Source organism: Silanimonas sp. (assembly GCF_027531545.1).
Lineage (GTDB): Bacteria > Pseudomonadota > Gammaproteobacteria > Xanthomonadales > Xanthomonadaceae > Silanimonas.
Genome location: NZ_JAPZSC010000006.1, coordinates 228,631 through 454,389, shown reverse-complemented (window position 1 = coordinate 454,389; position 225,759 = coordinate 228,631). Strand labels below are relative to the sequence as shown.

Below are 225,759 nucleotides of genomic sequence, written 5' to 3'. Positions count from 1 at the left end.
ACGAAGGCGGCAAGCAGGTCGATTCGGCTGGCCCGTCGATCCCGGTGGTGCTGCTCGGCCTCTCCGGCGTGCCGAACTCGGGCGACGACTTCGTGGTCGTGGCCGACGAGCGCCTCGCCAAGGACGTCGCCCAGCAGCGCGAGGCCAAGGTTCGCGAGGCGAAGCTGGTCAAGCAGGCCGGCCGCATGGAAGACATCATGGCCCAGATGGGCAAGGGCGAAGGCCAGCAGCAGCTCAACCTGCTGATCAAGGCCGACGTGCAGGGTTCGGTCGAGGCGCTGCGCGACTCGCTCGTCGCCCTCTCGAACGACCTGATCAAGATCAACGTGATCCAGTCGGGCGTCGGTGGCATCACCGAGTCGGAGGCCGTGATGGCCGCCGCGGCCAAGGCCGTGGTCATCGGCTTCAACGTCCGTGCCGATGCGGCGGCCCGCAAGGTCATCGAGGGCAATGGCCTCGACCTGCGCTACTTCTCGATCATCTACGACGTCATCGACCAGGTGAAGCAGGTCGCGTCGGGCCTGCTCGGCAAGGAGATCCGCGAAGAGATCATCGGCGTGGCCGAAGTCCGCGACGTTTTCCGCAGCTCGAAGTTCGGCGCCGTCGCCGGTTCGCTGGTCGTCGAGGGTACGGTCAAGAAGTCGAAGCCGATCCGCGTGCTGCGCAACCAGACCGTCATCTTCCAGGGCGAACTGGAGTCGCTGCGCCGCTTCAAGGACAACGTCGAGGAAGTGCGTTCCGGCACCGAGTGCGGCATCGCGGTGAAGGCGTACAACGACGTCAAGCCGGGTGACATGATCGAATGCTTCGAGCGCATCGAAGTGGCGCGGTCGCTCTGATGCCGAAGCGTTCCTTCTCGCGCACCGATCGACTCTCCGCCCAGTTCCGCCGGGAGCTGGGCGTGATGGTGCACGAGGCCGTGCGCGAGCATTCGCTGCCCTCGGCCAGCGTCTCCGACGTGGAGGTCACGCGTGACCTGTCGCACGCGAAGGTCTGGGTCACCGCGTTGAATCCGGAGCGCTCGCTCGAGGTCGTCAAGGCCCTGAACGAGCTGTCGAAGGGCTTCCGCCAGCTGTTGGGCAAGATGCTGCGCATCCGCCAGGTGCCCGAGCTGCATTTCCATTACGACGAATCCGTCGATCGCGGCGAGAAGATCGAGCTGCTGCTGCGTGAAGCCGCCAAGCAGGATGCCGCGATCCGGGTCGCGAACGGCGAAGCGTCGGGCGACGACGCCCCCGGCGACAAGCCGTCGTCCAGCGACGCCCACTGACGCCGCGCCCTTCGGGGCGCCGCGGCGGCCGATCCTCATCGAGGACTCCCCCCATGCACCGTCTTCCTTTCCGTTCCCTCGATGGCCTGCTGCTGCTGGACAAGCCGGCCGGCCTGAGCTCGAACGCGGCGCTGCAGCGCGTCCGCAAGCATTTCCGCGCGGAGAAGGCCGGCCACACCGGCAGCCTCGATCCGCTCGCGACCGGCCTGCTGCCCATCTGCTTCGGCGAAGCCACCAAGGTGGCGGGACTGATGCTCGGTGCGCGCAAGGCTTACGAGACGGAAGCGCGACTGGGCGTCGTCACCGATACCGATGATGCGGACGGCCAGGTGCTCCGTGAGCGGCCCGTCCCGTTGCTCGACGCGCATGCCGTGGAGCGCGTGCTGAAGCGCTACATCGGCCGGATTTCCCAGCGTCCGCCGATCTATTCGGCACTGAAGCAGGGCGGCGAGCCGCTCTACGCCAAGGCCCGACGCGGCGAGATCGTCGAGGTTGCCGAGCGCGAGGTCGACGTCCATGCGCTCGAACTGCTGTCGATCAATGGCGCGTCGCTGCGGCTGCGCATCACCTGCGGCTCGGGCACCTACGTGCGGAGCCTCGTGCGCGACATCGGCGAGGACCTCGGTTGCGGCGCGCATGTGGTGGCGTTGCGCCGGCTGTGGGCCGAGCCCTTCCGCACGCCGACGATGATCACCCTCGACGAGATCGAGGCCATCGACCGGAACAGCGAGCCCGGCCTGGCGGCCCTGGACAGCCTGCTGATGCCTGTGGAGTCCGCCCTCACGGACTGGCCGCGCCTGAACCTCAGTGACGCCGAAGTGCTGAAACTGGGCCACGGCCAGAGCCTGGCCGGCCTCGACGCCGCGAATGGCCTGATGGCCGCGTTCGCCCCGAGCGGGCGGGCGGTGGGGCTGGTCGAGGGCCGGGACGGCGTGGTGCACCCGCAGAGGCTGTTCCGCTGGGCCGCGGCCTCCTGAGGCCCGCGCCGCGGGCGGATCGCCCCGGTGAGGGCCGAGCCTGAACGCGATTCGGGCCCTGCTGTGAAAACCTTGTTCAGAAGCCCGGCCGGGCTTACAATCCGCGCGCCTCATTCGAGGCATCCCCATGAAACCGGCGAAGACCGCGGTGCGTCCACGAGTGACGTTCCTGCGCCTTCCGCATCACGAGAACGTCCATGAGCATCGATTCCAACCAGATCATTTCCCAGTTCGCGCGCGGCGCCAACGACACCGGTTCGCCGGAAGTCCAGGTCGCCCTGCTGTCGGCTCGCATCGAGCAGCTGACGGAACACTTCAAGGCCCACAAGCAGGACCACCACAGCCGTCGTGGCCTGCTCAAGATGGTGAACACCCGCCGTCGCCTGCTGGCCTACCTGAAGGACAAGGACGTCGAGCGCTACAAGACGCTCATCGAGCGCCTCGGCCTCCGTCGTTAAGTGATACCCCGCGCGGCGCAGAAATGCGCCGCGCTGCTTTTCGGGGTTTGAAGACCCCACGCCGCGGCAACGCGGCAACCGAGCCAGGGGGCAGGGGCCCCCGGCCGGACTGAAACGAAAGACAACCAGAGAGCAGAACGTGGCGAAATATTCGAAGACCTTCCAGTACGGCCAGCACGAAGTGACGCTGGAAACGGGCGAGATCGCCCGCCAGGCCGGTGGCGCCGTCCTCGTCAAGATGGCGGACACCGTCGTCCTCGTGACCGTCGTCGGCAACAAGAACGTCCGTGAAGGCATGGACTTCTTCCCGCTGACCGTCGACTACCAGGAGAAGTTCTACGCCGGTGGCCGCATCCCGGGTGGCTTCTTCAAGCGCGAAGGCCGCCAGACCGAGCGCGAGACGCTGACCTCGCGCCTGATCGACCGTCCGATCCGCCCGCTGTTCCCGGAAGGTTTCCGCCACGAAGTGCAGGTCATCGCGACCGTCGTCTCGCTGAACCCGGAAGTCGAGGGTGACATCCCGGCGATGATCGGCGCCTCGGCCGCGCTGGCCCTGTCGGGCATCCCGTTCTCGGGCCCGATCGGCGCCGCCAAGGTCGGTTACGCCAACGGCCAGTACATCCTCAACCCGACCACCACCCAGCTGAAGACCTCGGAGCTCGAGCTCGTCGTCGCCGGCACCACGAACGCGGTGCTGATGGTGGAGTCGGAAGCCAAGCTGCTCTCGGAAGAGGTGATGCTCGGCGCCGTCACGTTCGGCCACAACGCCGGCCGCACGGTCATCAACGCCATCAACGAACTGGTCAAGGAAGCCGGCCAGAAGGATTGGGGCACCTGGACCGCCCCGGCCCGCAATGAGGCCCTCGTGGCCGCGCTGAAGGCCGCCGTCGGCACGCGCCTCGCCGACGCCTTCAAGGTGACGGACAAGCTGCAGCGCCGCGACGCCATCGGCGCCCTGAAGAAGGACGTGATGGCCGCCCTCGCCCCGCAGATCGAAGCCAACGGCTGGTCGGCCGGTGAAGCCTCGAAGGAGTTCGGCGAGCTCGAGTACCAGACCATGCGCGACTCCGTGCTGACCACCAAGGTCCGCATCGATGGCCGTGCGCTCGACACCGTCCGCCCGATCACCGTCCGCGTCGGCGTGCTGCCGCGCGTCCACGGCTCGGCGCTGTTCACCCGCGGCGAGACGCAGGCCCTCGTGGTCGCCACCCTCGGCACCGCGCGCGACGGCCAGATCATCGACGCCGCCGAAGGCGAGTCGAAGGAACACTTCCTGTTCCACTACAACTTCCCGCCGTACTCGGTCGGCGAAGCCGGCCGCATGATGGGCCCGAAGCGTCGCGAGATCGGCCACGGCCGCCTTGCCAAGCGCGGCGTGCTCGCCGTCATGCCGGACATGGAGAGCTTCCCGTACACGATCCGCGCCGTCTCGGAAATCACCGAGTCGAACGGTTCGTCGTCGATGGCCTCGGTCTGTGGCTCGTCGCTCGCGATGATGGACGCCGGCATCCCGGTGAAGGCGCCGGTCGCGGGCATCGCGATGGGCCTGGTGAAGGAAGGCGACAACTTCGTCGTGCTGTCCGACATCCTCGGTGACGAGGACCACCTCGGCGACATGGACTTCAAGGTGGCCGGTTCGCAGACGGGCATTTCCGCCCTGCAGATGGACATCAAGATCGAAGGCATCACCGAGGAGATCATGAAGATCGCGCTGACGCAGGCCAAGGCCGGTCGTCTGCACATCCTCGGCGAGATGGCCAAGGGCCTCTCGGCCCCGCGCGCCGAGCTCTCGGACTACGCGCCGCGCCTGCTGACGATGAAGGTCCACCCGGACAAGATCCGCGAAGTGATCGGCAAGGGTGGTTCGACCATCCAGGCCATCACCAAGGAAACCGGCACGCAGATCGACATCAAGGACGACGGCACCATCGTCATCGCCTCGGTCAACGCCGCCGCCGCCCAGGCCGCGAAGGCGCGCATCGAGCAGATCACGTCGGACGTCGAGCCGGGCCGCATCTACGAAGGCAAGGTCGCCAAGATCATGGACTTCGGTGCGTTCGTGACGATCGCACCGGGCAAGGACGGCCTGGTGCACATCTCGCAGATCTCCGACGAGCGCGTCGAGAAGGTCAGCGACAAGCTGAAGGAAGGCGACGTGGTGCAGGTCAAGGTGCTGGAAGTCGACAAGCAGGGCCGCATCCGCCTGTCGATCAAGGCCGTGGCCGAGGGCGAGGGCGTCTAAGCCTTCGCTTCGCTGCCGAGCTGTAACGAAGAAACCCGCCGGAAGGCGGGTTTCTTCGTTATCGCGTCAGGAGGCGAGCTTCGCGGGCGACGCGCCTGAGCTTCGCGGCATCGATGGTGTTGCCTGTCTGAGAGGCGGCGAGGACCAACGATGCCAGTTCGTCCAGCACGCCCACGATGCGGTCGCCGCGTGTGCCGGTACTGTGCAAATGCAACTGTGCGCAGCGGCCCGCCCGATCACGCAGGTGCAGCATGGTGCCATCGAGGAACTGGGGTTTGTAGGCTTCTTGCGATGCCGTTCGCAGCGCGCTGTCGAAGAGCCTCGCGAACACGTCGGTTTCGGCGGGTGGAAGCGTTGACGAGCCGCTCCACATCGGTCGCCCGAGAACGCTTTCCGTGCGAGTCCGGTCCTGATGGTCGTAAGTGCGGACGGTCCATCGCTGTCCATCAACCCCGAGCACGACCCTGTCGGAAAAGCTCGGGAAGATGAGAATCTCCCAAGTCGACGTGGGCGGCGGCATCAACTCATGCGTGAACCTGGAAAGCCCTGGTTCGGATACGCGGCAACGAAACATGCCCGACGCATCGGCCTGCTCGCGCGCGATCCGGGCAGCAGCGTTCCTTTCACCGATCTGCCTCGCCCACTCGTTGGAAATCGGGCTGAACGCGGGCACCGAGGCCAGCAGCATGGCTCCGAGTGCAATGCGCCGCGCATTGCTCCACGCGAATGGCAGAGGCTTCGTCACTTGGATCAGGCCGACGTCGACGCCGTCATCTCCACGCGATTCCGCCCGCCCGCCTTGGCGATGTAGAGCATGCGGTCCGACTCGTTGAGCGCGGTATGCATCGGCACCTTGGTGCCGCTGGCCGGCAAGCGGCAGACGCCGATGCTGGTGGTCAGCGAGAAAGTGCGTCCGTCGGGCAGTTCCACCGAGAGGGCGGCGATGCGCTCGCGGAGCGCCTCGAAGTGTTCGCGGCTGGAATCAGCATCGAGATCGCCCGCCAGCACCACGAATTCCTCGCCGCCGAAGCGGGCGACGACGTCCTCGGCGCGCATGTGCGCCTGCATTGCGCGAGCGACGGACTTGAGCGCGAGGTCGCCGCCGTCGTGGCCCCAGGTGTCGTTGATCTTCTTGAAGTGGTCGATGTCGAGCGTGGCCACGGCGCACTCGCGGCCCGCGGAATGCAGCGCATCGATGCGGCGCTCGGCGAGCTCGAAGAAATGGCGTCGGTTGGACAGGCCGGTGAGGAAATCCTTCGTCGCGAGATCCTGCAGCGTGCCGATCAGGTCGAGGTTGTCGACGTTCTGCGAGACGCGGCAGAAGAATTCCTCGCGCGAGAACGGCTTGTGCAGGAAGTCGTTGGCACCGTTCTTCAGGAAGCGCGCCACGAGCTCCGGCTTGTTGGCGCCCGACACGCCGATGATCGCCATGCGGTCGCGCGCGTAACGTTCGCGCAGCTTCGCGCTGAGGTCGACGCCGGTGAGGCCGGGCATTTCGTGGTCGGTGATGACGAGGCGGATGCCCGGGTCCTGATCCACCGCACGCAGACCGTCCTCGCCACTGCTGGCCAGCAGCACGCGGAAGCCGTAGGACGACAGCAGCTCGGCGACCATCAGTCGTGCTGAGGGCGAGTCGTCGACGACGAGTGCGGCGATGCGGCGGTTGCGGTCCAGACGCTGGGCCAGCCACGCCAGGTACTCGAGGTGGCCGGGGGCGCTCTTGATGACGTAATCGACGACGCTGCGGCCAAGGATACGGTCACGCAGCGCTTCGTCGTACTTGCTGGAGACGACGACGATCGGCAGGCCGGTCTCGGCGAAGCGGTCGATGATGGCGTCCTGCGCGGCGTCGGGAAGGACCAGCCCGCTCAGCACGAGGAAGATGTCCGGGTTCGCGGCGAGCGCCGTCTCGGCTTCGGCCATCGTGCGCGCGAGGACGACCGGGAGCCCGGCGCGTTCCTCCATCGCTTCGGCCAGCATGCCGGCGTAACTGCGGGAGTTCTCGACGATGAGGACGCGTTGGGGCAGGGCGGCCATGGCGGGGGCTCCGGGATATTGGGCCGAGCATCGCCCTTGGCCGGGCCTGCGGCAAGCCAAACGGTGTCAAGGCGCCGGGCGCAGCCACTCCAGCCGGTGCGAGGCGTGGTGTTCGCCGAGCATCCGGGCCAGCACCGGCAGGGCCGGGGCGAGCGCGGCGTCGAGCTTCCACGGCGGGTGGAACATCAGCATGCCGCTGCCGTTGAGCCGCAACGGTGAGTCGTCGGGGCGGACGAGGACCTCGGCGCAGAGCAGGCCGCGCTGGGCGAGCAGGGTGGCTTGGCGGAAGAAGCCGTGCAGCGCCCGCCGCTGTTTGATCGGATACCAGACCGCCACGCCGCCGGTGGGCCAACGTTCGAGCGCGGTGGCGACGGCCTCGAGGACGCGCGGGTACTCCGCTTCCTGGGCTTCGTACGGCGGATCGATGAGCACCAGGCCGCGCTTCTCCTTCGGCGGCAGCAGTGCCCGCGTGGCTTCGTAGCCGTCGCGCGCATGGGCGGCGGCGCGCGGATCGCCGGCGAGGTTCGCCTTCAGGGTCGCGGCTTCTTCCGGCTGGAGTTCGCAGGCGGCGAGGCGATCCTGTGGGCGCAGGGCGGCGAGGGCGATGCGCGGCGAGCCGGGGTAGGCGCGAAGCCGTCCGTCTGGGTTCCAGCGGCCGACGACCTCGCAGAGGCGCTGCACCGCCGCGGGCAGGCCATGCCGGCCCCACAGCCGACCGATGCCAGCCTGGCCTTCCCCCGTGCGTTCCGCGGCTTCGGCATCCAGGGCGTAATGGCCGCGGCCACCGTGGGTGTCGAGCAGGAACACCGGGCTGTCCTTCGCGGTGAGCGCGTCGAGCCAGGCGAGCAGGGTGACGTGCTTGAGGACATCGGCATGGTTGCCGGCGTGGAAGGCGTGGCGGTAGTTCATGGCGCGCAGTCTAGCGCTGCATCGCGGGTGCCCGCGCTAGCATGGGGGCTTCCACACGGAGGGGGTTCCATGGCCAAGTTGTTCCGCTGGACGTTTCGCGGCGCGCTCCTGCTGCTGCTCGCGTTGACGTTGTTCGTTCTGCACAGCCTCTATTTCAAGCCCGTCAGCATCCGCATCTTCTACGAGCGCGTGTTCGCCGAGTTTGCGCTCGAGAGCCCGCAGATCATCTCGAGCCTCGGCATGCTGCCGCCGTCCATCGATTGGACGGCCGACGAGCTGGACGACTATTCGCTCGCGAAGGGCGAGGAACAGCTGGCCAAACTGAAGGCCGACCTCGCCACCTTGCGCAGCTACGACCGCGCGGCGCTGGACGACACCCTCAGCTACGACGTCCTCGAAGTCTTCCTGCAAACGCAGGCCGACGGCGAGCGCTTCCGCTTCCACGACTACCCGCTCAACCAGCTGTTCGGCATCCAAAGCAACCTGCCGAGCTTCATGGCGTCGCAGCATCGAATCGCCGGGCTCTCCGGGGCCGAGGCCTACGTGGCTCGCCTGCTGGAGATTCCGCGGGTGGCGGCGCAGGTGCGCGAGGGCATGGCCAAGCGCGAGCAGCTCGGCATCATTCCGCCCACCTTCGTGGTGGAGAAGGTGACGGCCGAGATGCAGGCTTTCGTCGCCACCGAGCCGACGCAGAACATCCTGTACACCGCATTGGTCGACAAGATGGCCAAGGCCGACGAAGCGATCGCAGAGGCCGACCAGCAGCGAATGCTCGCCGATGCGGAAGCCGTGATCCGCGACCAGGTGTACCCGGCCTACCAAGGGTGGATCGACGACTACGTGGCCCTGTTGCCGAAGACCACCGGCAACCACGGCGTCTGGGCCCTGCCGGACGGCGAGGCCTTCTACCAGCACCAGATCCGCATGCACACCACGACCGACATGACGCCGGAGCAGGTGCACGAGCTCGGCCTGCGCGAGGTGGCGCGCATCGAGGGCGAGATGGACGCCATCCTCCAGGGCGAAGGCCTCGTCGAGGGCACGATCGGTGAGCGTGTGCGCACGATCGCGGCACGCCCGGACCAGCTCTATCCCGACACCGACGAAGGGCGGGCGCAGATCCTCGCCGACTACCAGTCGATGATAGACACCATCGACGCCGGCCTCGGTCCGTACTTCAGCGTGCGCCCGACGCAGCCGGTGAAGGTGGAGCGCATCCCGGAGTTCAAGGAGAAGACCTCGCCGGGCGCCTACTACCAGCCGCCGGCGCTGGACGGCTCGCGCCCTGGCGTGTTCTACGCGAACCTGCGCAGCGTGCAGGAGATCCCTCGCTTCAGCATGCGGACGCTGGCGTACCACGAGGGCATTCCCGGCCATCACTTCCAGCTCGCGATCCAGCAGAAGATCGAAGGCGTGCCGACCTTCCGCAAGCTGCTCCCGTTCACCGCGTACTCGGAAGGCTGGGCCCTGTACTCCGAGAAGCTGGCTGCCGAGATCGGCTTCCAACCCACGCCGCTGGACGACCTCGGCCGCCTGCAGGCGGAGATGTTCCGTGCGGTTCGGCTGGTGGTGGATTCCGGCCTGCACCACAAGCGTTGGACGCGCGAGCAGGCCATCGACTACATGGTCGAGAAGACCGGCATGCCGCAGACGGACGTCGTCGCGGAAATCGAGCGCTACCTCGTGATGCCGGGGCAAGCGCTGGCCTACAAGGTCGGGATGAACACCATCGTCGAACTGCGCGACGAAGCGAAGCGCGAACTCGGCGAGGGCTTCGACCTCGCGGCCTTCCACGACGTGGTGCTGACCAATGGCTCGCTGCCGATGACCCTGCTGCAGCAGCAGGTGCGGGCGTGGATCGCGGCGGAGAAAGCGAAGGCCGGCGGCGCCGACGCCGCGGTGGCCGGTTGATGGAATGCCGCGTCGTCCGTGGCGCCGAGGTCGGGCCGTTCCTCCCCGACCTCGCGCGGCTGCGCATCGGCGTGTTCCGGGAATGGCCCTACCTGTACGCCGGCAACGAGGCGTATGAGCGGGCCTATCTCGAGGTGTATGCCCGTTCGCCCGACAGCGTTTTCGTTGTGGCGATGGACGCTGGGCGCATCGTCGGCGCGTCGAGCGGCTTGCCGCTGGCCGACGATGCCGAAGCCTTCCGCGCGCCGTTCGAGGCGGCAGGGTTCGACATCGCGCGGGTGTTCTACTTCGGGGAGTCGGTGTTGCTGCCCGAGTACCGCGGCCGCGGGCTCGGGCACGCGTTCTTCGACGCGCGGGAAGCCCACGCGACGGCGCTGGGGCGTTTCGACTGGACGGCGTTCTGCGCGGTGGACCGCGACGCGTCCGATGCGCGACGTCCGCCGGACTATCGCGGCAACGAGGCGCTGTGGGGCAAGCGCGGCTACGTGCGTCGCGACGACCTGCGCTGCACCCTGGGCTGGCCGGAAGCCGAGGGCGGCCCCGACGTGGCGCACACGCTGACCTTCCGCTTGCGTCCGATCAGCCGAACAGGCTGACGCCCGGCACCGCCCACAGCGCGATGCCGGCGAGCGTGGCGCCGATGCCGGTGGCGGCCAGCACATCGCTCGGGTAATGCACGCCGAGGAACACGCGCGACACCGCGATGCTGGCGGTGAAAGGAATCAGCCACGCGGCGAAGCCCGGGTAGTGCGCGAGCGCGACGAGCGTGAAGCTGACGGCATGCAGCGTGTGCCCGGACGGGAAACTGAATTCGTCCAGTGGCGCCACCCACGCCCGCACTGCGGGGTCGCGATGGCAGGGCCGCGCGCGGCGGAAGAAGCCCTTCATGCGCCGATAGAGGATGGCCGCGATGCCGCCGACCACGGCCATGTGCGCCGCGGCATGCAGGCCTTCCTCACCGCCGAAGACCGCGAGGACCGCCATCATCGCGTACCAGAACACGCCGTCGCCCAGGCGGCTGACGGCCTTGAAGTAGAGGCGCACGGCGCGGTGCGTGCACCAGCCATTCAACTGCAGGCACCAGTGGTGTTCGCGTTGGACCAGGGTGGATCGTGTCATCATCAGGCGGCCCTCTCGAGCGGGTTGGCGAGTTGGATGAGCAGATCGGCGAAGTCGCGCGAGACGCGGTCCGGCGACAGGCCCTCGACGGCCTCGCGGCCGGCATGGCCCATCGCGAGCCGCTGTGGGGAGAGGGCGACATCGAGGAAGCGCGCGAGGAAGGCCGTCTCGTCACCGAAGGGAAGCGCCGCGCCGTGCACACCGTTGCGGAGGTGCTCGCGCGCTGCGCCGTAATCGAACGCCACCGTCGGCAGGCCCGAGGCCATGGCTTCAAGGGTGACGTTGCCGAAGGTTTCCGAGAGGCTCGGGAAGCAGAACAGATCGGCGGAGGCGAAATGCGCCGCCAAGGCGTCGCCGCGCAAGGTGCCGGCGAAGATCACCTCGGGATGCCGCGCGGCGAGCGCCGGCCGTTCCGGACCGTCGCCGACCAGCACGAGCTTCGTCGTCGGCCTCTCGGCCTTGAGGGCCTCGTAGCAGCGCATCAGCAGCGGCAGGTTCTTTTCCGGCGCGAGGCGGCCGACGTGCACGATGACGAGGTCGTCGGGGCCGACGCCCCACTGTTCGCGGAGCGCGTCAGCGCGGAAGGCCGGGTGGAATCGCACGGTATCCACCGCCCGGCCGAGGCGGCGGGCGTGGCGGAAGCCTTGCGCCGTCAGCTGCTCCACGAGCTCGCCCGTCGGCACGAGGGTGGCGTCGGCGCGGTTGTGGAAGCGGCGCAGCCAAGCGAGCACCCAGGGCGCGAGGAATCCCGCGCCATAGCGGCCCACGTAGTCGTCGAAGCGGGTGTGGAAGCCGGTGGCAACGGGGATGCGCAGCCGCTTTGCCGCGCGCAACGCCGACCAGCCCAACGGGCCTTCGGTGGCGATGTAGATCGCGTCCGGCCGTTGGCGCATCCAGCGTGCCGCGAGCTTCCAACCCGCCGGCAAGCCGAAGCGCATGCCGGGATAGCGCGGGATCGGTGCGCCGTCGACGCGGAGCAGTTCCGGGGATTCATCGCTCAGCTCGTCCGGGCGTGCGGGGCGAACGAGGCCGACGTCGTGCCCAAGCGCCTTCAGCCCGACATGTAGGGATTGCACGGTGAGCGCCACGCCGTTGATCTCCGGCGGGTAGGTCTCGGTGACGAGCTCGAAGCGGCGGGCGAGGGCGGCAGTCGTGTCCATGCCGCGAGCCTGAAGGCGATGCGCGGCAGGGCGGTGACATCGCGATGACGCTGTGATGAATCGGCGCATGCGGCGCGATGTCATGTGGCATCCACGATCGCGTCACGTTCCGGGTCCAAGGTGCGCGCCCATTCCTCCGATCGGAGGTTGGCCCCCAAATGGAGTTCCGGATGTCGTCGATCACCCCCTGCCGTCGCCCTCGCCATCTGCTTGCCCTCGCGGTCGCCGCCGCGCTTGCCCCGCTGGCCGCTTCCGCCAATCCCGAGGTGCGCGATGACGCCGCCGTCCTCGACGCGGTGAACGTGGTCGGCACCGGCGAAACCCGCCAGGTGCAGGCGCTGGGCCGCGAAGAGCTGGCCCGCCAGCCCGCTGGCAGCAGCGCACTCAAGCTGCTCGGCAAGCTTCCCGGCGTGCACTTCACTTCGGCCGACCCGTGGGGCAACTACGAGTGGTCGACGCGCTTGAACATCCGCGGCTTCAACCAGAACCAGCTGGGCTTCACGCTCGACGGGATCCCGCTGGGCGACATGAGCTACGGCAACCACAACGGCCTGCACATCAGCCGCGCGCTGATCGCCGAGAACCTCGGCTTCGCCGAAGTCTCGCAGGGCAGCGGCGCTCTGGACACCGCGTCGTCGTCCAACCTCGGCGGCACGGTGCGCTTCGCCTCGCGCGGCCCGCAGGCCGAGCGCGGTGCCACCCTCGCGCAGACCGTCGGCAGCGACGACACGCTGCGCACCTTCGCGCGCTACGACACCGGCGACCTCGATGGTTTCTCGGCGTTCCTCTCGGGCGCCAAGCACGATGCCGAGAAGTGGAAGGGCTACGGTGCGCAGGATTCCCGCCAGGTCAACGCGCAGGCCCGCTACGCCGACGAGGCGTGGAGTCTCGGCGCGCTCATCAACACCTCGCGTCGCAACGAGACCGACTACGCGGACCTGTCGCTGGAGTCGGCGCGCCGCCTCGGCATGGACTGGGACAACTACGCGCGTGACTGGACGCGCGCCATCCGCGCCGGTTTCGGCCAGTTCTCGGGCGGCGTGAACAGCCTTGACGATGCCTACTACCTCGGCCGCGGCCTCCGTGACGACAACCTCTACGCGCTGAACACCGACATCGCCATCGGCGACGGCGGCAGCTTCAAGGCGCAGGTCTATCGCCACACCAACGAAGGCCAGGGCCACTGGGTGACGCCGTACTCGCCGAGCTCGGCTACCCTGCCGCTGAGCCTGCGCACCACCGAGTACACGATCGACCGCGGTGGCCTGACGGCCGGGTTCGAGCTGCCCTTCGGCGTGCACACGCTGAGCTTCGGCCTGTGGCACGAGGACAGCGACCACAACCTGCAGCGCAACTTCTACTTCCTCAACGCCGACACCCCGCCGAACCGCGGCTACTTCTACCGCAGCCCGGACGTCCGCGTGTTCGAGCAGGATTTCGACAGCCGCACGCAGGTCTGGTACCTCAACGACCGCATCGCGCTGATGGATGGCCGCTTCACGATCGATGCCGGCTTCAAGGCGCTGGACGCCGAGATCGAAGCGGTCAGCCGTCGTGGCACGCGCGCGCAGGGCCGCATCGAGGCCAAGGACAGCTTCCTGCCGCAGCTTGGCCTGCGCTTCGAAGTGGCGCCGGGCTTCGAACTGTTCGGCTCCTACGCGGAGAACATGGCGGCCTTCCGCGCTGGCGTGAATGGTCCGTTCTCGGCCAGCCAGTCGGGCTTCAACGCCATTCGCGACACGCTGCGCCCGGAGACCTCGACCACGTTCGAAGGCGGCCTGCGCTACGGCAACGAAGGCTTCCAGAGCTCGCTCACGCTGTACCGCGTGGACTTCGAGGACCGCCTGCTGACCATCTCGCAGTGCGCCGGCATCGTCGGTTGCCCCAGCGTCCTGGCCAACGTCGGTGACGTCGAGACCTCGGGTGCGGAAGCGGCGATCGACTGGCGCCTTGGCGGCGGCTTCTCGCTGTTCGGTTCGCTGTCGTGGAACTCGTCGGAGTACGCCTCGAACTACCTCGACGGCACGACCCTGGTGCCGACCGACGGCAAGACCGTGGTCGACACGCCGGAGATGCTCGCCAACGTCGAGCTTCGCTACGCGGCGGATGCCCTCGAGGCCCGCATCGGCATGAAGTACACCGACGAGCGCTTCATCACCTACGTCAACGACTCGCGCGTGCCGGACTACTGGGTCACCGACGCCTCGGTGTCGTACCGCTTCGGCGACCTCGGCTTCGCCAAGGACCTCAAGGCCACGCTCAACGTCACCAACCTATTCGACGAGGACTACTTCGCCAGCGTCGGCACCAACGGCTTCGTCGCGCGTGATCCGCAGGGCCTGAACTACACGCTGGTGACCGGCGCCCCGCGCCAGGTGTTCCTGACGCTCGAGGCCTCGTTCTGATGCGGCGCCTGCCGTCGGTGGCCCTGCGCCACCTCGGCCTGGCGCTCGTGCTGTGCCTTCCTCCGGTGGCCCTCGCGGCCCCGGAGGCGGCCAGCGACAGCGCGCCCGCCTTGACCCGCATCGCTTTCGGCTCCTGTGCCGAACAGCACAAGCCGCAACCGATCTGGGCGGCGGTCGAAGCGGCCGATCCCGATCTGTTCCTGTTCCTCGGCGACAACGTCTACGGCGACACGCGGGACCGTCGCGAGCTCGAAGCGGCTTACGCGGCCTTGGGGGCCCAGCCGGGCTTCCAGCGCCTGCGCGCGTCGACGCTGGTGATGGCGACGTGGGACGACCACGATTACGGCGAGAACGACGCGGGGGCCGACTACCCGATGAAGGACGCCTCGCGCGAGGTGTTTTTCGACTTCTGGCGCGAGCCGGCCGATTCGCCTCGACGCTCGCATGAGGGGGTCTATACCAGTGCGATGTTCGGGCCACCGGGGCAGCGCGTGCAGGTGATCCTGCTCGACCTGCGCTGGAACCGCACGCCGATTGCGCGCAACACGGCGTTTCCGGACGACGGGGCGCACGAACGCTGGGGGCGGCGCGAGGCGAGGGCGGGGCGTCCCGTGCCGGGGCCCTACGCGCGCGATCCGTCGCCGGAAGCGACGATGCTCGGGGAGGCGCAGTGGGCGTGGCTGGAAACCCAGCTTCGCGAACCGGCCGAGGTGCGCCTGATCGGCTCCAGCCTGCAGGTGCTGGCCGACTTCCCGGGTTGGGAAGCCTGGGTGAACTACCCGCGCGACCAGGCCCGGCTGTTCCAGCTGATCCGCGACACCCGCGCCGAGGGCGTGGTGTTCCTCTCCGGCGATACGCATTACGGCGAACTCACGCGCCTCGATGCGAACGTGCCTTACCCGATGGTCGACCTGACCTCGAGCGGGCTCACCGAGGAATGGCACGTGCCGGTGCCCAACGCGCTGCGCATCGGCGAGGCCCACCACCGGGCGAACTTCGGCCTCGTGGAAATCGACTGGGCGCGTCGTGAACTGCGCCTCGGCCTGCGGGACGCCGAAGGTGCGGCGCTGATCGACCAGCGCGTGCCGCTGTCCACGCTCCGCAGCCGCTGATCGCGGTCAGCCGCCGTCCAACTCCAAGCGCAGTCCAATATCGCGCAGGTGCTCGCGCTCGGTGTCGAGGTCGGCGCGGGTCAGCGGATGCGCGTCGAGCCAGCGCTTCGACAGCTTCAACTGCAGTTCGCCGCTGCACACCCGAAGGCGCAGGCCGGGGATCTTCCCGGCCTCGTGGGCACGGTGCAGCAGCACCGCCAAGCGCAGCAGCATCGCGCAGCGCTGGGCCGCCGGGGCGAGGCGGTCGGGCAGGCCCTCGAAACTGGTGAGCCGCAGCGCGCGTCGCTGGTTGCGCACGAGCGTGGCGAGGAACTGCTGCTCGGTGCGCGAGAAACCGGCGATGTCGGAGTTCTCGAGGATATAGGCGCCGTGCACGTGGTACTGGCTGTGCGCGATGGCGAGGCCAAGCTCATGCAGGCGCGCGGCCCAGGCCAGCATCTGGCGGTCCGGGGCCTCGAGGCCCCAGTCGGTCTCGACCTCGTCGAACAGCGCCAGCGCCGTCGCTTCCACGCGTTCCGCCTGCGCGGTATCGATCGCGTAGCGGGTCATCAGTGCCGCGACCGACTCTTCGCGCGGGTCGGCCTTGCCGCCACGGCCGACCATGTCGTGCAGCACACCTTCGCGCATGGCCGCTTCGCTGACGTGCAGCTTGCGGATGTCGAGCGCTTCGAAGGCGGTGGCCAACACCAGCACGCCACCCGCGATCACCGGCTGGCGCTCCGCGCTCAGGCCGGGAAGCTTCAGCGTCTCGATGGTGTCGAAGGCGAGCACGCGGTCGGTCAGGCCCGCCAGCGCCGTGTCGGTGATGAGACCGCCCTTCGAGAGCTTGAGCGCCTCGCAGATCTCGCCGATCGCCTTGATGGTGCCCGACGAGCCGAAGGTTTCCTTCCAGCCCAACTGGCGGTACAGCGCCGCGAACTGCTGGAACTCCGCGGCCATTTCGATCTGGGCGTCCTTCCAACGCTTGCGGCTCAGCTTGCCGTTGGCGAAGAAGCGTTTCGTGGTGGCCACGCAGCCCATCTGCAGGCTTTCGCGCTCGATCGGGGCCATGCCGTCGCCGATGATGAACTCGGTGGAGCCGCCGCCGATGTCGATGACGAGGCGCCGCGACTTGCCGGGTGGGTGGCCGTGCGCCACGCCGAGGTAGACGAGGCGGGCTTCCTCGCGGCCGGCCACCACTTCGATGCCGTGTCCGAGCGCGGTTTCGGCCGGCAGCAGGAAGCTCTGCGGGTTGCGCATCTGCCGGACGGTGTTGGTCGCGATCGCGCGCACTTGAGCCGGCGGCACGCTCCGCAGCTTCTGGCCGAAGCGGGCGAGGCAATCGAGGGCGCGGGCCACGACGTCCGGGCGCAGGCCGCCATTGACGTCGAGGCCTTCCGCGAGGCGCACCGTCTCCTTGATGCGGTCGACGATGCGCAGCTGGCCCAGCGTGTAGCGGGCGACGACGAGGTGGAAGCTGTTGGAGCCGAGGTCGACCGCTGCGAGGAGGTCGCCGTCCTGCAGGCTGCGGCGCGTGCTGTTCGGCATGTCAGTGGCAGAGCTTGGCGAGGAGGGATTGCTGGGCCGAGTGCGGCATGTCGTCGCCTTCCACCACGACGCGCACGTAGCGGCCATCAGCCTGCAGCTGCCAGCTCTGCGTGTTGTCGGCCAGGTAGTTGGCCAGCTCCTCGTCGAACACGCGCTTCGCCAGTTTCGGGTCGAGGATGGGGAAGCAGGTCTCGACGCGGCGCAGCAGGTTGCGTTCCATCCAGTCGGCGCTCGAGCAGTACAGCTGCGGGGATTCGTCGTTCTGGAACCAGTACACGCGGCTGTGCTCGAGGAAGCGGCCGACCACCGAGCGCACGCGGATGTTCTCGGAGAGCCCCTTCACCCCCGGGCGAAGCGCGCAGGCGCCGCGCACGATCAGGTCGATCTGCACGCCAGCCTGCGAGGCGGCGTAGAGGGCGCGGATCACGCCGGCCTCGTTGAGCGCGTTCATCTTGGCGATGATGCGCGCCGGCTTGCCCTCGCGGGCGTGCTGCGCTTCGCGGGCGATCTTCGCCAGCAGGCCGCCGTGCAGGGTGAAGGGCGAGGTCAGCAGCTGCTTCAGCTTGAACGAGGGCGCGAGGCCGGAGAGCTGCTGGAACAGCGCGTGCACGTCGGCGCCGATCTCCTCGTTGGCCGTCATCAGGCCGATGTCGGTGTACGTGCGCGCGGTGCCGGCATGGTAATTGCCGGTGCCGAGGTGCACATAGCGACGCAGCCGCTGCCCCTCGCGGCGGACGATGAGCATCATCTTGGCGTGGGTCTTGTAGCCGACCACGCCGTACAGCACCTGCACGCCGGCCTCCTGCAGACGGTCGGCGAGGCGCAGGTTCGCCTCCTCGTCGAAGCGTGCGCGCAGCTCGACGACGACCGTGACGTCCTTGCCGTTGCGCGCGGCGGTGACCAGGTGTTCGATCAACGGCGAATCCTTGCCGACGCGGTACAGCGTCTGCTTGATCGCCAGAACGTCGGGGTCGTGCGCGGCGTGCGCCACCAGGTCGAGAACTGCGTTGAAGGTCTCGTAGGGGTGGTGCATCAGGATGTCGCGCTCGCGCAGCTGGTCGAAGGGCGCGTCGGTATCGAGCCGCGTGGGCCGCGGCGTGAACAGCGGCCACTTCAGTTCCGGACGGTCGACGAGGTCGATCACCTGGATCACGCGGTTGAGGTTCACCGGCCCGTTGATGCGGTAGACCGCGTTTTCGGGCAGCGAGAAGTTCTGCAACAGCACCTGCACGATCGTGGTCGGGCAGTTCTCGGCGATCTCCAGCCGCACGGCGGGCCGGAAGCCGCGTCCGACGAGTTCCTCGCGCACGGCATGCGCGATGTTCTCCACTTCCTCCTCGTCCACCACCAGCTCGGAGTTGCGCGTCACGCGGAACTGCCACGCACCTTTGACCTTCATGCCCGGGAAGATCTCGTCGACGAAGGCGGTCAGCACCGCCGAGAGCAGCACGAAGTCGTGCGGCGCGCCGGAGATTTCCGTCGGGATGTGGATGATGCGCGGCAGCGAGCGCGGCGCACGGACGATGGCCATACCGCCGGCGCGGCCGAACGCGTCCTTGCCATCGAGCACCACGACCACGTTGAGCGACTTGTTGAGGATGCGCGGGAAGGGGTGCGCCGGGTCGAGCCCGAGCGGCGACAGCACCGGCATGATCTCGTGCTCGAAGTATTCCTTCAGCCAGCGCTTCTGCTTCGCGCTCCAGGCGTCGCGCGGCAGGATGCGCACGCCGGCCTCGTTCAGGGCGGGGCGCAGCGTGTCGTTCCAGAACTCGTACTGCGCGTCGACCAGCGCGCTGGCTTCGTCGTGAATCTGGTTCAGCAGGGCGATGGGCGCCACGCCGTCGACGGTGGCCGTCGAACCGAACTGCACCGTCGTGCGCAGCGAGGCGACGCGGATCTCGAAGAACTCGTCGAGGTTGGTGCAGCTGATGCAGAGGTAGCGCAGGCGCTCCAGCAGCGGAATCGACGCGTCTTCGGCCTGGGCGAGCACGCGGCGGTTGAAGGCCAGCTGCGACAGTTCGCGGCTCAGGAACAGCTCGTTGTCGGGGAGGCCCGAGGTGCCGGTGGCGGCAACCGCGGCGGCGGGCTTTCGGGGCGACTTGGTGGGCACGGGGCGGCCTTGCGTGAACCGGACTCTGGATTGGAAACGACGCAGCCGCGGCTGGCAAGCCGTGGCGCGCGGCAGGCTCAGGCGTCGTCGCTGCCGCGCGCGCGCTCGACCACGGCTTCCGGCCCGAACACGCAGGCGAATACGCTGCCCTTGCCCACCTCGCTGCGGATGTCGAGGCGGCCCTGGTGGAGGTTCAGCACGTGCTTGACGATGGACAGGCCGAGTCCGGTGCCGCCGGTTTCGCGCGCCCGGCTGGTGGAAACGCGGTAGAAACGTTCGGTCAGGCGCGGCAGGTGCTGCGCCGGGATGCCGTAGCCACTGTCCTGCACCGCCAGCACGACGCCGCCGTCGGCGCTGCGCTCGAAGCGGACGTCGATCCGGCCGTCGACCGGGGTGTAGCGGACGGCGTTCGACACGAGGTTCGAGAAGGCGCTGTGCAGCTCCCGCGTCGATCCGAGCAGGTCGATGTTCGCGCTGTCCTCGACGTGGATGTGGTGCCGGCCCGCGGAGATCGCCTGGGCTTCGCGCTTCAGCGTCAGCAGCAGCGGCGCCATGGCGACCACCTCGCGGTGGGCCAGGGCCTCCTGGGCCTCCAGCCTCGAGAGCGTCAGGAGGTCTTCGACCAGCTGCGACATGCGCGCGGACTGCTTGCGCATCTCGTCGAGCATCGGGCCGAGCTCGGGGTAATCGTCGGCATCGAGGATGTCGAGGTAGCCGTGCACCACCGTCAGCGGCGTGCGCAGCTCATGCGAGACATTGGCGACGAAATCGCGGCGCAGCTGTTCCAGCCGCAGCAGCTTGGTGACATCGCGCACCACCAGCAGCCATTGCGTGGGGGAGTAGGGCAGCAGGCGCAGGCTGAGACGGACGTTCGCGTCGAGCGGCGAGGCCTGGTCGAGCAAGGGTTCATCGGTCTGCCCGACATCGAGCCATGCCCGGACCTTCGCATCGGGGAACACCGCACCCACGGTGCCCTCGTTGCCCTGCGGGCCGAGGCCCAGAAGCTCCCGAGCCTGCCGGTTGCACCAGTCGATGCGGCCGCTGTCGCGGTCGACGAGCAGCACCGCATCCGGCATGAGCGTGGCGGCGCGCCGGTAGCCGCGCACCAGGCCCAGCAATCGCTTCGTGCGGGCGCGGCCTTCGTTCTGGCGGCGGTGGAGGAGCATTTCGAGGTCGTCCCAGAGGCCGCGGCCATCGATGTCGCGCAGGCGGCGGCGTTGGTAGAGGCGGGCGAGCAGGCGGTGCAGGCGCCAGTAATGCCAGCCGAGGATGGCGAAGGCGGACAGCGCGACCGGGGGCCAGAAGGCGTCCAGCCACCAACCCAGCAGGGCCGCGGCCGCGACGATCGCCACGAGGCGGGCGACCGACGCGCGCCAAGCACGACGCAGCAGGGCCCCGACGGTCATGCTGCGCGCGCGTCCGTCATGGGGTTTCCGAGAACCGGTAGCCGCTGCCACGGACGGTCTGGACCATGCCGTCGAGCTGCTGCGGCTCGAGCGCCTTGCGGAGTCGGCGGATGTGCACGTCGACGGTGCGCTCTTCGACGTACACGTTGCCGCCCCACACATGGTCCAGGAGCTGGGCGCGGGTGTAGACGCGGTCGGCGTGGGTCATGAAGAAGTGCAGAAGCCGGTATTCCGTCGGGCCGACGTGGATGGATTCGTCGCTGGCGTACACGCGGTGCGCCGCGCCGTCGATGCGCAGGCGGCCGATCTGCACGCTGCCGTCGGCTTCGTCCTCGCGCGAGCGGCGCATGACGGCCTTGATCCGCGCGAGGAGCTCGCGGGCCGAGAACGGCTTCACCACGTAATCGTCAACGCCGGATTCGAGGCCCGAGACGCGGTCGTTCTCCTCGCCGCGCGCCGTCAGCATGATGATCGGCACGTCGCGGGTGAGCTCGTCCTTGCGCCAGCGGCGGGCGAGGTCGAGGCCCGAGGTGCCCGGCAGCATCCAGTCCAGCAGGATCAGGTCGGGCACGCGCTCGACGATGGCGGTCTGCGCCTCGCGGGCGTCACCGGCATGCACCGGCTCGTACTCGCCCTTGCGGAGGGCGAAGGCCACCATGTCACGGATGGCGGGCTCGTCGTCGACGATGAGGATGCGCTTCTGCACGGGATGTCCAGGCCATGGGGTCAGGGCGCCAGTAGATAAAACTTTTGTGACGCGACCATGACGACTGAAAGGGAATCGTCACAGCGCTGACGCGGCTTGTCGAGCCCTTCCCCCCCCGTGCGGGGCGAAAGGGGCTGCCATGGCTCAGGAACGGCGTTCGCGCCCCTGGTCCTCGGGCCGCAGTCCCGCCCGGCGCATCTCCAGCACCACCGGCATGATCTCGGCCATCCGGGCCTCGACGCGGGCGCGCTGCACGTAGTCGACGTCGTCGCGCTGCTTGAGGCTGTCGAGCTGCTTGAGGGCGTCCTCCGCGCGGCCCGCGAGGAATGCGGCCTCGGCGTGCGCCTCGACGGCGCGGTTGGCGTCGCCGGCGAGCTCACTGGCCCGGGCGAAGCTGCGCTGCAGCAGCAGGTCGCCGCTGGCGGCGGCCAGGAGCGGGCGAAGCAGGGCCTGCGCGCGTCGGCCGGAGCCGGCATCCCCGCGCTCGTTCAGGGTCTCGGCGTAGCTGAGGGTGATCGCCCGATGCTGCGGATTATCCGCCACCAGTCCCTCGTAGTGGCGGGTGGCCTCGACCGGTCGGCCCGCCTTGTGCAGGGCCTCCGCCGTGGCGAGCCGCAACCACAGGTTGGTCGGGTCGACGGCCAACAGCCGCTCGAGGCGGGCGACGGCGTCGTTCGCCTGGCCTGCGCGAAGCATCGCCAGGGCGTGGCCGTAAGCGACCTCGGGGCGGGGCGCGGTGGCGGGATTCGTCTCGTACTCGGCGACGGCATCGCGCGCAGTAGGGGCCGTCAGCACGCGCAGGCGCTCACGGGCCCAATGGAACTCGCTGGGCCGCGCGTTCGCCGCACTTGGCAAGGGGCGCAGGGCGGCCGGCAATAGCAGGTGGCCTTCGTCACGGACGGCGGCGTCCCGCCAGGGGGCCTGCTTGGCCATGGCCGCGGCGCGGTCACGCGCCTCGGCGATGCGCGTGGTCGTCACCGGATGGGTGCGCAGGTACTCCGGGGCCTGCCAGCCGCCTGTATTGCCTCGCGAGGCACGCTCCATCCGACCGAAGAAATCGGCGATGCCCAGCGGGTCGAAGCCGGCGCGCGACAGCGTCTCGATGCCGATGCGGTCGGCTTCCGATTCGTTGCTGCGCGTGTAGTTGATCTGCATCTGAGCCATCAGCGCTTGCGCGCCGACCACCGCGGCCTGCACCGCATCGTCGGCGGAACGCGAGTTGCTCTGCGACGCCGCCGCCAGCGCGCCGATCATCGCGAGCATGGTCGGCAGCTGCATCTGCTGGGATTTCTCGGCGGAGCGCAGCACGTGCCTCTGCGTCACGTGCGCGACCTCATGGGCGAGTACGCCCGCCACTTCGTCCTCGCGCTCTGCCGTGAGCACGAGGCCGGCATTCATGCCAATCAGACCGCCGAGGGTGGCGAAGGCGTTGATGCGGCGGTCGCGCATCATGAAGAAGGTGTAGCCGTGGTCGGGTTCGCCGCTCGAGGCCGCCACGCGAAACCCGAGTCCCTGCAGCCAGCCTTCGACGAGCGGGTCGGCGACGAGCAGGTCCTGCCGGCGCAGCTCGCGCATCAGCATCGCGCCGTAGCGCGCTTCGTCGGCCGGCGTGATCAGGCTGGCGGCGGACGAGCCCATCTGCGGAAGCGCCTCCGGCCGGGACTGCGCGTCGGCGGCAGGGCCCGGGAACAGCGCGAGGGCGAGGGCGGCGGGGAGGGCGAGCAGGGGCGTGATGCGCATCGTCGGAGCATGCCGAAAGGGGGGCGGGGGCTGGTGAACCCGCCGTTAAGCGGGGCACCGTCGCGCTGGAAAAGACCGCCGACCGGCCGCATAGTTCCGTGCTTCCCGCACCGAGTTGGAGCCGCCGAGATGTCCCGCGCCGAGGTCGTGATGTATTCGTCCGCGATCTGCCCCTATTGCTTCGCCGCCAAGAACTTCCTGAAGCAGCGCGGCGTCGAGTGGCGCGAGGTGCGCGTCGACCTCGATCCGGTGGCGCGCACCGAGATGCTCGAGCGGGCCAGGCGCACCTCGGTGCCGCAGATCTTCATCAACGGCACCCACGTCGGCGGTTTCGACGACATGGTGGCCCTCGACCGCGCCGGTGGCCTGGCGCCCCTTCTGGAGTCCGCCCCGTGAGTGACCGCGTCGCCGAATTCACCGCCTTCCGCAAGCGCATGAACGAGCGCATCCTCGCCGAGGACAACCAGGTCGTGCGCCGCTTCTTCGCGCTCGACACGCAGACCTACAAGCCCGGCGCGCTCGACCTCAAGACCAAGGAAATGCTCGGCCTCGTGGCCTCGATGGTGCTGCGCTGCGACGACTGCATCGCCTACCACGTCGCCCAGTGCCAGCAGGCCGGCGTCACCCGCGAGGAGTTCTTCGAGGTGTTCTCGGTCGGCCTGGTCGTCGGCGGCTCGATCGTCATCCCGCATCTGCGCCGTGCCGTCGATTTCCTCGACCAGCTCGAGGCCGGCGCCGCCGAGGCACCCGGCGCCCACGACGCGGCCCACGGCTGAACCAACTCCCGGTTCCTTGACCGCCGTCAGAAGCCGGCCCGGCGCCGCTGCGGCATAATCCGCGCGCTGCCCGCACTGGATCGGGCGAGAAAAGGAAAAGACATGTCTCAGACGATTGCGGTGATCCGCGGGGACGGCATCGGTCCCGAAATCATGGATGCCTCGCTGGGCGTGCTGGACGCGATGAACCTCGGGCTGCAGTACGAGTTCGTCGAAGCCGGCATGTCGGCGATGGAGAAGACCGGCGAGCTGTTGCCCGCTGCCACCCTGGACGCGATCCGCAAGCACCGCATCGCCTTCAAGAGCCCGTTGACCACGCCGGTCGGCGAGGGCTTCACCTCGATCAACGTCGCGCTGCGCAAGACCTTCGACCTGTACGCCAACGTGCGTCCGGCGATCAGCTTCCCGGGCACCAAGGCGCGCTACGAGAACATCGACATCATCACGGTGCGCGAGAACACCGAGGGCGCCTACATCGGCGAGGGCCAGTCGGTGTCGCCGGACGGCGAGACCGCGCTGCTCACGCAGAAGGTCACCCGCAAGGGCTCGGAGCGCATCGTCCGCTACGCCTTCGACCTAGCGCGCCGCGTCGGCCGCAAGAAGGTCACGGTGGTGCATAAGGCGAACATCCTGAAGTCCACCTCGGGCCTGTTCCTCAAGGTCGCCCGCGAAGTCGCGCAGCAGTACCCCGACATCCAGTGCAACGAGATGATCGTGGACAACACCTGCATGCAGCTGGTGATGAAGCCGGAGCAGTTCGACGTCATCGTGACGACGAACCTGTTCGGCGACATCGTCTCCGACCTGTGCGCCGGCCTGGTGGGTGGCCTCGGCCTCGCCCCGGGGGCGAACATCGGCGAGCACGCGGCCATCTTCGAGGCCGTGCACGGTTCGGCCCCGGACATCGCCGGCAAGAACATCGCCAATCCCTGCGCGCTGCTGCTGGCCGCCGGCCAGATGCTCGACCATCTCGGCCACGTCGACCATGCCAACCGCCTGCGCCAGGCCATCCGCGACACGCTCACCGCGAAGGACGGCGTGACGCCGGACGTCGGCGGCACGGGCACGACGCAGAGCTTTGCCAAGGCCGTCGCGGCGCGCGTTACCGGCTGATCGCGGCGTCGAAGCGGCAAAGGGAAAGGGCGCCGCGAGGCGCCCTTTCCGTTTCCGCGAGGGGGCGGCCCCGAGGGGCCGTCGCGGTGGGATCAATCGTCGCCGCGCAGCTTCGAGAGGAGGCGCAGGATCTCGAGGTACAGCCAGATCAGCGTGACCATCAGGCCGAAGGCGCCGTACCACTCCATCGACTTCGGCGCGCCGGCCTCGACGCCACTTTCGATGAAGTCGAAGTCGAGCACGAGGTTCAGCGCGGCGATCACGACCACGAAGGCCGAGAAGCCGATGCCCAGCCAGCCGCTGTCATGGATGAAGCCCATCCCTTCGAAGCCCATCAGGCGCATGCCGATGTTGACGAGGTAGAGCAGGGCGATGCCACCGGTGGCGGCGACGACGCCGAGCTTGAAGTTCTCGGTGGCGCGGATCAGGCCGGACTTGTAGGCGAGCAGCAGCGACGCGAGGGTGCCGAAGGTGAGGCCGACGGCCTGCATCACGATGCCCGGGAACTGCGCTTCGAACATCGCCGAGACCGCGCCGAGGAACAGGCCTTCGACCAGCGCATACAGCGGTGCGGTGACGGGCGCCCATTCCTTCTTGAACACGGTGACCAAGGCCAGCACGAAGCCGCCGATGGCGCCGCCCCAGACGTAGGGCATCAGGCCAGGCAAGCTCTCCGTGCCGCTGTAGAGGTTCCAGGTGTAGGTCGCGGTGATCAGCACCATGGCGAGCAGCAGGGCGGTCTTGTTGACCGTGCCTCCGATCGTCATCGTCTGGCCATCGCGGGTGACGACGCGGCCCGAGCCGACGTCGAGGAAAGTGTTCTCGCCGAGAACAGGGTTGCCGCTGCGCATGTGTTGCTCCTTGCCGGGGGAAATCCCGGTCAAACCTTGCCCGCGCGCGATGCCGGGCGCAAGGCATGGGCGATGGCGAGGCCCGTGGCGATCGCCGCGGCCACGAGCAGCACGGCCGGCCCGATCGAGCGCATGCCCCAAGCGCCAACTAGCGCCCCGCTGGAGAACCCGCCGATCACCAGCAGGCAGACGGCGATGCGCTTCTTCGCCACCGGCAGGCCCCGCAGGGCGTGGCCAAGGTAGATGGCGAGGTCGGTGAACATGCCGCTCAGGTGCGAGGTGCGCATCACCGCGCCGCTGAAGGTGGTGGCCATCGCGTTCTGCAAGCCCACGGCGCTGGCCAGCAGGTAGTAGGCCGCTGGTTCGCGCCAGAAGAAGGCCTGCGTGGCGGCGAGCACGAGCAGCGCTTCGATCCCCAGCGCCACGGTGTAGCGGCGTCCCAGCCGGAGGTGCTCGTCGCGGATCAGCCAACCGCTGAAGACCGCGCCGAGGCAGAAGGCGCCGAGGATGCCCAACAGGTGGAGCGCGCTGTCCCAACGACCGAAGCCGAGATGGCCGGCGATCAGCGTCGTCGTGCCGGTGAGATGGGTCACGGCCTCCGCACCGAAGGCCAGCAGACCGACCGCGTTCATCAGCCCCGCCGCGAAGCTCAGGGCGCCACCGGCCACCCAGACCCAGCGCGGCAGCTGGTCGATCATCGTTCGCGGAAGCGCCAGAAGTGGTCGAGCACGACGACGTCGCCGAGACCGGGGCGGTACCCCGCCGCCAACGCGCCGGCGATGTACTCCGTGCCGAGGCGGCAGGCCTGCGGCGCCGTCTCGCCGAGGGCGAGGTTCGCGGCGATGGCAGAGGCCAGCGTGCAGCCCGTCCCATGGCCCTCCAGCGGCAGGCGACGGCTTCGGAAGCTCGCGCGCAGCACGCCGCTGCCGAAACGGTCGACCACTTCGGCCTCGGCGAGATGTCCGCCTTTCAGCAGCACGCCGTCGGCGCCGAGGTCGAGCAGTTCGACGAGCGCCGCATCGGCATCCGCACCGGGGGCGATCGGGCGCCCGAGCAGCAGCTCGGCTTCCGGCAGGTTGGGGGTGAGCACCGAAGCCATCGGCAGCAGGCGCGTGCGCAGCGCGTCGAGCGCGTCGTCGGCCAGCAGCTTGGCGCCGCTGGTCGCCACCATCACCGGGTCCACCACGAGCGCCGTTGGCTTCCAATGCAAGAGCGCATCGGCCACGGCGTGGATGATGTCGGCCGTGGCGAGCATGCCGAGCTTCACCGCGCGCACGTCGAAGTCCTCGAAGCAGGCGTCGATCTGCGCCCGTAGGAAGCCGACATCCGGCGCATGCACGGCGGTGACGCCGCGGCTGTGCTGGGCGGTCAGCGCGGCGAGCGCGGAAAGCCCGTGCACGCCGTGCGCGGCGAAGGTCTTGAGGTCGGCCTGGATGCCCGCGCCACCGCCGCTGTCCGAGCCGGCGATGGTCAGGGCCGAGATGACGCGTTCGTGCACTCAGAGCACCTCGGAGGCGTAGTCGGCCAGGCGCGAGCGCTCGCCGCGACGCAGAGTCACGTGCGCGCTGTGCGCCCAGCTCTTGAAGCGATCCACCGCGTAGGTGAGGCCGGAGGTCGTCTCGGTGAGGTAGGGCGTATCGATCTGCTCGACGTTGCCCATGCAGATGATCTTGGTGCCCGGGCCGGCGCGTGTGATCAGGGTCTTGATCTGTTTCGGCGTCAGGTTCTGCGCCTCGTCGACGATCACCCAGCGGTTGAGGAAGGTGCGGCCGCGCATGAAGTTCATCGAGCGGATCTTGATGCGCGAAGCGAGCAGGTCGTTGGTCGCGCCGCGGCCCCAGCTGCCGTGGTCCTCGGCGTGCGTCAGCACTTCGAGGTTGTCTGTGAGGGCGCCCATCCACGGCGTCATCTTCTCTTCCTCGGTGCCGGGCAGGAAGCCGATGTCCTCGCCGACGCTCACCGTCGCGCGCGTCATGATGATCTCGCGGTAGCGCTGCACGTCCATGGTCTGCGCGAGGCCGGCGGCCAGCGCCAGCAGCGTCTTGCCGGTGCCGGCGGTGCCGAGCAGGGTGACGAAGTCGATCTCCGGGTCCATCAGGGCGTTCAGCGCGAAGTTCTGCTCGCGGTTGCGCGCGTTGATGCCCCAGACTTGCCGGTTGGGCGAACGGAAGTCCTCGACGATCTGCAGCACGGCGCGGTTGCCGTCGAGCTTCGCCACCTTCAGTTCGACGTCGTCTTCGCCCGGCAGATAGAGGTACTGGTTGGCGTACCAGCCGTCCTCGGGGGCGGCCTTGATCTCGTAGAAGGTGCGGCCGCGCTCGGTCCAGCTGCGCAGGCTGTCGCCGTGGCGCTTCCAGAAGTCTTCGGGCAACTGGGTTGCGCCGGTGTAGAGCAGGTTGAAATCGTCGAGCGCGCGGTCGTTCTCGTAGTCCTCGGCCTGCACGCCGACGATGCTCGCCTTGATGCGCAGGTTGATGTCCTTCGACACCAGCACCACCGGCGTGCTCGGGTTCTCCATCCGCAGTTGCAGGATCGAGCCGAGGATCTGGTTGTCCGGCAGCACGGTGCCGAAGCCCTTGCTGATGTCGACCGGCTTGGTCTGGAACAGCAGCCGGCCGAGCATTTCCGCCGCCCGCAGCTGCAGCTCCTTCGGACGGAGCAGGCTGATGCCGCCTTCGATGCCGCGGTTGCCGTGGGCCACGACCAGCTCGTTGAGGAAACGGCTGACCTGGCGCGCATTGCGGGCCGATTCCGTTTGCCCCTTCTTGTTGTTGTCGAGTTCCTCCAAAACCATCATCGGCAGGAACACGTCGTGTTCCTCGAACTTGAAAAGCGCCGTCGGGTCGTGCATCAGCACGTTGGTGTCGAGCACGTAGATGCGCTTGCTCTGCGTCATGGAAGCTCCTCGGGGCGGGGCAGGGATGCGGCAAAGAAAAAGCCGCCATCACGCGGGGGCGTCATGGCGGCTGGGTGTCGGCGTGCGATGGTCACGCGGCGCGGCGGCGAATCAATGGAGGCATGGGGTCATCGGCGTCAGAACTTCATCGGGTCCATGATGGCGTCGAGGTTCAGGTCGTCGCAGAAGGCGAGGAAGTCGTCGCGCAGTGCGGCGATGTGCATGCTGGCCGGCACGCCGATCGTGACGTGGGCGGAGAACATGTCGGCGCCGGTCTGCATGGCGCGATAGCGCGAGCACTGCAGGTTCTCGACGGTGATGCCCTGGCGGTCGAAGAAGTCGGCGAGCTGGTACAGGATGCCCGGGCGGTCGGAAGCGACCACCTCGACGATGTAGGGAATCAGGTTGGACTGCACCGGTTTCGGGCCGGTGCGGTACCAGTGGATCTTCATCCCGTCGTCGCGCTCCATCCGCCCGAGCATCGCCTCCAGCTTGGCGACCGCATCCCAGGAGCCGGTGGCGAGCGCCGTGACCGACACATCCCGGCCCACGGTGGAGAGGCGGGCATCGGCGAGGTTGCAGCCCGAGTCGGCGATGCGTCGGCTGACGGCGAGGAGCGGGGAGTCCGGATGGGTCGAATACGCGCTGATCAGCAGCAGGTTTTCGTTCGACGGCGGACGGGGCGTGGATTCACTCATTGCCGCCAGCATACTTGCCGCGTTCTTCGCGCCGCAAGTAACATCAAGGCTCATTTCTCCCCCACCGAACGAGCCCTGCCTTGCGACTTTCCGGCAGCATCACCGCGCTTGCCACCCCGTTTTCCATCGACGGGACCCTGGACCTCCGTGCCTGGGCGCAGATGCTGGAAAAACAGATCGCGTCGGGAACGTCCGCCGTGGTGGTGGCGGGTTCCACCGGTGAAGCGGCTGCGCTCACGGACGATGAGTACGACACGCTGCTGCTCGAAGCCGTTCGAGTCGTCGCCGGTCGTATCGGCGTGATCGCCGGCACCGGGCTCTCGAACACCGCCAAGACCATCGCCCAGACCCGCCGTGCCGCGGAGTTGGGCGCGCAGGCGGCCTTGGTCGTCACGCCGCCCTACGTGCGCCCCGCGCCCGCCGGGCTGGTGGCGCACTACCGCGCGGTGGCGGCGCAGGGTGGGCTGCCCGTGATCCTCTACAACGTGCCGGGTCGCACCGGGGTCGACATGGCGCCGGAGACGGTGGCGGAGCTGGTCGGCGTCGACGGCATCGTCGGCCTGAAGGAAGCGCGTGGCGACGCCGAACGCTGGGCAGCCTTGGCGCCGCTCGCCGTCCCGGGTTTCGCGCTGCTGTCGGGCGACGATCCGACCTTCGTGGAGGCGATGCGCGCCGGTGCCGTCGGCGTGATTTCGGTGGCCTCGAACGTGGTTCCCGCGAGCTTGGCAGCGATCGCCGCGGCCGCTCGCGACGGCGCGTTCGACGCTGCCGCGGTTCAGGACGGCGGCCTACGACCGCTCTACGATTTCCTCGGCTGCGCGCCGAACCCGATTCCGCTGAAGGCCTTGCTGAAGGCCCAGGGTTTCGGTGCCGACCTGCGCTTGCCGCTGCTCCCGCTCGAGGCGCCGCACACCGCCTCGCTGGCGGCCATGCTGTCCCTCGTTGAACGCGCCGAAGCCGAAGCCTCGGCCGCGCGTCGCGCCGCCTGATTCCCTGGAGATGTCCATGCCCCTGTCCACCCTGAAGCGCCCGCTGATCCTCGGCCTACTCGCCACCTCGGCGGTTGTCGCCCTCTCCGGCTGCTCGCTCTTCCGAGGCAAGGACGCCCCGTACCTCGAGAGCCGCGAGAGCGGCCCGCTCGAAGTGCCGCCGGATCTCGTCCTACCGTCGTCGAGTGCGGCGCTGCAGATCCCGCCGGCCGCTTCCGGTGCGGCGTCGCCCGGCGAAGCGCCGCCCGCGGCCCTCGGCGTGGCTACCAGTTTCGAGATCAGCGATACGGCCGAGAACGCGTTCCGCCGCGTCGGACTGGCGCTCGGCCGCGTCGATGGCGCCACGGCGACGCCCGTCGCGGCGCTGAACAGTTACGAAGTCAGTTTCCGCGGCGAGAGCTTCCTCGTGCGGCTGGCCGCGCGCGGCGAGTCGGTGCGCGTCGATGCCATCAGCCCGGAGGGCACGGCCATCAGTGGCGGCGCGGCCGGCGAATTGCTCGGCCTGCTGCAGTCGCGCCTGCAGTAACGCGCCTCGAGGGGCGTCGCGCCCAAGGGCGCGCGCCGCTCAGCGCTGCAACAGCGGGAGCTTGTCCGACTTGCCGTCCCATTCGGCGGCGTCGGGCAGCGGTTCCTTCCGCGTGGTGATCACCGGCCACTGCGCGGCCAGCTCCTTGTTCAGGGCGATCAGCCCTTCCTGGCCGGCTGGCACGTCGTCTTCCGGAAAGATCGCCTTGGCCGGGCATTCCGGCTCGCACAGCGTGCAGTCGATGCACTCGTCCGGATCGATGACGAGGAAGTTCGGGCCTTCATGGAAGCAATCGACCGGGCAGACCTCGACACAGTCGGTGTACTTGCACTTGATGCAGTTCTCGGTAACGACGAAGGGCATGGCGTTGGCGACGTGAGGTAGGCGGTTAGGGTAGCGCCGCGGCGTGGCCGATGGCGTGGGCCCGGAAAAGACGAGGCCCGGCATTGCCGGGCCTCGTGGAATTGGCGCTCCCTACGGGATTCGAACCCGTGTTTTAGCCTTGAGAGGGCCACGTCCTAGGCCTCTAGACGAAGGGAGCATTGGTTGGTCGCTTCCTGCGAGTCCGGTAGGATAACGGAATCGTTCCACATTCTCTAGCCTCTTCGGCGCCATCCTGGATACCCACCACCCCATGTCCGAAACCGTCGCGCCCCTGGTGATTCCCCGCGAGGCCCATCCGATCTCGCGCAGGAACATCAGCTCCGCCGCCCTGAAGGTGCTTTACGGGCTCCGCGACGCCGGCTTCAAGGGCTATCTGGTGGGTGGTGCGGTCCGCGACCTGCTGGCCGGCCGCCAGCCGAAGGATTTCGACATCGCCACCGACGCGACGCCGGAGCAGGTGCGCGAGGTGTTCCGCAACTGTCGATTGATCGGCCGCCGGTTCCGCCTGGCGCATGTGGTCTATGGCCGCGAGATCATCGAAGTCGCGACGTTCCGCGCCAACGACGACGATGGCAGCGGCGACCGCGAAACCGAGGACGGTGGTCGGGTGCTGCGTGACAACGTCTACGGCAGCATCGAAGACGACGCGGTGCGGCGCGACTTCACCGCCAACGCGCTGTACTACGCCATCGAGGACTTCTCGGTGCGCGACTATGTCGGTGGCTACGAGGACGTCCTGGCGCGCAAGCTCAAGCTGATCGGCGACCCGGAGAAGCGCTACCGCGAAGACCCGGTCCGGATGTTGCGTGCCGTCCGCCTCGCCGCGAAGCTCGAATTCACCATCGACGAGAGCGCCGCGGCGCCGATGCCCGCGCTGGCGCCCTTGCTCGCCGGTGCGGCGCCTGCGCGCTTGTTCGACGAATCCCTGAAGCTGTTCCTTGCCGGGCACGGCGAGGCGAGTTTCCTGGGCCTGGAGGCCCACCAGCTGTTGCCGGCCGTGCTGCCGGAAACGGCGGAGGCGCTACGCACCAACCGGAGCGGCCTGCTGCGCTCGATGGTGCTCGACGGCTTGCGCAATACCGACAAGCGGATCGCCGAGGACAAGCCGGTCACGCCCGCCTTCCTCTATGCCGTGCTGCTGTGGCCGGCCTACTGCCGCGAGCTGGCGCGCCTGCAGGCGCAGGGCCTCGAGCCGGCGGTGGCCCAGCAGCGTGCCGCTGATCGCGTGACCCTCCACCAGGCGCATCGGATCGCGCTGCCCCGGCGGTTCTCGCTGCCGATGCAGGAGATCTGGATGCTTCAACCGCGCTTCGCGCTGCGGCAGAAGAAGCGCGTGTTCCGCACGCTGGCCCATCCGCGCTTCCGCGCCGCGTTCGATTTCCTCGAGCTGCGCGCCAAGGTGGCGCCGGAACTCGCCGCCGACCTGCTGTTCTGGCGCGACGCGCAGTTGCAGGCCCCGGCCGCGCTGTCCGAATCGCTGGACCACGGAGGCCTGGGGCTCGACGAGGCGGGCGAGGGCGATGCGCTGGCCGAGGGCGCAACGGGGGACGGCGGCCCGCGCCGCCGTCGTCGTCGCCGTCCGCGTCGTGGCGGCCCGGGAGCCGGCGCTCCGGCATGACCGCGCGGCGGGCCTGGGTGGGGCTGGGCGGCAATGTGGGTGACGTGTCCGCGTGCTTCTCCTCCGCCCTGGCGATGCTGGGGGGCGCTGATGGCGTCGATGTGGTCCGCGTATCGCGCCGCTACCGCACGCCGGCTTGGGGCGTGACCGACCAGGCCGATTTCATCAATGCCGTGGCGGAACTGGCCACGACGTTGTCGCCCCTCGATGTGCTGGCCGCACTCCAGGCCACCGAGCGCGCCCATGGCCGCGACCGGGCCCGCGAGCAGCGCTGGGGGCCACGCACGTTGGACCTCGACCTGCTGGCGATGGAAGGCGTCTTGCTAGACACCCCGGCGTTGCAGTTGCCGCATCCGCGCTTCGCCGAACGGGCCTTCGTGCTGGTGCCTTGGGTCGAGATCGCCCCCGAACTGAACGTGCACGGCATCGGACGCATCGCGGATCTGGCCGCTGCGCTGGATCGCTCGGGCATCGAGGCGATACCTTAGGCGCCCGATCGCGACCGGCTTCGACCCCTGATGTACGCCTCCGACGCGCCCCCGCCGCGCCCGCCCGTCACCGTCCCCGAGCTGCGCCGGTTGAAGGCCGCTGGCACGCCGATCGTGGCGATGACGGCCTACGACGCCGGCTTCGCCGCGGTGCTCGATGCCGAGGGCGTGGACTTCGTGCTCGTGGGCGATTCGCTCGGCATGGTGGTGCAGGGCGAGCCCAGCACGCTGCCGGTCACCGTCGACCAGATCGTCTACCACTGCCGTGCCGTGGCCCGCGGGCTGCGTAGCCCGCTGCTGGTGGCCGACATGCCCTTCGGTGCCGATGCGACGCCTGAGCGTGCGTTCGACGCTGGCGTGCGTATGCTCAAGGAAGGCAACGCCGGGATGGTGAAGATCGAGGGCGCGGGCGTGAAGCTGGACGCCATCCGTTTCCTCGTCGAGCGCGAGATCCCGGTCTGCGCTCATCTCGGCCTCACGCCGCAGTCGGTGCTGCGCCTCGGCGGTTACAAGGTGCAGGGCCGCGAGGCCGGGGCCGCCGAGCAGCTCAAGCGCGATGCGCGGGCGGTCGAAGCCGCAGGCGCCACGGCGCTGGTGCTCGAATGCGTGCCCTCTGCGCTCGCCGAGAGCATCACCCGCGAGCTGTCGATTCCCACCATTGGTATCGGTGCCGGCGCGGGATGCGACGGCCAGATCCTCGTGTTGCACGACCTGCTGGGCGTCAGCGCGGGGCATCGTCCCCGCTTCGTGAAGAATTTCCTCGCCGATGGCGGCTCGGTGCAGGGCGCCGTCCGCGCCTACGCCGAGGCCGTGCGTTCGCGCACTTTCCCCGCGTCCGAGCACGCCTACGCATGATCCGCACCGTCCGCACCGTCGCCGAACTGCGCGCCCACCTCGCCGGCTGGCGCGACCAGGGGCATCGCATCGCGCTGGTGCCCACCATGGGCAACCTGCACGCCGGGCACCATTCGCTCATCGAGCTGGCCAAGCAGAACGCCGACAAGGTCGTGGCCAGCGTGTTCGTGAACCCGACGCAGTTCGGGCCGAGCGAGGACTTCTCGCGATACCCGCGCACGCCCGAGGCCGATGCCGAGGGGCTCGCGCAGGCCGGCTGCGACCTGTTGTTCCTGCCGTCGGTGGAAACCATGTATCCGCTGGGCGCCGAGTCCGCGGTACGTATCCGCGTGCCGGGCGTGGCCGATGTGCTGGAAGGCGCCCATCGCCCGGGCCACTTCGACGGTGTCGCGACCGCCGTGGCGCGCCTGTTCAACATGGTGCATCCGGACGTCGCCATCTTCGGCCGCAAGGACTACCAGCAATTGCAGGTGATCCGGCACATGACGAAGGACCTCGCCTTCGCCATCGACATCGTGCCCGGCCCGACCGTGCGCGAGCCGGACGGCCTCGCCATGAGTTCGCGCAACCAGTACCTCTCGGAGGACGAGCGCCGCGTGGCGGTGGAGATCATCCGCAACCTGCGCACGCTGCGCGACCAGACCGCGCTGGGTCTGCCGCCGGCGGGCCTGGAGCAGGAAGCGGTCGAGCGGCTGACGGCGGCGGGTTTCGATGTCGACTACGTGGCGATCCGCCGCGCCGACCTTTCCGTGCCGGACGGCGGCAGCGAGCCTGGTCTGCTGGGGCTGGTCGCCGCACGCCTCGGCCGGACCCGACTCATCGACAACCTCGATTTCGACGGCGTCGACGCCCGCTGAACGCCGTTTCGGCGACGCTGCGCGAACGGGTGGGCTCGATTGCGGGCTCCACCCCTCGCCCCTACACTCCGCGCCTTCACGCCTCCGGACCGCCCCCATGCAGCTCACCCTGCTGAAAGCCAAGATCCACCGCGCCTCCGTCACCCACGCCGAGCTGCACTACGAAGGCTCGTGTGCCATTGACGGCCGCCTGCTCGACGTGTCGGGCATTCGCGAGTACGAGCAGGTGCACATCTTCAACATCAACAACGGCGCGCGCTTCGTCACCTACGCCATCCGTGGCGAAGAGGGCAGCGGCGTGATCTCGGTGAACGGCGCCGCGGCGCACCTCGCCGGACCGGGCGACCTGGTCATCATCTGCGCCTACGGCCAGCTCGACGAGGCGGAAGCGGCGAAGTTCAAGCCGACGCTCGTCTACGTCGACCGGCAGAACCGCCTCACCCACACCAACCACAGCATCCCGGCGCAGGCCGCCTGAGCCCAGGACAACGAATGCACTCGATCGCGGCGCGTCTGGCACACCTGAAGTCCCACGGCGCACGCCTCGCGGGCCATTCGTTGAAGCAACTCATCGCGCGCGAGCCGGATCGTGCGGCGCGCATGGCCTTGAAGGTCGACGGCCTGTACGCGAGCTTCGCGCGCCAGCATGTCGATGCGGAGGCCCTCGACGCCCTGCTGGCGGTGGCGCAGGCCAGCGGCATGGGCGCGGCCATCCGTGAGCTCCTGCACGGCGCGTCGGTGAACCGCTCGGAAGGCCGTCCCGCCCTGCACAGCGCGCTGCGCACCGCGTTCGAGGCCCCGGTGGCCTCCGGCGCAGCCCTCGAAGCCCACGCCGCCCGCCAGCGCATGGCCGACATGGCGCAGGCCCTTCGCGCCAGCGGCGTGACCGACATCATCAACGTCGGCATCGGCGGCTCCGACCTCGGCCCGCGTCTCGCGCTCGACGCGCTGAAGGACTTCGGCGACGGGCGCTTCACCATCCATTTCCTCAGCAACGTCGATGCCCATGCGGCGACGCGCCTGCTGGCGGGGCTCGATCCGGCGAAGACCGCCGCGATCCTCGTTTCGAAGAGCTTCGGCACGCAGGAAACCCTGCTCAACGGCCAGCTCATCCGCGACTGGCTCGGCGGCGGTGAGCGCCTTTACGCGGTGAGCGCGAACGTGCCCAAGGCCGAAGCCTTCGGCATCGATCCGTCGCGCGTGCTGCCGATGTGGGACTGGGTGGGCGGCCGCTATTCGCTGTGGTCGGCGGTGGGTTTCTCGGTGCTGCTGGCCCTCGGCGAGGACGGTTTCGCGCAGATGCTGGCCGGTGCCGAAGCGATGGACCGGCACTTCCTCGAGGCGCCGGCCGAGTCGAACCTGCCGCTCTGGCATGCCCTGTTCGCCGTTTGGAACCGCAACGCCGAAGGACACGCCGCGCATGCGGTGCTGCCTTACGACGAGCGCCTTCGCCTGCTGCCGGCCTACCTGCAGCAGCTGGTGATGGAATCGCTGGGCAAGCGCGTCGACCACGACGGTGCAGCCATCGAGCACGACACGGTGCCGGTGCTGTGGGGCGGTGCGGGCACCGACAGCCAGCACAGCTTCTTCCAGGCCTTGCACCAGGGCACGCAGGTCGTGCCGGCGGACTTCATCGGCGTCATCCAGCCCGACCACGCGCATGCCGCGCAGCATCGCGTGCTGCTCTCGCACCTGCTGGCGCAGGTAGAAGCGCTGGCGAACGGCGACGAGGGCGACCGCCCGCAGAGGCACTTCCCGGGCAATCGGCCGAGCACGCTGATCCTGCTCGACCGCCTGACGCCGCGCAGCTTCGGTGCGCTGATCGCGCTCTACGAGCACAGCGTCTATGCGCAGTCGGTGCTGTGGGGCATCAATGCTTTCGACCAGTTCGGCGTCGAGCTCGGCAAGACGCTGGCCGGCGGTCTTCTGCCCGTGCTGGAAGGCCAGGCGGAAGCGCAGGATCCGATCAGCGCGGCGCTGGCGGCCGAGATCCTTTCCCGCGGTTGAGGCGAAGCATTTCTCCGGCGCCGTCGGGGCGCTGGCACGGACTCAGCCCGGGGCTTTCGCGGCCTGTTCGGCCAGTGCCCAGGCGACGTGCTCGCGCACGACCTCGGAGGGGTGCGACGCGCGTGAGTGCAGCGCCTCGATCACGGCGTCCGAATGCGGTGCGTTGCCCAGCGCGACGGCGATGTTCCGCAGCCAGCCCTGGTGCCCGGTTCGGCGGATCGCCGAGCCTTCGGTGCGCTTGAGGAACTCTTCCTCGTCCCACGCGAACAATTCCACCAGCGAAGCGGTATCCAGCCCATGGCGCGGCTCGAAGTCGGGCAGGGCATGGCGTTGGGCGAACTTATTCCATGGGCAGACCAGCTGGCAGTCGTCGCAGCCAAAGATGCGGTTGCCCATCGGCTTGCGGAACTCGAGTGGAATCGTCCCGGGGTTCTCGATCGTCAGGTAGCTGATGCAGCGGCGCGCGTCGAGCACGTTCGGCGCGACGATGGCCTGCGTGGGGCAGATGTCGATGCAGCGCGTGCAGGTGCCGCAGTGTTCGGTGGCGGGCTCGTCGACGGGCAGCGGAAGGTCGGTGTAGAGCTCGCCGAGGAAGAACCAGCTGCCGGCCTTCGTGTTGATCACGCAGGTGTTCTTGCCGATCCAGCCGAGGCCCGCGTCGCGGGCCAGCGCACGTTCCAGCACGGGGGCGGAATCGACGAAGGCGCGATAGCCGAACGGGCCGACGACATCGGCGATGCGGTCGGCGAGCTTCTGCAGCCGCGCGCGCAGCACCTTGTGGTAATCGCGGCCCAGCGCGTAACGCGCGACATAGGCGCGGGTGCCATCGGCCAGCGTGTCCCAGCAGGCCGCGTCGTCGTCGACACCGTAATCCATGCGGACGCTGATGACGCGCACCGTGCCCGGCACCAGTTCGTCCGGGCGGCTGCGCTTCGTGCCATGCGTGGCCATCCAGTCCATCGAACCGTGGCGGCCTTCGGCGAGCCAGCGCGCGAGGTGCGCTTCGTCACTCGCCAGCGTGCCGGCGCTGATGCCGGCCTGCTGGAAGCCGAGCGCTTCGGCCCAGCGCTTGATGTCGGCGGCGAGCGCGGCCCAGTCATGCATGGTGCGAAGTATAGAATCCGCGGCATGTCCCATGCCCTGCCTCTGTACTGCGCCGATGCCGTGCGTGCCATTGAGCGGGCGGCCTTCGCACGCGGCGTCGACGCCCTCGGGCTGATGACGCAGGCCGGCGAAGCCGCTGCCGTACTGCTGCGCGAGCGCTGGCCGCAGGTGCGGCGGGTCGGCGTGCTGTGCGGGACGGGCAACAACGGTGGCGATGGCTATGTCGCGGCATTGGCCCTGCACCGTGCTGGGCTTCAGGTCGATGTGGTAGCCAGTGGTGAACCGCGCACGCCCGAAGCCCGGGCCGCCGCGGCCCGGTGGCTCGCGGCCGGGCACGACGTGCGTGCCTTGGCGTCTGGCGTTCCCGAGGCCGACGTGTGGATCGACGCCTTGTTCGGCATTGGGCTCTCCCGCGCCCCCGAAGCGCCCGTGGCCGGCCTGATGCAGGCGGTGGCCGCGCAGCGACGTCCGGTGCTGGCGCTGGATGTGCCCTCGGGCATCGATGCCGACCGCGGCAGCGCGCCTGGCGCGTTCCTTCCCGCCGCGATGACCCTGTGCTTCGTCGCCGCGAAACGCGGCCTGTTCACCGCCCTGGGCCGCGAGGCTGCGGGCGAGGTGCGCGTCGAGTCGCTCGGCCTTGATGTGGAAGCGCTGGCTGCTGCCGCCTCGGTCGGACCGCCGTCCGCTTGGGCGGTCCGAGCGTCGGCCCTGGCCGATGCGCTCCCGGTGCGGCGCCTCGACAGCCATAAAGGCCATCACGGGCGGGTGCTCTGCCTGGGCGGCGACCACGGCATGGCCGGAGCCCTCGTGCTCTGCGCGGAAGCCGCCGCGCGCGGCGGTGCTGGCTGGGTGGAGGCCCTCTCGCGCCCGGAGACGGTGTTTGCGCTGAATGTCCGTCGGCCGGAAGTGATGGTTGGCGTTGTACCCGCGAAGGACGCCCTCGCTTCGCGACTCGCCGCTGCCGACGTGGTCGCGGTGGGCCCTGGTCTGGGGCAGGGCGAGTGGCGACGCAGCCTGTTCGAGGCGGCGATGGCCTCGGGGCGTCCGCTCGTGCTGGATGCCGATGCCCTGAACCTGCTGGCCGAGGCGCCGCGCGCGGTGCCCGGCGCCGTGCTGACGCCCCATCCCGGCGAGGCGGCGCGTCTGCTGGGATGCCGTACCGAAGAGGTGCAGGCGGATCGTTTCGCCGCGCTGGATGCGCTGGTCGCGCGCTTCGGGGCGGCGGTGGTGCTCAAGGGGGCCGGCACGCTGGTAGGGGCGCCCGGCGAGACCCCGCGCCTGATCGATGCCGGCCATCCCGGCATGGCCTCCGCCGGCATGGGCGATGCGTTGACCGGGCTCGTCGCGGCGCTGCGGGCGCAGGGTCTGGCGGCCTTCGACGCGGCGTGGGTCGGTGCCTTGGCCCATTCGGCCGCTGCCGATGCCGTGGGCCGCGGCCGTGGCCTGCTCGCCAGCGACGTCATCGGGGCCTTCGGTCCGGTGTTGAACCCATGAGTGCGCCCTTTCTTCCAGACGCCGAGGCCACGGAGGCCTTGGGTGCCCGTCTCGCCGCCACCCGGCCCGCACGGGCCGTGATCCACCTGCAGGGCGACCTCGGGGCGGGTAAATCCACGCTGGCGCGGGCGTTGCTGCGTGCGCTGGGGGTGACAGGCACGATCCGCAGCCCGACCTACACGCTGATCGAGCGCTACGCGCTTCAGGACGGCGAGGCGGCGCACCTCGACCTGTATCGCCTCGGCGATGCGGCCGAGCTGGATTTCCTCGGCCTCGACGAGCTGCAGGACGCCGCCGCGTTGTGGCTGGTGGAGTGGCCGGAGCGGGGTGGCACGGCGCTACCGGCGCCGGATCTGGTGATCCGACTCGCCCTCGAGGCGGCGGGTCGGCGCGCGGTCCTCGAGCCCTCGAGCGACGTCGGCCGGGACTGGATCCAGCGGCTCGACGCCGCCGCTGGCAGGGCCGCGACCGGGATTTTCGCCCCCACTTAGGGTCGGTTCATCAGGAAGATTCGCAGGAACAGGCTGCAGGCTACGGATTGCAAAGGAAAAAGTGCTTGCATTGCGCCGGGGCCGGTGCTTGAATCGCGCTCATGCCCCGCGCCTCCGCCCTCAACCTGACCCGCTGGTTGCATTTGGCCGTCCTGGTCGCGGGCTTGGCGTACGCCGCGTTTGCCCACGCCGAGGTCCAGCTGGGGCAGCTGCGTCTCAGCGCTGGAGAGGAAAGCACCCGCGCCGAGCTGCAGCTCGATGCCGCCCCGGGCGATTACCGTCTTTTCAGCCTCGCCAATCCGGACCGGCTCGTGCTCGATCTGCCGGGCGCGGCCCTGGCCGACGGGTTCCGTCCCCCGGCGCCGAACGGCCGAGTGATCGGCGTCCGCACGGGCTCGCCGGAAGCCGGGAAGCTCCGCATCGTCTTCGACCTCGCCGGGGCGGTGCGTCCGCGAACCCGCGTCGAGGGCAGTGGCCGGGCCTCGCGCCTCGTGCTTGAAATGTTCCGCGACGAGGCAGCCATGGCGGCGAATACCGCGCCCGCGGCCACGCCGGCGGCGAATGCTGCGGCATCGTCCTCGACGCCAGCGCCAGCGCCAGCGCCGGTGTCCGGTGCGCGCGAGTTGCTGATCGCCATCGATGCTGGCCACGGCGGCCGCGATCCCGGCGCCATCGGCGGCGGCGGCACCTACGAGAAGACCGTCACGCTGAAGGTGGCGCGCGAGCTCGCCGCGGAGATCGACCGCCATCCCGGCATGCGCGCGCTCCTGATCCGCGACAGCGACGTGTTCATCCCGCTCGGTGACCGCTACCAGAAGGCGCGCGATGCGCAGGCGGACCTGTTCATCTCGATCCACGCCGATGCCGCGCAGAGCCGCCAGGCGAACGGCGCGTCGGTCTTCGTGCTCTCGACCCGCGGCGCCTCGAGCGAAGCGGCGCGGTTCCTCGCCGACCGCGAGAACAATGCGGATCTCGTCGGCGGCGTGAGCCTCGAAGACAAGGACCGCAGCCTCGCCGCGGTGCTGCTCGATCTCTCGCAGAGCGCCACGATGCGCGTCTCCGACGAGGCCGCGAACCACGTGCTCGATGAACTGCGCAGCGTCGGCAAGACGCACAAGCCGCAGGTCGAACGCGCCAATTTCTGGGTGCTGCGCTCGCCCGACGTCCCCTCCATGTTGGTGGAGACGGGTTTCATCACCAATGCCGCCGACGAGCGCAAGCTCAACGATGCGGGTTTCCGTCGTCGCCTCGCCGAAGTGGTCGCGCGTGGCGTCGGTGACTACTTCGGTTCGCAGCCGCCGCCGGGCACGTGGTTCGCCGCGAACCCGTCGCGTGGCAGCCGCCAGCACGTCGTTGCCCGCGGCGAAACGCTGGGCCTTATCGCTGCGAGGCACGGCATCTCGCTGAGCCAGCTGCGCAACGCCAACGACAAGCGCGATGACGTCGTGCGCGTGGGCGAGCGCCTGCGCATCCCCGCCGCGCCGGAGTAATCCGCACGCGCGGCGCGGCGTGCCCGCCCGGTATCATCGTGGCCTGTCCCCGTGCGATGCCGGCATGCCGATCCAGCTGCTTCCCGAAGTCCTGATCAACCAGATCGCCGCCGGCGAAGTCGTCGAGCGGCCGGCTTCGGTTGTGAAGGAACTGGTCGAGAACGCCTTGGATGCCGGTGCGCAGCGCATCGAGATCGACCTCGAGGAGGGCGGTGCGCGGCTGATCCGCATCCGCGACGACGGCGTCGGCATGGCGCCGGCCGAACTGCCGATGGCAGTCTCGCGGCACGCCACCAGCAAGATCGCCAGTCTCGACGACCTCGAAGCCGTGGCGACCCTCGGCTTCCGCGGCGAAGCGCTGCCTTCGATCGCCTCGGTGAGCCGGTTCTCGCTGGCCTCGCGGACGTCCACGCAGGAGCGCGGCGCGAAGCTCGATGTCGACGGTGGGCGGCTCGGCGAGGTCATCCCGCATCCGCATGCGCAAGGCACGACGGTCGAGGCGCGCGACCTGTTCTTCAACGTGCCTGCGCGACGCAAGTTCCTGAAAGCCGAACGCACGGAGCTCGGCCACGTCGAGGACTGGCTGCGACAACTCGCACTCGCGCGTCCCACCATCGAACTCAAGCTCAACCACAACGGACGGCTGCTGCGGCATTACCGCCCCAACGGCGGCGACGCACCGAAGCGCTTGGCCGAAGCGCTGGGCCCGGAGTTCCACGAGCGCGCGCTCGGCCTCGACCACGCCCAGGCCGGGCTTCGCCTGCATGGCTGGATCGGCCTGCCCACGGCCTCGCGCAGCAGCGCCGATCAGCAGTTCTTCTACGTCAACGGCCGCGCCGTGCGCGATCGCATCGTCGCGCACGCCGTGAGGCAGGCTTATGCCGACGTGCTCTACCACGGCCGGCATCCGAGCTTCGTGCTGTTCCTCGAGCTCGATCCGCGCCGCGTCGACGTCAACGTCCATCCCGCCAAGCACGAGGTGCGTTTTCGCGACGGCCGGCTGGTCCACGACTTCATCTTCCGCACGCTGCACGAAGCGCTGGCCGAGGCCCGACCCGCCGACGGCGCGGGCGCACCGTCGAGCCCGGTGGGCCCCACGCCCAGCCCCACGCCCAGCCCCGTGGCCGGACTGCCGCAATGGGCGCCGGCCGACCAGTCGCGGCTCGGCCTGTCGGTGGGCGACACGATGGCGGCCTACCGCACGCTGTATGCCGCGTCGGGCGGTTTCGAGGCCAGCACATCCGGCATGCCGGCCTCGATGGCGTCGATGCCGTTCCCCGGCGGCGGCGCCGTGCATCAGTTGCCGGCGGCCGAGGCGCGCGCGGGAATCGACGACACCGTGGCCCCGCCGCTCGGCTTCGCGCTCGCGCAGCTGCACGGTGTCTACGTGCTGGCGCAGAACGCGCAGGGCCTGGTACTGGTCGACATGCATGCCGCCCACGAGCGGATCACTTACGAGCGCATGAAGGCCGCCTTCGCGGCGCAGGACCTGCGCGCGCAGCCGCTGCTGGTGCCCGAGGCCCTCGCGGTCAGCGAGCGCGAAGCGGACGCTGCCGAGCAGCACGCGGTGCTGCTGTCGTCGCTGGGTTTCGAGGTGCGCCGCACCGGGCCGCAGTCTCTGTCGCTGCGCAGCGTGCCGGCGCTGCTGGCCGACCTCGACGCCAAGCCCCTCCTGCTCGATGCCCTGGCGGAGCTGCGCGAACACGGCAACACGCGCAAGGTGGAAGAGGCCGTCCACGGGCTGATGGGGGGCTGGGCGTGCCGCAGTTCCGTGCGTGCCAACCGCCGGCTGACGGTGCCGGAAATGAACGCTCTGTTGCGCGACATGGAGGCGACGGAACGCGCGGCACAGTGCAACCATGGTCGCCCGACCTACGTACAGTTGGAGCTCGCGGAACTGGATCGACTGTTCCTCCGCGGCCGATGAAGGAGTCCCGCATGCTTCGCAACGCCTCTTCCCGAAACGACTCGCTGTGGCGCGTCGGCCTTCCCACCCTGCTTGCCGCCCTGCTTGCCGTGGGCTGCAGCGGCGATTCCGGTCCGTCGCAGGCGGAGATCGACGCCCAGGCGAAGCGCGAGGCTGCCGCCGTCGCGGCGGCGGCGGTCCACGCCCGCGGCGTCAACGAGGTGCGCGAGACGCGCCTCGCGAACCTGCAGAAGCCGGACGGTTGGCTGTCACTCGTCGGCCTGCACTGGCTGAAGCCCGGCAACAGCTACGTCGGCAGCGGCGCCACCAAGGGCGTGCGCCTCGCCGCCGGGCCCGAAGAGGTCGGCATGATCCGGCTCGATCGCGATGGCACGGTCATGTTCCGCGCCACCCGCGGGGCGGGCGTCATGTACGACGGCCAGCCTGCGGACGGCAGCACGCGCCGGCTCGTCACGGATGCGGATGGCGGCACGCCGACGGTCGTCGGCTTCAACCAGGGCGATGCCAGCTTCATCGTCATCAAGCGCGGCGAGAACTTCGGGCTGCGCGTCCGCGATGCCTTGGCGCCGACGCGCACGCGCTTCCCCGGCCTCGACTATTTCGACATCGATGCGGCCTTCCGCTTCGACGCGCGTTTCGAAGCCCATCCGCCGGGCCAGACGATCTCCATCGTCAACGTCCTGGGCATCGAAGAAGCGATGGCCAACCCGGGCGTCGTGGTGTTCCAGAAGGACGGCGTCGAGTACCGGCTGGAGGCGGTGGACGAAGGTGATGGGCGGCTGTTCCTGATCTTCGCCGACCGCACCAGCGGGCACGAAAGCTACGCCGCGTCGCGCTTCCTGTATGCGGAGCAGCCGGCCGACGGCGGAACGACCGTGGTCGACTTCAACCGCGCCTACAACCCGCCCTGTGCATTCACCGAGTTCTCCACCTGCCCGATGCCGCCGCCGTCGAACCGGCTCGACCTCCGCATCGAAGCCGGCGAGAAGAAGCCGCTTCCCTTGCTGGCGTCGCCCTGAGCATGGCGAATCGCGGCGGTTGGAGGGCGTTCGCGTTCGCCGCAGCGGTGGCGATGGCGTCGAGCGCGACAGCCGCCGCGGACAGCGCGCCCCCGCGGCCGCTGCTCTGGAAGGCCAGCGATGGCGACAACGTGGTTTACCTGCTGGGCACCTTCCACCTGCTGGAAGCCACGGATTACCCGCTCGATCCGATGGTGTACGCCGCGCTCGATGACGCGGAGCAGGTGTTTTTCGAGCTTTCGCCGGAAGCCCTGGCCGACCCGAGCCTCGGGCTGAAGTTCGCGCAATCGGGCATCCGTGCGGACGGCCGGACCCTGCAGCAGACGATGGATGCCCCGACCTGGGCGGCGACCGTGCAACTGGCATCGGAGGCCGGACTGCCGCTCGACGCCCTGCAGCGGATGGAGCCGTGGTTCGCCGCGCTCACGCTCACCATGGCCGAGATGACGGCTGCCGGCCTCGATCCGGCGCTGGGGCTCGACAAGCACCTCGCCCAACGCGCCACCCGCGACGGCAAGCGCACGGCGGGGCTGGAGACGCCCGCAGACCAGATTCGCCTTTTCGATGGCATGAAGTACGGCGTGCAGGTCGCGCAGCTCCGCGACGTGGTCGAGCGCTCCGACGAGATCCGCAGCGAGACCGAGTGGCTGCACCGGCAGTGGCGCGAGGGTGACGTGGACGCGCTGTATTGGGGCATGGCCGCGGCAATGAAGGCGCGAGACCCGGCGCTTTACGAGCGCATCAACACCCAGCGCAATGCAGCGTGGGTGTCACGCGTTAAGGCCCTGCTGGACGCGCCCGGCGAGGACGATGCGCTGGTCGCGGTCGGCACGCTGCACCTGCTCGGTGCGGAAGGCCTGGTGCAGCAGCTGGCCGCCGCGGGCTACACCGTCGAGCGGCTGTAGCGCGACGGCGGCGGGGCGGCGACGAGGTCGATGCAGTCGACCGGGCAGGGCGGGATGCAGAGTTCGCAGCCGGTGCACAGGTCTTCCACGACCACGTGCAGGAACTTCGGGGCACCGATGATCGCGTCGACCGGGCAGGCGGCGATGCACTTGAAGCAGCCGATGCATTCGTCCTCGCGGATGCGCGCCACCTGCGGGGGCTTTTCCACGCCGTGTTCGGCGGACAGCGGCTTCGCTTCGCGGCCGAGCAGCGTGGCCAGCGCGCGGATGCCCGCTTCGCCGCCCGGCGGGCACTGGTTGATGTCGGCCTCGCCCTTGGCGATGGCTTCGGCATAGGGCCGGCAGCCGGGGAACTGGCATTGCCCGCATTGCGTCTGCGGCAGCACGGCGTTGATCTGCTCGACGAGGGGATCGCCCTCGACCTCGAAGCGTTTCGCCGCCCAGCCGAGCAAGGCGCCGAGGGCGGCGCAGAGCGCGACCAACGCCAGCAAGGGAAGCCACAGGTCGGCCACGGCGCGGCCTAGCGATCCATGCCGGTGAAGCCGGCGAAGGCCAGGGCCATCAGGCCGGCCGTCACCAGCGCGATCGGCGCGCCCTTGAACGCCGCCGGCACCTCGGCCGATTCCAGGCGCTCGCGCAGGGCGGCGAACAGCACCAACACGAGGCCGAAGCCCACGGCCGCACCGAAGCCGAACAGCACCGATTCCAGCAGCGAATGCTTCGCCTGCACGTTGAGCAGGGCGACGCCGAGCACGGCGCAATTGGTCGTGATCAGCGGCAGGTAGATGCCGAGCACCTGGTAGAGCCTCGGGCTCTGCCGGTGCAGCAGCAGCTCGGTGAACTGCACGGTGGCGGCGATGACGAGGATGAAGGCGGGCGTGCGCAGATCGCCGATGCCCAGCGGATCCAGCAGCCAGTGCTGCAGCGCCCAGGAGAGCCCGGCGGCGAGCGTCAGCACGAAGCCCGTCGCCAGCGCCATGCCGACGGCGGCATCGAGCTGCCTCGACACGCCCATGAACGGGCACAGGCCGAGGAACTTCACCAGCACGAAGTTGTTGACCAGCACCGCGCCGACGAGGATCAGCAGGGCATCGGTCATGGCCGCTTAGCGCACCGGCATGCCGGGCAGGGCGCCGCTGTCCGCGTCGAGCAGGGCCAGCGCGCCACCGTCGAAGCCGGCCGAGAGGATCATTCCTTCGCTCAGGCCAAACCGCATCTTGCGCGGTGCCAGGTTGGCGATGAATACGACGCTGCGGCCGACGAGTTTCTCCGGCTCGCCGTAGCTGGCGCGGATGCCCGAGAAGATCTGCCGCTCGCCGAGCTCACCGGCATCCAGCTTGAAGCGCAGCAGCTTGTCGGAGCCATCAACGAAGCCGCACTCCAGCACCTTGCCGATGCGCAGGTCGAGCTTGGCGAAGTCCTCGATGCCGATGAAGGCAGGGGCACCGGCTTCCGACGGCGCTGCGGCGGCCGGCTTGGCGGCGTCAGTCTTCGGCGTCGCGGGCTTGGCGGCCTTTTCGGTGGGTGCAGCGGCGGCCTTCGCGGCTTCCGCGGCGGCGGCGAGGGAATCCTTGGAGGCGTCGATCATGGTGTCGATCTGCTTTTGTTCGATGCGGGTGAAGAGTTCGACGAAGGGTTCGATACGGTCGATTGGTCGATGGATGTCTTCCCAAAGCGGCATGCGTTCGAGTCCGAACTGCCGAAGCGCCTTGGCACACAGCTGCGGGCAGATGGGATAGAGGCAGATCGCCATTCGGTAGAACGCGCGAAGGATTTCTGAGGTGACGGAATGGAGGTGCTTGTGCTTCGCAGAGTCCTTCGCAAGGAGCCAAGGCTTCTGCTCGTCCCAGAAGCGATTCCAGTCGTCGGCATTCGCCATGACGGCCTTAACTGCCATGGCGGCGTTGTCTTGCATGTATTTCTCGCGGACGAAGGCAGCGTCCAATCTGGCCTGCTGATCAAGCATCAGCGTATCGCCGGATTTCATTGCCTCCTCCGGATAAAGCCTCCCTTCGAAGAAACGCGTCACGAACCCCGAGGCACGGCTGGCGATGTTGACGAACTTGCCGACGAGGTCGGAGTTCACCCGCGCCATGAAGTCGGGCAGGTTGAGGTCGAGGTCGGTGACACCGCCCGAGCTCTTCAGCGCGTAGTAGTAGCGCAGCGCTTCCGGCGGCAGGCCGGCCTCGAGGTAGGTGCGGGCCTGGATGAAGGTGCCGCGCGACTTGCTCATCTTGTCGCCGTTCACCGTCAGGTAGCCGTTGACGTGCAGGCGCGTCGGCGTGCGGTGGCCCGAGCCGTGCAGCACCGCCGGCCAGAACAGGCCGTGGAAGTTGACGATGTCCTTGCCGAGGAAGTGGTGAAGTTCCGTTTCGCCCTTGGCGTTGCGCGCGGCGTCGAGGAAGGCGCCGAAGTCGAGGCCGTTGGCCTCGCACAGGGCCTTGAAGCTCGACAGATAGCCGATGGGCGCATCCAGCCAGACGTAGAAGTACTTGCCCGGAGCGCCGGGAATCTCGAAGCCGAAGTAGGGCGCGTCGCGCGAGATGTCCCAGGCGCGTAGGCCGGACTCGACCCACTCCATCAGCTTGGCGCGCACGCCCGGATGGGCGACGTCGCCGGCCAGCCAGTCGCGCAGGAAGGCCTCGAAGCGGCCCAACTCGAAGAAGTGGTGCTCGCTCTCACGCAGTTCCGGCGTGGCGCCGGAAACGACCGAGCGCGGGTTCTTCAGCTCGGTGGGCGAGTAGGTCGCGCCACAGTTCTCGCAGTTGTCGCCGTACTGGTCGGCCGTGCCGCAGTTCGGGCATTCGCCCTTGATGTAGCGGTCGGGCAGGAACATCTCGCGGACCGGGTCGAACAACTGCTGGATCGGCCGTGCGCCGATGTGGCCGTTCGCCTTCAGCGCGAGGTAGATCGCCTCGGTCAGCGCGCGGTTGCCGGCGCTGTTGGTCGAATCGTAGTGGTCGAAGCCGACGAGGAAATCGGCGAAGTCGCGCTCGTGGCGGGCTTGAACACCGGCGACGAAGGCCTCGGGGGTGGTGCCGGCCTTCTCGGCGGCCAGCATGATCGGCGTGCCGTGGGTGTCGTCGGCGCAGACGAAATGCGTGGTGCCGCCGGCCATGCGCCGGGCCCGCACCCAGACATCGGCCTGGATGTAGCCGACCAGGTGGCCGAGGTGGATCTCGCCGTTGGCGTATGGCAGGGCGGTGGTGACGAGGGCAGGCGCGGGACGCGCCGCGGAGGCAGCGGAGGTGGTCATCGGCATCGCGGTGAAGGCAGGCGGCGATTATCGCAGATGCCTGCCGCCGGGGCCGGTGGGCCCCGCAAAAACGAAGCCCGGCGCGAGGCCGGGCTTCGGGTGAAACGTGGAGCGTTGGATCAGAAGCGGTACTGCACGCTGAGGGCGTAGCGACGGCCCAGCGGGTCGGCACCCAGGTAGTACTCGAAGAACGGGTAGCCGGTGGCGCCGTTGTCGAAGCGGTACTGGTTGTTGGTGACGTTCACGACGGTGAAGATCGCCGTGATGTCATCGCCGAAGCGCTTCGCGACCGTCATGTTGTAGAGCATGTAGGGCTTGAGGCGACGCGGATAGAAGCCACCCGCCGCGTTGGTGCCATCGACGCCGTTGAAGCTCGACACCGTGCCGAAGCGCGTGCCGAAGACCGTCGTGGTCCAGTCGTCGTAAGTCCAGCTGGCCGAACCGCGGAGGCGGCTGCGGGACTCGATGCTCGGCACGTCACGCGTATCGACCAGCGGGTCGCTGGCGAACTGCTTGGACTTGTCGGTCAGCTTGATGGACCAGCCGAGTTCGAAGTCGAAGGAGCCGGCGCTCGCCGTGTCGAAGTCGTAGCTCATGCTCGCATCGACACCGCTGGTGTCCAGCAGGGCCGAGTTGATGTAGGCCGAGTTGATGCGGGTGATGGCGGCGTTGGACTGGCCACCCTGGCGGCTGACGAGGCCCAGAACGTTCTGGCAGAAGGCCGAGTCGATGGCGTTCGGGAACGGCGAGCCGTCGCGGCGCACGCCCAGGCGGCAGTCGGCCTCGTTCTGCAGCAGGAAGCCAGAGGTCAGCTGCAGCGACTGGTCTTCCAGCTTGATGCGGTAGTAGTCGGCGGTGAGGCTGAGGCCTTCGGCGATGTCCCACACGAAGCCGGCCGTCAGCGACGTGCCTTCTTCTTCCTTCAGAAGCGGGTTGCCGGCGATCGTCGTCTGCGTGGTGTACGCGGTCGGATCACCCACCGCGGCCTGGCATTGGGCCAGCGTGCGAGGGCCGAGGCCCTGGGCGACGCCGGTGCCTGAACGGCAGGCGTACTCGTCGCGGATACCCGAGAACGATGCCGCACCTTCCGCATAGACGAGCTGCATGTCCGGCGCGCGGAAGCTGGTGGCGTAGGACGCACGCAGCAGCACGTCCTCGATCGGACGGAACTCCAAGCCGGCCTGGTACGTCACGGCGTCATCGACTTCCGTGATGTCGTCGTACTTGTCGTAGCGCGCGGCGAGGTTGGCCGTCAGGGTGCTGAGGACCGGCAGGCGGATCTCACCGCCGATGGCGACGCGATCGCGGTCACCGACCGTACGGCCCGAGCTGACGAGGTTGTAGACGGTCTGCGCATCGCGCGGACGCAGCGGGTTGGTGCGCGCATCGCTGCGCAGGTCCACCGTCTGGCGGGCGTACTCGAGGACGCTCGCGAAACCGGCGTTGCCGCCCGGCAGCTCGAACAGGTCGCCCGAGAGCGAGAAGTTCGCCTGGCTGGCCGTGGTCTCGCCCTCGTTGATCACGCGGGTCGAGAACGAGCGGTACACCTCGGGCGTGATCGGCTGGTTCCAGCGGGCGAGATTCAGGCGGCGGATCTGGTAGCGCAGACCGTTCGACGCCAGCTGGAAGCCTTCGACCGGGCCGAGGAAGTAGTCGGTGATGCCCTGGGCCAGCAGGCGCGGACGGTCCTGCTCGTAGTCGTAACGGCCGTACGAGGCCGAGGCCTCCCAGTCGAAGCGGTCGGCGAGGGTGCCGCGTGCGCCGAGCAGCACGTCGTAAGTCTGTTCGTCGAACTTGGTGCTGGCCGCTTCCTCACCGCCGAGCTCGAACGGATTCAGGATGCGCTGCAGGAAGGTGAAGCTGTTGAACTGCGGGTCGAAGTAGCCGTTGACCTGGCGATCGTCCTGCGTGCGGATGAAGGCGTTGCCCGAGGTGGCCCAGAACTCCGTGCCGTTGCTAGCGATCGCTTCCTGCTTGTAGACGCTGATGCCGCCGAACAGCTCGAGGTTGTCCCCGGCGTCGAAGGTCGTGTAGACGCGGGCGGCGTAGCTGTCTTCCTTGTTCGAGATCGAACGTGAAGACGGCGCGGTGAAGCCACCGCAGTACTGGCCGCGGGCAGCCGTGTTCACCGTGGTGTAGCCGAAGCGGTCGCAGACTTCCTGACCCGGGTAGTAGACGCTGCGGCCGATGCCGGCGTTGGCCGGGTTGAAGGCCAGCGTGGCGAGGGCCAGGCCCGGGTTCGTCAGCGCGGGGCCGAGCGGGCCGTTGCGCGTGTCGGAGAGGATATCGCGCTGACGCGCGAAGACCGGCTCCGAGTGGGTGTACTGGGCGCCGAAGATGGTGCTCCAGCGATCCGAGGTGAAGCCGCCCACGTACTCGGCGACGAACGAGTCACCACCGCCCTCGGCGGTCGTGCCGATCTGGCCGCGGACGCTCTGGCCGTCATAGGAATTGCGCAGGACGATGTTGACCACGCCGGCCACGGCGTCGGAGCCGTAAATGGCCGAGGCGCCGCCGGTGAGCACTTCGATGCGCTCGATCATCGCCGTCGGGATGGCGCGGACGTTCACCACGTTGTTGTCGCGGTTGTACGGCTGCGGGTACTGGGCGGGGCGACGGCCGTTGATCAGCGTCAGCGTGTAGCCCGGGCCGAGGGCGCGCAGGTTGACGACCTGGGCGTTCGGCGTGAAGCCAGCGGTCGCGAGGTCACCGGTGAACGATGCCGTGGTGTTCTGGGTCAGGGTGTCCAGCACGTCGGCGACGGTGCTGAAGCCTTCGCGCTCGAAGTCCTCGCGCGTGATCACCGTGACCGGCGCCGGACCTTCGATCTCCGCGCGCTTGATGCGGGAGCCGACGACCTGGACGGCTTCGAGTTCTTTCGCCTCTTCGTCTTCGTCCTGCTGGTTGGTGCTGGTCTGGTTCTGCGCCAGGGCCGGAACGGCCAGGGCCATGGCAAGCGCGGCGATGGTGGCCTGGGCCAGCGGCGAACGCTTGAATCGGATTGCCTTCTGCATCTCGGGAATCTCCCCACACATGGAAGAATTGCTGGAATCAGCCGTCGCGATGCCCCGGGGGCGTGAACGCGGCCTTACCCTAAGGTTAACAGACTTGTAACGCTTGTGTGTCGCGTCATGCTCTTGCCGCCCCGAGCGTGTAACGAATCGCTTTTTCACATGGCACTCACAATGAACCGTATCGATTTCGAGTCGCTCAAACAGGCCTTGTGCCAGGTCCTTGACCCTCACACCGGCGAACCACTGGCGGAATCGACCGTCCGTTCGGTGGCCGAGGAGGGCGGGCGGGTCATGGCCGTCCTTCAGTTGCCCTACGCCGCCGCCTCATGGCATGAGGAACTGGCGGCGCGGGCCGAAGCGGCCCTCCGGGCGGTGCCGGGGGTGGTCTCGGCCCAGGTCGAGGTCGGCGCCAGGGTGCTGGCCCACAAGGTCCAGAAGGACCTCACCCCCCTGCCGGGCGTGAAGAACGTCATCGCCGTGGCCTCGGGGAAGGGCGGAGTGGGCAAGTCGACGACGGCGGTCAACCTGGCCTTGGCCCTGGCGGCCGAGGGCGCGCGGGTCGGGGTGCTCGATGCCGACATCCACGGCCCATCGATCCCGATGATGCTCGGCCTGTCCGGCAAGCCGGACAGCCCGGATGGGCAGATGATCCTGCCGAAACGCGCCCACGGCCTGCAGGCCATGTCGATCGGCTTCTTCCTCGGCGAGGACCAGCCCGCCATCTGGCGCGGCCCGATGACCACCCAGTACCTGCAGCAGCTGCTGACGGGCACGGCCTGGGAGGACCTCGACTACCTGGTGATCGACCTGCCGCCGGGCACGGGCGACATCCAGCTGACCCTCGCGCAGCGGGTTCCGGTCTCTGGTGCGGTGATCGTGACCACGCCGCAGGACATCGCCCTGCTGGACGCCAAGAAGGCCCTGAAGATGTTCGAGAAGGTCGAGGTGCCGGTGCTCGGCATCATCGAGAACATGGCCATGCACTGCTGTTCGAAGTGTGGCCACGTCGAGCACATCTTCGGCGAGGGCGGCGGGCAGGCGATGTCCGATCGTTACGGCGTGCCGCTGCTCGGTTCGCTGCCGCTGGACATCCGCATCCGCGAGCAGGCGGACGGGGGAGCGCCCACGGTCGTCGCCGAACCCGGTGGCGCGATCGCCCAGGCCTACCGGCTGATCGCCCGGAAGACCGCGGCGCGCTTGTCCATGCAGGCGAAGAACAAGCAGATCGCGTTCCCCAGCATCGTGATCCAGGACACCTGAGCCGACCGGGGTGCGCGGCCCGCCGCGGCTTCACGCTAAGCTTTCGCTCCCCTACACGCAGGCCGCGCATGAGCATCAAGAGCGACAAGTGGATCCGCCGGATGTCCGAAGTTCCGAACGGCATGATCGAGCCCTTCGAGCCCGGGCAGGTCAGGTTTTCCGGTGGGAGCGGCGGCGCCGACGGCCACCGCATCGTCAGCTACGGCACCTCGAGCTACGGCTACGACGTGCGCTGCGCGCGCGAGTTCAAGATCTTCACCAACATCAACTCGACGATCGTCGACCCGAAGGCCTTCGATCCGTCGAGCTTCGTCGACGTCGAGTCGGACGTCTGCATCATCCCGCCGAACAGCTTTGCGCTGGCGCGCACCGTCGAGTACTTCCGCATCCCCCGCGACGTGCTGGTGGTCTGCCTCGGAAAGAGCACCTACGCGCGCTGCGGGATCATCGTCAACGTCACGCCGCTGGAGCCCGAGTGGGAAGGCCACGTGACCCTCGAGTTCAGCAACACGACCCCACTGCCGGCCAAGATCTACGCCGGCGAGGGCGTGGCGCAGATGCTGTTCTTCCAGTCGGATGAGGTCTGCGACACCAGCTACCGCGACCGCGGCGGCAAGTACCAGGGCCAGACCGGTGTAACGCTGCCCAAGACCTGAGGGACCCGAGTCCTTAAGGCGTGGCGACCACGGCATTGGCCTCGGACGTTTCGACGCGTTTCGGGGGGGTGTCGCCGAAGGCGATGTCGCGGAACCGCGGGGCGACGGTCGTGATCCGACCTTCGCGGATCGACTCGAGGGTCGCCCTCCGCTGATTTTCGTCCTCGATCCAGGTGCCGATTTGCCCCTGTGCCGACCAAGCACCGGCCGATTCGACGAAGACGTGGCATGAAACGTAGTCGTTTTCTGCGGCATGGCAAACAAGCACATCAACGCGGCCATCGGCATCGACATCAAGGTGATTTGCGATGCAGGTCCCGCTGTAGCGCGAGCAGTACGGGTTCTCGCCTTCGCCGCGGACGAGGACCGCCGCGAGCAATGCCTCAGGCAGGGCGGGCTGGCCCGCGGGAACCTGGATGCGCGCTGCGAGCTGTGCTGGAGATTCGGGCGGCGTGCGTTCGGTTTCCCAGTGGTGGCGTGCTGGTCGCTCGCGGATCTCGGCCAAAGTCGAGACGAACTCCTTCGACGCGCGGGGGGCTTCGGCGAGGGCATCCAGGGCCGCAACGCCACGACGCCCGCTTTCGAATCGCAGGTACTCGAGCCGATCCCGGACTGCCTCATCGACCACCGTTTCGTTCGCTGCGGTTTCGATCCGCGCGAGTTGGCTGGCAACGGAAAGACGATGAGGGTCGAGGATCGGGGAGTTGCCCAGCAGACCAATGCCGATCAACAGCAAAGAGGCGGCGACATTCACTCGCGGCAGCTTTGTCATCCACGCGCCCGCGGGGCGCAGGGCTGCCCAAGCGTATCCAACCGCGTAGGCGCCCAGCATCACCACGGCCACGAGGGCCCAGAAGCGATCCGTGGTCCAGCCATGCTCGGCGATACGGACGATGACGGCGTGTAGGGCGATCCCGGCGAATACCGGCAGGGCCACCATGGCGGCGTCCACCAGCCAGCGCAGGGCACGCGGATACGGCGATGCGCGGCCGTTCTGGACCACGGCGTTCAGCAGCAGCACCAGCGCAGCGACGAGGAGCGAGAGCGTGGCGGCCGTGCTCGCCGCGGCGTTGAGCGGCGCGAGGCCCGTAAACGGCAGCGTCAGCAGGAAGATCACGGCGATGAAGGCCGCCAACGGAAGGAACCCGGTGAAGATGGCGAACAGCACATTCCGTGCGACCTGCATCGCCCGGTGCTGCGTCCGCGCCACCAGCACGCCCAGCCCGGCGAAGAGGCCGGAGGCCATGTAGATGAAGGGGTCTTCGCTGAACAGCCGATGGAAGAGGTCGATGCCGATGAGCTGGAACAGTGCCTGCCAGAGCGTCAGCAGCAGCCACCCCAAGCCCGTCATCACGCACACCACCTTGAGGGTGAGCGCGTTCTGCCATGCCAGCGCGAACAGGTCGCCATAGGGCGCGCCGAAGCGGCCGAGCGCCAGTCGAACCTGCAGGTAGGGCAGGGCGACGAAGGCGATGAGGGCCATCGAGACGGCGAACGGCCCAAGCGTGGCGGAGGCTGTCGTTCCCGGGGCGCCGGTCACGCTCCAAGCGGCCCAGGCCGCGGCCGCCCCGAAGATCGCGGTGGCCAGGACGGTATTGCTCCAGAAGCGAGGGTCGTCGAGGCGATGCAGAGAGAGCTGCATCATGCTCGGGACGACCAGCACCAGCGTGTACCACGGCACCTGCCCGGAGAGGTCGGAGAGGATCGGCCAGCCTTGCCCGTCGCCGTACTCGACGAGATAGAGCAGCAGGCTCTGCAGAATGGCCAGCAGAACGATGGCGCTCTTCTCGCGTCGTGCCAGGGTGGGGGCGGTGTCGTCCATGGTTGGGGATTCTCAGGGGGAGTGGGGGAGAGCTTTCGGCGGCAGCGCATTCAGTGCGTGTGCCAAGGCCGATGCGATCGTCGGCGCATCGGCGCCATAGGAGCGCCGCGTGCCTGCCCCCCACGCGGGGCCCGGCCAAGCGGCATCGCCCTCGCGACGCCCAACGACGTGCACGTGCAGCTGGCGGACGATGTTGCCCAGCGCGCCGATGTTGAGCTTGTCGATTGGCGCGAAATGCGCGCGGAGCAGGGCGCCGGCCTGGTTGATCTCCGCCAGCAACAGGCGCTGCGAAGCGCCGTCGAGGTCGATCCACTCCGTCGCGCCAGGCACGCGCGGCACCAGCACCAGCCACGGGAAGCGGGCATCGTCCATCAGTCGGAGTTGCGACAGCGGACCATCGGCGATGAAGACCGAATCAGCCTCCAGGCGGGGATCAAGGACGAAGCTCATCGCAGCGTCCGGGTGAAGAAGGCGAGGGTGCGTTGCAGCGCGGCTTGTGCCGAGGGCTCGTCGTAGTCGGCGCGTTGTTCGCAATTGAAGCCGTGGCCGGCGGGCCAGACTTCGATATGGGCTTGCGGCAGGTGTTCGCGGTGCAGGGCCACGTGGTCCGGCGGGATCAACGGGTCGGTCTCGCCGAAGTGCATCAGCAAGGGAGCCTTCGGGTGCTCGTGGCCGAGGAAGGGCACGGTGCGCCCGCCGTAGTAGCTGACGGCGGGCAGGCCCAGCCTGCAGTTGGCGAGGAAGGCCGCGGTGCCGCCCCAGCAGTAGCCGACGACGCCCACCTTGCCGCTGTCCGTGGTGGTTTCGAGTTCCCGGGCCGCAGCCTCGATGTCGCCCATCACCTGGTCGAAGCCGACCTGCGCGGCCAGCTCCCGTCCTCGGGCGACGCCGGCCTCGTCGTAGGCCAGTTCGACGTGCGATTCCACGTGGTCGAAGACCGCCGGGGCGATGGCCACCCAGCCGTGGGCGGCGAAGCGGTCGACCACGTGGCGGATGTGGGTGTTGACGCCGAAGATCTCCTGCACCACCACGATCGCACCGTGGGGCGGGATGGGTGGGTCGGCGCGCCAGGCGGAGATGCGCCCCGTGGGCGTCGACAGCGAAACGGGATGGCCCATATGAACGCGTCCTCAGGGTCGGGGCAGGGTGCCCGGTATACTTGCCGCCTGTTCCCAGCCCGCGCAACCGGCACCAAAGCCGGCGCCCTGCCATGTCCGCCAAGAACCCCAAAGTCGGTTTCGTCAGCCTCGGCTGTCCGAAGGCCCTCGTCGATTCCGAACGCATCCTCACCCAGCTGAAGGTCGAGGGCTACGACATCGTCGGCAGCTACGACAAGGCCGACGTGGTGGTGGTGAACACCTGCGGGTTCATCGAATCGGCGGTCAACGAGTCGCTGGACGCCATCGGGGAGGCCATCGCCGAGAACGGCAAGGTCATCGTGACGGGCTGCCTCGGCAAGCGCCCGGAGGAAATCCGTGCAGCTCATCCGGGCGTGCTCTCGATCAGCGGCCCGCAGGACTACACCAGTGTGATGAGCGCGGTGCATGCGGCCCTGCCGCCGAAGCACGACCCCTTCACCGACCTGCTGCCGACCCCGCGCAAGCGCGGCAAGAAGGACGACGGCATGATCGAAGGCGTGGGTTTGAAGCTCACGCCCAAGCACTACGCGTACCTGAAGATTTCCGAAGGCTGCAACCACCGCTGCAGCTTCTGCATCATCCCCTCGATGCGCGGCGACCTCGTGTCGCGTCCCGTCGACGAGGTGCTGCGCGAGGCCGAGAAGCTCGCGATGGGTGGCGTCAAGGAGCTGCTGGTGATCTCGCAGGACACCAGCGCCTACGGCGTCGACGTGAAGTACGCGCCGAAGACCTGGCGCGACCGTGAGTACCAGACGCGCATGACCGATCTTGCGCGCGGTTTGGGCGAGCTCGGCCTGTGGACGCGCCTGCACTACGTTTACCCGTACCCGCACGTCGACGACGTCATTCCGCTGATGGCGGAGGGCAAGATCCTTCCCTACCTCGACGTGCCGCTGCAGCACGCCAGCCCGCGCATCCTCAAGCTAATGAAGCGCCCGGCCGCGGCAGAAAAGCAGCTTGAGCGAATCCTCCGTTGGCGCGAGATCTGCCCGGAGCTGACCATCCGCAGCACGTTCATCGTCGGCTTCCCCGGCGAAACGGAAGACGATTTCGAGCAGTTGCTGGACTTCATCGACGCCGCTGAACTCGATCGCGTGGGTGCGTTCCCGTATTCGCCGGTGACCGGCGCCAAGGCCAACGACCTGCCCGACGCGGTGCCCGAGGACGTGAAGCAGGAGCGCCTCGCGCGCTTCATGGAGCTGCAGGCGCAGATCAGCGCGGAGAAGCTCGAGCGCAAGGTCGGCACCGTGCAGCAGGTGATCATCGACGCCATCGACGGTGATCTGGCCATCGGCCGTTCGAAGGGCGATGCGCCCGAAATCGACGGCACGGTGCAGATCCAGGACGGCGCGGCCCACAAGCTGAAGCCCGGCCAGTTCGTCGATGTCCGCATCATGGGCGCCGACGAGCACGACCTGTTCGGTCTGGTCGCCGACAAGGACTGATCCCCGGGCTCCGCGGCCGCGCGCGGCGTGGCGGGCGAGGGCGCTGCGGTATCCTCGGGCTCCCTTCCAGGAGCCCGCCGACATGACTGAGTCCACGAGCGCCACGCCGCTGTCACGCCACCCCGTCGTTACCGGGATCGTTGGTTTCTGCGCCGGCTTGGTCATCGCCTATGGCATCGGCCTGTGGCAGCGCAGCAGTGCCCTGTCGACGCAGGCCGAGGCGAACGCCGCCGTGGTCGCCGCCAAGGACGCCGAGATCGCCGCCAGCGCGGAGCGCCTTGCTGAGGCACAGCGCGCCGCCACCGCTGCCGAGAGCCGCAACGCCCTCAGCAAGGCCCGATTGGCCATCTTCCAGGCGCTCAACGACCTTGACCAGCGTAACTTCGGCGTCGCCGGCGATCGCTTGCGGGATGCCGCGGCGCAGCTCGATGCGGTGGATGCCGCCAGCCTCGGCCTCGATCCCGCGCTGCTCTCGACCCTCAAAGCGGAAATCGCGGGCACGCAGGTGCTGGTCGCCACGGATTTCGAACAGCAGCGCCTGCAGTTGCTGGAACTGGCCGCCCGCATCGACGCGCAGACCGCTGCGGCCGGCGCCGCAGCGCCCTGAGCCATGCCGGACGTCCTCTCCATCGCCGGGCGCGAGCATGACCTCGGCGGCGGCTTCGTGGTCCGTCGCCTGTTGCCCGACGTGAAGCGGCGGTCCGTCGGCCCCTTCATCTTCCTCGACCACATGGGCCCGCACGCGTTCCCGCCGGGGCAGGGCATCGACGTCCGCCCGCACCCGCACATCGGACTGTCGACCCTGACCTGGCTGTGGGACGGCGCCTTGATGCATCGCGACAGCGTCGGTTCCGTGCAGGTGATCCGTCCCGGCGACGTGAACTGGATGACCGCGGGGCGCGGCATCGTGCATTCCGAGCGCACGCCGGATGCCGAGCGTGCGAGCGGACAACGCGTCGAAGGGCTGCAGACGTGGTTGGCGATGCCCGAGTCCGAGGCCGAAGCGACACCGTCCTTCCAACACGTGCCCGCCGCCGACGTGCCGACCCTGCACCGCGAGGGCGTCGAGATCACCATCGTTGCCGGCCAGGCCTTCGGCCAGCGTTCGCCGGTCCGCACCTGCGTCGACACGCTGTACGTCAGTGCCCGATTCGCGCCCGGTACATTCCTCGATCTGGACGACGAGCACGAAGAGCGCGCGGTGTACCCGCTGGAGGACGGGCTGGTGTTGGACGGCGAACCCCTCGCCGCGCGTCAGTTGCACGTGCTGCCGGCCCGTGGCTCGGTGCGTCTCGCATCGACGGCGGCCGTGCGCGCCATGCTGCTCGGCGGCGCGCCCGTGGGCCCGTGCGTGCTGTGGTGGAATTTCGTCGCGACCTCGCGTGAGCGCATCGAGCAGGCAAAGGCCGACTGGGCGGCGCAGGCGCTTGGCACCGTGCCGGGCGAATCCGAATTCATCCCGCTTCCGGAGCGTTGATCCGATGGTCGAATGGTGGACGAAGGTGGCCGGATGGCTTCCGTGGTGGGCCTGGGTCATCGCCAGCGGACTCGCGCTGATCGGCTTCACGCTGTCGTGGGCGTCGGCCTTGGCCGTGATCTCCGCGGCGGGGTCGAACCATGGCGTGTTGACGCCGCGCCAACGCCGCATGGCGCGATACGCCTCGATGGCGTCGCTGGCCGCCATCCCACTGACGGCCGCGCTCGGGCTGTTCGCCATCCTCTCGGCCGCGTGGGCGCTCTTCACCTGATGCCGAAGTGAAAATCGGTGAGGCTGGGATCGTTTTCATTGACCGTCCCGGCCTGCTATGAAAGGCTGCGGCCAATTCGACAGTCAGCGCGCTCGCGGCGCGCAGGGGCAGTACGGTCGTCCATGGCAAAGACTGGATGGGGTTTCTTCTCGAAGCGTCGCCGCCGCCCCGTGGGGCACGTGGCCCTGTCCCTGTCGATGGATCGTCTCGCTCTCGTCGTCCGCCCCGCGGACGGTCGCTCGGTTCGGGCCTACGAGCGCGCCGCCGGCGCCGACGTTGGAGCCACCCTGCAATCGCTCGTGCGGGAGGCCGACGCGGCCGGCATGGCCTGCGAGTGGGTGCTCGAGCCCGGTGCCTACAGCCTCCAGCAAGTGGACAAGCCGGCGGTTCCGCCCGCCGAATGGGTGCAGGCGCTTCGCTGGAAGGTGCGCGACCTGATCGGTTTCCCCATCGATGACGCGGTGATGGATGCCTTCGAGGTGCCCGGCCTCGACAGCCGTGGCCGCCCGCCGACCCTCTACCTCGCCGTCGCCCGCAAGGACGAATTGCGCCCCCGCATCGCCCAGATCGAGGCGTCAGGCCTGCAGCTTTCGAGCATCGGCATCAGCGACTTGGCGTGGGCCGAGGCAGTGCGGACGCTCTCGCCGGGCGACGAGAGTCAGGCCGCGCTGGTCATCGATGCCCGCGGCGGCTCCATGCTGGCGATGCGCGAGAACACGCTGTTCGTCGCCCGCCGTTTCGAGTTCGATGGCGACGAACAGCGCGTGCTGCGCGAGCCGCAAGCCGGGCGCACGGAGCGTCTGTTCGAGCGTATCGCCCTCGAACTGCAGCGCACACTCGACTACTTCGACCGCACGCACCAGCGCCCGCCGCCGCGTCGCCTGCTGCTGCTGTCCGGCTTGGAGGGCCTTGAGGGCCTGGGAGCGTCACTGCGCAACAGCCTCGGGCTGGACGTGCAGAGCGTTTCGCCGGAATCCGCGTGGCCCGAATTGTCGGCGCTGCCCGAGGCCGCACGCGTCCGCGTCGCCGCCCTGTCCGCTGTCGCCATGGGGGCGGGCCGCCCATGAGCACGCAGCGCATCGATCTCTACCGCGACGACCTCCGTCCGCTCGAGCCCAGCGAGGAGCTGCCGCGCAACCTCGCCCTGATCGGCCTCGCCGCGTTCGCGATGCTGGTCTGGGGCGGCATCGTCCAATGGCAGGCTTCGGATTCGGCGGAGCGCCTTGCGGCGCTGAACACCGAACAAGCGTCGCTGCAGGCGCAGATGACCACCGCCTCGGAGCAGCTCGCTGCCCGCAAGCCCGACGCGGCTCTCACCGTGGCCCTCGTCGAGGCGCAGTTTGGTGTCGATGGCCGCCGCTGGCTGGTCGACGAACTCGCCCGCGCTGGCGACGAAGTCGTGCCCTTCAGCCACGTGCTCGAGGGCCTGGGGCGCCAGCGGCCCGCGCCGCTCTGGCTGACCCGCATCCGCGTGGCCGAGGCCGGCGCCGAACTCGGACTGGGTGGTCGCACCCTGGATGCGGACGCGGTCCCGGCCTTCCTGCAGGGCCTGTCCACGGAGGACGGCTTGAAGGATCGAGATTTCACGCACTTCGCCATCGAGCGGCCTAAGGACGCCGGTGAGCCGCTGCAGTTCGACATGGCCACCGATTGCGTCGCACTGGCCGCGGGCTGCGCGACGAAGACGGAAGCGGAGGACGCCCCATGAGTCGGTTCGTCGCCCTCCAGCAGCGCTTCGATGCCATGCAGCCGCGCGAGCGCATGCTCATCAGCGTCACCCTTGGCGTCCTGGTCGTACTCGGGCTTTACGTGCTGTGGATCGAGCCGGCCAGCAAGGCCGCGGCCTCGAACGCCACGCAGATCGAATCCCTGGCGCCACAAGTGGAAAGCGAGCGAGCCGCGCTGGCCCTCGTCCAGGACGAGCTGGCCCGGGACCCCGAGGCGGAGCGCCGCCTCGCGCTGGATCGCCTGAAGCAGGAATCCGGCGAACTGGATGCCCGTCTGCGCGCCGACGAGGCCGGCGTGATTCCGCCGGGCCGGATGCCCGCGGTGTTGCGAGATCTCCTCGGGCGCGATGCCCGGCTGACCGTGTTCGGCGTCCGTGCGCTGCCGCCCGAGGTACTGCGCTGGTCGCCCGCGCCGGCCCCCGCGCCGACTCCGGGCACCGCCGCGGCCGCGCCCACCGCGGAGGCAACGGTGCCGTCCATGGAGGGCATCCCCGCGCTCTACCGCCACCGCGTGGTGCTGCGGTTCGAGGGCGACTACGCGGCCGCGCTGGACTACGTCCGCGCCGTCGAGGCCCTGCCATTCCGCGTGCGCCTGCACGACCTGAATGTCGATGCGGAGCGCTGGCCGGCCCTGACGATCACGCTGACGGTCGAAACCCTGGGCCTGCAGGAGGGCTGGATCGGTGTCTGAGCGCCCTCGCCTGCTGCTGGTCGTCGCCGCCCTGGGTGGGTTGGTTGGTGCCGGCGTTCCCGACCCGACGCGGCCGGCCATCGCGCCCCGCGTGGAGGCCACCGCCGCCGCGCCCGCCGCGGCCCTTGTCCTGCAATCCACGCTGGTCTCGCCGAGCCAGCGCAGCGCCATCATCAATGGGCAGCGCTACCGCCTCGGCGATGCCGTCGGCGACGCCCGCCTGGAGGCCATCGGCCCCGGCTGGGTGCGCCTGCGCAGCCCCACGGGCAGCACCGAGCTGCGCCTGTCCTTCCCGAATTCCACCCGACCGGTGAACCGCTGATGTTCCGACTCCTGCCGATCCCGCTGGCCCTGCTCCTGGTCGCGCCGCTGGGCGCCCAGACGCCGTCGCCCGCCACGCCCGCGCAGGCCGCGACGCCGCCGCCTGCCGTGACTCGCGCCCTCGTCGCGCCGCCACCGCGCCCAGCCGCGGCGCCGCGCTTCAATGTCGACGTCGATGAAGTGCCGGCCCGGGCCTTCTTCATGAGCTTGGTGCAGGACACCGCCATCAACATGGTGGTGCACCCGGACGTGGCGGGGAACATCAGCCTGAGCCTGAAGAGCGTCACCGTTCCGGAAGTGCTCGAGGTGGTCCGCGAGGTCTATGGCTACGAGTACGAGCCGCGCGGCAACGGCTACATCGTCCTTCCAGCGCGCCTGCAGTCGCGCGTTTTCGAGGTCGACTACCTGCACCTGCAACGCGTCGGTGAATCGCGCACGCGCGTCAATGCCGGCGACCTCACGAGCAGCGAGAACAGCAACGGGCAGGCGACGAACGCCGCCGCGGGCAACGGTGGTGGCGAAGACGGCGAGTCCGGTGCCGGCAGCAGCGGTCGTAGCGAGGCGTTCACCAGCCGAGTCCGCACGCGCAGCGAATCCGACTACTGGGCGGAACTGGACCGTGCCCTGGTGGCCATCGTCGGCGACGGCCCGGGCCGCTCGGTCATCGTCAGCCCGCAGTCGAGCACGGTCGTCATCCGCGCGCTGCCTTCCGAGATGCGTGACGTGGAGCGCTACCTCGATGCCGTGCAGGGCGCGGTGACGCGCCAGGTGATCCTCGAGGCGCGGATCATCGAAGTGACGCTCAACGACAAGTTCCAGGCCGGCATCAACTGGGCGCAGGTGGTGGACAGCGGCGCCGGCATCATCGGCCAGACCGGCGGCGGTGCCATCTTCGGCCCCGATGGCCGTTCGGAGATCGGTGGCAACACCGGCAGCCTCAATCCCAATAACCCCTCGTTGCCGGACGGCACGGCCACCTCGGCCTTCGGCGGCGTGTTCTCGATCGGCTGGCAGCGCGGCGACTTCAGCGCGTTCGTCGAATTGCTCAAGCAGCAGGGCGACGTCCGTGTGATGTCGAGCCCGCGGGTCTCGGCCACCAACAACCAGAAGGCCGTCATCAAGGTCGGCAGCGACGAGTTCTTCGTCACCGGCATCAGCGGTGCGCAAAACCAGAGCGTCGGCAACCAGACCCAGCAGACCGACCCGTCGCTGGAACTGACCCCGTTCTTCTCCGGCATCTCGCTCGATGTGACGCCGCAGATCTCCGAGGACGGCGAGGTGCTCCTGCACGTCCAGCCGACGATCTCGGAAGTGCAGGACCAGACCAAGCTGATCGTCGTCGGCGACCGCGACTACCGCCTGCCGCTGGCCGTGAGCGCGGTCCGCCAGAGTGATTCCATCGTGCGGGCCAGCAATGGGCAGCTCATCGTCATCGGTGGTCTGATGCAGGAGAGTGAGACGCGGCAGAACGCGCGCACGCCGTTCCTCGGCGCGATCCCGGTGCTGGGCAACCTGTTCCGCCAGACGCGCAACACCGGCCGCAAGACGGAGCTGGTGATCCTGCTTCGCCCCACCGTGGTCGAAGGCCGCGAGACCTGGGACCGCGCCGCGCAGCCGCGCCTCGACGAGACGCGCGCGCTGCAGTCGGAAACCCCTTGACCGGTGGCCTGGCCACGGCGATGTACGAAGACCACTTCGGCCTCCGCCAGGCGCCGTTCTCGCTGACGCCGGACACCGGCTTCTTCTTCCGCAACGATGCCCATGTCGAAGCGCTGCAAGTGCTTCGGGTCGCGCTCGATGCGGGCGAAGGCTTCATCAAGGTCACCGGCGAAGTCGGCACCGGCAAGACGCTGCTCTGCCGCCTGCTGCTGAACAGCCTCGACGAGCAGTGGATGACGGCCTGGGTGCCGAACCCCTACCTCGACCCCGACGCCCTGCGCCGCGCCATCGCCGACGAGCTCCGCGTGGCGCTCGGCCCGACGCCGCGGCAGCACACGCTGGTCAAGAAACTGCAGGAGCGGCTGATCGAACTCGCCGCCAGCGGCAAGCGCGTGGCCGTCATCATCGACGAGGCGCAGGCCCTGTCGGACGAAAGCCTGGAAGCCTTGCGGCTGCTGTCGAACCTCGAGACCGAGACCCGCAAGCTGCTGCACGTCGTCCTGTTCGGCCAGCCGGAACTCGATGAACGTCTCGCCCAGCCCGAGCTGCGGCAACTCCGGCAGCGGATCGGCTTCGGCTACCGCTTGCAGCCGCTCGACGCCGACGGCGTGGCGCTCTACCTGCAGCACCGGCTCTCGGTGGCCGGATACAACGGGCGGCCGCTGTTCGCGCCGCGCGCCTTGCGCCGCCTGCACCGCGCCAGCGGCGGGATTCCACGATTGGTGAACGTGCTCGCGCACAAGTCCTTGCTCCTGGCCTATGGCCGCGGCCTGCGCGAGGTTTCGGAGGCGGAAGTGGCGCTGGCCGTGCGCGACACCGATGGCGCTACGGCGCCCGTGCGCGCTGGTTGGGGCAAGGCCGCGGCGTGGTTGGCCGCCTTTGCTGCTGCGATCACCGGAGCTGCCGTGGCTTGGCGTTTCGCCGGGGGCGCGGCATGAGCGTGATCAACCAGATGCTGCGCGACCTCGACGCGCGCGGGCAGGGCGATGCCGCATCGCGTCGTGCCGCGATGGCTTCGGCGGGGCAGCCCGTGGGCCACCACGTCTCGCCACGGCGCTCGCGACGTCTCTGGTGGTGGGTGGCGGCCGTGACCGTCGGGCTCGCGGTCACCGTGGTGCTTCTGGTGGCGAACCGGTGGCAGGCCATCGAGCGTATCGACGAGGCCGGAACCCCCGGCGACGCCCCGGCCCCGGCGCTGGCAGAGCCTGTCGCCGAGATCGAGGCCGTGGTTGCAGCGGAAGCCGTGGCTGTCGCTCCGGCGGCGCCGCAGGCGGCGAACGTCGTCCCGGTGCCAGCCCCGGCCCCGGCGCCGGCACCGCCAGTTGCCTTGCCAGGACGTCCAACGGCGGTCGCAGCAGACCCGCAACCTGAGCCCGTGCCGCCGCCGGCACCAGCACCCGCCGCTCGTGCCACGATCGAGCGCGTTGCGACGGCGGTTGATCCGCTCGATGCCGCGCGAAGCGCGCTGGCTGAAGGCCGCGCCGAGGCGGCTCTGGCCGCGTTGGCCGCACAGCCCGAGGTGGGTGCCGAACGCGCCGCCCTCGAGGCTGCTGCGCTGCAGCAGCTCGGACGCCACGCGGAGGCCGAGCAGGCCTATCGACGTGCCCTGCGGGGCGAGCCCGATGTCGGGGCCTGGTGGGCGGGGCTGGGCATTTCGCTGGACGCGAGCGGTCGCGGCGACGAAGCGCTGTCGGCGTTCCGCGAGGCGCAGCGCCGCGGCCCGCTCGATCCGGCTTTGGCAGACTATCTTGGCGAGCGGGTCGAGGCTCTCTCCGCCGGCGAACCATCGAGGTGACCATGTCCACGCTACCCAGTGCCGCTGTGAGGAAGATCCGCATCGGCGACCTGCTGGTCGAGAACGGCCTCATCACGGCCGAACAGCTGCAGCACGCGCTTTCCGAGCAGCGGAAGCTCGGCTCGAAGCTCGGCCGCACGCTGATCGACCTCGGCATGGTCAGCGAGAACGACATGCTGCAGCTGCTCTCGCGGCAGCTCGCCATCCCGTTGATCGACCTGCGCAGCTACCGCTTCGAGCCGGCGCTGGTGCGCAAGCTGCCGGAGACGCTCGCGCGCCGCTTCCGCAGCATCGTGCTGAGGGAGGAGGGTGGTGGCTTCGTCGTCGGCATGGCCGATCCCACCGACCTCTTCGCCTACGACGAGCTGGCCCGCGTGCTGGGCGGCAAGGAGATCCGCCTCGCGCTGGTGCGCGAGGACGACGTGCTGCGCACCTTCGATACGGTCTACCGGCGCACCGAGGAGATCAGCTCGCTGGCGCAGGAGCTGTCTGAAGAGGTCAGCAACGACGCCGCGCTCGACGTCTCGCAGCTGGGGCTCGGCGAAGACGCGGCCGACGCGCCCGTGGTCAAGCTGCTGCAGTCCCTGTTCGTCGACGCCGTGCAGGCCGGTGCCTCGGATATCCACATCGAACCCGACACCGACTGCCTTCGCCTGCGCCAGCGCGTCGACGGCGTGCTCAACGAACAGATCATCCGCGAGCGGCAGATCGCCTCGGCGCTGGTGCTGCGCCTGAAGCTGATGGCGGGTTTGAACATCTCCGAGAAGCGCATGCCGCAGGACGGCCGCTTCCAGATCAGCGTGCGCGGCAAGGGGATCGACGTGCGCGTCTCGACCATGCCGGTGCAGCACGGCGAGTCGGTGGTCATGCGCTTGCTCGACCAGAGCGGCGCGATGCTCGACCTCGATTACCTCGGCATGCCGGCGCCGATGCTGGCGCGCTTCCGCAACGTGCTGCATTCGCCCAGCGGCATCATCCTGGTCACCGGCCCGACGGGCTCCGGCAAGACCACCTCGCTGTACGCCGCACTCAACTCGCTGAACCGGCCCGAGAAGAAAGTCATCACGGTCGAGGACCCGGTGGAGTACCGGCTTCCGCGCATCAGCCAGGTGCAGGTCAACGCCAAGATCGGCCTCGACTTCGCCGCCGTGCTGCGCTCGGCCCTGCGCCAGGACCCGGACATCATCCTCGTCGGCGAAATGCGCGACCAGGAGACGGCCGAGATCGGCCTGCGCGCCGCCATGACCGGCCACCTCGTGCTGTCGACGCTGCACACCAACGACGCCGTGGGTACGGCCGACCGCCTGCTCGACATGGGGGCGCCGGGTTACCTGCTCGCCGCCTCGCTGCGCGTGATCATCGCCCAGCGCCTGATCCGCCGTGTCTGCGAAAGTTGCGGCGAGAGGCACTTGGCCGACGCCAACGACCTTGCATGGCTCGCCGCGATCCGCCCGGGGGCATCGACCGACCGGCTGCGCCGCGGGCGTGGCTGCCAGCACTGCAACGGAACGGGCTACCGCGGGCGCATCGGCGTTTACGAGTACCTCGAGCCGACGCTCGAAATGCTCAACGCCCTGCGCCTTGGGCGCCAGCATGATTTCGTCGAAGCCGCCATGAGGGCGCCGCTGTACCGTCCCCTCGCCGATGCGGCGTTGGATTACGCCCTCGATGGTCTGTCCACGATCGAGGAAGCGAAGCGCGTTGGCGGCGAGATCGCGCCGGACGGGGCGCACTGACGCATGCCCAGCTTCCAGTACAAGGCGCGCGATGCCCAGGGCAAGGCGGTCAGCGGCTCGATGGAGGGCCTGTCCAGCGAAGCCGTCGCCCGCCAGCTGGGAAGCAGTGGCATGGTGCCGCTGGAGATCGTCGAAACCGGCAACCAGGAGCCGCTTGGCGAGCAGTTCATGGCCTCGCTCGGCTTCAACCTGCCGAGCCGGGTCGACCTGATCCTGTTCACCCGGCAGATGTACGCGCTGGCCCGCGCCGGCGTGCCGATCACGCAGGCGCTGCGCCGACTGTCCACGACCTCGCGCAACGCCACGTTGGGGAAGACGCTGCTGTCGATGCTCGAGGAGCTCGAGGCCGGTCGCGACATGGCCACGGCGATGTCCCGTCACCCGAAGATCTTCGGCCCGCTGCTGACGGCCATCGTCCGCGTCGGCGAGGAGAGCGGCCGCATCGACGAGGCGTTCCTGCGCTTGAACCAGCACCTCGAGCGCGAGCAGAAGGTGGTGGAACAGGTGAAGACCGCCGTCCGCTACCCGGTGATCGTTCTGGTTTTCGTGGCGCTCGCGGTGTTCGTGATCATGGCCTTCGTGATTCCGGAATTCGCCAAGTTGTACGGCTCCTTCAACGTCGAGCTTCCGCTGCCGACGCGCATCATCATCGGCACGTCGAACTTCTTCGCGGCATGGTGGTGGCTGGTGCTCGGCGCGATGGGCGGCGGGGCTTGGTGGCTGCGCCGTTACGTCCAGACCGATGAGGGTCGGCTGCTATGGCATGGGCTGCTGTTGAAGATGCCGATCATCGGCAACATCGTGCTCCGCGCCACCTTGGCCCGCTTCGCGCGGGCGTTCGCGATGGCCACGCGCTCCGGCGTGCCGGTGTTGCAGGCCCTGGCCGTGGTGTCGCTGGCCGTGGAGAACGATGTGATCGCCAAGCAGCTGCTCGGCATGCGTTCAGCGATCGAGCGTGGCGAAAGCCTGACGCGCGCGGCGGCGATGCAGCAGTGCTTCACGCCGCTCGTCCTGCAGATGCTCACCGTCGGCGAGGAAACCGGCCAGATCGACGAGATGCTGGTCGAGGTGGCGGACTTCTACGAGCGCGAGGTCGACTACGACGTGCGCAACCTGAACGACCTCCTGCAGCCTATCCTCACGGTGGTCGTCGCTGGCGTCGTCTTCGTCCTCGCCCTCGGCGTGCTGCTGCCGATGTGGGACCTCGTCAAGCTGGCCCGGCAGTGAGGCGGATGGCGTGAAGCGCGCGGAATGGCCGGCCCTCGCCACGACCAACGCAGGTTGGCTGCGGCACGTGAACCGCGCCGTGAGCCTGCTGATCGTCGTGGTGCTGCTGACCCTGCTGTTCCGTGCTGGTCGCGACATCCTTGCCGAAGGCGAGCGCATGGCCCTCGAGCTCGCCGAGAAGAACCTCGAGAACCTCGTCTGGCTCGAGGGCAAGCGGGTGGTGGCCGAGGAGGGCATGGGCGGGCTGGAGCGCCGCGCCGGCAGCGATCCCCGTGGCTGGGCCCAGGACCGGCTGGCGGCCGTACCGTCCGCGGAGCGTCCAGCCGGCCCGCTGCCTGCCTGGGCGGAGGATCGCTGGAGCTTCGACGGCGCGCGCGGCGAACTGGTGTATCGCGTCACCTGGCTGGAGGGCGGCGACCGGCGCTGGCGCGTCGAGGTCTACCGGGACGGCGCCGGAACTACGACGCCGGGGCTCGCCCGCGATTTGCTGCTGGTTCGCACCGCGCCTTCCGGGCAGCCCCCCTGAACGGAGGGCGCGGGCTGGAATCGTTCACCGCAATTCACGGAACCCTTGATTCTTCCAAGTAAATCAAGGGCGTATAGTCCCTTCATGACGAAGCGTCTAAGCTGCGTCGTATCCCTCCACCAACGACAGGGTTCCGTCCATGCGTCGCCAGTCCGGCTTCACCCTCATCGAGCTCGTCATCGTCATCGTCGTGCTGGGCATCCTGGCGGCGTTGGCTGTGCCCCGCTTCATTTCGTTGCAGCGCGAGGCACGGATTGCCGTCATCGATTCCCTTTTCAACTCGGTGCGCTCGGGTTCGAACATTATCTACGCCAAGTCGGCGGCCATCGGTGAATCCGACAACGCGACCGATTCCGTGGATATCGACGGCACCGGCCCCGGTGATGTCATCGGCACCAATTTCGGTTACCCGCAGGCCGAACAGGCCGATCTCGGACTGCTGTTCGACAACCTCTCGCTCCGCTACAACTTTACGGGTGGCGGCGCTGCGGGTGGGTCCACCGTATCGATCCGCCTCGACGGCATCACCACCTGTTCTGTGACGTACGTGTCTCCCAACGCGGCGGGCATTTCGCCTACGATCACGCGTGATATCACCGGCTGCTGAGCCTGGAGCATTCCATGAAGAACCAGAGTGGCTTCACCCTGATTGAACTCGTCATCGTCATTGTGCTCCTCGGCGTGCTCGCGGCGATCGCGGTCCCGCGCTTCGTCAACCTTGAGGACGACGCGCAGGAGGCGGCCCTGACCGCTTCAGCGTCCGCGATCACCTCGGCGATGAACATCAACTACGCCGGCTGCGCTGTGAATAACCACAATGCAGCGGACGCGGACTGCGAGCCGGTGGACAGCTGCGCTGACGCTTCGCTTGTCGTCAACGGCGGCCTCGGCAACTTCCAAGTGGTCGCCGACACGGCGATCGCGGCGAACAACGGCAGCACGCTGACGACCTGCGAGTTGCGTCGTACCGGCACCACCACGCCGACCCGCACGTTCACCGCGGTCCGCGCGGGCACCTGATCGCGTTCCGCCCCCGGCTGAACGCGTCCGAGCACGGGGGCGGCAGGGTGACCTGCCGCCCTTTGTCGTTCAGGGCCGAAGCCTGACCGCATGAAGCGCATCCTGCCCCCCCGCCCAAGCCAAGCCGGCTTCACGCTGGTGGAGCTGGTGATCGTCATCGTCATCCTTGGCGCCTTGGCCGTGGTGGTGTTGCCTCGGCTGGGCGAAGGCAGCTTCCGCAGCGCGGCATTCGCAGAACAGGTGGCGACCGCCTTCCGCTACGGGCAGCGCCTGGCCGTCGCGACCGGTTGCGAGATCCAGGTCGAAGTCAGCAGCGCGACCAGCAGCTATGCGGTGCGTCGGCGCAGCGACGGGACGGACACGAGTTGCGGAACCGCGGGCGGATTCTCTTTGGACGTGCCGAACCCCGGCGGCTCTGGCGCCTTCAGCGGCACGGCGACCGCGGGTGTCACCGTGACGCAGGGCCTCGTCATCACATTCAACGCGCAGGGACTGCCGAGTCCGAACGGCGGAACGGCGATCGTCGGCGGGCGCAGCATCATCGTGGAGGCGGACACCGGCCATGTGCGCTGATCGCCAACGCGGTTTCACCCTGCTCGAACTGGTGGTGACCCTCGTCATCCTTGGCGTCGCCTTCGCCGCGATCGCCGGCCTCGTCGGCACGCTCGGCGGCGGCAGCGCATCACCGGTGCTGCAGACGCAGGCGCTGTACATCGCCGAGGGCTATCTCGAGGAAGCGATGCTAAAGGCTTACGCCGACCCCGAAAATGACGCGCCGAATTGCGCGGCCAGCCGCGACCTGTGGGATGACATCGGGGATTACGCCTGCCTTGCCACCGAGGCATCGCCGACCGATTCCGCCGGCGTGGCCATTGCGGGGCTTTCGCGCTACCGGGTGACGATGGACGTCGGCAATGCCGCGACGGTGGGCGGCGCCACGACCCGGCGGGTGGAAGTGCGGGTCACGAACATCGATGGCGATTTCGACGTTCGCCTCGCGGCCTTGAAGGCACAGTACTGACATGCGGACCCGCCTCGCCGCCGGATTCAGCCTGATCGAACTGGTCGTCGTGATCGTTCTGATCGGCGTGCTCGCGACGGTGTCGGTGGCGCTGATCCGCCAGCCCATCGATGCCAGCGCCGACGTGCAGCGTCGTGCGCGGTTGGCTGATGCGGCCGACCAGGCCATGGCGCGCATCAGCCGCGACCTGCGGCTCGCTTTGCCGAACAGCATCCGCACCAGCGTCGACGGGCGGGCGATCGAGATGCTGGTCGCGCCGATGGCGGGGCGCTATCGAGGGAGGCTCCGGGGCACGCCAACGGCCGAAGGCGTGGGCGACGTACTCGATTTCGCCTCGGCGGACGCCTCGTTCGACCTGTTGGCGCCGCTGCCGGCGGTACCAGCCGCGGGCCAGTGGGCCGTGGTCTACAACCTGACGGCCAATGGCACGCAGGCCAACGCCTGGGCCGGTGACAATCGCGCGACGATTGGCAGCGGCAGCACGACCACGCGCATCAACCTCGCGGCGCCTTTCCAGTTCCCCTTCCCATCCCCCTCGCAGCGCGTCTACGTGGTCGACCAGGCGGTGCAATACCGCTGCGCCAGTGATGGGCAGCTGCGCCGACACGCGGGCTATGCGCCCGCGACGACCATGGTGGTCCCGCCCGTTGGCGGCTCGGCCCTGCTGGCGGAAGGCGTGAGCCTGTGCAGCTTCCGCTTCGAGGCGGGCAATGCGAGCCGACAGGGCCTCGCCGCGCTGTCCCTGGCCATCACCCGCGACGGTGAATCGGTGAACCTCCTCAAGTCCGTCCACTTGCCGAACCTCCCATGAGAGCCGCACGCCACCAACGGGGTTTCAGCCTGGTCGCCGCGGTCTTCGTGATCGCGATCGCGCTGCTGATCGTGTTGGCGGCGGTGCTGACGCTGAGTGCGCGCAATCGCAGCACCGTGCAGGCGCTCGACGCCAGTCGCGCGCTGTTCGCGGCGCAGAGCGGCGTGGACATCGCCATCGCCCGCAGCCTCGGCAGCGGCTGTGGCGCATTTCCACTCACCGTCGACATCGAAGGCTTCGCCGTCGCATTGAGCTGCACCGAGACGGCAGTCGACGAAGCGCCCGACACCTACCGCATCTACACGCTGACGGCCGTCGCCCAGCGCGGCAGCTTCGCCTCGAACACCTTCATTTCCCGGCGCGTGCGCGCCACGGTGACGGAATGATCCGACACTTCGTCCGAATCGCCCTGGTGGCCCTCGCACTGTTGGCCAGCGTCCCGGCGTTCGCGCAGATTTCGACCCGGGCCACCTCGCAGGGGGGCGTCGCGACCGGCACGCTGAGCCTTCCCAAGCCCGCGGGCACCAACACCGGCGACGTGCTCGTCGCCGCGGTGACGGTGGTTCCGGCCCTGGTGACCGTCAATACGCCGACGGGTTGGGTCCTGCAGTTCAGCGACAGCGCCAGCGCCAATGCGCGCCTCGCGGTGTTCACGCGCGTCGTGCCGGCAGGAGACAGTGCCGTCACCACCTACGCCTTCACCTTCAGGTCTTCTTTTTTTTTGGTCCACTCGGGCGCCGCGGGCGGCATCGTTGGCTTCATCGGCGTCGACAACACCGTGCCGGTCGACGTGTCGGCCCGCCAGGCCACGGCGGCGGCTTTCGCCCACGCGGCACCGTCCGTGACCACGACGGCACGCGGTGACGTGTTGGTGGCGGCGTTCGCCATGCCGGGCTCGACCGACAACTGGTTCCCGCCGAGTGGCATGGTCGAAGCCGTGGACGCAACGTCGAGCGCGGTGCAGCCCTCGACGAACGGCGTCTCGCTGACGATGGCGGTCGAATCGCGCCCGGTGCCCGGCGCGACCGGCACCCGCACCGCCATCGCCGACAGCAATGGTTTGGTGGCCGCCGCCGGCCGCACGGCGAGCATCGCGTTGCGCCCCGCGCTGGCACCGGCGGTCTCGCGCTACCGCATCGAGCACGACGGCAACGCGAACTCCTGCGCGGCCGAGACGGTCACCATCCGGGCCTGCGCCACGGCCGACTGCAGTTCTCTGTCCAGTGCCGGGGCCACCGGCACGCTGTCCGCCGGCGGCAATTCGGTGCCTTTCAGCATCCCGGTGGGGCAGACCAGCACCTCGGTGTCGATGCTCGTGCCCACCACCAGCGGCCCTCCCGATCCGGAAGCCGTGCGCTTCGCGATCAGCGCGGTGTCGCCGGCCCCGGCGCTGGTGACTTCGTGTCGCAACGGCGTGGGGACGGTCGACAGTGCGGGCGCATGCGACATCAGTGTGTCGGAATCGGGCTTCGTCATCAGCGTGCCTGACCATGTGTCGGACACCCCGCAGACAGCCACCATCAGCGCGGTGCAGCGCTCCAACAACAACACCTGCACGCCGCTGTTCGCCAACGTGACGCGCAGCGTGGGTTTCTGGGCCACGTACCTCAACCCCGCCTCCGGTACGCGAAGCGTGAACCTCGGCGGCAGCAATCTGGTGACCGCTTCGCCCGGCACCGCGCTGTCGCTGGCATTCAACGCCAGCGGCGTGGCGACGACGAGCCTGCGCTACGCCGACGTCGGGCAGATGCAGTTGCAGGCCCGCTATGTCGGCAGCAGCGCCACCGGGGATGCCGGCCTCACGGTCACGGGCGTCGGCAGCACCGGCACGTTCATCGCCAAGCCGGCGCGCTTCCTGCTGACGATCCCGGGCCACAACGCGAGCGTCGCGGTGCCTGGGGACGCCACGCGACCGGTGTTCGGCGTGGCGGGCGTGCCGTTCAACGTCTCGGTCGAAGCGCAGAACGCATCGAATGTCGCGACGCCCAACTTCGGCCGCGAGAGCACGGCGGAGGGTGTCGCCTTCGACGCGATCCTGACGTCTCCGGTCGGTGGCGTCCTGCCGGAGCCTCCCGCGCCGTCGGTCACCATCGCGAGTGGCCTCAGCACATGGACGAACGGCGCCTCAAGCGGCACGCTGCGCTTCGACGAGGTGGGCGTCATCACGCTGCGCCCGCGGCTGGCGAGCCGGCCTTACCTCAACTACAGCCCGTCGTCCGATGACAACGTCGTGGGCGCCGATGTCGATCGGGTGGGGCGCTTCCGTCCCGCGCGCCTCGCTGTCGTGCCGAACACGCCGGTGCTGGCCAACGCCTGCGCAGCGGGCACCTTCGGCTATGTCGGCCAGGACTTCGGGTTCAGCACGCTGCCGGAGCTGACGGTGAGCGGCGTCAACGCGCTGGGCAACACCACCCGCAACTACGTCAACGGTAGCGGGGCGGCCAACGCGTACTGGCGCTATGCCGGAACGCTGGCCAACCGCAGCTACACCAGCGCCGTTTCCCCCGCGACGGCGGCGACGCTCTCGCGTACCACCAACGGCGGTGCGGCCATTGTCAGCGACAACACGGCGGCGCCCTTCGATGGCACCGGCAGGGTCAGCATCAACGGCGATCGCCTCACCTGGGCCAAGCCCGCCACCCCCGAGGGCCCGTTCACGCCGCGAATGTCGCTTGCGCTGACGGCGTCCGATCTGACGGACAGCGACGGCGTGTGCTTCGACACGTCGGCGCTCGATGGCTGCGATCCGCTGACGATCACGGGCTTCACCGGCCCGCTCGGCAGCCAGCAGCGCTGGGGCCGCGTCGCGGTGACGAATGCTTTCGGCCCCGAGGTGATCGACCTCCAGGTGCCGATGCGCGCGGAATTCTTCAACGGTACGGCCTTCGTGGCGAACACGGACGACTTCTGCACGGGCGTGACGCTGGCGCCCCTGGTGGATGCGAACGCTGGTGACACGCTGCTGCCGTCGGAAACCTGCGTGCAGGACAGCGGTAGTCCCGGGGCGAGCGGTCAGGGCTGCAGCGTGGCCGGGCCGGTGGCGAGGCGCTACTCGCTGACGCCGCCCACCGGCAATGGCGGCAATTTCACGCTGTGGCTTCGCGCTCCGGGCGCAGGCAACGTCGGCATCCTCGACCTGACGCCCACCGTGCCTGCATGGCTGCAGTTCAACTGGCGGGGCACGGGCAGCACGGCCCCGACGGCGCGGATCGGCTTCGGCGTGTATCAGGGCGATCGTCGCGCCATTCACGAGCGCGAGGTGTACTGATTCAGGGCGGGTAGCGCACGTCGACGACGATGAAGCGCACCGGCCCGGCCGGCAGGGCGGCTTCGAACTCGTCGTCGATGCGCTTCTTCAGCGCGGCCCGCGCCAGCGGGGAATCGATGCTGATCCAGCCCTTGGCCGCATCGATCTCGTCCGGGCCGACGATGCGGTAGGTGCTTTCCGCGCCGGTGTCCTCGCGCTCGACGGTGAGCCACGCGCCAAAGAACACCGCCTGCGGATCGGCGGGGTGGGCCTCGACGACCTTGAGCACCTCGATCCGCTTCGACAGGTAGCGCACCCGGCGATCGATCTCGCCGAGCTGCTTCTTGCGATAGGTGTACTCGGCGTTCTCGGAGCGGTCGCCCTCCGCCGCGGCCGCGGCGAGGGCCTTGACCACCTCGGGCCGCCGAATTCGCCACAGATCGTCGAGCTCGGCCTTCAATCGCTCGAAGCCCTCGCGCGTGATCAGTGCGGTCGAGGGCCATTGCGGCGGACGCCAGCGTGACACGGACGGGTGATCGGACGCCGGCTCAGCCCGCCGGCGTGTAGGTCAGCGCGGCACCCGGGCCCAGCGGCCAGCCCATGAAGATCCACAGCGCGAACAGGCAGGACCAGCCGATGAAGAAGGTGATGGAGTAGGGGATCATCGTCGCGACGACGGTGCCGATGCCCGCCTTCGGCTCGTAACGCTGCAGGAAAGCGATGATCAGGGCGAAGTAGCTCATCATCGGCGAGATGATGTTGGTGACCGAATCGCCGACGCGGTAGGCCGTTTGCGTTACTTCGGGCGAGTAGCCCAGCAGCATGAACATCGGTACGAACACCGGCGCCATCAGCGCCCACTTCGCCGAGGCCGATCCCATCGCAAGGTTCACCGTGGCGGTGAGCAGGATGAAGCCGAGCAGCAGCGGGATCTTGGGCAGGCCCAGCGCCTTGAGCAGTTCCGCGCCTTCGACGGCGAAGATCAGTCCCAGCTGGGTCCAGTTGAACAGGGCGACGAACTGCGCCGCGAAGAACACCAGCACGAGGTAGCTCGCCAGGGTGCCCATGGAGGCCGACATGCCCTTGATGACGTCGTTGTCGCTCTTGATCGTGCCGGCGCCGACGCCGTAGGCGATGCCGATCAGGGCGCCAGCGACGAAGATCAGGGCGACGATGCCGTGCAGGAAGGGCGAGAGGGCCTTCAGCAGGTCGGGCTCGCCGGCGATGCGCAGCGCGCCGTCGGCCGGCACGGTGGCCAGCAGCACGAGGCCGGTCAGGACAAGGGTGGCGATGCCGGCGTACACGAGGCCGCGCTTCTCGGCGGCGGACAGGGGTTCGATCGTCTCGTCGCCTTTGCCGTAGGCGCCGTCGGGGAAGCGGCGGGCGACGATCTTCTCGGTGACGAACCAGCCGAGCAGGGTGATCACTGGGGTCGACACCTGCATGAAGAACAGGTTCGCGGCAGGACTGACCGTATACGTTGGATCGACGATGCGGGCGGCTTCCTGCGAGAGGCCGGAAAGCAGCGGGTCGATCGTGCCAAGCAGCAGGTTGGCCGAGTAGCCGCCCGACACGCCGGCGAACGCGGCGGCAATGCCGAGGATCGGATGGCGCCCCGCGGCCACGTAGAGCAGGCCGGCCAAGGGCACCAGCAGCACGTAGCCGATCTCGCTGGCCATGTTCGACATCACGCCGGCGAACACCACGATGGGCGTCAGCAGGAAGCGCGGGGCGTTCAGCACGACGATGCGCAGGCAGGCGCCGATGAAGCCGCTGTGCTCGGCCACGCCGATGCCGATCAGGGCCACCAGGACGGTGCCGAGCGGGGCGAAGCTGGTGAAGTTGGTGACGAGGCCGCCCATGATCTGCTGCAGGCCGTCGACGCTGAGCAGGTTGACCGGCACCACCGGCTCGCCGGTCTTCGGGTGCGCGACGCTCAAGTCGAACTGCGCGGCGATCGCGCTGGCGATGACCACGAAGACGGTGAGCAGGAAGAACAGCGTGGCCGGGTGCGGCAGCAGGTTGCCGGCGCGCTCGACGATGGCGAGGAAGCGGTCGACGGCGGTGCGCGGCGCCGCGGCGGGAAGGGCGTCGGAGGCGGACATCGGAAGGGGTTTCAGGAGGAAGAGCCCGATTGTGCCGGAGGCCGTGGACCCTGTGCGCTTCGCGCGGCGTCCGCAAGGCGCTGGAGCCCGGCGCGCTCGGCCGCGGCGATGACCGGTGGCCAGTCCTCGACGTCAAGTGGTGTGAAGGATGGGTCAAGATCGAGGCACTCCTGCACCAGCGAGAGCGCACCCCGCGCATCGCCTTCGACGATCTTCTGGTGCAGCCATTGCCGCCCGTGCGCGAGCAGCGCGGGGTTGTCGCGGGCATCGCGCAACAGGCTGCGGTACTGCCGGTGCAGCGCTGCGGAGACGGCGCGCTCGCGGAGTTCCTCCTCGAGGGCGGTTCGCGCTTCGGCGGCCTTTCCTTCGGCCAGCATCGCCGTGATGCGGTCCTCCAGCCGATGGTCGCGGCTGAAGCGGAGCTTCTCCGGTTCTTCCGGACCCGATGGCGTGAAGCCCAGCGCATCGCGGTACTGGAACACCAGACGGCCACAGACGTGCGCTGCCATGAACAGCACCCACAACGCGATGGCCGTCGACACCATCGCGCCGAAGAACGGCGGCAGCACGCGGTCGAGCCAGGCCGCCCCGGTCAAGCCGAACCCAAGCCCGAGCCAAACGAGGACGATGGCGCCGAGGTAGGGCAGGCCCACGCGCGCCAGCACCTCGGCCCAGTACACCGGGTTGATCGCACGGCCGATGTTCTCGTCGATGGCGAGCGACATCGCGATCAAGGGCAGCACCGTGGCCATGAGCAGCCGCCACGCAGCCGGCCACGGCCCGGGCGCGAACATCGTCAGCGCCAGATGCACGACGGCAAAAGCGAGCAGCAGTGCGAGGAACGCGAACACCGCGCGGTCGCCGACATCGAGGCCGAACTGGGGCGGTTCGCGGTGGCCATGGGCGGAATCGCGCAGGACTTCCAACGCGTGCTTCGGCACTGCGAGGAGCAGGAACAACGACGCGAACGTGCCGATGACCGGGACGATCTGCACGCTGGCGATCATCGACAGCACGCCGATCACCATGCCGTTGCTGCCGAGCCACGGGTAGCGCACGACGTTCGCGGCGTCCCGCCAGTACGGCGGCTGGTCGGCAACGCCGCGGTCGTGAACCTGCCCGCGGGTGCGCCAATCCGGATTCATCGGCGGCCGCCCAGCAAGCCCCCGAGCAGGCCGCGAAGCAGCGAGCGGCCCAACTGGTTGCCGACCGTGCGCGCCGCCGATTTCGTCATCGCTTCAACGGCGCCCTGGCGACGGCCCGTGCCCCAGAGGAAGTCATTGAGGCGGCTGCTGGGTTTGGCCTCGGTCGCAGTGCCGCCGCTGTCGCGTGTCGGTGCCGGCGGACCGGCATCCCGGCCTGCTTCCGGTGCTGCTTGCGCCGCGCGGCGTTCGAGCATTTCCGAGGCCGAGTCGCGGTCCAGCGAGGTGTCGTACTTGCCCGCGAGGCCGCTCTGCGCGCGCAGCGCCGCGCGCTCGTCGGGGGTGATCGCACCGAGACGGCAACCGGGCGGCGCCATCAGGGTGCGTTCGACCATCGATGGCTGGCCGCCGCCCTGCAGGGTCGAGACCAGCGCTTCGCCAACGCCCAGTTCGGAGATCGCACGGGCCGTGTCGAGGGCCGGATTGGGCACGAAGGTTTCGGCGGCGACGCGCACGGCCTTCTGGTCACGCGGGGTGAAGGCGCGCAGCGCGTGTTGGATGCGATGGCCCAGCTGGGCCAGCACGACGTCCGGAATGTCCGAAGGGCTCTGCGTGCAGAAGTACACGCCCACGCCCTTCGAGCGGATCAGGCGCACGACTTGCTCGATGCGCTGCTGCAGCGAGGGCGGGCAGTCGGCAAACAGCAGGTGGGCCTCGTCGAAGACGAACACCAGCTTCGGCTTGTCGAGATCGCCCACCTCGGGGAGGGTTTCGAAAAGCTCGGATAGCAGCCACAGCAGGAAACTCGCGTAAAGGCGCGGCTTCAGCACCAGGGTCTCGGCGGCGATCACGTTCACCGTGCCGCGGCCGTCGGGGGCCGTGCGCATCAGGTCGCCGAGCTGCAGTGCCGGTTCGCCGAGCAGGCTGCGCGCGCCCTCCTGCTCGAACTTCAGCAGCGCACGCTGCAGCGCGGCGAGGCTTTGCGACGAGACGAGGCCATAGGTCTTCGAAACGACGTCGCGGTTCTCGCCGATGAAGCCGAGCAAGGCGCGCAGGTCGTCCATGTCGAGTAGCAGCAGCCCTTCCGCATCGGCCAGCGCGAAAGCGATGTCGAGCACGCCGCCCTGCGCTTCGGAGAGCTGGAGGATCCGCGAGAGCAGGGTCGGGCCGATCTCACTCACCGTCGTGCGCAGCGGATGGCCGTTCACGCCGAAAAGGTCCCAGAACGCGACGGGCAGCGCAGCGAAGCCGAAATCCGCCAGCTTCAGGGCGTCCAGGCGCGCCTGCAGCTTCGGGTTCATCGCGCCGGCCATGCCGAGTCCTGCGACATCGCCCTTCACGTCCGCGATCACCACCGGCACGCCAGCCTTGCTGAAGCCTTCGACGAGGCGAAGCACCGAGACGGTCTTGCCCGTGCCCGTCGCGCCGGCGATCAAGCCGTGGCGATTGCCGAACTTCAGCGGCAGCGTGATGGGGCGGTCTTCGGCATGGCCGAGCAGGAGGGCATCGGGGGCTGGCGTCGTCACGGTTCCGTTCCGCAGAGGGTGCGGCGCGAGTGTAACGGTCGCTGTCGCGCCGTCGGATTCCGGTTGAGCGGGGGGCGGGGCGCCGGTAGGCTGCAAAGCCTGTTTTCGACCGTTCCTGCGAGTGTCCATGCGTCGTTTCCTGCGTTGTGTCCCGGGGCTCCCGTCCGCCTTGGCGGTGGTGGCCTTGGCCTGTGTCCCTGCGGTGATGGCGGCGCCGTCGTCGGCCGATCCCGGCACCGAGGGGGAGCAGGAGTCGCTGTACGCGGATTTCGAGGCGGCGGCGAAGGCCTACCGCGACGGCGTGGCGCAGGCGGCCGGCGGCGAGCGTCGCCCGGGCAAGCGTGCGGCGCAGCGCGCCATGGATCGGATGTTCGACCTGGTGGAGCAATGCCGGCGCATCGAAGGCTGCGAGGCCGAACGCCTGGTGTCGCGCTTCGATGCGTTGTTCGGCGCGCGCACGCGCGTGGCGGGCGAGGGCGATGACGAGGCCGAGGCGGATCCGGCGGAAGCGACGGCCGCGAATCCGGCCGAGGGTTCGCCGGTCATCGAGGCCTTCCCGAATGCCGCCGACACGTTGAACCAGCTCAACGGCCGCGATCTCCGCGAGCTGATCGTGCAGAACGAAGCCGTGCGCGCGGCCATGGCCGAGTGGCTCACGGCGCTGCGCCCGCAGCTGATCAACGCGCACGAGCAGTACCAGTACATGCGCTTCCTGATGTGGCCGGAGTACGAGCGGGCGGGCCTGCCGGAAGCGCTGCTGTTCGCCATCATGGCCCGTGAATCCGGCGGCCGCGTCCATGCGATTTCCCCCGCGGGTGCGGCGGGACTGATGCAGTTCATGCCGGCCACAGGGCGGCGTTTCGGCCTCGGCTGGCAGGACGGCTACGACACGCGCTTCGAGCCGCAGCTGGCCTCGCGCGCCAGCACGCAATACCTCAACGAGCGTTTCGCCGAGTTGGGGCACAACCTCGAGTTGGCCCTCGCGGCCTACAACGGCGGCGAAGGCCGGGTGGGCCGTTTGGCGCGGCAGAACCCCGGCAAGTCGTTCTGGGACCCAGCGGTCTACAACGCGCTGCCGAAGGAAACCCGCGACTACGTGCCCTACATCCTCTCGGCGGCGTGGCTGTTCCTGCACCCGGAGGACTACGGCCTCGAATTCCCGTCGGTGAACGGTGCGGCCACCGTGCTGGCCTTGAAGCAGCCGGCGTCGATCAACCAGCTCACCATCTGCATCGGCAACGGCGAATCGCGCTACGGCTACTTCCGCGCGCTCCGCAACCTCAACCCGCGCTGGCTGCCGGAAACCGTGCTGCCCGCCGGCACTGAACTCCGCGTGCCGGTGGCGGTGATGCCGCTGTACGACGCCGGCTGTGTGAATGGTCCGCGTGCCGAGCAGGCGTTGGCCCTCGTGAATGCTCGCAAGCCCGGGGCCGGGCCTGTGCCGCGGGCGGCGGTGGCCGCAGGCTCGCGCTACACGGTGCGCCGTGGCGACACGCTCAGCGCTATTGCGCGCCGGCATGGCTGCAGCGCGCAGACCGTCGCCCGCGTGAACGCGCTGCGCTCGCCTTACGCGTTGCGTCCGGGCCAGCGCCTCAGCCTCTCCGGCTGCCGCGGCTGATGTCACTGCGCCGCGCGCCGCTGCTCGTGCTGCTCGGCGCTGCGGCCTTCTCCGCCGCGATGCCGGCCAGCGCGCTGCAGTGCGGCTCGCGCGTGGTCGACCGTGGCGCTCTGGACGTGCAGGTCCTCTCGCGCTGTGGCAACCCCTACTGGCGCGCGCCACGCGGCGAGTTACTCATCCGCGGCGAGGGTGGCCTGATCGAGCAGCGCGTCGAACGCCGCATCGAGGATTGGTACCACAACTTCGGGCCCAGTCGCCTCACGGTGCGCCTGCGCTTCGTCGACGGTGTGCTGGAGGCCGAGGAGACCTTGGGCTACGGCCAGCCCGGTGTGGGCGGACGCTGCACGGCCACGGCCTTGCAGCGCGGATTGAGCGAAGGGGAGCTGGTGCTTCGCTGCGGCGCCCCGTTGCGCCGGCGGACGACCTATGCGGACCAGATCCTCCGCGATGGTTTCGGCCAGGCCCGCGTCCAGCCGAGGCCGCGCGAGGAATGGTGGTTCCGGCGCGATGATTCGCGCTTCCTCGCCCGGGTGATGCTCAGCGACGGCCGGGTGGAATCGGTGGAATCGGTGCGGCCATGAGTGCGTGGCGCACCCTCGGCTTGTTCATCGGCGTGGCGGCCTGCCTCTACGCGGCCCTGGTCGCCCTGATGTACAGCAAGCAGCGCAGCCTGCTGTTCTATCCGCAATTGACGCGCAATCCGCCGCTGGCGCCGGAGTTCCAGTTCGAGACCAGCGGCGCGACGCTCCGCGGCTGGGTGGTGAACCCGGGCCAGCCGCGGGCCTTGCTGTATTTCGGTGGCAATGGCGAGGACATCTCCCTGAGCCGCGACGACGTCGCGACCTGGGCGCCGGACCACAGCGTCTACCTCGTGTCCTATCGGGGCTACGGGCACAGCAGTGGCGAACCCAGCGAGGCCGCATTGGCTGCCGACGCCATCGCGCTGTTCGACCACGTGTCGCGCTCGCATGCGGCGGTCGATGTGTTCGGTCGCAGCCTCGGCAGCGGCGTTGCCGTGCACGTGGCCGCGGCGCGCCCGGTGCGTCGGCTTGCCCTGGTCACGCCGTTCGACAGCGTGCTGCGCGTGGGGCAGGGGCATTACCCGTGGGTGCCGCTGGCGTGGCTGCTCAAGGATCCGTTCGAGAGTTGGCGCCGCGCACCGAATCTGGTAATGCCGACTTTCGTCGTCATCGCGGGGCAGGACGATGTCACGCCGCCCGCCCGTGCGGATGCGCTCATCGCCGCCATGCCCCGGACCCCCGAGGTGCTTCGCCTCGCCCAGGCGCAGCACAGCAACGTGCAGGTGTTCCCCGAGTACGACGCATCGTTGCGTCGCTTCTTCGCCGCGGATTGAGGCGATGGCCGCGTCGGCCCGGCGCCCCATGCGTGCGGCTCTCGGAGGCCTCGGCATGCTGTGGGCGCTGCCCCTGAGTGCACCGATGCTGTTGCTGGGCCTCATGGCCTGGCCGTTCGGCGCGCGGTTTTCGACCGTCGGGCCCATGCTGGTGGTGACGCGGTTTCCGTTCGGGCCGATGGGCGCGCTCGCGCTGGGGCAGGTGGTGCTGAGCCGCCTGCCGACGCTCGATCTCCGCGTGCCGAGCTACCGGGCCCGCGATGCCGCGCGTCGCGATTCGCCGGCGCCGTTCCGGACGGAGCGCGTGCATCTCGGCCGCCACGAGCTGGCGCATGTGCGGCAGGCGCTGGTGCTGGGGCCGCTGTTCCCCTTCGTTTACCTGATCTCGGGTGGCGTCAGTGCCCGCAACCGCTTCGAGCGCGCGGCCGATCGCTATGCGCGAAGTGGGCGGGGCTGGTGGCCGGAATGGTGACGGCGTCTCGCAAACGGCATCGCGGTCGGGCTATGGTTCGACGCACACCGCATCGACCCGACGCCACATGTTGATCGCCCTCGCCGGTTTGCCCGGCGCCGGAAAATCCACGCTTGCGAAAGGCCTGCAGGCGCGCCTTCATGCCGAGATCGTCTCGCGCGACACGATCCGCATGGCCGAATTCCCCGAGTGGGACGATCGCGCTGCGAAGCGGGCGGCTTTCGAGATCGTGCGTCTCGATGTCAGCCTGCTGCTGCGCACCGGGGCCAAGGTGGTCGTTGACGGTGCCACGCTGGCGACCCGCAGTGAGCGCCATGAATTGCACGAACTGGCGGCGTCGCTGGGCGCGCCTTTCGTGCTGCTCTGGCTCGACCTGCCGGCCGAAGTGGCGGCGGAACGCATCGCCACCGACCGCCACGATGCGCCGCGCGACCGGCAGCCGTGCCTGGCGCATGCCGTCGCGGGGCGATTCGAGCCCCCGGTGGGCGAGCACGGCGTCGTGCATCTCGATGCGACGGTGCCGGCGACTGCGCTGCTGCAGGCAGCACTGCGCGCCATTCATGGCGACGTCTGAGTTTGTCGGCCGGAAAACGATGAACCCCGCGCGCGGCGGGGTTCGTCGTTGGATGTGGTGCCGGGCGTGGGACTCGAACCCACACGCTTTTAAGGGCGGCGGATTTTGAGTCCGCTGCGTCTACCGATTCCGCCAGCCCGGCAGGGCACAGGAAGTATAGCCGCTCAGGCCTCGAGGAAGTCGCGTACCGCCGGGCCGAACCGTCCGAGATCGACCAGGAAGGCGTCGTGGCCCTGCGGCGAGGGCAGGGGCAGGAAGCGGCTGTCGACGCCACCCGCGCGGAAGCCCTCGGCGATCTGTTCCTGCTGCTGCAGCGGAAACAGGATGTCGGTGTGCACGCCGATGGCGAGGGACTTCTCAAGCCGCACCGTCGCCAGCGCGGCGATGACCTTGGCGTCCTCGTCGGCCCCATCGCCGCGCGAGGCGCCGGGTGCGTAGTCGGCGGCGTCGAACCAGTCCATCGAGCGCGAGAGGTAGAGGTAGGCGTTCGGGTCGAACTGACGCACGAAGCGCTGGGCGTGGCCCTCGAGGTAGCGCTCCACCTCGAACTCCGGGCCGAAGGGATCGTCCTCGCGGCACTCGGCGTCGAATTTCACGCGGCCGAAGCGGCCGTCCCATTCCATCGCCGAGCGGTAGGTGACCACGCCGAGCTTGCGCGCCATGCGCATGCCGCTCTCGGGGTAGTTCGCTTCGGTGTACTGGCCGTCCGCCCAACGCGGGTCGAGGCGAATGGCCTCGCGCTGCAGCGAGCGGATCGCGATGGAGAAGGGCAGCGAGCGGGCGCTGCCGCTGATGTTGACGTGGCGGCGCGCAATGCCCGGATGGCGAAGGAGCAGGGCCAGCGCACTCATGCCGCCCATGGAGTTGCCGATGAGCGTGTCGAGGCGCGTGATGCCCAGCGCGCGAACGAGGTGCGCCGCGGCATCGGCGCCGTCCTCGACGCTCAGGTCGGGAAAGCGCAGGCGGTAAAGCTCGCCGTCGTCCGGATGCACGGAGGCCGCTCCCGTCGAGCCCTTGCAGCTGCCCAGCGGGTTCACGCAGATGACGAACCAGCGGTTGGTATCGATGGCCTTGCCCGGGCCGAGCATGCCCTCCCACCATCCTTCCGCGGCGTTGCCGCCGTTGCTCGCGGCATGGGCATTCGGTGACAGGCCCGGCAGGATCAGCACGGCGTTGTCACGCCCGGCGTTCAGTTCGCCCCAGGTCTCGAAAGCGAGCCGCGCACCGAGCAGCGCGCCGCCGCGCTTCATCGGGAAGGGCGAGGGCAGCGCGATGAATCGTGTGCCGAGGGGAATGAATTCGGTCATTCGGGAGAGGACGCGCCGGGGCCGCCCAGCTTACGGTCCGAAGGTCGGCGCGCGTGCGGCGTCGGTGGGGGCGTCGCTCGGCGCCAGCGACAGCGAGATCGGCGCGGCTTGCGCCAGCTCGACCACGACGGCGGGGGCGACGAGGTCGCCGGCCTCCGGTTGCACCGAGCCCGAGCGCGCGAAACGGGCCGAGACCTCGACGCGCGATGTGGCGGAAAGCGTGGCCGTGGGCATCAGCCGGTCGGCGTCGCTGAGCGTGATCGTGATTGGCAGGCGCGCGGCGGGCACGCGACGTGCCGCCACTGGCGGGCCGGCGGCGTCGGCGTTGCGGGCGAACACGAACAGCACGGCCTGTGGCGGCAGCGCCGCGAGGGCAGAAGCCTCAGCGCTGATCGTCACGGTGATCGTGCCGGGCGTGCCCGGTGCGGGTTCGCTCGTCGCCGGGGCGTCCGTCGGGGCGCTCGCTTCGGCGGGCGCGCTCGCGCGCGCAGCGCTGGCCGCGGCGATCAAGGCCGGGTCCATCGGCGGCAAACCGGCGGCTTCGCGGGCACCCCCGATCTGCTCGACCAAGGCCTCGGCCGTCGCCGCGTCCACCATCGGCAGCAATGCTTCCCAGCGCGCCACCGCGCCGGCGCCGTCGCCGGCTTGTAGCGCGGCGATGCCGCGGAACCACAGTGCACGCTGGTGGTTTGGCACCTTCGCGAGCGCTTCGTCGAGAAGCGCCGTGCCCTCCACGCCGAAGGCGCGCTCGGCATTCGACAGCGAGATCGCTTCCGCCGTTTCCACGAGCAGATCGGGCTCGTGCGGCGCGATCGCCTTCGCTTTGCGGAAGGCCGCTGCCGCCGCTGCGAAGTGCGGCATGGCGGCGTCGAAATCGCCGGCGGAGGCGGTCTCGCGGCCCTGGTTCTTGCGCGTGCGGCCGAGCAGCACCCAGCCTTCGAGGCTGTCCGGTTCGCGCTCAAGGCGGCGTTCGAGTTGGACGACGGCCTGTTCGATCGATTCCGGCACGGCGCGATTCGACGGGTCGAGCGCATCCGGCGTGCCGAAGCCGGCGTACAACGCGGCGGCGCCGAGTGGCACCGCGATTAGCAGGGCGAGCGCGCTGCGGCGCGCACCGCTCCACAGCGTCGGCAACACGAAGGCGAGGGCGAGGGCGACCAGCGCGATGGCGCCGAGGAGGAAAGCGAGCATCAGCGGGTCACCATTCCTGGCGGTCTTCGGCGGGCGGAGCGGCGGGCGCGCCGGTGTTCTGGCGGCGGACGATCGAGACCACCACGCCGGCGCCGACGAGCAGAAGCAGAGCCGGGCCGAACCACAGCGCCCAGGTCACCGGCTTCACTTCCGGGCGATAGAGGATGAAATCGCCGTAGCGCGCCTGAAAGAACGCGCTGATCTCGGCATCGCTCTTGCCTTCGCGGATGAGCGCGAGCACCTGGCGGCGCATGTCGTCGGCGACGCCGGCAGGCGAGTCGGCCAAGGACTGGTTCTGGCACATCACGCAGCGCAGCTCTTTGGCGATCGCGCGGTAGCGGGCTTCTTCCTCCGGGCTCTGGAAGTCCTTCGGATGGAGCGCAGCGACGGTGCCTGCGAGCAGCAGCGCGAGCGCGACAACGACGTGGCGTAGCGTTTTCATCCTTCGCTCTCCAGCGTGGCCAGTAGCGGCCACAGCTGCGTTTCGACCACTTCAGGCGTCACTGGGCCGACGTGCTTCCAGCGCACGATGCCCTTCGCATCCACCAGGAAGGTCTCGGGCGCGCCGTAGATGCCCCAGTCGATCGCGGCGGCGCCCTCGACGTCGGCGATGATCCGATGGAAGGGATTGCCGAACTGCTGCAGCCAGCGCGCGGCGTCTTCCGGTGCGTCCTTGTAGTTGTAGCCAACGACATGCAGGCGACCGCTGTTCGCGATGTCGGTGATCACCGGATGCTCGACCCGGCAGCTGGCGCACCAGCTCGCCCAGATGTTGACGAGATAAGGCTTGCCGAGCAGATCAGCCTTGCGGACGGTCGTCGCCGGCGCGTTGAAATCCGGCAGCGCGAAGTCCGGCGCCGGTTGGCCGATCAGCGGCGAATCGATGTCGGTCTGCGACTTGCCGGCATTCATGATCACGCCCGCGCCGAGCAGCAAGGCGAGCGCGAGGAAGAGGCCCAAGGGCAGCCAGCGGCCCATCACAGCGCCTCGGCCGGTGCCGTGGCGGCCGGCGCGTTCACCGGCTTGCGGAAGCGGCGGTCGAAGGCGACGACGAAACCACCGATGGCCATCATCAGCGCGCCGAACCAAATCCAGCGGATGTAGGGCTTCACGTACAGGCGCACGGCCCATTCGGTCTTCTCTGCATCGAGCGGATCACCGAGCGCCACGTAGACGTCGCGGAACAAGCCGGCTTCGTAGTAGGCCTCGGTCATCATCTGGCCGGACACCGGGTAGAAGCGCTTTTCGGGGCGCAGCGTGGCGATCAGCTCACCGTCCTTGAACAGCCGCACCGTGCCGACGTCGGCGTCGAAGTTCGGGCCCTTCTCCGGCGCGACGCCGTCGAAGGCGAAGGTGTACTCGCGCACCTCGAAGCTCATGCCCGGCTTGGCCGCGACGTCGCGCTCGATCATCGTGCTTTCCAGAACCAGCACGCCGATCACGAACACGCCGATGCCCGCATGCGCCAGCACCATGCCGGCCATCTCGGCGGTGAGTTTCTGGCGCTGGGTCTTCAGGCGCCGCCACAGGAACACCGCGGTTCCGGCGATCACCCACAGGCCGCCGCCGATGCCCGCCGCAGTCTTGAACGTGCCCTCCGGCCAGGTGAAGAACACAAGGAACATCGCCACCAGGCCCAGCACCAGCCACGGGGCCATCATCCGCCCCACGGCACCGGCATCCTCCCGACCCCAGCGCGTCACCGGGCCGAAGGGCACCAGCAGCACGACCGGCGCCATCAATAGCGTGAACAGCAGGCCGAAGTAGGGCGGGCCGACCGAGATCTGGCCGAGCTTCAGGGCATCGACGAGCAGTGGGAACAAGGTGCCAAGGAGCACCATCGCCGCCGAGGCGGTGAGCAGCAGATTGTTCACCAGCAGCAGCGTCTCGCGCGAACTGCCGGCGAAGGGCTGCGCTGTGTCCGCCTTTGGCGCGCGCTTCGCGTACAGCGCCAGCGAGCCGCCGACCACCACCAGCAGGAAACCGAGGATGTAGAGGCCGCGCTCGGGATCGCTGGCGAAGGCGTGCACCGACGTCAGCACGCCGGAGCGCACGAGGAAGGTGCCGAGGAGCGACAACGAGAACGCGGCGATGGCGAGCAGCAGGGTCCAGCCATGGAAGCTGCCGCGCTTTTCCGACACGGCCTGCGAGTGCAGCAGGGCGGTGCCGACCAGCCACGGCATGAAGCTGGCGTTCTCGACCGGGTCCCAGAACCACCAGCCGCCCCAGCCCAGTTCGTAGTAGGCCCAGTAGCTGCCGAGGCCGATGCCCAGCGTCAGGAAGGCCCAGGCCACGTTCGTCCACGGTCGCGACCACCGCACCCACTGGGCGTCCAAGCGCCCGTCCAGCAGGGCGGCGACCGCGAAGGCGAAAGCCACAGCGAAGCCCACGTAACCAATGTATAGGAGCGGCGGATGGAAGATCAGGCCCGGGTCCTGGAGCAGCGGGTTCAGGTCACGCCCCTCGGTCGCGGCCGGCAACAGGCGCTCGAACGGATTGGAGGTGAAGGCGGTGAAACTGAGGAAGCCCACCGCGATCAGACCCATCACCGCGAGCACACGGGCGATCACCGGCAGCGGCAGCGAGCGCGAGAACCGCGCCACGGCGGCGATCCAGATGGCGAGGATCAGCACCCAGAGCAGCAGCGAGCCTTCGTGCCCGCCCCACACGGCGCTGATCTGGTACATCATCGGCAGCTTGATGTGCGAGTTGTTCGCAACGTAGGCCACCGACAGGTCGTGGTCGATGAAGGCCCAGGTCAGGATCGCGTACGAGATGGCGATCAGCGCCAGTTGGCCGTAGGCGAGCGGGCGCGCGAGGCTCATCCACGCGACATTGCCCTTCTGGGCGCCGGCGAGCGGCAGCGCGGCCAGCGCGACCGCCAGCAAGAGGGCCAGCAGCAGGGCGAGGTTGCCGAGTTCGGGCAGCATCAGTAGGTGCCGCCCGAGGTCGTCGCTTCGGCCGGCGGTGCCGCAGCGTCCGGCGGCGTGTCGCCATCAGCGGGCGCATCGGCGGCGGCCTTTGCCTCGCCCTGTTCCTGCGCCGCGGCAATGGCGTCCGCTACTTCCTTCGGCATGTACTGCTCGTCGTGCTTGGCCAGCACCTCGTCGGCCACCAGCTGGCCGTCGCGGATGCGGCCCGTGGCGATCACGCTGGTCCCTTCGCGGAACATGTCCGGGAGGATGCCGTCGTAGACCACCGGGTAGTTGTTGAACCGGTCAGTGACCTCGAAGGCGACGCGCAGCGAGCCCGTCTCGCGCTTTACGCTGCCTTCTAGCAGCACGCCTCCGAGTCGGAAACGCGCATCTTCCGGCACCTTCCCCTCGCGCACGGCGGTCGGGGAGTGCAGGAAGGTGACGTTGCGCTGCAGGGCCCAGACGATGAGCCCGCCACCGACAGCAGCGGCAAGCAGGACCAGCAGGGCCATCCAGAGGCGGCGTTGGCGGGTGGGGTTCATGGGGACTCGGTCTTCGAAGCGGAGGCGCGGCGTTCGCGCAGCAGGATGCCGCGCAGCAGCGATTTGAACTTGATGCGTGGCAAGAGCGCGTCGGCAACCAGGATCACAAGGGCGATCGCATAGGCCGCGGCGACGAACCAGCCGTGAAGATGCTCCATCAGCGCGCCTCCATGGCCAGGGCCTTTGCCCACGGCTGGGCGGACTCGTTCTCGAGGTTCAGCACGCGGGCCCGCTGCAGCAGGGATCCGACGAACCAGAACTTCGTGGCCAGCGTGGTGAGGATCAGCGGCCACAGCATCGAGGCGTGCATCTGCGATTCGCCGCGGGTCAGGTTGATGGTGTCGCCCTGGTGCAGGCTGTTCCACCAGTCCACGGAGAAATGCACGATCGGCACGTTGATCACGCCGATGAGTGCAAGGAAGCATGCGGCACGCGCCGCGGCCCGGCGGTCCTCGATCGCGTTGTGCAGGGCGATCACGCCGATGTAGAGGAAGAACATCACCAGCATCGAGGTGAGGCGCGGGTCCCACTCCCACCACGTGCCCCAGGTGGGGCGGCCCCATATCGAGCCGGTGATCAGCGTAATGGCCGCAAAGGCGGCGCCGACGGGCGCCGCGGCGACGGCGAGGGTCTCGCAGGCCTTGATGCGCCAGACCAGGGCGATGAAGGCCTGCACCGCCATGGCGACGAAGATGAACATCGCCGACCATGCCGCCGGCACGTGGATGTAGAGGATGCGGAAGCTGTCGCCCTGCTTGTAGTCGGTCGGCACCGCGAACAGCGCGCCGTAGAGACCCGGCAGCAGCAGGGCGACGGCCGCCGCGAAACACCACGGGACCCAGCGTGCACAGAAGCGGTCGAAATTGGGCGGCGAGCCGGTGCGATGGAACCAGAGCAGCAGGGCATTCATGTGTGCGCGATCCGAAGGGCTGCCGCCGCGGCAAGTGGCGCGAGCACGAGCGCCAACACCAGCGCCCCGGCCAGCAGCAGCAGGGCGCCGAGCGCGTCGTAGCCCTCGGCCGCGGCCGCAACGCTGCCTGCACCGAAGACGAGCACCGGCACATAAAGCGGCAGGGCGAGCAGGGGCAGCAGGATACCAGAGCGCTTCACCCCGACCGTGAGCGCCGCGACCACGGCACCGATCAGGCTCAGCAGGGGCGTGCCGAGCGCGAGCGAGGCCATCAGGATGGGCAGCAGCGACATCGGCAACTGCAGCATCGAGGCCAGCAGCGGTGCGACGAGCAGCAGGGGTAGGGCGGTCGTCAGCCAGTGCACCAACACGCGAACGCCGACGAGCAGGACCAATGGCGCTGGCGAAAGCAGCAACTGCTCCAGCCCGCCGTCCTCCGTATCGGAACGGAACAGCGCATCGAGCCCGAGCAGCCCGGACAGCAGAACGCAGACCCACAGCACGCCGGCGGCGAGCGGCGCGAGCTTGCCGGGCTCGGCGCCCAGCGCGAGCGGGAACAGGCTGGCGGTCATCAGCGCGAACAGCAGGGGCTGCAGGGCATCCCCGCGACGGGCCCAGACGAGGCTGAGGTCACGGCGTAGCTGGGCGCGGGCCACCGCCGCCCAGCTCACCGGGGATGCCGGGAGTGATCCGCCGCTCATGCCCGGCCGCCATGGAGTTCGATCACGCGCACCCGGCCCGGCGGGGCTGCGTAGGCCCCGTGGGTGGTGATGAAGGCCGCGCCGCCCGCCGCCGTGTGGGCGCCGACCATGCGGTCGACCAGCGCGATGCCGTCGAGGTCGAGGTTCGCGTAGGGCTCGTCCATCAGCCAGAGCTTGCCGGGATGCAAGGAGAGGCGCGCCAACGCGAGGCGTTTGTTCTGCCCGGCGCTCATCCGCCCCGCGGGGCTGTCCTCGTAGCCGGCCAGGCCGACGGCGGCGAGTGCGGCTTCCAGATCGGCGTCGGTCCGCGGTCGGCCTTGCAGCGTGGCGGCGTATCGGAGGTTGTCGAGGCCGCCGAGCTCGGCCTTGTGGCCGAGCCGATGGCCGAGGTAGGCGCAGTGGCGGGCGAGGTGGTCGGTATCGACAGGGGCACCCAGCAGGGTCGCGCTGCCGCCGGTGGCTTCGAGCAAGCCGGCCAGCACCTTCAGAAGGGTGGTTTTCCCAGCGCCATTGCCGCCCCGGACCAGCACCGCTTCCCCGGCATCGACGTGAAGGTCGAGGGGCCCGAAGATCGGGTCCTGATTGCGGTGGTAGGTGAGGCCCCGCGCGACGAGCAGGGCCGCGGGCGCGGAATCCATCGGCGCGGATGCTAGCGGCCGCCGCGGTCGGGTGTCCACGACGAACGTGTCAGCCGATGGCCGCCTCGTGCGTTTCGGCACGGTGACCCAGTTGGCGGTCTGGAGGGCGGCGGCTCGCAATCATGGAATCATGTCAACGCGCCGCTACACTCAGGTTCGCTTCAGCCTCTGAATCATTTGCAGGACCCCCCATGCGTTTCCTTATCCTCGCCGCCGCGATCACCTTGGCGCTTCCCGCTGCCACGCCACTCGATGCCCGTAATGATCGCCCGCTACCCGCTTCCACGACGTCGCAAGCGGTGGGCCATCGTTCCTACATCGTCAGTTTCGACGAGCCGGCCGCCCCGCTGTTCCGCGGCTTCCAGGCCAAGGACGGTCGCCGTCCAGCCTTGGCGCCGGTGTCGATCGCGTTGACGGGCCAGCCGAAGTACGACCCCGAGCGCCCCGAGGCCGAGGCTTACCTCGCCTACATCGCCACCCTGCGCGAGCAGCGCCTTGAGGCGGCGTCGGCCACGCTCGGCCGCGCGCTGGAGCCCAGGTTCGTCTATGAGCACGCGCTCAACGGCGTTGCCCTCGACCTGACGCCCGCCGAGGCGGCGACGTTGGCCGGCATGCCCGGCATCCGCGCCGTAACCCCGGACTTCGAGCGCCGCACGATGACCGATCGCGGCCCGACCTGGATCAAGGCACCGTCCGTCTGGAGCGGCGCGACGGGTGTTGCGAGTCGCGGGGAGGGGGTGGTCGTCGGCGTGATCGATTCCGGCATCAATCCAACCCACGTGTCCTTCGCGGCCACAGCCAGCGGGTTCACCCACACCAATCCGAAAGGGGCCTTGCTCGGGTGGTGCGCGACGCCGGCGAATGCCGGTGTGTGCAACAACAAGCTGATCGGCGTCTATGACTTCGTCTCCGGGGGCGCGAGCGGGACCGCGGCATTCACGCCGGATCCGGATGGCCACGGGTCGCACGTCGCCGGCACGGCGGTCGGCAACCCCGTCACCACCACCATCGACGGCGCGCCGGTCAACCTGAGCGGCGTCGCGCCGCGCGCCAACCTGATCGCCTACCGCGGCTGCGGATCGACCGCTTCGGACCGGAACTGCGGCCCGAACTCGGGTAGCCAGCTGCTGGCCGCGATCAACCGCGCCGTCGCCGACCAGGTCGACGTCATCAACTATTCGATCGGCGGCCTGCCGTCGGACCCGTGGTTGACCGTCGGCGGCGCGGTGAATTCCGACGAGGAGGCCTTCTTGGCGGCGCGCGAGGCCGGCATCGTCGTGGCGGCTGCTGCCGGTAATGATGGCCCAGCCCCGGGCTCGCTGGGCTCGCCGGCCAACGCCCCTTGGGTGCTGGGAGTGGCGTCGGTCACTCATGATCGCGGTGGTGCCGGAGACCGCCTGGCCAGCACTAGCGCCCGGGGGCCGGTCACTCCGATGGGCGCGTTGAAGCCCGATCTCGCCGCGCCCGGCGTCGCGATCCGGGCCGCCGGCCGAACAGGCAACTCCCTCATCGAACTGAGCGGCACGTCGATGGCCACGCCGCATGTCGCGGGTGCTGCCGCCCTGATCGCGGGGGCACGCCCAAGCTGGAATGCCGACCAGATCGCTTCCGCCCTTGCCCTCACCGCGCGTGCCGCCAGCATCGTCGAGATCGCGAGTGGCGCCGCCACTACGCCGCATGACCGTGGCGCGGGGACGGTGGACGTCTCGCTGGCCGTCAACGCCTCGCTGGCCTTCACCGTGCCCGCTGGCGCCTTCCGTAGCGCCAGCGAGGGCGCGTCCTCCTCGTTGAACCTGCCGTCGCTCGCCGAAGCGAACTGCGTCGAGACCTGCACCTTTGCGCGCACGGTCTCGACCATGCCCGGCACGACCGGCGGGCAGTACCAGATCATCGCCTCTTTGCCCTCGTCGCTCGCCATGACCGCGACGCCAAGCACCTTCACGCTGGGGGCGGGTGGCTCGCAGGCGTTGTCATTCCGCTTCAGCACGACCGCCCAGAGCGCCTTGAACACCTGGGAGTACGGATCGGTGACCTTGCGCCGCGTTGGCGGCGGCACTCCCGATCTCGTCCTTCCCGTCGCGATCTACCTGTCCTCCGGCGCGGTGCCGGAGCTGCAAGTCCGGACGGTCAGCGGCGACCGCGGCTTCGTCGACTTCAACCTCGGCAATGTCATCAGCCTCGGCAACGCCCGCTTCTCCGCGACAGAACTGATCGTGCCGGTGTCTCGTCAGCAAGCGTTGTTGCAGGACACCAACAACGACGATCCCTACGACAACCTTTCGGATGGTGTGTTTTTCCAGAACGTGTCGATCAACTTCAGCGACGGCCGCTCGCATACGGTGAAGGTTAGCGTCACGCTCGCGCCGGCTTCGTCGCCGGCGGCACAGGACCTTGACCTCTACGTTGGCGTCGACGACGACGCCGACGGCCAGCCCGATAAGGGCGAGCAGCGCTGCAAGAGCCTCTCGCCGCGCGCGACCGAGACTTGTTCGATCACGGTGGAGCACAGCGGCAACAATGTGCCGAAGACCGTTTGGGGCCTCGTCCAGAACTGGACCGCCAGCGCCTCGGGCGCCAGCAACGCGGCGCTTCTGGAGATCGCCGCTATCGACAGCGTGCCCTCGGAGCGCCAGAAGGCGACCGGCCCGGGCAGCGTGCCGTTGAATGCCAACTTCACCGCGCGCCTTGTCTACGATGATCCGACCTTCCTAAACGGCCAGTCCCGCTTCGGCTTCCTGCTCGTCGATCGCGGCCCCGGCGTCAACGCGATCCGCGTGCCGTTCAAGCTCACGCGCAGTTCGGCCACGCCGTCGCCGTTCGCCCTGTCGGCGGGCGTCGATCGTCCGATGATGCTGCCGGCTGGTGCCGCTCAGGAGTACGCCTACATCGACGTGCCGGCCGGGGCGACCCAGCTCACCGTCACCACCACGAGCAGCGCCAACGTCGACCTGTACCTCGCCCGCGTCGCGCCAATCGTGCCGGACTCTGCCGTCCCGACGATCTCGGCGGCACCGGCGCGCAACGCCGCGAACGCCAGCGCGATGACGGCGAGCGGCAACGAGACGGTGACGGTGGCGAACCCGGCAGCGGGTCGCTGGTACCTGACCCCGGTCAACGCCTCGGGCGGCACCGCCAACCTCACGCTCCGCGCCAACATCACCGGCACGGCCCCGAGCATCCGGCCGGGCGGCTACTTCAATCCCGAGCGCAGCGGTCACGGGTTCTTCCTTTATCCGGCGGGCAGCCAGCTCGCGGGCCTCTGGTACACGTACTTCGCCGATGGCACCCCGACCTGGTACTACCTGCAGGGCGCTGCCCCGGGAGCGAACGGCTTCTGGTCCGGGCAGCTGTTCCGCAGCGCGTGGAACGGCAGTGCCAACACCCTCGTGCAAGTGGGCAGCGCGACCGTCAGCCCGACGGCCACGAACGAGTTCACCTTCTCGTACAACCTCGATGGTGAAACCGGCTCCGAGGCCTTCCGGAACTTCGGCGGCGGTTGCCCCACGCTCTCCGGCAGCCCGCTGAACGTGAGCTCGCACTGGTTCAACCCAGCGACGGCGGGCTCCGGCTACAGCGTGCAGATGTTCCCGAACTACGAGTTCTACACGGTGTTCGCTTACGACAGCCTCGGCATTCCGCGCTACCTCATTGCCGAACGCACCAGCTTCGGTGGCGCGACTGCGACCATGAACCTCGAGCAGATCAACGGTTTCTGCCCGCTCTGCATCCGAACCGGAACGCCGACGCGCAGCACTATCGGCTCGTTCTCGCGCAGCGTCTCGGGCGGCACGTTCTCGAACATCACCCTGAGCGGGGCGTTCGTCAACGGCGTGCAGGGAGCCTGGACGGCGAACGAACCGGTCAACGCCCTCGGCAGCCTCCAGGGGTGCACGCCCTGACGGCGCCCCTTCGGCTTCGGGTTTTTCCCGACACCCCGGCTTCGGCCGGGGTGTTGTTTTTTGTGACGGGCGCCGTGATTCGTTGACAAGCCGGAGAATGCGCTTGGTTAACATCGGACGGTCTACGAAGGATGCCGCCCCCGTGATGCCCGTTCGTCGTTCCCTGCTCGCGCTCTCCCTGTCCCTGGCGGTCGCCTCCGCCTCAGAAGCCCCGGCGGCTTCCAGTGCCGAAGATGCGGCGCAACGCTCGATGTGGATCGTGCGTTTCGCCGAGCCTGCGCTTGCTTCGTACACCGGTGTCCAAGTGAAGCGGGGTGGCAAGACGCTCGCTGCAACATCGCCTTCCATGACCGGCGCGCCGCGCCTCGACATGGCCTCGAGCGCGGTGCAGGCCTACCGCCAGGAACTGGCGGATCGACGCGAAGCCCGCCTCGATGCCGCCGCCGCGCAGTTGGGGCGTCCGCTCGAGCCGGCCTTCGTCTACGACGCCGTGTTGAACGGCGTGGCGCTCCGGTTGAGCGCCGAGGAAGCCGCTGTGATGGCCACGTTGCCCGGCGTCGTCGGCGTCGAGCGCGAACGAATCGAGCAGTTGCAGGACGACGTGTCCACGGCGCTGGTCCGCGCGCCAGACGTCTGGACGGGCGCAGCCGGCGTGGCCTCGCGCGGCGAGGGCGTGGTCGTCGGCATCATCGATTCCGGCATCAACCCGACGCATCCGCAGTTCGCGGCGGTGTCGCCCGTCGACGGCTACACGCACACGAACCCGAGGGGCACCTTCCTCGGCCTGTGCGGCACCGCCGCGGCGACGTGCAACAACAAGCTGATCGGCATCTACGACATGACGACGGGCAGCGGCGACGAGGAGGCCAATACCGGCATCGACCTCGACGGCCATGGCACCCACGTTGCGGGCACTGCTGTCGGCAACGCGGTGAACATCGTCAAGAGTTACGCCAACGGCGCTCAGCTGAACTACCAGATCCGCGGCGTGGCCCCGCGCGCCAACCTCATCACCTACAAGGCCTGCGAGGACGGCTGCGCGGGCAGTTGGACGCTGGCCGCGCTCAACCAAGCGGTGATCGATGGCGTCGACGTCATCAATTATTCGATCGGCGGCAGCAACGTGAGTCCCTGGTCGAACAGCAGTTCGCTGGCCATGCTCGACGCCCGCACTGCCGGCATCGTCGTCGCCGTTTCCGCCGGCAACAGCGGTCCAGACGTCGGTACGGTGCGCAGCCCCAGCGATTCGCCTTGGGTGCTTTCGGTGGCCAACACCACCCACGGCCGCCGCTACGTGAACCGCGTGCGGCTCAGCGGCGGTGCCACGGCCGCGCCGAACGGAGGCGTGATGGTCGGCCAAGGCCTCACGCTCGGCGTGGGCCCGGCGCCGCTGGTCCGTGATCCCGCGCACCCGTTGTGCAGCCAGGGCAGCGGCGACCTCAACCTGCCGGTGAATGGCGCCAGCAACCCCTGGCCGGCAAACCGCTGGAACGGCCAGGTGGTGGTCTGCAACCGCGGCGTGCAGGCCCGCGTGGCGAAGAGCAACAACGTCCGCTTGTCCGGGGGCGCGGGCACCGTCCTGCTGAACACAGCGGCGGAGGGCGAATCGACCATTGCCGACGAGCACAGCATCCCGACCACGCACCTTGGCTGGGCCGATGCCCAGGCCCTGCTGCAGTGGCTGGGCAATGGCAGCGGCCACACCGCTGCCATCGACGGCGCGGAAATGGAAATCCTCGAGGCCAATGCCGATGTGCTGAACACGAGCAGCGCTCGCGGTCCGTCGCCCGTGCTGCCCGGGGTCATCAAGCCCGACCTCGCGGCGCCCGGGTCGAGCATCTTGTCGGCCTCCCATCAGGGCACTGGCGACGCCACGCTCTCCGGCACCTCGATGGCCTCGCCGCACGTGGCCGGCGCAGCCGCCTTGCTGCGCGGAGCGAAGCCCTCGTGGCGCGCCGACCAGATCATTTCCGCATTGATGGGCACCGCCCGGACGACCGTGGCGCGGCGTGTCGGCGGTGCGGGCGTGCCGGCCAACGAGCAGGGCGCGGGCCGCATCGACGTGGCTCGCGCGCTGCGCGCGCCACTGGCCCTCGTGGTGCCGCCTGGGCAGTTCCTGTCGGGCAGTGGCGCACAGGCCAGCCTCAATCTTCCGTCGATGGTGTTCGGTGCTTGCAGTCCCACGTGTTCGCCACTCACGCGCACGGTGACCGACCTCATCGGCGGTGCCAGCTACCGCACGACCTTCACCGTGCCGGCGGGCGTCACGCTGACGCCGGCAGAGACGGAGTTCACCGTCGGCTCGGGGGCCAGTCGGGCGTTGCAGTTCAGTGCCCGCATCGATGATCCCGGCCTCTACGGGCGCTGGTTGTACGGCAGCATCCGCATCGCCCGCGTCGGTGGCAGCGCGGACGAGGCGCTGACCCTGCCGGTGGCGCTGCGCGCCCCGGTGACGGGCCTGCCGGCCGCGCAGACGCGCAACGTCGACAGCGATCGCGGCTTCTTCGATCTGGCCGTGCCGGGCCTCAATCTGGCCTCGCCGAATGCACGGTTCGCCGGCACGCGCCTCGTCGGCCTCACCACCACCCGCTACACACTCACCGCCGATCCCACGCCGACCGACCGATACGACAACTTGACCAACGGCGTCGGCTGGCACGCGATCAGCGTGCCGGCACCGGCCGGCAGCGAGCGCACGCGTGTTCGCATCGAGGTCGAACTGCAGGTGCCGGAAGGAACGCAGGCCTCGCTGATCGTCGGCAATGGTGGCGGCCCCGGATCGCGCAACCAGATTTGCGAGTCGACCACCCGCTGCGTGCTCGACGTCGAGCACTACGGCGATCCGGGGGCGCAGGCCTACTGGGCGATGGTGTGGAACCGCTCCGGTACAGGCGACTTCGTGGTGCGCCACAGCGTGCTGCCGCTGACCGCTGCAACCACCGGCGAGAACGCCCGCCTCACCGCGACTGGCCCCGGCAATGCCTCGGTCGGGCAGGGTTCGGCGGTGCGGGTCGGTTGGAACGACCCGACCTGGGCCGTGGGCGAAGTCCGCCGCGGCGCGGTGCTTGTGTCCGCTGCGCCGGGCCAGCAGCCGATGGGCGTGATTCCTTACACCTTGACTCGTGTCGCTGGCCCGAGGGGCGCGCTCTCGTTGGCACACGGCCGCGCGGAAACCGTCGGGCTCGTGGTCGGGGAAGCGCATGACGCGATGTTCATTGACGTGCCCGTCGGTGCGAGCGAACTGCGGGTCACCACGGGCAGCAGTGCCAACGTCGACGTCTACCTCGCGCGTCGCCCGGGGAACAGCGGTCCGGGCGTGCCGTCCATTCCCGTTGCACCGGCGCGTGGCGAGGCCTCGCATGTGGGCAATGGCGCAACCGGCAACGAATCGGTCACCGTGGCGTTCCCGGCCGCCGGTCGCTGGTACATCACGCCGGTGAACGCCTCCGGCGCGGCGGCCAATGCGACCGTCACGGCGTCGATCACCGCGGCGCCGCCGAGCGTGCGTCCGGGCGGCTACTTCAACGCCGATCGTTCCGGCCACGGCGTGTTCGTGTACCCCGCCGGGCCCGATTGGGCGGCCCTTTGGTACACCTATCTCGAGGACGGCACCAGCACTTGGTACTACCTGCAGGGGCCGCGCCCAGGTGCCAACGGCGTGTGGCGGGGCACGATGTTCCGCAGCGCCTGGAACGGCAGCGCCAACAGCCTGACCGCGGTGGGCGAGGCCACGGCGACGCCGACCGGGCCAGACGCCTTCACCTGGACCTGGACGCTGGACGGACAGACCGGTTCCGAGCCCCTCAGCGCTCTCGGCCGCGGCTGCCCGACCATCGGCGGCCAGCAGGTCAATGCCAGTGGCCATTGGTTCGATCCGGCGCGGGCAGGCAGCGGCTACAGCGTGCAACTGTTCCCGAACTACGAGTTCTACACCGTGTTCGGCTATGACGCGCGCGGCGTGCCGCGTTACCTGCTGGCCGAGCGCAACAGCGCCGGCGCCGCGACAGAGAGCCTCCCGCTGGGTCAGAACGCCGGCTTCTGCCCGCTCTGCGCCCGCAGTGGCATCCCCATCCGGACCCAGGTCGGCACGATCGAGCGGCGCTTCGCCAACGGCGCGCTGAGCGGCTTCACGTTGAACGCGAGCTACGTGGGCGGTGTGCCCGGTACGTGGGCGGCGAACGACAGCGTGACCGCGCTGGGCGAACGTCAAGACTGCGCGCCGTGATCGGCGGCGCAACGATGCGCGGCGCCCTGCGGGGCGGCTTGATCATCGCCGCAGCAGGGGTGTTGGCCCCCGTCGTGGCCCTGCCGGTCCAGGAGGATCTTGCGGGGCATTACCTCGTCGTGCGCCTCGACGCCGAAGGCCGACCTGAGACCGTCTTCCACCGGCGCGTGGCGCTGGACGGTGATCGCGCGGTGGACAGCGCCGGTGCGCTGGCGCTGGCCCGTGCGAACCCCGACCAACTCGTCGTCGAGGCCGAAGGTTGGCGCACCGTCGTCGAGGTGCCGCGCTTCATCCGCGGCGAGTTCGCCGCCAACGGTGTCGACGGCGCCATCGAAAGTCGTGTCGCCCCCGATGTGGAGCGCGCGTTCGTGGTCCGCGTTCCGGCGGGTGTCGGCGGTGAGCTGACGCTGTCGAATCTTGGCCGCGAGACCACGGTCGACCTCGGCATCGTGGAGCGCGAGGCCGCCTCGCTGCCGATTCCTTCCGTGCCCGAGGCCGAGCCGCAGAGCGCGTCGGGCGGCGACCGCGGCACCGCCAGCGGCCCCTCGTCGAACCGCGTCGACCTGCTGGTGATGGGCGATGGCTACACCGCCGCCGAGGCGTCGACCTTCGCCACCGACGTCGAGAACATGCGCGTCGCGATGTTCGGCTTCTCGCCGTACCGCGAGTACGCGAGCTTCGTGAACTGGACCTCGCTGTTCACCGCCTCGGCGCAGAGCGGCGCCGACCATCCGCCTTACCAGGCCGGCTGCACGACCACGAGCTGCTGCGCCGAGACGGCCGCGCAGAGCGACCCGCGCGCCAACACCTTCGTCGACACCGCCTTCGACGGCCGCTTCTGCACCAGCCAGATCCACCGACTGGTGACGGTCAACAACAGCAAGGTGCTCGCGGCCGCCAGCGCCAGCCCGAATTGGGACGAGATCATCGTGCTGGTGAACGACCCGGTGTATGGCGGCGCGGGCGGCAGCATCTCGGTCACCACCACCAACACCAGTGCGCGCCTCATCGTCGTGCACGAGTACGGCCACACCTTCCACCGACTGGCCGACGAGTACACCACCGCCTACCCGGGTTTCCCGGCCTGCAGCGATGTCAGCGGCACGCGCGCCTGCGAAGCGAACGTGACCGACCAGACGGTGGCGGGCAGCATCAAATGGGCCTCGTGGATCACGCCCGGCAACGCGATCCCCACGCCAGCCGGCACGGCGGGCATCGGCCTGTTCGTGGGCGCGCGTTACCAGACCACCGGCATGCACCGCCCCGCGAACAACTGCGCGATGCGCAGCCTCGGCGGACAATTCTGTTCCGTGTGCTCGCAGGAGTACGTGCTGCGGCTGTACCGCGGTGGTTGGGGCACGCCCTCGGCCGGCATCGACCTGATCGAGCCGGGCAGCGAAAGCCCGTCCACGGCGACCACCGTCAATGTCGCGGCGGGCGGCTCGCAGGTGTTCTCGGCGAGCGTGCTGCGCCCGCAGCCGGATTCGGTGAGCCTGCAGTGGTACGTCGACGGCGTGGCCGTCAATGGCGCGAATGGCACCAGTTTCACCTTCCAGCCCGGCACGGGCGGGCCCGCGACGCGCCAGATCGAACTGCGCGCCACCGACACCACGGCGCTCGTCCGTGCGGCGATGGCGGGTTCGGATCTCGTGCATCGGCGAATTTGGAACGCCAACGTGTCGAACAGCGGACTCGCGATGGCCAGCGTGGGTGATGCCAGCATCACTGAAGGCAACAGCGGCACCCGCAGCGTGGACGTGCCCCTGCAACTCTCCGCACCGGCACCTGCCGGAGGGGTCTCGGTTACCTTGTCCACGGCCGACGACTCCGCCGTGCAGCTGGGCGACTACGTGGCGCGCACTGCGACCGTCACTGTGCCCGCGGGGCAGACCTCGGCGGTGTTCACGGTGGTCGTCAACGGCGATGTGACGCCGGAGTCTGATGAGCGTTTCCGAGTCGTGGCGAGCGCTCCAGTCAATGCGTTGATCGGCGATGGCGAAGGCTTGGTGACCATCCTCGATGACGATGGCAGCATGCCGGCCTTCGCTGTCCGCGCCGACCGCGTTTCGATCGGCAGGGCCAGCACGCAGGCGACGGTGCAGGTCTTGGACAACGACGTGTTTACCGCTCCCCGCCTCGTCGGGGGAAGCCTCAGTCTGGTGGTGCCGCCAAGCCGGGGATCGGCATCAGTGTCGACCAACGGCACTCCGCAGGACGTGTCGGATGATCGAGTGCTCTACACGCCTGGATCGACGCTGGGGGAGGACAACCTGCGCTATCGCCTTTGTGAAGTGGGCGGACGCTGCAGCGAGGCAAACGTGCAATTCCTCCGACTCCCGGTAGAGGAGAGCAATGTGTCGCTCTCGGTGAGCCGTGACCGTGGCCACCAGATCGTGTCGATGTCGGGACTTTCGGCGCTGCCTGCCGCCCGCTTCGACGCCCATGGGTTGGTGGCTCCAGTGGTGGTTTCGCCCTCGATGTCCGCCGACACGACACCCGAGACACCGTTCGACACGGGCGGCAATTCGACGACGCTCCGGACCTTCGCCGCCACTCCATCCGCCCGCGCATGGCGGGTGTTCGTCGACGCGCGTTCGCTGTCCGGGGGCGATGTCGACGTCTACCTCGGGCTGGACGCCAACAACAACGGCCAAGCCGACAGCAGCGAAGTCGCGTGCGCGGCGGCGATGTCGTCGGTGGCGGAGCGCTGCGAGCTGGTGGTGAACCAGGCGGCCAATGCGACGGCCCGCTATTGGGTGCGACTGCACTCGCGCAGCGGGGCTCAGAACGCGCGGGCTGAACTGTTCGAGGTGCAGGTGGATCGTCCGCTGGCCCAGCGGCAGCTGGTTGCCACTGGCCCCGGTGCCGTGGCGGCGAATGCGGAGTTCCCGATGCGCCTTGTCTGGAACGACGCCACGCTGGCGCCGGGCCAGGTGCGCGGCGGTTGGCTGGAAGTGAAGTCGGACGCCAACACCTCGCTGGGCTGGGTGCCGGTACGGATCGAGCGCTGCGCCGGTGCGGCGGTGCCGTTCGCCCTGCTGAGTGGCGTCGATTACGCCATGGGGCTCGCGTCCTCCGCTGCGAACGAAGGGCTCTACATCGACGTCCCGCCGGGCTTGACGCGGCTTGAGGTGACGACGACCAGCGCGTCGAACGTCGACCTGCATCTCGCACGGGTCGACACGCCTGCGGCCAGCAGCGCGACGCCGACGGTGCCGAGCGCGCCGGCCCGCAACCTCGCGATCGCGAGTGCCGTGACGCCTTCGGGCAGTGAATCGCTCACGGTCAACAATCCCGCCGCCGGGCGCTGGTACGTGACGCCGGTGAACGCGACCGGCGGCACGGCGGACCTGACGGTGCGCGCGACGCTGACCGGCACCGGCCCGCAGCTCCGCCCTGGCGGTTTCTACAACCCGCAGCGCTCGGGCAATGGGCTGTTCCTTTACCCCGCGGGCGGCCAGTGGGCAGGGCTCTGGTACACCTACCTGCAGGACGGGACGACCACCTGGTACTACCTGCAGGGCGCGGCGCCAGGCGCCACGGGCCTCTGGCGCGGCACGATCTTCCGCAGCGCGTGGAACGGCAGCAGCAATTTCCTCACCCCCGTGGGCGAAGCGACGGTGACGCCGCGTTCGACGAGCGCCTTCACCTTCAGCTACACGCTGGACGGCGAAACCGGCAGCGAGGCCTACGAGAACTTCGGTGGCGGTTGCCCGACGTTCGCGGGGGCGCCGTTGAATGCCAGCGGCCACTGGTTCGACCCGGCGCGGGCGGGTTCGGGCTATAGCGTGCAGCTGTTCCCGAACTACGAGTTCTACACAGTGTTCGGCTACGACGCGCAGGGCGTGCCCCGCTACCTGATTGCGGAGCGCAACGGCATTGGCGCGGTCACCGAGACGCTAACGCTGTCGCAGAACACCGGTGCCTGCCCGCTGTGCAATCGCACGGGCAACCCGGTGCGCAGCACGGTGGGCACGCTGACGCGCACGGTGGGCAGCGGCACGCTGCAACGCATCCAGCTCACGGGCACCTACACGGCCGGCGTGGCCGGCACGTGGGCGGCGAACGATACCGTGACGCCGCTCGGCACCCTGCAGGGCTGCGCGGGGAACTGAAAGCGCTAGCCCGCGTAACGCGGGCTCAGTCGTCCTTCGCGGTCTCGAGGACCCACGGCATCATCGCCGTGGCCACCTCGCCGAGGGCGGCTTCGAAGGCGGGGACGACCGCCGGGAGCTTCTCCCGCTCGGCGGCCTGTTCAGCGCGGAAGCGGCGGCTGCCGACCACCTGGTGCGTTCGCTGGTCGACAAGCGTGGCTTGGAGCTCCACGACAACGGTCGGCGTCTTCGCCTCCTCGGCGTACGCCGCCTCGAAGTGGCGCAGGTCGAGGCGCAGCAGCAGGTCGGCGCCCAGCCCGTCGGTGGGTCGCACCACGGCGCGGAAGTGGCCATGGTCCGCGAAGCTGCCCACCAGCGCCGATTGCACGAGGTCCGGTGCGCTGTCCGCCCAGATCGCGCCGCTGTAGACCTGCAGCGTCGCCGGCTTGGGCCGCACGGCGATGCGGTTGCTGTCGAGCAGGGTGCTCGCATTCGGTTCGGCGATCGCCAGCGTCCGGTCGAGCTTCGGCCACGACTCGTCCGGCACCACCGAAACCTGCGGGGCGTAGACCACGAGATCGGCCTTGTCGCCAAGGGAGAGGCAGCCCGCGAGTGAGGCCGCGAGAGCGAGGGGCAGGGCGGTTCGGCGCAGGCTCACGGCGTGAACTCCTCGGGCGTGGAGCTGCCCAGCACGAGGCTGGACGGGCGTTCTTCGATCTTGGCGGCGGCGCGGTTCAACTGCCGCAGCACGCTTCGCAATTCGGCAAGCGTCGGCCCGACCTGGGTGAGGCCGTCCCGGCTGAATTGCTGCACGGCGCCGCGGTTCTCGGCTACGAGCGCATTCGCGTTGCCCGACAGCGCCTCGAACTCGGTGAGGGTGCGGTCGAGCTTGGTGAGGATCTGCGGCAGGTCCTTGTCGAGCGCGGCGACGCTGCGATCGAGCCCGCCCATGGTGCTTTCCGCGGTGGCGAGGACGCGATCGAGGCGCTCGGCCGAAGAGCGCGCATCGTGCAGCAACTGGGCGATCTCGCCACGCTCTGCCGCGAGCGTGCCGGTCACCTGCTCGAGGTTGGCCATCGTCTTCGAGACGTTCTCGACGGTTTCGTCGTTGAGCATGCGGTTGATGCGGATCAGCACGTCGCTGGCGGTCGTCGTGATGTCCTCGGACGAGTTCAGCAGCTTCGCGAACGCCGACTCCTGCGCAGCGATCCGCGGCAGGCCGTCGTCCTCATGGGCGTCCTTGAGCATCGGGCTCTGCGGGCTGCCGCCGCTCAGCTGGATCTGCACGAGGCCCGTCAGGCCGACGAAGGCCAGCTTGGCCGTCGTGTCGGTCTTCACCGGCGTGCCGGCGCCGACGCGGATGCGGGCGACGACCTTGCTCGGATCGGCGGCGTCGAGCTTGAGCTCGGCGACGTCGCCCACCGCGATGCCGTTGTACTGGACGACGCCGCCACGCGTGAGGCCGGTGACGGCTTCGGTGAAGACGACTTCGTACTCGTCCCATTGGCGGTCGGAGACGGTCTTCGCCGCCCAGAGGGCGAACAGCATCGCCAGCACCGCCACCGCCAGGGTGAAGGCGCCGATCAACACGTGGTGGGCTTTGGTTTCCATGGTTCAGGCCTCGCGTCGCGCGGCGCGGCCGCGCGGTCCGTGGAAGTACTCCTGCACCCAGGGGTGCTCGAAGCGTTCGATCTCGGCGATCGGCGCACAGGCGACGAGCTTGCGGTCGGCCAGCACGGCGACGCGGTCGCAGATGGCGTACAGCGTGTCGAGATCGTGGGTGATGAGGAAGACCGTCAAGCCCAGCGAGCGCTTGAGGTTGAGGATCAGGTCGTCGAAGGCGGCGGCGCCGATCGGGTCGAGGCCGGCGGTCGGTTCGTCGAGGAAGAGCAGGGGCGGGTCGAGGGCGAGGGCACGCGCCAGCCCGGCGCGCTTTTTCATGCCGCCGGAGAGCTGTGCGGGCAGCTTCTCGGCAGCCGTCGAAGGCAGGCCTGCGAGACGCATCTTCATCCAGCACAGCGCGTGCATCAGGTCGTCGGAGAGTTCGTGGTGCTCCTTCAGGGGCACCATGATGTTCTCGATCACGCTGAGCGAAGAGAACAGCGCGCCGCCCTGGAACAGCACGCCGGTCTGCGTTTCGATGGCGAGCCGGCTGGCCTCGTCGTCGGCCAGCGCGTCGATGCCGAACACGCGCACCGAGCCCGCCTGCGGTCGCCGCAGGCCGAGGATGGCGCGCATCAGCACCGATTTGCCCGAACCCGAACCGCCGACGACGCCGACGATCTCGCCCCGGTTCACCGTCAGGTCGACGCCATCGTGGACGACCTGCGAGCCGAAGGCATTCACCAACCCGCGCACCTCGATCGCTGGCGTGGAGAAATCGCAGGGCCGGGGCTTCACGGGGACTTTGGCGGCGCTCACCAGCCCATCTCCATGAACCACAGCGCGGCGAAGGCATCGATGATGATCACCAGCGATATGGTCTGCACGACGCTGGAGGTCGTGCGCTCGCCCACCGATTGCGCCGTGCCCTGCACCTGCATGCCTTCGAGGCAGCCGATCAGGCCGATGACCAGGGCGAACACCGGGGCCTTGGCCATGCCGGTGAAGAAATGGCGCACTTCGATGGTCTCGTGCAGCCGCGCGATGAACATCTCTGGGGAGATGCCCAGCATCGTCGTTCCGATGGTCACGCCGCCGGCGATGCCCGCCATCATGGCGAGGAAGGTGAGCAGCGGCAGCATCAGGACCAGCGCGACCACGCGCGGCAAAACCAGCAGCTCCATCGGGTCGAGCCCGAGCGTGCGGATGGCGTCGATCTCCTCGCCCGATTGCATGGCGCCGATCTGGGCGGTGAAGGCGCTGGCCGTTCGGCCGGCGAGCAGCACGGCGGTGAGCAATACGCCGAACTCGCGCAGGAAGCTGATGCCGATCAGTTCGACGACGTAGATCTCGGCGCCGAACTCCGCCAGCACCTCGGCCCCGAGGAAGGCCACCACGGCGCCGACCATGAAGCTGAGCAGTAGCACCAGCGGCACGGCGTCGAGGCCGACCGATTCCATGTGGGCGATGGTCGAGGTGATGCGCCAGCGCCGCGGGTTCCAGCCAATGCGTAGCGCCGTCAACAGCGCTTCGCCGCCAAAGGCGACGAGGGCGATGATCTCGCGCGCGTAGTCCTCGACCGTCAACCCGATGCGCGACAACATCGCGCGAACGCCGTAGTCCTTGACCACCGCGCGTGGTGGGTTCACGCAGATGTCTTGCACTGCCGCGAACAGCGGCGCGTGTTCGTCGCGGAGTCGCAGCGCGTCCCCGCCGTCGAGCCCCGCGTCGCGCGAGAGGCGCCAAAGCAGCATCGCGCCGCTGGCATCCATCTGGCCGATGCCGCGGGCGTCGATCAGCGCGGTTTCGGGGCCGCCGCGAGGTGCGGGGAGGGCCTCCAGGCGGGCTGCATGCGCCAACGTCCAATCGCCGCCGGCACGCCAGCACCCGGGCTGATCGGGGTCTTCGCGCAGGTGCGGCGTCTCGGCCATTCGGCTCCTTCAGGCGGGCAGCAGCATGCAACTCACGCCGGCAACCGTGAGCGCCACGCCGGCGAGCGCGCGACGGCTCAGGGGTTCCTTCAACCAGGCCCAGGCCAGCAGCAGGATGAAGACCGACGCGCTCTCGTTGAGGATAGCTGCCACCGAGGCCGACGTGAACTTGTAGCCGCCGAGCCAGAACACCATCGAGAGGAACTGCCCGACGAAGGCGGCGACCAGCAGCTTCCGCCACGGCACGCCAGCGAGCGGCGGCAGCGCCGGCCCGAGCCGACGGCGGAAGACGAGGGCCAGCAGCCACAGGCCGACCACGGCGCCGGTCATGCGCACCGCGGTCACCCACATCAGCGGCTGCGCTTCCAGCGTGCGCTTCACGAGGACGATGGCCACGGCCATCAGCAGAATGGCGCAGAAGCCGATCGCCAATCCCTTGAGCAGGGCCCGGCCGCCGCCCGCATCGTCGGGGCGTCGCTCGGCGACCAGATACACACCAAGGCTGACGAGGCCGAAGCCGATCATCTGCACGAAACTCAGGCGCTCGTCGAGGAAGACCACGCTGAGCAGGATCACCGCCGGGCTGTAGAAGTTGCCCAGCACGCCCATGCGTCCGGCGCCCAGCTGGTTCAAGGCGCGGAAGTACAGGGTGTCGGCGATGGCGATGCCAATGAAGCCGCTCAGCAGGGCCAGCCCCAGCTGGCTCGCGCTGAAATCGGGCCAGGCGAAGCCGTGCAGCAGCGGCAGGCTCACCAGCACCATGCCGAGCACGAGGCTGTTCTTCAGCAGGTTGAGTTGCAGCGGCGGCAGCGTCGCGCCGAGTTGGCGGTACAGGATCACGCCCACGGCCCAGACGGCCGCGGACAGCAAGGAAAGCAGTTCACCGAGGCCCATGGCCGGCATTGTCGTTGATGGGCATGGCTTTCTGCCATGCTTCCGCGCCATGAGTGCCGCCACCAGCCCGTTCCGCCAGCGCTGCAACTTCATCATCGACCTGGCGCGCCGCCTGCACGCCTGCGGCATGTCGACCGACCGTCTCGAAGGCGCGGTTCTCACGGTGTCGAAGCGCCTCGGCGTGCGCACTGAGATCTGGTGCAACCCCACCGGGATCATCCTCTCGTTCTCGAGCCCGCAGAAAAGCGACGGCGCCGAGATCACCCGCGTGCTCCGGCTGGCGCCGGGCGACATCAACCTGAAGGCGCTGGCGATGGTGGACGACATCGCCGAGCGCGTGACCGACGGCCGCATGGAGGTCGACGAGGGCCTGCAGGCGCTGACCGCATTGGATCGGCCGATGGGGCGCGAGAAGCTGGCGATCACCGTGCTGGCGTTCGGCTTGGCCTCGGGTTCGGTCGCGGCCCTGCTGCGCACCAGTTGGGCGGATGTCGCGGCGTCCGCGGTGATCGGGCTGATGATCGGCCTGCTTTGCGTGGCCTCGTCGAGCCGCCCGCGACTGCACGAGGCCTCCGATGCCATCGCCGCACTGCTCGCCACGTTGACGGCCTCGGCGATCGCCGCCTTTCTCACCCCGCTGTCGTTGCAGACGGTCGTCATCGCCTCGCTGATCGTGCTGATGCCCGGCCTGATGCTCACCACCGCGGTGGCCGAGCTCAGCAGCCAGAACTGGGCCTCGGGCACCGCGCGCTTCGCCGGGGCGACGGTGGCCCTGCTGAAGCTCACGTTTGGCACCATCGTTGCCACGCAGGCAGCGCATGCGCTCGGCTGGCAACCGCAGTTGATCAGTTCACCACAGCTCCCGGCCTGGGCCGAATGGGTGGGCCTGCTCGTCGGCTCCGCGGCCTTCGCCGTGCTGTTCGGGGCGGCGCGCCGTGATTTCCTGATCGTGATGGCGGGCGCGTGGATCGGCTATGGGCTCACGCGCCTCGGTGGCCAGATTCCGGGCCTGTCGTCGGAAGCGTTCGCCGGTGGCGTGTTCCTTGCGGGGCTCGGCGTGGCCATGGTCTCGAACGCGTTCGGGCGGATCTTCCGCCGGCCGGGGGCGCTGCTGCGGGTGTCCGGCATCATCCTGCTGGTGCCGGGCAGCGTGGGTTTCCGCAGCCTGAACTTCGTGATGGAGCGTGACGTGGTGCTGGGGCTCGACACTGCCGTGGCGGTGTTGAGCGCCCTGATCGCCCTCGTCGCGGGCCTGCTGTTCGGCAACCTGCTGGTGCCGCCGCGCCGCTACCTCTGAGAACGGCGACGCCGGCACGAGGCCGGCGTCGACGGGTGGGGCGGGTGGAGGGCCGCACTCAGATCGCGAAATCCTCGCGCTTGCGGCCCTTGGCGATTTCCTCGGTCATCCACTTCGGCAGGATGCCGCGGCCCGACCAGGTCTGTCCCGTTTCCGGATGGCGGTACTTCGCCGCGACCTTGGTGCCCTTGGCCGCCGACTTGCGCGCCTTCGGCGCAGTGGCCGGCTTGGCAGCCTTCGATGCCTTCGATGCGCCCGTGCCGGGGCCGGTGCCGAACAACTCGGCCAGCGTCCAGCCGTGCTTCCGGGCCGTGGCCGCCAGCGCCTTGCTCACCTCGGCCTGCGAAGAACGCTTCGCCAGCGTCTGCTTGCGCTGCTTGGCTTTGGAAATCAGGGCGTCCAGTTCCTTGGGCGACAGTCCATCCAGATCAACGGCCATTCGGGGCTCCTTGCGGGGTGTGGGAAGGGGTTATCCGGATTATCGGAGCCGATAATTCGGGGGGAATCCCGATACTAATCAGGCCCGGCGCAAATGAAAACGCCGCGACGGGCGCGGCGTTTTCATGGCGGGGTTTTCCCCGGGGGGATTACAGGCCGAGGCGCTCGAACACCTGCTCGCGGCTCAGGTTCTCCGATTCCGCCGCCGAGCGGGCGCGGTACTCGAAGGTGCCCGCCGAGAGGCCGCGTTCCGACACGACGACGCGGTGCGGCAGGCCGATCAGTTCGATGTCGGCGAACATCTGGCCCGGGCGCAGGCCGCGGTCGTCCAGCACCACTTCGACGCCGCGGGCGGCGAGGTCGTTGTACAGCGCCTCGGCCGCGGCGGTGACCGTGGCATCGCCCTTCGGGTTGATCATGCAGACCGCGACGCGCCAGGGCGCCATCGCCTCCGGCCAGCAGATGCCGTTGGCGTCGAAGTTCTGCTCGATGCCCGCCGCGACGATGCGCGAGACGCCGATGCCATAGCAGCCCATGTACATGACCTGGGCCTTGCCCTCGGCGTTCAGCACGGTGGCCTTCATCGCCTCGGCGTACTTCTGGCCGAGCTGGAACACGTGGCCGACCTCGATGCCGCGGGCCAGCTTGATGGTGCCGTGGCCGTCCGGCGAGGGGTCGCCTTCGACCACGTTGCGGATGTCGGCGACGAGCGTCGGCTCGGACAGGTCGCGGCCGAAGTTGACGCCGGCGAGGTGGAAACCGTCTTCATTGGCGCCGACGACGAAGTCACACATCGCGGCCACGGTGCGGTCGGCGATGACGGTGATCGGCTGCTTCGGCGCGACCGGGCCCAGGAAGCCCGGCGAAGCGCCGAGGTGGGCGCGGATTTCCTCTTCGGTGGCCAGCCGGAGCTCGGCGAGACCGGCGATCTTCGACAGCTTGATCTCGTTGACGACATGGTCGCCGCGGACGAGGGCCAGCACGAAGCCCGTGCCGCCCAGCACCTTCGCATCACCGACCACGGCCACCGACTTCACGGCGCGCGTCAGCGGCAGGCCAAGCAATTCCGCCACGGCCTCGCAGGTCTTCTGCGTAGGGGTGGCCACCTTGGTCATCGATTCCGAAGCGGCAGCGCGCGGCGCGGCGGGAGCCACCGCCTCGGCCAGCTCCACGTTCGCGGCGTACTGCGAGGTGTCGGAGAACGCGATGGCGTCCTCGCCCGAATCGGCCAGCACGTGGAACTCATGCGAGGCCGAACCGCCGATGGCGCCGGTGTCGGCGTTCACGGCGCGGAACATCAAGCCCAGGCGCGTGAAGATGCGCGTGTAGGCGTCGTACATGTTCTGGTACTCGCGCGCCGTGCACTCGGGCGTGACGTGGAACGAGTACGCGTCCTTCATCAGGAACTCGCGGGCGCGCATCACGCCGAAGCGCGGGCGGATTTCGTCGCGGAACTTGGTCTGGATCTGGAAGAAGTTCTTCGGCAGCTGCTTGTAGCTGGCCAGTTCCTGGCGCGCGAAGTCGGTGATGACTTCCTCGTGCGTCGGGCCGAAGCAGTATTCCTGCTGCTTGCGATCAGTGATCTTCAGCAGCTGGCCGCCGAACTTGGCCCAGCGGCCGGTTTCTTCCCACAACTCTTTGGGCTGTACGGCTGGCATCAGCACTTCAATCGCGCCGGCGCGCTCCATTTCCTCGCGGACCACGGATTCCACCTTGCGCAAGGCGCGCAAGCCGAGTGGGGTCCAGGTGTAGAGGCCGGCGCCGAGCTTCTTGATCATCCCCGCCCGCAGCATCAGCTGGTGGCTGATGACTTCGGCGTCGGCGGGGGTTTCCTTGGTGGTGCTGAGGTGGAACTGCGAAAGGCGCATGCGGGCTCGGTCGGAAAACGCAAAGCCCGCATTCTAGCGCCGAGCGCGGGCCTTGGCCCGCGCCTTCAGCCCTGCGGCGAAGCGGCCGGGGCGTCCTCACCCTCACGCGGGCAGTAGGCCGCGACGGCCTGCTCGCTGAGGCGGCGCTGCTGGGCCTTCTCTTCCGCCGTCAGCGGCTCGGGTTTGCCGTCGCCGTCCTTGTCCATTTCCACGAGCGCCGGGCCGCTCAGCTGCTGCAACGCCACCCGGGCGCGGTCGCAGGCGATCACTTCCTCGGTGGTGCGCGTCGGGGCCGCGGGAGCGCGTCCCGCTTCAGTGCCTACCGTCCGGTCGCGGATGCCACGGGTTTCGTACTGCACCCCATCTGGCGGGGTCTGGGCGTAATGGCGCACACCGTTGGCGTCCACCCAGGTGTAGACCGGATCTTGGGCATTCAGGGCAGGGGTGGCGGCGAAAAGGGCGACGGTGATCAGGCCGGCAAGCAAACGCATGGGGACGCTCCAACAGGACTCCCCGCATGGTAGCGCCATCGGACCGGGAGGGGGCAGGGCAGGCGGCCCAGCGGCTACACTCGCGCCATGGACCCCAAGCCCGACGATCTCACCCCCGCCCCGCCGCCGCGACCGCGCAGCCGCCACATCTACCTGCTGCCCAACCTGCTGACCACGGCGAACATGTTCGCCGGCTTCTACGCCATCCTGGCCGCGGCGAATGGCCGTTTCGAGGCGGCCTGCGTCGCGGTGATCGTCGCGGGCGTGTTCGATGGCCTCGACGGCCGCGTGGCGCGCATGACCGGGACCACCAGCGAGTTCGGCGTGCAGTACGACTCGCTCTCCGACCTGCTCAGCTTCGGCATGGCGCCGGCCCTGGTGATGTACCACTGGGCCCTGGCCCAGCTCGCGCTCGATGGCGGTGTCTGGGGCAAGGTGGGCTGGGCCGCTGCCTTCCTCTACGTCGCCTGTGCCGCCCTGCGTCTGGCCCGCTTCAACGTTTCGGCGGGCAGCACGGACAAGCGCTGGTTCATCGGACTCGCCAGCCCTGCGTCGGCGGGCACGATGATCAGCGTGGTCTGGTGCTTCACCGAACTGGGCTGGAGCGGTGATGAGATGCGCTGGGTGGCCCTGCTCGTCACCACCGCCTGCGCGCTGCTGATGGTGAGCCGGATCCGCTTCTTCAGCTTCAAGGGCTGGCCCGGCGACCGCGTGCCGTTCTGGTTCATGGTGCTGGTGGTCGCGGTGCTGGTGGCGCTGCTGATCGACGCGCCGAAGGTGATCTTCGCCGTCGCGATCGTCTACATCCTCAGTGGCCCGATCGTCTGGCTGTGGCAGCGTCGTCGCTCGGCAGCGGCCTCGGCGTGACCTGGTCGCCGTTGCAGCGCCGCGTGCTGGAGGCCTTGGGCCATGCGCCGGTGCAACGGCGCTCCGCCGGTGCCGGGATGGCCGAACCCTTGGCCGCCATGGTGCTGCCACCGCGCTTGCGTGGGGGCTTGGAGCGCTGGGTCGGCGCGCTGTGGGCCGAATGGCCGTCGCCGCACGGCCGGCCCGGCGATGCCGCCTTCAAGCGCGCCCTGTGGCGGCGCGTGCGCGACTGGCGTCGCGGGGGCTGAAGCTTGGCGGCGCAGCTGCAGCAGGCGGTGCAATTCCGTCCGATGCGGCAAGCGGACGTGCCCCTCGTGGCAGCCATGGAGGATCGGTCGTACGCGTTTCCGTGGACTGCCGGCATCTTCCGCGACTGCCTCGGCGCGGGGTATGCCTGCTGGGTGGCGGAATCGACCGAAGGCTTGATGGGCTACGGCGTGCTCAGCGTCGGCGCCGATGAAGCGCATCTGTTGAACCTCTGCGTCGATCCGGCCTGGCAGGGGCATGGCCTCGGCCGTCGCCTGCTGCGTCGGATGATCGATCTCGCGCGCTGGCACATGGCCGATCGCGTTTTCCTCGAGGTGCGTCCGTCGAACCCGAATGCCATCGCGCTGTACGCGAGCGAGGGCTTCGTTCGCATCGGCCAGCGGCCGCGCTACTACCCGGCAAAGGACGGCCGCGAGGACGCCATCGTCATGGCCTTGGACCTGGTGGCGCCGGGCTCGGCACCACCGGCTTGAGTCAGGCCCAGACCTGGGTGGCGACGGCGGCGAAGTGCAGGGCGCTGCCCGCGAGCACGAAACCGTGCCAGATGGTGTGCGTGTAGCGGATGCGCCGGCTCATGTAGAAGAGCGTGCCGAGCGTGTAGGCCACGCCGCCGGAGAAGATCCAGACCAGCGCCCACGTGCTGAGCTGTTCGGTCATCGGCTTGATCGCCACGATGGCCAGCCAACCCATCGCGATGTAGATCAGGGTCGACAGGAGCTTGAAGCGGCCGCGGGTGAGGAGCTTGAACACCACGCCGCCGACCGCGAGGGTCCAGATCGCGCCGAACAGCCACCAGCCGCCGTGCTCGCGCAAACCGACCAGCGAGATCGGCGTGTACGTGCCGGCGATCAGCAGGTAGATGGCGCAGTGGTCGAGCACCTTCAGCCGCGCTTTCAGCGCCGTCTTGAAAGGCGCCGCGTGGTAGAAGGCGGAGGCCGTGTAGAGAAGGATCAGCGTGACGCTGAAGACGATCGCGCTGGCGAGCTGCCAGCCGTCGCCCCACAGCGCCGCCAGCGTGATCAGGACGATGCCCCCGATCGCGCCGAGAACGGCGCCGGCGCCGTGCGTGATGGCGCTCCAGCGTTCGTCACGCAGGGCATGGGCGAGGCCGTGGAGGCTGAGGTCGGTCATGCGGCGCACCCTGCACGAATTGCATCGAGCGTGCCAGTGTTCCGGAAGCGACAGGCGCGGCGCTTGTTCAGGGAAGCTGCGGGATCAGTTCCCGGATGTAGTTGATCCGCCATTGGGTCTGCGAGTCCTGGCTTCCAAGGTCGATCCCCGCGAGGTAGGCCTCGGCCGTCGCCTTCGCGCGCGGATCCTCCACCACCGCGTAGGCGTCGGCCAGCACGTAAAGGAGATTCGTGTCGCCGGGCTTGCGCGCGAGGGCGGCCTCCAGCATGGGGACCGCCTCGGCGGATTGATCCAGGGTCCAGACCTGCAGCTCCCCGAGGGCGAGCGAGGCGTAGTAGTAGCCCGGTTCGAGCGCCAGAGCCTCGCGATAGCGCTTCGCCGCAAGCTCGAGATCGCCTTTCGCCGCTGCGAGGGCCCCGCGCTCGAAGGTGACGTCGACACTGTCGGGAGCGAGCTGGAAGGCCGCCTCCAGGTCGGCGCCCGCCAGATCGATCCTGCCGATCGCTCCCCAACTGCGCGCGCGGCGCATCAGGACTTTCGCACTCGGCCCATGCAAGCGGAGCTGGAGCGTCCGGAACTCGGCCCCGAGCAGCTCATCCCCGGTGAGAAAGGCGGAGTCCGCGGCGTGGACGAGGTTGTCGTCGTCGAGCCCGGTACGGAACGCTTCCATCCAGAGTGGGAGCGCGGCCTCGTCGTTCTGGGCACTCCGCTCGTAGAAGGCCCGGGTCATCGTCTCGCCGGTCCGCAGGAAACCGACCACGGGGAACGCCTTGCCCCGCGTGTCGGAGTCCGCGGCGACGATTCGGGCGTCATCGAGTGAGCCGCCCCATGCCGGAGCGGCGGCGCGCAGCGCTTGCTGACGAAGCACGTAGCTGTCCGGGTGATGCCGCAGCGCGGCGTCGAGGACAGCGAAGGCCTCGGTGTTGCCGCTTTGCCGCGTGAGTGCCTCCATCAGCACGTGGGGACCCATGGGGTGGGTGGGCTCCAGTGCGACGGCGCGGCGCGCCAAGGCAGTCATGCGCGCGAGAACCACCGAAGCGCGCTCCAACTGCTCGGAGGGGGTATCGCGGGCGAGCGCCTCGCCGCGCACGTCCCACCATTCGACCCGAAGAGACTCCGCCAAGGCGAGGTGTGCGGCCGCGTCGTCGGGGAAAGCGGCCAGCCAGGCCTCGGCCATCGCCCGGGTCCCGTCGCCGTTCCAATAGAAGTTCTGGAAATCCCAGATCAGGGCGTCGGCGTGGATCTCGCCGCGGGCCTGGGCCTGGCGGCGCTCCGCGAACAGCCGATGCAGCCCAGCGGCGCCCTCATCCTTCCAAGCCCGTTCGACCTCCCAGCGCTGCAGCGTCCGCGTGTGGAGGTGGCGGCACAGCGCCGCGAAGTCTTCCTGTGACCAGGTCGCGAACCACGGCACCGGGTGCGCCTCGCACTTCGCAAGGTCGCTCGCTTCGCCATCTGCGACGAGAAGGGTGGCGATGCGCTCCTCCGGAGAGGGAGGGGCCGGAATGGAGGGCGGCTCGGCCGCGCAGCCAACGAGCGCGAGGGCCCAGACGAGGAGGGTGAGTGCCGATCCTTGGCGAATCCCCATGGTCAGAATCGTCCGCGGTTGGCCTTGAGGCCGTCCAGCATCGTCGTCCACTCGGCGAGGCGCTTGCGCTCCTGCTCGACGACGGCCGGCGGGGCGTTGGCCACGAACGTCTCCGAGCCGAGCTTCCCGTGGCACTTCGCGATCTCGCCTTCGACGCGCTTGATCTCCTTGTCGAGGCGCACGCGCTCGGCGTCCAGATCCACGAGGCCGGCGAGCGGCACCAGCAGGGTGAGTTCGCCGAGCACCGCGGCCGCGGCGGCCGGCGGTTCGCCCTGCACCCAGTGGATCGACTCGAGCTTGGCGAGGAACTTCAGTCCGCCGGCATGGCGTTCGATCTGCGCGGCATCGCCCTTGCCCGCGAGCAGCAGGGGCACGGCCTTGCCCGGCGGCACGCCGAGCTGGCTGCGCACCGAACGCAGCGCGGTGATGGCGGCCTTCAGCCATTCGATGTCGGCGGCGGCGCGGGCGTGGGTGAGCGCGGCATCGAATTGCGGGTAGGCCTGCACGCTGATCGAACCGCCAGCGAGGCCGAGCTTCGGTGCGACGTGCGACCAGATCTCCTCGGTGACGAAGGGAATCAGCGGGTGCAGCACGCGCAGGCTCTGCTCGATCACGTACAGCAGCGTGTGGCGGGTCGAAGCAATCGCGGCCGCGTCATTGCCCTGCAGGGCCGGCTTGCTGAGTTCGAGGAACCAGTCGCAGACCTCGTTCCAGACGAACTCGTACATGGCCTGCGAGGCGAGGTCGAAGCGATACGCCGCGAACTGCGCTTCGACGTCCTTCAGCAGCTGCTGCAGGCGGTCGAGGATCCAGCGTTCGGCGTCGGTCGTCGGCGTGGGCGCGCCCGAGGCGCTGAACCCTTCCGTGTTCATCAGCACGAAACGCGCGGCGTTCCAGAGCTTGTTGCAGAAGTTCTTGTAACCCTCGCAGCGGGCGAGGTCGAACTTGATGTCACGGCCATGGGTGGCCAGCGAGGCGAAGGTGAAGCGCAGGGCATCCGCGCCGAAGGCCGGGATGCCCTCCGGGAATTCCTTGCGCGTGGCCTTTTCGATCTTCGGCGCGTCGGTGGGCTTCATCAGGCCGCTGGTGCGCTTGGCGACCAGCGCTTCGATGCTGATGCCGTCGATCAGGTCGATCGGATCGAGCACGTTGCCCTTCGACTTCGACATCTTCTGGCCGTCCTTGTCGCGGACGAGGCCGGTGATGTAGACGTCCTTGAACGGCACATCGCCGGTGAAGTGCTCGGTCATCATGATCATCCGGGCGACCCAGAAGAAGATGATGTCGAAGCCGGTGACGAGCACCGACGACGGCAGGTAGCGGTCGAAGCCACGCTCGGCCATGGCCTCGGCATTGGGCCAGCCCATGGTCGAATGCGGCCAGATCGCCGAGCTGAACCAGGTTTCCAGCACGTCGCTGTCCTGGCGCAGGGCGATCTCCGCGCCGAGGCCGTGCGTGGCGCGCACTTCCGCCTCGTCGCGGCCCACGTAGAGCTTGCCGGCCTCGTCGTACCACGCCGGGATGCGGTGGCCCCACCAGAGCTGTCGGCTGATGCACCAGTCCTGGATGTTCTCCAACCAGTGCCGGTAGGTGTTGATCCAGTTCTCCGGCACGAAGCGCACGCGGCCGCTCTCGACGGCATCGAGGCCCTTGCGCGCGAACTCGTCCATTTTCACGAACCACTGGTCCGTGAGGTAGGGCTCGATCACCTGGCCGGTGCGGTCACCGCGCGGCACCATCAGCTTGTGCGGCTTCGCTTCGACCAGCAGGTCGAGGGATTCGAGCTCGGCCAGCACCCGCTTGCGCGCCTCGAAGCGGTCGAGCCCACGGAAGCGTTCCGGCGCGGCGTCGTTGAGGTGGGCGGTGTCGGTGAACAGGTTGATCATCGGCAGGCCGTGGCGCTGGCCGACCGCGTAGTCGTTGAAGTCGTGGGCCGGGGTGACCTTCACCACGCCGGTGCCGAAGGCGCGGTCGACGTAGTCGTCGGCGATCACCGGGATCGTGCGGTCGCAGAGGGGCAGGCGCACCTGCTTGCCCACGAGGTGGGCGTAGCGCGCGTCCTCCGGGTGCACCATCACGGCGACGTCGCCGAGCAGGGTCTCGGGGCGTGTGGTCGCGACGACGAGGTAGTCGCGCGTCTCGCGCAGGGTCTCGATGCCGTCGGCATCGGTTTCCACGTGTTCGTAGGTGGCGTCGACGAGCGGGTATCGGATCGACCACAGGTGGCCGTTCTCCTCCTCGCTGACCACCTCGAGGTCGGAGATGGCGGTCTTCAGCACCGGGTCCCAGTTGACCAGCTTCTGGCCGCGATAGATCAGGCCCTGCTCATGCAGTTTGACGAAGGTCTCGACCACGGCCGTGCTCGGCATCGGGTCCATGGTGAAGACGCTGCGCGACCAGTCGCCCGAGCTGCCCATGCGGCGCATCTGGCGTTCGATGGTGTCGCCGGATTCCTTCTTCCACTCCCACACCTTGCCGACGAAGGCCTTGCGGCCGAGACCGTCGCGGGTTTCGCCCTGGCCGGCGAGGTGCAGGTTGCGCGAGACCACCATCTCGGTGGCGATGCCGGCGTGGTCGGTGCCGAGTTGCCAGAGCGTGTCGAAGCCGCGCATGCGGTGGTAGCGGATCAGCGTGTCCATCAGCGTGTGCTGGAACGCGTGGCCCATGTGCAGGGTGCCGGTGACGTTCGGCGGCGGCAGCAGGATGCTGTAGGCCGGCTTGGCGGCATCGCCCGAGGGCTTGAACAGGCCGTTGCCCTCCCAATGGCTGTACCAGCGGGATTCGAAGGTGCTCGGCTCGAAGCTCTTGTCCATGCGGCGCACGACCGGCGTTTCGGGCCGATCGGATAGTCGAAAAAGGGCGCCAAGCCTAGCAAATCCGGGCCGAGGCCCGGCTCGCGAGCCGCTCCGATGCCCTATTCCGCGTTGATCGGGCAGGTGGAGGACTCGAAGCGCAGGGCCGGCGCCGGGCCGGGCATGGGCGGCACTTCGCCCCGCCCGAACTGCGCCACGCAGTCGCTGCCGTAGCGCACCTGCATGCGGTCGAAGTCGATGCTGCGCAGGCTCTCCAACACCTCGGGGTGGGAGTGAACGAAGCTGACGAGCACGTCGAGGTCGCGCTGGTTCTGGTAGCGCGGCGGCAGGGCGGCGCTCGTCACGGAGCAAACGACGAGGGCGGCGAGGGTGAAGGCAATGCGCTTCATTCGGGGGCTGCTCCAAAGGTCATGTCGGGCCTTCCGGCGGACCGGCGGCCTGTGCATGACGATAGCCGCAACCGCTGCCCTCGGCAGCCGTTTCAGTCCGCTGGGGCCTCAGGCGATGACCGCCTCGCGGGCGTGCGCTGAAGCGACCACCCGCGCCGCCCGCTCCAGCCCGCCGGCGAGATCCGCTCCCAGGTCGCGCACGTGCTCGATGCCGACCGAGAGCCGCAGCAGGCCGTCGCGGATGCCGGCAGCCGCGCGGGCCTCGGCGCTCATCGCGGCATGGGTCATGGTCGGCGGGTGGGCGACGAGGCTTTCCACGCCGCCCAGCGACTCGGCCAGGGTGAAGCAGTCGAGACCGTCGCAGAAGGCGCGGGCGGCCGCTTCGCCACCACGCAACTCGAAGCTGAGCATCGCGCCGAAGCCCTTCTGCTGGCGCGCGGCCAGCGCGTGGCCCGTGTGCGAGGCCAGCCCCGGGTAGTGCACGGCGGCCACGGCGTCGTGGCCCACCAGCAGGTCGAGCAGGCCGTGGGTGTTCTCTTCATGCACGCGCAGGCGGGCATCCAACGTGCGCAGGCCGCGCAAGGTCAGGAAGGCGTCGAAGGGCGAGCCGGTGAGGCCCAGCGCGTTCGCCCACCAGGTGAGGCGCTCGTGCAGCTCCGGCGTCTTCGCCACCACGGCGCCGCCCACCACGTCGCTGTGGCCGTTGATGTACTTCGTGGTGGAGTGCACGACGAGGTCGGCGCCGAAGTCGATCGGCGTCTGCAAGGCCGGGGAGAGGAAGGTGTTGTCGACCACCACCAGCGCGCCGACGCGCTTCGCCGCTTCGGCGACGAAGCGCAGGTCGGTGATGCGTAGCAGCGGGTTCGATGGGGTCTCGATCCAGACGATGGCCGGCGCCGGGTCGAGCGCGGCGGCGAGCTGGCGACGGCAGGTGAAGTCGATGGTGACGAGTTCGAAGGCGCCCTTCTTCGCCAGGGCGTTGAACAGGCGCCAGCTGCCGCCGTACGCATCGTGCGGCACGACGAGGCGCTGGCCGGGTTCGAGCAGGCTCAGCACCAGGGTGATCGCGGCCATGCCGGTCGCTGTGACCACGCCGCCCGCACCGCCCTCGAGTTCGGCCAGCGCCTCGCCGAGCAGATCGCGCGTCGGGTTGCCGCTGCGCGTGTAGTCGTAGCGGCGCTTCTTGCCGAAGCCCTCGAAGCTGAAGTTCGACGACAGCACGATCGGCGGGACGACCGCGCCGTGGGCGGTGTCGCGGTCGATGCCGGCGCGGACGGCGCGGGTGGCGGATTCGAAGCTGCTCATGCGTGGGCCTGCGGGGACGATGCGAAAGAGGAGGAAGCGGGTGCGCGCGGCGAGGGGGCCTCCGCGACGAGCGGCTCGAGCGCCAGCGAGAGGAGGCGGCCGATCTGCTCGGGCTCCTTCAGGAAGGCGTCGTGGCCATAGATGGAACGGATCACCTTCAGGCGCGCTGGGCCGGCGAGCTGGCGGGACAGGCGGCGCAGGTCGTCGAGGGGCACAAGGCGGTCCTGCTCGACGGCGATGACGGTGGTCGGCGTGGTGATGCGTGATGGATCGACGCGGTGCTGGTCGATCGATTCCGACAACCGGCGGAAGGCGATGGGGCTGAACACCGCGGCAAAGCGCGAGCCAGCCGCATCGAGGTAGTCCTGCGCGGCGCAGCGCAGACGGTCGCCGTCCCAGGTCGGTTCCGCATCGAAACGCGCCGCGAACTCCTCCGGCGTGCGGTAGCTCAGCATCGCGAACTGGCGGGCGAGAGCGACGGCCTCCGGTCCGTCGCGGCCGAGTTCCAGCACGCGGCGCTGCAGGGCGCGCCATGCCGCCGCATACGGGTCGGCGCGATCCGCACCGCTGATCACGACAAGTCGCTCGACGAGTGCCGGATAGCGTTCGGCGAAAGCGAGGCCAACCATGGCGCCGTAGCTGCTGCCGACGATCGACGCGAGGCGGGCGATGCCGAGGTGGTCGAGCAGCACGGCCAGCGCATCGGCCTGGTCGGCACTGCTGATCGGTGCGTCGAGCGTGCCGTCGCGGCCCACCCAATCGAAGCTCAGCACCCGGCAACGGGACAGATCGAAGGTCCGGCGCGGCCCCACCTGTACCTGCCACCAGCCTTCGGGTTCATCGTGGCGTACCGCGGCGACGTGGCGCGTGGCCGAAATGCCGCCCAGCACGGCATGCACCGGCGTGCCTTCGGCACCGGTGATGCGCCAACGGAGGTTCACGCGCTGCGGTCCGGCGTGGCGCAGCGAAAGGGTGCTGGCGAGGACGCCGTCGGTGGCGGGAAGAGAGGCCGCGCGACAAAAGGGTTCGTCGTGGGCGGCTTCGGCAAGGGCGGTGGCGGACATGGCGGGCTCCGGTGCCCATCCCCCCGCGGTGGCCGGCGACGGCCATCGGGAGTGCCTGCTTGCAGGCTCCCTGACGACCCATCGACCGGCTTTGGCCCGAAGGCCTCGCCGCAGGCGTTGGCAGCGCGCCGCCGCGGGATGCGGTCGGTGCTTGCCCCGGCGTCTTCGGGCCTGTCCCTCAGCCGGTCTGGATGGTGTGTGTCGCCATCTTGGACCGGCTCGCGAGCCTTGTCATCCCTTTATCGCGATGAAGAGATATGAATTTTCGGCATCACGCCGAGGGAGCAGGTTGCCCTCAGGCTGCCCTGCCGGGCGCAGCGCCGGTCGCGGAGGCATCGAGCGACGCCAGCCACTCGTCGTCCGAGCCTTCGTTGACGCCTTCGAACAGGATGGTCGTGAGGTAGCGCTCGCCGGTGTCCGGCAGCATGGCGAGGATCACCGACCCGGCCGGGGCCTCGTTCGCGACCTGGAGCGCCGCGGCCAGCGTGGCGCCAGCGGACAGGCCCACGAACACGCCTTCCTCGGCCGCAAGGCGACGGGCCGTGTCGCGGGCGACGAGGTCCTCGACCGGTTTGATGTCGTCGACGACGCTGCGGTCCAGCACTGCGGGGATGAAGTCCGGGGTCCAGCCCTGGATCTTGTGCGGCTGCCATTCCTTGCCGCCGAGCAGCTGCGCGCCGGCCGGCTCGGTGCTGACGATCTTCACGTCCGGCCGCGCGAGCTTGAGGGTCTGGCCGACGCCGGTCAGCGTGCCGCCCGTGCCCCAGCCGCTGACGAAGTAGTCGAGGCGCTTGCCGACGAAGTCCTGCAGGATCTCCGGCCCAGTGGTGTTGCGATGCCAGGCGGGATTCGCCTCGTTCTCGAACTGGCGGGCAAGGAACCAGCCGTGCTTCTCCGCGAGTTCCCTCGCTTTGCGCACCATGCCGCTGCCGCGCTCGGCGGCCGGCGTGAGGATTACCTTGGCGCCGTAAGCGCGCATCAGCTTGCGGCGCTCGACCGAGAACGTTTCCGTCATCACCGCCACGAACTTGTAGCCGCGCGCGGCGGCCACCATGGCCAGCGCGACGCCGGTGTTGCCCGAGGTGGCTTCGACGATGGTGTCGCCGGGCTTCAGCAGGCCCTTGGCCTCGGCGTCGAGCACGATGGCGAGGGCGAGGCGGTCCTTCACCGAACCACCGGGGTTGAAGGCTTCGACCTTGACGTAGAGATCGACGTGCTTCGGTGCGATGCGCGAGAGCTTGACGATGGGCGTGCGGCCGATGGTGTCGAGGATTGAATTAAAAAGGGCCATGGCGGGTTCCGTTCGGGGCTATGCGGCGAGGGTGAGCGCGGCAGTTGTAGGGGAGGGTGAGGAAAGGGTTGCGGCGAGCGTCGGCGAAACCGCGTCGATGGGCGGGCTGCCGAACCAGTGCAGCTCCGTGGCGAGGCCTGCGACTTCGCCGAGGATCAGCAGGGCCGGGGAGCGTACGTTTTCTGCGAGCGCCCGCTCGGGAAGGTTGGCGAGCGTGCCGAGGACCACGCGCTGGTTCGCGCGGCTGCCGTTCTCGACCAGCGCGAATGGCGTGGCGGGCGCACGACCGTGGGCGATGAGGCGGTCGCGGATGGTGTCGAGGCCTTGGACACCCATGTAGACGGCCAGCGTCTGGCGTTCCTGCGCGAGCGCGGCCCAGTCGAGCGTGTCGATGGAATTGCGGCAGTGCGCGGTCACGAGGCGCACCGATTGGGCGTGGTCGCGGTGGGTGAGCGGAATGCCGGCATAGGCGCCGCAGGCCACGGCGGCGGTGATGCCTGGCACCACTTCGTAGGGGATGCCTTCGCCGCGGAGCGCTTCGAGTTCTTCGCCGCCACGGCCGAACACGAACGGGTCGCCGCCCTTGAGCCGGACGACCGTCTTGCCGGCGCGCGCATGTTCGATCAGCAATTCGTGGATGCGCTGCTGCGTCGTGTGGTGCGTGCCGGCTTCCTTCGCGACTTCGATGGTCTCGGCATCGCGGCGGGCGAGGGCGAGCACTTCTCTGCTGACCAAGCGATCGTGCAGCACCACATCGGCCTGGTTCAGCGCGCGCAGGCCACGCAGCGTGAGCAGGCCCGGGTCGCCGGGGCCGGCGCCTACGAGGATCACCCGGCCTCGGGGGGTGGCGTCCTGGCCCAGTGCGGCCGCGAACGCGGCTTCGGCGCCGGCGAAATCGCCCTTGCGGAGGGCGTCGGCGGCGGGACCGCGGATCAAGGTTTCAATGACTTGGCGACGGCGCGCCGTTTCCGGGAAGCGCGTGCGCAAGGCCTCGCGCTTGGCGCCAAGCCACTTGGCGAGCTCGCCCAGGGCCGGGTCGAGTTCGGTTTCGAGGCGTTCCCGCAGCCAACGCGCGAGCATCGGCGCTTCGCCGCGGCTGCTGATCGCGACCTGCAGCGGGCCGCGTTCCACGCGCGCCGGGACTTGGAACGTGCAGCGCGGCGCATCGTCGACGACGTTGACCCAGACGCGCCGGGCCTCGGCCTCGCGGGCCACGGCGGCATTGACCTCGGGATCGTCGGTGGCGGCGATCACCAGCCAGGCGCCGTCGAGCCAGCCAGGATGGAACGGGCCCGGCCGGTGGGCGAGGCGTCCCTCAGCCACCGCGCCAGCCAGCTCGGGCACCAGAGCCGGCGCGCCGACCACCACGTCGGCGCCGGCTTCGAGCAGTGCCTCGGCCTTCCGTCGCGCCACCACGCCGCCGCCCACCAGCAGCACGCGGCGGCCGGCAAGGTCGAGGAAGACGGGGAACAGCGGGGAGGGCATGAGCAGAGGCGGTGGGTGGTGTCCGGTCCGGGCACGCTAGTCCCGGCGGGCCGAAGGCTGGAAATGCCGCTCGGCGCGGTGCATATGCCTTGCGGTTATCAGTCGGCACTGGACGTCTCGGAATATTTATCGTTTCATCGCGATGAATGGATGGACTACCGGCGCGACCACGCCGCCGGCCCCGCCCGATGCTTTTGCTCCCATGACCCTGACCCAGCTCCGCTACCTCATCGCCATCGTCGATGCCGGCCTGAACATCACCACGGCCGCCGACAGGGTGCATGCCACCCAACCCGGCATCTCCAAGCAGCTCAAGCAGTTGGAGGACGAGCTCGGCTTCCTGCTGTTCCAGCGCAAGGGCCGCAGCCTCGAATCCATCACCGAAGCCGGGCAGGTGGTGTTGGCGCATGCTCGTCGCGCCGTGGCCGAGGCCGCGAACATCCGCGCCTTTGCCGCCAACCAGCGCGGCGAGGCGGTCGGCACCCTGCACATCGCCACGACGCACACGCAGGCGCGCTTCGTGCTGCCGGCCGCCATCGGTGCGCTGAACCGCGAATACCCCCAGGTGGGCGTGCAGTTGCAGTCGCTGGCCGATAACGACGTGCTGCCACATCTCGCCAAAGGCAACGCCGACATCGCCATCGTCAGCAGCGTCGGCAGCGTGCCGGCGGGTGGCCACGCCATCCCGCTGTACCGCTGGCGCCGCATCGTCGTCGTGCCGAAGGAGCATGCGCTGGCCAAGCTCGGCCGCGCGCCGACGCTGGAGGACCTCGCTGCGCATCCACTCGTCAGCTACCACAGCACCAGCCAGCCGGAGAGCTCGCTGCGCCGCGCCTTCAGCGATGTCGGCCTGAGTCCCACGGTGGCAATGACGGCGCACGACGCGGACCTGATCAAGACCTATGTGCGCGCCGGGCTGGGCGTGGGCATCCTCGCCGAGATGGCCGTCAGTGCCATCGCCGATGGCGATCTCGCCGTGCTGCCGGCCCCCGCCGTGCTGCCGGAATGCACGGCCTGGGCCGTGGTGCCGAAGGAGCGCGTGCTGCGCCGCTACGCCTTCGACCTGTTCCGGCACGTGGCCCCGCAGTTGGATCGCCACGACCTGCAACGCGTGCTCGGCGGGCACCAGGAATCCGTGTGGCCGACGCCGCCGAGCTGGGTGGAGCTGAGCCAGGCGATCACGAACTGAGGTTCGGCCGCGCCCCGCTGCGGCGTCGAGGGTGATCACCAGCGTTTATCATTCCGGGCCGGCCGATTGCCGGCCCTTTCATTTCAAGGCGTTGCGATGCGGATCGACACCAAGCTGCCGAAGGTCGGCACCACCATTTTCACCGTGATGAGCGTGCTGGCTGCCGAGCACGGCGCGGTCAACCTCGGCCAGGGTTTCCCGGACTTCGAAGTGCCGGTGCCGCTTCGCGAAGCGCTTGCGCGTGCGATGGCCGAGGGCAAGAACCAGTACGCGCACATGGCCGGCGTGCCGCCACTGCGTAAGGCCATCGCGGACAAGACCCTGCGCTGCTACGGGCATCGCCCGGACCCGGAAGCGGAGATCACCGTGACCTCCGGCGCCAGCGAAGCGATCCTCGACGCGATCGCGGCCGTCGTTCGCCCCGGCGAGGAAGTCATCGTCCTCGACCCCTGCTACGACTGCTACGAGCCCGCCATCGACCTCGCCGGTGGCCGTGCGGTGCACGTGCCGCTGGATCCGGCCACCTTCGGCGTGGACTGGGCCGCCGTGCGCGCCGCCGTGACCCCGAGGACGCGGCTGTTCATGTTCAACACGCCGCACAACCCGTCGGGTGCGATGTTCGACGCGGGCGACATCGCCGAGCTGAAGCGTTTCGTCGCCGATTTCCCGCACGTGCTGCTGTTGTCGGACGAGGTCTACGAACACATCGTGTTCGACGGCCGCAGCCACGAGAGCGTGCTGCGCTACCCGGAGCTGGCGGCGCGTGCCTTCGTGATCAGCAGCTTCGGCAAGACCTACCACTGCACCGGCTGGAAGGTCGGCTACTGCGTGGCGCCGGCGGCGCTGACCGCCGAGTTCCGCAAGGTTCACCAGTACAACACCTTCTGCACCTTCGCCCCGGCGCAGTGGGCCTTCGCCGAGATGATCGAGCAGCATCCCGAGCATTACGACGAACTCGGCGCTTTCTACCAGGCCAAGCGCGACCGCTTCGCGGCGCAGCTCGCCACGACCAAGCTCAAGGCCCTGCCGGTGCCGGGCGGTTACTTCCAGCTTGTCGATTACTCGGCGGTCAGTGATTTGCCAGATGCTGAGTTCTGCCGCTGGCTGACCATCGAGAAGGGCGTCACCGCGATTCCGCTGTCGCCGTTCTACGAGACGCCGCCGACCGGACAGCGGCTCGCGCGCCTGTGTTTCGCGAAGAACGAGGCCACCCTGGATGCCGCCATCGAGCGGCTGGCCAAGCTCTGAGGCCCCTCCGATGAGCCCTGCCGCGTCCCCGAACGGTCCCGACCGCGACCTCCGCGTCGCCCTCGTGCAGGGCGACACCCGCTGGCACGACCCGGCGGGCAACCGCGCCTACTACGGCAGCTTGATCGCGCCGCTGGCCGGCCGCACCGATCTCGTGGTGTTGCCGGAGACGTTCACCTCCGGCTTCAGCAACGAAGCGCTCGCCAGCGCCGAAGACATGCAGGGGCCGACGGTCGCGTGGATCAAGGGGCAGGCGAGGGCGCTCGACGCCGCCGTCTGCGGCAGCGTGCAATTGCGCATTGAAGGCGCGCAGGCCGAATCGGAAGGCATCGCGCCGGGCGTCTACAACCGCCTGCTGTTCGCCACGCCCGACGGCGCGCTCGTGCACTACGACAAGCGCCACCTGTTCCGCATGGCCAAGGAGCACGAGCGCTATGCGGCCGGCGACCGGCGCGTGTTCGTCGATTGGCGGGGCTGGCGGATCTTCCTGCAGGTCTGCTACGACCTTCGCTTCCCGGTGTACATCCGCAACCGCTTCGACGCGACGCGCCCCGGTGCGTTCGATTACGACCTTGCATTGTTCGTCGCCAACTGGCCCGCCGCGCGCGCCTACCCGTGGAAGACCCTGCTTCGCGCCCGCGCCATCGAGAACCTCGCGGCCGTCATCGGCGTGAACCGCGTCGGCACCGACGGCAATGGCATCGCCTACAGCGGTGATTCGGCGGCACTGGACCCGCTCGGCCAGCCGCTGGTGGAGGGCGATGCCGAGGTGCGTGTGCTGGAGGCCGTGTTCAGCGCCGAGCAGCTCCGGGGGCATCGCGAACGGTTCCCGGCGCAGCTGGATGCGGATGCCTTCGACCTTGGGCCATAGGACGGCCCTTGCCGTAGCGGCATGTCAACGCCATTTGCCCCGGCGCGTTTCTCTTGGATTGCCATCGCTTTCCGGAGCCCTGTGATGCGACCCTTCCTTGCGATCGTGGTGATGTTCGCCCTGACCGCTGGGCTTCTCCTTCCCGAGTCCGGTCGGGCCCAAGTCCGCCCGGCTTGGGTGACGCCGCCGGTCGCTTCGCCCCTGGTGGAGTACCGGCAATTCGACAGTGCCGTGGCCAGCGGTCCGATCAGCTACCACGTCTACTTGCCCACGGCGTACGCGGCGCAACCGTGGCGCCGTTTCCCGGTGGTGTACTGGCTGCATGGGAGCGGGACGCCGACGGAGGGCATCCCCACGGTGGCGTCGCGTTTCCACGAGGCCATCGCCGGGGGACGGATTCCCCCCCTCATCGTGGTGTTTCCGAACGGCTTGCCCTACGGGATGTGGTGCGACGCGCGGGGTGGGCTCCAACCCGTGGAATCGGCGCTGGTCCACGAGCTGGTTCCCCTGGTGGACGGCACCTTCCGGACGCTTCCCGAGCGTCGTGGGCGCCTGCTCGACGGTTTCAGCATGGGCGGTTACGGCGCCGCTCGCTTGGGTCTCCGCTTTCAAGGCGTTTTCGCCGGCTTCTCGATGCTGGGTGCGGGGCCGCTCCAGCGCGATCTGCTCGAGGACCGGCCCGGCTTGCAACCGATCGAACTGCGCCGGCGCATCCTCGAAGAGGTGTATGGCGGCGATCCCGCGTACTTCGAGGCGCAGAGCCCGTCTACGCTCGCCGCGGCCAGCGTGGCGTCACTGGAGCGGCATCCACCACGCATCCGGCAAGTGATCGGGACCCAGGATTTCACGCTGCAGGGCAACCGGGACTTCCACGCGCGCCTCACCCAGCTCGATATCGCCCACGAGTACATCGAAGTGCCCGGGGTCGGGCATGTGGTGCCGGGCTTGATGGAGGCACTGGGCGATCGCTTCTGGGCCTACTACCGGGACGCCTTCCAGTCGCTCGATCCCCAAGGGTTCGCCAGCCACGACTACAGCGGCAACTGGTACGTGCCAGCGAACAGCGGCTGGGGGTTGGCCATCCAATCCTACGGGGGGCAGGTGCTGGTGCTCGGCTTCATCTTCGTGGATGGGCAGCCGACCTGGTTCTTCCTGCAGGAGCGTTGGTCGTCCCCGGACGTGCTGCAAGGCGCCGTCTGGCGCCGGACGAACCCGGGCGCGTGGGGCACGCCGCAATTCGTGCCGGAGGAGCAGCGTGATGCCACGATCGGCACCTTGCGGCTCGAATTCACGGCCCGCGACACGATGGAACTGTCGGGGACCGTCGCTGGGCGGCTGGTGCAGGCGAGCCTCGTCCGCCTGGAGTGACGCTAACCCGGCGCGCGTTGCGCCGCGCTACACCCACGCCGCCAACACCACCCGCTTGCCGTACTTCAGCTGCTCGTAGCCGTTCTCCGGCACGGGCAGCACCTCGACCTTCGAGAAGCCCACCTTGCGAAGGATGAAGTGCAGCGCCTCAAGGCTGGGGATCAGGCTGATGCCCAGGGTCGACGCTTCCGGGCCGTGCGTCTCGTCGGTCTCGTCGACGATGACGAAGCTGCCCTCGATGGGTTTCACGAAACGGTAGCTGCCGTAGTCGACGACACCGGTCTGGCCGGGGGCCACCTGCGTCTCGATCAGGCACAGGCGCTTGCAAAGCGCCCGGGCCACGCGCAGGGCGCCGACCGGATTCTCGAGGTGGTAGAGCAGGCCGAAGCAGAGCACGAGGTCGTGCGTGCCGACGATCGCCGCGGAGAGGCTGTGGACGTCGCCGCGCGAGAACGCGACGTGTTCGGCGCCGGTGGCGGAGGCAATCAACCGCGCGTCCTCGACATGCTGCTGCCGCGCGTCGATGCCATGCACGCTGCCGAAGCCGAACTCACGGAGTTTCAGCGAGAACCAGCCCTGGTGGCAGGCGAGGTCGATCGCACTGGCCCGCGAGGGGCCCTCGGGGAACGCGCGCCGCAGGGCTTCCTCCGCCATCGACCAGCGCGTGTCATGGATAGCGAGGATGTCCGGTGCGTGGGCGCTGCCGGTCACCGCGCCCGAGGGCAGGGTGAACCGGTAGAACCAGTCCCGGGCGAGGACGTCGGCTTCGAGGCCGCGGGGGTCGGGGGCCGTCGTCATGGTCGGTCAGTGTGCCTGCGTGGCTCAGTCGATGTCGGGAGCGCCTTCGGGCAGGCGCGGGCCCTGGCCGCCACGGCCGGGCTTGCGCTGGCCGCCGCGGGGGGCGCCACCGGGGCCACCGGGACCCCGAGGACCAGCACCGCCGGGACCCCGTGCGCCCTGACCGCCGCCAGGACCGCGCGGACCGCGGGCCGGACCGCCTTCGCCACGCGGGCCGCGAGCAGGACCACCCTCGCCACGCGGGCCGCGAGCCGGGCCGCCGCCTTCCGGACGCGGGCCACGGGCGAAGCCGCCGTCACCCGCCGGCTTGCCGAACGGGCGATCGCCGCGCGGCTTGCGCGGCGGGGCCACCTTCGAACCGGTCTCGACGCCTTCCGGCACGTACCAGCTGCGGAAGGCGCCCGAGGCGCTGTCCACGCCGCCCGCCACGGCCTTCGGGCCGCGCGGCTTGCCGGCGTAGGGCTTGCTCTGGCTCGGCTTGGCCGGGCGGTCGCCCCAGGGCTTGCCGGCACCGGCCGCGCGCTCGCCGAAAGGCTTGGCGCCCGGAGCGCCGTCGGGCTTCTTGCCGAACGGCTTCTTGCCGAAGGGCTTGCCGGCCGGGCGCGGGCCGCGGCTCTCGGTCGGGGCATCACTACCCATCGGGCCGACGAAGGCCTTCGCGCCCTTCTTGCCGTACACCTTGCCGCCGGGCTTGCCGCGGCCACGGGCCGGGCGCTCCTCGCGGATGTGGTCGAAGCGGCGCAGCTCGCGCTCTTCCTGGTCCAGCGCGCCGTTCACGTAGGACGGGCCGCGCTGGTCGCGGCGGACTTCGATGGCTTGCTTGCTGGCGCGGCGCTGGCCGATGACCGGCTGCAGCGTGAGCACGGCGTTCTGGTTTTCGAGCTTGAACTCGCGGCGAAGGGCCTCGACCTGGTCGGCCGACATCTCCGTGCTGTGGCCGCGCAGCAGTTCGCGCGGCAGCACGACGTTGCCATAGCGCACGCGCTTCAGGCGGCTGACCTGGAAGCCCTGGCTGTCCCACAGGCGGCGCACTTCGCGGTTGCGGCCTTCCTTGATGACCACGCGGAACCACGCGTGCGAATCGCTGCTGCCGATGGCCTCGATCTCGTCGAACTTGGCCGGGCCGTCGTCCAGCTGGACGCCGCGCTTCAGGCGCTCGACGACCGCTTCCGGCACTTCGCCGTGGATGCGGCAGACGTATTCACGCTCGACCTCGCTCGACGGATGCATCAGCGCATTGGCCAGCTCGCCGTCGGTGGTGAGCAGCAACAGGCCGGTGGTGTTGATGTCGAGGCGGCCGACGGCGATCCAGCGGGCGCCCTTCAGGCGCGGCAGCGCTTCGAAGATCGTCGGGCGGCCTTCGGGGTCTTCACGCGTCGTGACCTGGCCTTCCGGCTTGTTGTAGAGCAGCACGGCCGCGGGCTCGGTGAGCGCGGTGGCCATGAAGGTCTTGCCGTCGAGTTCGATGCGGTCGCCGCCCTTGACGATGCGGCCGAGCTCGGCGACCTCGCCGTTGACGCGGACTTCGCCGCGCGAGATGCGTTCTTCGAGCGAGCGGCGCGAGCCGAGGCCGGCCTGGGCCAGCACCTTGTGCAGGCGCTCTTCGATGGCGGGGGCGGCCGGGTCGGCCGCGGAGGCCTCGCGCTTCAGCGAGAGGGTCTTGCGTTGGGTGTCTTTGCTCATCGGGCTCAAGGCGTGCGGTCGGAAACCGCGTCGTCGCTCTCGTCAGGGGTGGGGTTGGACGTCGTCACGACGTCATCAATGGCGCCCGCGTCATCAGCGACGGGGGCGGGGTATTCCGCGGATTCCGCCGCGTCGGGCATCGCGGCCGCGAGGGCCTGCACGGGCAGGGGGGCCTCGAAGGGCAGCTGCGGTTCGAGTTCGCCGAGGTCGCGGATTTCCGACAGCGGCGGCAGTTCGTCCAGCGACTTCAGGTTGAAGTAGTCGAGGAAGAGCTTGGTGGTGCCGAACAGGGCGGGCCGGCCCGGCACGTCACGGTGCCCGACCACGCGGATCCACTCGCGCTCCTCGAGCATCTTGATGATGTTGGCGTTCACCGCCACGCCGCGGATCGCTTCGATCTCGCCGCGGGTGATCGGCTGGCGGTAGGCGATCAGGGCGAGGGTTTCCAGCGTCGCGCGCGTGTAGCGCTGCGGCCGCTCGGCGAACATCCGTGCCACCCAGGGCTGCACGTCGCGCTGCACCTGGAAGCGGAAGCCCGAGGCCACCTCGACCAGCATCACGCCGCGGGACGCGCAGGCGGCCTGCAAGGCCTCGATGGCCTGCTCGATGCTGCCGCGCGGCGCCGGCTGGTCTTCGGGGAACAGCGCGTACAGCTGCGCGACCGTCATCGGGTGCGTCGCGGCCAGCACGGCGGCCTCGACGATGCGCTCGACGAGGCGGTTGTCCGACAGCGGCGCCTCTTTGGGCGGCGACTGCAGTTCGAATTCGACCGGGGTGTCTTCGGTGCTCATCGGGATCGGAATGGGTGGCGGGATCAGGCCGGCTCGAGGCCGCTGTCGCCGTCGGTGGGCAGGGCGGAAGGCGCTTCCACGCCGGCGGCACTGCTGGGATTGTTGTTAGAGGTGGCGACGTCGTCGTCTTCGACCGGGCCGCCATCCTTGTCGAGGCGCTCGGACAGCGCGCGCACGTAGATGGCAGCGAGCGGGTCTTCCTGGACGATCTCGATCAGGCGCTCCTTGGCCAGTTCGAGGATCGCGAGGAAGTTCACCACCACGCCCAGCCGGCCTTCCTCGGCGACGAACAGGGTGCTGAACTCGGTGAACGTAGTGGCCGACAGCTTGCCCAGCACCTCGCCCATCCGCTGGCGGACGCTGAGCGCCTCGCGCTTGATGGCGTGGTGGCTGAAGAGCTCGGCGCGCTTCATCACGTCGCGCAGGGCCAGCAGCATCTCGCGCAGGTCCACCGAGGGCGGTTCGACGTGGGTCTGCTTCTCGCCCGGGTCGGCATGCACCACCACCGTGTCGCGCTCGAGGCGGGGCAGGGTGTCGATGTCCTCAGCGGCCTTCTTGAAGCGCTCGTACTCCTGCAGGCGGCGCACCAGCTCGGCGCGCGGGTCGGACTCGACGCCTTCCTCGCTCGGCGGGCGCGGCAGCAGCATCCGCGATTTGATCTCGGCGAGGATCGCGGCCATCACCAGGTATTCGGCGGCGAGCTCGAAGCGCAGCTCCTGCATCACGTCGATGTAGCCGATGTACTGGCGGGTGATCTCGGCGACCGGGATGTCGAGGATGTCGAGGTTCTGGCGGCGGATCAGGTAGAGCAGCAGGTCCAGCGGGCCCTCGAAGGCTTCGAGGATGACCTCGAGCGCGTCCGGCGGGATGTAGAGGTCCTGCGGCATCTGCAGGATCGGCTGGCCGTGCACGATCGCCAGCGGCATTTCCTGCTGCTGAGGCGGGGTCGGGAAGACGCCCGGCGCGACAGTCGTCGCGTCGGCCAGCAGGTCTGCGCTTTGGCCCGGTGCCGGCGTGCCGGTCACGGGTTGGGTGCTGCGGTGTGGACCACGGAGTCTCCGGGGTGCGGGAACGGCGTCCGGTGCGACGTGGCCTCAGGCCAGGTCCACCGGTTGGAAACCCTGGCGCACCACGTCGGGAGCGGGCAGGGTGCAGTCGATGATGCTCGTGGGGCCGGGAGCGCAATGGCCCGCATCCAGCATCACGTCGACCGCGTGCAGCCAGAGGTCAGCCACCTCGTCGGCCTCGTTGCCGAGGAAGGGCGCCTCGTCGGCGTCCATGTCGGGCGACCGCAGCGTGGTCGACAGCAGCACGTCGCCACAGGCCTCCAGCAGCGCGAGCGCGACCGGATGCTCGGGGATACGAATGCCGATATCGCGCCGCTTGCTTCGGGCGCCCTGCTTCAAACGGTTCGGGAGCTGCCCGGAGGCCGGCAGGATGAACGTGACGGGTCCGGGGCTCAGGCGACGCAACAGGCGGAAGGCCGGGTCATCGAGCCGGGCAAAGCGGCTGGCGTCGCTGATTGACCGGCAGAATAGGGTGAAGGGGTGCCGGCTGTCCAGTTGGCGGAGGCGTCGGACGCGTTCCTCGGCCCCTGTCCCGTTCAGGCTCCAGACCAGGGCGTAGCCGGCATCCGTCGGGCACAGCGCCAGTCCGTCACGGTTGATCCGCTGTGCGGCGCGCTCCACGAGGCGGGCTTGGGGCGTCTCGGGGTGGACATCCAAGCGAACCGACTCGCCCGCGGCAATGCTCACGGTGACGAGCCCATCGGGCCGTAGGTCTGCTCAAGGTCGCTGCGTCCTCCACGCTCCGACCGCGCGAGCATTGCCCGATCGAAGTGCTGCGCCAGCGATCGGCCCGCGGGTGAGTCCGCGAAAGCAATGAAGATCGGGTTCTCGACGCCCGCGTCGATCAACCTCACCGCAGGAAAGAAACCGCTCCGGTCGATCTCGTGGCGAAGCACGTGGCCGTTGTCGAGCACCGTGTCGATCCTTCGGTCCACGAGTTTGCGGAGGTTCGTCCATGTCGGCCGATCGCTCGAGAGCGTTTCCAGCGTGGGCCCGCTGCTTCCGCCGGGGAACAGTGCGCCGTCCAGCGTCGGTCCGAAGCGATAGCCGTCGGCCAGGCCGATCCGACGGTCGGCAAGGACCTCGACGCCGGTGAAACGCCAGGGATCGTCGGCACGAACCGCAAAGGCCGGTCGGTCGCTGGCGGCGGCGAGCTTCGGGTAAACCAGCGCGGCCGATTCGCCCCGCACCGCGCCCAGCACGCCGTCGATGCGGCCGCCCTCGGCCTCACGAACGGCCCGTGCCCAGCTCATGCGGCGGATCTCCACCGGGCGGGCCGGGGATTCGAAGACCTCGCGCACCAGTTCCACCAGGAAACCGGGACGCGTGGATTCGAAACAGACGTAGGGACACCACTCGTCGGATGCGAACACCAACGGCCGGCCCTCCGGAAGCGCGCCGGCCGGGCCTTCATTCGAGGGCGCCTCGCTCCCCAAGACCGGCCCGGCCAAGGCCATCAGAACAACAGCGAGCCGGCAGAACGTCCCGCGGCGAGGTCCCTTGGTCACCTGCATGGCTTGCCGTCGCTCAGCGTCGTGCCGCCCTCGGCTTCGAGGCGAGTTCATCGACCATCGCGCCGAACTCGATCGGCGTCGGCGGCGCAAGGGACTTCACGCGATCGCGGGCTTCCACGCGCGCGCCGCCCTGGATGGTTGCGATGCTGAACTGCTCCTGCACCTGGGCCACCTGGATCTCGCCCACCGGAGTCTCGGTCGAGCCCAGCGAGATGCCGGTGTCCGGATCGATCAGGGCTTCGCCGGGACGGACCACGGCGAGGCGGTCGCCGGCGCTGACCACGCCGGCGCCGAGGTTGATGTAAGCCTGCGTGCCCTCGACCTTGACGACGGCACCGGTGGCAGGCTGCGCACCGATCTGCTTGGCGAGTTCATAGACGGCTTCGTTGATCGAAGCGAGCACCGCCTGGCCGATGGGCGTCCGCGAGTAGGCGCCGACGAAGCCGCCAAGTGCGCCGCTGCCGCCGATGCCGAGGCCGCCGAAATCGATGCCCGATTCCTTGATCTCACGCTCGATCTGACGGGTGAAGACGACTTCGCTGGTCGTCGCGTTGATCAGGCGGATGTTCATGCCGAGCGACGAGGAGGACGAGTTGACGTTGACGCTGCCGGCGAGTGCGCCGAGGCCGCCGAGTCGGCCGCCGAGTGCGTTGGCGATGCCGCCGACGTTGGTCGACTTGGCGTTGGTGCCTGGGTCGTAGGAGGTGATGACGGCTTCGACGAGGTACTCGGCGCCGAGGATCTGGCCCATGCCGGCCGCCGAAGGCGTGGCGACGCGGCCGCTGGCGCCGAAGTCCTGCTCCTGCATCACGTTGCCGATGGCCTGACGCTCGACGAGACGGAAGCGACCGCTCTGGTTCAGTGCATCGGTGATCATCGCCTCGATGCCGTTGACCGGCACCGTCTGGAAGGCCCACTCGACGTTGGTCGAGCCGTACTGATCGTTGGCGGTGTAGCTGGAAACGCTGGAGGTGTTGTCGATCTTGCTCACCGCCACGCGCGCCTTGCGTCCGGAGTAGGGCGACCAGCGCATCTGCACGAGGCGCAGGGTATTGACCGGGGTCAGGTCCTGCGGGAGGGCGATCTCGTTGCCTTCGGCGAGCGAGTAGGCGAGGGGCTCGGCGGCCACCGGCAGCGCGCTGGCGGCGGCGATGGCGAGGGCGGCGGTCAAGGCGCGGAACGGAAGCATGGCTTCTCCTGGGAAGCGGAAACGGGGGATTTCCATACGCATTCCGCCCGAGGCGGGCGGCGCGTTCGAGTCTAGCCCAAGGCTCCGCGCGGCTACACTAGGGGGATGACGAATCCGAATTCTCCGACCCGCTGGTACGTGATTCTCGGACACGATGCCGACGGTACCGGCCCGGCCCGCGCCGCAGCGCGACCGGCGCACCTCGCGCGCCTTGAGACCTTGGCCTCCGCTGGCCGATTGAAGCTCGCCGGCCCGCTGCCGCGCCAGGATGGGGTGCCACCTGCCGAGGGGGGCGTCTCAGGAAGCCTGATCGTCGCCGCGTTCGGCGACCTTGCCGCCGCGCAGGCCTGGGCGGCCGACGATCCGTATGTCGCCGCCGGCGTCTATGCCCGCGTCGACGTGCAGCCCTTCCTTCCGGTGCTGCCATGAGCGCCCACGCCAACGCAGGCGGTCTCCCCCGGGAGGCCCGTGGCGCCGAGATCGAAGCGCGGTTGAGGACGGCCCTCCAGCCGCAGTACCTAGAGTTGGTCGACGACAGCCACAAACACCGCGGCCATGCCGGTGCGGCCGATGGCCGCAGCCATTTTTCGGTTCGGGTCGTGGCGGAGGTCTTCTCCGGACTGCGCCCGATCGCCCGTCATCGCCTCATCTACGAAGCGCTCGGGACCCTGATGGCGACCGACATCCATGCCCTGGCCATCGAGGCCCGTGCGCCGGGCGAGGCCGCCCCGTAGTCGTTACACTGGCAGGCCGCCCGGGGTGCAAGTTCCTTCGAATCAAGGACTTGCATCGCCGAGCATCCCGAATTCAACGCTCCCGGAGCCGGTGCTTTCCCGCCCGCTTCGAGCCACCGGATCGCCCTGCGCATGCGTCTGTCCACCATCAAGCTCGCCGGCTTCAAGAGCTTCGTCGACCCGACCACCCTGCACTTGCCCACCAACATGACCGGCGTCGTCGGTCCGAACGGCTGCGGCAAGTCGAACATCATCGACGCCGTCCGCTGGGTGATGGGCGAGAGTTCCGCGAGCCGCCTGCGCGGTGATTCCTTCACCGACGTGATCTTCTCTGGCTCCAGCTCGCGCAAGCCGGTGTCGCAGGCCACGGTGGAGCTGGTGTTCGACAACAGCGACCAGGCCATCGGCGGCGAATTCGCGAAGTACAACGAGATCTCGGTGAAGCGCCTCGTCTCGCGCGACGGCCAGAGCAGCTATTTCCTCAACGGTGCGCGCTGCCGCCGCCGCGACATCACCGACCTCTTCCTCGGCACCGGCTTGGGGCCGCGCAGCTACTCGATCATCGAGCAGGGGATGATCTCGCAGGTCATCGAGGCCAAGCCCGAGGAATTGCGCCTGTTCCTCGAGGAGGCCGCCGGCATCTCCAAGTACAAGGAGCGCCGCAAGGAGACCGAAAGCCGCATCAAGGGCACGCGCGACAACCTCGACCGCCTGAACGACCTGCGCGAGGAGATCGACAAGCAGCTCGAGCACCTGAAGCGCCAGGCCCGCGCCGCCGAGCAGTACCAGGCCCTGCAGGCCGAACACCGCGAAAAGGACGCGCAGCTGAAGGCGCTCGAGTACCGCCGCCTGCAGGCCCAGTCGGAAGCGCTGAATGCCGCGCTGCTGGACGACGAGACGAAGCTCCAGGAACTGCTCGCCGAGCAGCGCGCTGCCGAAGAGCAGGGCGAGCTGACCCGCGAGCAGCACGCCGAGGCCAGCCAGCACCTGGGTCGCGCGCAGGCCGAGAGCTACCGCATCGGCGGCGAGATCGCGCGTATCGAACAGCAGATCCAGCACCAGCGTGAACTGAAGCGGCGCATCGAGACGGCCCGCGCGGAAGCCGACGAAGCGCTGGCCGAGGTGATGCACCACATCGAGTCCGACGCCGCCCAGCTGATGCAGCTGGAGGAGCAGGTGGCGGAAGCGGAACCGCGCCTCGAGACCCTGCGTGGCGGCGACGAAGACCGCCAGGACGCCCTGCGCGAGGCGGAAACCAAGCTCGCCGACTGGCAGCGTCGCTGGGACGAGTACGCGCGTTCGTATGCCGAGTCTTCGCGCGCGGCCGAGGTGGAACGCACCAAGATCGAATTCCTCGAACGCCAGTCGATGGAGGCCAACCGCCGCCGCGAGACGCTGGCCACCGAGCGCGCCGGCCTCGACCTCACGACGCTCAGCGAGGCGATGGAGACGCTGGCGCTCGAACACGAAACCAAGCGTGCCGGGCTCGATGCGCTGGCCGAGATCCTCGAAGGCAAGAAGGCCGCCCTGCTCGAGATCCAGGAGCAGCAGCGCCAGCAGCAGACCGAGCTCGCCGAGACCCGCAAGGCCACGCAGGCCGCCAAGGGTCGCATGGCCTCGCTGGAGGCCTTGCAGCACGCCGCGCTGGGCCAGGAGAAGAGCGGGGCCCTCGAGTGGCTGAAGTCGCAGGGCTTGGCTGACCTGCCGCGTCTTGGCGAAGTGCTGACGGTCGAGCCGGGCTGGGAAACCGCCGTCGAGACGGTGCTCGGCCACCTGCTCGAAGCGGTCGTCCACGACGACGCCGGCAGCGTCCGCGAGGCGGTGGCCCAGTTGGCGCAAGGTCGCGTGGCCTTGGTCGACGGCGCGACGGGCGGCATCGACGTGCCCGCCGGCAGCCTCGCCGCCAAGGTGCAGGGGCCGCGTGCGATCCGCGCGCTGCTTGCCCCCATCCACGCGGTCGACGCGCTGACCTCCGGCGAAGCCGACGGCCGCCGCGCGGCCCTGCAGTCCGGCGAAGCCATCATCGACCGCACCGGCGTCTGGGAAGGCCCGGGCTGGCTGCGCTTCAACAAGAGTGGCGAAGCGCAGCAGGGCGCCCTGGCCCGCGAGCGCGAGATCAACGAGCTCAAGCAGCAGATCGTCGCCCTCGCGGCGCGCGAGCAGGCGCTGGTCGAAGGGCAGCACGCCCACCGCGATGCGCTGCTGGTGGCCGAGCAGGCCCGCGAAGACGCCCAGCGGACGCTGTATCTCGCGCACCGCAGCGTCTCCGAGATGGGCGGCCAGCTGCAGAGCCAGAAGGGCCGGCTGGAAACCGCACAGGCCCGCATGGCCACGCTGGATCGCGAATTGGCGCAGATCGCCACGTCGATGGAATCGGCGCAGGTCGAAGTGCGCGAGGCGCGTGGGCGCCTCGAAATCGCCACCGAGCGCATGGGCGATCTCGAAACGCAGCGCATGACGCTGGAGAACCAGCGCCGCCTCTTCACCGAGCAGCGCGAGATGGCGCGCATGTCGGCGCGCGAGGCCCGCGAATCAGCCCACCAGCTGGCGTTGGCGCTGGAAGCCCAGCGGACCCGCGTCAACGCGCTGAACCAGTCGCTGTCGCGCCTGCGCGGCCAGCAGGCCCAGCTGGCCAGCCGCCGCGACGAACTGGCCGCCCAGCTACAGGACGGCGACAGCCCGATCCACACGCTCGACGGCGAGCGCCAGATGCTGCTCGAGCAGCGCGTGATCGCCGAGAAGGACCTCGCGACGGCGCGGGCCAACCTCGACGGGATCGAGCAGGAGCTGCGTGGCTACGAGCACAAGCGCCAGCAGCGCGACCAGGCCGCTATCGCCCAGCGCGAGCGCATCGCGCAGCGACGGATGGAAGCGCAGGCGCTGGAGATCAAGGCGCAGCAGCAGGTTGAAGCCATCGCCACCGCCGGCCTCGAGCTCGACGCCGTCGTGGCCGGGCTGCCGGAGCAGGCCGACGCGGCCACCTGGTCGCGCAGCATCGGCGAACTGGAAGGCAAAATGCGCCGGCTCGAGCCGGTCAACCTCGCGGCCATCCAGGAATTCGCCGAGCAGAGCGAGCGCAAGGCTTACCTCGACACCCAGAACGCCGACCTCGTCGCCGCGCTGGAGCAGCTCGAGGACGCCATACGCAAGATCGATCGCGAAACCCGCGGCCGCTTCAAGGAGACCTTCGACCGCGTCAACGCCGGTGTGCAGGAACTCTTCCCGCGCCTGTTCGGCGGCGGCCATGCCTACCTCGAACTGACGGGCGAAGACCTGCTCGACACCGGCGTCGCCATCATGGCGCGTCCGCCGGGCAAGCGCGTCTCCAACATCACGCTGCTGTCGGGTGGTGAGAAGGCGCTGACCGCCGTGTCGCTGGTGTTCGCGATCTTCCGCCTGAACCCGGCGCCGTTCTGCCTACTCGACGAGGTCGACGCGCCCCTCGATGAAGCCAACGTCGGCCGCTTCTGCACGATGGTCAGCGAGATGAGCGAGAAGGTGCAGTTCCTCTTCGTCAGCCACAACAAGGCCACGATGGAGGCGGCCAGGCAGCTCGCTGGCGTCACCATGCGCGAGCCGGGCGTGTCGCGACTCGTCTCGGTTGATCTCGCCGAGGCCACGCGCCTCGCCGGTGCGGCATAATCGCGCGGTCTCAACCACGTCAAGATCGCGTCTGGAGCCTGTTGGATGGAATTGTCCGGCCTGAGTGAAGCCAACGTCCTGCGTCTCGCCATCGGCGCCGCGGTCGTCGTGCTCATGGTGGTGATCTGGTTGACCGGCCGGAAGAAGCCCGAGCAGGGCGTGCGTCGCGACAGCGCCGACACCGAGCGCCTTGCCGCGGCGTTTCCGAGTTTCGGCGCCGGCGGCCGCCGGGAGCCGACCTTGGGCGATGCGATCGCCGAGGCCGACAACGACGGCCCGGAACTCGATGCCGAGCGAGGCATCGCCGTCGACGATGCTGCCCCGATGTCGCCCACGCGCTCCCAGCTCGGTGCCCGTCCGGACGCCAGCTTCGACCGTATCGTCACCCTCTACCTCGCGGCCCGCGCCGGCGAAGTGCTGCAGGGCCCCGACATCGTCGTGGCCTGCGAGAAGGCCGGCCTCGCCTACGGCCACATGGGCATCTTCCACCGCCTCGACGACAACCACCCCGAGCGCGGTCCGATCTTCAGCCTCGCGAACCTGGTGAAGCCGGGTTCGTTCGACATGGCGCGGCTCGGCGAGATCCGCACGCCGGGCGTCAGCCTGTTCATGACCCTGCCGGGCCCGCTGAACGCCCTCGACGCGTGGGAAACCCTGCTGCCCGCCGCGCAGCGCATGGCCGAACTGCTCGATGCCGTGCTGCTCGACGAGGAGCGCAACGCGCTCGGCCGCCAGCGCATCGCGCACCTGCGCGAGGAAATGCGCGCCTACGACCGCAAGCGCGACGCGCAGAACGTGCGCTTCTGAGTCCCAGGGCCGGCGCCCGCCGCCGGTCACAGCGCGCCACCGACGCGAGGTCCGCATGAGCGCCCCCGATCGCATCGATGAACTCCGGCGCCTGATCGCCGACGCCGACCACGCCTACTACCAGCTCGACGCGCCGAGCGTCCCCGACGCCGAGTACGACCGCTGGATGCGCGAGTTGCGCGAGTGCGAAGCCGCGCAGCCCGAGCGCGTCACGCCCGATTCGCCGACGCAGCGAGTCGCCGGTCGGCCGTCGTCGGCCTTCGCGGAAGTGCGCCATGCGGTGCCCATGCTCAGCCTCAACAACGCCTTCGCCGATGATGAAGTCGCCGATTTCGTGCGGCGCGTCGTCGAGGCCACCGGTGAAGCCGAGCCCGCGTTCTCCGTGGAACCGAAGATCGACGGACTCGCGATCACGCTGCGCTACGAGCGCGGGATGCTCGTGCAGGGGGCCACGCGCGGCGACGGCACCACCGGCGAGGACGTCATCGCCAACCTGCGGACGATCCGCGCGATTCCTCTGGCACTCCGTGTTCCGGCCGGGTTGCCCGTCCCGGAGGTCCTCGAGGTGCGCGGTGAGGTGTACATGCCGAAGGCGGCGTTCGAGCGCTTCAACGAGCGGGCGCTTGCGGCTGGCGAGAAGCCCTTGGCCAACCCGCGCAATGGGGCCGCAGGTTCGCTTCGGCAACTCGATCCGCGCATCACGTCGAAGCGTCCGCTGGCGTTCTTCGCCTATGGCATCGGCGAGGTGCAGGGCTTCGAGCTGCCGGCGACGCATTCGGCGCTGTTGAAGTCCATCGCCGAGTACGGGCTGCCCTTGGCGCCGGAAGTCGATGTCGCGTCCGGTCTCGATGGCGTGCTGGCCTACTACCGGCGCATCGGCGTTGCACGTGATGCCTTGCGCTACGACATCGACGGCGTCGTCTACAAGCTCGACCGCCGCGACCTGCAGGAACGGATGGGTTTCGTGGCCCGCGCGCCGCGCTGGGCCATCGCGCACAAGTTCCCGGCGCAGGAGGAAGTGACGGTGCTGGAGGGCATCGACGTGCAGGTCGGCCGCACCGGCGCGATCACGCCGGTGGCGCGCTTGAGGCCGGTGCGCGTGGCTGGCGTCGTCGTCACCAACGCGACGCTGCACAACGCCGACCAGATCGCGCGGCTGGATGTCCGCCTCGGCGACACGGTGGTCGTGCGTCGCGCCGGTGACGTGATCCCCGAAGTGGCGCGCATCGTCCCGGAGCGTCGGCCGCTCACCGCCGATGGTTCGCCGCTGCATTCGGCCTTCGTGATGCCGACAAGCTGCCCGGAGTGCGGCTCGGCGGTCGAGCGCGCGGAAGGCGAGGCGGTGATGCGCTGCACGGGCGGCCTGTTCTGCCCGGCGCAGCGCAAGCAGGCGCTGATCCACTTCGCCTCGCGGCGGGCGATGGACATCGAGGGCCTTGGCGAGCGCTTCGTCGAGGATCTCGTCGATTTCGGCTACGTGCAGACGGTGGCCGACCTCTACCGCCTCACGCTGGACGATCTTCTGGCCATGAAGCGCCGCGCCGACGCGCGCGACGACGTGACGCCCGAGACGGTGAAGCAGGGCAAGATCGCCACGCGCTGGGCCGAGAACCTGCTCGGCGGCATCGACCAGAGCCGCCACACCGCATTGGAGCGCCTGCTGTTCGCGCTGGGCATCCGCGACGTTGGCGAGGCCACGGCCAAGCAGCTCGCCCGCTGGTTCGGCGGGCTCGACGCCCTGATGGCCGCCAGCGTCGAGGAACTGCTGGCCGTGCCCGACGTCGGCCCCGTCGTCTCCGCGCGCATCCATGGCTTCTTCGCCGAGGCGCACAACCGCGAGGTGATTGCGGCTCTGCGCGAGCGCGGCCTGCAGTGGCCGGAAGGCCCGCCGCAACGTACGGCGGAAGGGCCGCTCGCCGGGAAGACGGTGGTCCTGACCGGCGGCCTCGCGGCCTTCAGTCGCGACGAGGCTGGGGCCCATCTGGAAGCGCTCGGCGCCAAGGTCGCGGGCAGCGTCTCGAAGAAGACCTCCCTCGTGGTCGCGGGTGAAGCGGCCGGTTCGAAGCTCGACAAGGCCCGCGAGCTCGGCATCGAGGTCTGGGACGAAGCGGCCCTGCTCGACTTCCTGCGTGCCGAAGGTCGCATCGCGTGAACCCACGCCACGCCGCCTTGCATCTTCGTGCCCGGCTGAATGCGCTGTTCCGCGATTTCTTCGCCACGCGCGGCGTCGTCGAGGTCGAGACCCCCGTGCTCAGCCGCGCTGGCAACACCGATCCGAACATCCGCAGTTTCACGCTGGAGTTCAGCGGCCCGTCCAGCGGTGGCCCTCGCCAGCGCTGGCTGCGCACGTCGCCCGAGTTCCCGCTGAAGCGGCTGCTCGCAGAGGGCTTCGGTGATTGCTACGAACTGGGTCGCGTGTTCCGCGATGGCGAAGCCGGGGGGCGGCACAATCCCGAATTCACGATGCTCGAGTGGTATCGCGTTGGATGGGACCACCGTCGCCTCGCGGACGAGACCGTGGCCCTCGTCACCGCCGCGATGGCCTTGGTCGGTCGCGAGCCAAGGGAAGTGCGTTCGCTGGACTTCGCGACGCTGTACCGCGACGCGTTCGAGTTCGACCCGCACACGGCCTCCATCGACGCCTTGAGGGCCGCGCTGGGTGAGGTCCACATCGACCCGGACGGGCTGACGCGGGACGATTGGCTCGATCTCCTGATGACGCATCGCTTGCAGCCGTCGTTCGCCACCGATGCGATCACCGTCGTCCACGACTGGCCGGCAACACAGGCGGCGCTCGCACGACTCCGTCCCGGCGAAGCCCCCGGCCAGCCCACGGTGGCGGAGCGCTTCGAGCTCTATCTCGGCCCGCTCGAGGTGGCGAACGGCTACCACGAACTGAACGACGCGTCGGAGCAGCGCCACCGCTTCCAGCGTGACCATGCCGTGCGTTCGGCGCGCGGTGATGCCTTGCCGCCGATCGATGACGCGCTGATCGCCGCGTTGCCGGCCATGCCGGATTGCGCCGGCGTCGCGTTGGGCGTCGACCGGCTGTTGATGGGGCTGGTGGGGACCACGCGGATCGCGGACGTGCTGGCCTACGACTTCGCGAGCGCCTGAACGGCCGGCATCGACGGCCGCGGTGTGGCGCAGGGGAGCGGCGGAATTTCCCGGCCATTCATCGATCGACGATGATGCTCATCGTCGCGATCCAGGCCGAGGCCGCCCATGTCCGCACGCCACTCCTTCTTCGCCCTCTTCGCCCTTTTCGGGGCGTCGTCGTTCTCGATGCCTGCCGTTGCCCAGTACGGCTACGCGCCGGCCGAGCGCTTCCGTTGCGAAAGCCACGACGGCCGAACCAACCAATGCCGGGTCGACACCCGTGGCGGCGTTGTCCTGGTTCGCCAACTGTCGCGTGGCGCCTGCATCGAAGGCCGCACCTGGGGTTGGGACCGGCGCGGTGTCTGGGTGAGTGAAGGCTGTCGCGCCGAATTCGAGGTTGGCGGCGGCTACGCGGGCCATCCCGGAGGCGGCTATGGCGATGGCTACGGGGGTGGGTATGGCGGTGGGTCGGTGATCCGCTGCGAAAGCCACAATGGCCGGCAGAACTACTGCGATCTGGACGTCCGTGGCGGCGTCGTGCTGGTGCGCCAGCTGTCGCGCGGGGCCTGCATCGAGGGCCGCACCTGGGGTTGGGACCGTCGTGGCGTTTGGGTGGCCGAAGGCTGCCGCGGCGAGTTCGCCAGCCGTGGCGGTGGCCGGCCGGGCGGTGGTGGCTGGCAGGGCGGAGGCGGTTGGGGCGGCGGCCCCGGGTACGGCCACGGCGGCGGGCAGACCATTCGTTGCGAGTCGCAGAACGGCCGCACCCAGTACTGCGATATCGGCTATGCGCGACAAGTCCGGTTGGAGCGCCAGCTCTCGCGCGGCGAGTGCACCGAGGGCTACACCTGGGGCTTCGACCAGAGCGGCTTGTGGGTCACCCGGGGCTGCCGCGCCGAGTTTTCGGTGTGGTGACCGAAGCGCGTTTCCGTGGCGCCTTCGCGGGGCGCCCCGACGTCGACGGGGCCGACGGCTTTGCCGTGGGCTCGCGTGCGGCTCGGCCTGCAGCCTTTGCGATTCGGCCCGAGGCGCGCAGCACCTGACCGCCCCAAGCCGCCGCCAGCTTGAGCGGCGGCAGGGCCATCGTCAGGGCTTCGGCGCTGAAATCACGCAGCTTGGCCGGGGCGATCTCCAAGGCCTCGCCGAGCGGTGCCGGCAGCCAGTCCATCCCGGCCTTGCGCACGCGGCAGACGGCATCGGCATAGCGCCCAGCCGCCCAAGTGGTGGCCACGGCGCGGGTCGTTTCCGCCACCAGCGGTTCGACCGGGGTGAAGCGAAGGAGGGGCTGGATCAGCGGCGTCGGCAGCCACTCGCCGAGCAGGTCGCGCAGCCCGTCCTTGCGAGTGAGCGGGCTCAGCTTGGCCTGGGTCTCGGCCACGGCGAGCACGCTCTCGATTTCCCAGCGCGCCGGCTTCAGGCCGTGCCGCGCGTAGATCGTCTTGACCAGATCGCGGCGCACCGTGGCGGGCTTCATCCGCTCGGCAGCGTCGAGCATCCGCTTCGGGATGAAGGGCCGCAGCAGGGGCAGGGTGTGGAGGGCCACGTCGATGGCGGCGCCGGCACCCGCCTGCACCGACGCGGCGTGGAGTCGGGCTTCGGTGCCGGCAACGCTGGCCGTACGCTTCGGGCTCGTGGGCATGCCGGGTAGCATAGCGGCATGAGCATCGACTACGACCGCTACGACCGCATCCGACCCATCCAGTGGATGGGCGACCACCTCCTGCTGCTCGACCAGCGCCGCCTGCCGTTCGAGACGGTCAACCTCCGCTGCGACAGCGCGGCCGAGGTGGCTACCGCCATCCGCGATCTCGCCGTCCGCGGCGCGCCCGCCATCGGCATTTCCGCCGCTTGGGGCGTGGTGCTGGCGGGGCAGGGCATGCGGGCTGCCGATGGCGCCGAAGCCGAGCGCCGGATGGCCTCGCAGCTGGACGCGCTCAACGCCTCGCGCCCCACCGCGGTCAACCTGATGTGGGCCATCCGCCGCATGCGGAATGCCCTTTGCGCTGCCGGCGCGGACTGGCTCGCGGTGATCACGGCCGAAGCCGAGGCCATCGCCCGCGAAGACCTCGCGGCGAACCGACTGATGGGCCAGCTCGGTGCCGCGCTGATCGCGCCGGGTAGCGGCGTGCTGACGCACTGCAACACCGGCTCGCTGGCGACGGCGGGCTTCGGCACGGCACTGGGCGTGATCCGCGCCGGCGTGGCCGAGGGCCGCGTCGCGAAGGTCTATGCCGGCGAAACGCGGCCTTGGGGGCAGGGCGCCCGCCTGACCGCGTGGGAACTGCAGCAGGATGGCATTCCGCCGACCCTGATCGCCGACTCGGCCGCAGCCCACCTGATGAAGACCGGGGCCGTGCAGTGGCTGATCGTCGGCGCCGACCGCATCTGCGCCAACGGCGACACCGCCAACAAGATCGGCACCTACGCCCATGCGATCTCGGCCAAGCACCATGGCGTCAAGGTGATGGTGGTGGCGCCGTCCTCCACCGTCGATATGGCCACACCGCACGGCGACGACATCGAGATCGAGCTTCGCGATTCGCGCGAGCTGCTGTTCGCCGGCGGCCAACGTGTGGTGGCCGAGGGGGTGGCCGCGTGGAACCCGGTCTTCGACGTGACGCCGGGTTCGCTGATCGACGTCATCGTGACCGAAAAGGGCGTGATCGAGCATCCCGACGAGGCCCGGATGCGGGCCGTCTTCGGCGCCGCTTGAGCCGGGTTCGGAGGCGGCTGGCCAGGGGCCAAGAAAACGCTGGGAAATGGCTTGTAAGTCATTGATTTTCCCGAAAGATCGGGTGCCCTGAACGGCGCGGCTCTGGTACACTCGGGGCTTCCGAATCGCTGTTGAGTCCGATGTCCGATCTCGCCAAGGAAATCATCCCGGTCAACCTCGAAGACGAGATGCGCAAGAGCTACCTCGATTACGCCATGAGCGTGATCGTGGGCCGCGCACTCCCCGACGTCCGGGACGGCCTGAAACCCGTTCATCGCCGCGTGCTCTTCGCCATGGACGAGCTGGGCGCGCACAGCAACAAGCCCTACTACAAGTCGGCGCGCATCGTCGGCGACGTCATCGGCAAGTACCACCCGCACGGCGACACCGCGGTCTACGACACGCTGGTGCGCATGGCGCAGCCCTTCTCGCTGCGCTACATGCTGGTCGACGGCCAGGGCAACTTCGGCTCGGTCGACGGTGACGCGCCGGCGGCCATGCGTTACACCGAGGCGCGCATGTCGCGCATCGCGCACCAGATGATGGCCGACATCGACAAGGACACCGTCGATTTCCAGCCCAACTACGACGAGAAGGAACTCGAGCCGACGGTGATGCCGACGCGCTTCCCGAACCTGCTGGTCAATGGTTCGGCGGGCATCGCGGTTGGCATGGCGACGAACATCCCGCCGCACAACCTCGGTGAGGTGATCGACGCGACCATCGCTCTGATCAACGAACCGGAAGCGACCATCAGCGACCTGATGCAGCACATTCCGGGTCCGGATTTCCCCACCGGCGGCATCATCAACGGCGCGGTCGGCATCCATGCGGCCTACCACACCGGCCGTGGCCGGGCGCGCGTCCGTGCACGCGCTGAAATCGAAGTGGCGGCGAACGACCGTGAAGCGATCGTCGTCTCCGAGCTGCCGTACCAGGTCAACAAGGCGCGGCTGATCGAGAAGATCGCCGAGCTCGTGAAGGAAAAGAAGCTCGAGGGCATCTCCGAACTGCGCGACGAGTCCGACAAAGACGGCATGCGTGTCTACATCGAGGTGAAGCGCGGCGAATCCGCCGAGGTCGTGCTGAACAACCTCTACGCGCAGACGCAGATGGAGACGGTGTTCGGCATCAACATGGTGGCGCTGGTCGATGGCCGTCCGCAGATCCTGAACCTGAAGCAGTTCCTCGAAGCCTTCGTCCGCCACCGCCGCGAAGTGGTGACGCGCCGGACGATCTTCGAACTGCGCAAGGCGCGCGACCGCGCCCACATCCTCGAAGGCCTGACCGTCGCGCTCGCCAACATCGACGAGATGATCGAGCTGATCAAGACCTCGGAAAGCCCGGCGGTCGCGAAGGAACGCATGCTCGGCCGCACCTGGCAGCCGGGCCTCGTCAGCGCGCTGCTGTCCGCGGCGGGCGCCGATGCGTCGCGTCCCGAGGACCTGCTGCCGGGCTATGGCCTGGTCGACGGCGGCTACCGCCTGTCGGAGGCGCAGGCGAAGGAAATCCTCGAGATGCGCCTCTCGAAGCTCACTGGCCTCGAGCACGAGAAGCTCACCGACGAGTACAAGACGCTGCTCGAGACGATCCGCGGCCTCATCGAGATCCTCGAGAACCCGGAAGTGCTGCTCCAGGTGATCCGCGACGAACTGCTCGCGGTGAAGGAAGAATTCAACGACGCGCGCCGCACCGAGATCCGCGCCAGCGAGGAGGACCTCGACGTCCTCGACCTGATCACGCCGGAAGACGTCGTGGTCACGCTCTCGCACACCGGCTACATCAAGCGCCAGCCGGTCTCGGCGTACCGCGCCCAGAAGCGTGGCGGCAAGGGCCGCTCGGCGACGGCGGTCAAGGACGAGGACTTCATCGAACGCCTGTGGGTCGTCAACACGCACGACACCCTGCTGACCTTCACCAGTGCCGGACGCGTGTTCTGGCTTTCCGTCTACCAGTTGCCGGAGGCGGGCCCGAATGCCCGCGGCCGCCCGATCATCAACTGGATCGCGCTCGAGGACGGCGAGAAGGTGCAAGCCGTGCTGCCGGTGCACGAGTACAGCGAAGACCGCTTCGCCTTCTTCGCCACGCGCGACGGTACGGTCAAGAAGACGCCGCTCTCCGAGTTCGCGTTCCGCCTCGCGCGCGGCAAGATCGCCATCAACCTCGACGAGGGCGATGCGCTGGTCGACGTGCAGATCACCGACGGCAACCGCGACGTGATGATGTTCGCCAGCGGCGGCAAGGCCGTGCGTTTTGCCGAGGACGAAGTGCGTGCCATGGGCCGTACCGCCACGGGCGTTCGCGGCATGAAGCTCGCGGAGGGCGAGCACGTCGTCAGCCTCGTCGTCATCGACGGCGACAGCGACATCCTCACCGCCTCGGCGAACGGCTTCGGCAAGCGCACCGAAGTTGGCGAGTACCCGCGCAAGGGCCGCGGCACCATGGGCGTCATCGCGCTGCAGACCAGCGATCGCAACGGCGCGCTGGTCGGTGCGTTGCAGCTTTCGGAGCACCACGACCTGATGCTGATCTCCGATCAGGGAACGATGGTGCGCACGCGTGCGTCCGAGATCGCCCAGGTGGGTCGCAATACGCAGGGCGTCACACTGATGCGTGTGGCGGCCGGCGAACGCCTGATCGCGCTCGAAGCCATCGAGGTGATCGAGGGCGAGACCACGGGTGACGACAGCGCGCCTGAGACCACCGACGAGGCTCCCGCGCCCAGCGCACCGAACTGACGCCCAAGGCGTCGAACAGGACGTCCCGATGCCGAACCGCCCCCCCAGTTTCCTCCTCGCCGCCGTCCTCGCCGTTGCTGGCGCCGCCTTCGTCCCGTCCCCCGCGGCCTTCGCCGCGGGGCCGTCGGTGGAAGACCTTGCTCAGGCGCGCGAAGCGGTAATGCCCCACGTCGTCAGCATCCTCGTGGTGCGCGAGGATTTCGAAGCCGGCGAGCCCAAGCTCAGCGTCGGCAGCGGCAGCGGCACGGTGATCAGCGCCGAGGGCCACATCGCCACCAATGCCCATGTCACCGACAAGGGCCGCAGCTTCCGGGTGGTGTTCGGCGATGGTCGCGAGCGCGAGGCCATCCTCATCGGGCAGGACACCGCCGCCGATCTCGCGGTGCTGAAGGTGCAGGGCGTCCCGACGCCGATGCCGTTCGCGCGCTTCGCTGAAGCCGATGACCTCCGGCCCGGCGAAACCGTTCTGGCCATGGGCGCCCCTTGGGGGCTGTCGAATTCACTGAGCGCCGGCGTCGTCAACAACCCGCGTCGCCTGCTGGTCTCCCTGTTCGAGGACGAGGCCGACTACGAGGACAGCCTCGATGCCGATGCGCCGACCGGCCGCTACTACGCGTGGATCCAGCACGATGCCGCCATCGCGCCCGGCAACTCCGGCGGCCCGCTCGTCGATCTCGAGGGCCGCATCGTCGGCGTCAACACGCGCGGCATGCTGTTCGGCGGCGATCTCGCGTTCGCCATTCCCGCCGACGACGTCAAGACCGTTGTCGCCGAACTGATCGCCAAGGGGCGCGTGCAGCGCAGCACGCTGGGGCTTCGCCTGCGCTCGCTTCGCGGTAGCGGCGAAACGAAGGGCGTGATGGTTACCTCCGTCGAACGTTCAGGTGCCGCAGCCAAGGCCGGGCTCGAGCCCGGTGATCGCCTGCTGTCGCTCGAGGGCATGGCGCTGGACGCGCCGCAGGCCGTCGATGTCCCGGCCATCCAGCGCCGTCTCGCCGAGCTTCCTGCGGGCCAGGCCATCGCGCTGCGCGTCGCCCGGGGCGCGAGCGAGCGCACCGTGAGCGTCACCCCCGAGGAGGCCGGCGAAACGCGCGGCGAATCCGCCTCCTTCGCGCCGTTCGGTATCGCCGTGCAGGCGCTCACGCCGGCCATGAGCGAACGTCGCCGCCTCGACGTCGACGCCGGCCTGCTGGTGGCCAGCCTGCGTGCCGGCGGCCCTGCCGCGACGGCGCGTCCGCCGTTGCCGGCCGGTGCCGTGCTGCTGAAGGTCGACGGCCAGCCGATGGCGGCCGTGGCCGACCTGGCGCCGTGGTCCGCCGCTCGGCGGCCCGCAACGCCGGTGGTCCTCGAGTACCTCGCCGACGGCCAACGGCTCCTGTCGGCACTCACGCCGGCCTGGGGCGACCGTTCGCGGCAGCCGCTCCCGGAGCTGCCGAAGGCCTGGGCAGGCGTCGACGTCCAGCCCATTCCGACCTCCTTGGCGCAGACCATGGGCCTGCCGTCATCGGGTTTCCGCATCACCCGCCTGTATCCGGGTAGTGCGCTTGCCGCGGCCGGCGCGAAGGTCGGTGACCTCGTGACGGCACTCGATGGCCAGCCGCTGGAGGCCGTCAACGATTCCCGCGCCGAACTGTTCGCCCAGCGCGTGCGCGAATTCGAGATCGGTGATCGCGTGGTGTTCGATGGCCTGCGCGGCACGGAGCGCGAACGTTGGACGACCACGCTGGTGGCGTCGCCGGTGCCGGTCTCGGGATTGCGGACCATGGACGTCTCGAGCCTGCGTGCGCAGTTCCGCGAACTGGGCTTCCATGACCGCGTGGAGCGCGATTTGCCGCTGGACCAGCCGGGCGTGCTTCTGCAGGTGGTCGAAGGTGGCGGTGCGGCCGGCCTCGCGCACCTGAAGGCTGGCGATGTCGTGGTTCGCATCGCAGGCCAGACCGTCGACGGGCTGGACCGCCTCCGGCCGGCGCTGCAGGCTGCCTTGGCGGGGGAGGGCGAGCGCTTCGCCATTGACGTCCTCCGCCACGGCGAGGCGCGTATCGTGCAAATCGAACGCCGTTGGATCCCGGAGACCCGCTGATGTCGATGATTTGCCCCCCGAACATGCTGTCCCGGTTCGCGATCCTGCTGGTGGCGTTCTTCCTCGCGCTGCCGATGCCGGCGTTGGCGGCTGAGGAGGACTACACCGACGCCTACCGTCGACTCGTCGACCAGCGCTCGCCGAGCGTCGTTCCGGTCAAGTACGTCATCACGGTCGCCGCCGGCGGGCAGGAGCAGCGGAACGAAGACCGCACGCAAGGCGTGCTCGTCGCCGCGGATGGCCTGGTGCTGGTGTCGGCGCGAGCGGTGAGCTTCGACCTCGGCAGCCTCAATCGCCAGGCGCCCAGCACCGGCGGCGCGATGGTGGCGAACTCCAGTGATTTCCGCGTGCGGCTGCCGGGCTCGGACGAATGGCGCACCGCCGATCTGGTCACGCGCGACACCGAACTCGGCCTCGCCTGGCTGCGCGTGCGCGATGCCAGCGGCCAGCCGTTCGTCGATTTCGAACGCCTCTCGCAGCCGGCGCCCGGACGCGTGTTCTACACGCTGCTGCGCACGTCCGACGAATGGGGCGCAGTGCCGCTGGTCCGCCCTGGGATGATCCTCGGCGAGACCCGCGTGCCGCGCAGTTCGCTGCTGGTGGACGGCATGCCCGGCCTCGCCTTCGATGCCGAGGGGCGCCCGATGGGCTATGTCGATCTCGACCTCGCGGCGATGAGCCGCTCGCAGGGTCGGGGACTAGGCCTGGACATGGCCGACATGGTGATGCACATGCTGCCGGCCCGCCGCGTGGCGGCGGCCACGCGCCTGGCTTCGGCACTGCCCGCGGTGCGTCGCGACGACGAGGCGGAGTGAGGCCCGGAGCACCGCGCCAAGCGCGGTGCTCCTTTCACTGCGATTACTCCGGCAGGTGCTCGAGCACGTACTCGGCCGCCGAGACCTTGAATTCGCCGGGCGCTTCCACGTGCAGCTGCTTCACCACGCCGTCCTCGGCGTACAGCGCGAAGCGCTTGCTGCGCAGGCCCATGCCGAAGGCGGTGGCGTCGAGTTCCAGGCCGAGCGCCTTCGTCAGGTTGCCATTGCCGTCAGCGAGCATCTGCAGGCCTTCCGGCACGCTCTGGTGCTTGGCCCAGGCATCCATCACGAAGGCGTCGTTGACCGCCACGCAGGCCACGTCGATGCCGCGGGCCTTGAAGGCCTCCAGGTGCTCGACGTAGCCCGGAAGGTGCTTGGCCGAGCAGGTCGGGGTGAACGCGCCCGGCACGGCGAAGAGCACGAGCTTGCGGCCGGCGAAGACGTCCTTGGTGTCGACGGCCTGCACGCCGTCCTTCAGCGCATTGAAGGTGGTCTGCGGGATGGTGTCGCCGATCGCGATGGTCATGCGGGAGCTCCGTGGGGAAAACGGGAAGTGTAGCGGCCACTCGTGACGGCGGCGTCCGGGGGCGGACCGGCTGCGCGCTGCGCGCTGCTTGCAGTAAGGTGCCGCGATGGAATTCAAGGACTACTACGCGGTGCTGGGCGTCGAACCCGGCTCCGGAGAGAGCGAGATCAAGCAGGCCTTCCGCCGGCTGGCGCGCAAGTACCACCCCGACGTCAGCAAGGAGAAGGGCGCCGAGGATCGCTTCAAGGCGATCAACGAGGCCTACGAAGTGCTGCGCGACAAGGAGAAGCGTGCGCAGTACGACGCCCTGCGGGCCGGCGGCTATCGCCCCGGCCAGGATTTCCGCCCGCCGCCGGGCTACGGCGGCCCCGGCGGTTTCGGCGACGGATTCGGTGGTGGCCCCGGTGGCGCCTTCAGCGATTTCTTCGAAGCCTTTTTCGGGGCCAAGGCGCGACAGCGTTCCGCCGGCGCCGGCCCGTCCTCGGGTCCGCGTGCCGGTGCGGGTGCGCGCCCGCCGAGGGAGGACCAGCGGTTGGGCTTCGCGATCCCGCTCGAAACGGCGTACGCGGGCGGCACAGTGCGCATCGACGTCGATGGGCGGGAGTTCGAGGTCAAGGTGCCGGCGGGTATCCGCGTCGGGCAGGTGATCCGCTTGGCGGGCAAGGGCCCCGGTGGCGGCGACCTGCTGCTGGACGTGGACTTCGCACCGCACGCGCAGTTCGAGGTGGACGGCCGCAACGTGCTGTACGTGCTGCCGCTGGCGCCTTGGGATGCCGTGCTCGGCACGACGGCCACGGTGCCGACCTTGGGTGGCGCGGTCGAGTTGAGGATTCCCAAGGACTCCGACGCGGGGCTTAAACTCCGACTGAAGGGACGCGGTCTGCCCGGTGCCTCGCCGGGCGACCAGATCGTCGAGATCGAGATCACCGCACCGAAGCCCGAGAACGAAGCGCAGCGATCGCTGTATCGGCAGATGGCGCTGGCTTTCGGCGACAACGTCGGGCCATGAGGTCCATGACATCGTGCCCTGGTCGGATGTTGCTCGCGCTTGTCGCGATGGGACTCGTCAGCTGCGTTTCTGATCCGGAGTCCATGCCCGGCCGGGCCGACGATGGCGTCGTCCTTTCCGGCCGGTCCGCGGCGCAACCGTACGCTCTCGCGGGCGCGCTGGACATCGACCGCGTGGTGCTGGACAGCCACGAAAGCTTCCTGATGCCCATCGGAGATCTCGGGAATCAGACGCCGATCTACCCGGCGGCGCGGCTGGCCGATCGCTTGCCGCGTCGTGAGGTCTGTCTCCGCCTCGCGGTGGCGGAAGACGGGAGCGTGTTTGCCCTGGATGACGTGACGGGTGCGGACGGCTGCAAGGTGCAGGAGGGCGTCGAGGCCGATTTCGTCGACTCGGCGATGCATGCCGCTCGCACGTGGCGGTTCGAACCCGCCGTACGTTGCGTGTTCGCAAACGCCGAGGAGAAAGCCGCGGCGACCAACACCGGTTGTGCCGGTGCCCGGGAGATTCCGCAGGCCGTGAGCCTGCACTATCGCTTCGTGTTCGAGCAGGACGAGGGCCGCGGCGCCGTGCGTCTGGCGCGATGACGCCTTTGGCCCAATCCCAAAACGGCGAAGCCCCGCAGTGCGGGGCTTCGTTTCGTCGGGGTGCTCGCACGGAGTACGGTAGCGACGCGGCTTCGAATCAGCCGCCCAAGGCGCCCTGGATCGCTTCCGTCAGCTGCGCGTCCGTGAACGGCTTGGTGATGTAGGCCTTCGCGCCCTGGCGCATGCCCCACACCTTGTCCGTTTCCTGGTCCTTGGTGGTGACGAGGATGATCGGGATGTGGCCGGTGTCCGGGTCCTTGGAAATGGCACGCGTGGCCTGGAAGCCGTTGAGGTTCGGCATCACCACGTCCATCAGGATCAGGTCGGGACGCTGCGCCTTCGCGACTTCGACGCCGCTGGCGCCGTCCTCGGCGGTGATCGCTTCGTGGCCGAGCTTCTCGACGATGCGCTTCATGCTGACAAGCTGCGAGGGCGAGTCGTCGACGATCAGGATACGTGCCATGGAAATCTCCGGTAAGACCCGGCGATTGTAAGCGCGGTTCGCCTCGCTTGGGCAAGACCGCGGTCACGGACCCGCGGGGTGGCGCCTGCGGGAGGATCCCGCCTTCGCGAGCCGGTTCAGAGCCGGACGAGCGTCCGGCCGCGGGAGCCACCGGCCAACATGTCGGCGAACACCGCCGGGAGGCCATCGAGCCCCACTTCGCGTGTCGCGATCTCGCCCAGACAGGCGGGCTTCCAGTCCGACGAAAGGCGGCGCCAGACCTCGTCGCGCAGAGCCCTCGCGGTTCCCGCCGAGGCCACGCCGATCAGCGACACGCCGCGGATGATGAAGGGCATCACCGTGGTGGCCAGATCGTGCGTCGCAGCAAGGCCCGCCGTCGCAACGTTGCCGTAAGGCGCGGTGTGCGCGAGCAGGGCGTGCAGCATGGGCCCGCCCACGTTGTCGAGGCCGCCGCCGAAGCGTGCCGAATCCATGGGCTTAGTCGTCGCCAGCGCATCCCGGCCCAGCACCTCGGACGCACCGAGCGAGCGCAACCAGTCGGCCTGGTCGGACTTGCCGCTGATGGCGTGCACTGCATAACCCGCCGTCGAGAAGATCGCGATGGCGAGGCTGCCCACGCCGCCCGTCGCGCCGGTGACGGCCAGCGGCCCGAGGTCGGGCGTCTGCCGGTTGTCCTGCATGCGCAGGAGGGCGAGGCCGGCGGTGAAGCCGGCGGTGCCGAGGATCATCGACTCGCTCAGGCTGAGGCCGGTGGGCAAGGGGATGGCCCACTTCGATTCCAGCCTGGCGTAGGCCGAGTAGCCGCCATCGCGCGTTTCGGACAATCCGCAGCCGGTGCACAGCACCGCGTCGCCCTCGCGGAACGCCGGTTCGCGGCTCTGGACCACGTGGCCGGCGACATCAATGCCCCCCACCAGCGGGAACTGCCGAAGGATCTTTCCCTGACCAGTGCCGGCCAGCGCGTCCTTGTAGTTCACCGAGGAGTAGGCGGTCTGGATGACGATCTCGCCGGGCGACAGCGCGTCAAGCGCAATGTCCTCGATGCCGCTGCGGTAACCGGCGGCGTCGCTGTGGATGCGGAAAGCGGGGAAGCGGGCGGGGAGGGTCATTCGGTGACTCGCGGGGCGTGGAAACGACGAGGGCGCCCGAAGGCGCCCCCGAAGTATCGCCGATGGACAGGCCTCAGTTGACCTTGTGGATCGCCCGCTTGTGCACGGCCATGGCGGCGTCATGCACGGCCTCGCTCATCGACGGATGGGCGTGGCAGATGCGCGCGAGGTCGTCGGCGCTGCCCTTGAACTCCATCGTCAGCACGCCTTCGTGCACCAGCTCCGAGACGTTGGCGCCGACGAGGTGCAGGCCGAGCACCGTGTCGGTTTCTTCGTGCGCGATCACCTTCACGAAGCCCGCCGGCTCGGCCATCGCCACGGCGCGACCCACGGCAGCGAAGGGGAAGGTGCCGGTCTTGTACGGCACGCCCTCGGCCTTGAGCTGCTCCTCGGTCTTGCCGACCCAAGCGATTTCCGGCTCGGTGTAGATGACCCACGGAATGGTGTCGAAGTTGACGTGGCCCGGCAGGCCGGCGATGAGTTCCGCCACCGCGATGCCTTCCTCGAAGCCCTTGTGCGCCAGCATCGGGCCGCGCACGCAGTCACCGATCGCCCACACGCCTTCCACGCCGGTGTGGCAGTGGTCGTCCACGACGATGCGGCCACGCTCGTCGAGCTGCACGCCGGTGCCTTCGGCCAGCAGGCCCTTGCTCGCGGCCTTGCGGCCCACGGCGACCAGCAGCTTGTCGAACACCAGGGTCTGTTCGCCGCTGGCATCGGTGTAGCTCAAGTGCACCTCGCCCTTCTTCACTTCCGTCTTGGTGCACTTGGCGCCAAGGCGGATGTCGAGGCCCTGCTTGGTGAATTCCTTCTGCGCCACCTTGGCCACGTCGCGGTCGACCACGGCGAGGAAGTCCGGCAGGCCTTCGAGCACGGTGACCTTGGCGCCGAGGCGGCTCCACACGCTGCCGAGCTCCAGGCCGATCACGCCCGCGCCGATCACGCCGAGGCGCTTCGGCACTTCGGTGAAGTCGAGCGCGCCGACGTTGTCGACGATGTGGGTGCCGTCGAACTTCGCGAACGGCAGTTCGATCGAATCCGAGCCCGCGGCGAGGATGACGTGCTTGCCTTCGAACACGACTTCAGAGCCGTCGTGCTGCTTCACCAGCACTTTCTTTCCGGCCTGGAGCTGGCCGAAGCCGTAGAAGGCCGACACTTTGTTCGCCTTGAACAGCGCGGCGATGCCGCCGGTGAACTGCTTCACGATCTTGTCCTTGCGACCAATCATGGTCGGGATGTCGATCGCGGCGTTCGGCGCGCTGATGCCGTGCTCGCCGAAGATGTGGCCCATGTTCCACCACTGGCGCGAGCTGTCGAGCAGCGCCTTGGAGGGAATACAGCCCACGCGCAGGCAGGTGCCGCCAAGCGCGGGCTTGCCGTCCTTGCCGAGCGCGGCGTCGATGCAGGCGGTCTTGAGGCCAAGCTGCGCGGCGCGGATGGCCGCGTGGTAGCCGGCCGGGCCGGCGCCCACCACGACGACGTCGAACTGTTGGATCTCGCTCATGAGGGGCTCCTTACAGGCCGAGCAGCATGCGGTGCGGATTTTCCAGCTGGTTCTTGATGTCCACCAGGAACTGCACTGCATCCTTGCCGTCGATGATGCGATGGTCGTAGCTGAGCGCGATGTACATCATCGGCGCGATCACGACCTGGCCGTTCTCGGCGATCGGGCGCTCCTTGATGGCGTGCATGCCGAGGATGGCGCTCTGCGGCGGGTTGACGATCGGCGTGCTCATCAGCGAGCCGAAGGTGCCGCCGTTGGTGATGGTGAAGGTGCCGCCCTGCAGGTCCTCGAGGCCGAGCTTGCCGTCGCGCGCCTTCTTGGCGTAGCCGGCGATGGCGCCTTCCACATCGGCGAAGGACATACGCTCGACGTTGCGCAGCACCGGCGTCACCAGGCCCTTCTCCGTGGCCACGGCGATCGAGATGTCGGCGTAGCCGTGGTAGATCACGTCGTCGCCGTCGACCGAGGCGTTGATGATCGGGAAGCGCTGCAGCGCGTTGGCGGCGGCCTTGGCGAAGAAGCTCATGAAGCCGAGCTTGATGCCGTTGGCCTTCTCGAAGGCTTCGCCCTGCGCCTTGCGCATGGCCATCACTTCGCGCAGGTTCACTTCGTTGAACGAGGTGAGCATGGCGATGGAGTTCTTCGATTCCATCATGCGCTCGGCGATGCGCTTGCGCATGCGGGTCATCGGCACGCGCTCTTCCGGACGCGCGCCGCCGCCCTTGGCGAAGTTGACCAGGTCTTCCTTGGTCACCGCGCCGCGGCGGCCGGTGCCGGCGACCTCGGCCGGATTGATGCCGTTCTGCGCGGCGTAGAACGCGGCGCCCGGCGGCAGGCCGGCGTCGGTCCTCGCGGCGGGTGCCGGCGCAGCGGCCTTCGCCGGCGCAGCAGCGTGGGCGGCCGCGGGCGCGGCAGCCGGGGCAGCGGCGGCAGGCGCCGGTGCGGCGGCCACGGCACCTTCCTCGACGATGATCAGCAGCTGGTCGGAATTCACCGTGTCGCCGACCTTGACCTTCAGCTCCTTGATCACGCCATCGACGGTCGACGGCACTTCGAGAACGACCTTGTCGGTCTCGAGGTCGACCAGGTTCTCGTCGCGGCGGACGCTGTCGCCCACCTTCTTGTGCAGGGCGGCGATGACGGCGTCGGAGACGGACTCGGGGAGCGGCGGAACCTTGATTTCAGTGGCCATGTCGGGCGTTCTCGGTCGGGGTTCGATATCGGGAGGAGCGTGGGGCAGGGGCGGGCCCCTGCGGCATGCGTGGAGGGAGCGAATCGCTTACTCGGCGACGGCGAGCACCTGCGGGCCGACCAGCGCGGCTTCGAGCAGGGCGGCCTGCTCGACGTTGTGCTGGCTGAGGTGGCCGCAGGCCGGCGCCGCGGAGCGGCCGCGACCGGCATAGCTGAGGGTCTGGCCCTTGGCCAGGCAGGCTTCGATGTGGTGGCGGATCTGGTACCACGCGCCCTGGTTCTGCGGCTCTTCCTGACACCAGATGACTTCCGCGGCCTTGCCGAAGCGCTTCAGCTCGGCCGTGAGCTCGGCGCGCGGGAAGGGATAGAGCTGCTCGATGCGCACGATGGCGACATCGGTGAGGCCGCGCTTCTCGGCGTCCTCGACGAGGTCGTAGTAGACCTTGCCGCCGCACACCACGACGCGGGTCGCCTTCTTGGCGTCCTTGGCGGTGCTGTCCGGGATCAAGGTCTGGAAGCCACCCTTGGCGAGGTCATCAAGGCTCGAGACCGAGAGCTTGTGGCGCAGCATCGACTTCGGCGTCATGACGACCAGCGGCTTGCGCGTGCCGCGCAGCATCTGGCGGCGCAGCATGTGGAAGCTCTGCGCCGGCGTCGTGGGCGTGACCACCGAGATGTTGTGGTGCGCGCAGAGCTGCAGGAAGCGCTCGAGGCGGGCCGAGCTGTGCTCGGGGCCCTGGCCTTCGTAACCGTGCGGCAGGAACAGCACGAGGCCGCAGAGGCGGCCCCACTTGGCTTCACCCGAAGTGATGAACTGGTCGATCACGACCTGCGCGCCGTTGGCGAAGTCGCCGAACTGGCCTTCCCAGATGTTGAGCGTGGTCGGCTCGGCGGTGCTGTAGCCGAACTCGAAGGCCATCACGGCTTCTTCCGAGAGCAGCGAGTCGATCACGACGACGTGTTCGGGGTTCGAGACCAGTTCGCGCAGCGGCATTATCGCTTCGCCCGAGGCCTGGTCGTGCTGCACGGCATGGCGGTGGAAGAAGGTGCCGCGGCCGGCGTCCTGGCCGACGAGGCGCAGCTTGAAGCCTTCCTTCAGCAGCGTCGCGTAGGCGAGGTTCTCGGCGAAGCCCCAGTCCATCGCCAGCTCGCCGGCCGCCATCTTGCGGCGGTCCTCGTAGATCTTGGCGACGCGCGGGTGCAGCTTGCGCTCTTCCGGCACGGTATTGATATGCTGCGCGAGCGCGTCGAGGGTCTTCCGGGCGACCGCAGTCTTGACCTCGTCGCTGAGCGAGCCCTTGAAGTAGGGCGACCAGTCGACGCTGACGCTGTCCTTCGCGGCCGTGGTGACGTCGGCCGTCACTTCGCCCTTGTCGAGCTTGGCGCGGTATCCGTCGACGAAGGCCTTGGCCTCGTCCGCGCTGATGACGTTGGCTTCGATGAGGCGGTTGGCGTAGAGCTCGCGGGTGGTCTTGCGGGCACGGATGTTCTGGTACATCAGCGGCTGCGTGGCCGCCGGCTCGTCCGCTTCGTTGTGGCCGTGACGGCGGTAGCAGACGAGGTCGATGACCACGTCGCTCTTGAAGGTCTGGCGGAAGTCGAAGGCCAGCTGCGCGCAGAACGCGACGGCTTCCGGATCATCGCCATTCACGTGCAGCACCGGCGCGCCGACGATCTTCGCCGGGTCGGTGCAGTAGAGCGTGGAACGCGTGTCGTCCGGGCGGCTGGTGGTGAAGCCCACCTGGTTGTTGATGACGATGTGCAGCGTACCGCCCACCGCGAAGCCGCGGGCCTGCGACATCTGGAACAGCTCCATGATCACGCCCTGGCCGGCGAACGCCGAATCGCCGTGGATCAGCATGGGCAGCACCTGGCCGCGATCCTTGTCGTCGCGACGCATCTGGCGCGCGCGCACCGAACCCGCGACCACCGGGTTCACGATTTCAAGGTGCGAGGGGTTGAAGGCCAGCGCGATATGCACCGGGCCGCCCGGCGTGGCGATGTCGGCCGAGAAGCCCATGTGGTACTTCACGTCGCCCGAATGCGCCGGATCGTCGTGGTGCTCGAAGCGACCTTCGAACTCTGCGAACAGCTTGGACGGCGGCTTGCCGAGCGTGTTGACGAGCACGTTGAGGCGGCCGCGGTGGGCCATGCCGATGACCATGTCCTTGACGCCGTTCGCACCGGCGCGGCGCACCAGCACGTCCATCGCCGGGATCAGCGCATCACCGCCCTCGAGCGAGAAGCGCTTCTGGCCGACGTACTTGGTGTGCAGGTAGCGCTCGAGGCCTTCGGCCGCGGTGGTGCGCTCGAGGATGCGCGTCTGCTCATCCTTCCTGAAGCCGAAGCGGCCGGCGGCCTTCTCCAGGCGCTCCTGCATCCAGTGGCGCTGCTTCGCATCGCTGATGTGCATGAACTCCGCGCCGATGACGCTGGAGTAGGTGGTGCGCAGCTTGGCCAGCAGGTCCTTGAGCTTCAGGCGGTCGGCGCCGAAGTAGGTATTGACCGGGAATTCGGTGTCGAGATCACCCTTGCCGAGGCCGTGGAACTCGAGCTCGAGGTCCGGCGCTTCCGGCTTGCCGGCCATTCCGAGCGGATCAAGCGAGGCGCCGAGGTGGCCGCGCGAGCGGTAGGCCGTCACCAGCTTGCTGACCGCCGCCTGCTTCTTCGCCGTGTCCTCATCGACGCCGCCGCCGAGGCCCTTGGCGGCCAGCATGCCGGCCACCTGCACGCGAGCCATCGCGTCGGAGTGCGGCACGTCGGCGTTGCCGCCGAAGCCGTCGAAGTAGGCCTTCCATTTCGCATCGACCGAGGCCGGGTCGCGGAGGTATTGCTCGTAGAGCTCTTCGATGAAGGCGGCGTTGCCGCCGGAGAGCTGCGAGGACTGGGCGAAGGTCTTGAGAAGGCTGGCCACGGCGATCCTGGGTGCGTTGGGCTTCAACGGGTTGCTGGCGCAAGTGCTTGATGGGTAACGAAACCCGGGCCTGTGCCCGGGCGGCGCCGCGCGATTATAGACCTTCACGGCGTGATTGGGGCTTGACGCGGGCCTTATGTATTGGCCTATTGATACACATGGACGCATCGCAGTGGCAGGTTTCGGGAACGTCGCCGGTTCCCATCTATCGGCAGATCACTGAGCAGGTGCGGCGCTTCGTCGCCGCTGGCCAGTTGCAGGTCGGCGAACAGCTGCCGTCGGTGCGCGCGATGGCCGCCCGGTTCGGCATCAATCCAATGACCGTCAGTCGGGCTTACGCCGCGCTGTGCGAGGAGGGTGTGCTGCTCCGGCGGCGCGGTGCAGGCATGGTCGTCGCGCCACGAACGGGCAAGGCCGGGCTCACGGCGGAGGCGCGCCTTCGGCTGCTGGAGGCAAAGCTTCAGGAGGTGATCTGCGAGGCCAACGACCTCGGCTTGGCGGCGGGCCCGGTTTGCGAGCGGCTGCATGCGCTGTTCCTCTCACCGGCCTCGCCGACGGTCGCGGCGTCGCGCCGACGCCGCCGGGTCGCCCCGACTCAAGGATGAAGAAACGCCACCCGGCAGCCGCGTAATCCGGAACGGATCGTTATCGATCTGGCCTCTCGTGCAAAAACGCTTGGCGACGGGCGGGCGTCCGTGGTGCGATCCGCCAGACTTGCCGTGCCCCCCCGAAGGACCGCCATGCCCTTGCCCCTCTCCGCTGAACGCACAGTGGCCATGCGCTTCGCGATCCCTCTGCTGGGGGCCTTGCTGGCTGGCTGCACCGCGTTCGAACGCGGTGCGGATCAAGGCGACCCGCCCACCGATCCCGTCACCGGCTGCCCGGACCTCAGCGGTCGCTATGCCCTGCAGCCGCTGACCGAGGATGGCGATCCCGTTCCTGGCGTGGATCCAGCGAAGCCTTCCCGCCTCGACGGCGAAGTCTTCTCGCCGAGGGGCGTGCCGGGCTCCGGCTCCGGCGCTGGCGATCTGACGCAGTACGAGGGTGTGGTCGTGCGCTCCGATGGGACCCATGCCATCGAGCTGCACTTCGTCCGTTCCTTCGGCAACGTCATGGCTGAACTCGAAGCAATCCGAGAGTATCAGCGCCCGCGATACGCCGAGTGGTACGCGTTGATGCAGCCGTCGAGTCGTGAGGCCTTCGTCGCCCGAAACGGCGAGCCGGCGCTGCAGGCGCGGCTCCGTGAGTTGGGCCCAGCGACCGGCAACGTCGTGCGCTTGGATCGAGGCCGGGATTTCACCTGCGAGGACGGCTGGGTGGTGCTGCCGCGCGAGCACCTCGCGCCGGTGCGGATGACGCTCGATGACGGTGGGCACCTGGTGTTCGAATCCAAGGAATGGACCTATACCGCCATGGGCGGATGGGGCGACCAGTCCTGGCGCGTGCCGACCGGCGCCTACCTGGGCACGGCACGGTGGGCGCGCGACGCCTCGATGCAGCCCTGGGATGCGGATCGGGTGTCGCAGGGCTACGTGTTCGCTCGCCCCGCCGACGCCATCGAGCAGGAGCAGGCCGTTGCAGCGGCGAGTGCTCGACGCAGCGCCGAGCGGCGCTATGCCGACCCCGATGCGGTGCGCGATGCCTTGCAGCCGCTGCTGCCGGCGGGCGTCACCATCGAATCCGTCGAGATCGCGCAACTGCCGTTCATCGGGCACCGCGTCCGCGTGCACGCGGTACCCAGCGACCCGCTGATGGACGGGGAGGAACAGTGGCGCCGGCTGGAGTGGTTCCCTGCCGCACTGAAAGAGGGCGATCCGGGGCACATCGAGGACCGCGAGGTGATCAAGCGCGTGATCTCGAGCGGCGGGAAGGTACGCCACGAGTTCGAGATCTTCCTCGACACCCATCCGTCGGTCCAACCGCCGAGCGAGCCCGTGCTGGTCAGCTTCACGCCGGCCCCCGGGAGCCCTGCTGCCGACGCCACGGCAGCGCCGGTCCAGCCGGCGACGCCTCGCCCTGGCGGGGAGATGGCAGCGTCCAATCCACCGCCCGCGGGCTTCGCCCCGTTGGCCGAAGTGGAAACACGGATCCAGCCCTTCCTTGCGGCGGGTTGCCGCAGCACGTCGCTGCGCTACGCGGGAGACGCCGTGATCATCGTCGGCGAAGCGGACGAGATGCGCTGCGTGTCGAACACGCTGCGCGCGATCGATGGCCTCGTGTCACCCAGTGGCGCCCGCGTCGAACTGATGCAGGTCGCCGCCGATGCTGCGGGCCACTACCGCTTCGAGATCCGCCTGCCTTCGTCCTCGCTGACCAAGGCCGGCTGAGCCGCTACGCCGGCCTCAGAAGCCGAGCGCGCGCAGTTCGGTGAGTTCCCTCGCGCGTTCCCAGCGGCGATCGAACTCCTGGGCCAGTTGCCGCGCGCGGGCCGGCCCGTCGAGGCAGCCGCTGCCTTCGAAGCGCGTCGCCAAGGGCCGGAAGGCGTACGCGGTTTCGTCGATGACGAGGTAGCTTTCGGCGGCCTGGCGGTCTTCCGGGTCGACCGGCGTGCGCAGGGCGAACACCGAGCTGAGCCGCTGCGCCAGCGGCAGCAGCGGGTGGCTCTCGCCGCGAAGCCGCTCGGGTTCGACCGCGAGAATGCGCACCGTCGGTCCGCGGCGCGAGGTGGCGAAGCTTCGCAGGGCTTCGACCATCGCCGGGGCGCCGTACAGCGCTGGTTCGAGGTCGCGGGTGAACACGCGGATCTCGCGGCGGGCGCGGCCCAGCAACTCGATTGCGAAGTCGCGCACTTCCGCTTCGCTGGTGAATTCGCGCAGCGCCGCATCGCCCATCGGCACCGGACGGGGGCGGCGGCCGGGATCGGGCGAGCCCAGCGCCTTGCGCATCTTCCGGTGCGGGATGCCGGCTTCCATGAACTCGTCGCCGAAAGCTTCGAAGCCGTGGCGGGCGTAGAAGGGCATGGCGTGCGTTTGCGAGTTCAGGCTGATCTCCGGCCAACCCAGCGCGCGCGCCTCGTCCATCAGCGCTTCCATCAGCGCGTCGCCGACGCCCTTGCCGCGCCATTCGGCGAGCACGGCCATGCGACCGATCTTGCGCTCCGGCGTGAGGCGCCCCGTGCCGATGGGGCGGTTGGCCGCGTCGCGGGCAATCACATGGCGGCACTGCGGATCGAGGTCATCCCATTCCTCTTCGATCGGCACCTGCTGCTCGACCACGAACACCGGCTCGCGCACGGCGCGAAGGTCGGCGAAATCGACGGTGTAGTCGGCGGGTTCGACGCGGAATCCGGCATTGATCATCGGGGCTTCCTGGGCGAGCGGGGTTTCTTTGGGGCGATGGCGCGGTAGTGGCCGAGGGCGGCCAACGCGACGACGGCTTCGCGGGCGTGCTCGTCGAGCGCGTCCCACGCCGCGCCGTCGAGCGTGTCATGGCGGCAGAGCAGGGCGGCGTCCTTCGCGCGAAGGCCTTCGATGTCGCTGCCGGTGACGAACCACATCGCCTTCGTCTTGCCCTCGCGCAACCACGCGACGCGCGAGAACGGATGACGCTGCATCACGCCGCCGGTGGCGAGGACCGCGTCGAACTCGGCGCGGGTCGGGGCCTTTTTCGGCGGCTGCAGGTTGCCAGAGGCGCGGTAGCGGGTGATGAAGCGGCCGAACCAGCGGCGCAGCATGGCGTGGTCGGTCTCGCCGTCGCCGGCCATGCCGCCGAGGGTCTGCTTGACCCGGTCAAGGGCTGCAGCGTCGATCTCGAAGGCATCGGTCGGCACTGCGAGGTCCGGGTCGGCATAGCGCTCGCGTTCGCCGGCGCGTGAAGCCAATTCCAGCGCGAAGTCCTCGATCAGCTCGGACTTGGCCGGCGCGCGCATGCCGAGCGAGAACGTCAGGCAGGGATCGAGCGCGACGCCGTGGTGGCCGAGGCCCGGCGGCAGGTAGAGCATGTCGCCCGGGCCGAGCGTCCATTCGTGGCTGGGCGTGAACGACTTCAGCAGCCTGATCGGCGCGTCGTTGCGGAAATCGATGGGCTGGTCCGGGTTCGCATCGATCTGCCAGTGGCGGTGGCCCATGCCCTGCAGCAGGAAGACGTCGTATTGGTCGATGTGCGCGCCGACCGAACCGCCTTCGACGGCGAAGCTGATCATCACGTCGTCGACGCGCCAGCGCGGCAGGAAGGGGAAGGCCTCGACCAGCTCGCGAACGTCGGCATCCCACTTGTCGACGTCCTGAACCAGTAGGGTCCAATCGCGTTCGGGCACGCGGTCGAAGCGGTCCTCGGGCAGCGGGCCCGTCTCGACCGCCCAGCGGTCTTTCTTGCGGTCCCAGAGGATCAGGCGCGAGAGCGCCGTGGCCTCGAGCGACAGCGCGCCAAGGTCGTCCGGGCTGATCGGGCTCTCGAAGCCGGGAAAGGCGTTGCGGATCAGCAGCGGACGCTTCTGCCAGTAGTCGCGCAGGAACGTTTCGGCCGGCATGCCCAGCGGGCCTTTGCCGGTGGCGTCGATTTCGATCGGCAGGGCCTTCGTTCCGACGTTCGTGGTCTTGCGCGTCATGGGGTGGCTTGGCGTTCGGTGTCGAGGCGGGCATCGAGCCGGCGGGCACCGGCTTCGGCGTAGCGTTTGCAGGCGGTGGCGTCGACCAGCGGTTCGGAGGGCGCGTCGCCGAGTCGGTACCAGAGGCGGCTCGCGACCGGGTGCGGGCTGACCAGGATGTCGCAGGGCAGGGCGGCGACGGTATCGAACGTCCCGCGCAGCATCGTCGCGAAGGCCGGCGAATTCGCCGGATCGCTGAAGCGGTAGGTGTCCGGGGCCACGGCGCTCAGGCTGTCGGCGAAGGCCATGGCGTGGCAGGTCGTGCCCTCGCAGCTCGTCCACGTGAAGCTGGTGCCGCCGAGCGAATGGCCCGGCGTGGCATGCGTCTGGATCACGAGATCGCCGACGCGCACTTCGGCGTTGTCGGCCAGCGTCTCGATCACCGGGACAGGCGGGAAGCCCGGCATGCGGAACGGCACCTGAGGGTCGCGCATGTCCATGTCGCCCTTGCGCAGCGCGATCAGGCCGGGACGGCGCGCACGCAGCGGCGCGCCCGTGGCCTGCTGGATGGCCGCGAGGCCGCCGGCATGGTCGATGTGCTCGTGCGTGTTGAGCAGCACGCGCACGTCCTTCGGATCGAAACCGAGGCTGCGGATGCTCTCGACGATCATCGGCCCGGCTTCGGGCGTGGCGCCGTCGATCAGCACGTGGCCGTCGTCGCCGGTGATGAGCAGCGCGCTGATGCCGCAGGTGCCGACGTACCAGGTGTTGCCGAAGACCTTGCGCGGCGGCGACGGGTCGCTCCAGCCGGCATCGTCAGGGCAGTTGGGCGTGGGCTCCGGCGGCGCGGCCTGGACGGCGGCAGCCCCGACCCCCAGCGCCAACGCAAGAAGCGCCGGCACCGCGTGCCGTGAGGCTGGGGGCGTCCGCATCAAGGGCATCGGCGCGCCTCCGAGGTCAAACCGTCTTTGCCAGAGATTCCGCGTGGCCGGTGTAGCTGCCCGGCGTCAGCTCGAGCAGGGCGCGCTTCGGCTCCTCGGGCAGGTCGAGGCCGGTGATGAATTCGCGGAGCGAGTCCTTGGTGATGGCCTGGCCGCGGGTGAGCGCCTTGAGCTGCTCGTAGGGGTTCGGCAGGCCATGGCGGCGCATCACCGTCTGCACGGCTTCGGCCAGCACTTCCCAGCTGTTGTCGAGGTCTTCGGCGAGGCGCGCCGGGTTCACCTTGAGCTTGCCGATGCCACGGTTCAGCGCGTCGTACGAGACCAACGTGTGGCCCCACGCCGTGCCCAGCGCGCGGAGCACGGTCGAGTCGGTGAGGTCGCGCTGCCAGCGGCTGATCGGCAGCTTGGCGCCGAAGTGCTCGAACAGGGCGTTGGCGATACCGAAGTTGCCTTCGGCGTTCTCGAAGTCGATCGGGTTGACCTTGTGCGGCATGGTCGAGCTGCCGACCTCGCCGTCCTTCAGCGCCTGCTTGAAGTAGCCGAGCGAGATGTAGCCCCAAACGTCGCGGGCGAAGTCGATCAGGATGGTGTTGATGCGGCGCTGCACGTCGCCCAGTTCGGCGATGAAATCGTGCGGCTCGATCTGCGTGGTGTAGGCGTTGAAGTTCAGGCCCAGCGACTCGACGAAGCCCTGCGCCAAGCGCGGCCAGTCGACATTCGGGTAGGCCGAGAGGTGGGCGTTGTAGTTGCCCACCGCGCCGTTGATCTTGCCGAGGATCTCGACCTGCGCGAGCTGCAGGCGCTGGCGCTTCAGGCGCGCGACGACGTTGGCCAGCTCCTTGCCGAGCGTGGTCGGGCTGGCGGTCTGGCCGTGGGTGCGCGAGAGCATCGGCTCGTCGGCGTACTCGTAGGCCAGCTTCTTCAGCGTCTCGATCAGTGCGTCGAGCTGCGGCAGCAGCACCTCGTCGCGGGCCTGCTTCAGCATCAGCGCGTAGCTGAGGTTGTTGATGTCCTCGGAGGTGCAGGCGAAGTGCACGAACTCCAGCGCCGCCTTGAGCTCGTCGCTCTCGGAGAGCTTCTCCTTGAGGAGATACTCGACCGCCTTGACGTCGTGGTTGGTGGTGCGCTCGATGGCCTTGACCCGCGCGGCGTCCTCCACCGAGAACCCGTCGGCGAGGCGCTGCAGCAGCGAGGCGGCCTGCTCCGAAAAGGGCGGCAGCTCGGGGATGCCTTCTTCCGCCGAAAGCGCCAGCAGCCACGCGATCTCCACGCAGACGCGGGCGCGGATCAGGCCGTACTCGGAGAAGATCGGGCGCAGGGCGTCGACCTTTCCGGCGTAGCGGCCGTCGAGCGGGGAGAGGGCGGTGAGGGCGTGGGACATGGCGGGGCCGGAAAGCGGGGCGGTCGAGCCGCGGAAGCCCGCCATTCTACCGGGCTAAGCTGGGCCTGCCCCCACCCCGAGGAGAGCCCTATGGCCGGCCCCACCCGCACCGAACGCGACAGCATGGGCGAGCTCGCCGTGCCGGCCGAGGCCCTCTGGGGCGCGCAGACCCAGCGCGCGGTGGAGAACTTCCCGATCTCCGGTTGGCGCATGCCGCGCGGCTTCCTGCGCGCCCTCGGGCTGATCAAGGCCGCGGCCGCCGAGGCGAATGCGGGGCTGGGCCTGCTCGATGCCAAGCGCGGCGAAGCGATCCGCGATGCGGCGCTGAAGGTGGCCGCCGGCGAGTTCGATGCCGAGTTCCCGGTTGACGTGTTCCAGACCGGCTCGGGCACCTCGAGCAACATGAATGCGAACGAGGTGATCGCCCACGTGGCGCATTCACTCGGCGGCATGGCCGTGCACCCCAACGACCACGTCAATCTCGGGCAGAGCTCGAACGACGTGGTGCCCACGGCGATCCAGGTGGGCGCCGTCTTGGCCGTGCGAGAGCGCCTGCTGCCGGCGCTGGAGCACCTTCGGCACGTCGTCCAGCGCCGTGCCCACGAGCATCTCGGAACGGTCAAGACCGGCCGCACGCACTTGATGGACGCGATGCCGCTGACGCTGGGGCAGGAGCTCTTCGCCTGGGCCAGCCAGGTCGGCCACGCCGAGGAGCGCCTCAAGGATGCCGAGCGCCGACTGCGGGCCTTGCCGCTCGGCGGCACGGCCGTGGGGACGGGCATCAACGCCCATCCGCGGTTCGCCGAACGCGCCATCGCCGTGCTGGCGCAGGACACCGGCGTGCCGTTCCAAGCTGCGGCGAATCCGTTCATGGGCATCGCCGCGCAGGACGGCGCGGTGGAACTCTCCGGCCAGCTCAACGGCCTCGCCGTGGTGCTGATGAAGATCAGCAACGACCTGCGCTGGATGAACTCCGGGCCGTTGGCGGGCTTGGGCGAAATCGAACTGCCCGCCCTGCAGCCGGGCAGTTCGATCATGCCGGGCAAGGTCAACCCGGTGATCCCCGAGGCCGTGGCCATGGTCGCCGCGCAGGTGATGGGCATGCACGCCACCATTTCGGTGGCCGCGCAAAGCGGCAACTTCCAGCTCAACGTGATGCTGCCGGTGATCGCCCACAACCTGCTCTGGGCCATCGAGCTCAGCGCCAATGCCGCGCGCCTGCTCGCCGATCGCGCCATCGCCGGCTTCACCGTGCGCGAGGACCGGCTGCAGGAGGCGCTGGCGCGCAACCCCATCCTCGTCACGGCCTTGAACCCGCTGATCGGCTACGAGAAGGCGGCGTCCATCGCAAAGAAGGCCTACGCGAGCGGGCGGCCGATCCTCGACGTCGCCGTCGAGGAGACCGGATTGAACCGCGAGGTGCTGGCGAAGGCGCTGGATCCGCTGGCGTTGACGAAAGGCGGGATCGTGGAGGGCTTGGCTGGCGGCGGCTGAGACGCCCGGCGATCCTTGCGGGATCGGCCGGTTTGGGGTCGGCCCGCGACGTCGCCTAGGATCAGAGCCCCAGAACCCGAGACCCGCCCATGCCCGTGCCGATGCGCTCCGCCTTGTTCGCCGCCACCCTGCTGGCCCTTGTGCCAACGCTGTCCGCCGCCGCCCCATCGACGACGACGCCGGCGCAGGGCCGAGTCATCAACTCAGCGGACGACTTCGCGGTATTGGCACCACGAGCGCGCATCGAGCCCGAAAACCGGATGCTCACCGAGCGCATCGAGACCCTGCTGCCGAAGCTGATGGCCGAGGCGGAGCTCGATATGTGGCTGGTGCTCAACCGCGAGTACGCCGAAGACCCGGTCTACTTCACCCTCGTGCCGCAGCCCAGCTTCGCGGCGCGTCGCACGACGATGCTGGTGTTCCACCGAAAGCCCGATGGCACGGTGGACCGCCTGTCCGTCAACACCTATCCGCTGGGCCCGCCCTTTGAGGCGGCGTGGTCGGGTGGCAACCTCGACGAACAGTGGGCGGCACTCGGCAAACTCATCGGCGAGAAGAACCCGAAGCGCATCGGCATCAACGTCTCGCGCCACTGGCCGGTGGCCGATGGCCTGACCGCGGGGCTCGACAAACGCCTGCGGGAGGTACTTCCGGAAGGTTTCGAAGATCGATTGGTCCCCGCCGAGAACCTCGTCATCCGCTGGCTGGAAACCCGTTCGCCGGGCGAGCTTGAGGTCTACCCGCACATCATGGGCATCGCACGCGGTGTCATCGCGGAAGCGTTCAGCGCGCGAGTCATCACGCCCGGCGTCACCACCACCGACGACGTGGCCTGGTACATCCGTGAGCGTTTCGAATCCTTGGGCCTGCCGATCTGGTTCATGCCCTACGTGAACCTCCAACGCCCCGGCCTCGCCTGCGACGCGGAGAACCCGTTCTGCGGCGAGAGCGGCGTGATCCGCCCTGGCGACGTGCTGCATACCGACGTCGGCATCTGCTACTTGAAGCTCTGCACCGACACGCAGGAAATGGCCTACGTGCCGAAGCCGGGCGAAGCCGACGTGCCGGTGGGCCTCGTGCGCGCGCTGGCCACCGGCAACCGCTGGCAGGACCTGCTCACGTCGCAGTTCGTCGCCGGGCGCACCGGCAACGACATCCTGCAGCGCACGCGCGATGCCGCAGGGAAGGCCGACATCATCAGCAACACCTACACGCATCCGCTCGGCTTCTTCGGCCATGCACCGGGCCCGACCATCGGCATGTGGGACAACCCCGGCTTGAACGCCGACACCGGCGAGTGGCCGCTGCATGCGAACACGGTCTACGCCATTGAAGGCAACATCGCGCAGGCCGTGCCCGAGTGGGGTGGCCAGTGGGTACGCATCAAGCTGGAGCAAGGCGCGCTGTTCGACGGCGAGCGGGTGATCTACCTCGCCGGCCGGCAGACGCAGTGGCACGTTGTGCGCTGAGCCTCGCTTCGCCTTCAGCGGCCTGAAGCGCGCTTCCAGAGGTGCTTCAGGCCGGGGATGAGCCCCCGGTGCACGGCGAAAGAGATCGCAGCGAAGGCGAAGGCGAAGATCGAGGGCAGGATCGTGCCGATGGCCACCATCGCACCGGCGAGGAAACCGAGGACGATCTCACCGCGCCACACGGGGAACGCCAGCGAGAGCGCAAGCAGGCTGCCGAGGACCCACGTCCCGTCGATGTCGGGGCGGACGACCACGAAGGCGGCGATTGCGCCGCCGGCCGCAAGGCCGCCCAGCAGCCCGGCCACCATGCCGGGCCGCCAGCGCGGGCGAAGGCCCGTGCCGATCGCCCGACGACGGATCGACGGGGCGTAGAGCACCGCCAGCAGGGGCAACCACAGCAGGCCCCACGCGTTCGAGATCGCCGGCATCGACGGATCGGCGAGGAAGTGGTGGCTGGCGATACCGCCCTGCGACCACTCCCAGCCGAGGTGCAAGGCAACGAGGCCCGCTGCGATGGCGGCGAGCCTCAGGCGCCAGCCCCCGACGGAGAGCGCCATCGTCAGGAACTGACGGTGGCTTCGGCTTCGGTTTCCGCGGGTGCGGTGGGCTCGGCGGCGGTGTCGTCCGACGCCGACTTGCAGTCCGTGTCGACGTTGATGCTCTTGGCGTAGGGCGCGAACTCGGGCACCAGCGCGGTCAGGCGCTCCTGCGCGACCTCGAGGCCTTCGACCTGGTCGCAGAGCGCGAGCGCGGCAGCCTCGATCTTCTTCGCTTCGGCTTCGATGCGGGCCTCGGCCCCCTCGGCATTGCCGCCAAAGATGCTCTCGATCGCGAGGGCGGCCGCTTCCCCGCCGATCGCGGCGCCCTGGCGCCCGATGGCCATACCAGCCTCGGCTACGGCCAGCACTTCCTTGCGGTAGGCGAGCGCGGCTTCGCGCTGTTCGGCGCTGAAGGGCACGGCCGTGCCGTTGATCAGCAGGTCGCCCTGCGGGGTCAGTTCGGCCTTCGGGCCGACACCGTCCACCTGCAGAGAGAGGTTCTCCTCCTGCAGCTTGCGGCTGGCCTCGGCCAGGGCCTTGTCGACTTCGCCGCCCGCGGCGGTGGCTTCGGCGACCCCTTGGCGGGTCTCGTCGGCGATCTGCTGGGCGGTGCTGCGGGCCTGTTCGCCGCAGGCCGTGCCGGCAAGCGCGAGGGTCAGGGCGAGGGCAATGGGGGACAGTCGCGAGAGGCGCATGGGGATTCCTCGGGATGGGGGTTGAAGGGTCAGCCGCCGATGACGACGCGACCGCGGATGTCACGGGTGTCGATGTTCTCGAGGGCGCCGCGGTCGGCGACGACCACGTCGCCATCGACGTTCTCGATGTCGACATCTCCGGAACCGACGCTGCCGATGCGCACGGCGCCGCGCACGCCGCGCAGGGCGATGTCGCCGGAGCCGACGGAGGCGATGCGGGCATCGCCGCGCACGCCGTCGACGCTGATCGAGCCGCTGCCGGCGGACATCGAGGCGACCGGGCCGACATCGAGCATGTCGACGTCACCGGAACCGACGCTGGCGCGCACATCACCCTGCACGCGCTTGAGTACGGCATCGCCCGAGCCGACATCCACGGAGACCGCGGTGGCACCGTCGACGACGAGGTCGCCGGAGCCGACGTCGCCTTCGACGCGCCCGACCTGGCGCAGCGCCACGTCGCCCGAGCCGACGTCGACATCAATGCGGGAAAGGCCCGTCAGGGCCGCGTCGCCCGAACCGACGGCCAGCGACAGCGGCATGTCGGCCGGCAGGGAGAGGCTGATTTCGCGCCAGGTGTACACGTCGGTGCCGAACAGGCCATAGATCGTGATCGAGCTGTTTCGACTCGCGATGTGCAAGGTGTCGCCACGCCGTTCGACGCTCATGCGGCTTTCGGCCGCGCGCTCGGCGGTCGAGGCGCAGTGCTTGATGGCAAGCGACGGCGCGCCCGGCGTGACGGTGAGTTCATCGGCGCCGATCTCGACCACGACTCGGCTGACGCCGGTGAGGTCAAGCGCGGGCGCTTCGGAGCGGGAGTGCTCGCAACGGTCGGCGGCCATGGAGGGGAAGGCCAGGACGCAGGCCGTTGCGAGCAGCAAGGGGCGCAGCAGGGTGCGGGTGTTCGGGGAGGACATCGTGGGGGCTCCGATTCGGGGGCGGGGTGCCCGGCGCAGGCCGGGCACCGGAGGGCATCAGGCGTCTTCGCGCCAGCGGCGCAGGCGGATGGCGACGGCGACGAGGGCAGCGGCGGCGGCCACACCGATCCACAGCGAGGGCGACGTCAGGCTGACGTAGCTCATCGACACCAGCTCGAACACGCTTTGTTCGGTGGGCTGGAAGTCGTCGACGCGCTCCCAGTTCTCGGAGAAGGCGAACCACATGCCGGGCAGGAAGCTGCCGAACAGGCGGCCGACGATGTTCTCCCAGAACCACTCCGCGCCGAGGTCGCGGTCGAACATGGCCTGCTGCCAGGAGAGCAGGATGCCCGCAAGCACCGGCGTGCCCACCGCCCACAGGAAGGGCGCGCGCTTGGCCCAGGCCGAGACCGCCATGCACCAAGCGATGCTCGGCAGCACCCACAGCGCGTACACAGGGATCACGGCCAGTACGGCGAGCGGGGCCAGGTAGAACTCGCTGGTGGCAAGCAGCCTGGGGAGCAGGTTGGCACCGAAGGCCGACATCGTCAGTGCGGCGATGATGGCGACCAAGGTGCCGACCACGATGCCCACCAAGGCGGTGATCAGTGGAGTGACCAAGGCCATGGAAGCGAGCTTCGAGAGCACCGTGGCGGCGTTCGAGACCGGCATCGATTTCCAGAACAGCACGCTGCGGTCGCGGCGGTCGTCGTAAAGCGAGCCGAGGGCGTAGAACAGCACGACGAAGGCCAGCACCGCGGCTAGCGGGGCCATCGAGGGCACGATGGCGAAAGCCAGGCCTTCGGCGATCTGCTGCTGCGTCTGCGTGGCCAGAACCGTGCCGTCGGTGACGATGCGCTCGCCATTGACCCGGAAGCTGCCGTCCTTCGCCGCGACGCCGATCGCCGCGCTGATGCCGGCGGCGCCGAGCATCAGCCCGCCGACCACCACGGGCGCCCAGAGCATGCCGCCCTTGTGTTCCCAGAACTCGCGTTTCAGCAGGGTGGGGAAGGTGTTCATGCGTAGGTTCCTTTCATCGTGGCGACGAACAGGTCGGCGACACCCGGGGTGCGGAGTTCGCCGAGCTCGGCCAGGCGGTCGCGCGGCTGGCCATCGAACAGGAAGACGGTCTTGCCGAACACGCTGCGCTCGTCGATGGGCTTGAGCGCGCGGGCGGCCTCGGTCTTGTCGCTGCCGACCATCACTTCGTGGAAGCGTTCGCCCACATCGTCCATCGTGGCCTGCAGCACCAGCTTGCCGTCGCGGATGAACACGAGATCGGTGAGGATGTGCTCGATCTCTTCCACCTGGTGGGTGGTGACGATGATCGTCTTCTCCTCGTCGAAGTAGCGCTCGAGTAGGTCCTTGTAGAACTGCTTGCGGTAGAGGATGTCGAGGCCGAGCGTCGGCTCGTCCAGCACCAGCAGCTTGGCGTCGATGGCCATGACCAGTGCGAGGTGCAGCTGCACGATCATGCCCTTGGACATCGCCTTGACCTTCATCTTCGGGTCGAGCTTGGTGTGGGCAAGGAAGGCCTGGCACTTCTCGCGGTTGAAGCGCGGGTGCACGCCGGCGACGAAGTCGATGGCCTGCGCGACGCTGATCCAGCGCGGCAGCACGGCGACGTCGGCGATGAAGCACACGTCCTTCATCAGGGCGTCGCGCTGGGTGCGCGGGTCGTGGCCCAGCACCTTCATGTCGCCTTCGAAGTCGATCAGGCCGAGCATGGCCTTCAGCGTCGTGGTCTTGCCCGAGCCGTTCGGGCCGATCAGGCCGACGATGCGCCCGGGGGCGATGTCGAAGTCGATGCGGTCCACGGCGACGGACTTGCCGTAGCGCTTGGCCAGCCCACGGGCGGAAACGGTCATCGTGCTCATGCGTGGACTCCGTTGATCGGCTTGGCCGCGAGCAGTTGCTCGGGGTTCAGACCAAGGCGCTCGATGCGGGCCAGCACCTGCGGCCATTCTTCCTTCAGGAAGCGCTCGCGCTCGGAGGCGAGCAGTTTTTCCCGAGCTCCATCGATGACGTACATCCCCAGTCCCCTTCGTTTTTCCACCAAGGCCTCGTCGGCCAGTTCCTGATAGGCGCGTGACACGGTGATCGGATTGAGCTGGTAGTCGGCGGCCACCTGGCGCACCGAGGGGAGGGCATCCCCTTCCTTCAGCTCACCGTCGAGCACCATGGCCACGACGCGCTCCTTGAGTTGCCGATAGATCGGCGTGCTGTCACTCCAGGCGATGCTCATCACGGGGCTCCCGCGCTGGCGCGCTTGCCGAAGGAGAAGAAGGGCATCGCGTGCGGCGAACGGGCACCGGCGCGAGCGGTGGTCTGGCCGGCACGGGCGTCGACCTGCGCGATGGCGGCGACGGCCTGCTGGCTGGCATTGGCGGCCAGGCTGCCCGGACGGGGCGGTTCACCCAGGGCGTAGCCGAGCGAGGTCACGCCGGCGGCGAGGACCAGGGCGCTCAGGCTGTTGCGGAGGCGGGTGTTCATGGCGGGACCTCAGTGAGGTGGGTGGGTGGTGTTGTATGAAACTATAACACCAGATTTCGGGCCGTCAACACCCCGAACACGGGGAATGAGCAAACTGATGGCATAGACCGGCATCGGCTGGTTGCACCGAGGAGAAGACAATGAAGGCTTGGATCGGCGCCCTGGCGCTGGTGGTCGGGATGGGCGCAGGCGCGTATGCGGGTGGAGCGCAGGCCGGGGTGCTGGACCACGAGTTCCGCCGTCTGGCGGGGCAGGATCGGGTCAATCTCGCGCAGGCCTACGCCGGTCAGGTGCTGCTGGTGGTCAACACGGCGAGCAAATGCGGCCTTACGCCGCAGTACGAAGGCCTGGAAGCCCTGCACCAGAAGTACGCCGCGCAGGGCTTCGCGGTGCTCGGCTTCCCGTCGAACGACTTCATGGGCCAGGAGCCCGGCAGCGAGTCGGAGATCCAGGAATTCTGCACGCTCACCTACGGCGTGAAGTTCCCGATGTTCGAGAAGGTCGTCGTGCGTGGCGCCGAAGCCACGCCGTTCTATCGCGAACTGGCCGCGGCGACCGGTGACCAGCCCGGCTGGAACTTCCACAAGTACCTGATCGGTCGCGATGGCTCGGTCATCGCGAGCTTCGGCAGCCGCACCAAACCGGATGCGCCGGTGATCGTCGAAGCCATCGAGAAGGCAATCGCCGCGCCGAAGCCCTGAGGCCTCAGACGCGCTTCAGCACGGCCTCGATCATCCAGCCCAACACGGGAATGTGGCGGAACAGGCCGTCCGCCGCATTCCAGTAGTCCTGGTGGTAGACGACGCGGCCTTCTGCGTCGAAGCGCAGGTGGGAGAGGCCGATGCTCTCGGTGTCCTGGCCTTTCTTGAAGCGCTTGAAGCGGATCAGCATGCGCCAGCGCAGCAGGTATTCGCCTTCGGGATTGCGCGTGCTGTCGATGATTTCGACACGGCAGTGTTCGACGGCCTCGGCGCTCTCGCGAAGGTAGTGCGCGAGGGCCTCGCGGCCGACGACCGTCTTCAACGTGTCGTTGAACCAGATGTCCTCGGCATAGGTCGCGGGGAGCAGGCGCTCGATGCGGTCGGGCGCGAAGCTGGAGAAAAACGCCGCGAAGGCATCGAGGGCGCGGGCTTCCGCGTCGCTGCCGGCTGCGGGAGGATGCGAATGGCGGCGTCGTGCCGCATCGAGGGCTTGGAAGGTATCCATGAGCGGATTGGAGCGCGAGGCACGTCGGGAGTACATGACGGTACAGGACCTCTACCAGCCGCCGCTGCCGCGTGCCGCGGTGTGGCTGACGTGGTCGGGACTGCTGCCGTTTCTCGCCGCCCTGCTGGCCTGGGGCGCGGGCGGCCTGCTCGACGAGCCGCGCCCCTTGGCGATCGGCAGCAAGGCCTTCCTCGTGTATTCGGCGGTGATCCTGAGCTTCCTCGGCGGGGTGCGCTGGGGTCGGGTGATGAGCGCAGGTGCCGGGGCGCCGGGCTACGTGCTCGCCGTGCTGCCGAGCCTGTGGGCCTTCCCGGCCCTGTTCCTCCCGACGCTGTACGCCTTGGCCGCGCTCGCCGCGGGCTTCGGGCTGGCCCTGTGGTTCGACACCCGGGCCGACGCCTTGCCCGCCACGCCGGGCTTCCGCCAATTGCGGCGGAACATCTCGGCCGCCGTCATCACCGCCCACGGCCTGGCGATGGGCCTGTGCTGGCACTTTGCCGGTGGGCTCGCGACGTCCTGAGGCGCGCATTGCCGAAGCCCGCCTTCGAGGCCACAATCGGCGGCCCGCCGCGTCCGTGGCGGTTCCGACTGATGGAGTCCGTTCCCCCATGCTGAACACCCGTTCCCTGGCCGCCACCGCCCTGCTGGGCCTTTGCGTTTTCGCTGCGCCGGCCTTCGCCCAGAACCCGACCGCCGCCCCGGCCCCGGCGGAAGGCCCGGCCACGCTGCAGCTCCCGGCCATCGAAGGCCTGCGGACCGACAACGAGAAGATCAGCTACATGATCGGCCTGCAGATGGCGAACAGCCTGCAGCAGGTCAAGGACTACGTGGATCCGGCCACGCTCGCCAAGGCCATCCAGGCCGGCCTCGCCGGCGAAGGCCAGCTGATGACCGACGCCCAGGCGCAGGAAGTGGGCATGGCCTTCGGCCAGTTCATGCAGCGCAAGCAGGCGGCGATGATCGCCGAGCAGGGCGCGAAGAACCTCGCCGAAGGCGAAGCCTTCCTCGCCTCGAACAAGGCCAAGGCCGGCGTGCGCACGACCGAGAGCGGCCTGCAGTACCAGGTGGTCCGCGCCGGCGCTGGCGCCCAGCCGACCGCCGCCGACACCGTGAAGGTGCACTACCGCGGCACGCTGCTCGACGGCAAGGAGTTCGACAGCTCCTACGCCCGCAACGAGCCGGCCACGTTCCCGCTGGCCGGCGTGATTCCGGGCTGGACGGAAGGCGTGCAGCTGATGCCGGTGGGTTCGAAGTACGTGTTCTGGATCCCGGCCGCGCTGGCCTACGGCCCGAACGGTGCCGGCCAGGACATCCCGCCGAACGCCACGCTGAAGTTCGAAGTCGAGCTGCTCGAGATCGTGAAGCAGGACGCCGCGACGCCGGCCCAGTAAGCCGCTCGCCACGCAGTCACGGAAAGGCCGCGGTTCGCCGCGGCCTTTCTGTTATCCGGTGGGCGTGGCTCAGTCGAGATCGCTGGCGTTGCAGCGCGGCGCGACGGCCGTCCCCGGCACGAGCGCCCAGGCGCGGCGGTTCGATAGCCCCACGTCGATCACCTGCGCGGTATCCACGCACCCCGGCACCGTGTCGGCGCGGGCGAGCACCCAACGCGTGGCCGGCGCTTCGGCCAGCCAGGCGGCCCCGGAGCGCCACTGCGCCTTGCCGGAGGTCTTGAAGCCGAAATCGGTCACGGGGCGGTCGGCCTGCAAGCGCATCTGTTCCGTCCACGCGACCAGCGCCAGCTCGGCATCCGCAGGAAGACGCTCCGCCACGGCGGCCATGACCGTGCGGCCCGAGCTGCTGGGATCGAGGGCGGGCCGCAGCACCAAGCCGTAACTGGTCCAGACGATGGCAGTGAGGGCGAGCAGGCCGGGAACGACGCGCTTCGTGCGGGTGGCGAGGACGGCGACGAGGCCGAGCGCACCGGCGGCAAGCAGGCCGAGGAACACCATGCGGACGTCGCTATCCGCGATGCCGCGCGATCCAGCGAAACGTTCCGACCAGGCCTCGGGTCCCACGAGGCCGGCCAGCCCGACCACGGTCAGCAGCGCGGCGAGGAACAGGCCATAGCCGAACAGGATGCGCCGAACACCGATGCGCTCGAGCAGCGCGCCCAGCACGGGCGCGGCGGCCACGCAGAGCACCGGCAGGGCCGGGAAGATGTAGACGCCGCGCTTGCCCGGGCTGGCCGAGAAGAACAGCAGCACCATGACCACCCACGCCAGCAGGGTGATCGTCACCGGATCGCCCTCGCCCAGACGCCGCCACCACGCGGGCAGCAGCCAAGGCAGCAGCAGAGCGCCCGGCAGCCAGAGCGAGGCGATGACTTCGGTGTAGTACCACCACGGCTTGATGTGGTGCCACGCGTTCACGTAGCGCTCGCCGGTCTGCTTGAACAACAGTTCGGCGACGTAGGCCTTCAACTCCGGATTGGGGTTGCGCAGCACCTCCACCGCGATCGGCGCCAGCCACACGGCCGTGCCGGCGAGGAAGGCCGGCAGCACGAGAGACCAGCGCAGCCGCCACGGGCCGCGCGGGGCACCCGGCAGCGGCAGGGTGCCGCGACGTTCGAGGATGAAGGCCGGCAGCAGCATCAGCAGGGGCAGGAAGCCGACGCCCTTGGTGACCGTGCCGAGGCCGGCGAGGAACGCCCCGAACCACAGCCAGCGCGGCGAATGGCCGAGGAACAGGTGCCGCCCCATGGCCCAGACCGCGCCCATGATCATGGCCACGACCACCATGTCGATCTGTGCGCGTTTCGCCTGCAGTCCGAACTGCAGGCACAGCGCCAATGCGACGGAGGCCGCCATGGCGGCCTGCGGCCCCCAAAGGCGCTTCGCCAAGTCGTACACGAGCCACAGCGTCAGCACGCCCGCGAGCAGCGAGGGGAGCAGGAAGGCGATGCGGAGATCGCCCAGCACCGCGTAGGCGCTGGCCTGCAGCCACATGAACACCGGCGGCTTCTCGGCGTAGATCTCGCTGCCGCGGTGGGGCACCAGCCAGTTGCCGGTGTCCACCATGTCCTGCGCCATCATGGCGAAGCGGGGCTCGTCGGGCGGCGTGGGTTCGCGAAGGCCGATGCCGGCGCCCAGCACGAGGAAGGCCGCGATCAGCCAGAAAACGAGGCGACGCTGCTCAGGACGAAGCACGGGGTCCCTCGTTGTCCGAAGCGCCGGCTTTGTCCCAGCCCCGGTGGCGGATGTCGAGCCACAGGCTGTAGCAGGCGGTGAAGGTGGGGAAGAGGTTCTGCAAGGCGCCGACGGAATCGCGCTTGCTGGAGAACAGGAAGTAGGACAGCACCATGAGGCTGCCGAGGATGCTCATGTACCAGAACAGACGCGGGATGACGGGCTTGCCGGCGCGGCGGCTGGCGATGAACTGCACGATCCAGCGTCCGCCGAACATCAGCGCGCCGAGATAGCCGATCAGCTTCCACGGCGTGACGTGGATGCCGGTCCAGTCGAGCCAGAGGATTTCCTGGTTCATGCGCGCTTGGGCTCCGCGGCCGGGAATTCCCTGACGGCCGTGCGCCTTGATCGGCGGATCAGCCAGATCACCCCGCGCAGGTCGGCAAAGGCCACGAGCAGGCGGCCGAAGTTGGTGTACTTCGACGTGCCGGCGCCGCGCTCGCGGTGGTTCACCGGCACGCTCACCGTCTTCCAGCCGGCCCGCTGGAACAGCGCGGGCAGGTAGCGGTGCATGTGGTCGAAGTAGGGCAGGTCGAGGAAGGCCTCGCGCTCGAACAGCTTCAGGCCGCAGCCGGTGTCGGGCGTGGCGTCGTGAAGCAGGCGGGCGCGGACGGCGTTCGCGATGCGCGAGCTGATGCGCTTGCCGGCGTTGTCGCGGCGCGTGGTGCGCCAGCCGGCGAAGCATTTGGTTTCGGCGTCGGAGATGGTGCGCGTCGCGAGCAGCAGGCGGATGTCGGCCGGATCGTTCTGCCCGTCGCCGTCGAGCGTGGCGATCCACTCGCCGCGCGCGGCCTTGATGCCGTTGCGGATGGCCGTGCTCTGGCCGCTCTGCTGTGCGTGGGACAGCACGCGTAGTTCCGGATGGCGATGCTGGGCCTGCTTGAGCTCATCCAACGTCCCGTCCCTCGACGCGTCGTCGACGAAAACCATCTCGAAGGCGGTCCGGCCGCGAAGGGCCTCGGCCACCTCGTCGACCAGCCGGCCGACATTGCCCTGCTCATTGAAAGCCGGGACGACGACGCTCAAGGGGGGGCGGAGGGCTTGCGGTTCACTCATGGGTTTGGCGGGGAAGGGGTCGGGAACTTGGGCGCGAAGTCTAGGCTAGGTGGCGTGCAGAAAGCCTTAAGCACATTGGCGATGAGACGCTATCGCGGCCGTGGCTGCCGGGTGGGGGCGGGTACCGGCGAAGCACGCGCTGCAAATGGACACGTTCGCCCGCTATTGTGCCGCCTGCGTTCAGCCATTCGGAGCGGTGCATGCGCGTCAGCGTGTTTGGAACAGGGTATGTGGGGCTGGTGACCGGCGCCTGCCTCGCCGAGGTCGGCCACCAGGTGGTCTGCGTGGATGTCGATGCCGCGAAGATCGCCGGACTGCGCGAAGGCCGTATCCCGATCTTCGAGCCTGGACTGGACGACCTGGTCCGCAACAACCATCGCGCCGGGCGGCTCGATTTCTCGACCGATGCCGACTTGGCAATCTCGCACGCGCGAATCGTTTTCATCGCCGTGGGCACCCCGCCCGACGAGGACGGTAGCGCCGACCTGCGCCACGTGTTGGCCGTGGCGCGCACGCTCGGCCGGCACATCGCCCAGCCCACCGTCATCGTCAACAAGAGCACGGTGCCCGTGGGAACTGCCGATCGCGTCCGCGAAGTCGTGGCCGCCGAGCTGGCCGCCCGGGGAGCCGACGTCGAGTTCCACGTCGTTTCCAATCCCGAGTTCCTGAAAGAGGGTGCGGCGGTCGCCGACTGCCTGCGTCCTGATCGCATCATCCTCGGCAGCCGCGATGCCGGCGCCATCGAGAAGATGAAGCGGCTCTACGCTCCGTTCAACCGCAACCACGAGCGCGTCATCGTCATGGACGAACGCTCGGCCGAGCTGACCAAGTACGCCGCGAACGCCATGCTGGCGACGAAGATCAGCTTCATGAACGAGATGGCGAACATCGCCGAGCGCGTCGGGGCCGACATCGAAGCGGTGCGCCATGGCATCGGCAGCGACCCGCGCATCGGATGGCATTTCATCTATCCCGGTGCCGGCTACGGCGGCAGTTGCTTTCCGAAGGACGTGCAGGCGCTGGAGCGCACGGCGCGGCAGCACGGCTACGGCGCGCGCATCCTCGAGGCGGTGGAGGGCGTCAACGACCGCCAGAAGGGCAAGCTGTTCGAGCTGATCGCGCGGCATTTCGGCGACGACGTGCGCGGCCGGACGTTCGCGGTCTGGGGCCTAGCGTTCAAGCCCAACACCGACGACATGCGGGAAGCTTCCAGTCGAATGCTGCTGCAACAACTCTGGGACGCCGGCGCCCGAGTGCGGGCGCACGACCCGGAGGCGATGGACGAAGCGCGGCGGATCTTCGGCGAGCGCGAGGACCTGGTGCTGTGCCCGACCCCCGAGGACGCGGTCGCGGGGGCCGATGCGCTGGTCGTCGTGACCGAGTGGAAGGCCTTCTGGAGCCCGGACTTCGACGCTTTGAGGCACACTTTGGGGGCCGGCGTCGTCTTCGACGGCCGGAACGTCTACGACCCGAAGGAAGTGGAAGAAGCAGGCCTCGCGTACTACGGCATCGGCCGGGGGCGCAGCCTCCTCGCCCCGAAGCCGAATGCCCAGCCCTGACCGCGACACCACCGCCGACCGTCGGCTCACCGAACTCGAAACCCGCCTGGCCTTCCAGGAGCACGCGATGCAGGAGCTTTCTGAAGCCCTTGCCGATGCGCGCATCGAAGGCCAGAAGAACCGCGAGCTGCTGACCCGCGTGCTCGACGACCTCAAGCAACTGCGCCGCGCGCTGATGGCCGATCCGGCCAGCGAGCCGCCGCCGCCGCATTACTGATCCTCCATGAGCGACAGCCTGAAAGACCAGCTGCTCGGCCTCGGTTTCAAGGCCGCGCCGAAGCCCGAACGCGCCGAGCGCAAACCCGACGCCAAGCGCGAACACCGACCGTCGGGCGGCGAACGCCCCCAGACTGGGAAGCCCGGTGGTGCGAAGCCCGGCGGTGGCAAGCCCGGTGCTACCCGCGACGGGCGAGGCCCCCGTGGCCCGCGCCCCGAACAGCGTGGCGGCGGCAAGCCGCGCACGCAGGAGGAGATCGATCTCGCCAAGGCGTACGCGCTTCGCGCGGAAACCGAGAAGCGTGAGCGGATGGCGGCCGAACAGGCCAAGCAGGAGGCCGCGCGCGTCCGCCGCGAGGCGAAGGCGACGCTGGATGCCTTCCTCGTCGGCAAAGCGCTCAACGATGCGGCCGCCGAGCACGCGCGGCATTTCCCGTATGGCGGGAAGATCAAGCGCATCCACGTGACGCCCGACCAGCTGAAGGCCCTCAACGCCGGCGAGCTTGGCGTCGTGCAGAGCAACGGGCGCTACCTTCTGGTCACGGCAGGCGTGCTCGCCGAGGCGAAGGCGATCTTTCCCGACGCGGTGGCGCTCGAGGTGGACCCCAACGCGCCGCCCGGCAGCGACGAATACGCCGATCCTCAGTACCAGGTGCCCGACGACCTCGTCTGGTGAGCCGGATGGCGCGAGTCCGCCGGTGGGAGGTCTGGGTCGCGGCGTCGGCAGGCCTCGCCATCGCGGGGGCCTTGGCGGCGCCCGTCGGCATGGGCCTGCACTACGTGTTCAAGCCGATCACGACCCTCTTGCTGGTCGCGCTCGCCTGGCGGTCGATGGACCCGCTGGGGCTCCGGGCCGGCGTGGTCGTTGGCCCATTGCTCTCGCTGTTGGGGGACGTCCTGCTGATGCTGCCCTTGGCGACCTTCGTGGCTGGCCTCGGCGCCTTCCTGCTGGCGCACCTTGCCTACATCGCCGCGTTCTTCCGCCAGGCCCGGCCGCAGTCCGTCGCGCTCGCATGGCTAGGCTATGGCCTGCTCGCGGCAGGCGTGCTGGCGCTGCTGCTGCCCCACGTCCCCGCGGCGATGCAGGGCCCGGTGATCGGATATGTGGTCGTGCTGACCGGCATGGCGTCGTTCGCGTTCGGTGCCCGGGCGACGGCGGGGCCCCGCTTGGCCATCGGTGGCGCGCTGTTCGTGCTCAGCGACGGGCTGTTGGCGTGGGACCGATTCGCTTCACCCTTGCCGCTGGCACCGCTCTGGGTGCTGTCGAGCTACTGGGCGGCCCAGTGGTGCATTGCCCGTTCGGTGGCGCCAGAGGGGCGCCATGGCTGAGGCCATCATGTTCTGGGCCATTCCGGCCTTCTTCCTGCTGATCGGCATCGAACTGGTGGCCGCCCGCGTGATGGGACGCGCCGTTTACCGCGCCAACGACGCCATCGCCAGCCTGTCGCTCGGCGTGATGTCGCAGGTGGCCGGTGTGTTCACCAAGGCGCTCACCATCGGCATCTACGCCGTGGCCGTGGAGCACGTCGCGCTGTTCGAACTCTCCGCCACCAGCCCGTGGGTGTGGATCGCCGGTCTGGTGCTCTACGACTTCTGCTACTACTGGCTGCACCGTGCCGGCCACGAAGTGAACCTGCTCTGGGCCGCGCACGTGGTGCACCACCAGAGCGAGCGTTACAACCTCACCACCGCGCTCCGGCAGACCAGCAGCGGGGCCTTGTTCGGCTGGGTGTTCTACCTGCCCATGGCCGTGCTCGGGTTTCCGCTCGAGGTATTCGCGGTGGTGGCGGTGATCGACCTGCTGTACCAGTTTTGGATCCACACGGAGCTGGTGCCGAAGCTGGGCTGGTTCGACCGCGTCTTCGCCTCGCCCTCGAACCACCGCGCCCACCACGCGGTGAACGAACGTTACCTCGACAGAACTACGGCGGCCTGTTCATCCTGTGGGATCGGCTGTTTGGCACTTTCGTCGAGGAGGACGATTCCGATCCCGTGGTCTACGGCACGCGCGCGCCGCTGCGCAGCTTCAATCCGCTCTGGGCCAACCTCGAGGTGTACGCCGCCCTCTGGCGCGACACCTGGCGGACGGCCCGATGGCGCGACCGGTTGCGGCTCTGGTTCGGCAAGCCGGGTTGGCGTCCTGCCGACCTGGTGCATATCGATCCGAAGCCGGCCTTCGACATTAGCCGGCCCGAATTCGATCCGCCGGCGACGCGCGCATTGACGGCCTACGTGCTGGTGAACTTCGCGCTGCTGTTGGTACCGGCGGTGCATTTCCTGGTGAGCGCCGGAGCGATGCCGGCGTGGCAATCCGGCGGCTACGCCTTGGGCCTCGTGGCGAGCCTCGTGGTGCTCGGGGCATTGATGGAGGGGCGGCGCGGTTCGAAGGCTCTCGAAGTGACGAGGTGGATTGTGATCGCGTCGGCTTTGGCGGTGACGGCCAGCAGTGAGGCGATGGCGTCCGGAGCGGTGCGACGCGAGTGCATACCAGGTCAGGCGCGCGACTCTGACGTTGTCGATCTCCAGTCCCGAGACCTACGTGCCGACCTGCGGAGGTACCTCGCCGAGAACGCGCCTACATCGAGCGACGCCATTGCAGCGTTCGGTGCGCCACACATTCCGCAGCCTGCCAGTCCCACCGACCGTCGTTAGACCTGGGTGTATGGAAAGTCCCGTGGGGGCGACATCTGTACCGGCAATGGCGTATGGCGAGAGGATGCCAAGCTGGTGACGTATGTCATCGTCGATCTGTCGTGGCATGCGGGACGGATCGACGCTTGCACGACGACCAAACGGACGTTCATCACACGCCAACCGCGACCGGATCCGTTCGGTCCCGGGGCTGTTGATGATGTTCGGCGGACCTGCGCCCAGTTCCTTAAGCATTGAGGATGCGTCTGGTGTTGTGGTGATGCGACACCGCTTTCGGAGCCTTGCATGCATGCGCCCCTCCGCCTCCTCCCCATCGCCGGCAGCCTCCGTCGCGAATCCTTCAACCGGAAGCTCCTGAAAACCCTGAAGGCGCGGCTCGCGGCCTCGCTGGGCTCAGGCCGAAAGCGCCGCCAGCAGCGATTGCCCAGCTTCCCGATAGCGGCGCAGGCGCGTCTTCTGCCCCGGCTGTGGTTCTCGCAGCAACTGCCAAGCCGTGTGCGGGAGTTCGGCGCGGGCGATGTCGTGGGGCGTGAGGTTCTTGCCGTCGATGTGCGGGCGGAAGCGCAGGTCGACCGCTTCGAAGCAGTGCTGCACCATCGCCGAGCAGTAAAGCGCACCTTCCGAGGCGAGCAGGTTGCGGCGTTTGCGCAGCGAGGACGACGGCAGCGCGAACAGCGTGCCGAGGATCTCCTTCAGCGAGTAGTGCGAGGCCCCGGCGACGAGGTCCAGGGCCTGGCACAACACGCGTCGAGTGCCGTCGGCGTCGAGACCGAAATCCAGTACCGCGAGGTTCGGGAAGGCCTCGTCGTCGAAGTAACGGTCGAGGCGATTCTCCTGCACTCCGAGGCGGAGGTTCCGCGAACGCAGGTCGAGGTCGGATTCGATCACCCAGTGATGGCCGTCGGCGCGCTCTCCGGTGAAGAGGAACGCGTGCGACCACGGGCTGCGATGGCCGTCCTCGGTGACGAAACCCTGTGCGCGCCGGATCGCCATGGTGACGGCGTCGGAGCCGCCGCAGAGCCCGATGCGGCCGGGAGCGGCGTAGCGGGAAAGGAACTCGGCATTGCCGAGGCCGTCGAGACGGATGACGTGGGGGGCGGTGTCGTGCATGGGGCGCCAGCTTAGCCGCGGGGGGCATCGATCGCAGCCACATGCTCGAGGTGGTGGAGCAGCAGGGCGGCGAGGCTCGCGAGGTCCTGCGCGTTGTGCTCGCCAACGCGACGGAGCAGGGCGGCACTGCCGCCGCGCAGGAAGGCCAGCCACGCGGCGGGGGCTTCGCTGCCCGGCAGGTCGTGGTTACGCACGATGCCCAGCACCTGCCGCTCGACCGTGGCGAGGCGACAGTCCGGCAGGTGGTCTCGCCATCGTCGGCGAGTCGGATGCAGGAGGTCCAAATGCGGGCGGTCGCGCAGCGGATCGCGCAAACGCGCCAGCGTGAGTCGGGTGCTGAGCAGGGGCCGGTCGTAGCTGCGGCCGTTGTAGCTCACGAGCAGGGCATCGTCGTCGAGGCTGGGCAGCGCGGCCTCGAGCATCGCGGCTTCCGCGGCCATCGTCGCGGTCGTGAACTGGGTGATCGTCAGGCCATCCGGGCCGAAACGCGCCACGCCCACCATGAAGGCCCGTGTGCCGCTACCCCCAGCCAGCCCGGTGGTTTCCGTGTCGAAGAACCACAGCCGCTCGCGCGCAATCGGAGTGTCGAAATCCGGAGGCGCAGGGCGGCGGCGCCCTGCCCGGGCCGGGCGTGCGAGGGCGGACAGGTCGAGCAGCGCCGGGGCGACGAGCGACGGGCGATGTTCGGTGTGGCGCCACAGGCCCGGGGCGATTTCCTCGCCCGGCAGATGGCGATCGATGGGGCCGGTGCCGATCGCGGGCGTCGCCTTGCGTGGTCCGCGTTCGCGGAGGCGGCGCAGCATCTCGAACACGTCCTGACCGTCGTCGATTGCCGTCGTCGTCGCCCCCGCCGGGGGCGCGGGCAGGGGCCTTGCCTTGGGGGGCGGGCACCGTTGCTGCCGCAGCCACTCGAGGGCCGCGCTCATACGGCCTCGAACAGGGTGAGCAGGCGCTGTGCGGCGCGCTTCGGTGTTTCCGCCTCGTCCTTCACCGGCGCGGCGACGGGCCCGACGCAGGCCGGGCAACCGCGCGTGCAGGGGCAGGCCGCCACGAGGCCACGGGCGCGCTTCACCAGCTCGGCACGACGTTCGTACAGCGGCTGCGACAGCCCGATGCCACCCGGATAGGCGTCGTAGAGGTAGAGCGCCGGATGGAATCGGCCGTCGGGATGCGCGTCATCGACGCACTTCTGCAGGTCGCGTCCTTCGGCCATCACCGCCAGCTGCGCGACGCAGTGCAGGGCGTTGCCCGCACCGTGGAGGGCGGCGAGGGCCTGCTCGCGTGTTGGCCACGCTGCCTCGAGGACGGCCGGCGGCAATTGCCACCAGGTGGCGGTGGTCTGCAGTTCCTGGTCCGGCAACTGCACCGGGCCGTAGCCGATGTTCTCGTGCGTGTGGAATCGGATCTTCTTGTAGCCGGACACGCGGCGCACCACGTGGACCTCGCCCGTTTCGCACTGGCCGGCGCCGAGCGGCGAGGCGTCGAAGCGCTCCAGAACCTTGAGCTTGGTGTGGTCGATGGCGTCGGTGTAGTAGTCGACGAAGGTGCGGCGCACATAGGCCTTGCGGCCCGGCCAGTCGAGACGCTCCACCTGGTAGGGCACCGACTGCACCATGTGGATGGCGCCTTCGTACAAGGTGAGCGCCGCGGCGGTGTAGTCGACCTCGGCGATGATGGTCTGGCGGCCGTCCGTGCGATCCACGACGACGAAGTTGCCGTCCGCGACGGCGCGCAGGTTCACCGCATTGGCCGGGTAGCTGTCGGCGATCCACTCCCAGCGTTCGCCTTCCCGGTGCACGACGGCGTCCTCGGCGAGCAGGTCGAGGAAGCCGTCGACTTCGACCGGCCCGAAACGCTCGCCAGCGCTGAAGGGCAGTTCGAAGGCCGCGCAGCGCACGTGGTCGAGCAGCACCAGCGGCTGGTCGGCGTGCAGGCGCGCGTGTTCGGGGTTGGCGCCGAAGAAGTATTCCGGGTGCTGCACAACGTACTGGTCGATCGCTTCGCTGCTGGCTACCAGCACGCCCACCGAGGCCTGCTGGCGCCGACCGGCACGACCGAAGCGCTGCCACGTCGCCGCTACCGAACCGGGCCAGCCGTTCAACACCACGACGTCGAGCGCGCCGATGTCGACGCCGAGCTCCAGCGCCGAGGTGCTGACGATGCCGTCGACCTTCCCGGCGCGCATGGCCACCTCCGTCTCACGCCGCTCGTTGGGCAGGTAGCCACCGCGATACGCGCGGATCCTCGCCGGGCCGCGGGGTTCGCGGTCGAAGACTTCCTTGAGGTACTTGGTGATGACTTCGACCTGGGTGCGCGATCCGCAGAACACCAGCGTCTTGAGCGCCGCCTTGATGGCGATGCGGGCGATGCGCACCGACTGCGAGCGCGCCGAGGCCCGCAGGCCGAGATCCGGATTCACCACCGGCGGGTTCCAGAGCAGCAGGAACTTCTCGCCGGTGGGTGCGCCACTTTCCGTGATGGCGTGGACCGGCGCTTCGATGAGCGCTTCGGCGTGCTCCACGGCATTGCCGATGGTCGCCGAGCAGAGGATGAACTGCGGATCGCTGCCGTAGAACGTGCACAAGCGCTTCAGCCGGCGGATCACGTTGGCGACATGGCTGCCGAAGACGCCGCGGTAGCCATGGATCTCGTCGATCACCACGTAGCGGAGGTTCTCGAACAGGGCGGCCCATTTGGTGTGGTGCGGCAGGATGCCTTGGTGGAGCATGTCGGGGTTGGTGACCACCACGTCGCCGCCGGCGCGGATGGCCTGCCGCGCATCGCCGGGGGTGTCGCCGTCGAACGTGGCGGCACGGACACCGAGCTGCCCGGCCGTCGAGAGCTCGATCAGTTCCGCCACCTGGTCCTGCGCCAGTGCCTTGGTCGGGAACAGGAACAGCGCCTTGCCGCCGTGGCGCGCCGCGGCAAGCGCGGGCAGCAGGTAGCACAGCGATTTCCCGGAGGCGGTCGGCGTGGCGAGGAGCAGGTTCTCGCCGTCCTGTGCCGCCCGCCAGGCCTCGGCTTGGTGGCGGTAGAGGCGGGTGACGCCGCGGGCGCGCAGCGCGTCGGCCAGTCCGGTGGGCAAGTCCGGCGGAAACTCGACGTAGTCGCCCTCTCGGGCGGGCAAGCGGCGCAGTGCGGTGATGCGATCGGCGTACTTGCGGCCGAGGCGCTGCACCCACTGAGCGCCGTTCACACCCGCAACCGAAAGGGAGGTGTGTCGCGGTTCCGGCGAGAGCACCTTCTCGTCGGGCTGGCCGGTCGGGGATTCGGGGCGGACGACAGCGTTCATAGGGGCACCGGTCGGGAGGACCCTGTTTTCGCCCCGGCCCGTCTCACGGTTTGCGACGCCTCGAAATGCGACGGGGCCCGAAGGCCCCGTCTTGGGTGGCACGCGGCGGCGGCTCGTCAGCCTTCGTTGTCGCTCTCCGCCGCGGTTCCGGGCTTGCCGTCGGCGAGGAAGCCGCGGTTGCGCAGCAGCGGCTCGACCACCGGCTCGCGGCCGCGGAATGCCACGTAGGCGGCCATCGGATCACGCAGGTTGCCGGCCGAGAACACGTACTTCTCCAGCCGTGCCGCGACCTCCGGGTTGAAGAGGTCGCCTGTCTCCGAAAACGCGTCGAAGCCGTCCGAGTCCAGCACCTCCGACCACAGGTAGCTGTAGTAGCCGGCCGAATAGCCGCCCGCGAAGATGTGGGCGAAGTGCGGGCTGCGATGACGCATCGGGATTTCCGGGATGGCGCCGATGCGCGCCAGCGACTGCTTCTCGAACTCGGCGACGTCGATCCCCTTCGCGGCATCGGCGGTCAACGCGTGGAAGTCCATGTCCACGAAGCCCGAGGACAGGAACTCGACCGTCGCGAAGCCCTGGTTGAACTGGCGCGACGCGATCAGCCGCTGCTGCAGCTCCACCGGCATCGAGGCGCCCGTGGTCTTGTGCGTGGCGAACTTGTTCAGGAAGTGCGGCGTCAGCACATAGTGCTCGAGGATCTGCGCCGGGAACTCGACGAAGTCTCGCGAGACCGCCGTGCCCGCGAGGCTCGGATAGTTCACGTTGGACATCAGTCCATGCAGGCCATGGCCCATCTCGTGGAACAGGGTGATGGCGTCGTCCAGCGAGACGGTGGCGATCTCGCCTTCCGGCGGCGCCGGGATGTTCATCACGTTGACGATGTGCGGGGTGACCGCTCCGTCGAACCTTTCCTGCGCGCGGTAGCTGCTCATCCACGCGCCGCCCGACTTGCCCTGTCGGGCGAAGTAGTCGCCGTAGAACAGGCCGACGTGCTGGCCGTCGCGGCCGGTCACTTCCCAGACGCGGACGGTCGGGTGGTAGACCGGGAGGTCCTTGCGCTCCTTGAACTCGAGGCCGAACAGGCGCTTGGCGAGGTAGAACTGCGCGGCGATGAACTGGTCAAGCTGGAAGTAGGGGCGGATCTCGTCCTGCGAGATGTTGAAGCGCTCCTTGCGGACCTTCTCGGCGTAGTAGCGCCAGTCCCAGCCCTGCAGGGCAGAGTCGCCACCCTCGCGGGCGATCAGCGCCTGCATGTCAGCGCGCTCTTCCTTCGCGCGCGCCAGCGCCGGCTCCCACACGCGGCGCATCAGCTCCAGCGCCGCCTCGGGGGTCTTGGCCATGGTGTCGTCGAGGGTGAACTCGGCATGCGAGCCATAGCCCATGATCTCGGCGCGCTCGGCGCGCAAGGCCACGATCTCGGCGATCAACGCCTTGTTGTCCTCGGCGTCACCGTTGTCGCCGCGAAGGATCCATGCTCTCCAGGCCTGCTCGCGCAGGGCGCGGTCCTCGGCGAAGGTCAGGAAGGGCTCGACGCTGGGGCGCTGCAGCGTGATCGCGAATTTGCCCTCCTGGCCGCGGGCCTTGGCCTCTGCGGCGGCGGCGGCCTTGAGAGGCGCCGGCAAGCCCGCCATCTGCGCCTCGTCGAGGAACAGCGCCCACTCGTCGGTGTCCTTCATGAGGTTCTGCTGGAACGTCGACGAGAGCGACGCCATGCGTTCGCCGATCGCCGCCACGCGGCCACGCTGCGCTTCCGTCAATGCAGCGCCAGCGCGTTGGAACTGCAGGTGATGGCGCTCGACCAGGCGGATCTGTTCGGCATCGAGTCCAGCGTTGGCGCGGTTGGCGTACACCGCCTTGACTCGGGCGAAGAGCGCCGGATTGAGCAGGATGGCGTTCTGGTGCGCAGCGATCCGCGGCGCCATCTGGGTCTGGATGGCTCGAATTGCGTCATTGCTGTTGGCCGACGTCATGTTGAAGAAGACAGCGCCCACGCGGTCGAGGTCGCGGCCGGCGCGCTCCATCGCCGCAATGGTGTTGCCGAAGTCGGGCGCGTCGGGGTTCTTGGCGATCGCCTCGATTTCCACGAGGTGCGCCGCCATGCCGGCCTCGAACGCCGGCACGAAATGCTCCGGGCGGATGCGGTCGAAAGGCACCGCGCCGAAGGGCGTCGCCCATTCGGCCTGCAGGAAGGGGTTGGCCTGCAGGTCGGCGGCCGCGGGGGCGGTGTCGCTGGCCTCCACCGGCGCGCTGGCCGGCAGGGAAAACAGCAGGGCGGCCGCGAGTGCGGCGGCGAGGGTCGTCTTGGTCATGGACGGCATCAGGGTTGGTGTAAGGCCGCAAAAGTGCGACTGCGAATTCGTAGCACTTGCATCGCCTTCAACGCGTGAGCATCCCGTGGACCAACCCCGTGCAGCCCCCGCCGGGCGTGAGTCCGGTCGAGAATCCGCACCCCGTAAGGTTGAGCCCGCCCTTCGTTTGACGTGGATCAGGTGGGCCCACCGCCCGGCGGGCTGTACTGGTCCCACACACTCTGGGCGGGGGGCGGTCATGAGCGCACTCGAGACGGCGAGCGAGGCGAAGGCTCCGCTCACGCGGGAGGCCCTCAAGGACCGCCCGGTCACGGGGGTGGAGGCCGAGTTCCGCGACGGCGAGACCATCGTCTCGTCCACGGATCCGCAAGGCCGCATCACCTACGTCAACGGCTACTTCATGGAGATCAGCGGCTACGCGGAGGCCGAACTGCTCGGCCAGCCGCACCGCATCATCCGGCACCCGGACATGCCCGCCGCCGCGTTCGCCGACATGTGGGCCACCCTGAAGAAGGGCCGCCCCTGGATCGGGCTCGTGAAGAACCGCTGCAAGAACGGCGACCATTATTGGGTGGAGGCGAACGTCGCCCCGATCTATGCCGCAAGCGGCGAGCTCGAGGGCTACGTGTCGGTTCGGCGGAAACCCAGCCGGGGGAGGATCGACGAGGCCGAACGCCTGTACCGCGACATCCGCGAAGGCCGCCTCGCCCGCTTCGAGATCGAGAACGGCGTGGTCCACCCGCCGAGCCTGGCGCGAACGCTCAACCCGCTGTGGCGTCTCACGCTGACCTTCCGCCTGTTCCTGCTGTCGCTGTTCGGCATCGGCCTCGCAGCCTGTCTGCTGTGGCTGCAATCCCGTGGCGTCGGACGGGGCCTGCTCGTGGGCGGGCTCGCCGCCGGCGCGGCCTTCGCGACCTATTCGGCCTGGTGGCTCGCGCGCGACGTGGTCGGACGCTTGGACCGTGCCAAGGCACTGTTCCGGGAAATCGCGGCCGAGAAGCACGACGGCTTCGTCGACATCGCGCGGGCGGATGAGGTCGGTGCCGTGCTGCTCGGCCTCAAGTCGCTGCAGGTGCGGTTGGAATTCAGCACGCAACGCCTGCGTCGCGAGGCCGCGGCGTCGGCGCGCATCAACCAGGCCTTGGACATGGCCGAGACCAACATCATGGTCGCGGACCGGCGCTTCGACATCGTGTTCGCGAACCGCGCCGTGCTCGAGACCTTCCGACGCCACCAGGCCCGGATTGCGACGGCCATCCCCGGGTTCCGCGCGGACTCCATCGTCGGTTCGTCCATCGACCGCTTCCATCGCGATCCCAGCCGGCAGCGCGCCATGCTCGCGGGCTTGAAGGCTCCGCACCATGGCCGGGTCGTGATCGCCGGCCTGAGCTTCGACCTCGTGGTAACGCCGGCCTTCGGCTACGCCGGGATGCTCATCGGCTACGTCGTGGAGTGGAAGGACCGCACCCTCGAGCTCGCGATCGAACGCGAAGTGCAGGAGGTCGTAGACGCCGCCAGCCGTGGCGAGCTCGGCCATCGCATCGATCTCGAAAGCAAGACCGGTTACGTGCGGCAGCTGGGCGAGGGCATCAACCGGGTTCTGGACGTCTTCGAAGACATCACCGCGAACCTCCAGGGCTTCATGGCCTCGCTGGCGCAGGGCGACCTGCGCGTGCGCATGGCGCAGCGCTACGCCGGGGCCTTCGGCCAGATGGCGGCGGACGCCAACCGCACCGTCGAGGAGCTCGCGGACATCGTCGGCCGCATCCAGCAGGCGGTCGCTGTCTTCCGAACGGTGTCGTCGGAACTCGCCGCCGGGAACGCCGACCTGCAGGAGCGCACCGAGCAGCAGGCGGCCAGCCTCGAGGAGACGGCGTCCTCGATGGAGGAACTGACCGCCACCGTGCAGCAGAACGCGGAGAACGCGCGCACGGCGCGCAGGCTCTCGGAGGGCGTGGGACGCATCGCGAACGAGGGTGGCCTGGTCGCGGACGACGCCGTTCGGGCGATGGGCGAGGTGGCCGAAGCGTCGGCCAAGATCGAGGACATCATCACCGTCATCGACGGCATCGCCTTCCAGACCAACATTCTTGCGCTGAACGCCGCGGTGGAAGCGGCGAGGGCGGGCGAGCAAGGGCGCGGCTTCGCCGTGGTCGCCGCGGAAGTGCGCGCGCTGGCGCAGCGGAGTGCGGCGTCGGCCAAGGAGATCAAGACCCTGATCGGCGACTCGGCGGAGGCGGTACGGTCCGGTTCCGGCAAGGTGCGCCAAGCCGGTGAGTCGATCCGTTCGCTGGTCGCCGAGGTGGAAAAGATGGGCCAGCTCGTCGCCGAGATCAGTGCCGCCAGCGAGGAGCAAGCGCAGGGCATCGGCACCGTCAACCAGACGATCAGCCAGCTCGACACCGCCACCCAGCAGAACGCCGCACTGGTCGAGGAGGCCAGCGCCTCGGCACGCGCACTCGAAGAGCAGAGCACCCAGCTCGCCGGCGCGGCCGGCAGCTTCCGCCTGCCGTGATTCGACGACTCGGGCTTATTCCGGGTCGTAGTCGAGGTTCGGCGCCAGCCAGCGTTCCGCCTGCTCAAGCGGAATGCCCTTGCGCTTCGCGTAGTCGGCCACCTGCTCGCGTGAGAGGCGGCCGACCACGAAGTACTGGCTGTCTGGGTGGCTGAAGTACAGGCCGCTCACCGCCGAGGCCGGGTACATGGCGAAGTTCTCCGTGAGCGAGAGCCCGATGCGCGCTTCCGCCTGCAGCAGGTCGAAGATCGTCCGCTTCTCACTGTGCTCTGGACAGGCGGGGTAGCCCGGCGCCGGACGGATGCCGCGATAGTCCTCGCGGATGAGGGCTTCGTTGTCGAACGGCTCGTCTTTGGCGTAGCCCCAAAGGCGCGTGCGCACTTCGCGATGCAGCCATTCGGCGCAGGCTTCGGCGAAGCGGTCGGCCAAGGCCTTCAGCAGGATGGCGTTGTAGTCGTCGTTCGCGGCCTCGAAACGCGCCACGTGCGGATCGATCCCGATGCCGGCGTTGACGGCGAAGGCGCCCACCCAATCGCTGTGGCCCGCCGGCGCGATGAAATCCGCGAGCGCGAGGTTGGGCCGCGTGTCGGGCTTGTCGGCCTGCTGCCGCAGGGTGTGCAGGGTGGCGAGCCGATGGACCGGGCGCGCCGGGTCGAACACGGTGATGTCGTCGCCCTGTTGGGCCGCCGGCCACAGCCCGACGACGGCCTTGGCGGTCAGCCATTTCTCCGCGATGAGCTGGTCGAGCATGGCCTGGGCGTCGCGCCACAGTTCACGGGCTTGGGCGCCGACCACCGCGTCGTCGAGGATCTGCGGGTAGCGGCCCGCCAACTCCCAGGTCTGGAAGAAGGGCGTCCAATCGATGACGGAGCGCAGGGCCTCGAGGGGAACGTCTTCGAACACGGTGACGCCCGGTGCCTGCGGCTGCGGCGGCGCGTAGGCCGACCAGTCCGGCGCGAAGCGCTTGGCACGAGCGCGCTCCAGCGGCATCAGCGGCTTGGCGTCGCCGCGATTGGCGTGACGGCGGCGAACCTCGTCGTAGTCGGCCACGATGCCCGCCATGAAGGGCTCGCGCAGGTCCTTCGACAGCAGGCTCTGGGCCACGCCCACGGCGCGCGAAGCGTCCTTCACCCACACCACCGGCTCGGCGTAGTGCGGATCGATCTTCAGCGCCGTATGTGCGCGGCTGGTGGTGGCGCCACCGATCATCAGCGGCACGTTGAAGCCCTGTCGCTTCATCTCCTTGGCGACGTGGCTCATCTCCTCCAGCGAGGGCGTGATCAACCCGGATAGGCCAATCAGGTCGACATTCTCTTCCTTCGCGCGATCTAGGATCGTCTGCGCCGGCACCATCACGCCGAGGTCGATCACGTCGAAGTTGTTGCAGCCGAGCACCACGCCGACGATGTTCTTGCCGATGTCGTGCACGTCGCCCTTCACCGTGGCCATGAGGATCTTGCCGCGCTGCTTGGCGTCGCCGCCCGCCGCGGCCTTCTCGGCTTCGAGGTAGGGCAGCAGCACGGCGACGGCCTTCTTCATCACCCGGGCCGACTTCACCACCTGCGGCAGGAACATCTTGCCGACGCCGAACAGGTCGCCCACCACGTTCATTCCGGCCATCAGCGGGCCTTCGATCACGTCGAGCGGGCGGCCGAGCGCCTGCCGCGCCTCCTCGGTGTCGCCTTCGATGAAGGCATCGATACCGTGGACGAGCGCGTGCTTGAGGCGCTCCACCACCGGCAACTCGCGCCACGCGGCGTCCTCGACCTTCACCTCGCCCTTCTTGCCCTTGTAGCGGTCGGCGATCGCGAGCAGGCGCTCGGTGGCGTCGGGGCGGCGATTCAGGACGACATCCTCGACGCGCTCGCGCAGTTCGGCGTCGAGGTCGTCGACCAGCGCCAACGCGCCGGCGTTGACGATGCCGAAATCCATGCCCGCCTGGATGGCGTGGTAGAGGAACACGGCGTGGATGGCCTCGCGCACGGCGTTGTTGCCGCGGAACGCGAAGCTGACGTTGGAGACACCGCCCGACACATGCGCGAGCGGGAAGCGCGCCTTCAGCTCGCGCGCTGCGTCGATGAAGGCCACGGCATAGCCGTCGTGCTCTTCGATGCCGGTGGCGATGGCGAAGATGTTGGGGTCGAAGACGATGTCTTCGGGTGCGATGCCGGCGCGCTCCGTCAGCAGGGCATAGGCCCGCGAACAGATCTCGACCTTGCGCTCGAAGCTGTCGGCCTGGCCCTGCTCGTCGAAGGCCATCACCACCACGGCGGCGCCATAGCGACGCAGCAGCTCGGCCTGGCGAAGGAACTCGGCTTCGCCTTCCTTCAGCGAGATGGAGTTGACGATGGGCTTGCCTTGGACGTTCTTCAGGCCCTCTTCGATGACGCTCCACTTCGAGGAGTCGATCATCACCGGCACCTTGGCGATGTCCGGCTCGCCGGCGATCAGGCGGAGGAAACGCCCCATCGCGGCCTCGGCATCGAGCATGCCCTCGTCCATGTTGATGTCGATGATCTGCGCGCCGTTGTCCACCTGCTGGCGCGCGACCACGAGGGCCTCATCAAAGCGGCCTTCGAGGATCAGCTTCTTGAACTGGGCCGAGCCGGTGACGTTGGTGCGCTCGCCCACGTTGACGAAGTTGCTCTCCGGCGTGATCACCGAGGGCTCCAGCCCCGCCAGGCGCATGTGGGCACTGAGCGTGGGCAGGGCGCGCGGCGGCAGGCCGGCGACTGCCTTCGCGATGGCGGCGATGTGGTCGGGCGTCGTGCCGCAGCAGCCGCCGACGACATTCAGCAGTCCCGCTTCGGCGAACTCGCGAAGCACGCCCGAGGTCTCGGACGGCTGTTCGTCGTAGCCGCCGAAGGCGTTCGGAAGGCCAGCGTTCGGGTGGCAGCTGATCGCGCATTCGGCGACCGAGGAGAGCACGTCGATGTGCGCACGCAGGTCGCGAGCGCCGAGGGCGCAGTTCAATCCAATAGACAGCGGCTGGGCGTGGCGCAGCGAGTACCAGAAGGCTTCCGCCGTCTGGCCCGAGAGCGTGCGGCCGGAGCGGTCGGTGATCGTTCCGGAGATCATCACCGGCCAGCGGGCGCCATGCTCGGCGAACATCGTCTCCAGCGCGAACAGCGCGGCCTTCGCGTTCAAGGTGTCGAAGATGGTTTCCACCATCAGCACATCGGCGCCGCCTTCAGCCAGCGACTCCGCCGCCTCGCGGTACTGCGCCACGAGGGTGTCGAAATCGATGTTGCGGAAGGCCGGGTCGTTGACGTCCGGTGAGATCGATGCCGTGCGCGGGGTCGGGCCCAGCACGCCCACCACGAAGCGCGGCTTCGCAGGATCGCGGGTTTCGAACTCGGTGCAGACGGCCTTGGCGAGCTTGGCCGCCTCGCGGTTCAGTTCGGGCACGAGGTGCTCGAGCTGGTAGTCGCCCTGCGCGACCCGCGTGCCGTTGAAGGTGTTGGTTTCGATGAGGTCGGCGCCGGCCTCGAGGTAGGCGCGGTGGATGCCGGCGATGATGTCCGGGCGGGTGAGAACCAGCAGGTCGTTGTTGCCCTTGAGGTCGCTGCCGCAGCCGCAACCTTCGCCATGCACGTGGTCGGGCGCCAGGGGCGCGCGCTCGTGGCCGGACGGGATGTCGTTCGCCTTCGGCGAGAACTGCAGGCCATCGAAGCCCTGCTTGAAGCGTTCGCCGCGGTAGTCGGCCTCGGTGAGCTGGTGCTTCTGCACCATCGTGCCCATGGCGCCATCGAGCACGAGGATCCGCGATGCCATGGCGTCCAGCAGCTGCTGGGCGCGAGCTGGGTGTTTCCAGGGGAGCCGGTTCATGCGCGCTTGCGCTCCGTCGACGAGCCCGGCTTGTGTGCGATCAGGCTGATCACCTCGAAGTGCGGCGGGCGCTTCTCCTTCGCCACCACCTCGCAGACGCGCACCTCGAGGCCGGCCTTCTCCGCCAGCTTGCGCAGCTCCTTCTCCGTGAAGCCGAGATTGAGGTGGCCGTAGGGCTCGACCACGGCTTTGTGCTCGTGCTTCGCCAGGCAGGTGGCGAGCAGGCGCCCGCCGGGGCGCAGCGCCCGCGCGGCTTCTGCAAGCGCCTTCGCAGGCTTTTCGGCGTAGGTGAGGGCATGCATGAGAAGCACCAGGTCGAAGGCCGAGTCCGGGCACTCGATGGCGTGCATGTCGCCTTCGCGCAACTCGACGTGGGCGTATCGCGACAGGCGCTCACGGGCGGCGGCGATCACCTTGGGGCTGGCGTCGATGCAGAGGTAGCGGCGTGAATGCGGTGCCAGCATCTCGGCCATCAGCCCGTCGCCGGAAGCGATGTCCAACACGTCGACGGGTTCGAGCAAGGGCAGGGCGCTGCGGGCCAGCGCCTCCCAAGTGCGGCCCGGCGAGTAGTGCCGTTCCATGTCGCCGGCCACGGAATCCGCCCAGTTCTGGTCGGAGGCACGGGCTGCCAGGACGGTGGGAAGCCGTTCGGCGTCCTGCCGCAGCAGCGGATCGTTCGCACCGTCGCGCAGCGTGCGCCACAGCGCGGCCTCGGCGGGTTCGATCGCGTCGTTGAAGCGGTAGTAGGCCGAAACCCCGGAGCGCCGGTCGACGACCAGGGCGGCTTCGCGCAGCTTGGCGAGGTGGGTCGAGACACGGGGCTGCGCGAGGTGGGTGATGGTCGCCAGCTCGGCGACGGTCAGCTCTTCACGCTCGACGAGGGCCAGCAGGCGCACGCGGGTGGGGTCGGCCAGCACCTTTAGGCAGTCCGACCAGGCTTGCAGGTCCATATCTATCTTTGTATCCGAATTCAGCGATGAACTAGTCTGGAGGCCGCTCCCGGCCCGGTCAAGGCGCGTCTTCACCCCGACACCATGCCGTGGGGTATGGATGAACGGTTACACTCGCGACTTTCCGTTTGCCGATCGGGGTGTGCTGTGGATTTCGGATTCACTGAAGAGCAGTTGATGATCCAGGACGTGGCCCGTCGCATCGCGCAGGAGAAGATCGCGCCGAGCGCCGAGCACCACGACCAGACGGGAGAATTCCCGCTCGAGAACATCCGCATCCTCGGCGAGAACGGCCTGATGGGCATCGAGGTCCCGACCGAATACGGCGGCGCCGGCATGGACCCGATCAGCTACGTGCTGGCGATGATCGAGATCGCCGCCGCCGACTGCGCTCACAGCACCATCGTGTCGGTGAACAACTCGCTGTTCTGCAACGGCATCCTGAAGTTCGGCACCGAAGCGCAGAAGCAGCTGTACGTCCGCGCGATCGCCGAAGGGCGCGAAATCGGCGCCTTCGCCCTGACCGAGCCGCAGTCCGGCTCCGACGCCACGGCCATGCGCTGCCGCGCCGTGAAGCAGGCCGATGGCACCTATGTCATCAACGGCAAGAAGAGCTGGATCACCTCCGGACCGGTCGCGAAGTACATCATCCTGTTCGCGATGACCGACGCGTCGAAGGGCGCCAAGGGCATCACCGCCTTCATGGTCGACACCGCCAAGCCGGGCTTCTTCCGTGGCAAGACCGAGCCGAAGCTGGGGATCCGCGCTTCGGCCACCTGCGAAATCGAGTTCCAGGATTACGTGGCCAGCGCCGATGAAGTCGTCGGCGTCGAAGGCGAGGGCTTCAAGATCGCGATGGGCGTGCTGGATGCGGGCCGCATCGGCATCGCCTCGCAGGCTGTCGGCCTCGCCCGCGCCGCCTACGAGGCCAGCGTGGCCTACGTGAAGGAGCGCAAGAGCTTCGGCCAGGCCATCGGCAGCTTCCAGATGATCCAGGCCAAGATCGCCGACATGAAGTGCAAGCTCGATGCCGCGCAGATCCTGACGCTGCGCGCGGCGTGGGCCAAGGCGCAGACCGACAAGAACGGTGGCCGCTTCAGCACCGAGGCCTCGGTGGCCAAGCTCACGGCCTCCGAAGCGGCGATGTGGATCACCCACGCCGCGGTCCAGATCCACGGCGGTATGGGTTACTCGAAGGAAATGCCGCTGGAGCGCTATTTCCGCGATGCCAAGATCACCGAGATCTACGAGGGCACCAGCGAGATCCAGCGTCTCGTCATTGCGCGCAACGAAACCGGCCTGCGTTGAGGCCTGACGGCGTCGGCTCCGCACGGATGGACGCCGACGTTCTCGTTGTCGGCACCGGCCTTGCCGGTGCCGCCGCAGCCCGTGCGTTGGCCGAGGCCGGTTGGCGAGTTCGCGCTCTGGACAAAGGGCGCGGTCCCGGCGGTCGCCTGAGCACTCGGCGCAAGCAAGCCGGCGGCTTCGACCACGGCGCGGCGACACTGCAGGCGAACACGCCGGCGTTCGCCGGATGGCTCGCGGAAGAGATAGTCGCCGGACGTGCGGCCCCTTGGGGCGAGGGCTACGTGGGCGTGCCGGGCATGAACGGCCTCGTGGCGGGTCTTCTCGACGGGCTCGACGTGCACTGGTCGGTGGCCGTCGCCACCCTGCATCGCGAGGCCGGGTCATGGCGGGCCTTGGATGCCGAGGGTCGCGTGGTCGGCGCGGCACCGGCGCTGGTCCTTGCTGTTCCCGCGCCGCAGGCTTGGGCCCTACTCAGGGCTAGCGCGCTAGCCGACGACGTCGTTCCGCCTCGGACGCTCGATGCCCTTGCCGGCATCCGCTATGCGCCTTGCTGGGCCGTCTTGCTTGAGTCCGAGCCTTCCGCCGAATGCGGCCCGCCGGACTCCGGTGCCGGAGATGGCGTTGACGCGATCTATCGCGAAGCCGACAAGCCCGGTCGGCCGAACGCCGGGCATTGGGTCCTGCATGCGACCAACGCGTGGAGCGAGGCGAACCTGGAGGCCGATGCCGGGACCGTTGCCCTACGTCTGCGGGATGCCTTCATCGCCCGGACGGGCATCGGCCCAGAGGCTATTCGCGACGTGTCCGCGCATCGCTGGCGCTACTCGCGGCCGCTCGGGATTCTCGATCCGGTGCCGTTGGAGTCGGCGGGACTCGTGCTCGCCGGCGATGCCTTCGGCCCGCCCCCATTGACGGATGTGCCGCCTGCCGAGCGGGCCTGGTTGTCCGGTCGCGCGGCAGCGGGCCGGCTGATCGCCGCGCGTCAGCCGAAGTCGTAATTCATCGTGGGACCCGCGGCGGCGAGGAAGTCGCCCTCCACGTAGTCCACGCCGATACCGAACAGCACCGTCATGCTCGCAGCATCCTGCACGTAGTGCACCACGCAGGTCTTGCCGAGGCCACGGGCCTTCTCGGCGAATTCGCGCACCTTCGCCTGGTTGTCGCTGTTCTTGGAAAGCTCGGTGATGTAGCTGCGGTCGATCTTCACCACGTCAGCATCGATGTGCTGGAGCAGCTGGAACGAGTTCAGGCCGGTGCCGAAATGCTCCAGCGCCAGGCGGACACCGGCGGCGTGGAGGGGCTGGGCGAAGGCCTGGATCGCCTTCAGGTGGGTGAAGACCGCGGGTTCGTGCAACTGCAGCACCAGCAGTTCGCCGGGGATACGCGCCGCCTTCACCGCCTCGACGATCTCCTCGCCCAGCCGATCGCTCGCCGAGATGCTCTCCGGGCCGAGCTTCACGTAGAGCGTGGTCTCTTTCCGAGCCGCCCTGCGTTCCGCGATGACTGCGATGGCACGGCGGATCACCCAGCGATCGATCTCGGGGCCGAGGCCCTGTTCGAGGGCGAGTGGCAGGAAGGTGGTCGGGCCGATGATCTCGCCGCCATTGCCCTTGAGGCGCAGGTAGGCCTCGTAGGTTTCGCCGGGCTCGCCGTTGAGGCTGATGATCGGCTGGTAGTGCAGGGTGAAGCCGTCGTTGTCGAGGGCGTCACGGAGGCGCTGCACCCACGCCTGGATGCGCTCTTCCTCGGCGCGGTCGCGGGCCGCCGGATCGTGGATCTCGACGCGATCGCCGCCCACGCCCATGGCCGACTGCAGGCTGGTTTCCGCGCGGCTGAGGACGGGGCCGATCTGCGCGTTGCGCTCGCCGATCTGCACGCCGCCCACGCTGACCGTCAGGGTCAGCGAACGGTCGCCTACTTCGAGGATCTTTCCTTGGAACGCGGCGCGGATCTTCTCGGCGCGAACCAGGCTGGCCTTGTGGTCATGGAGGCGGCAGATCACCGCGAAACGGTGGTCGGAAAGGCGTCCGGCCAGCGTGGTGTCGTCAAGTGCCGTGCCGAGACGGGCGCAGAACGCCTTCAGTAGTTCGTCGGCCTGGGCCATGCCGATCGTGCCGACGAGCGTCTCGTAGTTGTCCGGTTCCACCAGCAGCAAGGCCTGGTGGTGTCGCCCGCCGGCCGCCGCGGCGACGGTGCTCTCGAGCTCGCCCATGAAGTACGCGCGGTTGGCGAGTCCGGTGAGCGAATCGCGCAGGCGCAGGGCTTCGAGTTCGGCCGCCATCGAGGCATCGACGAGTTGCGGACGGAAGACGATCTGCAGGCAGGGCTCGCCCTCGTAGCTTGCCGGCGTGAACTCCATCAGGGCGTCGAACTCGTCGCCGTTCGCGTCGATGGCCTGCAGTTGCAGCTGCTTCGGCGGGGCCTCGCCCTTCGAGATGCGCTTCAGCAGGTCCTTGAACCCACCCGCATTCGAGGGCGCGATCAGATCGAGGACGGACAGGCCCTCGATGTCTTCGTAGGTCTCGTAGCCGAACATCTCGAGGTAGGCCTCGTTGGCCCGGATGTGCATGCCTTCGTGGATGTAGGCGATCGGGTCGCGCGAGGAGTTGATCAGGGCGTCGCAGCGGCGCTCGGTCTCGCGCAGCTGGGCCTCGAGGACGCGGACGGCGCGGCGGGTCTTCACGAATTCCGCCTCGGCGCGGACGATGGTCTGCGCTTGTGCCGGCTGGTGGCGATAGACGACGTCGCGGGCCCCGAGCTTCAGGGCTTCGAGCACGTTGGACTCGTTCAGCGCTTCGAGCACCGCGAGCACCGGCAGGTCCTTGCCGCTCGCTTCCACTTCCCGGACGACGGTCTCGAAGGGGATGGAGGTCGCCGTGAGGGTGGCCACGACCAGGTCGAGGCTCTGGGTCGACAGGAGCTTGCGCAGTTCCTCGAGGTTGTCGGGGCGCTGCGGACGAACGGCCATGCCGCCATTGCGGAGCATGCTGGTGAGCTGCTCGGCATCCTCCAGCCGGTCATCGACCAGTAGGAGGCGCAGGACGGCGTCGTTCGTGGGCATTCGGGCTCCGGGAGTCGCAGCGGTTTCGCGTCGCAGTATACGGACAGCGCCGCGCTTGGTAGCCCCTCGGAGGGCGTCAGGCCGCCGTCTTGCCGGGTTCGCCCGGGATCTCGCGGACGAGGCGCGGCACGAGGTAGCCGGGTAGGCGCGCATGGATGGCGTCGCGCAAGGTCAGCGCTTCGGCCTCCGGAACCTCGAAGTGCGCCGTGCCCCGCACGCGGTCAAGCAGATGCAAGTAGTAGGGCAGCACGCCGGACGCGAACAACGCTTCGGAGAGGGCCACCAACGCATCGGCGTCGTCGTTGACCCCACGCATGAGCACCGCCTGGTTCAACAGGTGGACCCCGCGCTGTCGGAGCGCTCCGCAGGCTTCGCGGACGGCGGTGTCGATCTCGTGCGCATGGTTCGCGTGCACCACCATGACGGTCGGCCAGGGCAGGGCGCCGATCCAGTCGAGGAACTCGGCGTCGATGCGCTCGGGAAGCACGATCGGCAGGCGGGTGTGGAGGCGCAGCCGCGTGATCTGGGGCAGGGCGCGCAACGCGTCGGTGAGCTCAGCCAGCTTCGAGGTCGACAGGCTCAGCGGGTCGCCGCCGGAGAGGATGACCTCGTGGATCGATGGATCGGCGCGCAGGTAATCCACGGCCGAGCCCCAGCCGCCGGACGCGGCCGTCTCCTCGGCGTAAGGGAAGTGCCGGCGGAAGCAGTAGCGGCAGTGGATCGCGCAACTGCCGGTGGCGATCAGCAGCGCCCGGCCGTCGTACTTGTGGATCACCCCCGTCCCGCCCTTCGCCGCGCCGTCGCCGACGGCATCGAGGCTGAAGCCGGGGACCAGGCGGTCCTCGTCGTCCAGCGGCAGGACCTGACGGAGCAGGGGGTCGTTCGCATCGCCACGGCGCATCCGGGCCGCGTAGCCGCGCGGAACCCGCAGCGGGAACTGGGCCTGCGCCGAGGCCGAGACGCGCGCCGCCAGGCCCGGCAGGCCGAGGCCTTCCAGCAGTTCGACGGGGTCGCGAAGGGCGTCACGCCACAGGGCCTGCCAACGGGCCGGCTGCCGGGCGGCGGCGGGAACGGGTATCATCACCGGCTGCATTCTAAAGGTTCAGGAGCACCCGCATGGCCAGCTACGGCATGAATGACGTCAAGAACGGCATGAAGATCATCGTGAACAACGAGCCGTGCGTCATCCAGGACACCGAGTACGTGAAGCCGGGCAAGGGGCAGGCCTTCACCCGCGTCAAGTACCGCTTCATCAAGTCCGGCCGCGTCGTCGAAATGACCATGAAGGCCACCGACAACGTCGAGGCCGCGGACGTCGTCGATACGGACATGCAGTACCTCTACAACGACGGCGAATTCTGGCACTTCATGCAGCAGGAGACCTTCGAGCAGGTGCAGGCCGACGCCACGGGCGTGGGCGAGACCGCGAAGTGGATCAAGGGCGAGGAGCCCTGCGTCGTCACCCTGTGGAACGGCACCCCGATCGCCGTGCAGGCTCCGAATTTCGTCGAGCTCAAGATCATCGAAACCGATCCGGGCGTCCGCGGCGACACCTCGGGCGGCGGCGGCAAGCCCGCCAAGCTGGAGACGGGCGCGGTCGTGCGCGTTCCGCTGTTCGTCGGCCAGGAAGAAATCATCAAGGTCGACACCCGCACCGGTGAGTACGTCAGCCGCGTCAAGTAATCGCGCACGCCAGTCTCTGGCGTCATCGCCCCGCCACGGCGGGGCCGTCATCCTTGCGGCGCGCCCTCACCGGCGCGCCGCAGCCTTATCCGGGGAATGAATGTGCTCGAACCCTGCGACCTGTTGATCGAAGCCGGCCACGTCGTGCCGGTGGTGCCGAAAGGCGCCGTGCTCGCCGACCACGCCGTCGCGGTCAAGGACGGCCGCATCCTCGCCGTGCTGCCGCGCGCCGAGGCGCGCGCCCGCTTCCTGCCCGCGGAGATCGTGTCGCGGCCGGAGGCTGCGCTGATCCCCGGCCTGGTCAACATCCACACCCACAACCCGATGACCCTGCTGCGCGGCGTGGCGGACGACCTGCCGCTGATGCCCTGGCTGCAGGAGCACATCTGGCCGATCGAGGGTGCGGTGATGGGCCCGGACTACATCGCCGATGGCATCGAGCTGGCCGTCGCCGAAATGCTGCGCGGCGGCACCACCACCTGCAACGAGAACTACTTCTTCCCGGACGTGCAGGCGCAGACCTACAAGCGCCTCGGTTTCCGCGCCACCGTGGGCCTGCCGGTCATCGAGTTTCCCTCGCCCTGGGCCAAGACCACCGTCGAGTACTTCGACAAGGCCCTCGAGGTCTACGACGCCTGGCGCACTGATCCGCTGATCCGCTTCGCCTTTGCGCCGCACGCGCCCTACACCGTGTCGGACGCCAGCTTCGAGCGCATCGGCATGCTCTCGGCGCAGCTCGACATCCCGATCCACTGCCATGTCCACGAGACCGCGCAGGAGATCACCGATTCGCAGGCGCAGCACGGCCAACGCCCGTTGGCGCGGCTGGATCGCCTCGGCATCGTCGATTCGCGCCTGATCGCGGTGCACATGACCCAGCTCACCGAGGGCGAGATCAAGCTCTGTGCGGAGCGTGGGGTGCACATCGCGCATTGCCCGCAGTCGAACCTCAAGCTCGCCTCGGGCTTCTGCCCGGTCGAGGCCCTGCGCAACGCCGGGGTCAACGTGGCCATCGGCACCGACGGCTGCGCCAGCAACAACGACCTCGACATGTTCGAGGAAACCCGCCACGCCGCGCTGCTGGCCAAGGCCGTGGCTGGCGACGCGCGGGCACTCGACGCCGCCTCGGCGCTCGAGGCCGCGACGCTGGCCGGCGCCAAGGCCCTCGGTCGCGACGACGAGATCGGCTCGATCGAAGCGGGCAAGCAGGCGGATCTGGCGCTCGTGGATCTCGGCGAGCTCGAGCTGCAGCCCTGCTACCACGTGATCTCGCACCTGATCTACGTGGCCACGCGCCACCAGGTCAGCGACGTCTGGATCGCCGGGCGGCCCAAGCTCCGTGATCGCCGACTGATCGACATCGACGTGGAGGCCTTGAAGGCGAAGGCGAAGCAGTGGGCGCGCCGGATCGCCGACATCCCGCGGCCGGGGAGCCCGGCATGAGTGCGCCCGTGGCCCCCGCCAACGTCAATCCGGCCGAAGTGGCCAAGTTCTCCGCGCTGGCGAACCGCTGGTGGGACCCGGACGGCCCCCAAGCACCGTTGCACGTGCTGAATCCCGCGCGGCTCGGCTACGTGGCGGCGCGCCAGCCGCTGCGTGGTGCCCGCGTGCTGGACGTCGGCTGCGGCGGCGGCCTGCTCAGCGAGGCCATGGCCCGCGAGGGCGCCCGCGTGCTCGGTCTCGACCTCTCGCCCGAACTGATCGACATCGCCAAGCTGCACCGGCTGGAATCGACGCAGGGCGGAGCGATCCTCGACCTCGAGTACCGCGTGCAGGCGGTCGAAGCCCTGGCCGCCGCCGAACCCGCCAGCTTCGACGCCATCACCTGCATGGAAATGCTCGAGCACGTGCCGGAACCCGGCAGCATCCTCGAGGCCTGCGCGCGGCTGCTGAAGCCCGGCGGGCGCCTGTTCGTCTCCACTATCAACCGCACGCCGGCGGCCTTCGCGCTCGCCATCGTCGGGGCGGAGTACATCGCCGGCCTGCTGGCGAAGGGCACCCACGACTACCGCAGCTTCATCAAGCCCTCGGAAATCACCCGCGTTCTCCGCGCCGTGGGCCTCGACGTCGAGGACGCGAGCGGCCTGCACTACGACCCGCTGCGCAAGTCGGCCAAGGTCGCGCCGGGTACCCGCGTCAACTACCTCCTGTCCGCACGGAAGCCCGGATGACGTTCCGCGCCGTGCTGTTCGACCTTGATGGCACCCTCGCCGACACCGCGCCCGACCTGATCGCCGCGGTGAACCGCATCCTCACCGAGGAATCGAGGCCGCCGCTGCCGGAGTCGGCGTTGCGACCGCTGGTCTCGAAGGGTGGTCGTGCCCTCCTTGCCCGCGCCTTCGCCGACCTGAGCGAAGACGCGCGCGAGCCGTTGCTGCCGCGTTTCCTCGCCGCTTACGCCGAAGCCCTCGCGGTGCACACGCGGCCGTTCGAAGGCATCGAACCGCTGCTGGCTGACATCGAAGCCCGCGCTTGGCCGTGGGGCATCGTCACCAACAAGCCGGAAGGCCTCGCGGTCGGCGTGGTGGCGGGTCTGGGCTGGTCGACGCGTTCGAAGGCCCTGGTGGGCGGCGACACGCTGGCGGTCCGGAAGCCGGCGCCGGAACCGCTCTGGCTGGCCGCCTCGCATCTGGGTGTCCCTCCCGAGGCCTGCCTCTACGTCGGCGACGACGCCCGCGACATCGAAGCGGCGAAGGCGGCGGGCATGCCCAGCGTGGCTGCCCTCTGGGGCTATCGCGAAGCGCACGAAGACCCGCGCGCCTGGGGCGCGACGGTCGATTGCGTCGACGCCGAAGCGCTGCGCCGTTGGCTGGGCGGGCAGGGCGCATGAGTCCCGCGTCACTCGACGAAGGGCTGCGTGCCGCTTTCGCCAAAGCCGAAGCGCGTGAGCCGATCCACCGCGCCGCTGCCGGTTTCGTGCCGATGGAATCGCGCATCGTGTTCATGGCCTGGGTCGCCCTGCTCGAGGAACTGCGGGAGTGCGCTTTCGAGCTTTCGGACCCCCGCGTCACGGCAGTGAAGTCGGGATGGTGGGCCGAGGAACTCGATGGCGTCGCCCGAGGTGCGGCACGGCATCCGCTCACCCGCGTGCTCGTGCGCAGCGGCGCCCCTTGGGCCGGCATCGGCGATGCCCTCCTGGCCGCGGCCAGTGACGACGCGCCGGCGGCCGACCTCGAAGCCACCATCGTGGCCCTCCGTCCGCTCGCCGAGGCACTGGTCCGCGTCGAAGCCCACCTGTTCGGCGCCGAGCCCGACATCGAGGCCCAGGCCCGCACCCTCGCCGTGCACTGGTTGCGGCTTCGGCTCGAACGCGGCATCGAGGCGAGCGACCGCGGCCGCGTGCCGCTCATGTTGTTCGCCCGTCATGGCCTGCGCCGTGACCAACTGGCAGGCACGGAGGCCGAGGCCCTGCGTCGTGACTGGGCGAGGCAGTTGCACGACGCCTTGCCCGCCGCGTTGCCGCAGGGTTGGGCGTATCCCCGCCTGATCGGGTTGCACACTGATCGTCGCGCGCTGCGGTGCGCTGCCGAAGGTCGGGGCGCATCGCGCGGCATCACCACGGGCTTCCTCGAGGTGTGGCTGGCATGGCGTTGCGCTCGCAACGCTGCATTGCGGGTCCATCCTTCGGCCACCCACACGACTTGACGTACGCTGCACCCGCACCCACTTAGGGTGCCTGCCTTTACCGACCGGACCCCCCATGTCCCCGACTCGCGAAAACGTCGTCCGCATCATGCCGGACATCGCCAACGACGCCCGACCCGCGACGGCCGGCCAGCTCGCCTGGGTGGGCATGGGCGAAATCGAAGCCCCCGTCCGCGTGGCCACCGACGGCGTCGAGTCGGCGGCCGTGCCGGCCCGCATCAAGGCCTTCGTCAACCTGCATCGCGCCGACGTGCGCGGCATCCACATGTCGCGCCTGTACCTGCATCTCGACCGCCATCTGGCCGCCGAGCCGCTGAGCGCCAACAGCCTGCGCCGCCTGCTGCGCGATTTCCTTGATTCGCATGCCGACCTGTCGGATCGCGCCATGGTCGAGATCCGTTTCGACCACCTGCTGCGCCGCAAGGCATTGGTGAGCGACAACACCGGCTGGAAGGCCTACCCGGTGACCCTCGTCGCTACGCTCGACCGGGCGGGCTTCGAGCTCGAACTCGGGGTGCAGGTGGCCTATTCCAGCACCTGCCCGTGCTCGGCGGCCTTGGCGCGCCAGCTCATCCAGGAGCAGTTCCGCAACGACTTCGCCGCCGGTGGACCGGTCGATGCCGATGCGGTGCTGCGTTGGTTGGGTTCGGAACAGGGCATCGTTGCGACGCCACACAGCCAGCGCAGCCACGCCGACGTCAAGGTGCGGCTGGCGTCGAACGTGAGCGAGCTGCCGATCGTCGACCTCGTCGACCGCATCGAAGGGTCCCTCAAGACGCCCGTGCAGACCGCCGTGAAGCGCGAGGACGAGCAGGCCTTCGCCCGACTCAACGGCCAGAACCTGATGTTCTGCGAAGACGCCGCTCGCCGGATGCAGTCGGCCCTCCAGACTGACGAGCGCATCGCCGACTTCTGGCTGCGCGCCTCGCATTTCGAAAGCCTGCACGCCCACGATGCCGTTGCGGTGGCCGTGAAGGGCGTCGAAGGCGGCTACGGTCCCCGAGGCTGAGGTTCGCGCGGGAAAACGACCCGGGGCGCCTCAGGGCACCGGGTCGATGCCCCCCGGATGCAGCGGGTGGCAGCGGCAGACGCGCTTCGTGCCCAACCACACCCCCTTGGCCGTGCCGTGCTTCTGCACGGCCTCGTACATGTACATGGAACACGTGGGGTGGAAGCGGCAGTGCTGGCCCAGCAAGGGGCTGATGAAGCGCTTATAGCCGCGCAGGCTGGCGAGGACGAAGCGCTTCAAGTTCGGACTTCCGCGAGACGGCGGGTTGCCCCGCTGGGGCCGAAAGGCTATAACACGCCGCCGCAACGGCTCAACGACCCAGAGGAACCTCGTGGCTGCCAAGAAACCCGCGAAAAAAGTTGCCAAGGCCCCGGCCAAGAAGAGCAGTGCGGTCGGAAAAGTGGCGAAGGCGGTCGGCAAAGTCGCCAGCGCGGTGAAGAAGGCGGTTTCGACCCCGGCGAAGAAGGCGCCCGCGAGCAAGGCCAAGCCGGCTGCAAAGCCCGCTGCCAAGCCGGCCAAGGCCGCCGTGAAGGCCCCGGCCAAGAAGGCCGCCAAGCCCGCTGCCAGCCCCGCACCGAAAACGATCGCCAAGTCGAAGCCCGCGCCCGCCAAGGCGCCGGTGAAGGCCCCGGCCAAGGCCGCCGCGAAGCCTGTGGCCAAGCCGGCGTCCAAGGCTCCGGTGAAGGCTCCCGCGAAGCCCGCCGCCGCCCCGGTGAAAGCCACGGCTCCGGCCAAGGCGCCCGCCGCCGTCGTGAAGGCCGAGACGCCTGCGAAGGCGGCCGCCGCAACGCCCAAGGCGAACCCGGCCCCCGCACCCAAACCCACCACCCCCACGGCAACCCCGGCGAAGGCCGGCGCGCGTCCTGCGGAAACGAAGCCCAGCGGCAACCGCGCCGGCTACGTGAAGCCGGAGCGCCCCCGTGAAGAACCGAAGCGACCCAACCAAGTGATTGAACGCGTCACCCTCCCGGCCGGCTACAAGCCGAACCCGAAGGAGGAGTACATGAACTCCTTCCAGCTCGAGTACTTCCGCCAGAAACTCATGGGCTGGCGCCAGGAGCTGGTCGAAGAGTCCCAGCAGACCATCGAGAACCTCAAGGAAGAAGTGCGCGATGTCGGCGACGAGGCTGAGCGGGCGACCCGCGAAACCGAGAACGCCCTCGAGCTGCGTACTCGCGACCGCTACCGCAAGCTGATCAACAAGATCGACAGCACCATCCGTCGCCTTGACGAGGGCGATTATGGCTTCTGCGTCGACACCGGCGAGCCGATCGGCCTTGATCGCCTCGAAGCACGCCCGACCGCCGAGCGTACGCTCGACGCGCAAGAGCGCTGGGAGCACCTGCAGAAGCAGATGGGCGACTAGCCTGGAGCGGTCACCGTCCTCGCCTCCGGGCGGACAAGGCGAAACAGCAAGCCCCGCGAACGCGGGGCTTGCTGTTTCTGGCGTCGCGAACTCGAAGATCGCGCTTCGTTGGGAGTCGCGCGTTACGGAGCCTGCGCGCCGCCCGTCGCTCAGCGCGCGCTGGCGTTGGCCGGGTTGTCGAGGAAGCGCCAGGATTCGCCCGGCGCTTCGCCGCCCACGCGTTCGAACAGGCGCTCGCGCAGGAAACGGATCGGCATCGAGCCCTCGCGCATCACGCGGTCGTGGAATTCGCGCTCGCTCCAGCCGCCGCGGGTGACGCGCTCTTCGTGCAGGGCGCGGAACTGCCATCCGCCCACGAGGTAGGCCACCTGGTAGAGCGGGCCGTAGTCGCCGGCGATCGAGCGCCGCACCTCGGCCTTGGCATTTTCCGGCTCGTGGCCGACGCGATCGACGAGCAGCGTCACGGCCTCGTTGGGCGTCATGCGTCCCGACTGCACGCCCAGCGAGAAGAGAATCCGGGCCGCCCGGTGGCTGCGCCAGAACAGCATGCCGACCCGGTCTTCGGGCGAGGCCGCGAAGCCCATGTCGTAGAGGCGAAGCTCCCAGTACAACGCCCAGCCTTCGGTCCAGAACGGGCTGTCGAAGCTCGACCGGTGGGTGCTGTGGCGCTGGGCGTACCAGTGCTGCAGGTGGTGGCCGGGGATCAACTCGTGGTGGACCACCGCGCGGGAGAAATGCCGGTTGTTGCCGCGCAATGCGTTGAGCTTGCGCTCGTGCGGCATGCCGTCGGTGGGAAACGCCACCCAGACGTCCTGGCCGCCGAGGAAGAACGGCGCCTGCAGCTGGTATTCGGGCGTGAGCATCGTCATGCGCCAGTCGCGCTTCGCACCGTCCGGAACCGTGAGCAGGTCGCGGGCTTCGAGGAAGTGCACCGCCTCGTCCGCCAGTTCGACCACGAGGCCGGGTTGTTCGCCCGGGGCGACGTGGCGCTGCTTGACGCGTTCCAGCGCCTCCCGCCAGTCGCGCGCACCCATCTCTCGGGCGGCCTTGTCCATCTCGGCCTGGCACCAAGCCAGCTCCTTCTCAGCCGCAGCCATCAGTTCCGCCGGGCTGTAGTCGACACCTTCGGCGGCCAGCGCCTTGGCGATCGCCGCGTCGCCGATCGGATCCGCACGCAGCGTTTCCGGATCGGCGGCACCGCCCAGCGTGTCGCGGAGCAGCTTGCCGTGCGCTTCGAGCTGCTTGTCGAGCGCGGCGTAGGGGGCGTCGACCCACCAGCTGAACTGCGGGTCGTAGCCGGACTGGTAGGTGTGCCAGTCCTCCAGCCCGCGTCGCAGGGCGGCGGCATGCTGCGCCGCGCGCAGCGCGAGGGTGGGGGAGGCGCCGGGCGCGCCATTCGGTGCGGTGAGGCGGGTCGCGCGAGCCTCGAGGTCGCGACGCACGCGTTCGAGCACATCGGCGGTGCGGCGCGGATCCGCCTGGCGGAGGTCGCGGCGAGACTCCAGCAGGGCCACGAGGTCATCGTATCCGGGAAGCAGCCCGCGCACTGCCTCGTAGCGCTCCTTGCCGAACGCTTGTGCCGTCGTATCCAAGGCGAGCTCACGCTGCAGCAACAGGCGGTCCAGGCGGTCGTCCTGGTTCAGCGTGTCGGCATCGATCGCGGCCAAGCGGGCTTGCCAATCGGCAACGAGACCGGCACGAAGCTCCGCGCGTCGCGGGGCGTAAAGCGGTTCCGAACCGTCGTCGACGAGCGCCCTCACGTGCTCCAGCGCCTCGCGGTCGGCGCGGTAGCGGGTGATCAGCGGGCGCAGCCGTGACGCGGGCTCCTCCGGCATCGCCGACAGCGGCGGCGGCGCGAAGCGGGCCGGCTCGATAGTGATCGCTGACGGCGCCGAAGAAGCGGGCGTCGTTTCGGCGCCGCGAGCCACCACATCGTGCAGCGGGGCCGCGCACAGCGCCGCCAGCACGGCGAGGCTCAAGGGGCGAAGCGTCATGCGGGCTCTCCAGCGCGGCGCGCGGTGTCCTGGATGAAGGCGAGCAGGGCGGCCAACCCGTTGCTGCGGGTGGGCGACAGGTGCTTCGTGAGCCCGATCGCCGCGATGTAGTCGGGCGTCGTGGCGAGGATCTCGGCCGCGCTGCGCCCCGAATAGACGCGAAGCGCGAGGTGGATCAGCCCCGAGACGATCGAGGAATCACTGATCGCGTGGAAGTCGAGCTTGGCCGCGTGGCCTTGGGCCACGATCCAGACCTTCGACTGGCAGCCGAGCAGGCGGTGTTCCTCGGTCTTCCAGGCCTCGGGCAGGTCGGGCAGCTTGCGGCCCAGATCGATCAGATACTGGTAGCGCTCGGTCCAGTCGCCGAAGAAGCCGAACTCCTCGGCAATGGCCGCCTGGGCCTCGGCCGCGGTCGTCTCCATCGGGAAGGGCGAGACGGGCGGCGTCACGACCGGGGCGTTCACGCGCGCTTCCTGGACCAGCGCACGCCCTGCGGCGTGTCCTCGAGAACGATGCCGGCAGCGGCCAGTTCGTCGCGGATGGCATCGGCGCGGGCGAAATCGCGGGCCTTCTTGGCGGACGTCCGCTCGGCGACAAGGGCATCGATGCGCGCATCGTCGTCGTTGGCTGTGCCTTTGCCGAACCAGGCCTCCGGATGCTGCTGGAGCAGGCCCAGCGCGGCACCGGCTCCGAGCAGCGCGGCCTTCGCATCGCGGGTTTTCGCGATGACAGCTTCGATCGAGGCATCGTCCGTCGACGAAACGAACTCGCGGTGTGCTGCCCGAAGCTCAGCGGCAAGCCGCGAGAGCTCCGCCAGCGCCGCCGGCGTGTTGAGGTCATCCATGAGCGCGGATTCCACCGCTGCTGGAAGCTCGGGCACGGCGTCAACATCGACGAGGTCGCGCAGCGTCCCGTACAGGCGATCCAGGGTGTTGATGCTCTGTTCGATCAGGGCCGGCGACCAGTCGAGCGGCTGCCGGTAGTGCGCGGAGAGCAGGGCATAGCGCAGGGCTTCGGCCGGGTAGTCCTTCAGCAGCTCGTGCACGGTGCGGATGTTGCCGACCGACTTCGACATCTTGCTGCCGTCAAAGGTGAGCATGCCGTTGTGCAGCCACCATCGGGCGAAGGTCGTGCCGCTGGCGCACTGGCTCTGCGCGATCTCGTTCTCGTGGTGCGGGAACTGCAGGTCGACGCCGCCGGCGTGGATGTCGATGGTGTCGCCGAAGTGCGCGTGGCACATCGCCGAGCACTCGATATGCCAGCCTGGGCGGCCGCGGCCCCAGGGCGAATCCCAGCCCGGGAGTTCCGGGGTGCTGGGCTTCCAGAGGACGAAGTCGCCGCCCTCGCGCTTGTACGGCGCGACCTCGACACGGGCGCCAGCCAGCATTTCGTCCGTGCTGCGGCGGGAGAGGGCGCCGTACTGGGCGTAGGTCGAGACCTGGAACAGCACGTGGCCATCCGCGGCGTAGGCGTGGCCCTTGGCGATCAAGCGCTCGATCATCGCGATGATGTCGGCGATGTGGTGGGTGGCATGCGGCTCGATATCCGGCAGCTTCACGCCGATCGCGCCCATGTCCTCGCGATAGATCGCGGTGAACTTCTCGGTGATCGTGGTGATCGGCACCTGCTGCTCGATCGCCGACTGGTTGATCTTGTCGTCGACGTCGGTGATGTTCCGGGCGTAGACGACCTTCGGGAAATGGCGCCGCAGCAGATCGGCGAGCACACCGAACACCACCGGTCCCCGGGCATTGCCGATGTGGGCGTAGTTGTAGACCGTGGGGCCGCAGACGTACATCGTGACGCGGTCCGGATGGGCGGGCTGGAAGTCCTCGACCTGTCGGGAAAGGCTGTTGAAGAGACGGATCGCCACGGGGCCTCGGGGCTGACTGAACACGGCCTTGGAGTGTAGCAACCGGCCCCTTTGGCTTAACGGAAATCTTAGGCTTCGGTTCAGCCGCTCGGTGCTGGAATTCGGACTGTTCGACACACCCGGAGCTCTTGATGATCCGCACCCCGCGCCACGCCCTGGTTATCGCCGTCGCCGTCGCCGTCGCCTCGGGCGCCGCTTCGGCCCAGTACCGCGACGACTACGCGCCGGCCTATGCCTCGGGCCAGGAGAACGTCTCGTACGCGTATGCGCAGGTCACCCGCGTCGACCCGATCTACGAAACCGTCCGCACCCGCGTTCCGGAAGAAATCTGCGGTGGTGAGGAAGTGCGCGAGGTCCGGCGTTCGAACGGTGGGACCGTGGTCGGTGCCCTGGTCGGTGCCGCCCTCGGCAACACGGTCGGCAGCGGCGATGGCCGCCAGGCCGCCACGGTGGCCGGTGCCGTGATCGGCGGCGCCATCGGCCGCAATTCCGACAAGAACAACGAACGGGTCGTCGTCCGCGACGCCGGTTGCCGCGTGGTCGACGTGGAGCGCGAGCAGCGCCGTGTCGCGTCCTACGACGTCGAGTACGTGCACCAAGGCCAGACCTACATGTCGCGCCTGCCTTACGATCCGGGTGACCGCCTGCGCGTGCGCGTGGCCGTGACCCCGGTGGACGAAGGCACGGCCTACCGCTGAGTTCGGCGTCGCGTGGTACGGACGGAGCGCCCTTCGGGGCGCTTCGTCGTTGTGGGGCTTGCACCGGCCCGCCGGCTCTGCGACCCTTCGCCCCCTATGTTCTCCTTCCTGCCCGCTTTCGGCGTCCTGACCTCGGCCTACATGGCCGCCGGGATGACGTCTCGTGCGCGCCGACCGGAATCCCGCCAAGCCGCTGGGTAACCGGTTCGTTTCGTCGTTTTGAAACCACCAACGCCCAGCCTCGTGCTGGGCGTTGGCGTTTTGCGTCCCATCTTTTCCCAATTGCCGCCTTTGGAGCACCACCGATGAAGCACTTCCTGAACACCCAGGACTGGTCCCGCGCCGAGCTCGACGCCGTGCTCGACGAGGCCGCGGCCTTCAAGGCCTCGAAGTTCGGCCAGCAGATGGCCGGCAAGAGCATCGCCCTTGTGTTCTTCAACCCCTCGCTGCGCACGCGCACCAGCTTCGAGATCGGCGCGACGCAGATGGGCGGCCATGCCGTGGTGCTGGCCCCGGGCAAGGACGCGTGGCCGATCGAGTTCGATTTCGGGACGGTGATGGATGGCGAAACCGAGGAGCACATCGCCGAGGTGGCGAAGGTGCTGAGCCGCTACGTCGACCTGATCGGCGTGCGCGCCTTCCCCAAGTTCGTCGACTGGTCGGTGGATCGGCAGGACAAGGTGCTGGCGGGTCTCGCGAAGTACGCAACGGTTCCGGTCATCAACCTCGAGACCATCACCCATCCCTGCCAGGAGCTGGCCCATGCGCTCGCGCTCCGCGAGCGTTTCGGCAAGGACCTCCGCGGCCGCAAGTACGTGCTGACCTGGACCTACCACCCGAAGGCGCTCAACACGGCCGTCGCGAACTCAGCCCTGACCATCGCCACGCGACTCGGCATGGACGTGACCCTGCTGTGCCCGAATGAGCAGTACCTGCTGGACGAACGCTACATGGGCTGGGCACAGCAGAACGTCGCCGAGAGCGGCGGTTCGCTGCAGGTGTCGCATGACATCGATGCGGCCTACCGGGACGCCGACGTGGTCTACGCCAAGAGCTGGGGCGCGCTGCCCTTCTTCGGCAACTGGGCCGACGAGAAGCCCATGCGCGACGAGTACAAGCACTTCATCGTCGACGAGCGGAAGATGGCCCTGACCCGCGACGGCGGCAAAGGCCTGTTCTCGCACTGCCTGCCGCTGCGTCGCAACGTCAAGGCAACGGACGGCGTGATGGATTCGCCGAACTGCATCGCCATCGACGAGGCCGAGAACCGCCTGCACGTGCAGAAGGCCGTGATGGCCCGCCTGCTGCGCGGTTGACGCGCCGACCGACAAGAACCCCTGTTTTCCTCTCGAGCATCCGAACCATGTCCAAGACCATCGTCCTCGCCTTCTCCGGCGGCCTCGACACCAGCTTCTGCGTGCCTTACCTCCAGGAGCGCGGCTGGGAAGTCCACACCGTGTTCGCCGACACCGGCGGCGTCGACGCCGAGGAGAAGGCCTGGATCGAAGCCCGTGCGCATGAACTGAAGGTCGCCAGCCACGTCACCGTCGACGGCGGCCCGGCCATCTGGGCCGGCTTCGTGAAGCCCTTCGTCTGGGCCGGCGAGCCCTACCAGGGCCAGTACCCGCTGCTGGTCTCCGACCGCTATCTCATCGTCGAAGCGGCGCTGCAGCGCTGCGCCGAGCTGGGCACGAAGGCCATCGCGCACGGCTGCACCGGCATGGGCAACGACCAGGTGCGCTTCGACCTCGCCATCAAGGCGCTGGGCGACTACGAGATCGTCGCGCCGATCCGCGAAATCCAGAAGGAGCACAAGGAAGTCCGCGCCTACGAGCAGGCCTACCTCGAAGCGCGCGGCTTCGCGGTGCGCGCCAAGCAGAAGAGCTACACGATCAACGAGAACCTGCTCGGCGTGACCATGAGCGGCGGCGAGATCGACCGCTGGGAAGCACCGGGCCCGGGTGCGAAGGGCTGGTGCGCGCCGCGCAGCGAGTGGCCGACCGCGCCGCTGGAGCTGACGCTCGGCTTCACCAACGGCGAAGCGGTGACTTTGAACGGCGAGGCCCTGCCGGGCCAAGTGATTCTCGCCAAGCTCAATGCGGCGCTGGCGCCCTATGGCGTCGGCCGTGGCCTGTACACGGGCGATACGACGATCGGCCTGAAGGGCCGGATCATCTACGAGGCCCCGGGCCTTGCGGCCCTGCTGACGGCGCACCGCGCGCTGGAGGAGGCTGTGCTCACCAAGAACCAGAACCGCTTCAAGCCCGAGATCGGCCGCAAGTGGACCGAGCTGGTCTACGAGGGCTTCTTCCACGACCCGCTGAAGACCGACGTCGAGGCCTTCCTTGCTTCGTCGCAGCGCACGGTCAACGGCACGGTGACGCTCCGCACCGAGGGCGGCCGCGTGGATGCGGTGGCCATCCAGTCGCCGCACATCCTCAACGCCAAGGGCGCGACCTACGCGCAGGCCGCGGACTGGGGCGTGGCCGAGGCCGAGGGCTTCATCCGCCTCTACGGCATGAGCAGCACGCTGTGGGCCGAGGTGAACCGGTGAGCGAGGCCCTCGCCAGCACGCTGGAGCACCTCGAAGCCCTCGTCGGCTTCGACACGCGCAACCCGCCACGGGCCATCGGCACCGGCGGGATGTTCGACTACCTGCAGGCGAACCTGCCGGGCTTCCGCTTCCAGTTGACCGATTTCGGCGCTGGTGCGGTGGCCCTGCTGGCCGTGCGCGGCAACCCGACCCGGGTGTTCAACGTGCACATGGACACCGTGCCCGACTCGCCGGCGTGGACGGCCAGCCCGCACGTGCTGCGCGTGACGGCCGATCGCGCCATCGGCCTCGGCGCCTGCGACATCAAGGGCGCGGCGGCGGCGATGCTGGCGGCGGCAGCCCGCACCACGGGCGATGCGGCCTTCCTGTTCACCACCGATGAAGAAGCCAACGATGCCCGCTGCATCGCCGGCTTCCTCGCCCAAGGCCATGGCTTCACCGAGGCCGTGGTCGCGGAACCGACGGGCTGCGAGGCCGTGCTGGCGCATCGCGGCATCGCCTCGGTGCTGATGAAGTTCCAGGGCCAAGCCGGGCACGCCTCGGCGGCGAACGCCTTGAAGCTGTCGGCCCTGCATCAGGCCATCCACTGGGGCGAGGCGGCCTTGGCCTTCGTCGAATCGCAGGCGCACCAGCGCTTCGGCGGGCTGACCGGGCTGCGCTTCAACATCGGCCGCGTCGAAGGCGGCATCAAAGCCAACATGATCGCGCCGAGCGCCGAGGTACGTTTCGGCTTCCGGCCGCTGCCCAGCATGGATGTCGCGCAGTTGCACGCGCACTTCGAGGGGCTGGCGGATCCGGCCGCGCTCGCGCACTACGAGGCGACGTTCTACGGCCCCTCGCTGCCGGCGGGTGAGGTCGCGCAGGCAGAGGGCAAGCGCCTCGCCGCGCGCGATCTCGCCGATGAACTGGGCTTGCCGATCGGCAACGCCGTCGACTTCTGGACCGAAGCCAGCCTGTTCTCGCAGGCGGGCATGACGGCCCTCGTGTTCGGCCCCGGCGACATCGCCCAGGCCCACACCGCCGACGAGTGGGTCGCGCTCGACCAACTCGCCTCGTACACCGACCACCTGATCCGACTGTTCTCGCGGCCATGACCGACCTTCGAACCACCATCGTCCGCCTGCTCTCCAACATGGCGAGCGCCAAGGAGATCCAGCAGTACCTGAAGCGCTTCAGCTCGGTGGACGCCGCGCGCTTCGCCGTCGTCAAGGTCGGCGGCGCGATCCTTCGCGACGACATGGAATCGCTGATTTCCTCGCTCAGCTTCCTGCAGCAGGTGGGCCTGACGCCGGTGGTGATCCACGGCGCCGGCCCGCAGCTGGACGAGGAGATGGCCGCTGCCGGCATCACCAAGCAGACCGTCGACGGCCTGCGCGTCACGCCACCCGAGGTGCTGGCCGTCGTGCGCCGCGTACTGGTGCGCGAGAACCTGCGCCTCGTCGATGCGCTGCAGGAAGCGGGCGTGCGCGCCACATCGATCCAGACCGGCGTGTTCGAGGCCGAGATCGTCGACCGCGAGCGCCTCGGCCTCGTCGGCGATGTGAAGCGCGTCGAGCGCGAGGGCGTCGAGGCGGCGATCCGCGCGAATTCCATTCCTGTGATCTGTTCGCTCGGCGAGACGAAGGACGGCCAGATCGTCAACGTCAACGCCGACTGGGCGGCCAACGAGCTGGTGAAGTCGCTGCAGCCCTACAAGATCATTTTCCTCACCGGCACCGGTGGCCTGCTGGACGGGGAGGGCAGGCTGATCGATTCGATCAACCTCAGCACCGACCGCGAGCGCCTGATGGCGGCCCCGTGGCTGACCGGCGGCATGCGGGTGAAGATCGAGCAGATCGCTGACCTGCTGGACGCGCTGCCGCCCTCGTCCTCGGTGTCGATCACCAAGCCCGACGAACTGGCCAAGGAGCTGTTCACCCATCGCGGCTCGGGGACGCTGGTGCGTCGCGGCGAGGCGATCCACGTGTTCGAGCGCTGGGACCAGGTCGATCTGCCGCGCTTGAAGCATCTGATCGAATCCGGTTTCGGCCGCGCGCTCACGCTGGACTACTTCGAGCGCACCGTGCCGTGGCGCATCTACGTCTCGGCCAACTACCGCGCCGCGCTGGTCCTGACCGAAGAGAACGGCATCCCGCACCTCGACAAGTTCGCCGTCGCCGACGACGCCAAGGGCGAGGGCCTCGGGCGTGCCGCGTGGGACGTGATGCGTGCGGAGACGCCGCGGCTGTTCTGGCGTTCGCGCAGCACGAATGCGATCAATGATTTCTACTTCGACCAGTCGGAGGGCGCTCTGAAGGGCGACCCGTGGACGGTGTTCTGGTACGGCCTCGAGGGCTTCGATGACATCCGCTTCGCCGTCGAACACTGCCGCACCCGTCCGGCCACGTTGAAGCTGGGGGCCGCCGCATGAGCGCCTGGACCATCGTGCCCACGTTGACGGGCCGATACGTGATGCTCGAGCCGCTGGCGCGGGAACATGTCCCCGGGCTGCAAGACGCGGTTCGCGACGGCGAACTCTGGAAGCCGGGGTACACCGCGATTCCCGCACCGGACGGCATGGTGGCCTACGTTGACAAGGCCTTGGCACTTCGCGATGCCGGGCAGGCCCTCCCGTTCGTCGTGCGTGACGCCGACGGCATGATCGTCGGCAGCACCCGTTTCGGCGACATCGAGGCCATGCACCGTCGGGTGCAGATCGGCTGGACGTGGTACGCGAAGCGCGTCCAACGCACCGGGCTCAACACCGAGGCCAAGGCCCTGCTGCTCACGCATGCCTTTGAAACCATGGAATGCCGCCGCGTGGAGTTCTTCACGCACGTCATGAACCACGCCTCGCGTGCCGCGATCGCCCGGCTCGGTGCCAAGGAGGAGGGCGTGCTGCGCAACCACCTGCGGATGCCGGACGGCCATTGGCGCGACACCGTGGTGTTCTCGATCATCGACGGTGAATGGCCTTCGGTTCGTGGGCACCTCAAACAACTGATGGCACGCCAAGGAGACATCGCATGATCCGTGTCGGCCTTGTCGGTGCCCGCGGCTACGTTGGCACCGAACTCATCAAGCTGCTCGCAGCGCATCCCGGGTTCGAGATCGCCTTCGTGTCCTCGCGCGAGCGCGAGGGCCAACGTCTCGCCGACCACGAGCCGGCCTACCGCGGCGAATTGCGCTACACGGCACTGGATGCGGCCGGCGTCGCGACGAGCGGCGTGGATGCCGTGGTGCTCGGCCTGCCGAATGGGCTGGCCGCACCCTACGTCGCCGCCGTCGATGCCATCGCCCCGGGCATGGCCATCGTCGATCTGTCGGCCGATTTCCGCTTTGATTCCTCGTGGGCCTACGGCCTGCCCGAGCGGAACCGCGCGGCGCTCGATGGTGCAACGCGCATCAGCAATCCCGGGTGCTACGCGACGGCGATGCAACTGGCCCTGGCGCCGGTCCTGGATCTCGTCGACGGCCCCGCGCAGTGCTTCGGCGTGTCCGGCTACAGCGGTGCCGGCACGACGCCGAGCGACAAGAACGACCCGGCCAAGCTGCACGACAACCTGATGCCGTACGCGCTGGTGAACCACGTGCACGAGCGCGAGGTGACCCGCCACCTCGGCCATCCCGTCGAGTTCATGCCGCACGTGGCGCCGCATTTCCGCGGCATCACCATGACGGTCAATGCCCACCTGCGCGCGCCCGCGACGCTCGATGCGCTTCGCGCCCGCTACGCGACGGCCTACGCCAACGAGCCGCTGGTCCGGGTGGTCGATGGCGCGCCGTGGGTTTCGCGCATCGCGAACCGGCACGGCGTCGAGATCGGTGGCTTCGCGGTGTCGGACGACGGTCGGCGCTTGGTCGTGGTCAGCACCCTCGACAACCTGCTGAAGGGCGCCGCAACGCAGGCCCTGCAGAACCTCAACCTCGCGTTCGGCCAGGCCGAGACGACGGGCCTCACCGTGGAGTGGGCGGCATGAGCAACGTCTTGTGGGCCAAGCCCGGCATGGACATCGACGCGGACATTCAGCGTTTCCTCGCGGGCGACGATGTCATCCTCGATCGCGAGTTCATCCGCTACGACATCCGTGCCAGCGGCGCGCATGCCGAAGGCTTGGAACGCATCGGCATCCTCACTGCCGACGAGCGGGCCGCGATCGCCCGGGAATTGGCGGAACTCGATGCCGACGTGGCGGCGGGCCGCTTCCTCCTCGACGATCGCTTCGAGGACATGCATTCCGCCATCGAGGCCCGCCTGATCGAACGTCTCGGCGATGTGGGCAAGAAGATCCACACCGGCCGCAGCCGCAACGACCAGGTGCTGGTGGCGACGCGCCTGTGGCTGAAGGACCGTCTTGCGCATGCGGCGTCGCTCTGCCACGCCGCCGCCGGCGTCGCGCTCGAGCGCGCCGCGAAGGAGGGCGAGCTGCCGCTGCCGGGCTACACCCACTTGCAGCGCGCGATGGTGTCGAGCGCGGCGATGTGGTGGGCCGGTTGGGCCGAGGCCTTCCTCGACGATGCCGACCGCCTGCGCGCCACGGCACGCTGGATCGATGCGAATCCGCTCGGTTCGGCGGCCGGTTATGGCGTGAACCTCGCCTTGGACCGTGACCACACCACCAGTGCCCTCGGCTTCGGCCGCATGCAGGTCGCCGCCACGTACGCGCAGCTCTCGCGCGGCAAGTTCGAGCTCGCCGCCTTGGAAGCGCTCGGCTCCGGACTGCTCGACCTTCGCCGGCTCGCGTGGGATCTATCGCTGTTCGCCAGCGCGGAGTACACGTTCGTGCGGCTTCCGGCGAAGTACACGACGGGCAGCTCGCTGATGCCGAACAAGCGCAATCCCGATGTCATCGAGCTGATGCGTGGCGTGTACGCCTCCGTCGCCGCGGCGAAGATCGAAGTGGAGCAGCTGCTCTCGCTGCCGTCGGGCTACCACCGCGACCTGCAGTACTCGAAGGGCGCCATCGTGCATGGCTTCGGTC

Annotated in this window: 202 protein-coding genes, 2 tRNA genes, 2 pseudogenes and 1 riboswitch (2 of these 207 cut by a window edge); of the genes and pseudogenes, 109 read left to right on the top strand and 97 right to left on the bottom strand. The window is 69.0% G+C overall.

Annotation, left to right across the window (positions count from 1 at the left end):
* The 5 genes from infB to pnp form a co-directional block, all read left to right on the top strand.
* Positions 1-839 carry the 3' portion of a translation initiation factor IF-2 gene (gene infB / locus O9280_RS06370; protein WP_298340316.1) on the top strand. Its footprint begins 1,798 nt before the window's first position, so 839 of the gene's 2,637 nt are visible here — the last part of the coding sequence; the start codon falls outside the window, past its left edge; the stop codon is at positions 837-839.
* Complete coding sequence (gene rbfA / locus O9280_RS06365) at positions 839-1,270, top strand: 30S ribosome-binding factor RbfA (RefSeq protein WP_298340314.1); 432 nt, start codon at positions 839-841, stop codon at positions 1,268-1,270. Before infB ends, rbfA begins: the two co-directional genes overlap by 1 nt.
* A gap of 53 nt (positions 1,271-1,323) precedes the next feature.
* A complete protein-coding gene (gene truB / locus O9280_RS06360; RefSeq protein WP_298340312.1) occupies positions 1,324-2,247 on the top strand; it encodes a tRNA pseudouridine(55) synthase TruB in 924 nt (307 codons plus the stop codon).
* A 197-nt stretch (positions 2,248-2,444) separates the two neighbouring features.
* On the top strand, positions 2,445-2,705 hold the full coding sequence (gene rpsO / locus O9280_RS06355; protein WP_297866720.1) for a 30S ribosomal protein S15: 261 nt from the start codon (positions 2,445-2,447) through the stop codon (positions 2,703-2,705).
* A 139-nt stretch (positions 2,706-2,844) separates the two neighbouring features.
* Positions 2,845-4,947, top strand: a complete 2,103-nt coding sequence (pnp, locus tag O9280_RS06350) for a polyribonucleotide nucleotidyltransferase (RefSeq protein ID WP_298340310.1) — start codon at positions 2,845-2,847, stop codon at positions 4,945-4,947.
* A 58-nt stretch (positions 4,948-5,005) separates the two neighbouring features.
* Here pnp and O9280_RS06345 read toward each other — a convergent pair whose 3' ends face one another.
* From O9280_RS06345 to rlmJ, 3 genes are all read right to left on the bottom strand, one after another.
* The gene (locus tag O9280_RS06345; RefSeq protein ID WP_298340308.1) at positions 5,006-5,635 is read right to left on the bottom strand and encodes a hypothetical protein; all 630 of its coding nucleotides are present in this window, start codon (positions 5,633-5,635) and stop codon (positions 5,006-5,008) included.
* 62 nt (positions 5,636-5,697) lie between these two features.
* Entirely contained in the window at positions 5,698-6,984 is a 1,287-nt protein-coding gene (locus O9280_RS06340; protein WP_298340306.1) for a diguanylate cyclase, read from the bottom strand.
* Positions 6,985-7,050: 66 nt separating this feature from the next.
* Entirely contained in the window at positions 7,051-7,893 is an 843-nt protein-coding gene (gene rlmJ / locus O9280_RS06335) for a 23S rRNA (adenine(2030)-N(6))-methyltransferase RlmJ (protein ID WP_298340305.1), read from the bottom strand.
* A gap of 69 nt (positions 7,894-7,962) precedes the next feature.
* Here rlmJ and O9280_RS06330 point away from each other — a divergent pair, with 69 nt between their 5' ends.
* Together O9280_RS06330 and O9280_RS06325 are read left to right on the top strand one after the other, a co-directional pair.
* Complete coding sequence (locus O9280_RS06330) at positions 7,963-9,804, top strand: DUF885 domain-containing protein (RefSeq protein ID WP_298340303.1); 1,842 nt, start codon at positions 7,963-7,965, stop codon at positions 9,802-9,804.
* Positions 9,804-10,400, top strand: a complete 597-nt coding sequence (locus O9280_RS06325; RefSeq protein WP_298340301.1) for a GNAT family N-acetyltransferase — start codon at positions 9,804-9,806, stop codon at positions 10,398-10,400. Before O9280_RS06330 ends, O9280_RS06325 begins: the two co-directional genes overlap by 1 nt.
* Here the strand turns inward: O9280_RS06325 and O9280_RS06320 are convergent.
* Together O9280_RS06320 and O9280_RS06315 are read right to left on the bottom strand one after the other, a co-directional pair.
* Positions 10,384-10,929 (bottom strand): phosphatase PAP2 family protein, encoded by a 546-nt coding sequence (locus O9280_RS06320; protein ID WP_298340622.1) that lies wholly within the window; start codon positions 10,927-10,929, stop codon positions 10,384-10,386. The genes O9280_RS06325 and O9280_RS06320 overlap by 17 nt on opposite strands.
* The gene (locus O9280_RS06315; protein ID WP_298340299.1) at positions 10,926-12,083 is read right to left on the bottom strand and encodes a glycosyltransferase family 1 protein; all 1,158 of its coding nucleotides are present in this window, start codon (positions 12,081-12,083) and stop codon (positions 10,926-10,928) included. The genes O9280_RS06320 and O9280_RS06315 overlap by 4 nt, the downstream gene beginning before the upstream one ends.
* Before the next feature lie 170 nt (positions 12,084-12,253).
* Between O9280_RS06315 and O9280_RS06310 the strand changes: the two genes are divergently transcribed.
* Together O9280_RS06310 and O9280_RS06305 are read left to right on the top strand one after the other, a co-directional pair.
* Positions 12,254-14,488 (top strand): TonB-dependent receptor, encoded by a 2,235-nt coding sequence (locus O9280_RS06310; protein ID WP_298340297.1) that lies wholly within the window; start codon positions 12,254-12,256, stop codon positions 14,486-14,488.
* Entirely contained in the window at positions 14,488-15,600 is a 1,113-nt protein-coding gene (locus O9280_RS06305; RefSeq protein ID WP_298340295.1) for an alkaline phosphatase D family protein, read from the top strand. Before O9280_RS06310 ends, O9280_RS06305 begins: the two co-directional genes overlap by 1 nt.
* Positions 15,601-15,606: 6 nt before the next feature.
* On the opposite strand, the gene ppx is transcribed toward O9280_RS06305, so the two are convergent.
* The 5 genes from ppx to O9280_RS06280 all read right to left on the bottom strand — a co-directional run bounded on the left by ppx (position 15,607) and on the right by O9280_RS06280 (position 23,089).
* Positions 15,607-17,127, bottom strand: coding sequence for an exopolyphosphatase (gene ppx / locus O9280_RS06300; protein WP_298340293.1), 1,521 nt, complete (start codon positions 17,125-17,127; stop codon positions 15,607-15,609).
* Between the two features lies 1 nt (position 17,128).
* Positions 17,129-19,237, bottom strand: a complete 2,109-nt coding sequence (ppk1, locus tag O9280_RS06295; protein ID WP_298340291.1) for a polyphosphate kinase 1 — start codon at positions 19,235-19,237, stop codon at positions 17,129-17,131.
* Positions 19,238-19,314: 77 nt separating this feature from the next.
* Complete coding sequence (gene phoR / locus O9280_RS06290; RefSeq protein WP_298340289.1) at positions 19,315-20,643, bottom strand: phosphate regulon sensor histidine kinase PhoR; 1,329 nt, start codon at positions 20,641-20,643, stop codon at positions 19,315-19,317.
* Positions 20,644-20,659: 16 nt separating this feature from the next.
* Complete coding sequence (phoB, locus tag O9280_RS06285) at positions 20,660-21,349, bottom strand: phosphate regulon transcriptional regulator PhoB (RefSeq protein WP_298340286.1); 690 nt, start codon at positions 21,347-21,349, stop codon at positions 20,660-20,662.
* 144 nt (positions 21,350-21,493) lie between these two features.
* Complete coding sequence (locus tag O9280_RS06280; protein ID WP_298340283.1) at positions 21,494-23,089, bottom strand: M48 family metalloprotease; 1,596 nt, start codon at positions 23,087-23,089, stop codon at positions 21,494-21,496.
* 129 nt (positions 23,090-23,218) lie between these two features.
* Between O9280_RS06280 and grxC the strand changes: the two genes are divergently transcribed.
* The 3 genes from grxC (at position 23,219) to O9280_RS06265 (ending at position 24,978) form a co-directional block, all read left to right on the top strand.
* Entirely contained in the window at positions 23,219-23,485 is a 267-nt protein-coding gene (gene grxC / locus O9280_RS06275; RefSeq protein ID WP_298340281.1) for a glutaredoxin 3, read from the top strand.
* Between the two features lie 38 nt (positions 23,486-23,523).
* Entirely contained in the window at positions 23,524-23,865 is a 342-nt protein-coding gene (locus tag O9280_RS06270; RefSeq protein WP_297875433.1) for a carboxymuconolactone decarboxylase family protein, read from the top strand.
* A 102-nt stretch (positions 23,866-23,967) separates the two neighbouring features.
* Positions 23,968-24,978 carry an isocitrate dehydrogenase gene (locus O9280_RS06265; protein ID WP_298340278.1) on the top strand — a complete coding sequence of 337 codons (1,011 nt, stop codon included), beginning with the start codon at positions 23,968-23,970 and terminating at the stop codon, positions 24,976-24,978.
* A 92-nt stretch (positions 24,979-25,070) separates the two neighbouring features.
* Here O9280_RS06265 and O9280_RS06260 read toward each other — a convergent pair whose 3' ends face one another.
* From O9280_RS06260 to O9280_RS06240, 5 genes are all read right to left on the bottom strand, one after another.
* Entirely contained in the window at positions 25,071-25,829 is a 759-nt protein-coding gene (locus tag O9280_RS06260) for a Bax inhibitor-1/YccA family protein (RefSeq protein WP_298340275.1), read from the bottom strand.
* Between the two features lie 29 nt (positions 25,830-25,858).
* Positions 25,859-26,527: a YoaK family protein gene (locus O9280_RS06255; RefSeq protein ID WP_298340272.1), complete on the bottom strand. Its 669-nt coding sequence runs from the start codon at positions 26,525-26,527 to the stop codon at positions 25,859-25,861.
* The gene (gene thiD / locus O9280_RS06250; RefSeq protein ID WP_298340267.1) at positions 26,524-27,327 is read right to left on the bottom strand and encodes a bifunctional hydroxymethylpyrimidine kinase/phosphomethylpyrimidine kinase; all 804 of its coding nucleotides are present in this window, start codon (positions 27,325-27,327) and stop codon (positions 26,524-26,526) included. The genes O9280_RS06255 and thiD overlap by 4 nt, the downstream gene beginning before the upstream one ends.
* Positions 27,328-28,725: a PhoH family protein gene (locus O9280_RS06245; protein WP_298340265.1), complete on the bottom strand. Its 1,398-nt coding sequence runs from the start codon at positions 28,723-28,725 to the stop codon at positions 27,328-27,330.
* Between the two features lie 137 nt (positions 28,726-28,862).
* Positions 28,863-29,423: a glycine cleavage system protein R gene (locus tag O9280_RS06240; protein WP_298340262.1), complete on the bottom strand. Its 561-nt coding sequence runs from the start codon at positions 29,421-29,423 to the stop codon at positions 28,863-28,865.
* Between the two features lie 80 nt (positions 29,424-29,503).
* On the opposite strand from O9280_RS06240, the gene dapA reads away from it, so the two are divergent.
* Both dapA and O9280_RS06230 read left to right on the top strand, forming a co-directional pair.
* Positions 29,504-30,412, top strand: a complete 909-nt coding sequence (dapA, locus tag O9280_RS06235) for a 4-hydroxy-tetrahydrodipicolinate synthase (protein WP_298340259.1) — start codon at positions 29,504-29,506, stop codon at positions 30,410-30,412.
* Positions 30,413-30,428: 16 nt separating this feature from the next.
* Complete coding sequence (locus O9280_RS06230) at positions 30,429-30,938, top strand: hypothetical protein (protein ID WP_298340256.1); 510 nt, start codon at positions 30,429-30,431, stop codon at positions 30,936-30,938.
* Positions 30,939-30,977: 39 nt separating this feature from the next.
* Here the strand turns inward: O9280_RS06230 and fdxA are convergent, their stop codons facing one another.
* Positions 30,978-31,301 carry a ferredoxin FdxA gene (gene fdxA / locus O9280_RS06225; RefSeq protein WP_297866697.1) on the bottom strand — a complete coding sequence of 108 codons (324 nt, stop codon included), beginning with the start codon at positions 31,299-31,301 and terminating at the stop codon, positions 30,978-30,980.
* Positions 31,302-31,403: 102 nt separating this feature from the next.
* Positions 31,404-31,479, bottom strand: a tRNA-Glu gene (locus O9280_RS06220).
* Between the two features lie 117 nt (positions 31,480-31,596).
* Here O9280_RS06220 and pcnB point away from each other — a divergent pair.
* The 6 genes and pseudogenes from pcnB to pgi all read left to right on the top strand — a co-directional run.
* A pseudogene (gene pcnB, locus O9280_RS06215) lies at positions 31,597-32,940 on the top strand (polynucleotide adenylyltransferase PcnB); the annotation flags it as partial.
* Complete coding sequence (gene folK / locus O9280_RS06210) at positions 32,937-33,428, top strand: 2-amino-4-hydroxy-6-hydroxymethyldihydropteridine diphosphokinase (protein ID WP_298340252.1); 492 nt, start codon at positions 32,937-32,939, stop codon at positions 33,426-33,428. The pseudogene pcnB and the gene folK, both read left to right, overlap by 4 nt.
* Before the next feature lie 30 nt (positions 33,429-33,458).
* Complete coding sequence (gene panB, locus O9280_RS06205) at positions 33,459-34,283, top strand: 3-methyl-2-oxobutanoate hydroxymethyltransferase (protein WP_298340249.1); 825 nt, start codon at positions 33,459-33,461, stop codon at positions 34,281-34,283.
* On the top strand, positions 34,280-35,140 hold the full coding sequence (gene panC / locus O9280_RS06200) for a pantoate--beta-alanine ligase (protein ID WP_298340246.1): 861 nt from the start codon (positions 34,280-34,282) through the stop codon (positions 35,138-35,140). The genes panB and panC overlap by 4 nt, the downstream gene beginning before the upstream one ends.
* 97 nt (positions 35,141-35,237) lie before the next feature.
* Positions 35,238-35,618 (top strand): aspartate 1-decarboxylase, encoded by a 381-nt coding sequence (gene panD, locus O9280_RS06195; protein WP_297866694.1) that lies wholly within the window; start codon positions 35,238-35,240, stop codon positions 35,616-35,618.
* Between the two features lie 14 nt (positions 35,619-35,632).
* Positions 35,633-37,147 (top strand): glucose-6-phosphate isomerase, encoded by a 1,515-nt coding sequence (gene pgi / locus O9280_RS06190; protein WP_298340243.1) that lies wholly within the window; start codon positions 35,633-35,635, stop codon positions 37,145-37,147.
* 42 nt (positions 37,148-37,189) lie between these two features.
* Here the strand turns inward: pgi and queG are convergent, their stop codons facing one another.
* Complete coding sequence (gene queG / locus O9280_RS06185) at positions 37,190-38,251, bottom strand: tRNA epoxyqueuosine(34) reductase QueG (RefSeq protein WP_298340240.1); 1,062 nt, start codon at positions 38,249-38,251, stop codon at positions 37,190-37,192.
* 24 nt (positions 38,252-38,275) lie between these two features.
* On the opposite strand from queG, the gene O9280_RS06180 reads away from it, so the two are divergent.
* From O9280_RS06180 to O9280_RS06155, 6 genes are all read left to right on the top strand, one after another.
* On the top strand, positions 38,276-39,745 hold the full coding sequence (locus O9280_RS06180; protein ID WP_298340237.1) for an NAD(P)H-hydrate dehydratase: 1,470 nt from the start codon (positions 38,276-38,278) through the stop codon (positions 39,743-39,745).
* Positions 39,742-40,236 (top strand): tRNA (adenosine(37)-N6)-threonylcarbamoyltransferase complex ATPase subunit type 1 TsaE, encoded by a 495-nt coding sequence (tsaE, locus tag O9280_RS06175; protein WP_298340234.1) that lies wholly within the window; start codon positions 39,742-39,744, stop codon positions 40,234-40,236. The genes O9280_RS06180 and tsaE overlap by 4 nt, the downstream gene beginning before the upstream one ends.
* 101 nt (positions 40,237-40,337) lie before the next feature.
* A complete protein-coding gene (locus tag O9280_RS06170; protein ID WP_298340231.1) occupies positions 40,338-41,726 on the top strand; it encodes an N-acetylmuramoyl-L-alanine amidase in 1,389 nt (462 codons plus the stop codon).
* Positions 41,727-41,790: 64 nt separating this feature from the next.
* Positions 41,791-43,653 carry a DNA mismatch repair endonuclease MutL gene (mutL, locus tag O9280_RS06165; RefSeq protein ID WP_298340228.1) on the top strand — a complete coding sequence of 621 codons (1,863 nt, stop codon included), beginning with the start codon at positions 41,791-41,793 and terminating at the stop codon, positions 43,651-43,653.
* Positions 43,654-43,664: 11 nt separating this feature from the next.
* Positions 43,665-44,672: a DUF1684 domain-containing protein gene (locus O9280_RS06160; protein WP_298340224.1), complete on the top strand. Its 1,008-nt coding sequence runs from the start codon at positions 43,665-43,667 to the stop codon at positions 44,670-44,672.
* A 2-nt stretch (positions 44,673-44,674) separates the two neighbouring features.
* Positions 44,675-45,577, top strand: coding sequence for a TraB/GumN family protein (locus O9280_RS06155; RefSeq protein WP_298340221.1), 903 nt, complete (start codon positions 44,675-44,677; stop codon positions 45,575-45,577).
* On the opposite strand, the gene rsxB is transcribed toward O9280_RS06155, so the two are convergent.
* The 4 genes from rsxB to O9280_RS06135 form a co-directional block, all read right to left on the bottom strand.
* Positions 45,556-46,089, bottom strand: a complete 534-nt coding sequence (gene rsxB, locus O9280_RS06150; RefSeq protein WP_298340218.1) for an electron transport complex subunit RsxB — start codon at positions 46,087-46,089, stop codon at positions 45,556-45,558. The genes O9280_RS06155 and rsxB overlap by 22 nt on opposite strands.
* An 8-nt stretch (positions 46,090-46,097) precedes the next feature.
* Entirely contained in the window at positions 46,098-46,676 is a 579-nt protein-coding gene (rsxA, locus tag O9280_RS06145) for an electron transport complex subunit RsxA (RefSeq protein WP_298340215.1), read from the bottom strand.
* A 6-nt stretch (positions 46,677-46,682) separates the two neighbouring features.
* Positions 46,683-48,833, bottom strand: coding sequence for a methionine--tRNA ligase (gene metG, locus O9280_RS06140; protein ID WP_298340213.1), 2,151 nt, complete (start codon positions 48,831-48,833; stop codon positions 46,683-46,685).
* Between the two features lie 119 nt (positions 48,834-48,952).
* Positions 48,953-51,847 carry a TonB-dependent receptor gene (locus O9280_RS06135; protein ID WP_298340211.1) on the bottom strand — a complete coding sequence of 965 codons (2,895 nt, stop codon included), beginning with the start codon at positions 51,845-51,847 and terminating at the stop codon, positions 48,953-48,955.
* 171 nt (positions 51,848-52,018) lie between these two features.
* On the opposite strand from O9280_RS06135, the gene apbC reads away from it, so the two are divergent.
* Positions 52,019-53,107, top strand: a complete 1,089-nt coding sequence (gene apbC / locus O9280_RS06130) for an iron-sulfur cluster carrier protein ApbC (RefSeq protein WP_298340209.1) — start codon at positions 52,019-52,021, stop codon at positions 53,105-53,107.
* A 68-nt stretch (positions 53,108-53,175) separates the two neighbouring features.
* The gene (gene dcd / locus O9280_RS06125) at positions 53,176-53,763 is read left to right on the top strand and encodes a dCTP deaminase (RefSeq protein ID WP_298340205.1); all 588 of its coding nucleotides are present in this window, start codon (positions 53,176-53,178) and stop codon (positions 53,761-53,763) included.
* Positions 53,764-53,776: 13 nt separating this feature from the next.
* On the opposite strand, the gene O9280_RS06120 is transcribed toward dcd, so the two are convergent.
* Genes O9280_RS06120 through O9280_RS06110 form a run of 3 tightly spaced genes read right to left on the bottom strand, consistent with a single transcriptional unit; the run spans position 53,777 to position 56,703 of the window.
* Positions 53,777-55,585, bottom strand: a complete 1,809-nt coding sequence (locus O9280_RS06120) for a DUF4153 domain-containing protein (protein WP_298340203.1) — start codon at positions 55,583-55,585, stop codon at positions 53,777-53,779.
* A gap of 12 nt (positions 55,586-55,597) precedes the next feature.
* Positions 55,598-56,035 (bottom strand): HIT family protein, encoded by a 438-nt coding sequence (locus O9280_RS06115; RefSeq protein WP_298340200.1) that lies wholly within the window; start codon positions 56,033-56,035, stop codon positions 55,598-55,600.
* Positions 56,032-56,703 (bottom strand): dienelactone hydrolase family protein, encoded by a 672-nt coding sequence (locus O9280_RS06110; protein WP_298340197.1) that lies wholly within the window; start codon positions 56,701-56,703, stop codon positions 56,032-56,034. The genes O9280_RS06115 and O9280_RS06110 overlap by 4 nt, the downstream gene beginning before the upstream one ends.
* A gap of 92 nt (positions 56,704-56,795) precedes the next feature.
* On the opposite strand from O9280_RS06110, the gene rimO reads away from it, so the two are divergent.
* From rimO to O9280_RS06005, 21 genes are all read left to right on the top strand, one after another.
* Entirely contained in the window at positions 56,796-58,169 is a 1,374-nt protein-coding gene (gene rimO / locus O9280_RS06105; protein WP_298340194.1) for a 30S ribosomal protein S12 methylthiotransferase RimO, read from the top strand.
* Positions 58,170-58,251: 82 nt separating this feature from the next.
* Positions 58,252-58,776 (top strand): hypothetical protein, encoded by a 525-nt coding sequence (locus tag O9280_RS06100; RefSeq protein WP_298340191.1) that lies wholly within the window; start codon positions 58,252-58,254, stop codon positions 58,774-58,776.
* A 3-nt stretch (positions 58,777-58,779) separates the two neighbouring features.
* Entirely contained in the window at positions 58,780-59,646 is an 867-nt protein-coding gene (locus O9280_RS06095; RefSeq protein WP_298340188.1) for a pirin family protein, read from the top strand.
* A 4-nt stretch (positions 59,647-59,650) separates the two neighbouring features.
* Entirely contained in the window at positions 59,651-59,917 is a 267-nt protein-coding gene (locus O9280_RS06090; protein WP_298340186.1) for a hypothetical protein, read from the top strand.
* A 122-nt stretch (positions 59,918-60,039) separates the two neighbouring features.
* Positions 60,040-60,984, top strand: a complete 945-nt coding sequence (locus tag O9280_RS06085) for a hypothetical protein (protein ID WP_298340183.1) — start codon at positions 60,040-60,042, stop codon at positions 60,982-60,984.
* Entirely contained in the window at positions 60,981-61,625 is a 645-nt protein-coding gene (locus O9280_RS06080; RefSeq protein WP_298340180.1) for a PilN domain-containing protein, read from the top strand. The genes O9280_RS06085 and O9280_RS06080 overlap by 4 nt, the downstream gene beginning before the upstream one ends.
* Positions 61,622-62,335 (top strand): type II secretion system protein GspM, encoded by a 714-nt coding sequence (gene gspM / locus O9280_RS06075; protein ID WP_298340177.1) that lies wholly within the window; start codon positions 61,622-61,624, stop codon positions 62,333-62,335. Before O9280_RS06080 ends, gspM begins: the two co-directional genes overlap by 4 nt.
* Positions 62,328-62,657 carry a hypothetical protein gene (locus O9280_RS06070; protein ID WP_298340174.1) on the top strand — a complete coding sequence of 110 codons (330 nt, stop codon included), beginning with the start codon at positions 62,328-62,330 and terminating at the stop codon, positions 62,655-62,657. The genes gspM and O9280_RS06070 overlap by 8 nt, the downstream gene beginning before the upstream one ends.
* Positions 62,657-64,315, top strand: coding sequence for a pilus (MSHA type) biogenesis protein MshL (gene mshL / locus O9280_RS06065; protein WP_298340171.1), 1,659 nt, complete (start codon positions 62,657-62,659; stop codon positions 64,313-64,315). Before O9280_RS06070 ends, mshL begins: the two co-directional genes overlap by 1 nt.
* A complete protein-coding gene (locus tag O9280_RS06060) occupies positions 64,312-65,253 on the top strand; it encodes an AAA family ATPase (RefSeq protein WP_298340168.1) in 942 nt (313 codons plus the stop codon). Before mshL ends, O9280_RS06060 begins: the two co-directional genes overlap by 4 nt.
* Positions 65,250-66,110 carry a tetratricopeptide repeat protein gene (locus O9280_RS06055; RefSeq protein WP_298340165.1) on the top strand — a complete coding sequence of 287 codons (861 nt, stop codon included), beginning with the start codon at positions 65,250-65,252 and terminating at the stop codon, positions 66,108-66,110. Before O9280_RS06060 ends, O9280_RS06055 begins: the two co-directional genes overlap by 4 nt.
* A 2-nt stretch (positions 66,111-66,112) precedes the next feature.
* Positions 66,113-67,846, top strand: a complete 1,734-nt coding sequence (locus O9280_RS06050) for a type II/IV secretion system protein (RefSeq protein WP_298340162.1) — start codon at positions 66,113-66,115, stop codon at positions 67,844-67,846.
* A 3-nt stretch (positions 67,847-67,849) separates the two neighbouring features.
* Positions 67,850-69,073 (top strand): type II secretion system F family protein, encoded by a 1,224-nt coding sequence (locus O9280_RS06045; protein WP_298340159.1) that lies wholly within the window; start codon positions 67,850-67,852, stop codon positions 69,071-69,073.
* Positions 69,074-69,083: 10 nt separating this feature from the next.
* Positions 69,084-69,599 carry a hypothetical protein gene (locus O9280_RS06040; protein WP_298340156.1) on the top strand — a complete coding sequence of 172 codons (516 nt, stop codon included), beginning with the start codon at positions 69,084-69,086 and terminating at the stop codon, positions 69,597-69,599.
* Positions 69,600-69,738: 139 nt separating this feature from the next.
* On the top strand, positions 69,739-70,206 hold the full coding sequence (locus O9280_RS06035) for a type II secretion system protein (protein ID WP_298340153.1): 468 nt from the start codon (positions 69,739-69,741) through the stop codon (positions 70,204-70,206).
* Positions 70,207-70,220: 14 nt separating this feature from the next.
* Positions 70,221-70,619 carry a type II secretion system protein gene (locus O9280_RS06030; protein ID WP_298340150.1) on the top strand — a complete coding sequence of 133 codons (399 nt, stop codon included), beginning with the start codon at positions 70,221-70,223 and terminating at the stop codon, positions 70,617-70,619.
* 90 nt (positions 70,620-70,709) lie between these two features.
* On the top strand, positions 70,710-71,192 hold the full coding sequence (locus O9280_RS06025) for a prepilin-type N-terminal cleavage/methylation domain-containing protein (RefSeq protein WP_298340147.1): 483 nt from the start codon (positions 70,710-70,712) through the stop codon (positions 71,190-71,192).
* The gene (locus O9280_RS06020) at positions 71,182-71,640 is read left to right on the top strand and encodes a type II secretion system protein (RefSeq protein WP_298340144.1); all 459 of its coding nucleotides are present in this window, start codon (positions 71,182-71,184) and stop codon (positions 71,638-71,640) included. Before O9280_RS06025 ends, O9280_RS06020 begins: the two co-directional genes overlap by 11 nt.
* 1 nt (position 71,641) lies before the next feature.
* Complete coding sequence (locus tag O9280_RS06015; RefSeq protein ID WP_298340141.1) at positions 71,642-72,451, top strand: prepilin-type N-terminal cleavage/methylation domain-containing protein; 810 nt, start codon at positions 71,642-71,644, stop codon at positions 72,449-72,451.
* Positions 72,448-72,837, top strand: a complete 390-nt coding sequence (locus tag O9280_RS06010) for a hypothetical protein (RefSeq protein ID WP_298340137.1) — start codon at positions 72,448-72,450, stop codon at positions 72,835-72,837. Before O9280_RS06015 ends, O9280_RS06010 begins: the two co-directional genes overlap by 4 nt.
* On the top strand, positions 72,834-75,719 hold the full coding sequence (locus O9280_RS06005; protein WP_298340133.1) for a DUF6701 domain-containing protein: 2,886 nt from the start codon (positions 72,834-72,836) through the stop codon (positions 75,717-75,719). Before O9280_RS06010 ends, O9280_RS06005 begins: the two co-directional genes overlap by 4 nt.
* A gap of 1 nt (position 75,720) precedes the next feature.
* On the opposite strand, the gene greB is transcribed toward O9280_RS06005, so the two are convergent.
* From greB to O9280_RS05985, 4 genes are read right to left on the bottom strand one after another with little or no spacing between them, the layout of a single operon-like run.
* Entirely contained in the window at positions 75,721-76,224 is a 504-nt protein-coding gene (gene greB, locus O9280_RS06000) for a transcription elongation factor GreB (protein ID WP_298340130.1), read from the bottom strand.
* 22 nt (positions 76,225-76,246) lie between these two features.
* Positions 76,247-77,803 (bottom strand): AbgT family transporter, encoded by a 1,557-nt coding sequence (locus tag O9280_RS05995; RefSeq protein WP_298340127.1) that lies wholly within the window; start codon positions 77,801-77,803, stop codon positions 76,247-76,249.
* Positions 77,804-77,814: 11 nt separating this feature from the next.
* On the bottom strand, positions 77,815-78,948 hold the full coding sequence (locus O9280_RS05990) for a hypothetical protein (RefSeq protein ID WP_298340124.1): 1,134 nt from the start codon (positions 78,946-78,948) through the stop codon (positions 77,815-77,817).
* A complete protein-coding gene (locus O9280_RS05985) occupies positions 78,945-80,444 on the bottom strand; it encodes a helicase HerA-like domain-containing protein (RefSeq protein ID WP_298340620.1) in 1,500 nt (499 codons plus the stop codon). The genes O9280_RS05990 and O9280_RS05985 overlap by 4 nt, the downstream gene beginning before the upstream one ends.
* Positions 80,445-80,598: 154 nt before the next feature.
* On the opposite strand from O9280_RS05985, the gene O9280_RS05980 reads away from it, so the two are divergent.
* Genes O9280_RS05980 through O9280_RS05960 form a run of 5 tightly spaced genes read left to right on the top strand, consistent with a single transcriptional unit; the run spans position 80,599 to position 84,489 of the window.
* Entirely contained in the window at positions 80,599-82,089 is a 1,491-nt protein-coding gene (locus O9280_RS05980; protein ID WP_298340122.1) for a lytic transglycosylase domain-containing protein, read from the top strand.
* Entirely contained in the window at positions 82,089-82,670 is a 582-nt protein-coding gene (locus O9280_RS05975) for a DUF2845 domain-containing protein (RefSeq protein ID WP_298340120.1), read from the top strand. Before O9280_RS05980 ends, O9280_RS05975 begins: the two co-directional genes overlap by 1 nt.
* On the top strand, positions 82,667-83,443 hold the full coding sequence (locus tag O9280_RS05970) for an alpha/beta hydrolase (protein WP_298340117.1): 777 nt from the start codon (positions 82,667-82,669) through the stop codon (positions 83,441-83,443). The genes O9280_RS05975 and O9280_RS05970 overlap by 4 nt, the downstream gene beginning before the upstream one ends.
* Before the next feature lie 28 nt (positions 83,444-83,471).
* Positions 83,472-83,915 (top strand): hypothetical protein, encoded by a 444-nt coding sequence (locus tag O9280_RS05965; RefSeq protein WP_298340114.1) that lies wholly within the window; start codon positions 83,472-83,474, stop codon positions 83,913-83,915.
* The gene (locus tag O9280_RS05960) at positions 83,878-84,489 is read left to right on the top strand and encodes an ATP-binding protein (protein WP_298340112.1); all 612 of its coding nucleotides are present in this window, start codon (positions 83,878-83,880) and stop codon (positions 84,487-84,489) included. The genes O9280_RS05965 and O9280_RS05960 overlap by 38 nt, the downstream gene beginning before the upstream one ends.
* Positions 84,490-84,544: 55 nt before the next feature.
* Here the strand turns inward: O9280_RS05960 and O9280_RS05955 are convergent.
* The 11 genes from O9280_RS05955 to ccmA all read right to left on the bottom strand — a co-directional run bounded on the left by O9280_RS05955 (position 84,545) and on the right by ccmA (position 92,693).
* Positions 84,545-84,631 (bottom strand) — tRNA-Leu (locus O9280_RS05955).
* A 22-nt stretch (positions 84,632-84,653) separates the two neighbouring features.
* Complete coding sequence (locus O9280_RS05950; protein ID WP_298340108.1) at positions 84,654-85,796, bottom strand: homoserine O-acetyltransferase; 1,143 nt, start codon at positions 85,794-85,796, stop codon at positions 84,654-84,656.
* Between the two features lie 30 nt (positions 85,797-85,826).
* Positions 85,827-86,987 (bottom strand): cytochrome C biogenesis protein, encoded by a 1,161-nt coding sequence (locus O9280_RS05945; protein WP_298340105.1) that lies wholly within the window; start codon positions 86,985-86,987, stop codon positions 85,827-85,829.
* A 7-nt stretch (positions 86,988-86,994) separates the two neighbouring features.
* Positions 86,995-87,429: a cytochrome c-type biogenesis protein gene (locus O9280_RS05940; protein WP_298340102.1), complete on the bottom strand. Its 435-nt coding sequence runs from the start codon at positions 87,427-87,429 to the stop codon at positions 86,995-86,997.
* The gene (locus tag O9280_RS05935) at positions 87,426-87,965 is read right to left on the bottom strand and encodes a DsbE family thiol:disulfide interchange protein (protein ID WP_298340100.1); all 540 of its coding nucleotides are present in this window, start codon (positions 87,963-87,965) and stop codon (positions 87,426-87,428) included. Before O9280_RS05935 ends, O9280_RS05940 begins: the two co-directional genes overlap by 4 nt.
* Positions 87,965-89,917, bottom strand: coding sequence for a heme lyase CcmF/NrfE family subunit (locus O9280_RS05930; protein WP_298340097.1), 1,953 nt, complete (start codon positions 89,915-89,917; stop codon positions 87,965-87,967). Before O9280_RS05930 ends, O9280_RS05935 begins: the two co-directional genes overlap by 1 nt.
* Positions 89,917-90,444 carry a cytochrome c maturation protein CcmE gene (locus O9280_RS05925; protein WP_298340094.1) on the bottom strand — a complete coding sequence of 176 codons (528 nt, stop codon included), beginning with the start codon at positions 90,442-90,444 and terminating at the stop codon, positions 89,917-89,919. Before O9280_RS05925 ends, O9280_RS05930 begins: the two co-directional genes overlap by 1 nt.
* Positions 90,441-90,602 (bottom strand): heme exporter protein CcmD, encoded by a 162-nt coding sequence (locus tag O9280_RS05920; RefSeq protein ID WP_298340091.1) that lies wholly within the window; start codon positions 90,600-90,602, stop codon positions 90,441-90,443. The genes O9280_RS05925 and O9280_RS05920 overlap by 4 nt, the downstream gene beginning before the upstream one ends.
* Positions 90,602-91,354: a heme ABC transporter permease CcmC gene (gene ccmC, locus O9280_RS05915; RefSeq protein ID WP_298340088.1), complete on the bottom strand. Its 753-nt coding sequence runs from the start codon at positions 91,352-91,354 to the stop codon at positions 90,602-90,604. Before ccmC ends, O9280_RS05920 begins: the two co-directional genes overlap by 1 nt.
* Positions 91,351-92,055 (bottom strand): heme exporter protein CcmB, encoded by a 705-nt coding sequence (gene ccmB / locus O9280_RS05910; protein WP_298340085.1) that lies wholly within the window; start codon positions 92,053-92,055, stop codon positions 91,351-91,353. The genes ccmC and ccmB overlap by 4 nt, the downstream gene beginning before the upstream one ends.
* Positions 92,052-92,693, bottom strand: a complete 642-nt coding sequence (ccmA, locus tag O9280_RS05905) for a heme ABC exporter ATP-binding protein CcmA (RefSeq protein ID WP_298340082.1) — start codon at positions 92,691-92,693, stop codon at positions 92,052-92,054. The genes ccmB and ccmA overlap by 4 nt, the downstream gene beginning before the upstream one ends.
* A 191-nt stretch (positions 92,694-92,884) precedes the next feature.
* On the opposite strand from ccmA, the gene O9280_RS05900 reads away from it, so the two are divergent.
* From O9280_RS05900 to O9280_RS05890, 3 genes are all read left to right on the top strand, one after another.
* Entirely contained in the window at positions 92,885-96,592 is a 3,708-nt protein-coding gene (locus O9280_RS05900; protein WP_298340079.1) for a S8 family serine peptidase, read from the top strand.
* Between the two features lie 145 nt (positions 96,593-96,737).
* Complete coding sequence (locus tag O9280_RS05895; RefSeq protein WP_298340076.1) at positions 96,738-100,817, top strand: S8 family serine peptidase; 4,080 nt, start codon at positions 96,738-96,740, stop codon at positions 100,815-100,817.
* Positions 100,814-104,932 (top strand): M64 family metallopeptidase, encoded by a 4,119-nt coding sequence (locus O9280_RS05890; RefSeq protein WP_298340073.1) that lies wholly within the window; start codon positions 100,814-100,816, stop codon positions 104,930-104,932. Before O9280_RS05895 ends, O9280_RS05890 begins: the two co-directional genes overlap by 4 nt.
* A 25-nt stretch (positions 104,933-104,957) precedes the next feature.
* On the opposite strand, the gene O9280_RS05885 is transcribed toward O9280_RS05890, so the two are convergent.
* The 5 genes from O9280_RS05885 to O9280_RS05865 are packed head-to-tail and all read right to left on the bottom strand — an operon-like array spanning position 104,958 to position 109,338.
* Positions 104,958-105,569: an ABC-type transport auxiliary lipoprotein family protein gene (locus O9280_RS05885; protein WP_298340070.1), complete on the bottom strand. Its 612-nt coding sequence runs from the start codon at positions 105,567-105,569 to the stop codon at positions 104,958-104,960.
* Complete coding sequence (locus tag O9280_RS05880) at positions 105,566-106,522, bottom strand: MlaD family protein (RefSeq protein WP_298340067.1); 957 nt, start codon at positions 106,520-106,522, stop codon at positions 105,566-105,568. The genes O9280_RS05885 and O9280_RS05880 overlap by 4 nt, the downstream gene beginning before the upstream one ends.
* A gap of 3 nt (positions 106,523-106,525) precedes the next feature.
* Positions 106,526-107,332 (bottom strand): ATP-binding cassette domain-containing protein, encoded by an 807-nt coding sequence (locus O9280_RS05875; protein WP_298340065.1) that lies wholly within the window; start codon positions 107,330-107,332, stop codon positions 106,526-106,528.
* Positions 107,329-108,444 (bottom strand): ABC transporter permease, encoded by a 1,116-nt coding sequence (locus tag O9280_RS05870; protein WP_343228731.1) that lies wholly within the window; start codon positions 108,442-108,444, stop codon positions 107,329-107,331. Before O9280_RS05870 ends, O9280_RS05875 begins: the two co-directional genes overlap by 4 nt.
* 9 nt (positions 108,445-108,453) lie before the next feature.
* On the bottom strand, positions 108,454-109,338 hold the full coding sequence (locus O9280_RS05865; RefSeq protein ID WP_298340062.1) for a DMT family transporter: 885 nt from the start codon (positions 109,336-109,338) through the stop codon (positions 108,454-108,456).
* A gap of 49 nt (positions 109,339-109,387) precedes the next feature.
* Between O9280_RS05865 and O9280_RS05860 the strand changes: the two genes are divergently transcribed.
* Positions 109,388-110,635 carry a threonine/serine exporter family protein gene (locus tag O9280_RS05860; RefSeq protein ID WP_298340059.1) on the top strand — a complete coding sequence of 416 codons (1,248 nt, stop codon included), beginning with the start codon at positions 109,388-109,390 and terminating at the stop codon, positions 110,633-110,635.
* Positions 110,636-110,693: 58 nt separating this feature from the next.
* Here the strand turns inward: O9280_RS05860 and O9280_RS05855 are convergent, their stop codons facing one another.
* The 3 genes from O9280_RS05855 to O9280_RS05845 form a co-directional block, all read right to left on the bottom strand.
* Positions 110,694-111,074: an H-NS histone family protein gene (locus O9280_RS05855; RefSeq protein WP_298340054.1), complete on the bottom strand. Its 381-nt coding sequence runs from the start codon at positions 111,072-111,074 to the stop codon at positions 110,694-110,696.
* 148 nt (positions 111,075-111,222) lie between these two features.
* Complete coding sequence (locus tag O9280_RS05850) at positions 111,223-112,941, bottom strand: proline--tRNA ligase (protein ID WP_298340051.1); 1,719 nt, start codon at positions 112,939-112,941, stop codon at positions 111,223-111,225.
* A gap of 65 nt (positions 112,942-113,006) precedes the next feature.
* Entirely contained in the window at positions 113,007-113,432 is a 426-nt protein-coding gene (locus O9280_RS05845) for a DUF4124 domain-containing protein (protein WP_298340048.1), read from the bottom strand.
* 87 nt (positions 113,433-113,519) lie between these two features.
* Here O9280_RS05845 and pssA point away from each other — a divergent pair, with 87 nt between their 5' ends.
* The 3 genes from pssA to rimI are packed head-to-tail and all read left to right on the top strand — an operon-like array spanning position 113,520 to position 115,039.
* The gene (gene pssA, locus O9280_RS05840) at positions 113,520-114,299 is read left to right on the top strand and encodes a CDP-diacylglycerol--serine O-phosphatidyltransferase (RefSeq protein ID WP_298340045.1); all 780 of its coding nucleotides are present in this window, start codon (positions 113,520-113,522) and stop codon (positions 114,297-114,299) included.
* Positions 114,263-114,547: a hypothetical protein gene (locus tag O9280_RS05835; RefSeq protein ID WP_298340042.1), complete on the top strand. Its 285-nt coding sequence runs from the start codon at positions 114,263-114,265 to the stop codon at positions 114,545-114,547. Before pssA ends, O9280_RS05835 begins: the two co-directional genes overlap by 37 nt.
* 42 nt (positions 114,548-114,589) lie before the next feature.
* Complete coding sequence (gene rimI, locus O9280_RS05830) at positions 114,590-115,039, top strand: ribosomal protein S18-alanine N-acetyltransferase (RefSeq protein ID WP_298340618.1); 450 nt, start codon at positions 114,590-114,592, stop codon at positions 115,037-115,039.
* A 1-nt stretch (position 115,040) separates the two neighbouring features.
* On the opposite strand, the gene O9280_RS05825 is transcribed toward rimI, so the two are convergent.
* The 8 genes from O9280_RS05825 to cysG all read right to left on the bottom strand — a co-directional run bounded on the left by O9280_RS05825 (position 115,041) and on the right by cysG (position 125,629).
* Positions 115,041-115,697 carry a hemolysin III family protein gene (locus tag O9280_RS05825; RefSeq protein ID WP_298340039.1) on the bottom strand — a complete coding sequence of 219 codons (657 nt, stop codon included), beginning with the start codon at positions 115,695-115,697 and terminating at the stop codon, positions 115,041-115,043.
* 67 nt (positions 115,698-115,764) lie between these two features.
* A complete protein-coding gene (locus O9280_RS05820) occupies positions 115,765-117,333 on the bottom strand; it encodes a hypothetical protein (protein ID WP_298340035.1) in 1,569 nt (522 codons plus the stop codon).
* On the bottom strand, positions 117,285-120,104 hold the full coding sequence (locus O9280_RS05815; RefSeq protein WP_298340032.1) for a valine--tRNA ligase: 2,820 nt from the start codon (positions 120,102-120,104) through the stop codon (positions 117,285-117,287). Before O9280_RS05815 ends, O9280_RS05820 begins: the two co-directional genes overlap by 49 nt.
* 92 nt (positions 120,105-120,196) lie before the next feature.
* On the bottom strand, positions 120,197-120,484 hold the full coding sequence (locus O9280_RS05810; protein WP_298340028.1) for a hypothetical protein: 288 nt from the start codon (positions 120,482-120,484) through the stop codon (positions 120,197-120,199).
* 108 nt (positions 120,485-120,592) lie between these two features.
* A complete protein-coding gene (gene metB / locus O9280_RS05805; RefSeq protein ID WP_298340025.1) occupies positions 120,593-121,789 on the bottom strand; it encodes a cystathionine gamma-synthase in 1,197 nt (398 codons plus the stop codon).
* Positions 121,786-122,853, bottom strand: a complete 1,068-nt coding sequence (locus O9280_RS05800; protein WP_298340022.1) for a homoserine O-succinyltransferase — start codon at positions 122,851-122,853, stop codon at positions 121,786-121,788. Before O9280_RS05800 ends, metB begins: the two co-directional genes overlap by 4 nt.
* Positions 122,854-122,929: 76 nt before the next feature.
* A riboswitch (SAM riboswitch) is annotated at positions 122,930-123,051 on the bottom strand.
* Positions 123,052-123,148: 97 nt separating this feature from the next.
* A complete protein-coding gene (cysK, locus tag O9280_RS05795; protein WP_298340019.1) occupies positions 123,149-124,144 on the bottom strand; it encodes a cysteine synthase A in 996 nt (331 codons plus the stop codon).
* Positions 124,145-124,162: 18 nt separating this feature from the next.
* On the bottom strand, positions 124,163-125,629 hold the full coding sequence (gene cysG, locus O9280_RS05790) for a siroheme synthase CysG (RefSeq protein WP_298340017.1): 1,467 nt from the start codon (positions 125,627-125,629) through the stop codon (positions 124,163-124,165).
* Between the two features lie 202 nt (positions 125,630-125,831).
* On the opposite strand from cysG, the gene O9280_RS05785 reads away from it, so the two are divergent.
* From O9280_RS05785 to O9280_RS05770, 4 genes are all read left to right on the top strand, one after another.
* A complete protein-coding gene (locus O9280_RS05785) occupies positions 125,832-126,818 on the top strand; it encodes a LysR family transcriptional regulator (protein ID WP_298340014.1) in 987 nt (328 codons plus the stop codon).
* 96 nt (positions 126,819-126,914) lie between these two features.
* Entirely contained in the window at positions 126,915-128,066 is a 1,152-nt protein-coding gene (locus O9280_RS05780) for a pyridoxal phosphate-dependent aminotransferase (protein ID WP_298340010.1), read from the top strand.
* A 10-nt stretch (positions 128,067-128,076) separates the two neighbouring features.
* On the top strand, positions 128,077-128,937 hold the full coding sequence (locus O9280_RS05775; protein WP_298340007.1) for an amidohydrolase: 861 nt from the start codon (positions 128,077-128,079) through the stop codon (positions 128,935-128,937).
* A gap of 84 nt (positions 128,938-129,021) precedes the next feature.
* Complete coding sequence (locus O9280_RS05770; RefSeq protein WP_298340004.1) at positions 129,022-130,305, top strand: alpha/beta hydrolase-fold protein; 1,284 nt, start codon at positions 129,022-129,024, stop codon at positions 130,303-130,305.
* Between the two features lie 27 nt (positions 130,306-130,332).
* Here the strand turns inward: O9280_RS05770 and O9280_RS05765 are convergent, their stop codons facing one another.
* From O9280_RS05765 to O9280_RS05735, 7 genes and pseudogenes are all read right to left on the bottom strand, one after another.
* Positions 130,333-131,103, bottom strand: a complete 771-nt coding sequence (locus O9280_RS05765) for a class I SAM-dependent methyltransferase (RefSeq protein WP_298340001.1) — start codon at positions 131,101-131,103, stop codon at positions 130,333-130,335.
* A gap of 24 nt (positions 131,104-131,127) precedes the next feature.
* Positions 131,128-132,786, bottom strand: a complete 1,659-nt coding sequence (gene rluB / locus O9280_RS05760) for a 23S rRNA pseudouridine(2605) synthase RluB (protein WP_298339998.1) — start codon at positions 132,784-132,786, stop codon at positions 131,128-131,130.
* A 179-nt stretch (positions 132,787-132,965) separates the two neighbouring features.
* Positions 132,966-133,517 (bottom strand): annotated as a pseudogene (scpB, locus tag O9280_RS05755) (SMC-Scp complex subunit ScpB); the annotation flags it as partial.
* An 83-nt stretch (positions 133,518-133,600) separates the two neighbouring features.
* Positions 133,601-134,503, bottom strand: a complete 903-nt coding sequence (locus O9280_RS05750) for a ScpA family protein (RefSeq protein ID WP_298340616.1) — start codon at positions 134,501-134,503, stop codon at positions 133,601-133,603.
* Positions 134,504-134,671: 168 nt separating this feature from the next.
* On the bottom strand, positions 134,672-135,331 hold the full coding sequence (locus O9280_RS05745; protein WP_298339995.1) for an L-threonylcarbamoyladenylate synthase: 660 nt from the start codon (positions 135,329-135,331) through the stop codon (positions 134,672-134,674).
* The gene (locus tag O9280_RS05740) at positions 135,328-136,017 is read right to left on the bottom strand and encodes a transporter substrate-binding domain-containing protein (protein ID WP_298339992.1); all 690 of its coding nucleotides are present in this window, start codon (positions 136,015-136,017) and stop codon (positions 135,328-135,330) included. The genes O9280_RS05745 and O9280_RS05740 overlap by 4 nt, the downstream gene beginning before the upstream one ends.
* 154 nt (positions 136,018-136,171) lie before the next feature.
* Positions 136,172-137,347 carry a CsgG/HfaB family protein gene (locus O9280_RS05735; RefSeq protein WP_298339988.1) on the bottom strand — a complete coding sequence of 392 codons (1,176 nt, stop codon included), beginning with the start codon at positions 137,345-137,347 and terminating at the stop codon, positions 136,172-136,174.
* A 105-nt stretch (positions 137,348-137,452) separates the two neighbouring features.
* On the opposite strand from O9280_RS05735, the gene O9280_RS05730 reads away from it, so the two are divergent.
* The 7 genes from O9280_RS05730 to O9280_RS05700 all read left to right on the top strand — a co-directional run bounded on the left by O9280_RS05730 (position 137,453) and on the right by O9280_RS05700 (position 146,541).
* On the top strand, positions 137,453-137,776 hold the full coding sequence (locus tag O9280_RS05730) for a YciI family protein (protein ID WP_298339984.1): 324 nt from the start codon (positions 137,453-137,455) through the stop codon (positions 137,774-137,776).
* Entirely contained in the window at positions 137,773-138,081 is a 309-nt protein-coding gene (locus O9280_RS05725; RefSeq protein ID WP_298339981.1) for a BolA family protein, read from the top strand. Before O9280_RS05730 ends, O9280_RS05725 begins: the two co-directional genes overlap by 4 nt.
* 132 nt (positions 138,082-138,213) lie before the next feature.
* Positions 138,214-141,723: a chromosome segregation protein SMC gene (gene smc / locus O9280_RS05720; RefSeq protein WP_298339979.1), complete on the top strand. Its 3,510-nt coding sequence runs from the start codon at positions 138,214-138,216 to the stop codon at positions 141,721-141,723.
* A gap of 60 nt (positions 141,724-141,783) precedes the next feature.
* Entirely contained in the window at positions 141,784-142,530 is a 747-nt protein-coding gene (gene zipA / locus O9280_RS05715; protein ID WP_298340615.1) for a cell division protein ZipA, read from the top strand.
* A 55-nt stretch (positions 142,531-142,585) separates the two neighbouring features.
* On the top strand, positions 142,586-144,682 hold the full coding sequence (gene ligA, locus O9280_RS05710; RefSeq protein WP_298339976.1) for an NAD-dependent DNA ligase LigA: 2,097 nt from the start codon (positions 142,586-142,588) through the stop codon (positions 144,680-144,682).
* Positions 144,679-145,647 (top strand): EF-P lysine aminoacylase EpmA, encoded by a 969-nt coding sequence (gene epmA, locus O9280_RS05705; RefSeq protein ID WP_298339973.1) that lies wholly within the window; start codon positions 144,679-144,681, stop codon positions 145,645-145,647. The genes ligA and epmA overlap by 4 nt, the downstream gene beginning before the upstream one ends.
* A gap of 108 nt (positions 145,648-145,755) precedes the next feature.
* Entirely contained in the window at positions 145,756-146,541 is a 786-nt protein-coding gene (locus tag O9280_RS05700; protein ID WP_298339970.1) for a DUF3011 domain-containing protein, read from the top strand.
* On the opposite strand, the gene O9280_RS05695 is transcribed toward O9280_RS05700, so the two are convergent.
* Positions 146,504-147,265, bottom strand: coding sequence for a hypothetical protein (locus tag O9280_RS05695; protein WP_298339967.1), 762 nt, complete (start codon positions 147,263-147,265; stop codon positions 146,504-146,506). The two genes, O9280_RS05700 and O9280_RS05695, sit on opposite strands and share 38 nt — an antisense overlap.
* A gap of 18 nt (positions 147,266-147,283) precedes the next feature.
* Between O9280_RS05695 and mtnA the strand changes: the two genes are divergently transcribed.
* The 4 genes from mtnA (at position 147,284) to O9280_RS05675 (ending at position 153,972) form a co-directional block, all read left to right on the top strand.
* Positions 147,284-148,339, top strand: coding sequence for an S-methyl-5-thioribose-1-phosphate isomerase (gene mtnA, locus O9280_RS05690; protein WP_298339964.1), 1,056 nt, complete (start codon positions 147,284-147,286; stop codon positions 148,337-148,339).
* Positions 148,340-148,479: 140 nt separating this feature from the next.
* Positions 148,480-151,077 carry a DNA gyrase subunit A gene (gyrA, locus tag O9280_RS05685; protein WP_298340614.1) on the top strand — a complete coding sequence of 866 codons (2,598 nt, stop codon included), beginning with the start codon at positions 148,480-148,482 and terminating at the stop codon, positions 151,075-151,077.
* A 28-nt stretch (positions 151,078-151,105) separates the two neighbouring features.
* Positions 151,106-153,157 (top strand): trypsin-like peptidase domain-containing protein, encoded by a 2,052-nt coding sequence (locus O9280_RS05680; RefSeq protein ID WP_298339961.1) that lies wholly within the window; start codon positions 151,106-151,108, stop codon positions 153,155-153,157.
* Complete coding sequence (locus O9280_RS05675) at positions 153,157-153,972, top strand: hypothetical protein (RefSeq protein WP_298339958.1); 816 nt, start codon at positions 153,157-153,159, stop codon at positions 153,970-153,972. Before O9280_RS05680 ends, O9280_RS05675 begins: the two co-directional genes overlap by 1 nt.
* A 43-nt stretch (positions 153,973-154,015) precedes the next feature.
* Here the strand turns inward: O9280_RS05675 and O9280_RS05670 are convergent, their stop codons facing one another.
* Positions 154,016-154,498: a peroxiredoxin gene (locus O9280_RS05670; protein WP_298339955.1), complete on the bottom strand. Its 483-nt coding sequence runs from the start codon at positions 154,496-154,498 to the stop codon at positions 154,016-154,018.
* Positions 154,499-154,604: 106 nt separating this feature from the next.
* Between O9280_RS05670 and O9280_RS05665 the strand changes: the two genes are divergently transcribed.
* Positions 154,605-155,507: a DnaJ C-terminal domain-containing protein gene (locus O9280_RS05665; protein ID WP_298339950.1), complete on the top strand. Its 903-nt coding sequence runs from the start codon at positions 154,605-154,607 to the stop codon at positions 155,505-155,507.
* A gap of 29 nt (positions 155,508-155,536) precedes the next feature.
* Positions 155,537-156,094 (top strand): hypothetical protein, encoded by a 558-nt coding sequence (locus O9280_RS05660; RefSeq protein ID WP_298339947.1) that lies wholly within the window; start codon positions 155,537-155,539, stop codon positions 156,092-156,094.
* A gap of 97 nt (positions 156,095-156,191) precedes the next feature.
* Here the strand turns inward: O9280_RS05660 and pilH are convergent, their stop codons facing one another.
* The 5 genes from pilH to O9280_RS05635 all read right to left on the bottom strand — a co-directional run bounded on the left by pilH (position 156,192) and on the right by O9280_RS05635 (position 163,275).
* The gene (gene pilH, locus O9280_RS05655; RefSeq protein WP_297875130.1) at positions 156,192-156,557 is read right to left on the bottom strand and encodes a twitching motility response regulator PilH; all 366 of its coding nucleotides are present in this window, start codon (positions 156,555-156,557) and stop codon (positions 156,192-156,194) included.
* A gap of 116 nt (positions 156,558-156,673) precedes the next feature.
* Positions 156,674-157,666: a YhdH/YhfP family quinone oxidoreductase gene (locus O9280_RS05650; RefSeq protein ID WP_298339944.1), complete on the bottom strand. Its 993-nt coding sequence runs from the start codon at positions 157,664-157,666 to the stop codon at positions 156,674-156,676.
* A gap of 73 nt (positions 157,667-157,739) precedes the next feature.
* Complete coding sequence (gene lpdA / locus O9280_RS05645) at positions 157,740-159,170, bottom strand: dihydrolipoyl dehydrogenase (protein WP_298339942.1); 1,431 nt, start codon at positions 159,168-159,170, stop codon at positions 157,740-157,742.
* A 10-nt stretch (positions 159,171-159,180) separates the two neighbouring features.
* Positions 159,181-160,362 carry a dihydrolipoyllysine-residue succinyltransferase gene (gene sucB / locus O9280_RS05640; RefSeq protein ID WP_298339939.1) on the bottom strand — a complete coding sequence of 394 codons (1,182 nt, stop codon included), beginning with the start codon at positions 160,360-160,362 and terminating at the stop codon, positions 159,181-159,183.
* Positions 160,363-160,449: 87 nt separating this feature from the next.
* Positions 160,450-163,275: a 2-oxoglutarate dehydrogenase E1 component gene (locus tag O9280_RS05635; RefSeq protein ID WP_298339936.1), complete on the bottom strand. Its 2,826-nt coding sequence runs from the start codon at positions 163,273-163,275 to the stop codon at positions 160,450-160,452.
* Between the two features lie 158 nt (positions 163,276-163,433).
* Here O9280_RS05635 and O9280_RS05630 point away from each other — a divergent pair, with 158 nt between their 5' ends.
* Positions 163,434-163,880 (top strand): GntR family transcriptional regulator, encoded by a 447-nt coding sequence (locus tag O9280_RS05630; protein WP_298339934.1) that lies wholly within the window; start codon positions 163,434-163,436, stop codon positions 163,878-163,880.
* A 135-nt stretch (positions 163,881-164,015) separates the two neighbouring features.
* A complete protein-coding gene (locus O9280_RS05625; RefSeq protein ID WP_298339931.1) occupies positions 164,016-165,602 on the top strand; it encodes a hypothetical protein in 1,587 nt (528 codons plus the stop codon).
* 15 nt (positions 165,603-165,617) lie between these two features.
* Here the strand turns inward: O9280_RS05625 and O9280_RS05620 are convergent, their stop codons facing one another.
* The 4 genes from O9280_RS05620 to purB are packed head-to-tail and all read right to left on the bottom strand — an operon-like array spanning position 165,618 to position 170,122.
* Complete coding sequence (locus O9280_RS05620) at positions 165,618-166,574, bottom strand: GNAT family N-acetyltransferase (protein WP_298339928.1); 957 nt, start codon at positions 166,572-166,574, stop codon at positions 165,618-165,620.
* Positions 166,571-167,821, bottom strand: a complete 1,251-nt coding sequence (locus tag O9280_RS05615) for a cupin domain-containing protein (protein ID WP_298339925.1) — start codon at positions 167,819-167,821, stop codon at positions 166,571-166,573. The genes O9280_RS05620 and O9280_RS05615 overlap by 4 nt, the downstream gene beginning before the upstream one ends.
* Positions 167,818-168,732: a subclass B3 metallo-beta-lactamase gene (bla, locus tag O9280_RS05610; RefSeq protein ID WP_298339923.1), complete on the bottom strand. Its 915-nt coding sequence runs from the start codon at positions 168,730-168,732 to the stop codon at positions 167,818-167,820. Before bla ends, O9280_RS05615 begins: the two co-directional genes overlap by 4 nt.
* A 25-nt stretch (positions 168,733-168,757) precedes the next feature.
* Positions 168,758-170,122 (bottom strand): adenylosuccinate lyase, encoded by a 1,365-nt coding sequence (gene purB / locus O9280_RS05605; protein ID WP_298339921.1) that lies wholly within the window; start codon positions 170,120-170,122, stop codon positions 168,758-168,760.
* A gap of 90 nt (positions 170,123-170,212) precedes the next feature.
* Between purB and O9280_RS05600 the strand changes: the two genes are divergently transcribed.
* Both O9280_RS05600 and O9280_RS05595 read left to right on the top strand, forming a co-directional pair.
* Positions 170,213-171,616: a class II fumarate hydratase gene (locus O9280_RS05600; protein WP_298339918.1), complete on the top strand. Its 1,404-nt coding sequence runs from the start codon at positions 170,213-170,215 to the stop codon at positions 171,614-171,616.
* An 89-nt stretch (positions 171,617-171,705) separates the two neighbouring features.
* On the top strand, positions 171,706-173,085 hold the full coding sequence (locus tag O9280_RS05595; protein ID WP_298339915.1) for a M24 family metallopeptidase: 1,380 nt from the start codon (positions 171,706-171,708) through the stop codon (positions 173,083-173,085).
* A 14-nt stretch (positions 173,086-173,099) separates the two neighbouring features.
* Here the strand turns inward: O9280_RS05595 and O9280_RS05590 are convergent, their stop codons facing one another.
* Genes O9280_RS05590 through O9280_RS05560 form a run of 7 tightly spaced genes read right to left on the bottom strand, consistent with a single transcriptional unit; the run spans position 173,100 to position 177,729 of the window.
* Entirely contained in the window at positions 173,100-173,642 is a 543-nt protein-coding gene (locus O9280_RS05590) for a hypothetical protein (RefSeq protein ID WP_298339912.1), read from the bottom strand.
* 2 nt (positions 173,643-173,644) lie between these two features.
* Positions 173,645-174,319: a hypothetical protein gene (locus O9280_RS05585; protein ID WP_298339909.1), complete on the bottom strand. Its 675-nt coding sequence runs from the start codon at positions 174,317-174,319 to the stop codon at positions 173,645-173,647.
* Positions 174,320-174,348: 29 nt separating this feature from the next.
* Entirely contained in the window at positions 174,349-175,236 is an 888-nt protein-coding gene (locus O9280_RS05580) for a DUF4097 family beta strand repeat-containing protein (protein ID WP_298339906.1), read from the bottom strand.
* Positions 175,237-175,293: 57 nt separating this feature from the next.
* Positions 175,294-176,256: a hypothetical protein gene (locus tag O9280_RS05575; RefSeq protein WP_298339903.1), complete on the bottom strand. Its 963-nt coding sequence runs from the start codon at positions 176,254-176,256 to the stop codon at positions 175,294-175,296.
* A complete protein-coding gene (locus O9280_RS05570) occupies positions 176,253-177,113 on the bottom strand; it encodes an ABC transporter ATP-binding protein (protein ID WP_298339900.1) in 861 nt (286 codons plus the stop codon). The genes O9280_RS05575 and O9280_RS05570 overlap by 4 nt, the downstream gene beginning before the upstream one ends.
* Positions 177,110-177,481 (bottom strand): GntR family transcriptional regulator, encoded by a 372-nt coding sequence (locus O9280_RS05565; RefSeq protein ID WP_298339897.1) that lies wholly within the window; start codon positions 177,479-177,481, stop codon positions 177,110-177,112. Before O9280_RS05565 ends, O9280_RS05570 begins: the two co-directional genes overlap by 4 nt.
* Positions 177,481-177,729 (bottom strand): hypothetical protein, encoded by a 249-nt coding sequence (locus tag O9280_RS05560; RefSeq protein ID WP_298339894.1) that lies wholly within the window; start codon positions 177,727-177,729, stop codon positions 177,481-177,483. The genes O9280_RS05565 and O9280_RS05560 overlap by 1 nt, the downstream gene beginning before the upstream one ends.
* Positions 177,730-177,908: 179 nt before the next feature.
* Between O9280_RS05560 and O9280_RS05555 the strand changes: the two genes are divergently transcribed.
* The gene (locus tag O9280_RS05555) at positions 177,909-178,430 is read left to right on the top strand and encodes a glutathione peroxidase (RefSeq protein WP_298340613.1); all 522 of its coding nucleotides are present in this window, start codon (positions 177,909-177,911) and stop codon (positions 178,428-178,430) included.
* Between the two features lie 4 nt (positions 178,431-178,434).
* Here O9280_RS05555 and O9280_RS05550 read toward each other — a convergent pair whose 3' ends face one another.
* The gene (locus O9280_RS05550) at positions 178,435-178,935 is read right to left on the bottom strand and encodes a nuclear transport factor 2 family protein (protein WP_298339891.1); all 501 of its coding nucleotides are present in this window, start codon (positions 178,933-178,935) and stop codon (positions 178,435-178,437) included.
* Here O9280_RS05550 and O9280_RS05545 point away from each other — a divergent pair.
* Positions 178,934-179,455: a DUF3429 domain-containing protein gene (locus O9280_RS05545; protein WP_298339886.1), complete on the top strand. Its 522-nt coding sequence runs from the start codon at positions 178,934-178,936 to the stop codon at positions 179,453-179,455. The two genes, O9280_RS05550 and O9280_RS05545, sit on opposite strands and share 2 nt — an antisense overlap.
* A gap of 88 nt (positions 179,456-179,543) precedes the next feature.
* Positions 179,544-180,326, top strand: a complete 783-nt coding sequence (locus tag O9280_RS05540) for an FKBP-type peptidyl-prolyl cis-trans isomerase (RefSeq protein WP_298339884.1) — start codon at positions 179,544-179,546, stop codon at positions 180,324-180,326.
* 69 nt (positions 180,327-180,395) lie between these two features.
* Here the strand turns inward: O9280_RS05540 and O9280_RS05535 are convergent, their stop codons facing one another.
* The 3 genes from O9280_RS05535 to O9280_RS05525 are packed head-to-tail and all read right to left on the bottom strand — an operon-like array spanning position 180,396 to position 183,176.
* Positions 180,396-182,081 (bottom strand): glycosyltransferase family 39 protein, encoded by a 1,686-nt coding sequence (locus O9280_RS05535; protein ID WP_298339881.1) that lies wholly within the window; start codon positions 182,079-182,081, stop codon positions 180,396-180,398.
* Entirely contained in the window at positions 182,068-182,418 is a 351-nt protein-coding gene (locus O9280_RS05530; RefSeq protein ID WP_298339878.1) for a lipid-A-disaccharide synthase N-terminal domain-containing protein, read from the bottom strand. Before O9280_RS05530 ends, O9280_RS05535 begins: the two co-directional genes overlap by 14 nt.
* Positions 182,415-183,176, bottom strand: a complete 762-nt coding sequence (locus O9280_RS05525; protein WP_298339875.1) for a glycosyltransferase family 2 protein — start codon at positions 183,174-183,176, stop codon at positions 182,415-182,417. The genes O9280_RS05530 and O9280_RS05525 overlap by 4 nt, the downstream gene beginning before the upstream one ends.
* A gap of 200 nt (positions 183,177-183,376) precedes the next feature.
* Here O9280_RS05525 and O9280_RS05520 point away from each other — a divergent pair, with 200 nt between their 5' ends.
* The 6 genes from O9280_RS05520 to O9280_RS17485 are packed head-to-tail and all read left to right on the top strand — an operon-like array spanning position 183,377 to position 187,603.
* Positions 183,377-184,735, top strand: a complete 1,359-nt coding sequence (locus O9280_RS05520; RefSeq protein WP_298339871.1) for a UDP-glucose/GDP-mannose dehydrogenase family protein — start codon at positions 183,377-183,379, stop codon at positions 184,733-184,735.
* Positions 184,722-184,952 (top strand): SlyX family protein, encoded by a 231-nt coding sequence (locus tag O9280_RS05515; RefSeq protein WP_297866552.1) that lies wholly within the window; start codon positions 184,722-184,724, stop codon positions 184,950-184,952. The genes O9280_RS05520 and O9280_RS05515 overlap by 14 nt, the downstream gene beginning before the upstream one ends.
* 6 nt (positions 184,953-184,958) lie before the next feature.
* Positions 184,959-185,627: a DUF2058 family protein gene (locus tag O9280_RS05510; protein WP_298339868.1), complete on the top strand. Its 669-nt coding sequence runs from the start codon at positions 184,959-184,961 to the stop codon at positions 185,625-185,627.
* 5 nt (positions 185,628-185,632) lie between these two features.
* The gene (locus O9280_RS05505; protein ID WP_298339865.1) at positions 185,633-186,280 is read left to right on the top strand and encodes a lysoplasmalogenase; all 648 of its coding nucleotides are present in this window, start codon (positions 185,633-185,635) and stop codon (positions 186,278-186,280) included.
* Positions 186,273-187,175, top strand: coding sequence for a sterol desaturase family protein (locus O9280_RS05500; RefSeq protein ID WP_343228730.1), 903 nt, complete (start codon positions 186,273-186,275; stop codon positions 187,173-187,175). The genes O9280_RS05505 and O9280_RS05500 overlap by 8 nt, the downstream gene beginning before the upstream one ends.
* On the top strand, positions 187,103-187,603 hold the full coding sequence (locus O9280_RS17485) for a hypothetical protein (RefSeq protein WP_343228729.1): 501 nt from the start codon (positions 187,103-187,105) through the stop codon (positions 187,601-187,603). Before O9280_RS05500 ends, O9280_RS17485 begins: the two co-directional genes overlap by 73 nt.
* 393 nt (positions 187,604-187,996) lie before the next feature.
* On the opposite strand, the gene O9280_RS05495 is transcribed toward O9280_RS17485, so the two are convergent.
* The 4 genes from O9280_RS05495 to O9280_RS05480 all read right to left on the bottom strand — a co-directional run bounded on the left by O9280_RS05495 (position 187,997) and on the right by O9280_RS05480 (position 194,314).
* Positions 187,997-188,713 (bottom strand): hypothetical protein, encoded by a 717-nt coding sequence (locus O9280_RS05495; protein WP_298339863.1) that lies wholly within the window; start codon positions 188,711-188,713, stop codon positions 187,997-187,999.
* Positions 188,714-188,724: 11 nt separating this feature from the next.
* Positions 188,725-189,516 (bottom strand): ribonuclease H-like domain-containing protein, encoded by a 792-nt coding sequence (locus tag O9280_RS05490; protein WP_298339860.1) that lies wholly within the window; start codon positions 189,514-189,516, stop codon positions 188,725-188,727.
* A 119-nt stretch (positions 189,517-189,635) separates the two neighbouring features.
* The gene (locus O9280_RS05485) at positions 189,636-191,909 is read right to left on the bottom strand and encodes a DEAD/DEAH box helicase (RefSeq protein WP_298340612.1); all 2,274 of its coding nucleotides are present in this window, start codon (positions 191,907-191,909) and stop codon (positions 189,636-189,638) included.
* Between the two features lie 212 nt (positions 191,910-192,121).
* Positions 192,122-194,314, bottom strand: a complete 2,193-nt coding sequence (locus O9280_RS05480; RefSeq protein WP_298339857.1) for a M3 family metallopeptidase — start codon at positions 194,312-194,314, stop codon at positions 192,122-192,124.
* A gap of 238 nt (positions 194,315-194,552) precedes the next feature.
* Here O9280_RS05480 and O9280_RS05475 point away from each other — a divergent pair, with 238 nt between their 5' ends.
* Positions 194,553-196,829, top strand: coding sequence for a PAS domain-containing methyl-accepting chemotaxis protein (locus O9280_RS05475; protein WP_298339855.1), 2,277 nt, complete (start codon positions 194,553-194,555; stop codon positions 196,827-196,829).
* Positions 196,830-196,844: 15 nt separating this feature from the next.
* Here the strand turns inward: O9280_RS05475 and metH are convergent, their stop codons facing one another.
* A complete protein-coding gene (gene metH, locus O9280_RS05470; RefSeq protein WP_298339852.1) occupies positions 196,845-200,657 on the bottom strand; it encodes a methionine synthase in 3,813 nt (1,270 codons plus the stop codon).
* Positions 200,654-201,607, bottom strand: coding sequence for a metalloregulator ArsR/SmtB family transcription factor (locus O9280_RS05465; protein ID WP_298339849.1), 954 nt, complete (start codon positions 201,605-201,607; stop codon positions 200,654-200,656). Before O9280_RS05465 ends, metH begins: the two co-directional genes overlap by 4 nt.
* Before the next feature lie 96 nt (positions 201,608-201,703).
* Here O9280_RS05465 and O9280_RS05460 point away from each other — a divergent pair, with 96 nt between their 5' ends.
* Together O9280_RS05460 and O9280_RS05455 are read left to right on the top strand one after the other, a co-directional pair.
* Complete coding sequence (locus tag O9280_RS05460) at positions 201,704-202,915, top strand: acyl-CoA dehydrogenase family protein (RefSeq protein WP_343228728.1); 1,212 nt, start codon at positions 201,704-201,706, stop codon at positions 202,913-202,915.
* A gap of 26 nt (positions 202,916-202,941) precedes the next feature.
* Positions 202,942-203,913: an NAD(P)-binding protein gene (locus O9280_RS05455; protein WP_298339843.1), complete on the top strand. Its 972-nt coding sequence runs from the start codon at positions 202,942-202,944 to the stop codon at positions 203,911-203,913.
* On the opposite strand, the gene O9280_RS05450 is transcribed toward O9280_RS05455, so the two are convergent.
* Both O9280_RS05450 and epmB read right to left on the bottom strand, forming a co-directional pair.
* The gene (locus O9280_RS05450) at positions 203,898-205,976 is read right to left on the bottom strand and encodes an EAL domain-containing protein (RefSeq protein ID WP_298339841.1); all 2,079 of its coding nucleotides are present in this window, start codon (positions 205,974-205,976) and stop codon (positions 203,898-203,900) included. The two genes, O9280_RS05455 and O9280_RS05450, sit on opposite strands and share 16 nt — an antisense overlap.
* A 76-nt stretch (positions 205,977-206,052) precedes the next feature.
* Positions 206,053-207,069, bottom strand: coding sequence for an EF-P beta-lysylation protein EpmB (epmB, locus tag O9280_RS05445; RefSeq protein ID WP_298339838.1), 1,017 nt, complete (start codon positions 207,067-207,069; stop codon positions 206,053-206,055).
* Between the two features lie 23 nt (positions 207,070-207,092).
* Here epmB and efp point away from each other — a divergent pair, with 23 nt between their 5' ends.
* From efp to folE2, 6 genes are all read left to right on the top strand, one after another.
* Positions 207,093-207,659 carry an elongation factor P gene (efp, locus tag O9280_RS05440; protein ID WP_298339835.1) on the top strand — a complete coding sequence of 189 codons (567 nt, stop codon included), beginning with the start codon at positions 207,093-207,095 and terminating at the stop codon, positions 207,657-207,659.
* A gap of 96 nt (positions 207,660-207,755) precedes the next feature.
* Positions 207,756-209,102 (top strand): TRZ/ATZ family hydrolase, encoded by a 1,347-nt coding sequence (locus O9280_RS05435; protein ID WP_298339832.1) that lies wholly within the window; start codon positions 207,756-207,758, stop codon positions 209,100-209,102.
* Positions 209,099-209,830: a bifunctional 2-polyprenyl-6-hydroxyphenol methylase/3-demethylubiquinol 3-O-methyltransferase UbiG gene (gene ubiG, locus O9280_RS05430; RefSeq protein WP_298339829.1), complete on the top strand. Its 732-nt coding sequence runs from the start codon at positions 209,099-209,101 to the stop codon at positions 209,828-209,830. The genes O9280_RS05435 and ubiG overlap by 4 nt, the downstream gene beginning before the upstream one ends.
* A complete protein-coding gene (gph, locus tag O9280_RS05425; RefSeq protein WP_298339826.1) occupies positions 209,827-210,489 on the top strand; it encodes a phosphoglycolate phosphatase in 663 nt (220 codons plus the stop codon). Before ubiG ends, gph begins: the two co-directional genes overlap by 4 nt.
* On the top strand, positions 210,486-211,304 hold the full coding sequence (locus O9280_RS05420; protein ID WP_298339823.1) for a hypothetical protein: 819 nt from the start codon (positions 210,486-210,488) through the stop codon (positions 211,302-211,304). Before gph ends, O9280_RS05420 begins: the two co-directional genes overlap by 4 nt.
* Before the next feature lie 88 nt (positions 211,305-211,392).
* Complete coding sequence (folE2, locus tag O9280_RS05415) at positions 211,393-212,313, top strand: GTP cyclohydrolase FolE2 (protein ID WP_298340611.1); 921 nt, start codon at positions 211,393-211,395, stop codon at positions 212,311-212,313.
* 30 nt (positions 212,314-212,343) lie between these two features.
* On the opposite strand, the gene yidD is transcribed toward folE2, so the two are convergent.
* Positions 212,344-212,553: a membrane protein insertion efficiency factor YidD gene (gene yidD, locus O9280_RS05410; RefSeq protein ID WP_298339820.1), complete on the bottom strand. Its 210-nt coding sequence runs from the start codon at positions 212,551-212,553 to the stop codon at positions 212,344-212,346.
* A 91-nt stretch (positions 212,554-212,644) separates the two neighbouring features.
* Here yidD and dksA point away from each other — a divergent pair, with 91 nt between their 5' ends.
* Positions 212,645-213,679, top strand: coding sequence for an RNA polymerase-binding protein DksA (gene dksA, locus O9280_RS05405; protein WP_298339818.1), 1,035 nt, complete (start codon positions 212,645-212,647; stop codon positions 213,677-213,679).
* A gap of 149 nt (positions 213,680-213,828) precedes the next feature.
* Here the strand turns inward: dksA and O9280_RS05400 are convergent, their stop codons facing one another.
* The 3 genes from O9280_RS05400 to cysS are packed head-to-tail and all read right to left on the bottom strand — an operon-like array spanning position 213,829 to position 217,546.
* Entirely contained in the window at positions 213,829-215,673 is a 1,845-nt protein-coding gene (locus O9280_RS05400; protein ID WP_298339815.1) for a DUF885 family protein, read from the bottom strand.
* Positions 215,670-216,095 carry a SufE family protein gene (locus tag O9280_RS05395; RefSeq protein ID WP_298340610.1) on the bottom strand — a complete coding sequence of 142 codons (426 nt, stop codon included), beginning with the start codon at positions 216,093-216,095 and terminating at the stop codon, positions 215,670-215,672. The genes O9280_RS05400 and O9280_RS05395 overlap by 4 nt, the downstream gene beginning before the upstream one ends.
* A gap of 38 nt (positions 216,096-216,133) precedes the next feature.
* Positions 216,134-217,546, bottom strand: coding sequence for a cysteine--tRNA ligase (gene cysS, locus O9280_RS05390; RefSeq protein WP_298339812.1), 1,413 nt, complete (start codon positions 217,544-217,546; stop codon positions 216,134-216,136).
* Between the two features lie 131 nt (positions 217,547-217,677).
* On the opposite strand from cysS, the gene O9280_RS05385 reads away from it, so the two are divergent.
* From O9280_RS05385 to argH, 8 genes are all read left to right on the top strand, one after another.
* A complete protein-coding gene (locus O9280_RS05385; RefSeq protein ID WP_298339809.1) occupies positions 217,678-218,244 on the top strand; it encodes a glycine zipper 2TM domain-containing protein in 567 nt (188 codons plus the stop codon).
* 305 nt (positions 218,245-218,549) lie between these two features.
* A complete protein-coding gene (locus tag O9280_RS05380) occupies positions 218,550-219,560 on the top strand; it encodes an N-acetylornithine carbamoyltransferase (RefSeq protein WP_298339806.1) in 1,011 nt (336 codons plus the stop codon).
* Positions 219,561-219,607: 47 nt separating this feature from the next.
* On the top strand, positions 219,608-220,798 hold the full coding sequence (locus O9280_RS05375; RefSeq protein ID WP_298339804.1) for an argininosuccinate synthase: 1,191 nt from the start codon (positions 219,608-219,610) through the stop codon (positions 220,796-220,798).
* A complete protein-coding gene (locus O9280_RS05370; RefSeq protein ID WP_298339802.1) occupies positions 220,795-221,892 on the top strand; it encodes an acetylornithine deacetylase in 1,098 nt (365 codons plus the stop codon). Before O9280_RS05375 ends, O9280_RS05370 begins: the two co-directional genes overlap by 4 nt.
* Positions 221,889-223,208, top strand: a complete 1,320-nt coding sequence (locus tag O9280_RS05365) for an acetylglutamate kinase (protein WP_298339799.1) — start codon at positions 221,889-221,891, stop codon at positions 223,206-223,208. Before O9280_RS05370 ends, O9280_RS05365 begins: the two co-directional genes overlap by 4 nt.
* Entirely contained in the window at positions 223,205-223,807 is a 603-nt protein-coding gene (locus tag O9280_RS05360) for a GNAT family protein (protein ID WP_298339796.1), read from the top strand. The genes O9280_RS05365 and O9280_RS05360 overlap by 4 nt, the downstream gene beginning before the upstream one ends.
* Positions 223,804-224,757, top strand: a complete 954-nt coding sequence (gene argC / locus O9280_RS05355; RefSeq protein ID WP_298339794.1) for an N-acetyl-gamma-glutamyl-phosphate reductase — start codon at positions 223,804-223,806, stop codon at positions 224,755-224,757. The genes O9280_RS05360 and argC overlap by 4 nt, the downstream gene beginning before the upstream one ends.
* Positions 224,754-225,759 carry the 5' portion of an argininosuccinate lyase gene (gene argH, locus O9280_RS05350; RefSeq protein WP_298339790.1) on the top strand. The gene runs 287 nt beyond the window's last position, so only the first 1,006 of its 1,293 coding nucleotides appear in the window; the start codon lies at positions 224,754-224,756; the stop codon falls past the right edge of the window. Before argC ends, argH begins: the two co-directional genes overlap by 4 nt.

Bases quoted from the DNA above. Each gene is read 5' to 3' on its own strand.
- rbfA (WP_298340314.1), top strand. From the start codon at position 839: ATGCCGAAGCGTTCCTTCTCGCGCACCGATCGACTCTCCGCCCAGTTC.
- truB (WP_298340312.1), top strand. From the start codon at position 1,324: ATGCACCGTCTTCCTTTCCGTTCCCTCGATGGCCTGCTGCTGCTGGAC.
- rpsO (WP_297866720.1), top strand. From the start codon at position 2,445: ATGAGCATCGATTCCAACCAGATCATTTCCCAGTTCGCGCGCGGCGCC.
- O9280_RS06345 (WP_298340308.1), bottom strand. From the start codon at position 5,635: ATGCTGCTGGCCTCGGTGCCCGCGTTCAGCCCGATTTCCAACGAGTGG.
- O9280_RS06340 (WP_298340306.1), bottom strand. From the start codon at position 6,984: ATGGCCGCCCTGCCCCAACGCGTCCTCATCGTCGAGAACTCCCGCAGT.
- rlmJ (WP_298340305.1), bottom strand. From the start codon at position 7,893: ATGAACTACCGCCACGCCTTCCACGCCGGCAACCATGCCGATGTCCTC.
- O9280_RS06330 (WP_298340303.1), top strand. From the start codon at position 7,963: ATGGCCAAGTTGTTCCGCTGGACGTTTCGCGGCGCGCTCCTGCTGCTG.
- O9280_RS06325 (WP_298340301.1), top strand. From the start codon at position 9,804: ATGGAATGCCGCGTCGTCCGTGGCGCCGAGGTCGGGCCGTTCCTCCCC.
- O9280_RS06315 (WP_298340299.1), bottom strand. From the start codon at position 12,083: ATGGACACGACTGCCGCCCTCGCCCGCCGCTTCGAGCTCGTCACCGAG.
- O9280_RS06310 (WP_298340297.1), top strand. From the start codon at position 12,254: ATGTCGTCGATCACCCCCTGCCGTCGCCCTCGCCATCTGCTTGCCCTC.
- O9280_RS06305 (WP_298340295.1), top strand. From the start codon at position 14,488: ATGCGGCGCCTGCCGTCGGTGGCCCTGCGCCACCTCGGCCTGGCGCTC.
- ppx (WP_298340293.1), bottom strand. From the start codon at position 17,127: ATGCCGAACAGCACGCGCCGCAGCCTGCAGGACGGCGACCTCCTCGCA.
- phoR (WP_298340289.1), bottom strand. From the start codon at position 20,643: ATGACCGTCGGGGCCCTGCTGCGTCGTGCTTGGCGCGCGTCGGTCGCC.
- O9280_RS06280 (WP_298340283.1), bottom strand. From the start codon at position 23,089: ATGCGCATCACGCCCCTGCTCGCCCTCCCCGCCGCCCTCGCCCTCGCG.
- grxC (WP_298340281.1), top strand. From the start codon at position 23,219: ATGTCCCGCGCCGAGGTCGTGATGTATTCGTCCGCGATCTGCCCCTAT.
- O9280_RS06270 (WP_297875433.1), top strand. From the start codon at position 23,524: ATGAACGAGCGCATCCTCGCCGAGGACAACCAGGTCGTGCGCCGCTTC.
- O9280_RS06265 (WP_298340278.1), top strand. From the start codon at position 23,968: ATGTCTCAGACGATTGCGGTGATCCGCGGGGACGGCATCGGTCCCGAA.
- O9280_RS06260 (WP_298340275.1), bottom strand. From the start codon at position 25,829: ATGCGCAGCGGCAACCCTGTTCTCGGCGAGAACACTTTCCTCGACGTC.
- O9280_RS06255 (WP_298340272.1), bottom strand. From the start codon at position 26,527: ATGATCGACCAGCTGCCGCGCTGGGTCTGGGTGGCCGGTGGCGCCCTG.
- O9280_RS06245 (WP_298340265.1), bottom strand. From the start codon at position 28,725: ATGACGCAGAGCAAGCGCATCTACGTGCTCGACACCAACGTGCTGATG.
- O9280_RS06240 (WP_298340262.1), bottom strand. From the start codon at position 29,423: ATGAGTGAATCCACGCCCCGTCCGCCGTCGAACGAAAACCTGCTGCTG.
- O9280_RS06230 (WP_298340256.1), top strand. From the start codon at position 30,429: ATGCCCCTGTCCACCCTGAAGCGCCCGCTGATCCTCGGCCTACTCGCC.
- fdxA (WP_297866697.1), bottom strand. From the start codon at position 31,301: ATGCCCTTCGTCGTTACCGAGAACTGCATCAAGTGCAAGTACACCGAC.
- folK (WP_298340252.1), top strand. From the start codon at position 32,937: ATGACCGCGCGGCGGGCCTGGGTGGGGCTGGGCGGCAATGTGGGTGAC.
- panB (WP_298340249.1), top strand. From the start codon at position 33,459: ATGTACGCCTCCGACGCGCCCCCGCCGCGCCCGCCCGTCACCGTCCCC.
- panC (WP_298340246.1), top strand. From the start codon at position 34,280: ATGATCCGCACCGTCCGCACCGTCGCCGAACTGCGCGCCCACCTCGCC.
- panD (WP_297866694.1), top strand. From the start codon at position 35,238: ATGCAGCTCACCCTGCTGAAAGCCAAGATCCACCGCGCCTCCGTCACC.
- pgi (WP_298340243.1), top strand. From the start codon at position 35,633: ATGCACTCGATCGCGGCGCGTCTGGCACACCTGAAGTCCCACGGCGCA.
- queG (WP_298340240.1), bottom strand. From the start codon at position 38,251: ATGCATGACTGGGCCGCGCTCGCCGCCGACATCAAGCGCTGGGCCGAA.
- O9280_RS06180 (WP_298340237.1), top strand. From the start codon at position 38,276: ATGTCCCATGCCCTGCCTCTGTACTGCGCCGATGCCGTGCGTGCCATT.
- tsaE (WP_298340234.1), top strand. From the start codon at position 39,742: ATGAGTGCGCCCTTTCTTCCAGACGCCGAGGCCACGGAGGCCTTGGGT.
- O9280_RS06170 (WP_298340231.1), top strand. From the start codon at position 40,338: ATGCCCCGCGCCTCCGCCCTCAACCTGACCCGCTGGTTGCATTTGGCC.
- mutL (WP_298340228.1), top strand. From the start codon at position 41,791: ATGCCGATCCAGCTGCTTCCCGAAGTCCTGATCAACCAGATCGCCGCC.
- O9280_RS06160 (WP_298340224.1), top strand. From the start codon at position 43,665: ATGCTTCGCAACGCCTCTTCCCGAAACGACTCGCTGTGGCGCGTCGGC.
- O9280_RS06155 (WP_298340221.1), top strand. From the start codon at position 44,675: ATGGCGAATCGCGGCGGTTGGAGGGCGTTCGCGTTCGCCGCAGCGGTG.
- rsxA (WP_298340215.1), bottom strand. From the start codon at position 46,676: ATGACCGATGCCCTGCTGATCCTCGTCGGCGCGGTGCTGGTCAACAAC.
- metG (WP_298340213.1), bottom strand. From the start codon at position 48,833: ATGACCACCTCCGCTGCCTCCGCGGCGCGTCCCGCGCCTGCCCTCGTC.
- O9280_RS06135 (WP_298340211.1), bottom strand. From the start codon at position 51,847: ATGCAGAAGGCAATCCGATTCAAGCGTTCGCCGCTGGCCCAGGCCACC.
- apbC (WP_298340209.1), top strand. From the start codon at position 52,019: ATGAACCGTATCGATTTCGAGTCGCTCAAACAGGCCTTGTGCCAGGTC.
- dcd (WP_298340205.1), top strand. From the start codon at position 53,176: ATGAGCATCAAGAGCGACAAGTGGATCCGCCGGATGTCCGAAGTTCCG.
- O9280_RS06120 (WP_298340203.1), bottom strand. From the start codon at position 55,585: ATGGACGACACCGCCCCCACCCTGGCACGACGCGAGAAGAGCGCCATC.
- O9280_RS06115 (WP_298340200.1), bottom strand. From the start codon at position 56,035: ATGAGCTTCGTCCTTGATCCCCGCCTGGAGGCTGATTCGGTCTTCATC.
- O9280_RS06110 (WP_298340197.1), bottom strand. From the start codon at position 56,703: ATGGGCCATCCCGTTTCGCTGTCGACGCCCACGGGGCGCATCTCCGCC.
- rimO (WP_298340194.1), top strand. From the start codon at position 56,796: ATGTCCGCCAAGAACCCCAAAGTCGGTTTCGTCAGCCTCGGCTGTCCG.
- O9280_RS06100 (WP_298340191.1), top strand. From the start codon at position 58,252: ATGACTGAGTCCACGAGCGCCACGCCGCTGTCACGCCACCCCGTCGTT.
- O9280_RS06095 (WP_298340188.1), top strand. From the start codon at position 58,780: ATGCCGGACGTCCTCTCCATCGCCGGGCGCGAGCATGACCTCGGCGGC.
- O9280_RS06090 (WP_298340186.1), top strand. From the start codon at position 59,651: ATGGTCGAATGGTGGACGAAGGTGGCCGGATGGCTTCCGTGGTGGGCC.
- O9280_RS06085 (WP_298340183.1), top strand. From the start codon at position 60,040: ATGGCAAAGACTGGATGGGGTTTCTTCTCGAAGCGTCGCCGCCGCCCC.
- O9280_RS06080 (WP_298340180.1), top strand. From the start codon at position 60,981: ATGAGCACGCAGCGCATCGATCTCTACCGCGACGACCTCCGTCCGCTC.
- gspM (WP_298340177.1), top strand. From the start codon at position 61,622: ATGAGTCGGTTCGTCGCCCTCCAGCAGCGCTTCGATGCCATGCAGCCG.
- mshL (WP_298340171.1), top strand. From the start codon at position 62,657: ATGTTCCGACTCCTGCCGATCCCGCTGGCCCTGCTCCTGGTCGCGCCG.
- O9280_RS06055 (WP_298340165.1), top strand. From the start codon at position 65,250: ATGAGCGTGATCAACCAGATGCTGCGCGACCTCGACGCGCGCGGGCAG.
- O9280_RS06050 (WP_298340162.1), top strand. From the start codon at position 66,113: ATGTCCACGCTACCCAGTGCCGCTGTGAGGAAGATCCGCATCGGCGAC.
- O9280_RS06045 (WP_298340159.1), top strand. From the start codon at position 67,850: ATGCCCAGCTTCCAGTACAAGGCGCGCGATGCCCAGGGCAAGGCGGTC.
- O9280_RS06035 (WP_298340153.1), top strand. From the start codon at position 69,739: ATGCGTCGCCAGTCCGGCTTCACCCTCATCGAGCTCGTCATCGTCATC.
- O9280_RS06030 (WP_298340150.1), top strand. From the start codon at position 70,221: ATGAAGAACCAGAGTGGCTTCACCCTGATTGAACTCGTCATCGTCATT.
- O9280_RS06025 (WP_298340147.1), top strand. From the start codon at position 70,710: ATGAAGCGCATCCTGCCCCCCCGCCCAAGCCAAGCCGGCTTCACGCTG.
- O9280_RS06020 (WP_298340144.1), top strand. From the start codon at position 71,182: ATGTGCGCTGATCGCCAACGCGGTTTCACCCTGCTCGAACTGGTGGTG.
- O9280_RS06015 (WP_298340141.1), top strand. From the start codon at position 71,642: ATGCGGACCCGCCTCGCCGCCGGATTCAGCCTGATCGAACTGGTCGTC.
- O9280_RS06010 (WP_298340137.1), top strand. From the start codon at position 72,448: ATGAGAGCCGCACGCCACCAACGGGGTTTCAGCCTGGTCGCCGCGGTC.
- O9280_RS06005 (WP_298340133.1), top strand. From the start codon at position 72,834: ATGATCCGACACTTCGTCCGAATCGCCCTGGTGGCCCTCGCACTGTTG.
- O9280_RS05995 (WP_298340127.1), bottom strand. From the start codon at position 77,803: ATGTCCGCCTCCGACGCCCTTCCCGCCGCGGCGCCGCGCACCGCCGTC.
- O9280_RS05990 (WP_298340124.1), bottom strand. From the start codon at position 78,948: ATGAATCCGGATTGGCGCACCCGCGGGCAGGTTCACGACCGCGGCGTT.
- O9280_RS05980 (WP_298340122.1), top strand. From the start codon at position 80,599: ATGCGTCGTTTCCTGCGTTGTGTCCCGGGGCTCCCGTCCGCCTTGGCG.
- O9280_RS05975 (WP_298340120.1), top strand. From the start codon at position 82,089: ATGTCACTGCGCCGCGCGCCGCTGCTCGTGCTGCTCGGCGCTGCGGCC.
- O9280_RS05970 (WP_298340117.1), top strand. From the start codon at position 82,667: ATGAGTGCGTGGCGCACCCTCGGCTTGTTCATCGGCGTGGCGGCCTGC.
- O9280_RS05965 (WP_298340114.1), top strand. From the start codon at position 83,472: ATGCGTGCGGCTCTCGGAGGCCTCGGCATGCTGTGGGCGCTGCCCCTG.
- O9280_RS05960 (WP_298340112.1), top strand. From the start codon at position 83,878: ATGCGCGAAGTGGGCGGGGCTGGTGGCCGGAATGGTGACGGCGTCTCG.
- O9280_RS05950 (WP_298340108.1), bottom strand. From the start codon at position 85,796: ATGACCGAATTCATTCCCCTCGGCACACGATTCATCGCGCTGCCCTCG.
- O9280_RS05945 (WP_298340105.1), bottom strand. From the start codon at position 86,987: ATGCTCGCTTTCCTCCTCGGCGCCATCGCGCTGGTCGCCCTCGCCCTC.
- O9280_RS05940 (WP_298340102.1), bottom strand. From the start codon at position 87,429: ATGAAAACGCTACGCCACGTCGTTGTCGCGCTCGCGCTGCTGCTCGCA.
- O9280_RS05935 (WP_298340100.1), bottom strand. From the start codon at position 87,965: ATGGGCCGCTGGCTGCCCTTGGGCCTCTTCCTCGCGCTCGCCTTGCTG.
- O9280_RS05930 (WP_298340097.1), bottom strand. From the start codon at position 89,917: ATGCTGCCCGAACTCGGCAACCTCGCCCTGCTGCTGGCCCTCTTGCTG.
- O9280_RS05925 (WP_298340094.1), bottom strand. From the start codon at position 90,444: ATGAACCCCACCCGCCAACGCCGCCTCTGGATGGCCCTGCTGGTCCTG.
- O9280_RS05920 (WP_298340091.1), bottom strand. From the start codon at position 90,602: ATGGAGCATCTTCACGGCTGGTTCGTCGCCGCGGCCTATGCGATCGCC.
- ccmC (WP_298340088.1), bottom strand. From the start codon at position 91,354: ATGAATGCCCTGCTGCTCTGGTTCCATCGCACCGGCTCGCCGCCCAAT.
- ccmB (WP_298340085.1), bottom strand. From the start codon at position 92,055: ATGAGCGGCGGATCACTCCCGGCATCCCCGGTGAGCTGGGCGGCGGTG.
- ccmA (WP_298340082.1), bottom strand. From the start codon at position 92,693: ATGGATTCCGCGCCCGCGGCCCTGCTCGTCGCGCGGGGCCTCACCTAC.
- O9280_RS05900 (WP_298340079.1), top strand. From the start codon at position 92,885: ATGCGTTTCCTTATCCTCGCCGCCGCGATCACCTTGGCGCTTCCCGCT.
- O9280_RS05895 (WP_298340076.1), top strand. From the start codon at position 96,738: ATGCCCGTTCGTCGTTCCCTGCTCGCGCTCTCCCTGTCCCTGGCGGTC.
- O9280_RS05880 (WP_298340067.1), bottom strand. From the start codon at position 106,522: ATGGAAACCAAAGCCCACCACGTGTTGATCGGCGCCTTCACCCTGGCG.
- O9280_RS05870 (WP_343228731.1), bottom strand. From the start codon at position 108,444: ATGGCCGAGACGCCGCACCTGCGCGAAGACCCCGATCAGCCCGGGTGC.
- O9280_RS05865 (WP_298340062.1), bottom strand. From the start codon at position 109,338: ATGGGCCTCGGTGAACTGCTTTCCTTGCTGTCCGCGGCCGTCTGGGCC.
- O9280_RS05860 (WP_298340059.1), top strand. From the start codon at position 109,388: ATGAGTGCCGCCACCAGCCCGTTCCGCCAGCGCTGCAACTTCATCATC.
- O9280_RS05855 (WP_298340054.1), bottom strand. From the start codon at position 111,074: ATGGCCGTTGATCTGGATGGACTGTCGCCCAAGGAACTGGACGCCCTG.
- O9280_RS05850 (WP_298340051.1), bottom strand. From the start codon at position 112,941: ATGCGCCTTTCGCAGTTCCACCTCAGCACCACCAAGGAAACCCCCGCC.
- O9280_RS05845 (WP_298340048.1), bottom strand. From the start codon at position 113,432: ATGCGTTTGCTTGCCGGCCTGATCACCGTCGCCCTTTTCGCCGCCACC.
- pssA (WP_298340045.1), top strand. From the start codon at position 113,520: ATGGACCCCAAGCCCGACGATCTCACCCCCGCCCCGCCGCCGCGACCG.
- rimI (WP_298340618.1), top strand. From the start codon at position 114,590: ATGCGGCAAGCGGACGTGCCCCTCGTGGCAGCCATGGAGGATCGGTCG.
- O9280_RS05825 (WP_298340039.1), bottom strand. From the start codon at position 115,697: ATGACCGACCTCAGCCTCCACGGCCTCGCCCATGCCCTGCGTGACGAA.
- O9280_RS05810 (WP_298340028.1), bottom strand. From the start codon at position 120,484: ATGAAGCGCATTGCCTTCACCCTCGCCGCCCTCGTCGTTTGCTCCGTG.
- metB (WP_298340025.1), bottom strand. From the start codon at position 121,789: ATGAGCAGCTTCGAATCCGCCACCCGCGCCGTCCGCGCCGGCATCGAC.
- O9280_RS05800 (WP_298340022.1), bottom strand. From the start codon at position 122,853: ATGTCCGCCACCGCCCTTGCCGAAGCCGCCCACGACGAACCCTTTTGT.
- cysK (WP_298340019.1), bottom strand. From the start codon at position 124,144: ATGGCCCTTTTTAATTCAATCCTCGACACCATCGGCCGCACGCCCATC.
- cysG (WP_298340017.1), bottom strand. From the start codon at position 125,629: ATGCCCTCCCCGCTGTTCCCCGTCTTCCTCGACCTTGCCGGCCGCCGC.
- O9280_RS05785 (WP_298340014.1), top strand. From the start codon at position 125,832: ATGACCCTGACCCAGCTCCGCTACCTCATCGCCATCGTCGATGCCGGC.
- O9280_RS05780 (WP_298340010.1), top strand. From the start codon at position 126,915: ATGCGGATCGACACCAAGCTGCCGAAGGTCGGCACCACCATTTTCACC.
- O9280_RS05775 (WP_298340007.1), top strand. From the start codon at position 128,077: ATGAGCCCTGCCGCGTCCCCGAACGGTCCCGACCGCGACCTCCGCGTC.
- O9280_RS05770 (WP_298340004.1), top strand. From the start codon at position 129,022: ATGCGACCCTTCCTTGCGATCGTGGTGATGTTCGCCCTGACCGCTGGG.
- O9280_RS05765 (WP_298340001.1), bottom strand. From the start codon at position 131,103: ATGACGACGGCCCCCGACCCCCGCGGCCTCGAAGCCGACGTCCTCGCC.
- rluB (WP_298339998.1), bottom strand. From the start codon at position 132,786: ATGAGCAAAGACACCCAACGCAAGACCCTCTCGCTGAAGCGCGAGGCC.
- O9280_RS05750 (WP_298340616.1), bottom strand. From the start codon at position 134,503: ATGCCGCTGGCGATCGTGCACGGCCAGCCGATCCTGCAGATGCCGCAG.
- O9280_RS05735 (WP_298339988.1), bottom strand. From the start codon at position 137,347: ATGCTTCCGTTCCGCGCCTTGACCGCCGCCCTCGCCATCGCCGCCGCC.
- O9280_RS05730 (WP_298339984.1), top strand. From the start codon at position 137,453: ATGACGAATCCGAATTCTCCGACCCGCTGGTACGTGATTCTCGGACAC.
- O9280_RS05725 (WP_298339981.1), top strand. From the start codon at position 137,773: ATGAGCGCCCACGCCAACGCAGGCGGTCTCCCCCGGGAGGCCCGTGGC.
- smc (WP_298339979.1), top strand. From the start codon at position 138,214: ATGCGTCTGTCCACCATCAAGCTCGCCGGCTTCAAGAGCTTCGTCGAC.
- ligA (WP_298339976.1), top strand. From the start codon at position 142,586: ATGAGCGCCCCCGATCGCATCGATGAACTCCGGCGCCTGATCGCCGAC.
- O9280_RS05700 (WP_298339970.1), top strand. From the start codon at position 145,756: ATGTCCGCACGCCACTCCTTCTTCGCCCTCTTCGCCCTTTTCGGGGCG.
- O9280_RS05695 (WP_298339967.1), bottom strand. From the start codon at position 147,265: ATGCCCACGAGCCCGAAGCGTACGGCCAGCGTTGCCGGCACCGAAGCC.
- mtnA (WP_298339964.1), top strand. From the start codon at position 147,284: ATGAGCATCGACTACGACCGCTACGACCGCATCCGACCCATCCAGTGG.
- gyrA (WP_298340614.1), top strand. From the start codon at position 148,480: ATGTCCGATCTCGCCAAGGAAATCATCCCGGTCAACCTCGAAGACGAG.
- O9280_RS05680 (WP_298339961.1), top strand. From the start codon at position 151,106: ATGCCGAACCGCCCCCCCAGTTTCCTCCTCGCCGCCGTCCTCGCCGTT.
- O9280_RS05675 (WP_298339958.1), top strand. From the start codon at position 153,157: ATGTCGATGATTTGCCCCCCGAACATGCTGTCCCGGTTCGCGATCCTG.
- O9280_RS05670 (WP_298339955.1), bottom strand. From the start codon at position 154,498: ATGACCATCGCGATCGGCGACACCATCCCGCAGACCACCTTCAATGCG.
- O9280_RS05665 (WP_298339950.1), top strand. From the start codon at position 154,605: ATGGAATTCAAGGACTACTACGCGGTGCTGGGCGTCGAACCCGGCTCC.
- pilH (WP_297875130.1), bottom strand. From the start codon at position 156,557: ATGGCACGTATCCTGATCGTCGACGACTCGCCCTCGCAGCTTGTCAGC.
- O9280_RS05650 (WP_298339944.1), bottom strand. From the start codon at position 157,666: ATGACCCTCCCCGCCCGCTTCCCCGCTTTCCGCATCCACAGCGACGCC.
- lpdA (WP_298339942.1), bottom strand. From the start codon at position 159,170: ATGAGCGAGATCCAACAGTTCGACGTCGTCGTGGTGGGCGCCGGCCCG.
- sucB (WP_298339939.1), bottom strand. From the start codon at position 160,362: ATGGCCACTGAAATCAAGGTTCCGCCGCTCCCCGAGTCCGTCTCCGAC.
- O9280_RS05630 (WP_298339934.1), top strand. From the start codon at position 163,434: ATGGACGCATCGCAGTGGCAGGTTTCGGGAACGTCGCCGGTTCCCATC.
- O9280_RS05625 (WP_298339931.1), top strand. From the start codon at position 164,016: ATGCCCTTGCCCCTCTCCGCTGAACGCACAGTGGCCATGCGCTTCGCG.
- O9280_RS05620 (WP_298339928.1), bottom strand. From the start codon at position 166,574: ATGATCAATGCCGGATTCCGCGTCGAACCCGCCGACTACACCGTCGAT.
- O9280_RS05615 (WP_298339925.1), bottom strand. From the start codon at position 167,821: ATGACGCGCAAGACCACGAACGTCGGAACGAAGGCCCTGCCGATCGAA.
- bla (WP_298339923.1), bottom strand. From the start codon at position 168,732: ATGCGGACGCCCCCAGCCTCACGGCACGCGGTGCCGGCGCTTCTTGCG.
- purB (WP_298339921.1), bottom strand. From the start codon at position 170,122: ATGTCCCACGCCCTCACCGCCCTCTCCCCGCTCGACGGCCGCTACGCC.
- O9280_RS05600 (WP_298339918.1), top strand. From the start codon at position 170,213: ATGGCCGGCCCCACCCGCACCGAACGCGACAGCATGGGCGAGCTCGCC.
- O9280_RS05595 (WP_298339915.1), top strand. From the start codon at position 171,706: ATGCCCGTGCCGATGCGCTCCGCCTTGTTCGCCGCCACCCTGCTGGCC.
- O9280_RS05590 (WP_298339912.1), bottom strand. From the start codon at position 173,642: ATGGCGCTCTCCGTCGGGGGCTGGCGCCTGAGGCTCGCCGCCATCGCA.
- O9280_RS05585 (WP_298339909.1), bottom strand. From the start codon at position 174,319: ATGCGCCTCTCGCGACTGTCCCCCATTGCCCTCGCCCTGACCCTCGCG.
- O9280_RS05580 (WP_298339906.1), bottom strand. From the start codon at position 175,236: ATGTCCTCCCCGAACACCCGCACCCTGCTGCGCCCCTTGCTGCTCGCA.
- O9280_RS05575 (WP_298339903.1), bottom strand. From the start codon at position 176,256: ATGAACACCTTCCCCACCCTGCTGAAACGCGAGTTCTGGGAACACAAG.
- O9280_RS05570 (WP_298339900.1), bottom strand. From the start codon at position 177,113: ATGAGCACGATGACCGTTTCCGCCCGTGGGCTGGCCAAGCGCTACGGC.
- O9280_RS05565 (WP_298339897.1), bottom strand. From the start codon at position 177,481: ATGAGCATCGCCTGGAGTGACAGCACGCCGATCTATCGGCAACTCAAG.
- O9280_RS05560 (WP_298339894.1), bottom strand. From the start codon at position 177,729: ATGAACACCCGCCTCCGCAACAGCCTGAGCGCCCTGGTCCTCGCCGCC.
- O9280_RS05555 (WP_298340613.1), top strand. From the start codon at position 177,909: ATGGGCGCAGGCGCGTATGCGGGTGGAGCGCAGGCCGGGGTGCTGGAC.
- O9280_RS05545 (WP_298339886.1), top strand. From the start codon at position 178,934: ATGAGCGGATTGGAGCGCGAGGCACGTCGGGAGTACATGACGGTACAG.
- O9280_RS05550 (WP_298339891.1), bottom strand. From the start codon at position 178,935: ATGGATACCTTCCAAGCCCTCGATGCGGCACGACGCCGCCATTCGCAT.
- O9280_RS05540 (WP_298339884.1), top strand. From the start codon at position 179,544: ATGCTGAACACCCGTTCCCTGGCCGCCACCGCCCTGCTGGGCCTTTGC.
- O9280_RS05530 (WP_298339878.1), bottom strand. From the start codon at position 182,418: ATGAACCAGGAAATCCTCTGGCTCGACTGGACCGGCATCCACGTCACG.
- O9280_RS05525 (WP_298339875.1), bottom strand. From the start codon at position 183,176: ATGAGTGAACCGCAAGCCCTCCGCCCCCCCTTGAGCGTCGTCGTCCCG.
- O9280_RS05520 (WP_298339871.1), top strand. From the start codon at position 183,377: ATGCGCGTCAGCGTGTTTGGAACAGGGTATGTGGGGCTGGTGACCGGC.
- O9280_RS05515 (WP_297866552.1), top strand. From the start codon at position 184,722: ATGCCCAGCCCTGACCGCGACACCACCGCCGACCGTCGGCTCACCGAA.
- O9280_RS05510 (WP_298339868.1), top strand. From the start codon at position 184,959: ATGAGCGACAGCCTGAAAGACCAGCTGCTCGGCCTCGGTTTCAAGGCC.
- O9280_RS05505 (WP_298339865.1), top strand. From the start codon at position 185,633: ATGGCGCGAGTCCGCCGGTGGGAGGTCTGGGTCGCGGCGTCGGCAGGC.
- O9280_RS05500 (WP_343228730.1), top strand. From the start codon at position 186,273: ATGGCTGAGGCCATCATGTTCTGGGCCATTCCGGCCTTCTTCCTGCTG.
- O9280_RS05495 (WP_298339863.1), bottom strand. From the start codon at position 188,713: ATGCACGACACCGCCCCCCACGTCATCCGTCTCGACGGCCTCGGCAAT.
- O9280_RS05490 (WP_298339860.1), bottom strand. From the start codon at position 189,516: ATGCTGCGCCGCCTCCGCGAACGCGGACCACGCAAGGCGACGCCCGCG.
- O9280_RS05480 (WP_298339857.1), bottom strand. From the start codon at position 194,314: ATGACCAAGACGACCCTCGCCGCCGCACTCGCGGCCGCCCTGCTGTTT.
- O9280_RS05475 (WP_298339855.1), top strand. From the start codon at position 194,553: ATGAGCGCACTCGAGACGGCGAGCGAGGCGAAGGCTCCGCTCACGCGG.
- metH (WP_298339852.1), bottom strand. From the start codon at position 200,657: ATGAACCGGCTCCCCTGGAAACACCCAGCTCGCGCCCAGCAGCTGCTG.
- O9280_RS05465 (WP_298339849.1), bottom strand. From the start codon at position 201,607: ATGGACCTGCAAGCCTGGTCGGACTGCCTAAAGGTGCTGGCCGACCCC.
- O9280_RS05460 (WP_343228728.1), top strand. From the start codon at position 201,704: ATGGATGAACGGTTACACTCGCGACTTTCCGTTTGCCGATCGGGGTGT.
- O9280_RS05455 (WP_298339843.1), top strand. From the start codon at position 202,942: ATGGACGCCGACGTTCTCGTTGTCGGCACCGGCCTTGCCGGTGCCGCC.
- O9280_RS05450 (WP_298339841.1), bottom strand. From the start codon at position 205,976: ATGCCCACGAACGACGCCGTCCTGCGCCTCCTACTGGTCGATGACCGG.
- epmB (WP_298339838.1), bottom strand. From the start codon at position 207,069: ATGCAGCCGGTGATGATACCCGTTCCCGCCGCCGCCCGGCAGCCGGCC.
- efp (WP_298339835.1), top strand. From the start codon at position 207,093: ATGGCCAGCTACGGCATGAATGACGTCAAGAACGGCATGAAGATCATC.
- O9280_RS05435 (WP_298339832.1), top strand. From the start codon at position 207,756: ATGAATGTGCTCGAACCCTGCGACCTGTTGATCGAAGCCGGCCACGTC.
- ubiG (WP_298339829.1), top strand. From the start codon at position 209,099: ATGAGTGCGCCCGTGGCCCCCGCCAACGTCAATCCGGCCGAAGTGGCC.
- gph (WP_298339826.1), top strand. From the start codon at position 209,827: ATGACGTTCCGCGCCGTGCTGTTCGACCTTGATGGCACCCTCGCCGAC.
- O9280_RS05420 (WP_298339823.1), top strand. From the start codon at position 210,486: ATGAGTCCCGCGTCACTCGACGAAGGGCTGCGTGCCGCTTTCGCCAAA.
- folE2 (WP_298340611.1), top strand. From the start codon at position 211,393: ATGCCGGACATCGCCAACGACGCCCGACCCGCGACGGCCGGCCAGCTC.
- O9280_RS05400 (WP_298339815.1), bottom strand. From the start codon at position 215,673: ATGACGCTTCGCCCCTTGAGCCTCGCCGTGCTGGCGGCGCTGTGCGCG.
- O9280_RS05395 (WP_298340610.1), bottom strand. From the start codon at position 216,095: ATGGAGACGACCGCGGCCGAGGCCCAGGCGGCCATTGCCGAGGAGTTC.
- O9280_RS05385 (WP_298339809.1), top strand. From the start codon at position 217,678: ATGATCCGCACCCCGCGCCACGCCCTGGTTATCGCCGTCGCCGTCGCC.
- O9280_RS05380 (WP_298339806.1), top strand. From the start codon at position 218,550: ATGAAGCACTTCCTGAACACCCAGGACTGGTCCCGCGCCGAGCTCGAC.
- O9280_RS05375 (WP_298339804.1), top strand. From the start codon at position 219,608: ATGTCCAAGACCATCGTCCTCGCCTTCTCCGGCGGCCTCGACACCAGC.
- O9280_RS05365 (WP_298339799.1), top strand. From the start codon at position 221,889: ATGACCGACCTTCGAACCACCATCGTCCGCCTGCTCTCCAACATGGCG.
- O9280_RS05360 (WP_298339796.1), top strand. From the start codon at position 223,205: ATGAGCGCCTGGACCATCGTGCCCACGTTGACGGGCCGATACGTGATG.
- argC (WP_298339794.1), top strand. From the start codon at position 223,804: ATGATCCGTGTCGGCCTTGTCGGTGCCCGCGGCTACGTTGGCACCGAA.